Origin of the sequence: Microbacterium sp. LMC-P-041, from assembly GCF_030209555.1 — a bacterium.
Classification (GTDB): Bacteria; Actinomycetota; Actinomycetes; order Actinomycetales; family Microbacteriaceae; genus Microbacterium.
Map to the genome: position 1 here is coordinate 280,139 of NZ_JARVRV010000001.1, position 226,410 is coordinate 506,548.

Consider the following 226,410-nt stretch of genomic DNA (forward strand, 5'->3'; position numbering starts at 1 on the left):
GATGAACAGAACCTGCAGCACGCTCTCGCCCGTGAAGGCGGAGAAGAACGTCGTCGGGATGATGCCCAGGATGAACTCCGTGGTGGTCTTCGCCTCGGTCGCTGTCGCGTCATAGCTGGAGTTCGCCATATCGAGGCCCGCACCGGGGTGGATGATGTTGCCGACCACCAGGCCGATCGCCAGCGCGAACGTCGACATGACCATGAAGTAGAGCAGCGCGAGTCCGCCGATCTTGCCGACGGTCGCTGCCTTGGCGATCGAGCCGACGCCCACCACGATCGTGCAGAAGATGATCGGCGCGATCATCATCTTGATGAGAGAGACGAAGCCCTTGCCGATCGGTTCGAGGCTCTGTCCGACCTCGGGCCAGATGAGGCCGACCGCGGCTCCGAGCACGACGGCGATGATCACCGACACGTACAGCCACGTGTGCCTGTCCCATGCCTGCTTGCCGCGCCGCCAATGGAATCCGGGAAGCGAGAACCCTGTCGTGATGGCCATGTTTTCCTCCTTGATCATGAACGTCTTCGTCTCATGCCCTCGGGCGCCCTCGCCTTCGGTAAGCTCACCGTCGCGGACATCACTCGGCAAAGCCATTTGTGGTCGTATTGGTCATTACCGATATGCCGGACTCCGCGATCACCGTCGATCGGAAGGACGCGATGAGACCTGCCCGCAGCATCGCTTCACGGGTGTTCGCCGTGCTCCTCGTCGCCGCGCTCGTCGTGGGAGCTCTGGTCGCCGTCTTCCTCGTGATCGATGCGCAACGCGCCACGCATGCCGAGGCCGAGCGCGTCACGGCGGCGACAGCAGTGACTCTCGCCGTGTCACCGCTCGTGATCGACACCCTCGAGGCCGGCGATGCCGCAACGGCCACGCAGACCCTCGAGCCCTATGCGCTCGATGTGATCTCGGACGCGGATCTCGACTTCGTGACGATCATGACGCCTGACGGCACCCGCGTGACCCACCCTGACATCGAGCAGATCGGGGCGAGATACCTCGGCACCATCCCCGACACGCCTCGAACCTTCACCGAGGTGTTCACCGGCACTCTCGGGCCCTCGGTGCGAACCATCGTTCCGGTACTCGCCTCCGATGGCGAACCGGTGGGCTGGGTCTCGGCCGGCGTGACGACCGAGACCATCTCCGACACCCTGATCCGTCGTCTCCCCCTGTCACTCGGCATCACCGTCGGCCTCATCGCTCTCGGTGCGCTCGGCGCGTGGATCGCTCGCCGGTTCACGCGCGGTATCGCAGGAGACCTGCCGCCGGGTCAGGTGAGGGACGCCGTGTCGTCATACGAATCCCTGCGCACTCTGGGCGACGCGCTGCGCGCTCAGACGCACGAGCACGGCAATCGCATGCACACGGCGGTCGCGCTTCTCGAGCTCGGCCGTAGCGAGGAGGCGATCGACATCCTGACCGAGACCTCGCGCCAGAGTCAGTCGCTCGTCGATCAGGTCACCGCACGACAGGCCGGCGACCCCGCCGTCGGCGCTCTGCTTCTCGGCAAGGCGTCGCAGGCCAGGGAGCGCGGGATCGACTGGCGGGTGAGCATCGACCCGGACACTCCCGCCTCCCCCCTCTCCCCCGTCGACAGCGTCGCCGTGCTCGGCAACCTGATCGACAACGCCATGGATGCCGCCGCCACCGGTGCTGAGCGCTGGGTGGGGGTCTCGCTGCGCCCCTCGAAGAACGGCGGAATCGTCCTCGAGGTCTCCGACGGCGGGGACGGCATACCCTCCGACCTGCGCGAGCGCGTCTTCACCCAGGGCTTCTCGACCAAGCCTGCAAGCAACCACGGGCGCGGAGTCGGGCTCGCTCTCGTCCGCGCGGTGGTGGCCGGGGTGGGCGGCACTGTGGAGCTCTCCGCTCATCCGACCACGTTCACCGTCACCCTCCCGCCGGCGAGAGGACGCAGGAGCCCATGATCCGCACGCTGATCGTCGATGACGACGCTCTGACACTCGAGCTCCACCGCTCGTACCTCGAGAGGATCGACGGCTTCATCGTGGGCGGCGAGTGCACCGGCGCCAGGGCCGCATTGACCGCCGTGCTCGATCAGCCGCACGACGAGCCGTTCGACCTGGTCCTTCTCGACATCACGATGCCCGACGGCTCCGGCATCGATGTGCTCCGAGGGCTGCGTGCCCGACACGCTGCCGTCGATGTGATCGCGATCACCGGCGTGCGCGATGCGGACACCGTCCGGCAGATGGCAGCTCTCGGCGTCTACCAGTACCTCGTCAAGCCGTTCCCCTTTGCGGTGTTCCACGAGCGTCTCACCGCGTATCGCATCCATCGGGAGCAGGCACGGTCGACGGCCGGAGAGGCGACCCAGGCGGAGATCGATGCGCTTCTCGGGCGCACGACGGGGACGATCCCGATTCCCAAAGGGCTGTCGACCGCGACGCTGCAGAAGGTGACGACAGAGCTGCGCTCCTCCAGCGCCGCGGTCTCGGCGAGCGAGGCCGCCGCGCGACTCGGGATGTCACGCGTGTCCGTACGGAGGTACCTGGAGCATCTCACCGATTCGGGCATCATCACACGCAGCGCTCGCTACGGCGCACGTGGACGCCCGGAGACGGAGTACCGCTGGACGAGACGCGTCGACGGAGACGAATGATGCCGGCGCGGCACCCCCGCCCGTCCCGATCGTTCGAACGACGCGGATCCTTTCCGCTGGATGCGGCCCGGTCTCAGCCCGGTGTCAGCGCGGGAGCCGCCCCTCGTGGATCAGCGAGTCGGGGTCGGCGGCGGCCCTGATGGCGCGAAGGCGATCGATCGCCGTCGGGTCACCGCAGCGCTCGAGGGTCTCACCCGGACCCAGGAACGTCGGGATCGTGCACGGGGCGATCGCGTGCGCCAGCACCTCACGGAAGCCCGCCATGCTCGCCTCCCCCGGTTCGCTCGGCACCCCGGGGAAGACGGGCACCAGGGCGTGGAGCAGCCAGCCGACGCCCTGAAGTGTCGCGAATCCGGCGCGTCGAGGATCGTTCAGCGCGCCACCGAGCATCCGGATGTCGATGCCCATGATCGGCCACTGATCCGGCAGCTCGCGGAACCGCAAGAGATCGTCGATCGTCGCGTCGTCGAGCGACGAGAGCGCAGCAGAGACGCCTTTGCCCGGCGTCGGTTCGGTGGGTTCGCCGCTCGACGACGCGACGGTCTTCGGCGATGTGGCCCCCGACATCTCACGACGGACCGTGCCTGCTCGCCGCACCCGCTCGAACAGCTCATCGGCGGATCCGACCGTGGACAGCGCCCGCACGCTGAGGAAGCTGCGTCCGCGGATCTCCTCGGGAAGCTGCGGAGCGTCGGGCATACGCATCGAATTCACGAACACGTTGAGCGATGCCGGGGCCTCTGCGGACAGATCGCGGACGGCCCGCAGCACCGACCCGGCGTCTGCGGCGTCGAAAGTGAGTTCGGTTCCCCACAGCGACGGCGCGGGAACCAGGTCGATCTCGAGGGCCGTCACGATTCCGACGACGCCGCCCGCTCCGCGAAGCGCCCACATCATCTCCGGGTCGCTCTCGTCGTCGACCCGATCATGGGTCCCGTCGCTCCGCAGCACCCACGCGGCCCTGAGGTTGTCCGACCCGAGTCCTGCTGTGCGACTGAACCAGGAATGGCCGCCGCCCAGGGTGTACCCCGCGACGGCGACGACCGGGCTCGTGCCGGCAGGAGCCACCCAGCCCGTTCCTTCGAGCGCCTCGACGACGGCGCCCCAGCGGACTCCGCTGCCGATGCGGACCAACCCCGAACCGAGGTCGATCGACAGCTCGTCGAAGGCCGCCATTCGGACGATGACGGCGTCGGCCAGGTCTCCGCCGGCGCCGTGCCCGGTGGGCTGGACCGCGAGCGTCACGCCCGCGTCGCCCGCGGCGTCGAGAAGAGCGCGCAGATCGCGCAGATCGGCCGGTGCGGCCACGCCCGCCGGATGCTGTTCGATCGCCAGGTTCCACGGACGACGCGCCGCGTCGAAGGATTCGTCGCCGGGGAGGACGAGAGCGCCGCGCAGGGCATGCCGCGCGGATTCGAGGACAGAGCGAAGGGCCATGAGGTCACCGTACGACTCCCTTCGGACATCGTCTACGGCCTCATGGCCCTGCGCTCATTCCCGGTCGTGCCGGGGATCGATCACTCGCCGGCGAGACCGCCGAGCATGTGGCCGAACGAACGGCCCTCTCCGAGATACGTCGCCGGGTCGTACGGGTCGGCGGCCGCAGCCACCTCGCGCTTCGCGATCGCCTCAGCCAGCTCGCGAGCGCCCTTCTCGACGCGCTTGGCCAGAGGCGCGACGTCGTCGCCGCCCCCGCCCCAGTCGCTCGACGCCGCGAACACACCGGTCGAGACGGCGTCGGCATGCAGGTAGGCGAAGAGCGGACGGATGGCGTAGTCGATGGCGAGCGAGTGCCGAGCCGTGCCGGCGTTCGCTCCGATCAGCACCGGCTTGCCCGTGAGCGCGTCGGGATCGAGCACGTCGATGAACGACTTGAAGAGCCCGTTGTAGCTCGTCGAGAAGATCGGCGTGACGGCGATGAGCGCGTCCGCCGACACCACTGTGTTGATCGCGGTCTCGAGCGCGGGCGGTGCGAATCCGGTGAGCAGGTTGTTCGTGATGTCGTGGGCGTAGTCGCGCAGCTCGATCACGTCGACGCTCGCCTCGATGTCGTGCCCCGCGAGGGCCTTCACGGTCTCGGCCGCGAGGCGATCCGCGAGCATGCGCGTGGACGACGGGTTCGAGAGCCCGGCAGACACGACGGCGATACGACGAGTGGTCATCTCAGGGCCCCCTTCCGGCTGAGTCCGAACGCGGCTCCCGCCGGAGCGGGAGAGTCCTGATAGGGCGAATCCCCCGTCAGGTTGTCACCGCGGTTCGCACCCGGACGAGCCTGACGCGTCGGTCCGTCGCCGAACTCGGCCCTCACCCGTGCGGCATGGGTCGGAGCATCCGGCACGCCGGCCGGACGATCCTTCGCCAGCTCCTTGCGCAGCACGGGCACGACCTCGGAACCGAGGATGTCCAGCTGCTCGAGGACGGTCTTCAGCGGAAGGCCCGCGTGGTCGATCAGGAACAGCTGACGCTGGTAGTCGCCGTAGTGCTCGCGCATGGCGGCATAGCGGTCGATGACCTGCTGAGGCGAGCCCACCGTCAGCGGGGTCATCTCGGTGAAGTCCTCCATGCTCGGTCCGTGACCGTACACAGGGGCATTGTCGAAGTAGGGGCGGAACTGATTCACGGCATCCTGCGACTTCGCCGCCATGAACACCTGGCCACCGAGGCCGACGATCGCCTGTTCGGGTGTCCCGTGTCCGTAGTGCGCGTAGCGCTGGCGGTACAGCTCGATCAGGCGCTGGTAGTGCTCCTTGGGCCAGAAGATGTTGTTCGCGAAGAAGCCGTCGCCGTAGTACGCGGCCTGCTCGGCGATCTCCGGGGTGCGGATCGATCCGTGCCACACGAACGGCGCGACTCCGTCGAGCGGACGAGGCGTCGAGGTGAAGCCCTGCAGCGGGGTGCGGAACTTACCCTCCCAGTTCACGACGTCCTCACGCCACAGCTTGTGCAGCAGGGCGTAGTTCTCGATCGCGAGCGGAAGCCCCTGACGGATGTCCTGACCGAACCAGGGGTACACCGGACCCGTGTTGCCGCGGCCGAGCATGAGGTCCATGCGCCCGTCCGAGACGTGCTGCAGCATCGCGTATTCCTCGGCGATGCGCACCGGGTCGTTGGTCGTGATCAGGGTGGTCGACGTCGAGACGATCAGACGCTCGGTCTGAGCCGCGAGGGCGGCGAGGAACGTCGTGGGGCTCGAGGACCAGAACGGAGGGTTGTGGTGCTCGCCGATCGCGAAGACGTCGAGGCCGACCTCCTCGCTGTGCTTGGCGATCGGGAGGGTCGCCTTGATCCGCTCCTGCTCACTCGGCGTCTCGCCGGTGGTCGGGTCGCGGGTGATGTCGCTGACCGACATGATGCCGAACTGCACCGGGACGCCTGCCTGCTCACTCATGATTGCTCCGTCTTCTCCGAATCGGGTGCCCTGCATCCGGTTCTATTCATTTGAATGTATCTGAGTCAACGCGATGCGAGCAACTTTATTCCCCGAGTAGCCTCAGAGCATGCACAGCGACGGATCCGCCCTGACGAGCCCCGCCACCGGCCCCGTCCAGAAGCCCCGCAAGCGCGTGCCGTTCTGGGACAACGCGCGATATGCGTGCATCGTCCTCGTGGTGCTCGGCCACGCGATCCAGCGCCTCACCTACGACTCCGACATCGCGCTCGCGGCCTATCTCGCCCTCTACGCCTTCCACATGCCGGCGTTCGCGATCATCTCGGGCTACTTCTCGAAGTCCGGTTCCCCGACGCGTGTGCAGATGGCCAGGGTGATCACCGACATCCTGCTGCCCTACGTGATCTTCGAGTTCCTGTGGACCCTCACGAAATGGCTGGTCGAGGGTCAGGCCGACCCGAACTTCACCAAACCGTCCTGGACCCTCTGGTTCCTCCTGGCGCTCGGCATCTTCCGCCTCGTCCTCCCCTACCTCGCGCTGCTGCGGTGGCCGCTGCTGTGGACCGTCATCATCTCGATCGGCGTGGGCTATCTGCCCAACGTCGACAGCACGTTCTCGCTCTCGCGGACCCTGGGCCTTCTGCCCTTCTTCGCACTCGGCTGGTGGCTGCGCGAACGCGACGTCGTCACTCGCTTCCGCCTCCTCGAGATCCGCCCGTGGTGGATCCGCGTCGTCAGCGTCGTACTCCTCGCCGCGGCAGGATTCTCGGCCTGGCGGTGGATCGATGTCTGGAAGGAGCTCGATCTGCGCCACTGGTTGTTCTACGAGGACGCGTACGCGGACCTCGGCGGAGAGCAGTGGTGGGCCGGCGGAGTGCGCGTCGCACTCATGCTGATGGCAGTGATCCTGAGCGTCGCCTTCTTCGCCCTGATCCCCCGCGGAACCTACTGGTGGACGAAGTTCGGCCAGTACACGATGTACGTGTTCCTGCTCCACTCGTTCGTGCTGTACCCCTTCCGCGAGACCGGGGTGCTGCGCGACCTCGACCCGACGTGGCTGTGGCTGCCGCTCGTGACGCTGCTGTCGGTGGTGCTGGCTCTCGCGCTCGCCACCAAACCCGTGCGCTGGCTCTTCCGCCCGCTGGTGGAGCCCCGCCCGTCCTGGCTCTTCCGAGACCCCGAGCTGGCTCGACGCGAGGGCCACCGCAGCGACCCGACCGGCTCCCGTCGGCCCCGTCAGGGCGCAGCGGCTAGCCTGAAGGAGTGACGAGAGCCGAGATGATCCGCGACCGCCTCGTGGACCATGCGGACGCGTCGGGGTTCGGGGCTCACGGGCTCCACGTGCTCGTGGGCGACGACGTCGCCGAGCACCGGTGGACTGCCGACGTCCGCGAGGAGATCCACTCGGTTGCGAAGGGCGTGTGCGTCCTCGCGGCCGGAATCGCTGCAGCCGACGGTCTCATCTCGCTCGATGCCCCGATCGCAGAGTACGTGCCGGACCTCACCTTCGGAGACGGCGTCGAGCACCTCACGCTGCGACGACTGCTCTCGATGTCGAGCGGAGTCGATCTCGCCTGGTCGGAGACCATGATGACGGACTGGCCCGATCTCGCACGAGAGTTCCTCTCTCGCCCGTCTCGCGGTCACGTCTTCCAGTACTCCAACGCCAGCACGTACGCGGCGATGATGATCCTGGCCACGCGGACCGGTGACGTCGTCGAGTATCTGCGCCCCCGGCTGCTCGCGCCTCTGGGCTTCGACGACCTCGAGTGGGAGCGGTGCCCGCAGGGACGCATCGTCGCGGGAGGCGGCATCGCACTGCGCACGGAGGAGATGGCGCGCCTCGGTCGGCTGATCCGCGACCGTGGCGAATGGCAGGGCCGACGACTCGTGCCGACCGAGATCATCGACGCGATGCACTCCGACTGGGTGGTCGCCGGTGAGAATGCCGGTTACGAGCGCTATGCGCTCGCGGGGTGGGACGGCCCGGGCCAGGTGTGGCGCCTGCACGGGGCGTACGGACAACTGCTGATATTCGGTGAGGATGCCGTCGTCACGATCACAGCCGACGACCATTTCGGCGCGGATGCCTACGCGACGTTCGTCGCGGAGACGCTGTGCTCCTGACCCTCGACCGGCATCAGGCGAAGAGGTCGGCGCCGACGAACGAGCCCGGCTTCGAGCCTCCGGGGACCGCCCAGATCCCTGACCCGACATGCGTGACGTACTCGTTCATCCGATCCGTCGACAGCCGGCGCTGCAGCGAGACGAACTGAGCGGGATCCCGCTGGTACGACAGGAAGAAGAGCCCCGCGTCCAGCCGTCCGAGATCGTTGTTGCCGTTGACGTAGTTGAATCCTCGCCGCAGGATCCGGATGCCGTCGTTCTGGTCCGGATGCGCGAGACGCACGTGCGCGTTCTGATCGATGGCCGACGTACCGAAATCCGGCGCCGCGAACTCGTCGCCGCCGGAGAGCGGAGCGCCCTCGCCCTTGTCGCGCCCGATGATGGTGTTCTGCTCGGAGAGCCGCACGCGGTCCCAGGTCTCGATCCGCATCGCGATCTTGCGCGCCACGAGGTACGACCCGCCGACCATCCACTCGGGCCTGTCATCGGGGCCGAGCCACACGTTCTCGTCGAGGGCGACGGAGTCATCGGCGAGGATGTTCGCGGTCCCGTCCTTGAAGCCGAACAGGTTGCGGGGCGTCGCCTGCGCCGACGTCGTGCGGGACGTCTTGCCGAACCCGAGCTGGGACCAGCGCAGCTTGGCACGACCGAAGGCGATGCGGCTCAGGTTGCGGATCGCGTGCACGGCGACCTGGGGGTCGTCGGCGCACGCCTGGATGCACAGATCGCCGTGCGAGGTCTGCGGGTCGAGATCGTCGCCGAGGAAGGCGGGAAGCCTCTCGAGCCGCTCGGGACGCAGGGAGGCGATGCCGTACCGGTCGCCCTCGTCGTTCTCGAACAGGGTCGGGCCGAAGCCGAACGTGATCGTGAGGCCGGCTGCCGTCAGCCCGAGAGCCTCGCCCGTGTCATCCGGCGGCACCTCCGCATCGCCCCCGACAGCGCCGGTGGCACTCACCTCGAGCCCCTGCGTCATCCGCGAGGCGGCATACGTCCAATCCTGCAGCAGCGAGACCAGGTCTTCGCGGTCGGTGCGAGGCATCATGTCGAAGGAGGCGAAATGCAGATGCTCCTGCACGGGCGTCGTGATTCCCGCCTGATGGGCGCCGAAGAAGTCGTACGCACGCTGGGCGTCCGCTTCTGCTCTCGCGCGTCCGAGCGCGACTCCCCCCGACAGTCCGGCGCCGACTCCGACGGCGAGGGACGCGACGCCGCCGCCGAGTGCCAGTCCGAGGAGTCCGCGCCGGCTGAGACCCGTGGCCGAGGATGCCGCGGCCGCCGACTCCGGGAGGGAGTCGGCAGCTGCAGCGTCCTTCGCGCTGTCGTTCATGTGCGAGACCGTGTCCGTCGGATCAGTCGAGGACGGTGCCGGTGAGCTGCGAGAGCGGCTCTGCGAGGGCGTTGATGAGATCGGTGAACTCGCGCTTGTCCGCATCGGTGAGCTCGGCGTAGCCGACGAAGCCGTCGGAGAGCGAGCCGTGCGCCGCGAGGGATTCCTCGAGAGCGGAGTATCCGCCTTCGATCTCGGTCACGAGCTCCGCGCCTTCATCCCCCTGTGCCGTGGCGAAATCCTGAACGAGCGAGAACGCCATCTTCGACCCCTCGACGTTCGCGGCGAAGTCGTACAGGTCGGTGCCGGACCACCAGTCCTCCTCGCCGGAGATCTTGCCCGTCGCCACTTCGTCGAGCAGCGCGATCGCGCCGTTCGAGATGCCGCCGATCCCCTGGTCGTCGAGAGCCGCGGTGAAGTCGTCCGAGTGCACGTAGTCGTAGAGCTCCTGCACGTCGGCGATCAGCTGGTCGCCGTACTCGGCGCGCTCCTCCGTCGTCGACGGTGCCCAGTCCTGCCATGCGGGCGTCTCGCCGTCGGCGTTGAGGGCGTCCTGCGCCGGCACCCAGAGGTCCTTCTCGATGCGGTGGAAGCCCGTCCAGTCGAGGCCCTCCGCCACAGCGTCGACCTCGCGGTAGTCGATGCGGGGGTCGAGCGTCCCGAGCGCTTCGGCGACGGGCTCGATGCGCTCGTAGAACGCGCGCGTCTGGGGGAACAGCGCTCGCGCGGCCTCATCATCGCCGGACTCATAGGCGGTGACGAACTCGTCGACCGACGGAACCAGCTGACCGACCTGGTCCTTGACGAAGGCGGCGTAGAGGTCGACGGCCTGCTGCTTCTGATCGGCATCCTCGCCGTCGACCGCGACCCGGTCGCCGGTCACGGTGAACGCGGACTTGCCGACCCCCTCGCCGATCATGCCCGGCTTGCACAGCGTGAAGTAGTCCCCCGGCTGAGCCACCACCGTGAGGGTCCGCGACGCTGAGGGCGCGATGTTCTCGACCTCGCCGACGATGCGGAGGCCGTCTTCTGCGAGCAGATAGAACTCCGAGGTCTGCGCGCTGTCGTTCTTCACATCGAACGTGAGTGTGCCGCTCTTGGCGGTCGCAGCCGAGACGGCGCACGCCGAGTCGGTCGACGAGACGTCGAAGGATGCACCCGCGGCGACATCGCTCTTGGCGACGCACCCGCTGAGGACGAGTGCTGCCGCGCCTGCTGCGGCGACGGCACCGAGGATTCGGCGAGAGGTGGTCATGCTGCTCCTTGCTGGGTGAGAGTGGATGCCGACGTGTCCCGGCCAGGGGACGTCTGCACATGTGGGGAGGCGGACCGGCGTGACCGGAGCCCCCGGATGAAGAAGAGCCCGACGACGACGATGTACACGGTCCAAGCCGTGACCTGGAGCCACGTCATCCGTGGCATGAAGCCGACGGTCGCCTGCAGGATGGTCGCCCAGGCGCTGTCGGGCGCGATCACGTTCGTGACATCGAAGGCCCAGCCGAAGGGGAATGCCGCCCAGCCGAGAGCGACCGCCCCGGTGGCCGCGTCGATCGGTGCCGCTGCGGTGAACGGTCCCGGCAACGCGCCGGCCTCCTGGAGGTCCATGATCGCGTAGGCGAGCACCCCGGCTGCGACGATGACGAGGAACCCACTGGTCCATGTGAAGAACCGGCGAAGGTCGAGCCGGACGGCGCCGCGGGCGAGCGCCCAGCCGATCACCACGGCGGCGAGAAGCCCGAGCACCGCGCCGAGCAGCGCCGACGGAGCATCACCGAAGGACTGCACCATCGACCACAGCAGGAGAGTCGTCTCGATCCCCTCGCGTGCCACCGAGACGAAGCCGATCGCGATCAGCGCCCAGACGCCGCCCTGTGTGAGCGCGCGGTCGAGCCCGCCCTCGAGGGTCGCCTTCATCGTGCGCCCGGCCTTCTGCATCCAGAAGATCATCCAGGTCACCATGCCCACCGCGAGCAGCGACAGCAGTCCGCCGATCAGCTCCTGAGCTTCGAAGGTCAGCGAGTAGGCGCCGAAGGTCAGGACGGCCCCGATGCCGAGTGCGAGGGCGATCGCCAGGCCGACCCCCGCCCAGAGCCTGGGCAACGCGTCACCGCGACCGAGCCTGCGCAGGTAGGCGACGAGGATGCCGACGACGATCGCGGCTTCGAGGCCTTCACGAAGACCGATGAGAAAAGTGGCGAGCACGGAGGGAACTCTCTGGGAAAGACTGAGGTAAGGCATCCCTTACTTCAGAGACATTAGCACCCCTTCCGCTCGGGCCTCGCACACACGCGATCGCCTCTCGGTAATTCGGCGCAACACTGAACCGCACTCGCCCAGACCCGATCTACGCTCGGTGAATGGCTGATCTCTCGCTTCCCATCCTCGACCTGTCCCAGCTCGATGCCGGTCCCGAAGCCGCTGCTCGGTTCCGCGACGACCTTCGCGCGGCCACGCACGACGTGGGCTTCTTCTATCTCACCGGCACAGGCATCTCCCCCGAGCTGGAGGCGAGGTTGCACCGCGCGGCGCTCGATTTCTTCGCGCTGCCCGACGACGAGAAGCTCGCGATCGAGAACGTCAAGAGTCCTCATTTCCGCGGGTACACGCGGGTCGGCGGCGAGCGGACGCAGGGCAAGGTCGACTGGCGCGAGCAGATCGACATCGGCCCCGAGCGCGAGCCTGTCGAGGGCGGTCCGGCCTTCAATCGACTCGTCGGCCCGAACCTGTGGCCCGCCGCACAGCCCGAACTCAAAGCGGTGATCACCGAGTGGCACGACACGCTGACCGAGGTCGCCCGCAAGCTCCTGCGCGCCTGGGCCGTCACGCTCGGGGCGGACGAGTCGTACTTCGACGAGCCCTTCCGGGATCCGTCGACGTTGATCAAGATCGTCCGCTACCCCGGCACCCACGAACCCGAGCCGCAGCAGGGCGTCGGAGCGCACAAGGACTCCGGAGTGCTGACCCTGCTCTGGGTCGAGCCCGGCAAGGGCGGCCTGCAGGTCGAACGAGACGGCGAGTGGGTGTCAGCCCCGTCCGTCCCGGGCGCGTTCGTCGTCAACATCGGCGAGCTGCTGGAGTACGCGACCGGCGGCTACCTCAAGGCGACCAACCACCGCGTCATCTCCCCTCGGGCACCCGAAGAGCGCATCTCCATCCCGTTCTTCTTCAACCCCGCGCTCGATCAGCAGCTGCCGCTTCTCGAGCTTCCCGCAGATCTCGCCGCGGCGGCGACCGGCATCACCGAGGACCCGAGCAACCCCATCCATGCCACCTATGGCGAGAACGCCATGAAGTCGCGACTGCGTGCGCACCCCGACGTGGCTGCGATCCACCACCCCGACCTGGTCGGCACGAACCCCTGAGACGGGTCACAGCGCCGCGCCTCCTCCGAGCGCGACGATCTCGCGCAGGGCCTGGAGGTGCCCGTCGAAGGCTGCACGGCCGGCTGCGGTCGAACGGACCCACGTGCGAGGGCGACTGCCGAGGCTTCCCTTGCGCGCGACGACGTACCCCGCGGCCTGAAGGTGCGAGATGGCCTTGCTCAGCGGAGAGTCGCCGCACTGGAGGATCTCACGCAGCGTCGCGAAGTCGAGCTCGATGCCGTCACCGAGCGACGCGAGGACCGAGAAGCGGATCGGCGACGCGAAGTTGTCGTCGAGTCGGGTCCGCGGGTGCGGCACCGATGGGGTGTCAGTCACGGAGATCACGTCCGGGGACGAACGACACGGCGACGAACAGCGCGATGATGCCCAGGCCACCGACGAATCCGAGGCCGATCGGAACGCCGTCGAGCAGGACGAGCAGAGCCAGTGCACAGCCAGCAGCGGCGAAAGCGAGCTGGTGCGGCCAGCGCCACGAGGCGCCGACCGCAGGAAGGCCCATCTCACTGCGAGCGGCGACGAGCCAGACGAAGGTCATGAGCACGACGAGCAGAAGGAGCGTGCTCGCGAGCACCCCGTCTGGCGCGGAGCCGAGCATGGCCATCACTCCGAGAGCGACTCCCACGCAGATGGTTCCCCACCGCATCGCCCGTGGAAGCGGCTTCGGCATGGACCGCGGGGGGCGCGGGGCACCCGATGCCAGAGCGAGCTGAACTGCGCCGTAGCCACCGAATCCGACCAGCATGAGGACGGCCGGGATCCACACACCGATCTCCGGGAACCCGGGATAGAAGACAGCGAAGCCGAAGACGACGAGCACCACGACCGTCAGAGCACCGCCGGCCAGCAGAATGGGCCAGCGCGACCACGTCAGGCGCAGTTGCATTCCGCTCCGCTGAGCCATACCTGTGGAGAGCTGCCCCCACACGAGAAAACTGAAGACGAAGACCTGCGGCGTCACGCCGCCGTGACCACGTATCGCCGTAACCAGAGCGACGAGATACACCGCAGTAACGGCCGCATTGGCGATCTGCAGCCACGCAAGCGCCTGCCGGTCGACTACGCGCCCGCGCCGGTGCTTCACAGCATCCGCCTCGTCGAGGTAGCGCTGCGCGACGTCCGCACTGGGCGGCGCGATCGCCTCGTGCCCGTGGATCGGCTTCTGCTCCATCGCGTGACCCCCTTCGCTTTCCATCTGGAAAGCTCACTACTTTCCTAATGGAAAGCGTGCACGAGATCAACCCCCGAACATGACGAAGGCCGCCCCACACCTGGGGCGGCCTTCTCAAGAATGTTCTGCGCGATTGTACGCTGGCTCGCTCCGCGTTATCGGCGGAGACCCAGGCGTGCGATCAGCGAGCGGTAACGCTCGATGTCGACGCTCTGGAGGTAGCCGAGCAGACGACGGCGCTGACCCACGAGCAGGAACAGGCCACGACGCGAGTGGTGGTCGTGCTTGTGCTCCTTCAGGTGCTCCGTGAGGTCCTTGATGCGCTGCGTCAGCATCGCGGCCTGCACCTCGGGGGATCCGGTGTCACCGGGGTGCGTCGCGTACTCTTCGATGATCGCCTTCTTGACGTCTGCTTCCAGTGCCATAGATTCGATCCCCTCTCTGCTTGTTGCGCGGTGCCCGACGCCTGATGCGTGAGCTCTCTTTATCCGCGGCCGATCAAACGGCAACCTGAAGAGTCTACCAGGACTCGATGCCGCTGGGTGACCGTGCCCACGCCCGCCCGACGGCACCTCGGATACTCTCGAATCATGCATGACGGATACGCGGCGTGAGCGCTGCACGCAGCCATCTGATCGATCTCAGCCCCCTGCGGGCCAGCCCTGCGTTCGCACGCATGTGGATCGGTTCGGTGCTCGCGGGGATCGGCGGGCAGCTGACGATCGTCACGGTGATGCTGCACGTGTTCGCGCTCACCGGAAGCACCTTCGCGGTATCGATGATCGCGGTCGCCGGACTCGTCCCCATGATCCTCGCCGGCCTCTACGGCGGGATGCTCGCGGACGCGTTCGACCGCCGCCGCGTGGCGTTGGTCGCGGCCACGGTGACCTTCGCCTCGACCGCGTTGCTCGCCGCGCTCACCTGGACCGGTGCGGAGACGATCTGGTGGCTCTACGTGCTGAGCATCGTCAACTCCGCCGCGAACTCGGTCGGCATGGCCACCCGGACCGCGATCGTGCCACGGCTCATCCCCCGCGACAAGCTGGCCGCCGCGTCCGCGCTCAACGGAGTGGCGTTCGGCCTCACCGTGATGGCCGGCCCCGCGGTAGCCGGCATACTCGTCGCGCTGACAGGCTACGGGTGGACTTACACACTCGACGTCATCCTGATGCTGTCGATGTTCCTCGGCCTGTGGAGTCTCCCGCCGCTGCGGCCGGAAGGGGACATCGTGCGGCCGGGGTTCGCATCACTCGTGGACGGGTGGAGGTTCCTGCGCCGCGCGAACAACATCCGAATGCAATACGTGGTCGACATCATCGCCATGACATTCGGGCAGCCCCTCGTGCTCTTCCCTGCACTCGGCACCCTTCTGCTGGGCGGCGGAGCGGTGACCACCGGCATCCTCACCGCAGCCGTCGCCGCGGGCACATTCGCATCGAGCCTCTTCTCCGGTCGGGTCGTGCAGTACCGCTGGCACGGACGCGGCATCGAGCGCGCGGTCGAGGCCTATGGCGCGTCCATCCTGCTCTTCGGCGTGGTCCTGGTCATCGGAGCCGTCTCTGCCGGGGCGACCGAGGCGACGCCGAACGTCGGGCTGATCATCGCCTCGTGCATCGCGCTCGCGCTCTCCGGCGCATCCGACAACATCAGCTCGATCTATCGCAACACGATGATGCAGGCGGCCGTGCCCGACACCATGCGCGGTCGACTGCAGGGGGTCTTCATCATCGTGGTCGCCGGCGGCCCCCGGATCGGCGCCCTCTACGCGGGCACGCTCGCGACCTTCACGACCCTGTGGTTCCCGCCGCTGCTGGGCGGATTGCTGGTGATCACCCTGGTCGCCCTGCTCGCACGGCGCAGCCCGGGATTCCGCGGCTACGACGCAGAGAACCCCGAGCCTTGAGGGCCCGGGGTTCTCGAGATCAGGTGATCAGTCCTGCTGCAGAGCGCCCTGCAGGTCGAGGCTGATCGTGACGTCCTTGCCCACGAGCACGCCGCCGGTCTCGAGCGCGGCGTTCCACGTCAGGCCGAAGTCCTCGCGGTTGATGACCGTCTTGGCCGATGCGCCGGCCTTGTAGTTGCCCCACGGGTCGGAGCCGAAGCCACCGAAGTCGAGCTCGAAGCTGACGGGCTTGGTGATGCCGCGGATCGTCAGGTCGCCGTCGACGAAGAGCTCGCCGTCCTCGGCGCGCGCACCCGTCGACACGAACTCCATCGTGGGGAAGTTCTCGGTGTCGAAGAAGTCGCCGGAGCGCAGGTGCGTGTCGCGCCCCTCGTCCTTGGTGTCGATCGAGGTGACGTCGACGCTCGCCTCGACGCGGGCCTCGAGCGGGTTCTCGGGAGCGATCAGCGTCGCGCTCTTGACGCCGAACGTGCCGCGCACCTTCGAGATCATCATGTGGCGCACGCTGAACGTGACCTCGCTGTGCGACGGGTCGAGCACCCAGGTGCCGGGACGGTAGCCGGGAATGTCGATGTTGGTCATGGTTTCTCCTCTGGAGACATCAGCCGCATGTGTGCGGCAACGGATGAGGGGCCGTGTTCACGGCGTCACGCGTAACAACTTACATGCACATGCATGTATTCCCCTGAATGCGGATATTTCCTCGGGCGACGAAAAGGCGCCGAGCCCGCAGTGGGCCCGGCGCCTCCCGGCGTCGATCGGGTCAGCCGACGGCGACGAGATCGATGATGAAGATGAGGGTCTTGCCCGAGAGGAAGTGGCCTCCTCCGACCGGACCGTATGCGAGGTGCGGCGGGATGACGAGCTCGCGCCGTCCGCCTTCCTTCATGCCCGGGATGCCGTCCTGCCACCCCTGGATCAGGCCGCGAAGCGGGAACTGGATGGTCTCGCCGCGACCCCACGACGAGTCGAACTCCTCGCCCGATTCGAACTCGACACCGGCGTAGTGCACGGTGACCGTGTCGCCGGGCTTGGCCTCGGCTCCGTCTCCCTCGATGATGTCGCGGATCACGAGCTCCGCGGGGGCGGGTCCGGTGGGGGCGTCGAACTCAGGCTTTGTGCGATCAGTCATGTCCTCCATCAAACCCGAGTCGCCCGGCGCGGGTCAACGCGATCGCTCCGCTGAGGGCGAAACGGCGATGCCGCCCGTCGACTGCCCCCTAAGCCCTTGACACCCGCGCACACCGGGTGCACCCTGTTTACAGATCAACTCAGCGCCCGGTAGACATGCAGGCATCGCCGCAGCACCGGGCGCTGAGTCTTGGTACGGAACCTGCTTGACGGCTCGAGCATCATGACGCTTGCTGCTCCTGCGCGTAGGCGATCAGCATCGATGCGAGCTCTTCGGGCCGGCTGAGGGCGACACAGTGACTCCCCTCGATCTCGTCGGCGACGATGCCCAGGCGCTTCCGGGCGAGGTCGCGAAGGAATGCGGGCGGGAAGAATCTGTCCTCCGTGCAGACGACGAACCGAGTGGGAACAGAGGGCCAGGCCGTGAGCGGCCACGGGACGGCCATTGATGCGACCGACGGATGTGCTCTCTCCCGACCGATCGCCTCGTCGGCGAGCCCTCGCGGCACGTCGTGATAGAAGCCGATGTGCGGATCGTCGTTGCCGGTGAGGCCTCCGTCGCGGGCTGCCTGCGCCGCCACGGCATCCTCGAATCCGGTGTTGGACCACCACTCGTCCGGACGCTCCCCCGGGTCGGGAATCATCGCCGCCAGCATCACGAGCACGTCCGCCGCCAATCTCTCAGCGACGATCGGTGCGGTGAATCCCCCGAACGAATGGCCGACCACGACACCGCCCCGTCTCGCGTCTGCCGCGGCCACGACGGCATCCGCGTAGTCGGTGAGAGTGAGGGACTCGTCATCGCCCGGCAGGTCGGGTGCGATCACCTCATGTCCGCGCTCCCGCAGGACGGCGGCGAGCCGATGCCATGACCACCCCGTGTCTCCTGCTCCGTGCACGAGGATGAAGAGGGCCATGATCAGCGGGTCTCAGTAGGCCAGCAGAGCAGCCCGAGTGGCGCGGGTTCGGGCGAGCAGCGCCTGCTCGTCCGCCGGTGCCATAGGGTCGCGCCCCGTTATCGCGCGCTGGCGGACGGATGCCAGCATGGTGGCGTCCTTGATGAACTCGCGCATCAGCGGACGCCGATCGCCCCGAAGCTGCGACGCCCATGCCAGGCCGGTCTTGCGCCCGGCGGGAGTCGCGAGCATCGTGACCTCCTCGGGGGTGAACCACCCGGCGGCCGCGTAATCGCCCAGACGGGCCTTCGTGAGGCGAGACTCCTCGCGCCTCAACGCGATGATCCCCACGATGAACCCCACGAACAGCGGCACCTGGAGGACGAAGTAGAGGAGGAAGAAGTTCGCGAAGGACGATCCGTTCCACAGGCCGTGGAGCACCATCGCCCCCAGCATCCCGAGCAGACCGAACCCGAGTGCGGCCCCTGTCGACGCGTGCCGTCGAGCGGCCAGGCCGATGGCGAGACCCGTCAGCGATGTGAACATCGCGTGGGCGAAGGGCGACATGATCGCCCGGAGGATGAAGGTCACCGTCAGCTGCTCGCCGCCGCCCTCGATGAGGCTGATCGCGAAGTACTGGATGTTCTCGGTGAACGCGAAGCCGGCACCGACCAGCGCCCCGTAGACGACCCCGTCGACCGGACCGTCGAACGAGCGACGCGCGATGAGGAAGATCAGGAAGACTCCGAAACCCTTCCAGAACTCCTCGACGATCGGCGCCTGGATGACGGCGCCCGCCACTTCTCCCCGGAACCCCAGGAGCGCGGTCAGCCCGAGGTCGACGAGGAGCGTGAGTCCCACGGCGGCGATCGCACCCCAGGCGATCGCGAAGAACACCAGCGACTTGGGCTCGGGTTCCCACCGGTCGATCATACGGACGACGAAGAAGACGATGGCGAGCGGGACGAGCGCGAGGACGAGGCCGATGATCGATGCGAGCGGACCCAGGAACAGACCGAAGTAGGCGATGAGCCCGAGCATCAGCAGACCGAGGAAGCCGAACAGCGCGAACAGCGCGACGCGTCCGCCTCGGCGTGCCGCCGGCAGGGCAGGAAGACCGGGGGCAGGCGAGGGTGCGGCCGGAGCGGGAGGCGAATACGGGGTCGGCTGCGCGAGGACCGAGGCGTACTGAGGACGCTGGGAGAACTGCGGCGGGGCGTAGTTCGACTGCGCGTACTGCTGCGCCGAATACTGCGGGGGCTGCGCAGCATACTGCTGGGGATACGTCGGCGGCTGCTGGGGATACGTCGGCGGCTGCTGCTGCGCGGGCGGCGGCGTGTACGGCGATGGCTGGGACGGTCCTCCGGAACTCATAGCCAAAGCATATGGCGAACAACCAACTTCGCCCGGGTCTGGCGACTTCCTCCAGGCAATCGAGCCGAGCAGCGGATAGCGTAGGAGCATGCGGTTCGCTCATCTGCGTCGTGCCGACTCTCCTGCTGCGCATCTCGCAGTGGTGGAGGGTGCCGATGCCATCCTCGTCTCCGATCTCCTTCCCGACCCCCCTGCGACGCTTCAGCAGCTGATCGAAGGGGGCGAGCAGACGCTCACCGCTCTTCGCTCGGCCCTCGACGGCGATGCTCCGCGGCACCCGCTCGACGGGTGGAGCTTCGCCTCAGCGGTCATCGCTCCCCCGGCGGTCCTCGCGGTCGGCCTCAACTACGCGGCTCACTCGAGCGAGCTCGGTCTGAAGACCGACGCCGCTCCGACCGTGTTCACCCTGTGGCCGAACTCGCTGACAGGCCACGAGCAGACGACGTCGTGGCCGCGTTCGCTGAGCGAGGCTGTGGACTACGAGGCGGAGCTCGGTGTGCTGATCGGCACCCCGGCGAAGGATGTCGCAGAGGCCGACGCGCTCTCGCACGTCTGGGGCTACACCGTCGTGAACGACATCACCGCGCGGAACGTCCAGTTCTCTGAAGCGCAGTGGTCACGGTGCAAGTCGTTCGACGGCTTCACCCCGACCGGTCCCTTCGCCGTCACGGCCGACGAGGTCGCCGACCCGCAGGACCTGCACATCTGGGCGATCGTCGACGGCCAGACCGTCCAGGACGCGAGCACGGATCAGATGGTGCGCTCGGTCGCGAAGCTCATCGCGCATCTCTCGCAGTCCCTGACGCTGCTTCCCGGCACTCTGATCTCCACCGGGAGCCCCGGCGGTGCCGGATACTCTCGAGACCCCCAGATCTTCCTCCGGGATCGTTCGACGGTGACGGTCGGCATCGACGGCATCGGCGAGCTCACCACCCACTGTCGCGTGCTGGACTGATCACCCGCTCACTCTGTGACACACGGAAGGGCCCCGGCGAGATGTCGCCGGGGCCCTTCCGTGTGCTCGGAGTCAGATCTCGATGAGGTCCTCGGACCCGATCACCGGGATCGCGGCCGTGATGGCCTCGAGTCCCGACAGACGCGCGGGCGACAACTGCTTGATGACCTCTTCGCGAGACATCAGTCCGGCTTCGACGACCAGGTCGGCGACGTTCCTGTTCGTCAGCAGCGCGGTCTTGGCCAGCGCGGCCGCGGCGGCGTATCCGATGAACGGCGTGAGTGCTGTGATGACGCCGACCGAAGCGCCGACCATGGCGCCGAGGCGGTCTCGGTTCGCGGTGATGCCGTCGACGCAGTTGACGCGCAGCGTCCACATCGCCTGTCGCATCCAGGTGATGGACTGGAAGATCGAGTGGGCGATCACAGGCTCGAATGCGTTGAGCTGGAGCTGCCCGGCCTCGGCCGCCATCGTCACCGTCATGTCCGCGCCGGCGACCGCGAACGCCACCTGGTTGACGACCTCCGGGATCACCGGGTTCACCTTGCCCGGCATGATGCTGGAACCGGCCTGCATCGCCGGCAGGTTGATCTCGCCGAAGCCCGCCTGCGGACCCGACGACAGCAGTCGCAGGTCGTTGCAGATCTTCGACAGCTTCATGGCGTTGCGCTTCAGGGTCGACGAGAACGACATGAACGAGCCGGTGTCGCTGGTCGCCTCGACGAGGTCGCCGGCCGTCACCAGGTCGAGTCCGGTGATCTCGCGCAGATGCTTCAGCACAGCGGGTGCGTAGTCGACGTGCGTGGTGATCCCGGTGCCGATGGCGGTCGCACCCATGTTGATCTCGAACATCAGCGAGGCGTTCTCGGTGAGGCGCGTGTGATCGTAGCCGAGGGTCGAAGCGAAGCCGTGGAACTCCTGACCCAGAGTCATGGGCACGGCGTCCTGCAGCTGCGTGCGTCCGACCTTGAGCACATCGTGGAACTCGTGCGACTTGTGCAGGAACGAGATGCGCAGCAGATCGAGCTCTTCGAGCAGCGAGCGGAGTGTCAGAGAGAGACCGATCTTGACCGCCGTCGGGTAGACGTCGTTGGTCGACTGACTGCGGTTCGTGTGATCGATCGGCGAGAGGAACGCGTAGTCGCCCTTCTCGCGTCCGGCGAGCTCGAGGGCGATGTTGGTGATGACCTCGTTGGCGTTCATGTTCGTCGACGTGCCGGCACCGCCCTGGATCACACCGACGGTGAACTGATCGTGGAACTCTCCGTCGATGACACGCTGGGCGGCCCGATCGATCAGGTCCGCACGCTCGGGGTCGAGGACGCCGATCTCGCGGTTCGCTCTGGCGCTGGCCTGCTTGACCATCGCGAGTGCGACGACGAGGTCCGGATAGACCGAGATCGGACGCTTGGTGATCGGGAAGTTCGCGTCGGCGCGGGCGGTGTGGATCCCCCAGTACGCGTCGGCGGGAATCTCCATGCTCCCGAGCGAATCGGTCTCGGTGCGGGTGGGGGCAGGCGCGGCAGAAGCCATGTCACATCCTTGTGGGTAGTGGCGAGCGTGTGGTGCGGGGGATGCATCCAGTCTACGCCTGCGTGCATGCACGGCCAGGGATACGACGGCGGGTCAGCGTTTGCGAGAGAAAGCCTCGAGACGCTCTGCCGGGCTGAGACGGGCCATTCTCTCCAGCCACGCCATCGAGAAGTGATCGCCGGTCCTCGCGTCGGTCACGGGCACCACGGTGTGGGTGATCGTCTCGGGTCGTACATGCACGATCTGGAACGCCTGCGCCGCATCCATGCCGTTCACATCGGCGGCCGGACGAGCGACATTCATCGTGTAGCAGGTCGCCGAGGACACGCTGACAGGCACTCCCGCGAAGGTGCCGTGCGACGAGTAATGCAGGTGGCCGGCGAGGATACCGCGCACGTCCGTGTCACGAATGACCTCCGCGAGTTCGTCCTGGTGCCGCAGCTCGAGTATGTCGAAGAGCGGAAGGTGGCTCGGGAGCGGCGGGTGGTGCATCGCGAGCAGCGTGCCGTGCGGCGCCGGTTGCTTCAGGATCTCCGCCAGCCATGAGAGCTGGCCGGGGTCCAGGTCGCCGTGATGCCATCCGGGCACACTCGTGTCGAGGGCGATCAGGCGCAGACCGTCGAGGTCCCATTCGCCCGTCACGGGCTCCTCCGTCGCGGGCAGGTCGAGCAGCCCCTCGCGCAGCGCCGGCCGCTCGTCGTGGTTGCCGGCAACCCAGACGACGGTCGTCCCCAGCTCCTGCGCCACGGGCTCGACGGCGCGGCGGAGACGGCGATACGCATCCGGCTCCCCCAGGTCGGCCAGGTCGCCGGTGATGACGATCGCCGACGGGTGCGGGTGCACGGCCCTGATCGCCTCAAGGGTGCGAGCGAAGTTCGACTCGACGTCGTATCGTCCGCCGAGCCGCGCTCCACCCGCGAGGAAGTGCGGGTCGCTCACATGGATGATGACGTGCGAGGCTGGATCATGGCGACCGAAGACGAAGCCGCTGTCGGAAGGCGCTGACATGGTCTCAGCCTAGGCCGCGGCGCGACACCGGACGGGCGACGACTCCACGGCAGCTGTAGTAGTCGCGATACAGTGCTCGGATGGCGAAGAACGAGACACGGCGACGGATCATCGCGGATGCAGGGCTGACCGTTCTGGCGACCGATGGCTCTCGCGGTCTCACCCACCGAGCCGTGGACATCGTCGCGGCCGTGCCGGTGGGCACCACCTCGAACTACTTCCGTAGCCGAGAGGCACTCATCGCGGGCCTCGTCGATCGGATCGGCGAGCGTCTCGCCCCCAGCGACGACGACCTCGCACGGCGGTCATCGGAGGAGCCGAGCAGAGAGCTCTTCGCCGAGTACGTCCGCGACATCGTGCGTCGCCTCACCGACGACCGCGACGTCACACTCGCACTGTTCGAGCTGCGGCTCGAGAGCAGCCGCCGCCCCGAGGTCGGCGCCCTTCTCGGCGCGTGGCAGCGAGCGGGGTTCGACGCGGACGTCGCTTTCAACGCGGGAGCGGGCCTTCCGGGTGGTCGCCGAGAGATCGCGCTCTTCCACTATGCGATCGACGGCCTGCTGCTCGATCGGCTCACGACCCCGATCGATCCGGACACCACCACCGACGAGATCGTCGACGACCTCGTCGCGGGTCTCCTCCGCTGACGCCCTCCTGGGCAGGACTCGTCGGTCAGTGCCCGACGACGATGATCAGGATGCCTGCCACGACCGCAGCCGCGCAGAGCGCGAAGCATCCGTACGCGCCGAACAGTGCGATCCGTCGCTGCCCCTCGGTGAGCGGACTCTTCTTCGCCGCCTTGGCCGCCTGCTTGGCAGCCCGCTTGAGCTCCTTCTCGGAGATCACGGTGATGGCGTCGGTGAACTCCGCCGGGCTCACGACCGGCGCGTGTCCGCTGCGAACAAGGAGCCGAAGACCGAACGCATAGAACGTCACGACCGCGCAGGCTCCGATCAGAGCCGCAAGGAACACCTGGACGAATGCGCCCCAGTCGATGCCGACACTCATTTCGACTCCTCGCTCTTCGCCGTCTCGGGACTGTCGACCCCGGGGCCGTCGACCCGCGTCGAGGCTCCCGTCTTCGGGGCCTTCTTCGCGGCCTTGGCCGCTGCCTTCGCCTTGGCGTCCGCCTTGGCCTGAGCCTTGACCTTCTCGCGCGCCTCCGCACGAGCCTTGGCCTCGGCCTTGGCCTCGATGATCCGCTGCTGTCGACGCGTGGGCGGGGGCGTGTCGGGGTGCTCGATCGCGAGCCCCGACTCGGCCACATCGCTCATGGCGTTCGCGGAGGTCACTGCATCCTTGCGGGAGCGAAGGAACAGGCCGATGATCACGGCCAGCGCAAGGACCGCGTCGATCGCGATGCCCCAGAGGCCGAGCCAGGTGATGAGCAGGGCCGCGAGGGCACCGACTGCACCTGCAGCCGGAAGTGTGAGGAGCCAGCCGATGGCGATTCGACCGGCGGTCCGCCAGCGGACCGTGGAGCCGCGGCGGCCGAGGCCGGAGCCGATGACCGAGCCCGAAGCGACCTGCGTCGTCGAGAGCGCGAAGCCGAAAGCGCTGGAGGCGAGGATCGTCGCTGCCGTCGAACTCTCGGCCGAGAAGCCCTGCGCGGGCTTGACCTCGGTCAGCCCCTTGCCCAGCGTGCGGATGATGCGCCACCCGCCGAGATAGGTGCCGAGGGCGATCGTCACCGCACAGGCGATGATGACCCAGAGGTACGGATCGGCCTGCTCGCTGCTCTGCCACCCGACAGTGATCAGCGCGAGGGTGATCACGCCCATCGTCTTCTGAGCGTCGTTCGTGCCGTGCGCGAGTGCGACCAGTGACGACGTGAAGATCTGTCCCCAGCGGAAGCCGTCGCGCCCGTCGGGCTTGCCGTCGTAGCGTCGCGTGATCGAGTACGCGAGCTTGGTCGCCGCGAAGGCGATGATGCCGGCCGTCAGCGGGGCGATGAGCGCCGGGAGGATGATCTTCGAGAGCACCATCCCGAAGTCGATGCCGTTGACTCCGACGCCGACCAGGGTGGCTCCGATGAGGCCGCCGAACAGCGCGTGGGACGAGCTCGAGGGCAGACCCAGCAGCCACGTCAGCATGTTCCAGGTGATCGCGCCGATGAGACCGGCGAAGATCATCGGCAGGAACACGTCGCCTTGGATCGTGTCCTCGCGGATGATCCCGTGCGACACGGTCTTGGAGACCTCCGTCGACAGGAACGCTCCGACGAGGTTGAGGACTGCTGCGAGAAGGACAGCGGTCTTGGGCTTGAGCGCGCCTGTCGCGATGGGCGTGGCCATCGCGTTGGCGGTGTCGTGAAACCCGTTGGTGAAGTCGAAGAAGAGTGCCAGCAGGATAACCAGCACGACGATGAGGGCTGCGGTTTCCACCGTTCGCTTTCGGTCGTTGAGGAAGAAAGGAGAGGTGTCGACGGGATCGACGTGACGAACGAAGAGTTCACCGTGGGTTTTACTTCCGTTAACCGGCCCCGGTAGATCCTCCCACCCTCCCGGGTGCCGGTCAACTTGACCTGGGATAGCGTGGGAGGCGTGACTGATGCCCCGATCGCAGACCGCCGCTCCACCCTTCGCACGCACCACGGTGACACCTTCGATGATCCATACGAATGGCTTCGGGAGAAGGAATCCGGCGAGGTCATCGCACACCTCGAAGCCGAGAACGCGCACACTGAGGCCAAGCTCTCCCATCTGACCGACCTCCGCGAGACTCTGTTCCAGGAGATCAAGGGCCGTGTGCAGGAGACGGATCTGTCCGTGCCCACGCGGCGCGGTGCCTGGTGGTACTACAGCCGCACCGAAGAGGGCGCGCAGTACGGCATCCACTGCCGCACCGCCGCGGCCGAGGACGACTGGACTCCCCCGGTGCTGGAGCCGGGCGTGGCGGTGCCGGGCGAGATCGTGCTGCTCGACGGCAACGTCGAGGCCGAGGGGCACGAGTTCTTCTCCCTCGGAGCGTTCGACACCTCGGACGACGCGACGAAGCTGCTCTGGGCGACGGACTTCGAGGGCGACGAGCTCTACACGGTGCACGTGCGCGACCTCGTGACCGGCGAGACGCTCCCCGACGAGATCCCCGACACGGGTGGCGCGTTCTTCACACCGGATGGCACCGGGATCCTCTACACGACACGCGACGAGGCATGGCGGCCCGACACTCTCTGGCTGCACCGTCTCGGCACTCCCGTCTCGGACGACGTGAAGCTCTTCCACGAGCCCGATGAGAAGTACTGGCTCGGCGCCGGCATCACCCGCAGCCGCAAGTACCTGGTGATCGCCGTCGGATCGAGCATCACCAGCGAGGAGTACCTCGTCGATCTCGCCGGAAATCTCACCGCAGCTCCTCGGATCGTCTGGCCGCGCCGCGAAGGCGTCGAGTACTCGCTCGAGCACGCCGTGGTGGACGGCGAGGACCGCCTCTACATCCTGCACAACGATGAGGCCCTGGACTTCGAGCTCGTCTCCGTGCCCGCCTCCGACCCACAGAGTGAGCGCCGCATCGTCCTCGCGCACGAGCCGGGTCGTCGACTGCTCGGGATGGACGCGTTCCGCGACTTCGCGACGGTGGAGTACCGCCGTGAAGGCCTGGAACGGGTCGGCATCCTGGACTACACGACGGACTCGGTCGACGACATCGCCTTCGACGAGCCCCTGTACTCGGCAGGCGTCAGCGGCAATCCGGAATGGCACTCGCCGTTCCTCCGGCTCGGCTACACGTCGTTCGTGACTCCGGGAACCGTCTACGAGATGGATCTCGCCACCCGCGAGCTGCATCTGCGCAAGCAGGTCGCCGTCCTCGGCGGGTATGACCCCCGGGAGTACGGCCAGAAGCGCGACTGGGCCACGGCGTCGGACGGTACCCGCGTGCCGATCTCCCTCGTGTGGAAGCGATCGTTCGGAGAGCCTGGCGTCGACCCGCGCCCCGTGCATCTCTACGGCTATGGCTCGTACGAGCACTCGATCGACCCCGGCTTCTCGGTCGCGCGGCTCTCGGAACTCGACCGCGGCATCGTCTTCGCCGTCGCTCATGTCCGCGGCGGTGGCGAGATGGGTCGGCAGTGGTACGAGGACGGCAAGCTGCTGAACAAGCGCAACACCTTCACCGACTTCGTCGCGTGCGCGGAGCACCTCGTGGAGCAGGGAGTCACGTCGCCCGAGCGCCTGGTCGCCGAGGGAGGAAGCGCGGGAGGACTCCTCATGGGCGCGGTGACGAACCTCGCTCCCGAGCTGTTCGCCGGCGTGCTCGCGGCAGTGCCGTTCGTCGACGCGCTCACCACGATCCTCGACCCCTCCCTCCCCCTGACGGTGATCGAGTGGGATGAATGGGGCGACCCGCTGCACGGAGCCGAGGTGTACGAGTACATGAAGTCGTACTCGCCGTACGAGAACGTCCGCGACGGCGTGCGCTACCCGCGCATCCTGGCCGTGACCTCGCTCAATGACACACGCGTCCTCTACGTCGAGCCTGCGAAGTGGATCGCTGCCCTGCGCGTCGCCGGTGCGACCGACGCCCTGCTCAAGTGCGAGATGGTCGCCGGTCACGGCGGTGTCAGCGGACGCTACAACTCGTGGAAGGAGCGGGCGTTCGAGCTCGCCTGGATCCTCGACACGGTCGGCCTCGCGTCGCGCTGAGCTCTCGAAGAACACAGAGAACGGGCCGATCCGCAGGGATCGGCCCGTTCTCTGTGTTGCACGCGATCGAGGCTCAGCCGAAGAGCGCTGCCGCCTCGTCGTAGCGGCTGCGCGGAACGGTGTTCAGCTCGCCCAGAGCCTCGGCGAACGGCACGCGTACGATGTCCGTGCCCTGCATCGCGACCATCTGGCCCCATGCCTTGTCGATGATCGCGTCGGCCGCGTGGAGTCCGAGGCGCGTCGCGAGCACGCGGTCGAAGGCTGACGGCGATCCGCCGCGCTGGATGTGGCCGAGGATCGTCGCGCGGGTCTCGATGCCCGTGATGCGCTCGATCGCCGGAGCGAGCTGATCGCCGATGCCGCCGAGTCGAGGACGGTTGAATGCGTCCAGGCCCTTGTCGCTGTAGGCCTCATCCATACCGAGCAGCTTGAACCCCTCGGAGACGACGACGAGCGGTGCGCGACCGCGATCGTGCGCGCTCGAGACGAGCTCGGTGATGTCGTCGATCGACATGGGCACTTCGGGGATGCAGATGGCGTGAGCGCCCGCTGCCATGCCCGCGTGAAGGGCGATCCAACCGACGTGGCGCCCCATGACCTCGGCGACCATGCAGCGCTGGTGGGAGTCGCCCGTGGTGCGCAGACGATCCATCGCGTCCGTGGCGATGTTGACCGCCGTGTCGAACCCGAACGAGTAGTCCGTGGCGCGCAGGTCGTTGTCGATCGTCTTCGGCACGCCGATGACGTTGATGCCGTCCTTGGCGAGGCGGTCGGCTGCTGCGAGGGTCCCCTCGCCGCCGATCGCGATGATGCCGTCGATCTTGTGTCCGTACAGCGTCTTGGCGATGTTCTCGGCGCCGCCGCGCTCACCCTCGTAGGGGTTCGTGCGACTGGTGCCCAGGATCGTGCCGCCGACCTTCGACAGGCCCTTCACCTCGTGTCTGGTGAGCGGGAAGAAGTCCCCGTCGACCACGCCGCGCCAGCCGTCGCGGATGCCGACGAACTCGAGGTCGTAGGTGGTGGTGCCCTTGAGCACGATGCCGCGGATGACCGCGTTGAGTCCGGGGCAGTCGCCGCCGCTCGTCAGAATGCCGATCTTCATGCTTGCCTCAGACGGGTTCAGGGAAGGGGGAACAGGCGACGTTGCCTGCGATCGACACTAGCGCTCCGGGCGGACCGGGCGCCATTCGAGACGATGAAAACCGAGGATCTTGCCGCCGTTGCGCGACGATTCGCCAGAAATGCGCGATACGTCCGCCCGACATGAGAAATCGGCGCCAAGAAACAGAGTTCTTAACGCCGATTTCTGTCGACTCGAGAAGGCTCAGACGACGCCGAGCGTCTCCCGCAGAAGATGCATGAGAGCGCCCAGCTGCACAGGCTCGGCCGCCGCCTCGTCGAGGGCCTCGCCGTCCAGGGCACGGGCCGCGAGGCCCTGCTTCTGATCGATGAGCTCCGCGATCTTGGCGTCGATCGTGTGCGCGGCGATGATCCGCCACGCCGTCACCGGCTCGTCCTGACCGATACGGTGCACGCGGTCGATCGCCTGAGTCTGCTCCGCGGCCGTCCAGGACAGTTCCGCCAGGACCACGTTGGATGCGGCCTGCAGGTTCAGGCCGACACCGGCAGCGGTCAGCGAACACACCGCGATGCCGACCTCGGGGTCGCTGTTGAAGTCGTCGATCGACTGCTGCCGCACGGTCGAGGTCTGGTCGCCGCGGATCGAGACCGAACGGATGCCGGCCGACGCGAAGTGCGCCTCCGCCTGGTCCATCACGTCGATGTGCTTCGCGAAGAACACGACCTTGCCCACCGATCGCTGCAGCTGGGCCGCGTAGTCGGCTGCGAGGTGCGCCTTCGCCTGTCCGATGCGCCGCACCATCGTGAAGACGTTGTCTCCCCCGGTGCCAGCGGCCTTCGACTCCTCGAGCTCGTTCTGGGCGACCAGACGCACGATGTCGTCGTCGATCTCGCCGGGTGCCAGTCCGCGATCCCCTCGCGCCTCGATGATCCGCCGGTAGCGGGCGGCGAGCCGCTCGCCCAACTCCCGCTCGGCCTGACGGATGCCGCGGCCGAACTCGTCGTCCAGCTGCACGGGAAGGTCGGCGATGAGCTTGTCGGGAAGGTCGGCGGCGACGTCCTTCTTCTTGCGCCGCACGATACCCATCGAGATCACGGCTTCGCGAGCCTCGGGGTAGAACGCCTTGTCTGCGGGGGTGAAGCCGGTCGCGTCGAGCTTCTCCATCAACTCCGGCCCGGGCTTCTCACCCGTCGTCCACCCGAGGAAGCGCCAGATCGCGTCGAAGTCCTCGACGTCGTTGATCAGTGGGGTTCCCGTGAGCGCGAGCATCAGCGGGTTGCCGCCGGGGGTGCGCTCGCGAACGCGATTCGCGAGCGACAGCACGTTCTGCGACCGCTGGGAGCTGAGATTCTTGATGAAGTGGGCCTCGTCGACGACCATGCCCCGGAGGCCGATGGATGCGAGCCACGACATGTGGCGATCGAGGATCTCGTAGTTCACGATGAACACATCCGCGAAGGCGTCGATGTCATCGCCATCGCCCTGGATCACCGTGGCCCTGCGCTGAGGGGTCCAGCGCTCGACCTCTCGCGCCCAGTTCATCTTGACCACGTTGGGCACGACCACGAGCAGCGGGTAGGCCCCGGCCACGGACGCCGCGAGCACCGACTGCGCCGTCTTGCCCAGACCGGGCTCGTCGGCGAGGAGGAAGCTCCTGTGCCCCTCTCGCACCGCTTCGAGGAAGCGGGACTGATGCACCATGACCTCGAGGCCCTTGGGCGAGAGGTGGTCGTACTCGGGCGCCGGAGGCAGGTCCATACTGGCTGCTCCTCCCCCGGCTCCGGTCTCGAAAGCCTTGTAGAGCGGGCCCATGAGCTCCCAGCCGTCGAGACGTCGACGCGGAGTCGTGGTGGCGCGCGGGGTGAGATCGGGCGCGAGGAACGGGTTCGCCAGCTGACGCGCCTCGACAGAGGGCGGGGTCACCTGCCGCTCGGCGATCGCCGCAGACACCACGGGTGCCTGAACGGGCGCGATGTCGGCGATGATCAGCTCTTCCGGAGCCAGTTCGGCCCCCGACTCGAGCAGCCAGTCGCGTCGCATGCGCTTCGCGACCGGTGAGGTCGCCTGATCGGCTTCGAGAAGCTGGATCAGCGACGTGTCGCGCGCCGCCGTCTTCGCCAGGATCGTGGCGACGCCGTCGAGTCGCTTGAGAAGCTCTGCGCGGGCGGCATCGGCGATGTCGGCATCCGCCTTGACCCTGGCGCGCTCTTCACGCACCAGGAAGGCGATGACCTGGAACTTGACCCGGTTGGTGGGTCCGAGCTTTCCTCGCTGCGACTTCGCCTCGATCTCACGCACCTTGCGGGCGAGGATCGGGATGAGGGGTGCCTCATCGTCGCGACGGGACGTCTTCTTGCGCCGTGTTGCGGCGGTTGCCGTGGTCGGCATGCTCCTCCTGAGCGTGAAGGCCGGAACACCCTGAGGATGCATCGGCCGTTCTCGGTGTCCGCGTGTGGCGTGAGCCAGGACCGTACGAACAGTATTTCCGGCGGTCGTCGACGAGCGAAGGACGCGCGAGGATCAGGGACCACCGAGGCCCATTCTATGCCATGCCGCCTGAGCCACGCAGATCAGGACACGCAGAGTTCAGGGCGAGTTCAGCGGGCGTCGCGCGACAGGACGGTCTCGGCATCCGTCACGTCAGCGGCCATCTGGGACTTCAGCCTCTCGATCCCCTCGAACGCGACCATTCCGCGCAGACGCTCGACGAACTCGACGGTGACGTCGTGACCGTACAGATCGAGATCGGTCTCTCCGATCACGTGCGCCTCGACCTGACGTTCGAGCACGTCGTCGAAGGTGGGGTTGGTGCCGACCGAGATGGCAGCCCGGTGGCGGAGACCGGTCTCGTGGTCGACGAGCCAGCCTGCGTAGACTCCGTCGGCCGGCACGAACGAGTCGACGGACGCCGAGAGGTTCGCCGTGGGGAAGCCGAGCTCGCGTCCGCGCTTGAGGCCATGCACCACCTCCCCGCGCACGTCGACGTTGCGGTCGAGCACACGCGCGGCGGCGGTGACATCTCCGGCCATCAGCAGTTCCCTGATCCAGGTGGACGACACCCGACGGTCGGAGCCGTCGAGGAAGACGTCGTCGACGACCTCTACCGTGAAGCCGTACTTCGGTCCGAGCTGTCGGAGGAGATCGGGGTTGCCCGCTCCGCCGCGGCCGAACCGGAAGTCCTCACCCACGAGAACGGTGGACACGTGCAGGGCACTGGTCAGGATGCCGGCGACGAAGTCCTCCGCGCTGCGCGCTGCGAGCTCCTCGTCGAACGTCAGAAGCAGCGTGGCGTCGAGCTCGAGCTCGCTCAGCAGCTCGATCTTCCGCTCGACCGTGACCACGTTCTCCGGGCAGCGGTCGGGCCGCAGCACGGCGAGCGGATTGCGGTCGAACGTGACGGCCACGGCGCGGATCCCCGACTCGGCAGCGATCTCCTTGAGGCGCCCGATCACCGCTCTGTGCCCCGCGTGGACGCCGTCGAACTTGCCGATCGCCACGGCGGAGGGACCGAAACCGGGGGGAACCTCGCTCGGGTCTCGGAAGACGATCATGCGCTCGCCTCGACACGGAGAGCGGACGCGACCGCACGGGCCGGCCTATGCGTGCGCAGCCACCAGATGCCGAAGATCGGCAGCACGAGCGGGATGAACAGATACCCGCGCCCGAACATCGACCAGACCGTGTCGTGCGGAAAAAGCTCGGGGAAGAAGATGCTGAGCGAGCCGACCACGAGGACGCCGGCGAGCTCGAAGACGATCGCCACCCAGGCCACCGCGTACCAGCCGCGTCGATTCGCGAGAACGAGCGCCAACGTCGCCAGGATGTACACGCCGGCAGCGAGTGCCGAGAGCGCATACGCGAGAGGCGCTTCGCCGAACTGGCGGAAGATCTGCACGAAGCTTCGCCCGGTCGCCGCCAGCGCCATCACGGCGTAGACGATCACGAGGACACGACCGATGCCGGTCATGCGGGAGGTGGGAACGGTGGTGCTCATAGCGTCCTCCATTCTAGATCCGGGCGGGAAGCCCCGGATGCCTCGCCGACCGGTCAGGCCATCTGGATGGTCCAGATCACGTGCATGCGCCAGATCATGATCGCGACGGCCAGCGCCGCCACCCCGAGGATCACCGTGCTCCAACGGCTCCTCTCCATCAGCGCCCAGAGCACGGCGCCGATGGGGAGCAGCACCGCGGAGACGAGATAGACCCAGTACTCGAGCAGGTCGCCCGTCGGCGGGTTCCCCACCAGCGGTGCCACGATGGCGACGATCACCTGCACGACGAGGAGCAGCTCGACGAGCGCGAGCGCACCGACGGAGTAGTCGCTCGGACGTCGTCCGGCCAGGCCGAGTGACACGCAGAACAGTCCGGCCAGGGTCGCGACCGCCACCTGGGCGATCGTCAGCCAGAGGATCATCGAGCCGCCTCCGGCATGTTCATGGCGCTCTTGAGATCGGCACCGCGCCTCTCGACGACGCCGACCAGGACGCCGTCCTCGTCGATCGCAGCCGCGAGGGAGCCGGCCAGCCGATCCGCCTGGCCGACCAGCCGCTTGCCGTGACGCAGATCTCTCGCTTCCTCTGCCGACACCGGCATCACGTCCAGGACCCTCGCGGCCGCGGCGGCCGGAGTCAGCAGCGCTGTCTCGACGACGCCGTCGACCGTCACGGCATCCGCGACGTCGAAGTCGCCGACTCGCGAGCGCCGAAGGGCCGTGAGATGCCCGCCGACCCCGAGCGCTGCCCCGAGATCACGAGCGAGGGAACGGATGTACGTGCCGGAGGAGCAGTCGACGACGACGTCGAGATCGAGGAACCCGTCACCGGAACGCTCCGCCAGAACCTCGAACCGCGACACTGTGACGTCACGAGCGGCCAACACGACCTCTTCGCCGGCCCGCACACGGTCGTACGCGCGACGTCCGTCGACCTTGATCGCGGACACCGAGCTCGGGACCTGAGAGATCGCGCCGGTGAGCGCGTCGATCCCCGCCGCGACCCGATCGGGGGTGACCGAGTCCCAGGACCCCGCCGTGGCTCGGGTCAGGATCTCGCCGTCCGCATCGTCCGTGCCCGTCGTCTGTCCCAGTCGGATCGTCGCCTCGTAGGTCTTGTCCGCTCCGACGATGTAGGTGAGCAGTCGCGTCGCGCCCTCGACGCCGATCACGAGCAGACCCGTGGCCATGGGGTCGAGGGTTCCGGCGTGCCCGACCTTGCGAGTGCCGAGCGCACGTCGAGTGCGTGCGACGACGTCATGGCTGGTCAGTCCAGCTGGTTTGTCGACGAGGAGGATGCCGGGCGAGACCATCTCTCAAGCCTACGGTGCGCTCGAACTCCCCTCTGCCCGTCGCGACCCATGTCGACGCCGTCCGCCGCTCTTCAGGGGCATCGGTGTTCGCCTAGGCTGACGAGGTGCCTTCGACTTCGCATCCACCCGCCGAGGTGTCCGAGCCTCTCGCGGACTGGTACCGGGGTGCGGCACGCGACCTGCCGTGGCGGCGCACGGAATTCCGCGAGGATTTCGGCGCGTGGGGAACGCTGGTCAGCGAGTTCATGCTGCAGCAGACGCCCGTGAACCGAGTGATACCGCACCTCGAGGCGTGGCTCGCCCGGTGGCCGACGCCCGCGGCCATGGCCGCCGCTTCACCCGCCGAGGTCGTGCAGCAGTGGGCCAACCTCGGCTACCCGCGCCGCGCACTCTGGCTGCATCGCGCGGCCATCGAGATCTCTGAGCGACACGGCGGCGACGTCCCCAACGACATCGATGCCCTCCTCAAGCTCTCGGGCATCGGCGACTACACGGCCAGGGCTGTCGCTGTCTTCGCCTACGGCCACCGGCACCCCGTCGTCGACACGAACACTCGACGTGTGATGGCGCGCGCCATCCTCGGCCAAGCGCAGCCGGGACCGCCCTCGCGTCGCGACCTGGCGCTGATGGACTCGCTGCTGCCCGCCGATGTCGCAGAGTCCGCCGTGTTCAACGCGGCCGCGATGGAGCTGGGCGCGACGGTGTGCACGGCACGCTCGCCGCGCTGCGACGTCTGCCCGCTGAGCGACACATGCGCGTGGCTGGCCGCAGGGCGACCCGAGACCGGTGACACCCGCAGACGCCAAGCCGCCTTCGAGGGTTCTGACCGCCAGGCGCGAGGAGCCGTGCTCCGGGTGCTGCGAACCGCCGCGCCCACCCCGGTCCTGATCGACTCCGTGCTGGCCGACTGGCCCGATCCGCTTCAGCGCGACCGTGCGATCGTCTCGCTCATCGCCGACGGCCTCGCCGAGGCCGATGGCGAACTGCTGTCGCTTCCCCGCTGAGTCCGCCCGTCAGACGAACTGCCCGATGCGGTGAGCGAGCACCGTGAGCTCGACTCGGGTCCTCACCTCGAGCTTCACGAAGACCCGGCCGAGGTGCACCTCCACGGTGCGCACCGAAACGTGGAGCGCATCCGCGATGTCGCGGTTAGAAGCTCCGCCGACCGCCAGCATCGCCACCTCGAACTCTCGAGCGGTGAGCATCGACTCCCACACTCGCCGGCACGAGGAGAGCGGGTCACCGCTGGCGGCAGCTCCGTCGGAGGCCTCCACCTGCTCCAGACGCACCGAGACCGCTCTCGCCCATGCCGTCGCACCGGAGACCTCGAGCAGGTTCCGTGCCATCGAGAGGTGCTCCCGTCCGAGACCCACGTCTCCCTTGATCAGCGACCTCGTGCCGATCATCGCCTCGACCCGTCCGCGCGAGAAAGGCGAGGTCAAGGTCCGTGCGGCGGCGACCACGACCGGCCGCGCAAGGCGCCACTCGTCGTCCGAGCAGCTGGTGATCTGCACGCGCAGCCGTTGCGCCAGAGCGATCTCGGGCGGTTCGATCCGCTGCGGGCTCCATGATCCGCCATGCGTGACCACGATCGCCTCCTCCAGCCCCGGCACCGACAGGGTCGGCTGAGGAGCGCCGCGATCCCTCCAGAGCCGCATGCACGCCGCGGCTTCGGCCGAGTGTCCCGACAGGAATGATTCGATCCCCCTGTCCACCAGCTGATCGATGCGCAGAGGGGCCGGGAGGGCGGCGGTGAGAGCCTTGGCGAACGGCCCCAGATGTCCGAGAACCGCGAGATCGAGGCGTCGTGCGATCACGACGCCGAGCCCGGCGAAAGGCAGCGCCACAGGCAGCTCGACGGCCGCACTAAGCATCCGGTCGCGCGCGGCGCCGATGTCTCCACGCCACATCAGGAGCAGCACCTCGGCGACCGCGCGGTACGCCGCGACGAGTGGACTGAGCTCGAAGCCGGCCACGAACGGGTCGACCTCGACGCCGACCGGCGAGTCACCTGCGGCGAGCAGGCTCAGCCCCCGGTCGACGTCCCCGTCGACCGCCGCTTGCAGAGCCCTCAACAGGCCGCCGGTGAGGGGCCCGGCCCCGCGAACGTCGTCCTTCTCGCGGTCGCCGATGACGAGCCAGGCCAGTGCGACGACCGGATCTCGGAGTTCGCGATCGGCTTCGACGCGCGCGCTCGCGTGACGGAGAGCGTCGAGCCACGAGCGCATCGTGCGACGGTCACCGCGTTCGGCGCACAACATCGCCGCGAAGGCAGCAGCTCGCGCCCAGGAGTACCAGTGCTCCGCGTCATCGCGATCCGGCCGGATCACGCTCATGTCGACCTCGGGAACTGACCCGCGCAGATGCGTCTCGGCGACGAGCAGCCCGCCGAGCCCCTGGAGCCGATAGAGCTCGTCGCCACCGGGGAAGAGACTTCCGAGCCGTCGCGCCGCCTCGACCGCGTGCCCGGCCGCGATGGCGGCGACACCGGCGACGAGGTTCGCCTCGTCCTGCTCGACCCCGCTCGAGTGGGCGGCGGCTTCTGCAGCGAGGTGGAAGGCGCGCTCGCTGAGTCCCGCCTCCGAATGCTCCCTGGCTATCCGTGTGAGCTCCCCGGCAGTCACCGGTTCGCCGTGCATCGCAGCTCGAGCGCTGTGCCAGTCGGCGTCCACCTGCTCGCCGCGTTCGTCGAAGAGTCGGTGGAGTCGCAGGTGCACTGCAGCAGCCGCGGAGGAGGGCGTCGTCGCTCGCAACCAGATCGCCAAGCGGGGGTCGGACAGACGGACGCGACCGGCGTGGATGTCGAGGAGCGCTCCGAGAGGGCCTGTGGTGAGCTCCGCGGCAGAACGACCGGCGAAATCGACCAGCGGATCCAGCCTGTCGTCGAGGCGCATCGACACCGCGATGAGCACCTCACGGTCGCTGTCGTCCAGCTCCAGCTGGGCGAAAAGCGTCTCGACCGATGACACCATCGGCAACGGTGAGGGGAGCGCCCTGAGCCCCTGCCGTTGAGCCGCGTCAAGACGAGCTGCGACGGCCAGGATCGTGTGAGGGTCCTCCGACAGCTCGGCCGCGAGTCGCGCCGCGACATGCGGCGCGCAGCTCAGGTCGTGCTCGAGGAGTTCTTCGAGAATCGTCTCGACAGCTGCCGGTGCGACCGAAGCTGTCCTCTGCGCACGCGAAACGTCGATGCTGAACTCCCCAGTCCCCACGGGCGACCGCCCGTTAGGCCGAGGTTACCAAGACTGCTCACGCCCTCAGACGAGGGCGCGATATTCAGGCCTGCGTGTCGTCGTCTTCCTGGCGCAGGTACGGGTCTGCGTCACCGGCGTGCGAGGCGGAGGAGGCGAGCTTCGCCACGTCGGCATCGCGCTGCTGCGCCTCGCGAAGAAGCGCGGAGATGTGATCGGCGTTCTCGGGCAGCGCGTCGGGGATGAACTCGAGCGTCGGAACCAGGCGGGTGCTCAGCTGCTTCCCGACCTCGCTGCGGAGCATGCCGGTCGCGGAGGTCAGCGCCGCACCGCTGGAGAGGCGCTCCTCCTCGGTGCCCAGCACCGTGTAGAACACGGAGGCGTGCTGCAGGTCTCCGCTCACGCGGACGTCGGTGATGGTCACGAATCCGAGTCGCGGGTCGCGCAGACCCTTCTCCAGTCGCTCTGCGAGGATCACACGAATGCGATCGGCCAGACGTGCCTGTCGTTCACCAGCCATTGTTCTCTCCCTCTACGTACCCTTCGGGCGAGGGTGCATGACGCACCCTCGCCCGAAGATATCGAACTCGATCAGCTGCGAGGCTTCTCGACCAGCTCAGTGGTCTCGATCTCGTCGCCGATCTGGATGTCGTTGAACTTGCCGAGGCCGATACCGGCCTCGTAGTCCGTGCGAACCTCGGTGACGTCGTCCTTGAACCGACGCAGCGACTCGATGGCGAGGCCATCGGCGATCACCACACCGTCGCGGATGACGCGAGCCTTGGCGTTTCGCGTGATCGTTCCCGAGCGCACGATGACACCGGCGATGTTGCCGAACTTCGAGGAGCGGAACACCTCGCGGATCTCGGCGACACCCGACTGGACCTCTTCGTACTCCGGCTTGAGCATGCCCTTGAGCGAGCTCTCGATCTCGTCGATCGCGTTGTAGATCACCGAGTAGAACCGGATGTCCACACCTTCACGCTGTGCACGCTCGCGCGCCTTCGTGTCGGGACGGACGTTGAAGCCCACGATGATCGCGTTGTCGATCGTCGCGAGGTTGACGTCGGACTCCGTGATCGCACCGACACCGCGGTGGATGATGCGGAGCTGCACCGAGTCGTCGACCTCGATCTTGAGAAGCGACTCCTCGAGCGCCTCGACGGCACCGGAGACGTCACCCTTGATGATGAGGTTGAGCGACTCGACCTTGCCCTCTTCGAGAGCACGGGTGAAGTCCTCGAGCGAGATGCGCTTGCGGGCCTTGGCCAGCTGCGCGTTGCGCTCGACAGCTTCACGCTTCTCGGCGATCTGACGGGCCATGCGGTCTTCCTCAGTGACGATGAAGACGTCGCCGGCACGTGGCACGGAGTTCAGACCCTGCACCTGCACGGGACGCGACGGGTAGGCCTCGAGGACCTGCTCGCCGTTCTCATCCGCCATCGCACGCACACGGCCGTAAGCCGTTCCGGCGACGATCGCGTCACCGACGCGCAGCGTTCCGGACTGGATGAGCACCGTGGCGACCGAACCGCGACCCTTGTCGAGCTTCGCCTCGATGGCGACACCGCGAGCGGCCTTGTTCGGGTTGGCGGTCAGGTCGAGGCCTGCATCGGCAGTGAGCAGCACCGCGTCCAGGAGCTCCTGGATTCCGGTGTTCGCACGGGCCGAGACATCGACGAACATGACGTCTCCGCCATACTCCTCTGCGACCAGGCCGTACTCGGTGAGCTGCTGGCGCACCTTGGCCGGGTTGGCGTCGGGCTTGTCGACCTTGTTCACCGCGACCACGATCGGCACGTTCGCCGCCTGGGCGTGGTTGAGCGCCTCGACCGTCTGCGGCATGATGCCGTCGTCGGCCGCGACCACGAGGATCGCGAGGTCGGTGACCTGCGCTCCACGAGCACGCATGGCCGTGAAGGCCTCGTGACCCGGGGTGTCGATGAAGGTGATGGCACGCTCGATGCCCTCGTGCTCCGTCCACACCTGGTACGCACCGATGTGCTGGGTGATGCCGCCGGCTTCACCCTCGATGACGTTGGTCTGACGGATGGCGTCGAGAAGGCGCGTCTTACCGTGGTCGACGTGACCCATGACGGTGACCACCGGAGGACGGATCTCGAGGTCGTCCTCGCTCTCCTCCTCGAGCTCCTGCTCGAGGTTGAGACCGAAGCCCTCGAGGAGCTCCTTGTCCTCGTCCTCGGGCGACACCATCTGGATCTTGTATCCGAGCTCCGCACCCAGGACCTCGAACGTCGCCTCATCCAGCGACTCGGTGGCCGTGGCCATCTCGCCGAGGTTGAAGAGGATCGTCACGAGGGTTCCGGGCTGGACCGTGTAGCCGGTCAGCGTCTCGATCTTGTCGGCGAAGTCCGAGATCGACGCGCCGCGGCGCATACGGATGATCTCCCCGTTACCGCGGGTGACGTTGACGCCACCGACGACCGGGGCGCTCCGCATCTCGAATTCCTGCCGCTTCGCCCGCCGCGACTTGCGCTGCTTGCTCTTGCCGCCGCCCTTGCCGAAGGCACCTGCGGTACCTCCACCGGGACCGCGACCGCGACCTCCACCGCCACCGGGACGACCTGCGAAGCCTCCACCGGGACGAGCGCCGGGACCTGCACCGGGTCCACCGGCACCGCCGGGACGACCGGGTCCACCCGGACGCTGCTGGAACGGTGCGCCACCGGGACGACCGCCCTGACCGCCGCGCGGGGCGCCGGGACGGGGGGAACCGGGACGAGGTGCACCCGGACGCGGCGCGCCGGGACGCGGAGCCTGCGGACGCGGGATGTTGCCCGGCGTCGGGCGCTGGCCCATCCCCTGCGCGGAGGCGAAGGGGTTGTTGCCGGGTCGCGGTCCGTTGGGCCGCTGACCCATGCCCTGAGCGGACGAGAACGGGTTGTTGCCCGGGCGCGGGGCGCCGGGCTTGGGTGCGCCGCCGTCAGCGGGCTTGGAAGCTGCGCTGTCTGCGGACTGGGGAGCTGCCGGCGTGGCGGCAGCCGGAGCGGCGGCCTCGGCCGGAGCTTCGGGTGCCGGAGCGGCAGCAGACGCCTCGGGCGCGGGCGCGGGCTTGGGCCCGGGCTTCGGTCCGGGTGTCGGTGCACCGGCACCGGGCTTGGCAGCACCGGGCTTGGCTGCACCGGGCTTGGCTGCACCGGGCTTGGCTGCACCGGGCTTGGCGGCACCGGGCTTCGCTGCGGCGGGAGCCGCATCCGCGGAGCCCTTCAGCGAGGCGTCCGACTCGATGGCAGCGCGAAGCTTGCGCGCCACCGGCGGTTCGATGGTCGAAGAGGGGCTCTTGACGAACTCTCCGAGTTCCTTGAGCTTTGCAAGTGCGATCTTGCTGTCGACGCCGAGTTCGGCGGCGATCTCGTGTACGCGTGGTTTACCAGCCACAATTCTCCTGTCTGGGGTCGGTCCACCCAGACAGGGCAGACCACTAGTCGCGGACGGGTCTCATTTCGAGCCGTTCACTTTGTTTCCATAGCCGTTCAGCCTTTGTTTCTTGGTGGGTGCTGTTCGATGATCCGCGTGTCCAGATCGCTGGAGACGCGCAGTGCTCTTCCGAAAGCCCGGCGCCGCAGAGCGGCATCCACGCATTCCGGTGTCGGATGGACCCACGCGCCTCGCCCTGGCAGAACGGCGCGCTCATCGAGGATGAGGATGTCGTTCTGGGACACCACTCTGAGAAGAGCGGCGCGGGGAGCACGCGTGCGACAGCCGACGCACGTTCGTACGGGTTCCATCTTACACCTGTGTTCCCGTCCGACTCGCGCGGCGGGCGCGAGTCGGACGTGGCGAGCGGTCAGTCCAGGACGCTGTCCGGCTGGATGTCGATCTTCGCTCCGGTGAGCTTGGCAGCCAGACGGGCGTTCTGCCCCTCCTTGCCGATCGCGAGCGAGAGCTGATAGTCGGGCACGAGTGCACGCACGGCCCTGGTGTTCGCGTCGAGGATGAACGAGCTCGTGACCTTGGCGGGAGAGAGGGCGTTCGCGACGAACGCGGCGAGCTCCGGGTCGTGATCGACGATGTCGATCTTCTCGCCGGCCAGCTCCTCGGTGACGGCACGAACGCGTCGGCCCATCTCGCCGATGCAGGCGCCCTTCGCGTTGATCGCCGGGTCGTTCGCACGGACGGCGATCTTGGTGCGGTGGCCGGCCTCACGAGCCAGCGAGACGATCTCCACGAGACCTGCGGCGATCTCGGGCACCTCGAGCGCGAACAGCTTGCGGACGAGACCGGGGTGCGTGCGCGAGACGGTGATCTGCGGTCCCTTGAGACCCTTCGCGACGCTGGTCACGTAGACGCGGAGGCGCGACCCGTGGGTGTACTCCTCGCCCGGCACCTGCTCCTCCGGAGGAAGGATCGCCTCGACGGCTCCGAGATCGACGTGGATCATGCGGGGATTCGGTCCCTGCTGGATCACGCCGGCGACGATGTCGCCTTCCTTGTCCTTGAAGTCTCCCAGCACGACATCATCCGCGATGTCCCGCAGGCGCTGGCTGATGACCTGCTTGGCGGCGAAGGCCGCGATACGTCCGAAGTCATTCGGCGTCGCGTCCTCTTCGCCGATGATCGCGCCCTCTTCGTCCTTGACGACCTGCAGCACGGCGACGTGCCCGGTGCGACGATCGAGTTCGACGCGGACCCCCTCGGGGGTGGCGCCGTCGTCCGAGACGTGCTTGGAGTAGGCGGTCAGGATGGCCTGTTCGATGATCGAGACCAGCTCATCGAAGGGGATCGCCTTCTCCTTCTCGATCCCACGCAGCAGACTCAGTTCGATATCCATGACGACTCCCTATTCAGCTCTCGTCGCGCGGGTGTTCACGCGCGACATCCGTACCACGATACCCTGTGCCCACCGCCCGATGCCACGGAGGCGGCCGCACCGACGCGGTGCCGAGCGCGCAGGAGGACTCAGTGACGACGTACGACACCATCGTGATCGGGGCAGGGATGTCGGGTGTGACGGCGGCCCGCATGCTCGACGACGCCGGAGCCGACGTCATCGTCCTCGAGGCGAGGGATCGCGTCGGGGGCAGGATGCACACCGACCGCGCTGCGGGTTTTCCCGTCGATCGCGGTGCGTCGTGGGTCCACGGCATCGACGACTCCCCGCTGTGGGATCTCGTGCAGGCGCTCGGCATCCCCACCCTCGAGTACACCGTCGGCAGCTTCCAGGCCGGAGGCAGGCCGATCGAGAACTTCGACGGGGAGGGCAGGGCGATGGATCCTGCGAGCACTTCTCAGTGGGTCGCCGATGTCGAGCAAGCAGATCGACTGTTGGCTGAGGAGATCACCCGGTCCTCCCCCGGCGACACCTATCTGGATGTCACGGAGCGCGCGCTCGACCGCTCGGGCTTCGAGCCGGAGCGCATCGATGAGGTCCGCGAGTTCTTCCGTCACCGCGTCGAGGAGCAGTGCGGTGCATGGGTCGGGGACCTCGACGCGCACGGGCTCGACGAGGATGCGATCGACGGCGACGAGGTCATCTTCCCGCGCGGCTACGATGAGCTCCCGCGTCGGATCGCCGCCGGTCTCGACATCCGACTCGGTCACGTCGTCACCCGCATCGAGCGGACCGACCGGGGCGTCACCGTGTCGACCCGGAACGGAGAGTTCTCGGCCCGCAACGCGCTGGTGACCGTGCCGCTCGGCGTGCTCAAGGCGGAGTCGATCGAGTTCGCCCCTCCGCTGCCCGACGCTGTCGGCGGACCGATCGCGCGACTGGGCATGGGAGTGTTCAACAAGGTGTTCATCCAGTTCCCGGAACGCTTCTGGCGCGAGGACAGCTACGTTCTCCGGGCGCTCGGCGAGGCCGGTGAGCACTGGCACTCCTGGTACGACGTCTCGGCGGTCAGCGGGATCCCGACGTTGCTGACCTTCGCCGCCGGCCCGTTCGGCCGCCGGATGCAGGATCTGTCGGATGAGGAGGTCGTCGCGGACGTCGTGAGCGCCCTGCGGTTCCTCTACCCGGATGCCGTCGGCGACCCCACCGCGCACTGGATCACGCGATGGGGACAGGACGAGTTCTCGAACGGGTCGTACTCGCATCTCGCGGTCGGCTCGTCACACCACGACCACGACGAGCTCGCGGGGCCGGTCGACGCAGTGCTGCACTTCGCCGGTGAGGCGACATGGGGCGACGAGCCGGCGACCGTGGGGGCCGCGTACTACTCGGGGCATCGCGCCGCTGAGCGCATTCTCGGTCGGTCGATCGACCTGGCGGAATTCGCGGCAGGCATCACAGCGCGGGAGCGGACTCCAGCGAGTTGATCGCGCCGATCAGACGGAACAGGTTGCCGACCTGTCGCTGGTCGAGATGCAGGGAGAGACGAGGAAGGTGCAGCAGATCGTCGTCTGCGACCTCCGGCGACCGCGGAGCTGTCCGTTCGATCCGTCCGCTCGCCAGCATCCCGGCGAACCGGTCGTTGAGATCCTCGAGCTCTTCGTCCGTCGGCTCTCCACGCAGTCTCAGCACGAGTGAGTCCCCCACCCAGCGCAGCGAGTCGTAGTTGCGCCAGAACCCGGCGATCACGGCGGCTGCCGACTCGACGGAGTCGGTGATGACCACGCGATCGAAGTCGCCCTCCGAGATCACCCCTGTCGGCGCCAGGTCCTCGTCGATGAATCGCTTGAGGCCGTTCCAGAACGTGCCTCCCGGCTCGTCGAGCAGCACGATCGGCGTCGGCTCGGCCTTTCCGGTCTGTTGGAGGGTCAGCAGCTCGAACATCTCGTCGAGGGTGCCGAATCCGCCAGGGAGACAGATGAAGCCGCTGGACTCCTTGATGAGCATGAGTTTGCGGGTGAAGAAGTACTTCATCGCCACCACATGCTCGCTCGCCGCGATCAGGCTGTTGGCCTTCTCCTCGAACGGCAGCCTGATCGACACGCCGAGCGAGAGCGCGGGGCCGGCACCTTCAGCGGCAGCCTGCATGATTCCCGGTCCTGCTCCGGTCACCACCATCCATCCGTCCGCTGCGAGAGCAGCCGCGACATCACGCGCCTGGACGTAGAGCGGATCGTCGTGGAGGGTACGCGCCGAGCCGAACACCGTGACCTTCGGCACCCCTTCGAACGGTGCGAACAAGCGGAAGGCGTCCCGCATCTCGGCGAGGGCGGCGGAGGCGATCTTGAGATCGAGGCGGTTCGTGCCGTCCTCCCCCAGCAGGACCGCTGTGCGCATCATGCGCATCACGAGCCTGCGATCGGTCTTGACCCCTGCTTCGTCGAGGACGTTGTTGATCTCGGCGCTCAGCGACGCCGTCAGCGGTTCGTCGGTCATGCCCTCAGCCTGTCATGAGAGCGCGTCGGGCGGGCCGCCGCAACGCCGCCCTCACCACGCTCACGTCCCCGTGTCAACGCCCGTGCCAAGTCAGGTCTCCTGCGGGACAGTGGCTGCATGACAGAGATCACTGGACCGGAAGCACTGGCACGCGTCACCGAACTCGTGGAGGACATCGACTTCACGATGCTGACGACCACCGACGACGACGGCAACCTCGTGAGCAGGCCGATGTCGACCCGGCAGATGGACGACGCCGGCGACATCTGGTTCTTCACCGCCGAAGACACCGAGAAGGTCGAGGAGGCGCGCGCCCATCGACAGGTCGGCCTCTCGTACTGCGACGCGAAGGGCATGCGATACGTGTCGGTGGCCGGCAACGCGTCCGTGGTGCACGACCGCGCGAAGATGGAAGAGCTCTATTCGCCCTCGCTCGACATCTGGTTCGAGGACGGGCTGGACACTCCCGGCATCGCACTTCTCAAGGTGACGCCGACGGTGACCGAGTTCTGGGAGCCCTCCAAGGGCAAGATCGCGATGGCGGCCGGCGCGCTCAAGGCCCTCGTGACCAAGGACACGCCCGATGACGACATCATGAACCACGGCCGGATCGTCTGCTGACGTCCGCTCCGAACGACAGAATGCCGCGCACCCGGTGAGGTGCGCGGCATTTCTCTGTCGTCGAGGTCAGCGCCGGGTCAGCTGATCGACGGCGTCGGCGACGGACACCGCGCTGCGATCCCCCGTGCGCCGGTCCCACAGCTCGACCTGACCGTCCGCGGCCCCTCGGCCGACGATGACGATCTGCGGAACGCCGACGAGCTCGGCGTCTCCGAACTTGACTCCGGGCGAGACCTTCGGGCGGTCGTCGTAGAGCACGTCGAGACCGGCGGACTCGAGCTGAGCGGAGAGCTCAGCTGCCACGTCGAAGGCCACCTGGTCACGACCGGCAGCCACGACCTGCACATCGAAGGGCGCGACCGATGCCGGCCAGATGAGACCCTTCTCGTCGTTGTTCAACTCGGCGATGATCGCCAGGATGCGCGTCACGCCGATGCCGTACGACCCCATCGTGACCGTGACGAGCTTGCCGTTCTCGTTGAGCACCTTGAGTCCGAGCGCGTCCGCGTACTTGCGACCCAGCTGGAACACGTGACCGATCTCCATTCCGCGCGCGAGCTCGACCGGACCGGAGCCGTCAGGAGCCGGATCGCCGGCGCGGACGTCGGCGATCTCGACGATGCCGTCGGCGAAGAAGTCACGTCCGGCGACAACCGAATGCGCGTGCTTCTCGTCGAGGTTCGCACCGGTGATCCAGCTCGTGCCCTCGCTCACACGGGGGTCGACCAGGTAGCGGATGCCGGTAGCCGATTCCTCGCCGAGCACAGCTCCCGTGGGCGACCAGGGGCCGATGTAGCCCTTGACGAGCAGCGGATTCTTCTCGAAGTCGTCTGCCGTGGCGGTCTCGACCTCGGCGGGCGCGAACGCGACCTCGGCCCGCTTCTCGTCGACCTCGCGGTCGCCGGGGATGCCGACGACGACGAGTTCACGGGTGCCGTCGAGGTGCGTGAGCGCGAGCACGACGTTCTTGAGCGTGTCCGCAGCCGTGTAGTCGCCGTCGAGGTGCACGTTCGAGTGCGCGACGAGAGTCTCGATCGTGGGCGTGTTCGGCGAGTCGAAGATCACCGGTGCCGCATCCGCGTCGAACGCGATGGCGTCGGGAACGGCGGTCGTGAATGCCTCCACATTGGCGGCGTATCCGCCGGCGCTGCGGACGAACGTGTCCTCGCCGACGGGAGTCGGGTGCAGGAATTCCTCGCTCCGCGAACCGCCCATCGCTCCGGCATCCGCCTGGACGATGACGTACTCGAGACCCAGGCGCTGGAAGATGCGCTCGTAGGCATCGCGCTGAGCCTGGTAGCTGAGATCGAGACCCTCATCGGAGGAATCGAACGAATAGGCGTCCTTCATCGTGAACTCGCGTCCGCGAAGCAGCCCTGCCCGCGGACGCGCCTCATCGCGGTACTTGTCCTGGATCTGGTAGAGCGTGAGGGGAAGATCCTTGTACGACGAGTACAGGTCCTTCACGAGCAGCGTGAAGGCCTCTTCGTGCGTCGGGGCGAGCAGGTAGTCGCCGCCCTTGCGGTCCTGGAGACGGAACAGCAGGTCGCCGTACTCGTCCCAGCGTCCGGTCGCCTCATACGACTCGCGGGGCATGAGAGCCGGGAAGTGCACCTCCTGTGCGCCTGCCGCGGCCATCTCCTCGCGGACGACGGTCTCGATCTTGGCCTTCACGCGGAGACCCAGCGGGAGCCACGCGAAGATACCGGCAGCCTGCGGCCGGATGTACCCGGCGCGGATCAGCAGCTTGTGGCTCGCGACCTCTGCGCCTGCAGGGTCTTCACGGAGCGTGCGGAGGAAGAATTTCGAAAGACGAGTGACCACCGGGCAAGTCTACTGACCGGTGGTCGCTCGTTTTCGCGATGCGTCAGTTGAGCGCGGGCAGGCCGTTCGGGATCACGCCGCCCGCGTAGAGGCTTGCCGCAAGATCCTGGACCGCGGTCAGGGCGACCCGCTGAGGGAGCGGGCCATAGGAGATGCGGGCCACACCGAGCTTCTCGTACTCCGAGGCGGCGAGGGTGCCGGGGAGCCCGATGACGCTGAGCTTGCCCTCGCCGAGCCCCTCCACGAGCTGACGCGTGATGTTGGCGTCGAGCATGCCCGGAACGAAGACAGCCGTGGCGCCGGCGTCGAGGAACGCCCGGCCGCGCTGGATCGCATCGGCGATGCTCTCGGCGACAGGACGGTGGCCGGCGCGAACGAAAGCGTCGGTACGAGCGTTCAGAGCGAACGGAACACCCTCGGCCTCGGCGGCCTTGACGATGGCCTCGACGGCCGCGACCGACTCGTCGAACGGCTTCAGACGGTCTTCGACGTTGGCACCCACCACGCCGGCGCCGATCGCGAGTCGCGTGGTCTCTCCTGCGTCGCCGTATCCGTCGTCGAGGTCGGCGGTCACCGGAACGGAGACGGATGCGGCGATGCGGCCGACCATGTCGATCATGATGTCGCGGGTGATGGTGCCGTCCTCGAAGCCGAACGAGGCGGCGATGCCGTGTCCGGCCGTCGCGATCGCCTTCGTCTCGGGAAGCTTGGCGACGGCGCGGGCGGACACGACGTCCCACACGTTCACGACGCGGAGGATCTCCGGAGCTTCGTAGAGTCCGATCAGGGTCTGGGCTTTCGCAGCAGTGGTCATGCCCCCACGCTAACGCCCAGTATTCCGGTCGGGGCCGGACGGACACGCGAATCTCAGGTTCCGGGTGGTGCGCATCGCTACGGCTGACGGCTCGACCCCTCGGCTCCCGCGGTGCTGCCCCGACGGCACCGGCTCGCGAAAGCGAAGGATCTAGTGTGGGGTCATGCCTCAGCGCCGATCCCACGTTGCTCCGTCAGCCGCGCAGACCGAGCTCGCCGTCGCGCTCGCCACCCTGCGGGAATCTCTGGGCGCCCCCACGGACTTCCCTGCGGCGGTCCTGGCGGAGGCTGCAGCCTCGGATGCTGCGACCCCAGAGCTCGATCTGCGCGACATCCCGTTCGCCACCCTGGATCCGCTCGGGTCGCGCGACCTCGACCAGGCCTTCCACCTCGAGCGCCGGGAATCCGGCTACACCGTCCGCTACGCGATCGCCGATGTACCCGCTTTCGTGCGACCGGGCGGCGCTGTCGATGCGGAAGCCCGTCGGCGAGGTCAGACCCTGTATGCAGCGGACGGCACGATCCCGTTGCATCCGAAGGTGTTGAGCGAGGATCGTGCGTCACTGCTGGCCGATGTGGATCGCCCCGCGCTCGTCTGGACCTTCGCGTTGGATTCCGCGGGAGTCGTCGAGGAGTTCCGGCTCGAACGAGCGCTGATCCGCTCGCGCGCGCAGCTCGACTACGCCAGCACGCAGGCGGCACTCGATCAGGGCGAGGCGGGTCCCGCCGAGCTCCTGCCGGAGATCGGCGCGCTCCGCATCGCGCAGGAGAAGCTGCGGGGCGGTGCGAGCCTGAACCTGCCGGACGAAGAGGTCGTGCGGGGCGTCGACGGAACCTTCGCCATCGAACGCCGGCATCCGCTTCCTGTCGAGGAATGGAATGCTCAGCTGTCGCTCATGACGGGCATGGCAGCCGCGTCGCTCATGATCGACGCAGGCATCGGGATCCTGCGGACGATGCCCCAGCCCGATGAGAAGTCGTTCGAGGCGTTCCGCCACCAGACCGAGGCCCTCGGCCGGCCGTGGACGACCGGCAGGTATGGTGACTACCTCCGCGAGCTGGACCGCGAAGACCCCATGACCCTCCCGATCCTCGAAGCTGCGGCGTCCCTGTTCCGCGGAGCGGGGTATGTGACCTTCGACGGCCCGGTACCGCCCGACACGGAACAGGCGGCGATCGCCGCCCCCTACGCTCATGCCACCGCACCATTGCGGCGTCTCGTCGACCGCTGGTCGCTCACTGTCTGCCTCGCCGCATCCGAGGGTCGCGAGGTTCCGGGCTGGGTGCGCGAGTCCCTCGCCGAGCTTCCTGCACTGATGCAGGAGTCCGGCCAGCGTGCCTCCCGACTCGATTCCGCGACGATCAACTGCGTCGAAGCTGCGCTGATGACACCGCTGGTCGGCGCATCCGTCGACGCGACCGTCATCGAGATGCGCGGTGAGCGCGCGACCGTCCAGATCGCCGATCCCGCCGTGACGGCCTCCGCCCCTGTGCCGCCCGACACCGTCCCCGGCGCGATCGTGCGCCTCCGTGTCGAGCGGGTGGACGTCACCCGAGGTGAGATCGAGTTCGCCGTCTGACTCTCTCGGAACACACGCGGAGGGACGCTACGCTGGCGGCGTGGACCACCTCGCCATCGCTGAACGATTCGTCGACGCTCACTATCCCGGGGCAGACGTCGCGGTAGTGGCGGGGAGCACCGCGCGCGGTGAGCGGACGCCATCGAGCGACATCGATCTGCTGCTTCTCGGCGACCGCCTCTTCGCGGTCGAGGAGCAGACGAGTGAGGCCTCGACGCACGAGTTCGAGGGCGAGATCTTCGAGGTCTTCGCATACACCCCGGCGGGATTCGACGAGTGGGCCGACCGCGGCGTCGCACAGCATCGACCGGTGACGGTGCACATGCTCGTCGAAGGCATCGCGATCCGAGACGACGGTCGCCTCTCCGCGCTGCGCGCTCGATGGCGGAGCGTGCTCGACGACGGCCCCTCCCTGAGCGCGAAGGAGTCCGCCTTTCGCCGATACGTCATCACCGATGTGCTCGACGATCTCAGGGATGCGACGGATGCGCTGGAGCAGCAGGTCGAGGCCGCCATCCTGTTCGAGAGGATGGCGGAGCTCATGCTGTTGAGCGAAGGACGCTGGACGGCGACGGGCAAGTGGCTTCCGCGACGGCTTCGGAGCCTCAGTCGCGAGCGTGCCGACCTCCTGAGCACCCCTCTGCTCGCGCGGGACTACGCCGCCTTCGCCGCCCGGGTCGAGGACGAGCTCATCCGCGCGGGCGGCCGGGTGCAGAGCGGCTTCGTGCGCTGAGCGGGGCTCAGGATGCGGGCACGGCCCGCGTCGTCATGACCAGCAGCTGCGGATCGGTCAGGTCGAGTGTCACTGAGATCGAGACGAACTCGGCGAGGGACGCCACGTGCGTGCCGCCGCAGAGGATCTCGGCCGTGCCCTCGGGCAGGTCGCAGTGCCAAGTACGGCGGTCCACGATCGTCGGGCCTTCGGTCACCACCCTGCTCGATGCGCCGGAGGCCACCCATTCGGCCAGCTGAGCGTTGATCGCCGCCTCGCGCTCAGCGAGCGTCGTCGCGAAGGTCTCCGTGTCGAAGCCTGCCCGGCGCAGGCTCTTTCCCAGTCGGTATTCGTCCACAGCACCGTCGACGTGGATGCGGCTGGACTGATTGGCCTTCCCCTCGAAGTTCGGGTTGCCCAGAGCATCCTCGCCCGGGTCCTTCCGCCAGAGGTCGGCGAGAGCCAGGTCGAGCGCCAACGACGCGAGGTGGCAGGCCGTATGTCCGCGGCTGAGACCAGCCCGCCGGGACGAATCGACCGCCAGCTCGACACGTGCGCCCTCGACCAGCCAGGACGGGGCCTCCCCCTCCAGCGGATGGCCGACGAGCCATGTCCATCCCTCGGCGCCGCGCTTCACCGGGATGTCGGATGCTACGGCGAACTCGCCCTCGTCGGAGACCGCTGCCATCACAGCCTCGGAGACGCGGACACTCGAACCGTCCTGCGCGATCTCGCCGCCGTCTCCCGGCTGATCGGGCCAGGTGTGGTCGACGGGGTGGAAGGGCGTCGCGTCGACGACGACGACGACACCCGCGGGAGTCGACTCGACTCGCGCGACGGTGCTCGAACCCGAGACGTCGCCACCGGCGAAGGACACGACAGTTGACGAGGACATGGAGCTCCTTGAGGTGTGCTGGATGGTCGCCGTCCCCGCCGACAGGACCCGCTTTCGAGTCCGAGCGAGGGAACGCTCCGCGGTCAGACCGTGACGACCTGCGCGGTGCCGAGAGGCGCTTCCGGCCCCATGTCGGCCGCGATGCGGTTCGCCTCTTCGATGAGCGTCGCGACGATGTCGGCCTCCGGCACGGTCTTGATGACCTCGCCCTTGACGAAGATCTGTCCCTTGCCGTTGCCCGAGGCGACCCCGAGGTCAGCCTCCCGCGCCTCGCCGGGACCGTTCACGACGCATCCCATGACGGCGACGCGCAGCGGCACCGTCATGTCTTTGAGACCCTCGGTCACGTTCTCGGCGAGCGTGTACACGTCGACCTGCGCGCGCCCGCACGAGGGGCACGAGACGATCTCGAGCTTGCGCTCTCGCAGGTTCAGCGACTGCAGGATCTGGTGACCGACCTTGACCTCCTCGGCCGGCGGTGCGGACAGTGAGACGCGGATGGTGTCTCCGATGCCCTCACCGAGCAGGATGCCGAACGCCGTGGCGCTCTTGATCGTGCCCTGGAACGCCGGACCGGCCTCAGTCACACCGAGGTGCAGCGGCCAGTCGCCCCGCTCGGCGAGCAGGCGGTAGGCCTTCACCATGACGATCGGGTCGTTGTGCTTGACCGAGATCTTGAAATCGTGGAAGTCGTGCTCCTCGAACAGCGACGCCTCCCAGACGGCACTCTCGACGAGGGCCTCAGCCGTCGCCTTGCCGTACTTGGTGAGGATGCGCCGGTCGAGCGACCCGGCATTGACACCGATCCGCAGAGAGACACCCGCGGCCTTGGCCGCCTCCGCGATCTTGCCGACGTTGCCGTCGAACTCCCGGATGTTCCCGGGGTTCACACGCACGGCGCCGCATCCCGCATCGATGGCGGTGTAGATGTAGCGCGGCTGGAAGTGGATGTCGGCGATCACCGGGATCTGGCTCTTCATGGCGATGATCTTCAACGCGTCGGCGTCGTCCTGATGAGGGACGGCGACACGGACGATCTCGCATCCGGACGCGGTCAGCTCGGCGATCTGCTGGAGGGTCGCGTTGATGTCCGTCGTCTTCGTCGTCGTCATGGACTGCACGGTGACGGGAGCGTCACCACCCACGAGCACCTTGCCCACCTTGATCTGGCGAGACTTGCGGCGCGGGGCGAGGACTTCGGGGATCTTCGGCATCCCAAGATTCACTGCTGGCACAACCCCCAGCCTACGCCGCCTGAATGCACACAGGCTGGATGTCGCCCGGCTCGGATGCGCGTCATACGACCGGGAACGCGGCGTTCGGTGTGATAGTTTTCAGCCCATGCTCGCGAACTTCACCTGGTGGCCCGCCTCTTAGGCGGTGTGTTCGCGTTCCCACGAATCCAGACCGCCTCCGGGGCGGTCTTTTCGTTGAGCCGAGCCGGAGCCACGCACAGGAGACACCGATGACCCTCTCACGTCTTGCCGAGCTCACCGCAGATCCCACGGCCTCGTTCGTGCTGATCGCCCGCGACGGCGCCGACACCGTCGAGCTGCTCACAGGCGAGGTCGTCGACGTCGACCTGCTCGCCGACATCCCGCTCACGATCGAGGGCACCCCTCGCGAGATCTTCGCCATGGTGCCGTACCGCCAGGTGCGCGAGCGCGGGTTCGTCGCCCAGGACGACGGCGCGCCGCTGCGATGCATCGTGGTCGACGAGCATCTGCATCTCCCGGCTTCCGAACTGGTCGCCGAACTCCCTTCCGCCCCTGTCCCCCTTCGTGACGGCGGCTTCGACATCGCCGACGACGACTACGCCCAGATCGTCGAGACCGTGATCGCCGACGAGATCGGACGGGGCGAGGGCGCGAACTTCGTGATCCGCCGCGACTTCACCGCCGAGATCGACGTCGACGACCGCACGGCGGCCCTCACCTGGTTCCGCGCCCTGCTCACGCACGAACGCGGCGCCTACTGGACCTTCGCGGTCGTCACGCCCGGACACATCGCCGTCGGCGCGAGCCCCGAGGCGCATGTCGTCGCGCGGGGCGGCGTCGTCACCATGAACCCGATCTCGGGCACCTTCCGCCACCCGGCCGGCGGAGCGACTCGGGACACCCTGGTGGACTTCCTCTCGTCGACCAAGGAGACCGAGGAGCTCTTCATGGTCGTGGACGAGGAGCTCAAGATGATGAGCGCCGTCTGCTCCGACGGTGGGCGCATCACCGGCCCGCATCTGAAGGAGATGTCCCGCCTCACGCACACGGAGTACATGCTCCGCGGGCGCAGCACGCTCGACCCGCGGGACATCCTGCGCGAGACGATGTTCGCGCCGACGGTGACGGGCTCGCCGATGCAGAACGCATGCGCGGTGATCCGCCGGCACGAGAAGAAGCCCCGCGGATACTACTCGGGCGTCGCCGCACTGTTCACTCCGAACGTCGACGGCGGTCACGACCTCGACGCCCCGATCCTCATCCGAACCGTGTACCTGCAGAACGGATCGCTCAGCGTTCCGGTGGGTGCGACCCTGGTTCGGCACTCGGATCCCCACGGCGAGGTGTCGGAGACGCATGGCAAGGCCGCTGGGGTGCTCGGCGCGATCGGAGCGATCGACCGAGACCGCGTCGCCGAAGCCCGCGACGACGCGGACGCCCCGGGTCGGCCGCAGACGCTTGCCGACGACCCCGCGGTCTCGGAGCTCCTCTCGTCCCGCAATGCGCGGCTCGCGGACTTCTGGTTGAATCCGCAGGGCGACGACCTGAGCGGTCCTTTCGCCGGGCGATCGGCGATCGTCGTCGATGCAGAGGATCGTTTCACCACGATGCTGGCGCATCAGTTGCGCCACCTGGGACTCGACGTCGCGATCCGCGCCTGGAGCGACGCCGACGACGCGGAGCTCGATGCAGCCGACCTCGTTGTCGCGGGTCCGGGGCCCGGCGATCCCCGTGACGTCAAGAGCGACCGCATCACTCGACTGCGTGAGGTCGTGTCCCGACGTGTCGACGCCGAGGCGCCACTGCTCGCGGTGTGCCTGAGCCACCAGATCCTCAGTGATCGCTTCGGCATCGAACTGACACCCCTCGCGGCGCCGCACCAGGGGCTGCAGAAGGCGGTGCCCGTGTTCGGCGAGAACGCCTCGATCGGCTTCTACAACACCTTCACCGCCAGGGTTGCTCCGGGCACGACGTCGATCGGCTCGGTCGAGGTGTCGGCAGACCCGGAATCAGGCGACGTCTATGCGCTTCGCGGCGACCGCTTCGCGTCGGTGCAGGGGCACCTGGAATCGATCCTGTCCCGCGACGGCATCCGCACTCTCGAGCGCCTGGTCACGCACGCGCTCAGCTGATCCTCGACCGGGCGCAGTCCGGTGGATCGGCCGCACCGGCCGCTCAACCTCCGAAGAGCTTCACGGGGTTGAACACGTCGGCGAGGAGCAGCACGGCCCCCATCGCGATGAGAAGCGTGGCGACGACGACCGTGAGCGGCACGAGCCTGGTCGCGTCGACGGGCGCGGGCGGCGGACGGCGGAACAGCTTCGCCCAGGCGCGCCTGATGCCGTCCCACAGGGCGACCACGACATGACCGCCGTCGAGCGGCAGCAGCGGAATCAGGTTGAACACGAACAGGGCCACGTTCAGGGAGCCGAGAAGTCCGAGAAGCACGGAGAACCGATTGAGGACCGGCGCATCGGTCGCTGCGACCTCACCGGCGATGCGTCCGACCCCGACGACGCTCAAGGGTCCATTCGGGTCCCGCTCCGAACCGGTGACCAGTGAGACGCCCACGTCCCAGATCCGAACGGGAAGGGTGACGATCATCGACCCCACGCGGGCGACGGTGTCCGCGGCCATCTGGGGGCCGGCGGAGAGCGGCTGCGGCACGAAGCCCATCTGAGCGGCCATACCCACGTAGCCGACCTCTCGCACGACGGGTTGCCCGTCGTCGTCGAGGACGGGCTGCCCACTCGCATCCGTGATGGTGCGCTCAGCTTCGATAGGCGTGATGCTCAGCGTCTCCTCGGCACCGTCCCGCAGCACCACCATTTCCAGGGTCTCGCCCGGCGCCGCCTGCACGATGGCGGTCGCCTGAGCGAACGTCGACACCGGCTGCCCGTCCACGGACACGAGGACGTCGCCCGGGAGGATCCCGGCTTCTGCCGCGGGCGTGGCCGGATCGTCCGGCGTGCATTCGGTCGCCGACGAGCCGGCGGGGAGCACGCACTCGTTCACCGAAGCGATCGTCGTGGTTCCCTGCTGGACGCCGATCCCGGAGACGAGGACGGTGAAGATCACGACCGCGAGGATCAGATTCATCAGCGGACCGCCGAGCATCACGATGACGCGCTTCCACACGGGAAGCCGGTAGAAGACGCGGTCCTCAGCGCCCTCGGCGATCGTCTCGTCATTCGCCGTCCGTGCGTCCTGGACGAGAGCGCTGAACACGCCCTTCGCAGGCCCCGATGCGGCGGAAGCCGGGTACATCCCCGACATCGAGATGAACCCACCGAGCGGCAGCAGCTTGAACCCGTACTCGGTCTCGCCGATTCGCTTGGACCAGATCCTCGGACCGAAGCCGATCATGTACTGGCCGACGCGCACGCCGAACAGCTTGGCCGGCAGGAGATGTCCGACCTCGTGCAGACCGATCGACAGACCGAGGCCGATCAGCATGAACACGATGCCGGCCAGATAGAGCAGTGCTTCCACTCCCCCAAGCTAGTGCTCGACGCCTAGGAATACGCCCCGAGAGCTGCACGGGGCGACCGCCTCGCACGGTTAGGCTTGTCCCGTGACCTCCCGCCAGCTGCGACTTCTGCGCGCAGCGACGGCATCCGGTGCTGCGACTCTCGTCGCCGCCGCATCGCACACCACCGCTGGCGGGGCCGCGCCGCATCCGCTCCTCGTGGTCGCCGTGGCGATCCTCCTGGTCCCGCTCGCCGCGCTGCTCATCGGCGTAGGGATGTCTCGCGCGCGGATCGCTCTGACGGTGCTGATCAGCCAGGGGCTCTTCCACCTGGTGTTCCAGCTGCTCGGCACGCCGACCGGAACGGCGGCACCGGCGGGACATCAGCACCACCTCGATCTCGCAGCTCTGGGCCCGGTGGTCGCGACGACCGCCCCCGACTCCCTCATGCTCATTGGCCACGTCGTCGCGGCGATCCTCACCACTGCGCTGCTGTGCCACGGCGAATCGTCGGTGCGGGCCATCGCCGGATGGGTGCGGGCTCGCCTTCGTCACGCGGTCGCCGTGTTCCGCCCTCTGTCCGAGCCCCCCGCGCTCCCCGTACTCTCGATCCGGCTGCCGGATCAGGACCTTCTCGCTGCGTCGGTCTCCCGCCGCGGACCTCCCGCACTCGTCTGATCTCGCATCGCCTCCCCGAGGCGTTTCCCCTTCCCGCGGACGACGCGCACACCGACGCGCCCGCAGATCAGCACACAGGAGTACCACCATGCGTTCCACCAACACCCGCACCACCCGTCGCAACGTCACCGCAGGCCTCATCGGGGGTGCCATCCTCGCACTCGCCATCCCCGCCATGGCCAGCGCGCACGTCAGCGTCAGCCCCGACGAGCTGACTGCAGGAGACCACGGTGTTCTGACCTTCTCGTTCGCGCACGGCTGCGAGAACTCTCCGACCACCTCGCTGAAGGTCACGATGCCGGAGGGGCTCGCGTCGGTCGCGCCCACCATGGACAGCGACTGGACGATCGACGTCGAGAAGGGCGACGACGGACTCGTCAGCGCCGTGACGTACACCGCCGTCACACCGGTGCCCAACGACCTGCGCGGAGCGGTCAGCATGGCGGTCGGCCTCGACGAGAACACACCCGCTTCCCTCGCTTTCCCCGTGATCCAGACCTGCGTCGAAGGCAGCACCGAATGGACCCAACTCGCGGAGGACGGCGAGGACCCGCACAGCCTCGACGCGCCCGCTCCCGTGGTCGAGGTGACCGCGGCCGCTGCCGGCGGGCACGGCGAGCATGACTCTGCCGAAGATGCCGGAGATGCAGACTCCGCCGGTGCGGACGCGACCGACGATGCGGGATCCGCGAATGCGGTCGGCACGGCGCTGGGCGCAGGCGGCCTCGTCGCCGGCATCGCCGCGCTCGTGGTCTCGGTACTGGCGTACCGCCGCGCGGCGTGACGCGCCGGCACGTCTCCCCGATCGCATGCGGCCGGGGAGACGTGCCGCACCCGGTCATCGCGCCGCGGGCGTGAGATCATGAAAGGGACATGTCGATTGAACAACAACCGAGCCTGCCTCCCGTGCTCCGCCCCGCGAACCCGCCCCGGCGTGAGCTGTCCGAACTCGCCTCTCGATTCGCACGAGACGTCCGTGGCGAGGTGACCGGTGTCACCCTGTCCGGCATCACCCTGGCCACCGCCGATCTCCGCCCCGGCGAGGCGTTCGTCGCGATCCGAGGCGTGAACCGCCACGGCGCCGATTTCGCGGTCACCGCCGCGGAGAAGGGCGCCGTCGCGATCATCACGGATGCGGACGGCGCCGAGATCGCCGAACCCGCGGGCCTGCCCGTGCTCGTGGTGGACGACCCGCGCGCAGTCCTCGGCGCCCTCAGCGCCTGGGTCTACGGCACCGGCGCAGGCGAGCCGCTCCCGCTGCTGTTCGCGACGACCGGGACGAACGGCAAGACGAGTGTCTCGCACCTCCTCGAGGGCATCCTCGACCAGCTCGGCGTCGTCACCGGACTCTCATCGACCGCCGAACGACACATCGCCGGCGAGGTGATCGTGTCGAGACTCACCACTCCTGAGGCATCCGAGATGCACGCGCTCCTCGCCTTGATGCGCGAGCGCGATGTCGAAGCCGTGGCCGTCGAGGTCAGCGCGCAGGCGCTCTCACGTCATCGCGTCGACGGCATCCGCTTCGACGTCGCCGGCTTCACCAACCTCAGCCATGACCACCTCGACGACTACGTCGACATGGAGGAGTACTTCGAGGCGAAGCTGCCGCTCTTCCGTCCGGATCGAGCGACCCGCGCAGTGGTATGCCTCGATTCCCCGTCGGGCGCCACGGTCGTTCAGCGCTCGGAGATCCCCGTGGTCACCGTCGGCACGCCCTCCATCGCCGCCGACCCCGATGCCGCGGCCCGTGCCGACTGGGTCGTCGCGATCGACGACGAACGCGCGTCCGGCACCACGTTCACTCTCACCGGCCCGGCAGGCAGGCTCACGACGACGGTTCCCGTGATCGGTCCGCACATGGCCGCGAACGCAGCACTCGCCATCGTGATGCTGCTCGAGGGCGGCTACGCCTGGGATCGAATCGCCACGGCACTCGACCGCGACGGTGGCATTCTGGCGCACCTTCCCGGTCGCACCCAGCTCGTCTCCGGCGACTCCGGCCCGGTCGTCTTCGTCGACTTCGGGCACTCCCCCGACGCGTTCGAGAAGACGCTCGCCGCGGTCCGCCGTGTCACACCGGGCAAGGTGCTGATGCTCTTCGGCGCCGATGGCGACCGCGATGCCAGCAAGCGCTACGACATGGCGCGCACGGCCGTCGAGGGCAGCGACATCCTCGTCGTCACGGACCACCACCCCCGTTTCGAAGACCCCGACTCGATCAGAGCCACTCTCGTGGCCGGCGCACGCGCAGCGCGCCCGGACGCGCAGATCCACGAATACTCGCCTCCCGAGACGGCCATCGTGGCGGCCGTGGGCTTAGTCGGCGAAGGCGACTCGATCCTGTGGGCGGGACCCGGCCACCAGGACTATCGCGACATCCGGGGCGTTCGCACGCCGTACTCGGCCCGCGAGCTGGCGCGTCGTGCCCTCCGAGCAGCCGGATGGCCCGTGCCCGATTCGCACTGGCCGGTCCCCTACCCGGACGAGGACTGAACCGGGAGCGGATGCCGTCGACGACCGCATCCGCGCCCGGGTCGACCGCGCGGCATGGGCGGAATACCGCCCAGAACCGTTCGGTCAGGCTCGAGCGATGAGCTGGTCGGCTTTGCGGCGCGCCCACTCCTCGGCATCCGCCAGCGACTCGACCGTCAGCGTCTGCGGGGGCTCGTGGGAGTCGACGACCCGAGAGATCGTGTCGACGATCCCGAGGAACGGCAGGCGACCCTCGTGGAAGGCATCGACGGCCTGCTCGTTGGCCGCGTTGTAGACCGCAGGGAAAGTGGCAGCCGCACGGCCGACGGACTTCGCGAGATCAACCGCCGGGAACGCGACGTTGTCGAGCGGCTCGAAGGTCCAGGAGGTCGCCTGAGTCCAGTCGAGCGGGCGACCGACGCCGCCCACACGGCTCGGCCAGTCGAGACCCAGCGAGATCGGCAGACGCATGTCGGGCGGGGACGCCTGAGCGATCGTCGAGCCGTCGATGAATTCGACCATCGAATGCACGATGGACTGCGGGTGCACCACGACCTCGATGTCGTCGTAGGCGACATCGAACAGCAGGTGCGCCTCGATCACCTCGAGTCCCTTGTTCACGAGCGTCGCGGAGTTCGTCGTAACCATCCGGCCCATGTCCCAGGTGGGGTGCGCGAGCGCTTCCTGCGGCGCGACATCGAGCATCTGATCACGCGAACGGCCGCGGAACGGACCACCGGATGCCGTCACGACCAGGCGGCGCACCTCGGCGTGCGTGCCGCTTCGCAGCGCCTGGGCGAGCGCAGAGTGCTCGGAGTCGACCGGGACGATCTGATCAGGGGCAGCTGCTGCGCGCACCAACTCGCCTCCGACGACGAGGGACTCCTTATTCGCGAGAGCGAGCGTTCTTCCCGCCTTCAGCGCCGCGAGAGTGGCGCCGAGTCCGATCGATCCGGTGATCGCGTTGAGAACGACGTCAGCCTCGACGTCACGCACGAGCTGCTCGGCCTCGGTCGCGCCGAGCGCGATGTTCTCGACCCCGAAAGCGGCAGCCTGCTCTGCGAGCATCTCGGCATTCGTTCCGGCCGCGAGCCCGACGAGTTCGAAGCGACGTGGATTCGCCCGGATGACGTCGAGCGCCTGTGTGCCGATGGAGCCGGTGGAGCCGAGGACGATGATGCGACGCATGCCGCCAGCCTATGGCAAGCCCTCGACCCCTCCGTCTTACTGGGCCTGTTCGATCGGCGTGGTCGCGAGGATGTCGACGACGAAGACCAGGGTCTCGCCGGTCAGATCGGTGTCGTTGATCTCGCCCTCGCCATAGCCATCCTTCGGAGGCATGGTGACGATGACCTGCGAACCGACCTTCTGGCCCTCGAGTGCCATCTTGAAGCCCGTCACGACACCGCTGGTCTGGAACTGCGAGGGAGCTGCATCCCGGCTCCAGCTGGAGTCGAACTCCGAGCCGTCCGACCACTTCACACCGCGGTACTGCACAGTGACCAGGTCGCCTGCGCCGACGACGGCGCCGTCGCCCTGCTTGAGGACGGCCACCTCCGTCTCGGCGGGAGCATCGGAGTCCGGGAGCGTGATCGTCGGCGAGCCCTCGTCGTCGAGCTTCACGGTCGGCATGCCTTCGGTCGCGTCGACATCAGAGCCGGATGCGGTCGTAGGAAGCTGTTCGATCGTCTCGACGTAGAGGACGCTCGGGTTCATGCCCTCCTGCGCGGCGGGGAGCGTCAGCACGACACTCGAACCGATCGGGAGGCACTCGGCCGCCACCGTGAACACCGTGGACTGCGTCGGGTCGACGATCTGCTGAGGCTGCTGCACCGCGAGCAGGGCTGACAGTACCCCGTCGGGGCCCCGCTCCGAGGTACTGAGCACCTCGTTGGTGGTGGCGTCGATGAGCTGGTAGCGCAGAGACACGAGATCGCCGGGCATGACGTCATCGCCGTCACCCTCGACGACGACCGAGCGCTCGGCCTCCGCGAGGTCGGTGCCCGCCGGCACCGTGACCTTGGCGTCTGCCCCGGATCCCTCGACGGTCACGGCATCGGAGCCGGCGCCCGACGCGATGTCCGCCAGGCAGGAGGTCTCGGCGGCAGGGTCAGGAGTGCTCGTGGACTCGGGGTCCGAGCCTCCGGCGCACCCGGCCAGCAGAAGGGTCGCCGCGGCGACGGTGGACAGGACGATAAGCGGACGCTTGCGCACAGTGGAACCTCAGGATCGCGGGCGGGACACCCCATCATCCCCCATACCCCTTTGCCGATGCTGGGAGACTCGCTCCGGCGCTTCATTCCCACTGGGGCATGATCGCCGGGGTAATCTGCTCTGATGACGTCAGAGCAGTCCGTGGAGCCCGAAACTTCGCCCGCAGAGACTGAGAAGCCTCGACACGCCGGCTTCGCCTATGCGCTCGGGCGTAGCCTCATCACGCCCCTCGCGCGCACGATCTACCGGCCCCGCATCGAAGGCAGGGAGAACGTCCCTCAGGACGGCCCGGTCATCTTCGCGAGCAACCACCTGTCGTTCATCGACTCGATCGCGATCCCGGTCGCCGCACCGAGGCCCGTGCACTTCCTCGCGAAGTCCACGTATTTCGAGGGCCCTGGATTCAAGGGCTGGCTCAGCAAGACGTTCTTCGAGTCCATCGGGGCGATCTCGGTCCGCCGTGGAGCGGGGAAGGCCGCCCTCGACGCACTCGACGTGCAGCGTCAGCTTCTCGATGAGGGCCTCGCTGTCGCCCTCTACCCGGAGGGCACGCGCTCGACGGACGGACGCCTCTACAAGGGACGCACCGGCGTGGCGTTCCTCGCCCTGCAGACCGGTGCGCCGGTCGTGCCGGTCGGCCTCGTCGGCACGGACAAGGTGATGCCCGTCGGCGCCAAGATGCCGACCCTGAAGGAGCGCATCACCGTGCGCTTCGGCGAACCTCTCGACCTCTCGCCCCACGGACCCGCCACGAGCGGGCGCGCCCGCAGACTCGCGACGGACGAGATCATGGCCGCGATCCATGCCCTGTCCGGGCAGGAACTGGCGGACGCCTACAACGAGGCTCCCGCGCAGGGCACCATCGAGAAGATCAAGCAGGCGCTGCCCCACGAGCGCCGCTGACGCCGCCGCCGCTCAGCTCTGCTCGGCGCGGACCGAGGCTTCGTGCCGCACGGGGAAGTTCATCGAATTCGCGATGAAGCACCATGCGTTCGCCTGGGCATGGGCACGTTCGGCCGCCTCTCTCATCGAGGCGTCCGCGACGACGACCTCGGGCCGCAGCATCACCTCGACGAACGCGCCGCCGCCGCGCCCGTCCTCTCGCATCATGCCGGAGGCCGTATCGCGGTAGGAGACGACGACGACGCCAGCCGTCACGCACGCGTGCAGATACGAGAGCAGATGGCACTGCGACAGGGAGGCGAGGAGCAGATCCTCAGGGTTCCACCGGGACGGATCGCCACGGAACGGCTTATCGGCTGAGGCCAGGATGTCGGGCTTGCCGTCGACCTCGAGCGTGACATCGCGTCGATACTCGCGGTAGCCGCTGGTGCCGGTGCCAGAGTTTCCGGTCCAGGTCGAGGTGAGTGAGTAACGGTGCTCGCCGAGCGGCGCGAGTCGATCTGCCATATCGACAGTCTGCCACTCGACTCTGCCGGACGATGTGCCGGACGATGTGCCGGTGGCACGGTCGACACCCATCCGACGATATCCTGGGGAGGTGCTGGAGACTCTCACCGTTCAAGATGCCGTGGAACTCGCCGTCGTCGAACGCAGCGGGTTCATCGAGTCCCGCCACGCGGGGGCGGCGGTGGTCCTCTCACCCGACGGCGACGTCGTCGCTCGATACGGCAACGCCGACGCCCTGATACTTCCGCGCTCGAGCCTCAAGCCGCTGCAGGCCGTGGCGTGCATCACCGCGGGTGCCGCTCTCGAGGACGAGCAGCTCGCCATGTCGACCGCGAGCCACAGCGGCACGGATCGTCATGCCTCCGTGGTTCGCGACGTGCTCACCGAGGGCGGTCTCACCGAGGACCACCTGGGCTGCCCGCCGGCGTGGCCGGGCGACACCGCCGCTCGCGACGAGCTCGTGCGCGAACACGGCGCACAGACACGTATCCGCATGAACTGCTCGGGCAAGCACGCGGCCATGCTGCGTGCCTGCGTCGCGACGGGCTGGCCGACCGACAGCTACCTGGACCCGGCGCATCCCCTTCAGCTGCACATCCGCGACGTGATCGAGCGTCTCACCGGCGAGAAGGTCGCTCACACGGCCATCGACGGCTGCGGCGCCCCGGTATACGCGATCACACTGACGGGCCTCGCCCGATCGATCCACCGGATCGGCACCGCCTCGGACCGCTCGCCCTTCGCCCTGCACCGGGTGGCCGGCTCGCTGGTGCGTGCGGTGCGTGAACACCCGTGGACGATCGACGGCCCGGGGCGCCCGGACACCATCGCGATCCAGACGCTCGGCGTCTTCGCGAAGGGCGGTGCCGAAGGGATCATGGTCATGGTCGCCCCCAACGGCACGACCGTCGCGCTGAAGATGCTCGACGGCGGGGCGCGCGCGTCGACCATCGTGGCGGCAACTCTGCTGGCGCGCGCAGGCGGGCTCACCGATTCGGACGTGGCGACACTCGCCGCCGCGCTGCCTCTCGAGGTGCTCGGCGGTGGGGCGACGGTCGGAGCCGTTCGTCCCGGCAGTGCCATCTGACCAGGAGACGACACGCTTCTCATCGCCGGGGCGCGAGTGCCGGGATCACGATTCGTCGGGGCCCGGAGTCGCCGACCAGCGACCACGCCCGGCCCGCATGCGGTCGCGAATACGGCGGGAGCTCTCGCACACCGGCGAGCTGCCGCAGCTCCGCGGCATTCTCCGCGCGGATGAGCACTTCGCCCTCTCGACGCACCCGCTGCCACAGCGTCCAACTGCGCTGCCACGCGTCTGCATCGCCGAGCACGACGGTGGGACGCGTGGTTGCCTGAGCATCGCGCGGTTCGCCGCTCAGAGTGACGACGTCGCAGTCGGGATACGCAGCCGCCACTGACTCCGCCACCGCAGACACCCCCGGCGTGATGAGCGCCGTGAGGGCACGCCGCGGAGCCCAGCCGTCACTTTCCCGTTCCCGATATCGAGAGGTGCCACTGGATGAACCCGACGACCGCAGTCGCTCCTCAGGGACCCAGACCAGTTGGATCTCCCGATCACCCATCCGCATCCGTCCCGGACCGCGCTGCGGATCGAAACCTGCGGAGTCCCCACCCGCAGCCAGGTGATCGACCCGACTCGGCATCCTGAGCAAACCCCGACGCGGCAGCGCATCGAGAAGCCGCCCGACAGGCCCCGATGCTCTCGTCGCCGTGATCGCGATCGTGGCTCCGGCCCCGTTGCGGAGGATCTGCTCCCAGAGCTGCGCCAGCTGTTGGCCGTACTCGACGGGCAGCTCGCCGATCCGGACGTCGATGTCGTCGCACAGCACGAGCCCTCCGCGCGGAACTCCCCCTTCCGCCCGAGCCACGACGGCGTCCCACGAATGCTCTGGATCGGTCGGTATCCACAGTGGATGCCCATGCTGCTTGGCGAGCGCACGCAAGGCCGAGCTGCGCCCCGACTCGGGTCCTCCGAGGAAGGCGATTCCTCGATCGGATCCGATCGACAGCCGCTCGAGTGGCTGCTCCTGACGTTGCGGATCGTCCGCGCGGCCCAGGATGACTTCGCCCTCCTTGCGTGTCTCAGCCTGAAGCTCCGCGAGAGGAAGCATCCGCGGCAGCACCGGCAGCCACGGGCTGCCCGGAATGTCGGCGTCAGCCCATCTCAGCGCGATCGCCCTGAGATCGGCGACGCCGGTCAGCGCTACTCGCATCGCGATCGGCGCAGCGTCCTGCGGGCGCCGAACCAGAGCCACGCCCCTCGACTCGACGCCGCCCGGGAGCTCAGCCGCGTCGTCGGCACCGATGACGGCCCGACTGTCGGCGGCGTCCGCAACACGCAGGCTCACTCTCAGCGGACAGTTCGCCGCCAACGCATCGCGGATCACGCCTGACGCGCGCTGCGTCCCGAGGACGAGGTGCATGCCCAGCGCCCTTCCCCGAGCGGCGATGTCCGTGAACACAGCCCCGAGGTCCGGATGATCCTGGAGCAGCGCGGCGAACTCGTCGACCACGATGACCAGCCTCGCCATGCCGACCTCACGGACGTCTCGTGCGCCGGCCTCGGCGAGGACCGACTCGCGGCGCCGCAGCTCGGCGGTCAGGCTGGAGACGCCCCTCCGCGCCCCCTCCTCATCGAGGTCCGTGATCACTGCAGCCACCTGCGGGAGCATCCGAAGCGGTTCGAAGGCTGTGCCGCCTTTGAAATCGGCGAGGACGAATGTCACTCGATCGGGTCCATGGCGGCTCGCCATGGCCGTCACCCACGAGACCAGCAGCTCGCTCTTGCCCGTTCCGGTCGTGCCGGTCACGATGGCGTGCGGCCCGTCATCGACGATGTCGAGGAGCATGTCCTCCCGCTCACCACGGCCGATTGCGGCCGGCAGACCGACGAGCGATTCCGGCTGCAGCAGGTCGCTGAGCGCCACCGACGCGGGGACAGAATCGAGTTCCTCTCCCTCTCCTGTGCGACTGACCCCGATCGCGATCGTCTGATCCCGGGACATGCACTCGGCGTCGACCTCGACGATGCCCTGCGCCGTGCGGACGCGCGCCCGGTGCGGCTCGGTGACATCGATGACGGTCGTTATCCCCTCCGGAACATCGTCATCCCGATCCAGCAGCCATATCACGGCGTCGGCCGCCGGTCGAGGATCAGCGCCCTGCACCACGGCCACCCGGAACGAGCCGCGCCGCGCGGCGTGGGCCTGCGGGAACCCCGCGAGCCCCAGCTCTTCAAGACGGCAGCCGATGATGGACATCTGGGCGGCGCCGAATCTGAGACACAGCTGCACCACGAGCGCTCTCGTCGCGGCGGCGACGAGCGGATACGAGCCGCGCAGTCCGATGCCGCCGCTGAGGGGCACCGTCACCGGCACCCGCTCGACCCTCGCGCATCGCATCCGGAAGTCCCGTTCGCGCTCCCCATCCCCGCCCGAAGCGCGCACGCCGCTGACGCCGGTACCGCTGCCGACGACGACCTGAGTGGCGGCGGCGGGTGGATCGAGGCCGCGCAGCGGCGGCTGCGCCAGGCCTGCTGCTGCGTCGGGATGTCGATGCCACCGCAGCTGACGCTCATCATCGTGAAGCTGCGTCAACTGAGCTTCGACGAGCGACCACGCAGCCTCGCTGTCGGTCGCAGCCACCCGCGATGCCTTGCGTCGGGATCTCGACCCGTCGATCAGCGAAGCGATGATCATCAGGGGACCCAGAACCGCGAAGCACAGGGAGAACAGCGACCCGGTGACGAGCCAGAGAACCACCCCAGCGGCCACGGGGACGAGTGCCGCGACGAACGGTGTCGGGGGCCTACGAGCCGGTGCGGGGGCGGCAGGGATCGCGATCGGAAGAGAGTCCATGCCCCCAGTCGACCGCACACGCGGGCCTCAGAAGCAGCCCTCCACAGGGAAAGGACGTCAGACGGAGGACTCGTCCGTTGTGGAGGAGGACTCGTCCGGCACCGAGGGCGACTCGTCCGCGATCTGCACGATGACGAGCGTCACGTTGTCGCGACCGCCATTCTCGAGTGCCGCAGCGAGCATCGCATCGACGGCGGCAGCCGGATCGGCGTTCTCGCGGAGGAAATGCTGGATGCCGTAGTCGGTCAGCTCCTTCGTGAGTCCATCAGAGCAGATCACGAAACGATCTCCCGGGCGCACATCGAGCGTGACGTAGTCGGGAGCGGTGAGCTCGCTCGCCCCGACCGCTCGTGTGATCACGTTGCTGTACGGATGACCTTCGGCCTCTTCAGGGCTGATCTTGCCTGCCGCGATGAGCTCCTGCACGACCGAGTGGTCGGTGGTGATCTGAACCAGGCGGTCGTCCCTGAGGAGGTACACGCGCGAGTCGCCGATGTTGAGCGACGTCCAATGCGGCTCGTCGCCCTCGAACTCGAGGAAGACTCCGGTGAGCGTCGTCCCTGTACCCTCGTCCGTGGTCTCCGGATGGTCGGCGATGTCGGCCACCGCCATCTCCAACGCACCCTCGATTGCGCCGCGATCGACCGCGCCGGCAGCGACCACGGCGTCGAGCCGCTTCACCGTGCTGCGGCTCGCGATCTCGCCGCCCGCATGGCCACCCATGCCATCCGCGACGATGAAGAGCGGATAGTCCGCGAAGAACGCGTCCTGGTTCGTCTCACGTCGCCGACCCACGTCGGTGACGCCTGCCCAGGAAAGGAGCAGCTGACGCTGCGCAACCGTGACGCGGCGCGTCTTCGTCGTCGTCTCAGCCACTCGTCGCCTCCGGATTTCCTGCGGTTCGGGCTACCCCAGGACACTCACATATCGTAGTGGACGCCGCGACGGCCGCACGCGCACCCCCGGCCATCACGCGGAGTCCTGCGGCGCCGACTCTGGGCTGCGACATGAGCATGCCTCCACGTTATCGTCTTCCACCGTTGCTCTTCACCACGCCGCGAGCGCCCCATACAGCACAGAGCCCCCGACCGAAGTCGAGGGCTCTGTGCGGTCTGCGATCAGGCCGGAGGCTGCGTGGGATCCGTGGGCGGAACCTGCGGAGCGGCCGGAGGCGCTGCGGGCGGAGCCGGCGGAGCGGTGGGCGGTGCCGTGGGCGGCGTCGACGGAGCAGCCGGCGGAGCACCGGTGGTCGACGGGGCCGCGGGCGGAGCGTAACCGGGCTGCGCGGGCGGAGCGTAGCCGGGCTGCGCGGGCGGTGCGTATCCCTGCGGAGCGGGGGGTGCATAGCCCTGCTGAGGAGCGCCGTAGCCCTGCGGAGCGCCGTAGCCGGGACCTGCTGCCGGACGCGGCTGCACAGGAACGCCATCCCAGACGGTGGAATCGGCGAGGAAGCTGTTTCCTGCCCACGGTGCGGGAACGATGTTCGGGTTCCAGCGCGACTTGTCGAACGCGTTGATGCCGTACCAGACGATCGAGAGCAGAACGAACAGGACCACCCAGACGGCATCCTTCTGCAGCTTCAGTCCGACCCGCCATGCGGCCAGAGCGAGCACCACGGCGAGAGCGATGCCGGTCAGGAAGTTGAGGTACGGAATGAACGAGAGACCGATGCCGATGAGGACGACCCACGGCGAGATGTCACCCAGCTTCGCGAAGATCATCGTGTTGTACACCGGCACCCACGCGCGCCACTTGCCCTGGACGCCAGCCTTTTCGAAGATCTTCATGAGGAAGATCGACGAGATCACATAGAACGCCAGCGCGAAGAGCAGACTGATCAAGAAGACGACGAACAGACCGGCGATAGCCGCCCCGTTGTCGTAATAGTCGTTGTACATGATCCCCTCCGGATCCGATGGAGCGGACGCTGTGCGCGCCGCGAGACCCACCATATCGGTGTGCCGATATTCGGGGCAACGACACACGCGGAGACAGCGCACTGCCCGTCATGCACCGTCATTCCGCGACGACGAGCTCCTCGACACCGCGGTCGTCGGTCGGTCGAAGGACGAGACCCCTCCCCGCCGCCCATGTCCGAAGCGTGCGAAGCGACCGAACTCTCGGGCGGTCCTCCGCCAGGGCGCGCACGAGAAGACCCTTGGACTTCTTGTTGAAGTGATTGAGAGCCCGTCCGTGCTCGGTGACGACCCGCACGTAAGCGGAGGGCACGGAGTCCGGCACGGGGCCGAGCGCGACGTAGGCCTCACTGCGCAGATCGAGAATGAAGTCGGGGTCCTCCCCCACTATGGCCGCCGTGGTCGCGTCTGCCCAGTGCCTGCGCAGCGCAGCCAGGCCCGGCACTGAGGTCCCGGCAGCGAGCCGATACGGCGGAATGAGATCGAGCGCCCCGATCGGCCCCAGCGGCGCCGAGTGGATCCAGACGTGCGAACCGAGCCAGCGACGAGACGTGGGGTCGAGACTGCCCGCGTCGAGAGCGTCGTACAGAACGCCCGTGTAACGGTCGACCGCCGGCATCGTCGCGGCCGAGCGCAGCATCCGATTGTGCTCGACATCGCCTGCCTGCTTGGGGCTCAGCTTCAGCACTCTGCGCGCTGCTTCCTCGTCGTGCGCCAGATCGATGAGCGCATCGATCACCGCTCGGCGCTCAGCGACCAGACCGGGGAGCGCCAGCGAGCTCTCGTCGAGAGGCGCATCGCGTCCTCCGGGTCGCTTGGTCTCCGACGGGGGCAGCAGAATCTTCATGAGACCTCGGGATACAGACGCGTCCGCCCCGACCCACTGAGGGCCGAGGCGGACGCGAGGAACTGGGACTGATCAGGCGATGAGAGCCGCGTTGCCTGCCACGATCGTCAGGACGTCGCTCTCCATCGAGAGGAATCCGTCCTGCGCGTTGGCGAGCACCTTGGTGCCATCCGTCTGCGTGATCCGGACCTCGCCCTGGGCGAGGATCGCCAGGACCGGCTCGTGGCCGGCCATGAATCCGATCTCACCCTCGACGGTCTTGGCGACCACGAGGCTCGCCTCTCCCGTCCAGACCTCCGCATCCGCGGAGACGAGGCTGACATGCAATGCCATGATCAGCCGTTCTCCTTCTGGATCTTCGCCCACTGCTCTTCGACATCGGAGATGCCACCGACGTTGAAGAAGGCCTGCTCGGCGACGTGGTCGAAGTCACCGCGGGCGATCGCATCGAACGACTCGATGGTCTCCTTGAGCGGGACGGTCGAACCCTCGACACCCGTGAACTTCTTGGCCATGTAGGTGTTCTGCGAGAGGAACTGCTGGATACGACGTGCACGAGACACGACGATCTTGTCCTCTTCGGAGAGCTCGTCGACACCGAGGATGGCGATGATCTCCTGCAGTTCCTTGTTCTTCTGGAGGATCTGCTTGACCGTGGTGGCGACGCGGTAGTGGTCCTCGCCCAAGTAGCGGGGGTCCATGATGCGCGACGTCGAGGTCAGCGGGTCGATGGCCGGGTACAGACCCTTCGACGCGATCTCACGCGAGAGCTCCGTGGTGGCGTCGAGGTGGGCGAACGTGGTCGCCGGTGCCGGGTCGGTGTAGTCATCGGCGGGCACGTAGATCGCCTGCAGCGAGGTGATCGAGTGGCCACGCGTCGACGTGATGCGCTCCTGCAGGAGGCCCATCTCGTCGGCGAGGTTCGGCTGGTAACCCACGGCGGAGGGCATGCGGCCCAGCAGCGTGGAGACCTCGGAACCGGCCTGCGTGAAGCGGAAGATGTTGTCGATGAAGAGCAGCACGTCTTGCTTCTGCACGTCACGGAAGTACTCCGCCATCGTCAGAGCCGAGAGGGCGACGCGCAGACGCGTTCCCGGCGGCTCGTCCATCTGGCCGAAGACGAGGGCCGTCTTATCGAAGACACCCGCCTCTTCCATCTCGTGGATGAGGTCGTTGCCCTCACGGGTGCGCTCACCGACACCGGCGAACACCGAGACTCCACCGTGGTCCTGCGCGACGCGCTGGATCATCTCCTGGATGAGGACGGTCTTGCCGACACCGGCTCCACCGAACAGACCGATCTTTCCACCCAGCACGTACGGCGTGAGGAGGTCGATCGACTTGATGCCGGTCTCGAACATCGTGGTCTTCGACTCGAGCTGGTCGAAGTTGGGAGCCTTGCGGTGGATCGGCCAGCGCTCGGTGACCTCGATGGTCTCGCCGGGCTCGAGGTTCAGGACCTCGCCGATCACGTTGAAGACCTTGCCCTTGGTGACGTCGCCGACCGGGACCGAGATGGCCTCGCCCGTGTCGCGGACTTCCTGGCCGCGGACGATGCCGTCGGTGGGCTTCAGCGCGATGGCGCGAACGAGGTCGTCGCCGAGGTGCTGAGCGACCTCGAGGGTGATCTCCGTGGACTCCTCGCCGATGACGATGGTGGTCTTCAGAGCGTTGTAGATGTCGGGGATCGAGTCGTGCGGGAACTCGATGTCGACAACCGGACCGTTGACGCGCGCGACGCGCCCGACGACCGCGGTCGCCGGCTGGTCAGCCGTAGCGGTGGGGGTCATTTCTTCGTCTCTTTCCTGATGGTCTATTTGCTCGACGAGAGTGCGTCGGCGCCGCCGACGATCTCCGCGATCTGCTGCGTGATCTCCGCCTGACGCGCGTTGTTGCGCAGACGGGTGTAGTCGGTGATGAGCTTGTCGGCGTTGTCGCTGGCCGACTTCATCGCCTTCTGCGTGGCGGCCTGCTTGGCGGCAGACGACTGCAGGAGAGCGTTGAAGACGCGGCTCTGGATGTACACCGGCAGGATCGCGTCGAGGACTGTCTCGGCATCCGGCTCGAACTCGTACAGCGGGTAGACGGCGCTGCCCGCTTCCGAGTCATCGGCTTCCGCGATCTCCAGCGGGAGCAGTCGCACGGATTCCGGCGACTGCGTCATCATGCTGACGAAGCGGTTGTACACGAGGTGGATCTCGTCGACGCCACCCTCATCCGCACCGCGCGAGAAGTCCTCGAGCAGCGTGGCCGAGATCTCCTCCGCCGTGTGGAACGACGGGGTGTCGGTGTCGCCCGTCCACTCCGCAGCAGCCGCGATGCGGCGGAACTGGAAGTAGCCGACGGCCTTGCGTCCGACGAGGTAGAACACCGGCTCCTTGCCCTGCCCCCGCAGGAGCTCCGCCACCTCGAGACCCTCACGGAGGATCTGCGAGTTGAAGGCTCCGGCGAGACCGCGGTCCGACGAGAAGATCACGACCGCAGAGCGGCGGATCGTCTCGGGCTCGCGGGTGAGCGGGTGGTCGACGTTCGAGTGCGTCGCGACGGCGGACACGGCCCTCGTCACGGCCCGCGCGAAGGGGCTGGACGCTTTGACGCGTGCCATCGCCTTCTGGATGCGCGAAGCCGCGATGAGTTCCATCGCCTTCGTGATCTTCTTGGTCGTCTGAGCAGAAGAGATCTTCTGCTTGTAGACCCTGAGTTGAGCGCCCATGAAATCAGTTCCTCACGCGATTACGCGCGACGACCCTTGACGATCTTCTCCTGGTTGACGTCCTCAGCCTCGGCTGCAGCGTGCTCCTCGTGACCCGGGGCGCCGATGGCCTGCCCCTTGCCACCCTGGAACTCCAGAAGGAAAGCGTCGGTGTGCTTGTCGAGCTCGGCGACGGTGTCGTCATCGAGGACGTTGGTCTCGCGCAGGGTCTCGAGCACCTTCGTGTTGCGACGCAGGTAGTCGAGCAGCTCGCGCTCGAAGCGAAGAACGTCCGAGACCTCGAGGGTGTCGAGCTTGCCCTTCGTTCCGGCCCAGATCGAGACGACCTGCTCCTCGACGGGGTACGGCGAGTACTGAGGCTGCTTGAGCAGCTCCGTCAGGCGCGCTCCACGGGAGAGCTGACGACGCGAAGCCGCGTCGAGGTCGGATGCGAACATCGCGAACGCCTCGAGGGAGCGGTACTGCGCGAGCTCCAGCTTCAACGTTCCGGAGACCTTCTTGATCGACTTGACCTGAGCGTCACCACCGACTCGCGACACCGAGATACCCACGTCGACCGCCGGACGCTGGTTGGCGTTGAAGAGGTCGGACTGGAGGAAGATCTGGCCGTCGGTGATCGAGATCACGTTGGTCGGAATGTATGCCGAGACGTCGTTCGCCTTGGTCTCGATGATCGGGAGACCGGTCATCGAACCTGCGCCGAGCTCGTCTGACAGCTTCGCGCAACGCTCGAGCAGACGCGAGTGCAGGTAGAAGACGTCACCCGGGTAAGCCTCGCGGCCCGGCGGACGACGGAGGAGAAGCGACACCGCACGGTAGGCCTCAGCCTGCTTCGACAGGTCGTCGAAGATGATGAGGACGTGCTTGCCGCCGTACATCCAGTGCTGGCCGATGGCCGAACCGGTGTAGGGAGCGAGGTACTTGAAACCGGCGGGGTCGGATGCCGGAGCCGCCACGATGGTGGTGTACTCCAGAGCGCCGGCCTCTTCGAGCGCGCCCTTCACCGAAGCGATGGTCGAGCCCTTCTGACCGATGGCGACGTAGATGCAGCGCACCTGCTTGTTGACGTCGCCCGACTCCCAGTTGGCCTTCTGGTTGATGATCGTGTCGATCGCGATGGCCGTCTTGCCGGTCTGGCGGTCACCGATGATCAGCTGACGCTGACCGCGGCCGACGGGGATCATGGCGTCGATGGCCTTGATGCCGGTCTGCATCGGCTCGTGCACCGACTTGCGCTGCATGACACCCGGTGCCTGCAGCTCGAGCTCGCGAACGCCTTCAGTGGCGATGGAGCCGAGGCCGTCGATCGGGTTACCCAGCGGGTCGACGACGCGACCGAGGTAGCCGTCGCCGACGGGAACCGAGAGGACCTCACCCGTGCGGGTGACTTCCTGGCCGGCCTCGACGCCGGTGAAGTCGCCGAGCACGACGACACCGATCTGGTGCTCGTCGAGGTTGAGCGCGAGACCCTTGGTGCCGTCCGCGAAGGTGACGAGTTCGTTCGCCATCACCCCGGGCAGTCCCTCGACATGCGCGATGCCGTCGGCTGCGTCGATGACGGTGCCGACCTCGGTCGCCGCGGCCCCAGTGGGCTCGTATGCTGCGGCGAAGTCCTTCAGCGCGTCACGGATGACGTCGGGGCTGATCGATAGTTCTGCCATTGTCTTCCCTTTGTATCTGGGTGCGCGGTTCCCCGCGCGAAGTCGTGTTAGCCGGCGAGCTTCTGGCGAAGATCGGCGAGACGGGCGGAGATACTGCCGTCGATGACGTCATCGGCGATCTGCACGCGCAGGCCTCCGACGACAGAGGGGTCGTTGACCTCGTTGAGCGAGATCTTGCCGTCGTAACGACGCGAGAGAGCGTCGCTGAGACGGGTGCGCTGTGCGTCGGTGAGCGGTGTGGCGCTGTGCACCGTCGCGACCACACGGTCGCCCTGGTCGGCGACGACCCGCGTCGCACGGGTGAGCATCTGCCGAACGCGACGGTCACGAGGCTGGCGCACCAGCGACGAGACGATCACGGCGGTCGCGTCGCTGACGCCCCCAGCGAGAAGCCTGTCGACGAGCGCGCCCTTGGCGTCCTCGCCCCCGAGGCGGCTTCCGAGCGCGAGCTCGAGCTCCGCGTTCGCGGCGATCACCCGGGTGAAGCCGAAGAGCTCTCCCCCGATGTCAGCCTGCGGTTCGGCGATCGCGGCAGCCCTGATCGCGAGTTCCTCGACGCCGTCCACGAGCTGGGAAGCCGATGACCAGCGCTCGGCGACGACCGTCTTCAGGACGGTCTGCGCGTTCTGCGAGAACCCGCCGAACACCGCGGCGACGACGTTCTGTCGCGCCACGACCGGAGCCGACGGGTCAGCGAGCGCGCCGCTCAAATGAGACGACTCCGCCACGGCGCGTGCGGCTGCGAACAGCTCCCGCGCCGTGTCGAGAGTGACGTCCGTCGCTGCGGCAAGCGTCTGAGTGGATGCCGCGAGTGCCTGAGTGGTCGCGCTGCCCATTACTGAGCCGCCTTCTCGGATGCTTCGAGGTCGGCGAGGAAGCGGTCGACGACCGCGGTCGCACGTGCATCGTCGGAGAGCGTCTCGCCGACCACGCCACCGGCGAGGTCGATCGCGAGCGAGCCGACCTCGCTGCGCAGCGAGACGAGAGCGGTCTGCCGCTCGGCCTCGATCTGCGTGTGCGCGGTCGCGGTGATGCGAGCTGCTTCGCTCGACGCGGCTTCCTTGGCCTCGGCGACGATCTTCTTGCCGTCCTCACGGGCGGCTTCGCGGATCTCACCGGCCTCGGTGCGTGCCTCGGCGAGCTGACGGGTGTACTCCTCGAGCGCGGCCTCAGCCTGCTTCTGTGCTTCGTCCGCCTTGGCGATGTTGCCCTCGATGGCGGCGGACCGCTTGTCGAGCATTGCCGTGAACTTCGGAAGGGCGACCTTCCACACGACGATGAGGATGACGAGGAACCACAGACCCGACCAGATGATGTCGTACCACGCAGGGATCAGAGGGTTGGGTGTTTCACCCTCTGCTGCGAGGTTCGTGACAAGAGCGTTCAGCATCCTGTCTCCTTCAGAAGTCGGTTCGGATTACGGGAAGGGGATGAATCCGACGGCGATGCCGACGAATGCAAGCGCCTCGGTGAAGGCGATACCGATCCACATGAGGACCTGCAGGCGGCCGGCCAGCTCGGGCTGACGAGCGACACCCTCGATGGTCTTGCCGACGACGATACCCACGCCGATGGCCGGACCGATCGCTGCGAGGCCGTAGCCGACCGATGCGAGGTGACCGTTGATGTCTGCGAGAACCGTAGTAGCGTCCACGGGTTTTTCCTTTCGTTGGGTGGGACGGCAGTTGCCGACCCGCTCAGTGCTCTTCTGCGACCGCGAGCTGGATGTAGACCGCGGTGAGGACGGTGAAGACGTATGCCTGGAGAACGGCGACCAGGATCTCGAAGAGAGTGAAGGCGCCGCCGAAGGCGAGGGTTCCGACACCGAGAGCGGCCCAGCCGCCACCTGCGGTGAAGAAGAAGAACTGGGTGGCTGCGAAGCACAGCACCAGGAGCATGTGGCCGACCACCATGTTCATCAGGAGTCGGAGCATCAGCGTGACGGGCCGGATGATGAACGTCGAGAGGAACTCGATCGGCGTCACGATGATGTAGACCGGCCACGGAACGCCGGCCGGGAACAGCGCGTTCTTGAAGAAGCCCAGCGGGCTCTTCTTGATACCCGCGTAGATGAAGGTGATGTAGCTCACCAGCGCGAGCGTCAGCGGCACGGCCGCGATGCTCGTGCCTGCGATGTTCAGGAACGGGATGATTCCCGTGATGTTCATGAACAGCACCATGAAGAAGATGGTGGTGAGGATCGGCAGGAATCGGTTGCCGTCCTTGCGTCCGAGCAGATCGTGCGCGATATTGGTGCGGACGAAGTCCAGCCCCATCTCGACGACGCTCTGGAAGCGTCCGGGGACGATCTTCATACGGCGGGTTCCGAGGACGAGGATCAGCACGACGGCGACCACGGCGAGGAACTGCACGAGGTGGATTCGGTGCACGGGGATACCCGCGACTTCGAAGAGGATCTCCGGGAAGAACTCGTCGATCGAAGGTCCGTGGAACTCGCCGTCAGAGGCGAGTTTGGGCATCAGGGTCGCAGCAAGATTGAACAGCGCGGGCTCCAGCTTCGGGGCACCGGTCAGAACCGGGGCGACGATGGTCGGTGTGCTTCAAGCGCAAGCGCTCGCGGGCGAGCGGCGGGCACGTCTCAACACTATCAGAATAAGAGGGTGTCCTAAGACCGCGGGGGCTGTTCGTCGGAGCCTTCCTGCGCAGGGGGTTCGGGCACGATGTGGTGGCGCCCGGGCGCACGATCCTCCGGCACGACGGTCGGCAGCTCCACCCCCGGCGCGCGGTCGATCGGAGCCTCGGAGGGAAGGGACGCGTCGCTCACGTGCGGAAGGCGCATCCGCGTGATGACGATCACGTCGATGACGAGGGTCGCCACCACGCCCGTGACGATCGACAGGAAGAACACCATCGGCTCGATCCACGGCTGCCCGCTCAGGACGATCATGATCACGACGAAGAGGCCGAGCTTCAGAAGCCATCCGCCGAGCACGATCGCGAAGAACAGCTGCACGTAGAGCGGATCGCCGAACCAGCGGTTGGCGATGAGGATGCTGAGGGCGGTGATGCCGAGGAACAGCATGGCGAGCACGACGCCCAGCAGGCCGCTCACGAGACCTTCCGTCCCGCCGACGAGGAGGCCGATCGCTCCGGCGACGATCGCGAGGACCGCCATCGAGACCGCGGACCAGATCAGCGTCCTCCGCAGGATCGGATTGCTGGAAACAGGGCTCGGGCTCACGGGGACTCCACGGGTGTCGGGTCGGACTCAGCAGACGCCGCGGGCTTCCGTCGGCGCAGAGGATTCAGGGTGATGACGAGGCACGCGGCGATTCCCACCAGGCCGAACACGACTCCGGGGAGGTACTGGCCGGGCCAGTCCTCACGCGCGCCCACGTACATGAGGAGGACGGCCAGGGAGATGACCGCGGTCCAGGCGTAGAAGATGAGCACGGCGTCGCGGTCGCGGTGGCCGAGGTCGAGCATGCGGTGATGCAGGTGCTTGCGGTCGGGTGAGAACGGCGACTTCCCCGCGTTCATCCGTCGCAGCACTGCGAGCCCGAAATCGAGGAGCGGCAGCAGCACGACCAGAAGAGGGAGGAGGATCGGGATGAACGCGCCGAGGAGCTGCGATCGTCCGAGACGCTCGGGATCGAGGGCCGACGGCTCGAGCTGCCCGGTCACGGCGATCGCGGACGTCGCCATCAGCAGACCGATCACGAGCGCTCCCGAATCGCCCATGAAGAGCTTCGCAGGACTCCAGTTGAACGGGAGGAAGCCGAGGCACGCGCCGATCAGCACTGCGGCGAGGAAGGATGCGAGGTTGAAGTAGCTCGATGCTCCGGTGTCACGCGTCAGGATGTAGGAGTAGGCGAAGAACACGCCGTTCGCGATCAGGCAGACGCCGGCGACGAGGCCGTCGAGGCCGTCGATGAAGTTGACGGCGTTCATCACGATGACGATCGCGAACATCGTGATGGTGATGCTCAGCCAGCTCGAGAAGACGATCAGATCGCCGAACGGCAGGGAGAGGATCTGCAGCCCGCCACCGACGGTGATGATCCCGGCAGCGAGGAACTGTGCGCCGAGCTTGATCATCCAGTCGAGATCCCACAGATCGTCGACGACGCCGATGACGGCGATCAAGAGGGATGCGGCGAGGATCGACCACATCGTCTGCGGCGGCATCCACATGGTGGTGAAGAACGGATTCAGAGCCGAGACCCCGATCGCCGCTGCGATGCCGAGGAAGATCGCGACACCACCGAGACGGGGAGTGGGAGTCGTGTGCACATCCCGCTCTCGGATGCCGGGGTACAGCTTGAAACGCAGGCTCAGCTTCCAGACCGCCCAGGTCAACGCGAAGGTGATCGCGGCGGTCAGGATGATCGTGAGGAGGTACTGCTTCACGAATCCCCGTCCGATTCCGGCGACGGCGCCTCGGGTTCGAGCAGGTCGCCGAGCACCTCCTCCAGCCGTTCGCGGCTGACGGCGCCGGCTCTGAGGATGCGAACACCACCGGCGGCGAGCTCCGCGCCGCGGGGAACCAGGGAGGTCACGTCGACGATCGTCGACGCGACCCCGTCGCGACTGACGCCGTCTGCGAGATACACCGACACGCTGTCTCCGAGCATCCGCTCGGCATCGAACGCGGAGATCGCCGACTCACGGCCGGTGAGGTTCGCGCTGGAGACGGCCAGCGGTCCGGTCTCCGCCAGGAGCTCCAGCGCGACGCGCCCTTCGGGCATTCTGACGGCGACGGTCCCCTCCGTGTCGCCCAGGTCCCAGACGAGAGAGGGCTGAGCGGGGAGAACGATGGTCAGGCCGCCGGGCCAGAAGGCGTCGACGAGTCGCTGGACGGGCTCGGGAACGGACTCCGCCAGCGCGTGCAGCGTCTCCTTCGTGCCGATGAGCACGGGAGGCGGCTGATTGCGCCCTCGCCCTTTGGCGTCGAGGAGGCGCTGTACGGCAGCGGGAGAGAACGCGTCGGCGGCGACGCCGTAGACCGTGTCTGTGGGCATGACGATGAGTTCGCCGCGGGCGATGGCCTGGCGGGCGTGGCGCATGCCGGCGAGGAGCTGGGCCTCGTCGCCGCAATCGAAGATGGAGGACATGACGATCCGATTCTAGTTGGCGATGTCTGTGCGGTTCGTGTCTGCGCGTCAGGGACGCAGAGCGGTCGTCGCGCGGTCTCGCAAGGTGAGGTCGCGGTGCGTCGCGGCGGCACGCCAGCCGTCGCGCGTGAGGATGCTGCGGATCTCCTCGCCCTGGAGCTCCCCGTGCTCGATCACCAGCAGCCCGCCCGGATGCAGCAGCTCGAGCGCGCGCACGCTGAGCACACGCACGATGTCGAGCCCGTCTTCTCCCCCGTACAGCGCCATCGACGGATCGAAGAGCCGAACCTCAGGGTCACGAGGCACCGCGGCGTCCGGAACGTACGGCGGGTTCGAGATCACGACGGAGGCAGTGCCGTCGAGCTCCGCGAACGCGTGCGCCAGGTCGTCGTTCACGAGGGTGAGGTTGGCCACCCCCGCCGTGTTCCGAGCCGCCCACGGATACGCGTCGGGCGAGAGCTCGGCGGCGAAGATGCGCGCATGGGGCACCTCGGTGGCCATGGCGAGTGCTATCGCCCCGCTGCCGGTGCCGAGATCGATGCCGATCGGGTCGGGAAGCGCGGACCCGAGGAGCGCGTCGATCGCGTACTGCACGACCGTCTCGGTCTCAGGTCGCGGGACGAAGACTCCGGGCCCGACCGCGAGCTCGAGGTGGCGGAACGGCGCCGTTCCGGTGATGTGCTGCAACGGCTCCCTGCTCGCACGACGGGCGACCAGAGCCCGCAACGCCTCGGCGTCCGCCTCCTCCACCGCATCACCGCGGATGATCGATGCCTGCACCTCACCACGCCGCGCGCCGAGGACGTGACCGGCGAGCAGCTCCGCGTCGACGAGAGGATCCGTGACGCCGGCGTCTGCGAGCTGTCGGGCCGCCGCATGCACGGCGGAGGCGAGGGAGAGATCGGACATGGATCAAGCGTAGAGCGCGGCAGGTGTCATATTGCCCACCCCCCTAGGGCTCTCGCCTAGGCTGGAGCGCGCAGTCCCCCGCACAGGAAGGCTCTCCCCATGCCCGGTATCCACTCCGACATCACCTCCGCTTTCGGCAACACTCCCCTGGTTCGTCTGAACCGGGTCACCGAGGGCCTCGGCGCGACAGTTCTCGCCAAGCTCGAGTTCTACAACCCGGCCTCGAGCGTCAAAGACCGGCTCGGCATCGCCATCGTCGACGCTGCGGAGGCCTCGGGCGAGCTGAAGCCCGGAGGCACGATCGTGGAGGCGACCAGCGGCAACACCGGTATCGCGCTGGCGATGGTCGGCGCCGCACGTGGGTACAAGGTGATCCTCACGATGCCCGCGTCGATGTCCAAGGAGCGGCGCCTCCTTCTCAAGGCGTTCGGCGCCGAACTCATCCTCACGGACCCCACGAAGGGCATGACGAACGCGATCGCCGAGGCGGAGGCGATCGCCGCCCGCACTCCGGGTGCCATTCTCGCGAAGCAGTTCGCCAACGAGGCGAACCCCGCGATCCACCGCCGCACGACGGCCGAGGAGATCCTCCGCGACACGGAGGGCTCCGTCGACTACCTCGTCGCCGGCATCGGCACGGGCGGAACCATCACGGGCGTCGGTCAGGTCCTGAAGGAGCGCGTCCCCGGCGTGAAGATCGTCGCCGTCGAACCCAAGGATTCGCCCATCCTCACCGAGGGACACCCCGGGCCGCACAAGATCCAGGGCATCGGACCGAACTTCGTGCCTCCGATCCTCGATCGCGATGTCCTCGACGAGGTCATCGACGTCACGTTCGACGACGCCATCCGTGTCGCGCGCGAGACCGCGAGCCGCGAGGGCATCCTCGTGGGCATGTCGAGCGGAGCCGCGATCTGGGCCGCTCTGCAGGTCGCCCAGCGCCCGGAGGCTGCGGGGAAGACGATCGTCGTCATCATCCCCTCGTTCGGCGAGCGTTACCTCTCGACCGCGCTCTACGAGGATCTGCGCGAGGCCTGAACTCCCGATGGACATGATCGGCCGAATGCGCGAGGACATCGCGGCAGCCCGACTTCGCGACCCCGCCGCGCGCAGCGGCGCCGAGGTGGCACTGCTGTATCCGGGGATGCACGCGATCTGGGCCCATCGGGTCTCGCACGCGCTGTGGCGCCGCCGGCTGCGGCTGCTCGCCCGTGCGACATCACAGGTGTCGCGATGGCTCACCGGGATCGAGATCCACCCCGGCGCGCGGATCGGTCGACGCTTCTTCATCGACCATGGCATGGGCGTGGTCATCGGCGAGACGGCAGAGGTCGGCGACGATGTGATGCTGTATCACGGGGTCACTCTCGGCGGCCGCACGCGTGACTCAGGCAAGCGGCATCCGACGCTCGGCGACGGCGTGGCCGTGGGAGCAGGCGCGAAGATCCTCGGACCGATCACGATCGGCGAGGGCTCCGTGGTCGGAGCGAATGCCGTGGTCACGCGCGACGCCCCGGCGGACAGCATCCTCGTCGGTGTGCCCGCCAAGCCCCGTGCACGGGTCATGGGCGAGGACACCCGAGCGGTGCTCACCGCACCCGACTACTCGATCTGACGCGCCCGCGCTCTCAGGCCGCCCCGCGGCGAGACCTCACCTTGTCGACCTTCTTGCGAAGGAAGATCAGTGGCAGCAGCACACTGCCGAGCGCCGTGATCAGCCAGACGATCACCGATCCGAGCAGCCAGCCCACGAGATCGACGATGCGCAGCCCACCGATCGGCAGCAGGACGACGACCACGAGGGCGATGAGCGTCGAGAAGATGCCGATGCCGCCCATCAGGACCGGTGCATAGCGATCCGCGATCTTGCTGACCCATGGTGAGAGCACGCTCTGCAACACGGCGAAGATCAGGATGCAGAGCACAAACCCCCACCACTGGTCCCACTGGATCTGGAACCCCTCGAGCGCGAGGTCGGCCACGATGAGACCGAGGCCGGCCGAGATGACGTACATCAGCGCGCGGAAGAGGAAGGTGATCACGCGCTGAGCATATCGCTCTCACTGGGCGACGAAGAAGGGGATCGCGCCCGACAGGATGCCGACGGCGAGCATCACGAGCGACACGATCACCGCGCGCCACAGCACCTTCCTGTGGTGATCGCCCAGGTTGACGCTGGCGAGCGAGACGAGCAGCAGGATCGCCGGCACGAGCGGGCTCTGCAGGTGGACCGGCTGACCGATGATCGATGCCCTCGCCATCTCGACGGGGTCGATGCCGAACGTCGCCGCGCTCTGCGACAGCACCGGCAGGATGCCGAAGTAGAAGGCGTCGTTCGACATGAAGAACGTGAACGGGATCGACAGAACACCGGTGATGGGTGCGAGGAAGGGGCCGAGCGCAGGCGGAAGCACGTCGGTGATCCAGGTCGCCATCGCATCGACCATCCCGGTGCCGGTCAGGACGCCGACCAGGACTCCGGCCGCGATCACCATCGAGACGACACCGACGATGCTGGGCGCATGAGCCACGATCTCGGACGCCTGTTCCTTGATCCCTCGGAAGTTGACCAGCAGCGCGACGGCGGCACCGACCATGAACACGTACGGGAGCGGCATGATGTCGAGAACGAGCAGCACCATGACGGCGACGGTGAGCGCGAGGTTGAACCAGATCAGTCGCGGCCTCAGCGTCGGGCGCGCAGGGTCGAGCATGGTGTCCGCCATGGCGGTGTCGGCCGGGTCGACGCTGGCCGCGGCGACGGGGCCTCGCCCACCGGCGACGACGACGATGTTGCCGGTGCGGAGCGCTGCACGGGCGCCGGGCTTTGGTCCGGCACCGCGGAAGATCTTCGGCACTGTAGAAAGAGCACCGCCGTCGGAACCCGTGAGCAGCCCTTCGGAGTCGAGGCGCCCGAGTCGGCGGCGCTCCCCCAGCCCGAGCATCCAGGCGAAGCCCAGCGTCACGACGATGCCGACGCCGAGAGCCGGCAGCATGGGGACGAAGATGTCCGTCGGCTGCAGTCCCAGAGCGGTCGCCGCGCGCACCGTCGGCCCGCCCCAGGGAACGATGTTCAGAGTGCCGTTCATCAAGCCGGCGACGCACGTGAGGACGACCGGACTCATGCCGAGACGGAGGTAGATCGGCAGCATCGCCGACGTCGTGATGATGAACGTCGTCGAGCCGTCGCCGTCGAGCGAGACGGCTCCCGCGAGGATCGCGGTTCCCAGCACGACCTTCGCCGGGTCATCGCCGAGAACACGCGTGATCACCCGGATCAGCGGATCGAACAGGCCGACGTCGATCATGATGCCGAAGAACATGATCGCGAACATCAGCAGCGCTGCGGTCGGGGCCATCGTGGCGATCGAATCGAGGATCATGTCGCCCATGCCGAGCCCCGCACCGGCGAACAGCCCGAACACGGTCGGCACGAGGATCAGCGCCACCATGGGCGTCAGTCGCTTCGTCATGATCAGCGTCATGAAGGCCAGCACCATGGTGAAGCCCAGGAGGACCAGAACCCATTCGGGCGGCACGAACGCGAGGTCGTAGGTCGGCGCCTCTTCTGCGGCCGTGGACAGGCCGGTGAGTGCATCGAGCATGCTGTGACTCCTTCGTCGAAGCTCCGTCGACTGCGACGGATCCTGACGAGACTAGGCAATCCCTCCCCGCAGAGCGCGGTATGCCGCATTCTCGGATGTTGTGCGCGTAGCGTGGGTTCTGCGCATATTGCGCGGGAGCAGAGAAGGAAGGACCACGGTGTCGACGACGACGACGCGACCTCGGTTCGCGACCCGCACGCTGCTGCTGCATCTCGCCACGGTCGCCCTTGTCGTCGTGATGTGCACCGGCGTTTACCTCCTTCTCGCCGTGCAGCAGCTTCGCACCGAAGCCGAGTCCACCGCCCTCGGCATCGCCCGGACCCTCGCCGAGGACCCGCAGGTCCGCGACGAGGTCGCACGAATCTCGGCCGCCGAAGAGGCGCCGGACCCGGACGAGCTCAGGAAGGGCGAGCTCGCGCGCCTTGCAGCGGACGTCTCTGACCGCACCGGTGCACTGTTCGTCGTCATCGCCGATGAGGACGGCATCCGCCTCGCCCATCCGACCAGTTCACGCATCGGCCAGATGGTGAGCACACCCTTCGAGGAGGTACTCGCCGGGAACGAGGTGGTCGACTGGCAGACCGGAACCCTCGGCGAGTCGGCTCGCGCCAAGGTCCCCGTGCTCGACGATGCGGGGATCCCCGTCGGCGAGGTCAGCGTCGGATTCGAGCGCACAGGCGTCTTCGATGACCTGCCTCCGCTGCTCGCGGTGATCGGCATTACCGCCGCCGGTGCCCTGGCGCTGGCTTTCCTCGCGTTCCTGCTGCTGCGCCGTCGCTGGGAGCGCCTGACGCTCGGCGTGCAGCCCGAGGAGCTCGTGGCGCTCGTGCAGAACCAGACAGCAGTGCTGAATGGCGTGGATGACGGCGTCCTGGCCGTCGACACGGCAGGGATCGTGCGGGTGAGCAACGATGCGGCCGATCGGATGCTCGGTCTCGACGCCGCTGTGGGACGACGGCTGGCGGAGCTCTCGCTGCCGACCGCTGTCGTCGAGACCGCGACGGGAGCGCCCACGACATCGAGCACCGTCGTGGACCACCGCGTGCTCTACATCGATTCCCGTCCGGTGATCCGCGACGGCAGGCCGCTCGGACATGTGCTGATCATCCGTGACCGCACCGACCTCATCGCTCTGACGGAGCGACTGGAGACCGTGCAAGCCGTGACCGCCGCCCTGCGCGTGCAGCGTCACGAGTTCGCGAACCGGATGCACGTGGTCGCGGGGCTCATCGACGCAGCCAGGATCGACGATGCTCGGGGATTCCTCGATGAGCTCGTCGAGCGCGGCTCGGTCGCATTCCCCGTCGCCGGGCTCGACCTGCTCAGCGACCCGTTCCTGCACTCTTTCCTGGGCGCCAAGGGGATCGAGGCCGGTGAACGCGGCGTCTCCCTGCGCGTCGCGGACGAGAGCCAGCTGATCGGCAGCGTGGCAGAACCGGAGGACGTCGCCGCCGTCGTGGGCAACCTCGTCGACAACGCGGTGACCGCCGCCGTCGCCGGAGCGCGGACTCCCCGCTGGGTCGAGGTCGCGGTGCTCGGAGACGGCGACGCGCTCGTCGTCACGGTCGCAGACTCGGGACCGGGCCTCGCGGGGATCGACCCGATGGCTCCGAGTCAGCCGCGCGACGACGACACAGACCGCGTGCACGGCCGCGGGCTCGGCATCTCGTTGGCTCGAGACATCGCGCGCCGCCGCGGCGGCGATCTCTGGATCATCGACGCAGGAGGCGAGGAGCACGGTGCCGTGTTCGCCGCTCGACTCGGTGGCGCCGTCACCGACACATCGACGACTGAGGAGAACCGATGAACGATCCCCTGCGGGTGCTGATCCTCGACGACGACTTCCGCGTCGGACGACTGCACCGGAGCATCATCGACGACCAGCCCGGATTCTCGGCACTGGAGCCCGTCCGCACCCTCGCCGAGGCACGGGACGGCATCCGCTCATCACGCCCTGACCTCCTCCTGGCGGACGTCTTCCTCCCGGACGGAGACGGCATCGCCCTCGTGCGCGAGAGCGGCGTGGACGCGATCCTCATCTCGGCCGCCGACGACGCGCCGACGATTCGACGCGCGCTCAGATCAGGCGCCGTCGGGTACCTGCTGAAGCCGTTCGATCGTCGGGCGCTGGTCGGCCTGCTCGAGCGCTACGCGCGGTATCGCAACCTGCTCGCCGGAGATCGTCCCCTTCGCCAGGAGGACACCGATCGCGCCCTGGCGATCCTCCACGGATCCGGAGAACCGGTGTCCGTCTCGCGATCCGCGACCGAGCAGCTGGTGCTCGCCGCTCTCGGCGACGGCGAGGCGTCGGCCGCAGAAGTCGGAGAGCGCGTCGGGATCTCGCGCGCCACCGCGCAGCGCCACCTCGCGGCTCTCGCTGCTCGGACGGTCGTGGAGGTCCGCCTGCGTTACGGGGCGACCGGACGGCCGGAGCACCGGTACGCGGCCCGCTCCTGACCCGCGCCGCAGCTCAGCGGCGTCACCTCAGGAGTCGGAGCCCACCGCGGCGAGTCGAGCCTCTTCGTCGGCCTGGATCGCACTCTCGATGATCGGCTCGAGAGCGCCGTCCATCACCTGATCGAGGTTGTAGGCCTTGAATCCCGTGCGATGGTCGGCGATGCGATTCTCGGGGAAGTTGTAGGTGCGGATGCGCTCGGACCGATCCATGCCGCGGATCTGCGACTTGCGTGCATCGGATGCCGCGGCATCCAGCTCCTCCTGCTGCTTCGCCAGCAGTCGCGCCCGGAGCACGCGCATCGCGGCCTCACGGTTCTGCAGCTGCGACTTCTCGTTCTGCATCGACACGACGATTCCACTGGGCACGTGGGTGATGCGCACGGCCGAGTCGGTCGTGTTGACGGACTGACCGCCCGGGCCCGAGGACCGGAAGACATCGATCTTCAGGTCGTTCTGATTGATCGCGATCTCGTCGGGCTCGTCGACCTCGGGGAACACCAGCACTCCGGTGGTCGAGGTGTGGATCCGCCCCTGCGACTCGGTCGCGGGCACGCGCTGCACGCGGTGCACGCCGCCTTCGTACTTCAGGTGCGCCCAGACGCCCTGGGCGGGGTCCGAGGACGATCCCTTGATCGCGACCTGGACGTCCTTGTAGCCGCCGAGATCGGATTCGTTGCGCTCGAGGAGCTCGGTCTTCCAGCCCATGGAGGCTGCGTACTGGATGTACATGCGCAGCAGATCCGCGGCGAACAGCGCCGACTCGGCGCCGCCCTCCCCCGCCTTGATCTCCATGATGACGTCGCGCGCGTCATCGGGATCGCGTGGGATGAGCAGTCGGCGCAGCTTCTCCTGCGATGACTGCACCCCCTCTTCGAGGGTCGGGATCTCAGCGGCGAACGCCTCGTCCTCGCGGGCGAGCTCCCTCGCGGCGTCGAGGTCATCGGATGCCGCCGCCCACGCCTCATAGGCGGCGACGATCCTCGACAGCTCGGCGTAGCGACGGTTGACGCGCTTCGCCCGAGCAGCATCGGCGTGCACCGCCGGGTCGGAGAGCTCCTCCTGCACCCGGCGATGCTCGTCGATCAGAGTCTGGACGGACTCGAACACCCCGGCTCCGCTCAGCGGATGTTGTTGTCGTGTCCGTGCGCACCCGAGGGGAGCGTCGGAATCGACTTCTGCATCTGCACGAGGAACTCGACGTTCGAGTGGGTCTCCCTGAGCTTGCCCAGGACGACCTCGAGCGCCTGCTGCTGGTCGAGGCCTGCAAGGGCGCGACGCAGCTTCCAGGTGATCTTGACCTCGTCGGTCGACAGCAGCATCTCTTCGCGGCGGGTGCTCGACGCGTTGACGTCGACGGCCGGGAAGATGCGCTTGTCGGCGAGCTGGCGCGACAGGCGCAGTTCGCTGTTGCCGGTGCCCTTGAACTCCTCGAAGATCACCTCGTCCATCTTGGAGCCGGTCTCGACCAGCGCCGTGGCGAGGATCGTCAGGGATCCGCCGTTCTCGATGTTGCGCGCAGCACCGAAGAAGCGCTTGGGCGGGTACAGCGCCGAGGCGTCGACGCCACCCGAGAGCACCCGTCCGGATGCCGGAGCAGCGAGGTTGTACGCACGGCCGAGGCGGGTGATCGAGTCGAGCAGCACGACGACGTCGCGGCCCAGCTCGACGAGACGCTTGGCGCGCTCGATGGCGAGCTCGGCGACCGTGGTGTGGTCTTCTGCCGGACGGTCGAAGGTCGAGGCGATGACCTCGCCCTTCACCGTGCGCTCCATGTCGGTGACCTCTTCGGGACGCTCGTCGACGAGCACGACCATGAGGTGGACCTCGGGGTTGTTCTGCGCGATCGCGTTGGCGATCTGCTGCAGGACGATCGTCTTGCCGGCCTTGGGCGGCGCGACGATGAGGCCGCGCTGTCCCTTGCCGATCGGGGCCACGAGATCGATGATGCGCTGCGTGAGCTTCTCGGGCGCCGTCTCGAGGCGCAGACGCTCCTGCGGGTAGAGCGGCGTGAGCTTGCCGAACTCCACACGGGTCGCGGCGTCGTCGATCGACAGGCCGTTGATCGAGTCGACCTTCACCAGCGCGTTGTACTTCTGGCGGCCCTGCTGCTCGCCCTCGCGGGGCTGCTTGATCGAGCCGACGATCGCGTCGCCCTTGCGGAGGTTGTACTTCTTGACCTGTCCGAGCGACACGTAGACGTCGCTGGGGCCGGCGAGGTATCCGGTCGTGCGGACGAAGGCGTAGTTGTCGAGCACGTCGAGGATTCCGGCGATCGGGACGAGGACGTCGTCCTCGCCGATCTCGGTGTCGAACTCGTCCGTCGGCGCGCCGCCGCGGCGCTTGTTGCGCTGACGGTTGCGGCCGTTGCCGCCCTCGTCTTCGGCGGGTGCCGTCTGCGGCTGCTGCTGCTGGGGCTGCTGCTCGCCGCCCTGGCCGTTGCCGTTCTGGCCGCGTCCGCGGTTGCGGCTGCGGTTGCGGTTGCGGTTGCGACCGCCCTGCTCCTCGCCGTCGCCGGAATCGGAGGAGGAGTCCGCCGCGGGTGCTGCCTCGGCCGGTGCGGCGTCAGCGGGCTTCTCGGCTGCGGGAGTCTCGGCCTCGGCAGCGGGCTTCTTCGCCGTGCGGCGTCCGCGACCGGTGGTCTTCTTCGGCTCGTCGGCAGAACCCGCCTCTGCGGAACCGGCGTCCGCGGAGCCGTTGGACTCTGCGGTCTTCGCTGCGGGAGCCTCGGTGGATTCGGCGGGTGCCGGCGCGGAGGCTGCAGGAGCCTCGGCGGTCGCCGCAGGAGACTCAGCGTTCTCTGCGTCAGCCTTCTTCGCACGGCTGCGTCGAGGGGCCTTCGCCTTGGGTGCCGCGTCGGCGGCGGGTGCCTCGGCTGCGGGAGCCTCGGCTGCGGGAGCCTCGGTGGCCGGTGCGCTGTCGGTGGATGCTGCGGCCTTCTCGGCCTTCGCGGCGGCGGTCGCGGTGCTCGCACGGCGCGGAGCGCGCTTGCGGGCCGGTGCGACCTCGGTCGCGGCGGTCGTCGCGGCGTCGGAGCTCGCGGCCTTCGCCGCAGCCTCGGCGGCGGGTGCCGCCTGGTCGTTCTGGGTCTCGGAGAAATTCTCCACGAGTACTCCCTCTTTGGTCTCGGGGACATGAGCGGCACGCGCACAACGGGTGCTGCGCGCGATCGCACGGGCTGACGCTCGGCGTCAGCCAGCCTCTGCACTGGGTTCTCGGAAAGAACGAGGTTCTCGGTGAGAGCAGTGCGACAGGGGTTTTGCGTGCGGGTCTTGCAGAGTTGCAATGGGGCCAGATTCACGCAGTTACGTGGAGCCCTCCGCTCGATTCCCCACTGTACCACCACGCACGTCGACCGCGAGCAGCAGCGCATCCCACGGGGTGTCGGTCGTCGATTCCGCCAGTTCCACGGCGTCCTGACGACTTCCGGGGCCGTCTGCGAGAACCAGCACGCTGGGTCCGGCGCCGGACACCACGGCGGCGAAACCTGCCGCACGGAGCGTCTGGACGAGCCGCTGCGTCTCGGGCATCGCCTCGGCGCGGTAGTCCTGATGCAGTCGGTCGGCGGTCGCGTCGAGCAGCAGCTCCGGGCTCTGCATCAGCGCCGCGATGAGCAGCGCCGAGCGCGAGACGTTGAAGACCGCATCGGCCGTCGACACCTGCGGCGGCTGCAGCGATCGCGCCTTCGACGTCGACATCGTGTACGACGGAACGAGCACGAGCGGCGAGACGCCGCGGTGCACGAGGAGCTTCTTGTGCTGAGGACCTCGTTCGCCGACCCAGGCGATCGTCAGACCGCCGAACAGCGCGGGAGCCACGTTGTCGGGGTGCCCTTCGATCTCGGTGGCGAGGCGCAGCATGTCGGCGTCGTCGATCTCGACGTCGCCCTCGAGCAGGCCCTTCGCCGCGAGGATCCCCGCCGCGACCGCCGCGCCGGAGGACCCGAGTCCGCGCCCGTGGGGCACCCCGTTCTCCGCGACGATGCGCAGGCCCGGGACGGCGCGATCGACGTCGGCGTACACGTGAGCGATCGTGCGGACGATCAGGTTCGAGTCGTCACGAGGGATCTCGCTCGCGCCGGAACCCGAGACCTCGATCTCGAGCTCGCCGGCGGCGAGCTCGGTCACGAGAAGCGTGTCGTAGACGCTGAGCGCGAGTCCGAGCGTGTCGAATCCGGGACCGAGGTTGGCGCTGGTCGCCGGCACGGTCACCTCGACCGTGCGCCCTGCCGCCATCGTCACTCGCCTTCCACGCGGAGCACCGAGACGACCCGCTCGACGACAGAGCTGGCGGCGAGTGCGTCGACCGTGGCGCTGAGCGCGGCGTCCGTGGCCCGGTGCGTGCCGATGACGAGACGAGCGGTGGGCTCGTCCTCTCCTTCGACCGTCTGCACCACGGTCGCGACGGAGACCGATCCGTCGCTGAGGATGCCGGCGACGGTCGCGAGCACACCGGGAGCGTCCGAGACCTCGAGGGTGATCTGGTAGCGGGTGGTGACATGACCGATCGGCACCACCGGGAGGTTGGCCCTGGTGGACTCCCCCACGCCGACGCCGCCGGCGATATGGCGTCGAGCCGCCGACACGACGTCTCCGAGCACCGCGGATGCGGTCTGCACGCCACCGGCGCCTGCGCCGTAGAACATGAGCGAGCCCGCAGCCTCGGCCTCGACGAACACGGCGTTGTTGGCGCCGTGCACCGACGCGAGAGGGTGCGACGTCGGCACGAGGGCCGGGTAGACGCGCACCGAGATCGACTCGGTGCCGTTGGCCTCGATGCGCTCGCACACGGCGAGCAGCTTGATGACGAAGCCGGCTGCGCGCGCCTCATCGATCATCGACGCGGTGATGGTCGTGATGCCCTCGCGGTACACGGCGTCGAGCGGAACAGCCGTGTGGAAGGCGAGGCTCGCGAGGATCGCGGCCTTCTGCGCGGCGTCGTATCCCTCGACGTCGGCGGTCGGGTCGGCCTCGGCGTATCCGAGACGCTGCGCGTCGGCGAGCACATCGGCGAAGTCGGCGCCCTCGGTGTCCATGCGGTCGAGGATGTAGTTGGTCGTGCCGTTCACGATTCCCATGATGCGCACCACGCGGTCACCGGCGAGAGAGTCGCGCAGCGGGCGGATGATCGGGATGGCACCGGCGGCGGCGGCCTCATAGTAGACGGATGCGCCCACGCGGTCGGCCGCTTCGAAGAGCTCGGGGCCGTGAGTGGCCAGCAGCGCCTTGTTGGCGGTCACGACGTCGGCACCGGAGCCGATCGCCTGCAGGATGCTCGTGCGGGCGGGCTCGATGCCGCCGATCAGCTCGATCACGATGTCGGAGCCGAGGATCAGCGCTTCGGCATCGGTCGTGAACAGCTCTTTCGGCAGATCGGTCTCGCGCGGCGCATCGAGGTTGCGCACCGCGATGCCGGCCAGCTCCAGCGTGGCACCCGCCCGGTCGGCGAGCTCATCGCCGTGGCGCAGCAGCAGGGCGGCCACCTGGGAGCCGACCGCTCCGGCGCCGAGCAGCGCCACCCGAAGTCGTCGATACTCAGTCGTCATTACATCTCTCCTTAGGAGGGTGGTTCAGTCGTGCTTCGTCGGGGACCGCGTCGTTCGTCGCGCGGATCACCCGTGGCTCTCGGGGGCCGCGACACCGACGTCGCGAGACAGCACGTCGGCGATCGTCTCACCGCGGACGATGACCGCCGATCGGCCGTCGCTCACAGCGACGATCGGAGGGCGAGGGACATGGTTGTAGTTGCTCGCGAGCGGCGCACAGTACGCACCGGTCGAGGGGACCGCGAGCAGATCGCCGGGAGAGACGTCGGCCGGAAGGTACTCATGGTCGACGACGATGTCGCCGGACTCGCAGTGCTTGCCCACGACCCTGCTGAGCTGCGGCGAGCCGATGCCGACCCGGGAGGCGAGTCGAGCCGAGAACTGCGCGTCGTACAGCGCCGTCCTGGCGTTGTCGCTCATTCCGCCGTCGACGCTGATGTAGCGCCGGGTCGCGCCCGAATCGAGCGCGACGTCCTTGGTCGTCCCGACCTCGTAGAGCGTCACTCCGGCAGTGCCGACGATGGCCCTGCCTGGCTCGAACGACAACGCGGGCACGGCGATGCCTCGCGCGGCGCAGCCTTCGGCGACGGCGGCGACGATCTCGCCTGCGAGGGTCTCGATCGGCGTCGGGTCGTCGACGCTCGTGTAGGCGATTCCGAACCCTCCGCCGAGGTTGAGCTGCGGAACCGGTCCGCCCTCGAGGAGAGTCGCATGGAGCTCGAGCACGCGCGACGCCGACTCGCGGAAGCCCGCGACGCCGAAGATCTGCGATCCGATGTGGCAGTGAAGGCCGGCGAACTCGATTCCCGGGATCTCCCTGATGCGGGCGACGGCCTGCTCGGCCTCGGGCAGCGGGAAGCCGAACTTCTGGTCTTCGTGGGCCGTCGCGAGGAAGTCGTGCGTCTCGGCGTGCACGCCGCTGATGACCCGCACCAGCACCCGCTGCACAGCGCCGGTCCTGGCGGTGATGGCCGCGAGACGCTCGATCTCGATCGCGCTGTCGACGATGATCGTGCCGATGCCCACCTCGACCGCGCGCTCGAGCTCGGCGACCGACTTGTTGTTCCCGTGGAACCCCAGCGACGACGGAGAGACGCCGGCCGCGAGTGCGACCTCGAGTTCACCACCGGTGCACACGTCGACGTTGAGTCCCTCTTCGGTCACCCAGCGCGCGATCGTCGTGGTCAGCAGCGCCTTGCCGGCGTAATACACCCGCGCAGTCGTGCCGTGGGCGGCGGCGGCCGCGTCGAAGGACGAGCGGAATGCGCGGGCCCGAGATCGCACCTCGTCCTCGTCGATCACGAGCAGCGGCGTGCCGTACGACTCCGCGAGATCGGTGGCGGAGATCCCCGCGAGCCGCAGCGCTCCGTCGTCACCGCGGACGGCGGACGCCGGCCACACGGCGGTGGGAAGATCATTCGCGTCGTCGGGCACGACGAGCCATTCCGGGGCGAGCGAGTCGGCAGGGGAAAGCAAGGAACACCAATCGTGGGACGGGTCTCGGGCGGATGCGCGCACTGCGAGGTTGCCCCCGATTCTAGGGCACCGTGCATGCCGCATCAGTCATGGTGACGCCCGGCGTCAACCCCCTGCGGACACATCCCGCCGACTCCTAAGGTGGTGGAGATGAGCACCGAATCCGCAGCACCCGATGCCCGACGCCCCGGCTTGATCGCGCGCGTCGGCGCGTCGGCGATCCGCTGGGCTCTGACACGGCGCCCGGTCCGCGCGTTCCTGCTCTACTCCGAGCGGCGGGGCCCGATGCTCGCCGACAGCGTGACATACCGCGCTCTGTTCAGCGTCTTCGCCGCCGTGCTCCTGGGGTTCTCGATCGCCGCTCTCTGGCTCGCCGGCAATCCCGACGCCTGGAACGCGATCATCTCCGCCGTGCAGTCCGTGGTGCCCGGTCTCATCGGCGAAGACGGCGTCGTCAATCCCGACGATCTCAAGGAGCCGATATCGCTCTCCGTCGCGGGCGCCATCTCGACGGTCGCGCTGATCGGCTCGGCGCTCGGCGCCGTCGGATCGCTGCGCACCGCGGTGCGCGTCCTCGCCGGAACCGCGCATGCCGACGTGCTGTTCATCTGGGTCATGCTCCGCAACCTGCTGCTCGCGGCCGGCGTCGCCGTGCTGTTCGTCGCCGCAGCGGCCGTCACATTCGCCGGTCGGCTCGGGATCACCTGGATCAGCGGTCTGCTCGGCATTCCCGAGGATTCGCCCGCGGCATCCTGGAGCATCCGGATCGTCTCCCTGGTCGTCGTGCTGGCACTCGACACGGTGCTCATCGCCGGGGTGTTCCGCCTGCTCTCCGGGCTGCGCCCCGCAGGCCGTTCACTCTGGATCGGGTCCCTCATCGGCGGAGTCGGGCTGCTCGTGCTGCAGGAGCTGTCCGGCCTGTTCATCGGCGGCGCGACGAGCAACCCCCTCCTCGCCTCCTTCGCCACTCTGCTGGCGCTGCTCATCTGGCTCAACCTGTCGGCCCAGGTCATCCTGATCGCGTGCGCCTACATCGTCACGTCGGAGGAGGAACGCAAGGACCGGGTGCACGCGCGGTTCGGCGCGACGACCTTCCCCCAGCGACGTGTGCAGCGCGCCGAAGCGGAGGTCGCGCTGGCGACGTCCGAGCTTCGGGAGGCGCAGAAGGCCGAGCGAGAGGCCCGTCTCGGAACCGACGAGGACTGAGCCCGTCTCAGGGGCAGGTGCCCTTCTCGAGCAGGGTCTGATCGGTCGCGATCGCACCGTCGACGTCGACGTCGATCACAGCCTCCGATCCGTCGATCGTGAGGCCCGTGAGGGTGATGCCGGCGGGAAGCTGGTCCGCGATGCAGATGCGCTGCGTCTGGGTGAGCTGCTCCCCCAGAGCACCGAGACTCGAGCCGACCTGATCCGTGTCGACCTCGAGTCCGCCGACGGTGAGGCCGACAGGAGTGAGCTCGAGATCTCCCTCGGCCACCCCCGGGGTCACCGTGAGCGATACCGGGATGGCGAGGCCGAGAACGCTCACCGAACCCGCGACCGTCGCGTTCGGCGATTCGAGCGTGACCGTGTCGATCGGCAGCTCGGTGTTCGAGAGCAGGGACGTGAACTGGGACTCGTCGATGCGGATCGTGCCGGACGCGGATGCGAGGTCACCGCCGCGCAGCGGCACGCCCGTGGCGGTGACGTCGACGGCGCCCGTGATCCCCTCCAGCGTGACCGAGTCGGTCGAGAGATGCAGGGTGTCCAGCGTTCCGCCGATCAGCTGCGGGATCAGGATGCCGTCGGCCTCGACGGCGAGCTTCTGGTCGGCCGGCAGGTCGAGCTGCTCGATCACGATGCCCCGCACGACGCCGGGCAGGACAGCGCGCGCGATGAGCTCCGCAGCGACGGCGAGAACAGCGAGAACGACCACGACGATCAGCAGCACCCAGGGCCAGCGCTTGCGCGCGCGCTTCGGCGGTGTGGCACCGGCATCCCCGCCGTCCTTCCCACCCGGGATCACGAGCGTCGGATGCTCGGAATCCGCCGACGGGTAAGGAAGGGTGTGGTTCTCGTCGCTCATGCTGCCATCCTGCCCTACGGCACGGACGACAGCAGAGGTCACATGCGCTCGGGAGCGGACACGCCGAGCAGGTCGAGGCCGTTGCGGAAGACCTGCCCTGCGGCGTCATTGAGCCACAGACGCGTGCGGTGCACGGTCTCGATGGGGTCGTCGCCCTGCGGGATCACGCGGCAGTTGTCGTACCAGCGGTGGTACAGGCCGGCGAGCTCCTCGAGGTAGCGCGCGACGCGGTGCGGCTCGCGCACCTCGGCCGCGAACGCCACGATGCGAGGGAACTCCTGCAGAGCGCCGAGCAGAGCGCTCTCGGTCTCATGCGTGAGCGTCTCGGGCGCGAACTCCGAGCGATCCACACCGGAGTCGGCGGCATTGCGGGCCACGTTGTGCGTGCGGGCATGCGCGTACTGCACGTAGAACACCGGGTTGTCGTTCGTGCGCTTCTGCAGCAGCTCAGGATCGAGAGCGAGCGGGGAGTCAGCAGGCGAGCGCTCGAGCGAGTAGCGCAGCGCATCGGTGCCGAGCCATTCGCGCAGATCGTCCATCTCGATGATGTTGCCCGCACGCTTGCTCAGCCGCGCTCCCCCGACCGAGACCAGCTGACCGATCAGCACCTCGACGTTCTTCTCGGGGTCTTCCCCGGCGGCGCCGGCGATCGCCTTGAGGCGGTGGACGTAGCCGTGGTGGTCGGCTCCGAGAAGGTACAGCTTGTACTCGAAGCCGCGGTCCCCCTTGTTCAGGTAGTACGCGGCGTCGGCGGCGAAGTACGTGTACTCGCCGTTGGAGCGACGGATCACGCGATCCTTGTCGTCACCGAAGTCGGTGGTGCGCACCCACACTGCACCCTCGTCGTCGAACACGTGTCCCTGCTCGCGCAGGCGGTCGACGGCGCGATCGACGAAGCTGACGCCGTCCGCGTCCTTGGCGTGCAGCGTGCGCTCCGAGAACCACACGTCGAAGTCGACGTTGAACTTCGAGAGCGACTGCTTCTGCTCCTCCAGCTGGAACCCGTAGGCGAGCTCCCGCGTGACGACCACCTGCTCGTCACCGGAGAGCTCGAGCAGGTCCGGACGCGCCACGAGAACACGAGCGGCCAGATCGCCGATGTAGCTGCCGGCGTACCCGCCCTCGGGAGTTGGTTCGCCCTTGACGGCGGCCAGCACCGAATTCGCGAAGCGCTCCATCTGCACTCCGGCGTCGTTGATGTAATACTCCCTCGCGACCTTCGCGCCGGAGGCTGCGAGCACCCGGGCGATCGCATCGCCGAGCGCCGCCCAGCGAGTGTGACCGATGTGCAGCGGCCCGGTCGGGTTCGCGCTCACGAACTCGATGTTGATGCTGTGACCGACCTGCGTGTCGTTGTGCCCGTACTCGGCGCCGGCTTCGACGATGAGCTTCGCCAGCGCGCCGGCGGCAGCCGCGTCGAGGCGGATGTTGATGAAGCCCGGCCCTGCGACCTCGGCGGTCTGCACGCCACCCACCTGCGCGAGGCCGTCGGCGATCTGCTGCGCCAACTCGCGCGGGTTCGTGCCGAACGGCTTCGCCAGGCGCATCGCGATGTTCGAGGCCCAGTCGCCGTGGTCGCGGTTGCGCGGACGCTCGAAGACGATGTCCGACGCGGACAGCGAGAACGGCTCGCCAGGACGTCGTTCCTCGGCGATCGGTGCGAGGACGGCGAGGAGGGCTGTGGCGAGCGATTCAGGGTTCATAGGCCTCCCAGTTTACGGCGCGTCACGCGCCCGAATTTGCGAGGGCGGATTCGTGATCTACAGTCATGCCATGAAGGCCGCATCCGCCCGCTATCGTCTGCCCGTCGCGGGCCTCGCCGTCGCAGTGATCCTGGCGGTCGCGGCAGTCGTCCTCGGCGTGTGGCGGCCCTGGGTTCCGATGCCGTCTTCGGCACCCGTCGGTGCTGCGGCGGCAGCGGACGAATCGGTCGCGATCGCGCCGGTTCCCCTTCTTCTTCCGGAGCATCCGACCGTTCTCGTGTTCGGCGACTCCTGGACCTACGGCTCGGCCGCGACCGAGCCGACCCTCGGATACGCCTATCAGCTCGCCGACCTGATCGACGGACAGACGATCGTCGACGGAATCCGCGGCAGCGGTTACCTCAAGCCCGGACTCGATGGGCCGGCCTTCGGTGTGCGCATCGCCGCTCTGGACCCGGCACTCACTCCAGACCTGATCATCCTCCAGGGGTCGATCAACGACCGGGCGCAGGGCGAGGCCGGATACCGCGAGGCCGTCACCGCCGCGTGGGATGCCATGGCGGCGAAGTATCCGGACGCGTCGATCGTCATTCTGGGGCCGGCGCCGCACGAACTTCCCGTGGGCGCTGAGACCGCGCGCATCGACGCCGATCTCGGTGAACTCGCCGCCGCTCGCGGATGGTGGTACATCTCCCCCGTCGCACAGAACTGGATCACACACCAGAACTACCTGTCGGTCATCGACGTCGAGATCGGCCGCAAGCATCCGTCGACCGACGGTCACCGCTACCTCGCCGAGAAGCTGGCCGCAGCGCTCGGCGAACTGGGCGATGCGCCGGTGACCGAGGCCGGTGGGTCGGAGACCACTCCCGAGCAGTGATATTGTCGATCGGTACGCCTCCGTAGCTCAGTGGATAGAGCGCCGGTTTCCGGTACCGTAGGTCGCAGGTTCGACTCCTGTCGGGGGCACACACGGGTCACGCGCTGCATGAATGAGAATTCGCACGCGGAGCCGAGATATCGAGAAAGGCCGCCTGGTTCCAGGCGGCCTTTCTCGTTGCGCTCGCGGCCCACTTACTCCGGTGGCTCGCTGCCGAGTTCACGACGGGCCAGTTCGAGCGAGCTCATCGCGGCAGCCTCGCTGGAATGCCCCTCACTGACGGCCAGGTGGTGGCCTCCCGCGCTCTTGAGGCGCCATCGGTAGTCTCCGGACGCGTCGCGGTAGACCTCGAACCGGCCCTTCGGCCCTGGCTCCACTCTGCCGAGCGCAGCGGCGACCGCCGGGTTCCTGACCTCCGCGAGGATCGTCGCGCGCAGCTGCGCCGCCGGCGCCTCAGCCACCCCCGTGAGAGACGAGAGGATGCTCACCGCGGTCGCCCGATCTTCGTCCGTGACCCACCGCTCACGCGCGAGCGCCTCGATGAGCCTGAGGCCGCTCGCTGCCTCCTTGAGATCGGAGCTGAACGCGAGCTCATGCGCGTGCTCGAATCGGCGCGACCACTCCTGACGAGCATCCGTGGCTCGCTGGGTCCGCCTCGTCAGCATGAAGCTGACGACAGACCAGATCAGTCCGACTCCTGCCACGCCGGCCGCGATTATCGCGGCGAGGAGTGTCGCGCCGGAGTCCGTCATGCCCACACGATAGCGCGCACCGACCGAGCCGGGACAAGGATTCCGTCCGCCTGACCCCTAGTCGTAGCTGTGGTGCACATGCCACCCGTCCTCACCCCGGAAGACGTCGAACACCAGGGAGTGGCCCTCGTCATCCGTGCCCTGGAACCGCCATCCGTACAACCCTCGCTCCGACTCCGGCGCCGCTGACCAGATCGAGTCCCTGAGTCGCGTGGGCGTGTCGGAGACCTTCCACCGACGCCCGGCGAAGACCATTCGCGACGGGATGTCGTCGACCATCCATATAGTCGCAGGCAGATGAGCAGGAGCTGGTCGCATGAGTCGAGAATAGAACAAATCTTCGAATCTTGCTACCGTTGTCACTGGGCCGGAGAAGGGAGCCGGCATGGGCACGAGCAAGCGCCTGGCAGCCCACTACGACATGCGCTCTCAGCATCAGACCATCCTCACCGCAGCGCGCGCCGGCGCTCTTCAATCCCTGACGGAGCGCGAGCTCGCGCTCCGGGAACAGCCCGTCACGATCTATCCGCAGCCGTATCGTGCGGTCCGCGCCTGGGTGCGCTTCGGGCCCGAAGCGGTGCGGGTCGATGCGAAGCTCGCGCGGTCGACACCGTTGGCCGCAGGCATCGAGTTCCGGGCAGGCGACCGGACGTTCCGGTGCTGGGTGTGGGGCAATGCGGTGACCGTCGATGAGGGCTAGCGAGACCGACTTCTGAGCAGAGGCTCTCGACGCCGGAACAGAAGTTCGTCGGGAGAACTCCTGCGCGCCATCGGCCAGCTATTGAGCTACTGGACTCTGACGGACGAGCAGCACGCCACTCTGATCGACATGCTCGTCGATGCGGGCGGGCTCACGGTGCTGGCTGAGTCGCACGACCGGCTCGGCCGAGACTCGGTCGGGCTCCGGGTGAGCGATGAGGGGACGTCCTACCAGAGCACCCTCCTCATCTCCGAGGACACCGGCCGGATACAGGCATCGAGAACGAGCTGACGAAGCCGATGGAGTTCATCCCGGCCGGCGTCGTCGGCTACACGATGTGGGACATCGAGTAGCCACGGGGTACATGAAGGAATCAGGCGGCCGACGTCGCGTCGGGCTGGTCCTCACGTCGGGTCTTGGCGGTCGCTCCGAGGGAGATCGTCGACAGGAGGCCGAGGGACAGGAACCCTGCGGCCGTCCACGCCGCGAAACGCGTGCCGTCGGAGAACGCGGCCTTGGCGTCGTCGGCGATGTCAGCCGTCTCGGGCTGCGCCTCCAGTCCGCTGATCGCTCCGCCCGCACTGTCGACGACCGCCGACACGATCTGATCGCGCTGCTCGGCCGGGAGTCCCCGAGCGTCGAGTGATGACGCGAGGATCCCGGCTGTGCTCGTGAACAGCACGGTGCCGAGCACTGCGACCCCGAGCGCTGCACCGAGCTGTCGTGACGTCGACTGCGTGCCCGAAGCCGCGCCGCTGTCGTCGACCGGCACATCGGCGAGCACGACGCCGGTCAGCTGAGCGGTGGCGAGGCCGACACCGAGGCCGTAGACGAAGAGGAACGGGATCAGCGGCACCCACGACGCATCGGGGGCGATGACGAAGCCGACTCCGGCGACGCCGATGATCTCGGCGATGAGGCCCGCACGGACGACCCACACCGGAGCGATCTTTCCGCTGGCCGCCCCCGCAGCACCGCTCGCGACGAAGGATCCGAGGGCGAGCGCGAGCAGCAGGAGTCCGGTCTGCAGCGCATCGAAGCCGAGGACGAACTGCAGCCACAGCGGCAGAGCGAGGATGATGCCGAACTCTCCCAGCGACACGACTGTCGCCGCGATGTTGCCGTTGCGGAACGAGGGGATGGAGAACAGACGCAGAGCAAGCAGCGTGGACCTGCCCTGCCGCTCGCGATGCACACCCCATGCGATGAACGCGACGAGTGCCACGATCGCCAGCGCGAAGGCGAAGGGGATCGGAGAGACATCGAGCGGCCAGGCCCAGTCGCCGATCTGCGGACGTTGGTCGACGAGCCACCAGCCGTACGTGCGCCCCTCGATGAGGCCGAACACGAGGCTGGCCATGGTGATGACCGAGAGGATCGCCCCGACCACATCGATCTTCGACGTCCGGTCGCTGCGCGACTCCGCCACCGTGAGCAGCACGCCGATGACGATGATGATGCCCAGCGGGATGTTGATCCCGAACGCCCACCGCCAGGAGAAGGCAGTCGTCAGCCATCCGCCGAGCAACGGGCCCACAGCGGCCATTCCGCCGATCGTCGACCCCCACACCGCGAAGGCGATCCCCCGCTCGCGCCCGCGGAAGGTGGCGTTGATGATCGACAGCGTGGTCGGCAGGATCATCGATCCGCCCACTCCCTGCGCAAGACGGGCGAGGATCAGCATCCCGCCGTCCGGAGCGAAGGCCGCGAGCACCGAGGATGCTGCGAAGACCAGGACTCCGATGATCATCACGCGCCGACGCCCGAACCGATCCGCGAGGCTGCCGAACACGAGCAGCAGCGCGGCGAACACCAGCGTGTACGCCTCCTGCACCCACTGCACTTCGGTGGAGGTGATGCCGAGATCGTCGACGATCGCCGGAATCGCCACATTCACGATCGTCGAGTCGACGATGATCAGCGAGACGGCGATGCTGATGAAGACCAGGCCCACCCAGCGCAGGCGAATGTAGCGTTCCATGACTACTAGCTTAGCTAGCAATAAGCGCGGCGTGCGGTTTTTTCGATCTCGAGGTGCCCCCGGCTACAGCATCGCGGTGAGCACTCCCCCCTCCGCCCGCAGCGCCGCGCCGTTGGTAGCCGATGAGCGAGGACTTGCGATGTAGGTCACCAGACTCGCGATCTCATCGGGCTCGATGAACCGCTCGAGCAGCGTCGTACGGTTCTGACCGATGATGGAGCCTTTCATCACCTCGGGCGGAAGGGACTGCGCCTCTGCCACGGCTGCAACGCTCGCCGCCACCCCGTCCGAACACGTCGGCCCTCCGAGGATCGTGTTCACGGTCACCGCGGTGCCTCTGGTGCGCTTGGCCAGCCCGCTGCCGAGAGCGGCCATCGCGGCCTTCGTCGTGCCGTAGTGCACCATGTCGGCGGGAATGTTCACCCCGGACTCGCTGCTGATGAAGACGACACGGCCCCACCCCCGCGCGAGCATGCCTGCGAGAAGGTGGCGGGACAGCCGCACTCCGCTCATGACGTTCACCTCGAAGTAGCGAGTCCAGTCGTCGTCCGTGATCGTCTCGAACTCGGCAAGGCCGAAGATTCCCACATTGTTGACGAGAATGTCGACGTCGCCCAGGGCCTCCGTCAGGCGCTCCACCTCTTCTCTCCTCGCGAAGTCCGCCGCCAGTCCCGAGACCGTCGAGCCGGGGTGCTCCGCACGCAGTCGCCGGACCGCCGCATCCACACGCTGCTCATCACGTCCGTTCACCGTCACGTCCACGCCTTCGCGGGCGAGCGCGGAGGCGATCGCGAACCCGATGCCCTGCGTCGAGCCGCTGATGAACGCCGTCTTCCCGTGCAGCTGCAGATCCATGGTGCTTCCTCTCCTCGACGCACACGCGTCTCTTTACTTGAGCCTGATCGGGTGGGTCGTGGGGCTCGCCGGCCTTCTGGCGCTGGCTCTCTGGCTCTTCGGCGTCTTCGAGGTGCACGGGCTTCGCGAACCGCCGCTCTGGGTACCGATCCTCCGTCTGGTGATCGGACTGTTCCTCGCGGGCGCCGCCGTCTGGGTCTACCGCAAGGGCTCTGCGCGCATCCGTCAGATGGCCGCCGCATCCTCGCCGCAGCAGGTAGTCGCGGCCGCTCCGCAGCTGCCGGGGTGGCTGCATGCCGTCGAGACCTTCCGACCCGTGCGCACCGGATTCCTCGGGCTGGCGCTCTTCGTGCTGAACCCCGTCGACGCGTCCTGCGCCATCATCGCAGCGCTCGACATCTCGCTCGCGCAGGTCGGCGACGACGCGGTCTGGGTCGCCCTCGCGTTCGTGGTCGTCGGGACGTTGCCCATCGCGGTGCCGGTGTTCTACGTCGCGATCCGAGGCGAGCGCTCGCAGCCGCTGCTCGACTCCGCCCGACGATGGGTCGCCGGAAACACCCACGTGATGAACGCCGCTCTGCTGCTCGTGATCGGCGCCCTCCAGCTGCAGAAGGGCATCTCAGGGCTCCTCTGAGCGAACGACGTCGTCTCGTCGACGAACTCAGATAGGTTGTGCACAATTTAATCGCGTGCAATACTCGAGGTATGGCCGTGACCGATGAGATGGTGTGCTTCTCGCTGTACTCCGCCGCCCGCGCGACGACGCAGGCGTACCGTGCCCTCCTGGCCCCGTGGGGTCTGACCTACCCGCAGTACCTCGTGCTCGCGATCCTCTGGATGGAGGGCGAGCAGACGATCGGCTCGCTGGGCGACGCCATGCAGCTCGACTCCGGCACCCTCTCCCCCCTGGTCCGCCGCCTCGAGCAGGCGGGCTACGTCGCGCGGGCCCGCAGCACGGCCGATGAGCGCGTCGTCACCGTGCGACTGACCGACACCGGCATGGCTCTGCGCACTGAAGTCGCTCCGGTTCACACCAAGATCGCCGCCCTCGCCGGAATGCAGGACGACGACCAGCGTCACCGCCTGATCACCGAGCTGCAGGAGCTCACCGCACGCCTGCAGCTCGCCGACTGACCCCAACCCGGAAGGAGTCCACACGATGGACGCTCTCTACACCGCCGAAGCACTCGCCACCGGAGCCGGACGAAACGGCCGCGTCACCACGGGCGAGGGCCGACTCGACCTCGACCTCGCCATCCCGAAGGAGATGGGCGGCAGCGGCGACGGCGCCAACCCCGAGCAGCTGTTCGCGGCCGGGTACGCCGCCTGCTTCCACTCCGCACTGCAGACCGTCGCGCGTGCGCAGAAGGTGAAGATCACCGATTCGTCGGTCGGGGCCCGCGTGCAGATCGGGTCGAACGGCGAGGGCGGATTCGGCCTCGCCGTGCAGCTCGAGGTCGTCATCCCCGACCTTCCGCACGAGCAGGCTCAGGCGCTCGCAGACGCCGCCCACCAGGTCTGCCCGTACTCCAACGCGACGCGCGGCAACATCGACGTCGCGATCACCGTCTCCGACGACTGATCCCGCTCGACCTCCACCACGACCGATCCCACAAGGAGAACATCATGCGCGCCCTCACCCACGAGACCTTCGGGGAACCCGAAGAGGTCCTCACCGTCACCGAGCGTCCGACGCCGGAGCCCGGCCCCGGCCAGGTCCGACTGAAGATCGTCCTCTCGCCCATCCACAACCACGACCTGTGGACCATCCGCGGCACCTACGGCTTCAAGCCGGAGCTCCCGGCAGCATCGGGCACCGAGGCTCTGGGAATCGTGGATGCTCTCGGCGAGGGTGTCGACGATCTCTCCGTCGGTCAGCGCGTCGCGACGGGAGGCACCTTCGGCGCCTGGGCGGAGTACGTCGTCGCGAACGCCGCGGGCCTCATCCCCGTGCCGGAGTCGCTCAGCGACGAGAGCGCCGCGCAGCTCGTGTCGATGCCGTTCAGCACCATCAGCCTGCTGCACTTCCTGGGCGCCGAGAAGGGCGACTGGATCGTCCAGAACGCGGCGAACGGCGCGGTCGGTCGCATGCTGGCACAGCTCGGCGCCGCTCGTGGCATCAACGTCATCGGGCTCGTCCGGCGCTCGGCCGGGGTCGATGAACTGCGCGAGCAGGGCATCGAGAACGTGGTCTCCACGGATGCGGACGACTGGCGCGAGCAGGTCGCCGCGATCACCGGTGGCGCACACGTCGCCTTCGGCATCGACTCGGTAGGCGGCTCGTCGGCCGGCGACGTCCTGTCGCTCCTCGGCGAGGGTGGCACTCTCGTCGCGTTCGGTGCCATGAACTCCCCCACGATGGAGATCGCCTCGGGCGACGTCATCTTCAAGCAGGCGACCGTCAAGGGCTTCTGGGGCAGCAAGGTGATCCAGACCATGGATGCCGGCACGCGCGGCGGCCTGTTCGGCGAACTGATCCAGCGCGTCAGCGACGGCACGCTGACCCTGCCCGTCGCCGGCGTCTTCGATGCGGCGGATGCCGCAGAGGCAGTCCGCGCAAGCAACACCGCGGGCCGGGTGGGCAAGGTTCTCCTGCAGTTCTGACCTGGTCAGGCGCAGGGCGGTCGGATTACTTGACAGCGGCAATTAATGCCGCCTACGCTGACGGTGACATCGAGATCGATCGAACACACCGGAGTGCGATGACCGACACCCTGCGCCTCACCTGGGACGCCCCCGCCACCCGCTGGGAGGAGGCGACGCCCCTCGGCAACGGCCGCATCGGCGCGATGGCGTTCGGCGGCTCCGACGGCCACTATCAGCTGAACGACTCGACGATCTGGTCGGGAACGCCCGACGGCCCCGCGCGCGCATTGCAGAAGGTGCGTGACGGGGGTGCCGGTCCCGAACGGCTCGCGGCCGTCCGTGAGGCCCTCGCAGCCGCCGACGTGCGCCGGGCGGAGGAGCTGCTGATGGCGTTCGAGGGTCCCTACTCGCAGGAGTTCCTCCCTCTCGCCGATCTGCTCGTGCGCGTGGCGGACGCTCGATCGGATGAGACCATCCCCGCTCGCATCCTCGATCTCGACAGGGCGACCCTCGTCGAGGCACTGCGCACCCCCGCCGGCCGCGTGACGCGACGGTCCTGGGTCTCGGCTCCGGCTCACGCCCTGATCATCGAGCTCACCTCGGACCACGAGTTCGACACCACCGTCGAGCTGTCCACCCCGCTCCGCGGTCGCGTCATCGACGCGTCCGACGCGCTCGTCCTGGATGTGCAGGTTCCGATCGACGGCGCCCCGCTGCACGAGGACTCCGTCGACCCCCTGCGCTACGCCGACGACGATGCCGAGTTCGACGCCTACGCGGCCGTCGCCGTCTCCCTCGACTCGGATGGCGAGGTGGGTCGCCACGACGATCGCATCGTCGTCCGCCATGCCCGCCGCCTGCTGATCGCCCTGTCCACTTCGTCGCGCGCCGGGTCGTGGTGGGCCGACGCCGACGGGGACTGGCGGATCGCCTCACGCGAGGCGATCCGGGATCGCGCACGAGAGAGGGCGGAGGCCGCGGCTCAGCGCGACGCCTCGTCTCTCCTCGCCGAACACGTCGCCGACCGGCGCCGCATGACTCGGGCGCGATTCGCGATCGGCAGTCGGCGTGAGGGCGAGTGGAGCGTCGATCGCGACGTTCTCCGAGGCTCCGACCCCCTGCTCCGCGCGACGATCGCCGCCGAATTCGGGATGTACCTCCTCGCGTCGAGCTCTCGTGCCGGCAGCCCTGCAGCCAACCTCCAGGGCATCTGGAACGACCAGCTGCAACCGGCCTGGTCGTCGAACTACACGATCAACATCAACACCGAGATGAACTACTGGGCGGCGCCGATGCTGCTCGATCCTGATGTCCTCGAGCCGTTGATCTCCCTCGTCGAGCGCCTCGCCCGCACCGGCTCCGACACCGCCAGGGAGCTGTACGGAACGCGCGGATGGGTCGCCCATCACAACAGCGACGTCTGGGGGTGGAGCCTGCCGGTCGGCGACGGGCACGGGGCGGCGAGCTGGGCGATCTGGATGATGGGCGGAGTCTGGCTCACCCACAATCTCTGGGACGCGTACGAGTTCGGTGGCGACGATGAGCTGCTCCGCGCTCGCATCTGGCCGCTGATGCGGGGCGCGGTGGAGTTCTGCCTCGACTGGCTGACTCCGGGCCCCGACGGGCACCTGCACACCTCGCCGTCGACGGCCCCCGAGAACTCCTATGTGGCCGCCGACGGTCTGCCGACGCCGCTCGGCCTGACCGCGACGTCGGATCTCAGCCTCATCGGCTCGCTCTTCGAGCGCGCGCTCGTCGCGATCCGCCGACTCGGCATCGACGACGCACTGGAAGCCGAGGTGCGCGAGGCGCTGGCAGCCCTCGCTCCGTTGCGTGTCGGCTCCGACGGCCGACTGCTCGAATGGTCCGAAGAGGTCGACGAGCATGAACCGCTGCACCGGCACCTCTCCCCCGTGGTCGGACTCTTCCCGCTCGACCAGGTGACGCCCGAGCGGACTCCGGAGCTGTTCGACGCGTCTGTGGCGCTCATCGACGCACGCGGGCCGGGAGCCATGGGCTGGTCCTGGGCGTGGAAGGTGGCACTGCGTGCCAGGGCACGGCAGGGCGACATCGCCGCATCGCTGCTCGAGGAGGCGCTGACGCCGTTCGACGGCGACGCCACGCGGCACGGGCCCGTCGACGGCTCGGAGTGGGGAGGCCTGCTCCCCAACCTCTTCAGCACGCATCCGCCCTTCCAGATCGACGGCAACCTCGGATTCCCCGCCGCGATCACCGAGATGCTCGTGCAGAGCCACGGCCGCACAGTGCGTCTGCTTCCCGCGCTCCCCGCATCCTGGACCCACGGAGACGTCCAGGGCATCGCCGTGCGACCGGGCCTCGTGCTCGACCTCGCCTGGGCGGACGGGCGGGTGATCTCGGGTGCTCTCCGCAACCCCGGCGAGCGCGACAGGGAGGTCTCCGTCTCGAACGGCGAGCGGGAGGCGATCATCGCTGTGCCGACGGGCGCTCGGATCGACCTCGCCGATCATGATCTTCTCTTCTCCGCGTCTGCCGACCAGGAGGAGTCCCGTGCGCGGTGAGGTGCGTGATGTCGTCGCCCCCACCACACAGACCGAGCCTGATGACTTCGATGCCTTCTGGGCGGACACGATCGCTCGCACTCGGAGCTTTCCGCTCGACCTCTCCGTGACCCCGATGCCCACGCGTCTGACTCAGATAGACGTGTACGACGTGTCGTTCCGCGGGTACGGCGGAACACCGATCCATGCTTGGCTGCGCGTGCCGCACGGTGCCGCGGAGCCCCTCCCCGGGCTCGTGCAGTTCTTCGGCTACGGCAACGGCCGAGGTCATGCCCTGCGCGATCTGCGGTGGGCTGCCGCGGGCTACGCGCACTTGGTGGTGGACGCGCGGGGGCAGGGACACGGCGACACCGATGACGATCATGCCGACGGCGGTCCGTCCGCCGGCGGATTCCTCACCCGCGGCATCCGCTCGCCTCAGGAGTACTACTACCGCAGGGTGTATGCGGATGCCGTGCGTGCCGTCGACGCGCTCCGTGCCGTCGACGTCGTCGACGCGGATCGCGTGGGCGCGGTGGGCGCGAGCCAGGGAGGTGGAATCGCGCTGGCGATCGCCGGCCTGGTCCCCGACCTCGCTGTCGCGATCGTGCAGGCACCTTTCCTCTGCGAACTCGACCGGGCCGCCACGCTGAGCACCGAGCACCCGTACACCTTGCTCACCCAGTACTTCGCGGATCGGCGCGGCGACGCCGCAGCGGCTCTGGAGACGCTCCGATATTTCGACGGGATCAACCACGCGAAGCGTGCGACGGCCCCGGCTCTGCTGAGCACGGGACTCCTCGACGGCATCGCGCCGCCTGAGACCGTGCTGCCCGCATTCGCCGCGTACGGCGGCCAGAAGACCGTGGTCCTGTGGCCGTACAACGGGCACGAGGCCGGCGGAGACCTCGACGAGGAGAACGCCCTGGAGTTCGCGGCCGAGCACCTGGGCCTGCACAGCCGACCGCCTCACGGCGGATTCGCTACGATAGCCGACACGACACGAAGGACCTGATGGACCACGACACCGCAGCGCGAACCACCCTGATCCGCTCGGCGTCCGACGCGGGATCACGGGTCTTCGAGACGATCCTGACGCGCAGTCCCATCAGCCGGATCGACATCGCCCGCCAGACGGGGCTCTCCCAAGCCGCTGTCACGAAGGCGGTGGCCCCGCTCGTCGCGGCCGGCCTCGTCGACGCGCCGCCCGCCTCGCATCGCGACGGCACCCCCGGACGCCCGGTGAGCCCTGTCTCCATCGTCCTCGAGTCGATGGTCATGATCGGCGTCAAGGTCAACGTCGACGAGATCATCGCCGTCGCGACCGATCTCGCCACGACCGTGCTCGCCAGCACCCGTCGTGCGCTTCCCGCCGACGATCCCCACACCGTCATCGACGCCATCTCCGACGTCGTCGCCGCGCTCGCGGCCGAGCTCGGCGAGAGCGCGTCGGCCATCGCGGGAGTCGGAGTGTCGGTGTCGGGTGACGTCGACAGCATCACCGGGATCGTGCGCGAGTCGAACATCATGGGGTGGGCGGACGTGCCGCTCGGCGACCTGCTCCAGGAGCGCCTCCCCTGGCCCGTCACGCTCGAGAACGACGTGCACGCGCTGACGATCGGAGAGCACTGGTTCGGTGTCGGGCTCGGCACCGCCTCGTTCGCTATCGTCACCATCGGACGCGGGATCGGCAGCGGACTGCACCTCAACGGAGAGGTCGTGAGCGGCGCGTTCGGTGTCGCGGGCGAGATCGGGCACCTGCCGCTCGCCGATCCGGCACTCGTCTGCCCGTGCGGGCGTCGCGGCTGCGTCGAGGCCGCCGCCTCGACCGGAGCGATCGAGGCGGCGGTCTCCGGTGCCCTCGGCCGGCCGGTCGCGATCGACGAAGCCGTTGCTCTCGCCCACGCCGGAGACGCCGACGCCGACGCCGCATTCCGCGAAGCGGCCCGCCTCATCGGCACGGCCATCGCCACACTCGTTAACCTCACCGGTCCCGAAGTCGTCATCATCGGCGGCGAGGGCGTCTCGGACTTCGACCTGTTCGAGAAGACCCTGCACGACGCGTTCGAGGCGCACGCGTTCGGCGCTGCGGCGCGCTGCCGCATCCTGACCCGTCCGCACACCTTCGAGGACTGGGCGCGAGGCGCATCCGCCGCCGCCATCCAGTCGCTCGTGCGCTGACCGTTCGGGACGAGCGGAAGAGAGGGGACGGATGCCATCGGCATCCGTCCCCTTCTCGCGCCCAGCCCGCCACGGTCCGCAATGCAGAGATGCGCGGGACGGATGATCCGTCCCGCGCATCCCGTGTCGATCAGAGTGCGTCGTACGCGGTCTGCAGCAGCTCCAGGTAGCGTGCGAGCCCGAGGCCCTCGATGTCGGCGACGTACGCGTCCCACGCGCCGTCGTCCGTGATGTCGCGCTGCCCCGTGACGAACTCCGCCTGGGCCTGCGTGATGTAGGTGGCGATGTTCGTCTGCAGCTCCGCGAGCTCGGCCGAGGTCTCGAGGTCGGGCCACAGCTTCTCGATCGGGAAGATCACGCTCTCGTCGGGCTGGAAGGGCTCGTACTCCTGCGTCGCGTAGAGCAGACGTCGCTCGTATCCGTCGGGCGTGTAGATGTCCTCCGGCACGACCTGGGCGTTGCGGAACTCCAGCGAGTCCCAGTACTGCGACATCGAACGCCACGCGGCGTTGGAGGTCTCGTCATACGTGATGGGACGGAATGTCGGCTCGAGCTCGGGATCGAGCGCGAGGTCGCCGTCGACCGCGGGCACCCACGCCTCCCCCTCCGGTCCCATCGACGCGCGGATCTGGCCCTCGTCCGTCGCGAGGTAGTCGAGCAGCTTGATGGCCTCGATGCGCTCGTCCTCGGTCGACTTGTTGGTCAGCGCAAACGTGCCCACCGGATTCACCGGCGACCGCCACGTGGCGAGCTGAGTGCCGTCCGGACCCGCGATCGGCGCGACCGCGTCGTAGTTCTTGTCACGTCCGTCAGGAGAGTCCGCCGAGACGAACACGTACGGGTGCAGCGTGACGGCGGAGCCGAGGATCTGCGCGTCCCCGCTGTCTCCGAGCGCCTTGAGGGCGTCGCCGTTCTGCGTGAACGCCCCGGTGTCGAGCAGCCCTTCCTGCGCCAGCGACGTGATGTACTCCAGCCCCGCCCGCCAGCTTTCCGAGGTGGCGTTGAGCGCGACCTCATCGCCGTCGAGCACGAGAGGCGGCGGGCTCGAGGGTCCGCCGACCGGCGCATAGGTGAAGGCGTTCATCAGATAGTTGATGATCGGCTCCGACGCCGAGCCGCTCAGCGGCACCTCGTCGGCGGCGCCGTTGCCGTTCGGGTCGCCGTCCTTGAAGGCGCGCAGCACCGTGCGCAGCTCCTCGGTGGTGGTCGGCTGCTCGAGTCCCAGGGCGTCGAGCCAGGTCGTGTTCATCCAGAGCTTCGACGGGTAGCTGCAGTGGAAGCACTCGCTCCACTGGGTGATCGCGTAGATGTGGCCGTCAGGCGCGGTGACCGACTGCTTCCAATCGGGCTTCTCTTCGAATCGCTCGGCGAGGTTGGGGGCGTATTCGTCGATGAGGTCTTCGAGGGGCACGAGCACCCCCTGCTGCCCGTACTTGAGGATCTCATTGCGCGAGAATCCGTCGACCCACGGCACGAGGAAGTACGCGTCGGGGTAGTCGCCGCTGGCGAGCGAGATCTGTCGCTTCTCCCCCGCGACGCTGCCGTCGTAGGTCGTGGTCTGCCAGTCGAAGTCGATGTCGAACTTCTTCTCGACCTCCTGGGTGAACAGATTGTCCTTGAGCGAGCCGTTCTCGCCCTGCGGGCCGAATGCGACGAGCTGGCCGTTGTCGTCGCTCGCCGGGGTGCAGGCGGCGAGCGCCAGTCCCGTCGCGACGACGGTGACCGCCGCGATCGCGCCTCGTGTGATGCGGTGTGTCATTGCCGGAATCTCCTTTGACCGGTTCAGGTGTGCGGGTGTGTGTGGTGGGTCTGTGAGAGGAGTGGTCAGCCCTTGACGGCGCCGACCATGATCCCCTTGCTGAAGTGCTTCGCGACGAACGGGTACACGATCAGCATCGGCACGGTGGCGATGATGACGGTCGAGTACTTGAGCAGGTCGGCGAGCTCTCGACGTTCGAGCTGGGCGGCCAGGTCGCCACCGCCTCCGCCGTCGTTGAGGATGAGGATGCCTCGCAGCACGAGCTGCAGCGGCTGCAGGTCGGCGTCACGCAGATAGAGCAGCGCGTCGAAGTACGAGTTCCACTGCATGATCGCGTACATCAGCGCGATGACCGCGAGCAGCGGCTTGGCGAGCGGCAGCACGATGGTCCAGAGGATGCGGAGTTCGCTCGCACCGTCGAGCTGTGCCGCCTCGTAGACCTCGTCGGGGATCGACGAGCGGAAGTAGACCATCGCGATGATCACCTGCCAGACGCCGATCGCGTTCGGGAGGAGCATCGACCATCGGGTGTCGAGCAGGCCGAGCGACTGGACGACGATGTACATCGGGATCACTCCGCCGGAGAACAGCATCGTGAAGACGACGCCGCCGGTGAGGGTCTTGCGCCCGAACAGGTTCGCCCGGGACAGCGGATACGCGATGGCGACCGTGCCGGCGACGCTGATGATCGTGCCGACCACGGTGTAGAACACCGAGTTGCCGAATCCGCGGAGGATCGCGGGGTTGTTGAGAGCTTCGGTGTACCCACGGAGGGTGAAGTCGACGGGCCAGAACAGCACCCGGCCGGATGACACCGCCTGAGGGCTGGAGAACGAGCTGGCGACGATGTTCAGCAGCGGCAGGAGCACGACGAGCAGGAAGACCGTCAGCAGCAGGTAAGCGGCGATCACGAAGACGCGATCCGCTCTGGTCTCCTTCACCTTCACCCCGGAGGCCAGGGGGTCCCGTCGGCGGCGGCCGCGCCCTGAGCCCGATCCGACGACGATCTCCTCGGTGAGCAGGGGCTGCTCTCTGATCACGGTGCTCACCACAGCCCACTTCCTGTCACTCGCTTGGATATGCCGTTGACGACGAGCAGGAGCACGAGGCTGATGACGGCGTTGAAGAGTCCGATGGTGGCTCCGAGGCTGAAGTTGGCGTTCAGGATGCCCGTCTTGTAGACGTACGTCGGGATGATCTCCGACGTCGAGAGGTTCAGCGCGTTCTGCAGGAGGAACGCCTTCTCGAACCCGATCGCCATGATGTTGCCGACCCCGAGGATCAGGATGATCGTCGCTGTCGGCAGCAGGGACGGCAGGTCGACGTACCAGATCTTCTGCAGCCGTGATGCGCCGTCGATCTTGGCGGCCTCGTAGAGGGAGGTGTCCACGGACGCGAGGGCGGCGAGGTAGATGACCGCGGAGTACCCGGTGGTCGTCCAGATGTCGGTCGCCACATAGATGTGCCGGAAGAAGTCGGCGCTCGCCAGCAGATCGACCTGACCTGCGCCGAAGAAGCTCAGCGTCCGGCCCAGGATGCCCACGCGTGGAGACAGCAGCAGGATCGTCATCGACACGATCACGACGGTGGAGATGAAGTACGGCGCGTACGTGACGAGCTGGACCGTGCGGGTGAAGAACCGCAGTCGGACCTCGTTGAGCAGGATCGCGAGGATGATCGGCAGCGGGAAGCTCGCGATGAGGGTGTACACCGCGAGGATGAACGTGTTGCCGATGAGCTTGGGGAACACCGGGTTGCGGAAGAGTGCGGTGAAGTTGTCGAATCCCACCCAGGGACTCCCCCACACGCCGTCGATGGGGTTGTAGTTCTTGAACGCGATGACCGCGTTGGCCATCGGCACGTATCGGAACACGATGAACCAGATGACGGGCAGGAGCAGCAGCAGGTACAGCTGCCAGTAGCGGCGCAGGCTGCGGACGAATCGCGAACGTGCGTCGGTGCGTCGAGGACTCGGCGGCGAGATCTCGACCGGTGGTGCGTGCTCAGCACTGAGCTTCATGATCGCCCTCCCAGGGCAGGATTACTTTACGTCGTAATAAAATCACGCCGAGCCGAAAAAGTAAACGCTCGATTTCCGGTCGGCGATTTCGAGGGATCGCTTGCACGTCCATCTCAAACGTGATTTATTGACGTTGTCAAGTAACTACCGGAGGGTCTCATCCCATGACTTCCCGTGCAGACACCGTCGTCGCACTCCGCGCCGCTGGTGCCGCCTTCATCGTCCAGATCTCCGACCCGATCCCCCGTGTGCTGCACTGGGGCGCGGACCTCGGAGACCTCGATCCCGCAGCCGTCTCGGCGCTCGCCCTCACGGCCGGGCCCGCCCAGCTGAACAACTCCCCCGACATCCCGCGTGCCTTCTCCGCACTGCCCACCGAGCACGAGGGCTGGTCGGGAACCGCAGCTCTCTCCGGTCACGCGAGCGGACGCGCCACGACCCCCCGACCTCGACTCGTGGGACACGATGTCGAGATCCCGTCCGACGGCGTCGGCGGGCGCATCGTCCTCCGGTTCGACGACACGATCAGCGGCATCCGCACCGAACTCGCATATCACCTCGACCCGCACGGAGTTCTCGCGGTCGACACGTCCCTCGCACGCGACGCCGCCCTCAGTCCGCGCATCGGTCGGACCCCCTACACGGTGGGCGCCGTGCTGTCGCTGCTTCCGCTCCCCGAGCGCGCGACCGAGATCCTCGACTTCACCGGGAAGTGGTGCCGTGAGCGCTTCCCGCAGCGTTCGCCCTTCGGCTTCGGCACCCACCGTCGCGCCGCGCACCGCGGCAAGCCGGGACACGACTCGCCCTTCCTGCTCGCGGCCGGAACCGCCGGATTCGGCTTCCGGCACGGAGAGATCTGGGCCGTGCACCTCGCGTGGAGCGGTGAACAGCAGTACCTCGCCGAGCGCCTTCCCGAGGGCGCTGGCGTGTTCAGTTCGGTCATCGGAGCCGGCGAGGAGCTCCACCCAGGCGAGATCATCCTCGAAGACGGCGACCGCTACGACGCACCGACCGCGCTGTTCCTCTGGTCCGACAGCGGACTCGACGCCATCAGCGACCGACTCCACCGGCGCCTGCGCGCGCGTCCGACGCATCCGCGCTCGCCGCGACCCCTGGTGCTCAACACCTGGGAGGCGGTCTACTTCGACCACGACCTCGAGCGCCTCACCGCGCTGATCGAGCGTGCGGCGGAGGTGGGGGTCGAGCGCATCGTGCTCGACGACGGCTGGTTCCGCGGACGCCGCGAAGCGGATGCCGGCCTGGGCGACTGGTTCGTCGACGATGAGGTGTGGCCGGACGGACTCGGGCCCCTCGTCGATGTCGTGCGTGCTCAGGGGATGCAGTTCGGTCTCTGGTTCGAGCCCGAGATGATCAATCTCGACTCCGATCTCGCGCGCGCCCATCCGGACTGGGTACTGGGTCCGGCCGAGGGCCTCGGCCCGGAATCCCGGTCGCAGCACGTTCTCGACATCGCGCGCCCCGAGGCGTACGACTACCTTCTCGCGCGTCTCGACGCTCTCGTGCGCGAGCACTCGATCGATTACCTGAAATGGGATCACAACCGCGATCTTCTCGAAGCGGTCAGTCGCGGCGGCGATGGGGACAGGCCCAGCGTGCACCGGCAGACGGCCGCGCTCTACCGCCTGCTCGACGAGCTGCGGTCGCGGCACCCGGGGCTCGAGATCGAGACATGCTCGGGCGGCGGCGGACGCATCGACCTCGGGATCCTCGACCGCACCGATCGTGTCTGGGCCTCGGACTGCAACGATCCGGTCGAACGCGTCCAGATCGAGCGGTGGACGCGCAGCCTCGTGCCTCCCGAACTCATCGGCTCCCACCTCGGCTCCGGGCGATCGCACACCACCGCCCGCACCACCGATCTGTCGTTCCGTCTGGCGACGTCGCTGACCGCGCACGCCGGCATCGAGCAGGACCTCACCGTCGTCGACGACGGCGAACTGGCGGCGATCGCCCGCTGGACCGCGATGTACCGCGAATTCCGCGACCTGCTGCACAGCGGTCGCGTCGTCAACGCGGACCTCGCGGATCCCGCGACATCACTCTCGGGAATCGTGGCCCGAGACGCATCCGAAGCGCTGTTCACCTGGAGCCGGTTCACGACATCGGCATCGGGCCAGTCCGGTCGGGTGCGTTTTCCCGGACTGGATGCCGCTGCGCCGTACACCGTCCGGATCCGCGAAGATCTCGGCGCGTCGAGCAGACACGGTGGAGACCCCGAGTGGGTGACGGCCGCCGTCGCCGTCCCGGTCGAGATGCCGGGGTCCGTCCTCGTCACCGCCGGCGTCCCCCTGCCGACGCTCAATCCGCAGCAGGCGATGCTCATCGAGATCAGGCGCGCAGACGGCTGACGGTCACACCTCCTTCCCATCCCCCGACAGAGCAGTCGAACGAGAGGAAAGCAATGAACGCACACCGACAGAGAAGGAGAGCGGCCTCGTTGACCGCGGCACTCGCCGCGACAGCGATCGTCCTCGCTCTGGCACCTGGCGCGAGCTGGGCCACCGAGGCGACACCGGAACCGACTCCGGCGCCGGAGACGACGCCGACGACGGCTCCCGCGCCGACGGACGACCCGGCACCGACCGAAGAGCCGGCACCGACTGAAGAGCCGGCACCGGAACCTGCTCCCTCGAGCACCCCGGAGCAGGAGCCACCGGCGGATGCGACGCGCACGCCTGCGGACGAGACCGAAGACGGCATCTCGAACCGATCGACCGCCCCCTACATGGGCTGGAGCAGCTACAGCATGCAGGTGTACGAAGGAGGCCAATGGATCACCGCCGATCAGATCATGGCTCAGTCGGATGCCATGCATGACAAGCTCCAGGATTACGGCTACGACTACATCAACATCGACGCCGGCTGGAACGGAGGCCAGGACGAATACGGACGCCCCATTCCCAGCACGACACTGTTCCCCGACGGCCTCGACGCGGTGATCGACCACGTGCACGACAACGGCCAGAAGGTGGGTCTGTATCTGATTCCCGGGATGAGCCTCGAGACGGCACAGAAGGCGCTCCCGATCTACGGCGCTCCCGGCTGCACGACCGAGAATCTGCTCAAGCAGCCTCTCCAGCAGGGCGACTACTGGGGCTTCGGGTACCGACTCGACTTCGACAACCCTTGCACCGAGAAGTACATCGACTCGATCGCCGATCTGCTCGGCGAATGGGGAGTCGACTTCATCAAGTTCGACAGCGTCACCCCCGGCTCCGGAATCAGCGACCTGTCGATGGACGCCCGCGAGGAGGTCGCCGCCTGGTCTCGGGCGCTCGGCCGCAACGACATCTGGTTCGAGCTCTCCTGGGCCGTCGACATCGACTACGCGGACTACTGGAAGCAGTATGCAGACGGCTGGCGCATCGACTGGGACGTCGAGTGCTACTGCGGCGATGAGGCCCTGACCACCTGGGAGAACGTCGCTCGCCTGTTCCCGAGGCTCTCGGACTGGTGGCGCCACGCCGGGCCCGCAGGCTGGAACGACCTCGACTCCCTCAACGTGGGCAACGGGAAGATGGACGGCCTCACGCGCGACGAACGCCGCACCGCGACGACGCTCTGGGCGACCTCCGCGGCGCCGATGTACCTGGGCAACGATCTGACGAACCTCGACGAGTACGGGCTCGAGCTGATCACCAACCGTGAGGTCATCGCCGTGAACCAGGCAGGCGTGCCCGCTCGCCCCGTCTCGACGGCGACGAAGCAGCAGGTCTGGTACGCACTGAACCCGGATGGCACCTACACCGTGGCGCTGTACAACCTGGGCCGTGCAGACGCCGACATCACGGTCGACTGGTCCGACATCGGACTCGACGGCTCCGCGAAGGTCCGCGATCTCTGGGCCGGCAAGAACCTGGGATCGGAAGCGGAGGGCTTCACCGCCGAGAGCGTGCCGATCCACGGCGTGCGCCTTCTGAAGGTGACGCCCGCGAAGCAGGCGGCACTCACCGTCAACGACGACTCGCTGCGGGTCGGCTACGACGGGGCGTGGATGCGCAACGACGGCAACGAGGTCCCTGCGACATCGCAGCCCTTCACCGTCGCGGTGTCCGACACCCCGGGTGGAGGCACGCCCGAACCGCCCGCCACCGGGCTGACAGTGACCCTGAACGACGACGATTCACGCATCGGCTACAGCGGGTCGTGGGGCGACAGCAACAACCGCGGGCTGGGCGACCACGGCGACGACGTCCACTACGTCGAGACGAACGGAGCGGCCTTCGAGTACACGTTCCAGGGAACCGGGATCCAGTACGTCACCGAGAAGCACGAATCGCAGGGCGAGGTCGAGGTCTACCTCGACGGACAGCTGGTCGAGACCGTCGACACCTCGCTGCCCGCGGCCGACGGGCGCCTCTCCCAGCAGGTGGTCTACGCCGTCGCCGATCTCGCGAGCGGAAGTCACACCCTGCGGGTGGTCAAGAAGTCCGGATCCTTCATGCTGCTCGACAAGCTCGTCGTCACTCTCGACAGCCAGCTGAGCACGACCTCGGGTGCGTTCAACAAGGCCGCTCCCGCCGACGTGACGGTCGATGTGCTGCGCGACCCGAGCGAGCTCTCCTCGATCAGCCTCGGCGGTGAGCCGCTCGAGCGCGACGCCGACTACACGCTGTCCGGATCGACGGTCACACTGAAGTCGTCGTACCTCGCCGCGCTCCCGGTGGGAGACGCGACGCTGGACTTCGCGTTCACCGGAGACCATCTCGACGATGTCCACGCCACCACGGCCGACGGCGACTCCGTGTCGTTCACGTTCCGCGGGACGGGCGTCGCGTGGCTCGGCCCGAAGGCACCCGACCAGGGAGCCGTCGATGTGTACATCGACGGCAAGAAGGTGAAGAGCGTCGACACCCACGCCGAGTCGCGCGTCTCGAATCAGACCCTGTTCGAGGCGACCGGGCTGAAGGACGGCGAGCACACGATCAAGGTCGTGAAGACGTCAGGAGACGTGCTCCGCACGGACGTGTTCCGATACACGGTCAAGAAGGTCGGCTGACCCCCGTCGGGGCGGGCCCCGTGCCCGCCCCGACGCACCGCCGACGAACCCTCTCGCGGATGTCCGCCCCCGGATGCACACTCTGCAGATGGAGATCACACTCGCACAGCCGGCGGGACTCGTCGTGAGCCCCGCCTTCAGTCATGTCGCCGTCGTCCCGCCCGGGGCCACGACGATCCACGTCGGCGGCCAGAACGGCGTCGATGAGACGGGCGCGCTCGTCTCGACGGATGCCGCCGAGCAGTCGCTCCGCGCGGTCGAGAACGCTCGGATCGCGCTCGAGTCGGCGGGCGCAGGCCTCGACGATGTCATCAGCTGGACGATCTACATCCACCAGGATGCCGATCTTCGTGCCGCCTACGGTGCCGTCGCAGCGACGCTCGCCCGTGATGGCGCCCCTCCGCTGGTGACCGCAGCCCTCGTGGCCGGGCTCGGCGTCCCGGGCGCAGTGATCGAGGTGAGCGCGATCGCCGCCGTCATCCGTGAATGACCGCGGCGCGCCGACTCAGATCCTTCCGCGCACCGGGGTCCGCTCGGCCGAGTCACCGCCCTCGGGCATGGCCATCTCCGCGCGGACGCCGAGCAGTCTGACCTCCCGGTCGTGATCGAGCGTGGCACCGAGCGCAAGTGCCGCCTCGATGACCGTCGCGCGCCGGGTGGTCGGCTCCGGCAACTTGCGGCCGAAGGTCTTGGTCTCGAACGGCGCATAGCGCACCTTCAGATGCACGCGGACGACCGGGCGCCCCTCGGCGGCGCAGTCGTCGAAGGCCTGCCCCGCCAGTTCGGTCAGCGCCGCCTGAACCTCTGCAGTCGTCGTGAGGTTCTGCTGGTACGTCATCTCGCGACTGTGGCTGCGGGCCACCCATGGGGTGCTGTCGACCACGGTCGGACCGAGACCCGAGCCCAGCCCGTGGTACCAGACGCCCATCCGCGGTCCGAACTCCGCGATGAGCTCTGCCTCGTCCGCGTCAGCGAGTTCCCGGACCGTCGTGATGCCGTGGGTGGCGAGCCGCTTCTGAACCTTCGGGCCGACTCCCCACAGGTCCCGAGTAGGCCGGTCTCCCATCACGTCGAACCAGTTCTCGGCGGTGAGCCGGAAGACGCCCCGGGGCTTGCCGAACTCGGTGGCGATCTTGGCCCGCACCTTGTTGTCGCCGATGCCGACCGAGCAGTGCAGTGCCGTCGACTCGAGCACCGCGTTCTGCGCGCTGCGCGCCGTCTGCTCGGGGTCGTCCGTGGTCACGCCGAGAAAGCATTCGTCCCAGCCGATGACCTCGAGCACCACCCCGGGCAGTGCACGCAGTGTCGACATCACCTCGGTGGAGGCCGATTCATACGCGTCGTGGTCCACCGGCAGGAAGACCGCGTTCTCAGGCGCCTTGCGTGCCGCGATCTTCAGCGGCATCCCGGATCCGATGCCGAACTTCCGCGCCTCGTACGACGCCGTCGACACGACGGCGCGCTCCGTCGGGTCGCCCCGGCCGCCGACGATCACGGGGAGCCCGGCGAGCTCCGGTCGGCGCAGCACCTCGACCGCAGCGATGAACTGATCCATGTCGACGTGCAGCACCCAGTCGGTCATGCACCGAGTGTGGCCCGTGCCGAGCGAGTTGTCACCCCTCGGACACGATCAGCGCATCACCGAGATCAGCCGATCGAGACGGCGATCGCGGTCGCGATCACGGCGAGGAGCGGCAGCGTGCCCTGCATCACTGCGGCGCGCGCCTTCGTGCGATCGGAGAGGATCAGCACCAGTGCGGCGGCGAGCATCATCCCCGTTCCGGCGAACACGAGAGTCAGTCCCACCGTTGTGAAGCCGATGATCACGAAGCCGACGCCGAGCAGCGCGGTCAGCGCGAGGAACAGGTTGTAGAAGCCCTGGTTGAAGGCGAGCGCCTTCGTCGTGAGGGCGTCCGCCTCGCTCGCGACGCCGAAGATCTTCCTCGTCTCGGGCTCTGTCCATCTCAGCGACTCGAGCGCGAAGATGAAGACGTGGAAGGCGGCAGCGGCCGCGGCGAGGACGAGTCCGACGATGAGCATGACTCGATCGTATCGATGTCCGCTCGCGCTAGATCAGGAAGATCGGCAGAAGCCCGGGGTTGTGGGCGTGTACGAGCACCCCGAACACCACCGCATCGAACAGCAGGTGCACCGTGACGACATAGGCCAGCGAGTGCGTCCGCATGAAGATGAACCCCTGCAGCAGCGCGAACGGGATGGTCAGCAGCGGTCCCCACTCGCGATAGCCCAGCTCCCACAGGAATGAGACGAACACGATCATCTGCAGCACGTTGGCGAGGGCGTCGGGGAAATGCCTGCGCAGCAGGGCGAAGACGGTGCAGATGAAGAACAGCTCGTCCCAGATGCCGACCGCTCCGACGCCGACGAACAGCCGGGCGATGAGGTCGGGCGAGTCCACGACCGGCCAGTTCTGATAGACGCCGCTGGTGATGAAGTAGAACGGCAGGATCAGCCAGCCGAGCACCAGGACGGCGACGAGCCAGCCCCACTGCAGGCGCCCCCACCGGCGGTGCGCCCGCCACGGGAAGCCGATCGCCCGGTCGCGGAACACGAAGCGGGAGACGACGTACGGAACCGCCACCGCGCCGCCGAGGGCGAGCGTGAACCGCAGCATCGCGAGGTTGTCGAGCTCTGCCGCGAGCGGGATCACGCTGACGATGAGCATGCCGAGGGCGATCAGGGACAGGTCCCTGGTGAGTGAGGGCTGACGGCTGGTCCCCACGACTCGCGCGCTCTCGCGACGCGTGCCCACGCGCACCGTCTGATCCGCCGTCACCGGCAGACGGCGCTCGACGAGCCACGCGCTCCCGACGCCGAGTGCGAGCAGCGCCCAGCCGAGCCACGGGATCTGCACCACGAAGAACGCCGGCGCCGCAGCGCACACGAGGAGCGCGGAGACGACCGCCGGCCACGTCGCCGAGATGCGCTGCGCGGTGATCACGCGCGCGACTTCCGCCGATACACGAGATCGCGGATGTCTCGCCCCTTGGCGATCCCCTTGCGTTCGAATGCGGTCATGACGCGTCCATCGAATCGCTCGGCCCAGTCGCCGTCGAAGGCGCGCTCGAACAGAGGCTCCGCGTCGAGCACCTCGCGCATCTGCAGCGCGTAGTCCTCCCAGTCGGTCGCGAGGCGGAGCAGACCGCCGTCACGGAGTGCGCGAGCGGCGGTGTCGGCGAACCCCTGGCGGACGAGACGGCGCTTGGTGTGCTTCTTCTTGTGCCACGGATCAGGGAAGAAGATCCAGACCTCTGCCGCTGCCGCTTCGGGGAGGTACGACGAGAGCACCTCCGGCGCATTCGCCTCGACCACGCGGACGTTGCGAGCGCCTTCGCGGTCGGCGTCGAGCATGGTCCTGGCGAGACCCGCGCGGAAGACCTCGACCGCGAGGAAGTCGTCGTCGGGGCGGGACGATGCGGCGGCGACGATGGCGTGCCCCTGACCGGAGCCGATCTCGACGTACAGGTCCGCATCCCGCCCGTACTCGGAGGCGGGATCCAGACGCGCCTCCGGGTGCACCGAGGTCCAGGCGACATCGCGGGGCACGTCGAGGAGGTAGTGCGGTCCGAGCTCTTCGAACGCGCGCTCCTGAGCATCGGACATCCGGCCGCTGCGGCGCACGAAGGAGACCGGTTCGTCGCGGAAGGTGCGGGGTTCGGGCATGCTTCCAGGGTAGTCGGCGGCGCTGAACGCCACCGACCGCGGGTCAGGAGGCGGGTGCCGTCACGAAGTCGATCAGCTCCTCCACCCGACCGAGGAGCGCGGGCTCGAGGTCGCGGTAGGTGTGCACCTTCGACAGGATGTGCTGCCAGGCGCGACCGGTGTCCGCCTGCGTCTCGTACGGCCACCCGAATGCGCGGCAGATCCCGGTCTTCCAGTCCGTGCCCCGAGGGATCTCCGGCCATCTCGCGATACCGAGAGCCCGAGGGGTGACGCACTGCCAGACATCCACGAACGGGTGGCCGACGATCTTCACATGCCTGCCGTGCGGACCCCGGGCGACGGCGTCGGCGATGCGCGATTCCTTCGACCCGGGCACGAGGTGATCCACGAGGACCCCGTAGCGGCGCGATGCGCTGGGAGGCTCTGCGGCGAGCAGCTCGTCGAGCAGGTCGACTCCCTGCAGGAACTCGACGACGACGCCCTCGACCCGCAGGTCCGCTCCCCATACCTTCTCGACCAGCTCGGCGTCGTGCTTGCCCTCGACCAGGATCCGGCTGGGAAGCGCGACCCTGGCTCGTTGATCGGCGGCGACGAACGAGCCGGATGCCGTGCGTCGGAGGCCCTGCTCCTTCGCGGCCGGGACCGTGAGCCGCACCGGTGATCCGTCGATCAGGAACCCGCCTCCGAGCGGGAAGAGGCGCTTGCGCCCCACCCGGTCCTCGAGTTCGACGTTGCCGCCCTGCACCCGTGTGACCGCTCCGCAGAATCCGTCCTGCGCCACCTCGACGACGAGATCGAGCTCGGCGGGAACCTGCGGCACCGGCTTGGCTGCTCGTTCCCTCCAGCCGGCAGCGAGCACATCGGATCCATACCTGTCGTCCATGCCATCCAGCGTATGTGTCTCCGCTGAGGGCGAACGGCTATCCCCCCTCGGAAGGTGTCGCGTGTCGGCCTCTGTGCATAGACTCGTGCCATGGGGCTCGGCTGCCGGTCGGAGGGAACACGATGAAGACACGGTGGCTGGCGCTGGCCGCACTGACTGCGGCGGCTGCAGCAGCCGCGTTCTCCGCATCTGCTGCCTCCGCGACCGACCCCGTGACGCTCGACTCGGGATACGTGACGGACGACGCCGACGTCCTCAGCCCAAGCCAAGAGGACGCCGTCGAGGCTCGACTCCAGACGCTCAGCGACAATTCCTCGTCCGATCTCTTCGTCGTCCTCGTCGATGACTTCACCTCGCCGACCGACAACGTCGCCTGGGCCGATACCGTCGCAGAGAACAACAACCTCGGCTCCGAGCAGTACCTGCTCGCGATCGCGGTAGAGGGACGCAGCTACTACATCTCGGCAGCACCCGACGGCCCGCTCAGCGACAGCAAGCTCGACGACGTGGAAGACAAGATCCAGGGTCTGGCCGCACAAGAGGACTGGGAGGGCATGATCGTCCTCGCCGCCGACGAGATCGAGGGCGACGGCGGTGCGGGCGCTCTACGGGCCACACTGATCGTGGTCGCCGTCATCGCGGTCGGCCTGATCATCTGGCTGATCATCGCCCTCATTCGCCGCGCGCGTCGCAATGCCGCGATCCGCAGGCGTGGCGCCATGCCCGAGACGCCCGATCCGAACGATCCGTTCTCCACGCTGACCGACGAGCAGGTGGAGACGCAGGCGGGGGCCGCACTCGTGCAGGCGGACGATGCGATCACCTCGAGCCGCGAGGAGCTCGGCTTCGCCGTCGCCCAGTTCGGCGACGCGGCGACCGCCGAGTTCAGCGGAGCAGTCGAGACCGCGAAGTCGAAGATGTCCGAGGCCTTCGATCTGAAGCAGAAGCTCGACGACGAGATCGAGGACACCGTCCACGATCGCCGCGCCTGGCACATCCGCATCATCCGGCTGTGCGACGAGATCGACGACGTCCTCGACGAGAACACCGACGCGTTCGACGCGCTCCGCAAGCTCGAGCAGAACGCACCACAGGAACTCGACAGAGTCCGCGGCGAGCGAGCCGCTCTCGTCCCGCTTCTGACTTCCGCGGCTCCCGCTCTAGCCGCGCTGTCCGCCACCTACGACGCATCGGCACTGAGCACGGTGTCCGACAACCCGGCACAGGCTCAGGAGCGGGTAGCCCTGGCCGACCGCTCGATCGAGGCCGCGCAGCAGGCGATAGCGGCCGGTCGCTCCGGCGAGGCGGCGTTCGCCATCCGCACGGCCGAGCAGTCGGTGGCGCAGGCGACACAGCTGGTCGAGGCCATCACCGCGCTGGGCACCGAACTCTCCCGTATCGAATCGCAGGCGCAGGCTCTCGTCGCCGAGCTGCAGGCCGACATCGTCGCGGCACAGCAGCTGCCTGACGCCGGAGGCACGCTCGCCGCGGTCGCGGCCGCAACCTCGCAGCAGCTGCAGCGTGCGCAGGCCGACCTCTCCGGAGCATCGCGCAGTCCGCAGCGCGTGCTCGAAGCGCTCAGCGCGGCGAACACGCAGATCGACGCCGCGATCGCGGAGGGCACCCAGGCCGTGGAACGGGCGCGACGCGTGCAGCAGCTTCTCGAGCAGACCCTGACGCAGGCGGGCTCAGAGATCCGAGCAGCGCGCGAGTACATCGAGACGCGGCGGGGAACCGTCGGCTCCACGGCTCGCACCCGCCTCTCCCAGGCCGACGCGACCCTCACTCAGGCCGTGAGTCTGCGGTCGTCGGATCCCGAGACCGCGCTCGCAGAAGCAGGACGCGCGCTCGAACTCGCCCGGCAGGCCACCTCATCCGCCCAGGCGGATGTCGCGGCCATGAGCCCGAGCCGCTATGAGAGCGGATGGGGCGGCGCCGGCGGCAGCATCTTCGGCGGCGGATCAGGCTCCGGCGGTTCCGGCCTGGGTGGCGACATCCTGGGCGGCATCATCGGCGGTCTGCTCTCGGGCGGCGGCGGAGGCGGCGGCTCCTCGCGCAGCAGCAGCTGGCGTTCCAGCGGTGGCGGCGGGTTCCGCAGCTCCGGTTTCGGTGGAGGCGGCGGCAGCCGCTCCAGCGGCCGCAGCGGCCGTTCGGGAGGGCGACGCTTCTGAACCGCACACCTATCGACCCCAGACATCGAGTCCGACCCTCTGAAAGGAACCACGCATGACCAAGCAGTCCATCTTCGGACGTATCTCGACCCTCGTCCGCGCGAACATCAACTCGCTCCTGGACTCTGCGGAAGACCCGCAGAAGATGATCGACCAGCTCGTTCGCGACTACACGAACAGCATCGCCGACGCGGAGTCGGCCATCGCCGAGACCATCGGCAACCTGCGTCTGCTGGAGCGCGACCACGAGGAAGACGTCCAGGCAGCCACCGAGTGGGGCAACAAGGCTCTCGCCGCCAGCCGCAAGGCCGACGAGATGCGCTCCACCGGCGACGCCGCCGATGCCGACAAGTTCGACAACCTCGCGAAGATCGCTCTGCAGCGCCAGATCAGCGCCGAGCGCGAGGCGACCGGGGCCGAGCCGCAGATCGCCGCTCAGACCGAGATCGTCGACAAGCTGAAGTCCGGCCTCAACGGCATGAAGGACAAGCTCGGCGAGCTGAAGAACAAGCGCAGCGAGCTGCTCGCCCGCGCCAAGGTCGCCGAGGCTCAGACGAAGGTGCAGGATGCGGTCTCCTCGATCAACGTCCTCGACCCCACCAGCGAGCTGGGACGTTTCGAAGACAAGGTCCGCCGTCAGGAGGCCCTCGCCCAAGGCAAGATCGAGCTCGCGGCATCCAGCCTCGACGCTCAGTTCGAGAGCCTCGAAGACCTCGGTGAGCTGACCGAGGTCGAGGCTCGTCTCGCCGAGCTGAAGGCGGGCGGCTCCGCCCCTCGCCAGGCCATCGAAGGCTCCTGATACACCCTGCGGGTGCCTCGGATCCTCGTGTCCGAGGCACCCGCTCCTCTTCTCAGCTGGAGGCACCCATGGTGCGTTTCCTCGTCGTCCCGCAGTGGCAGGGCTCCCCCGCCGCTCGCGCGATGCTGCTCGTCGACGGCGCCTCGGCGATCGCCGGCGACCTTCCGCGTGCCGCGACCACGGTGCTCGATGTGCCGGTCGAAGCCGGTGAATCCCTCGGCACCGGCGTCCGCCGACTCAGCGCTCTCCTTCGCAACCGAGAGCTCGTCGAAACCGGCATGACCGCCGACACCGTGATCATCGGCGGCGACTGCAGCGTGACCGTCGCCGCCCTGGCGGCTCTTCCCGGCGGAACCGACGACCTGGCCGTCGTGTGGTGCGATGCCCACGCCGACCTGCACACGCCGGACACCTCACCCTCCGGAGCGTTCTCCGGCATGGCGCTCCGCGCGGTACTCGGCGACGGAGAGCCTCAACTCGCGCTCTCGCCCGGGATCCCCCGCGATCGGGTGGTCACGGTGGGCATGCGCAATCTCGACGACGACGAGGTCACCGCCCTCGACGGCCTCGCCCAGCTCTCCGTCGACGATCTGGAATCGCCCGACGCTCTCGCCGACGCGGTCGAAGCGACCGGCGCGCGCCGCGTATGGGTGCACATCGACGTCGATGTGCTCGACCCTGCGGAGATCGCCGGTGTCTCCTCCCCCGCACCGTTCGGACTCTCGCCCGCGAGTCTGAGCACCGCGATCCGCGCACTGCGGTCCCGTGTGCCGCTGGCGGGCGCCACCATCGCGGGGTTCGCCCCTCGCTCACCCGCTGACGCGGTCGACGACCTCGGCGCGCTGCTCCGTCTCGTCGGAGCCGTCGCATGACGTCCGACTGGCGGCCGGCCGCCGAGCGCGCTGTGGCTCGCGGTCGGAGACTCGACCGCCGGATCCCCGCGTTCCTCCTGCGTTCGCCGATCAGCCGGATCGGCTACTGGTGGGGCACGTCCGTGGGATGGATCTGGGGGTCCCTGTGGAGCACGGGTCCCGTCGAACGCCGAGCGGGCCTGTGGGTGTTCCAGGGGATGCCGAACTGGACGTTCAACCGCGGCGGAGTGTGCGTCGGCGGCTGCTTCCTGACGGGTGACGCCCGTCCGAGCGACGCCGTGCTGCGCCACGAGGCGGTGCACAAGGCGCAGTGGCTGCGCTACGGCATCCTGCTTCCGGTGCTCTACCTGTTCGCGGGCAGGGATCCGCTGCGCAACCGCTTCGAGATCGAGGCAGGCCTGGAAGACGGCAACTACGTCCGCCGCAGCAGGTCGCGGCCGTAGAGCGCGGAAGCGCTCAGCGGTCGACGGGCAGCAGCCCGAAGCGCTCCGGAGCGTGGATCTGAGCAGGCTGGATCTCGAGGGCGCCCGTCAGGTGCTCGACGATGTCAGCCGTGCCGAGGAAGCCTCCGAGAAGAGTGATGTGGGTGTCGAGCTCGTCGTCGAAGAGCATCTCGTCTGCCCACGCGCAGGTCGCTCGGGCGAGAGCCTCGCCGGGTGCGCACGCTCGCCCGCTTCCCGGTGCGCCCGATCGCTGAGATCGAGCGAGCCACGTGACCGTCATGCGTCCAGGGGCTTCGATCACGCCGATGTCGGACGCGTCGGCGACCTCGATGAAGATCCGACCCGACGCGCACAGCGGCAGAGTGGCGAGGAAGACCTCGAGCTCGGTGAGCGAGTGCTCGTCGGCCGTCACCAGGTGGTGAGCACGGCGACGTGCGGCGCGGCGCTCGGCACGCGTGCTGCGGGTCTCGAGGAAGGTCTCCATGATGCATCCATCATACAGCACATGAAGGGTTGCCTAACCTTGCTCGGGGACTTCTTCCACCAGTGCGCGTCGCAGAGACTCGAGTTCCTGGTCCGTCATCCCGTTCGCGCGCAGATAGCCGGCGGCCGAACCCCAACGTTCGTCGACCTGCTCGAGCAGCGCCCGCATCACCGGTGCCGGCGACTGCGTCGCCAGAGCGACGGCGTGCACCGCCTGCGGATGCTGCGACCTCAGGTACGCGGCGATGCGCTGCGACCGCTCGGCGGGCAGCAGCGACTCCGTGAGCGCGTAGTCCGCGACGATCGCCTCACGGTCGGCGCCCACTGCGGCGAGTGCGAGCGCGACGGTCACCCCGGTGCGGTCCTTGCCGACCGTGCAGTGAACGAGAGTCGGCTCCCCCTCGGCGATGATGCGGATCGCGGCGACGAGCCGATCTCCGCTCTCCTCGAGCAGGTGCAGATAGAGATCCTCCAGGCTCGTGTCCGTCTCGAAGAACGACCGCACGGATCCGAGGAACAGCGGAAGGTGAGTGGTGTCGGGACCCTCGATCTCGGTCGGCTCTGCGGCGACCTCTTCGCCGTCGCGGAGATCGACGATGTGAGCGACGCGGCGACGGACCTCGTTCACCCCGGCAGTGGTCGCCGCCGAGAGCTGGCCGGATCGCAACAGCACGCCCGAACGGATCCGACCACCGTCTGCGAGCATCCCTCCGACGTCGCGGAAGTTGTTGACCCCGTCGACCTCGAGAACGCTCATGCCTGCGCCTGAGCCTGCGGCGAGCGCGGCGGAACCGGGTACCGTCCGGCGATCACGACTCGGTTGAAGGCGTTGATCGAGATGCAGGCCCAGCTCAGTGCCGCGTACTCCTTCTCGGTGAACACTCCACCGACCCGGTCGTACACGTCGTCGGAGATGCCCTCCTCGGAGATGAAGGTGAAAGCCTCGGCGAGCTCGAGCGCGGCTTCCTCGCGGTCACTGAAGACATTGCTCTCGCGCCACGTCGCGATCTGCATGAGCGTGTCGGTGTCGATGCCCGCCTTGAGCGCGCGATCCACATGCAGACGCGTGCAGTAGCTGCACCCGTTGAGCTGCGACGAGTGGATCATCACGATCTCCTTGAGCCGATCGTCGATCCCGTTGGCTGCGCAGATGTCTCCCACAGTGCGGGCGAAGGCGTCGAGCGCCTGGTAGGCCGCCGGCTCGGTCTTTGAGAGGTGCACTCGCGTCTCGCTCATGGCTCAATGATATTCCGTTGTGCACTCAAGCTGGCGAGCCGCTCACAGGAAGCGAGAATGCAGAGCGCGAAATGACAGCGCCGATTTGATACCTTTTCGCCAAGGGTGAGCCGGGTTACGGCAAACATAATGCTCCCGCATTTCCCCACCACCCTCGAAGCAGAGCAGAATATGCAGGTGGCGATCGACACCAGCGAGTTCAGCTATCTTCCCGCACAGGCGCAGACGATGGGGGTCTCCGAACCGTCCGTTCGACGCGTGACGCTGCCCCTGCCGGACGGCCGCCAGGTGAGCGCGCTGCGATTCGGCGACGAGGCACCTCGAGTGACACTGCTGCACGGCGCCGGTCTCAATGCGCACACGTGGGACACGACGGTGCTCGCGCTCCAGCAGCCGGTGCTGGCGATCGACCTCGCCGGTCACGGCGACTCGTCGTGGCGCGACGACCTCGATTACACCCCTCGCACTCTCGCCCTCGACGTCGCCGCGGCGCTCGACGCCTGGACGGACGCCCCGCAGCTGGTCGTGGGTCACTCGCTCGGCGGCCTCACCGGCGCAGCTCTTGCCGCTGCCCGTCCCGACCTCGTGTCGGGGCTGATCGTGGTCGACATCACCCCGGGCATCGACACGTCCGCCGGGCCCGCCGCCCTACGCGAGTTCTACGCCGGCCCCACGGATTTCGAGACGCGCGACGAGCTCGTCGACCGCGCGATCACGTTCGGGTTCGGGGGCGCCAGGTCTGAGACCGAGCGGGGCGTGTTCCTGAACACCCGCGTGCGCGCCGACGGCCGCGTCGAGTGGAAGCACCACTTCGCGCACCTCGCGGCCCAGACGCTCGCTGCGCACGACCGCGGCGACGTCTCGGCGCCGTCCGCACTTCACACCACCGGCTGGCAGGATCTCTCGCAGACGTCGGCACCCCTCACGCTCCTCCGCGCGATCGACGGCTTCGTGACCGCAGCGGATGCGCAGGAGTTCGCCGATCGTCTGCCTCAGGCCCGCGTGGTCGCCGTCCAGGCCACCCACAACGTTCAGGAGACCGCGCCCGGGCAGCTCGCCGCGGTGATCTCGTCCTCGCTCCCGCCGCACGGAATGTGACGTTCCGTTCCACATTCCGCCCTCACCCACCCGACACATCCCTAGGCTCGATCCATCGGCACACAGCAACTGCCGCACCGAGAGGAAACAACCCATGTTCCGACGTACGCGACGACTCGCGCTGATCTCCGCCATCGCGGCGAGCGCCATCGTCCTCACCGCCTGCGCGGGTGCCGCAGAGCCCGAGACCACTGAGCCCGTCGGAGAGCCCGATCCCGACGCGACGCTCCAGGTGGGGCTCGTCCTCGAACCCACCAATCTCGACATCCGTCACACCAGCGGCGCCGCCCTCGAACAGATCCTCATCGACAACATCTACGAGGGTCTGATCAGCCGGACGCAGGAGAACGAGATCGTGCCCCGCCTCGCCTCGGACTACGAGGTCTCCGACGACGGACTCACTTACACGTTCACCCTCAACGAGGGCATCACGTTCCACAGCGGAACCGCACTCACCTCGGCCGACGTGGTCGCCTCGTACGAGGCCGTCCGCACGGACGCGACGCTGCAGGGCAACGCCGAGTTCGCCTCGGTGGCCTCTATCACCGCCCCGGACCCCGCGACGGTGCAGATCGTGCTCACGGAGCCGAACCAGAACTTCCTGTTCTCGCTCACCGGGCCTGCGGGTCTCGTCTTCCAGACGGGCGACACGACCGACCTCAAGACCGCCGAGAACGGAACCGGCCCCTTCAGCCTGACTCGTTGGAACAAGGGCAGCGCCATCACCTTCGCCCGCAACGACGCCTATTGGGGCGAACCGGCGGGAGTCGCCGAGGTCGAGTTCCAGTACATCCCCGACTTCACCGCCGGAGTGAACACCGCTCTCGACGGCGGGGTTCAGGTTCTCACAGCCGTCGACCCGAATCTCGCCCCGCAGCTCGAGGATTCCGGCGACTTCACCCTCACGACCGGCCGCACCACAGACAAGGCCACGCTCGCGTTCAACAACGCCAAGGCGCCTCTCGACGACGTGCGGGTACGCGAGGCACTCCGCCTCGCGATCGATCACGAGGCTCTCGTCGAGGCCGTCGGTGCGGGATCCACCCTGTACGGACCGATCCCCGCGCTGGACCCCGGTTACGAGGACCTCTCCGATGTCGTCTCCTACGATCCAGAGAAGGCGAAGGAGTTGCTTGCAGAAGCCGGCCAGGAGGATCTCGAGCTCACCCTGACGATCCCCAGCTTCTACGGAACGACGGTCCCCAAGGTGCTCATCTCGGACTTCCAGAAGGTCGGCGTCACCCTCGATGTCGACTCCGTCGAGTTCCCGGCCTGGTTGGAGGACGTCTACACCAACCACGACTACGACCTCAGCTTCGTGCTGCACGTCGAGCCGCGTGACTTCGGCAACTTCGCGAACCCCGACTACTACTTCGGCTACGACAACGCCGAGGTGCAGGGCCTGTACACCGAGGCGCTGGCCGAGGTCGATCCCGACAAGTCCGCGGACCTGCTCGCCGAAGCCGCGCGCATCGTGTCCGAGGACCACGCGGCGGACTGGTTGTACAACGGTGCGACCATCACGGCCGTGAGCCCGCTCGTGACCGGCTTCCCCGAGGACTCGATCAACTCCCGCATCAACCTGGCCGGGGTGACCGTGGCCACCGAGAAGTGATGACGCGCACGTCGTGATCCGCTACGCGCTCGTTCGAGGAGCCCTGCTCATCGCAGGGCTCCTCGTCTCGAGTGCGGTGATCTTCCTGACCCTCAGGGTCTTCCCCGGCGATGTCGCGCAGCTGATCGCGGGCACGCAGGCCTCCCCCGACGAGGTGGAGGCCCTTCGCGACTCCCTCGGTCTGAACCGTCCTCTCCCCGCGCAGTACGCGGAGTGGATCGGCGGGATCTTCCGCGGCGATCTCGGCACGTCGCTCCTCTCGGGCGCCTCGGTCGGCGAGGAGCTGCTCGAGAAGGCGCGGGTCACGGTCCCGCTCGGCATCCTCTCCCTGCTCATCGCCGTCCTCATCGCCGTGCCGTTCGGAATCCTGGCCGCGCTGCGTCGTGGCGGTCGCGGAGGCACGGCGCTGAGCGTCGGCGCGCAGGCTCTCGCCGCGGTGCCCGTCGTCTGGGCGGGCATGATGCTCATCGTCGTCTTCTCGGTCTGGCTCGGCTGGCTTCCCCCGCAGGGCTTTCCCCGCACCGGGTGGAGCACGCCCTGGCGAGCGATCGAGTCGCTGCTGCTGCCCGCTCTCACGATCGGCATCGTCGAGGGCGCGATGCTCATGAGATTCGTGCGCAGTGCGACCCTGCAGGCTGCGGGACAGGACTTCGTCCGCACCGCCGCCGCCAAGGGACTCACCCGCACGCGCGCCCTTATCTCCCACGGCATACCGGCAGTCGGACTCTCGATCATCACTGTCCTCGGACTGCAGGTCGCGGGCATCATCGTCGGCTCGGTCGTCATCGAGCAGCTGTTCACCCTCCCGGGCATCGGGCGGATGCTCGTGGCCGACGTCGGAACGCGCGACCTCGTCAAGGTGCAGAGCGAGCTGCTCGTGCTCACCGGTTTCGTGCTCGTGGTGGGCTTCCTCGTCGATCTGGTCCATCGTGCGATCGATCCTCGGCAGAGGGAGGCCTGATGTCCGGTTGGCTGTCGAGACTGTGGCGGACCGCGACCGGGCGATTCGGTCTGATCGTCGTCGCCATCGTCGCTCTCACGGCGCTCGTCTCGCTGTTCTGGACGCCGTTCGACCCGCAGGAGTCCGATCTGGCGGCTCGCTGGGGTGTCCCCGGCTGGCCCCATCTGCTCGGCACCGACGACACCGGGCGCGACATCCTCAGTCTGCTCATGGCGGGCTCTCGGACGACGGTGTTCGTGAGCATCGGCGCCGGGCTCGTCGCCACGGTCGTCGGCATCGCCCTGGCCGCGCTCGGCGCGCTCACGGCACGGTGGCTGCGTGAGACGGTGGCCGTGCTCGTCGACATCCTGATCGCCTTCCCCGTGCTGCTCATCGCGATGATGATCTCGTCGGTCTGGGGCGGCTCGCTCTGGGTGGTGATCTGGTCGGTGGGCATCGGCTTCGGCGTCAACATCGCTCGCGTCACCCGACCAGAGCTGCGCCGCGTGCAGCAGAGCGACTTCATCCTCGCCGCGCGGGCCTCCGGCCTGACGACCGGTCAGAGCCTCGCGCGCCACCTGCTGCCCAACGTCGCGCCGGTGTTCATCGTGCAGCTGTCGTGGTCGATGGCGGTCGCCGTGCTCGCCGAAGCGGGACTGTCGTACCTGGGCTTCGGCGCGTCGGTGGTGGAGCCGAGCTGGGGGCTGCTGCTCGCCGATCTCCAGCGCTACATCGGCGTGCATCCCCTCTCGGTCATCTGGCCGGGCCTCGCGATCACGATCACGGTGCTCGCTCTCAACCTCCTGGGCGACGGCCTGCGCGAGGCCACCGATCCCACGCTGCGCCATCGCGCCGCCGAGATCCACACGCCGGCGGTGATCGCATGAGTCTCGAAGTGACCGACCTCGTCGTCCGCATCGACGGACGGCCGGTGGTCGACGGCGTCTCGTTCGAGGTGCCGGACGGATCGCGCCTGGGCCTGATCGGCGAATCCGGATCCGGCAAGTCCTTGACCGCCCTGGCCGTTCTCGGGCTCCTTCCCGACGGCGCGACCGCGAGCGGCAGCATCCGCTGGAACGGCACTGAGCTGATCGGAATGCCGGATCGCGAGCTCGCACGCCTGCGCGGTGACGAGATCGGGATCGTCTTCCAGGAGCCGCGCACCGCTCTGAACCCGATCCGCACGGTCGGCAGGCAGATCGCCGAGTCGATCCGCATCCACGAGGGCATCGGTCGACGAGAGGCCCGAGAGCGAGCGATCCAGGAGGCGGCTCGCGTGCGCCTGCCCGACCCGGCGTCGATCGTCGATCGGTATCCGCACCAACTGTCCGGCGGTCAGAGGCAGCGGGTGGCGATCGCGATGGCACTCGCGTGCCGACCGCGTCTGCTCATCGCCGATGAGCCGACGACCGCTCTCGACGTCACGATCCAAGCCGAGATCCTCGCTCTGCTGTTGAACCTCGTCGAGGAGCAGGGCATGTCACTCGTGTTCATCACCCACGATCTCGCCGTCCTCGCTCAGGTCGCGACCCAGGGCGTGGTCCTCGAAGACGGCCACGTGGTCGAGGCGGCTCCCGTGAGCACGCTCCTCACCGCCCCGACGTCGCCGATCACCCAAGGGCTGCTCCGCGACGCGACCGCGACCCTGTGGCGGCCCGAGGGAGGCACGCGATGAGCCTGATCGAGGCGCGGTCTCTGCGGCGTGACTTCGTGATCCCCAAGCGCTCCGCCTTCGAGCCGACGCGCAGGCAGACAGCCTTGGCGCCGACCGACCTCGACATCGTCGAGGGGTCGTCCGTCGGGATCATCGGCGAATCCGGGTCGGGGAAATCGACGCTCGTCAGACTGCTGCTCGGACTCGACCGTCCGACGTCCGGCACCGTCACCGTCGATGGAAGAGTCGTGGATGCCGCGGCATCCGCCCGCTCGCTGCACTGGCTGCGCCGTCAGACCGGGCTCGTGTTCCAGGACCCGTACGCATCGCTGGACCCTCGGATGACCGCCGCCCAGATCATCCGCGAGCCTCTCTGGGCGCTCGGCATCGAGGGAGACCACCGCGCGCGCGTGCGCGACGTGCTCGAGCAGGTCGGCCTCGAACCCGAGATGGGCGACCGCTACCCGCATGAGTTCTCGGGAGGGCAGCGGCAGCGGATCGCGTTGGCCCGCGCCATCGTGCATCGACCCCGCATCCTCGTCGGAGACGAGCCCCTGTCGGCGCTCGACGTGACCGTGCGAGCTCAGATCCTCGAGCTCCTGATCGAGCTGCGACGCAGCGCCGACCTGACGCTCGTCCTGGTGTCCCACGACATCGGCGTGGTGCAGAACCTGTGCGACACGGTGGTCGTGATGAAGGACGGCGCCGTCGTCGAGCGAGGATCCACCGCGGACGTGCTGCTGCGCCCGACGCAGGACTACACGAAGGCTCTCCTCGCCGCGATCCCCGTGATCCCCGCTCCCCCGTCGTGAGCAGGGTCGTCAGCGCGCCGAGCTCGTGCTGAAGAACTTCCGTCGACGGCTGGGACGCAGCGCGCGGCGCATGTAGACAGTCCCGAGGTCGCGGCCGAACTTGTGCCCGACTCGGCCCATCCGTCCGGCCTCGACGAAGCCGAGCTTCGCGTGGAGCCGGATCGAGGCGTCGGCCTTCGTGTCGCTGATCACGGCCACCATCTCGCGGATGCCGAGCTGTTCGCAGGCGTCGATGAGCGCCTGCAGCAGCGCAGCTCCGAGCCCCTTGCCGCCGGCTCCCGGGCCGAGGTAGATCGAGTCCTCAACGGTGTACCGGTACGCGTTCTTGCCCGCCCACGGCTGCGCCAGCGCGTACCCGATCACGACCCCCGCCGGCGAGACCGCTACCAGGAAGGGCAGGCCGAGCTTGCTCAGCAGCGCGAACTTCTCACGCCAGTAGGGGATGCTGCTGCGCCGCTCATCGAGAGTGACCACCGAATTGCTGACGAAATGGTTGTAGATCTCGCGCACGTACGGGAGGTCGCCCGAACGTGCGGGGCGGATCGAGTACGAGAACACGTCGGGTTCGGGCTGCGGGCGCAGATGGCGCGGCAGCACACGGCGGCGATCACCGGGCTCGAACTGCATGCGATCAGCTTAGAGGGGGCGCTTCGCCGACGCGCCAGTCGATCGGACTCGCACCGAGCCCGTCGAGCAGCTCGTTCGCTCGCGAGAACGGCCGAGAGCCGAAGAATCCGCGCCGTGCGGAGAGCGGAGACGGGTGCGCCGAGGCGATCACGGGGGTCTCGCCGAGGAGGGGCTGCAGATTCGCCGCGTCCTTGCCCCACAGGATCGCGACGAGCGGCTGGTCCCGCGCGACGAGTGCGCGGATCGCGAGCTCGGTCACCTGCTCCCATCCCCAGCGGCGATGGGAGCCGGCCTCGCCGGGCCGCACGGTCAGCACCCTGTTGAGCAGCAGGACCCCCTGGTCGCTCCACGCGGACAGATCTCCGTGCGGGGCAGGCGGGATGCCGAGATCGCTCTCGAGTTCCCGGTAGATGTTCCCCAGGCTGCGCGGCAGCGGCCGCACGTCATGGTCGACGGCGAACGACAGCCCGATCGGGTGCCCGGGAGTCGGATACGGGTCCTGACCGGTGATGAGCACCTTGACGTCGGACATCGGGCGTTCGAAGGCGCGCAGCACGTGATCGCCCGCGGGAAGATAACCGCGTCCTGCGGCCTGCTCCTCCCGGAGCCGCTCCCCGAGGGCGGTGATCGTCTGCTGAACCGGAGCGAGTGCGTCCGCCCATTCGGGGTCCATGAGACCGTCGCCGGCGAGCTCGGCGAGAGTGCGCGCGGTCATCCTCAGTCGATCGGCCGCACGCGCAGCGGTCCGCGGGCGAGAAGATGGTTGGCCGACTGCGCGACGGGTCGCATCGTGACGAGGTCGAGATTCACATGAGCGGGCGCGTCGAGGGCATAGGCGATCACGTCGGCGACGTCCTCGGCGCGCAGCGGCGCCTCGACGCCCGAATACACGGCCTCTGCCGCGACCGCGTCTCCGCCCAGACGGTTGAGCGTGAACTCCTCGGTGTGCACCATTCCGGGAGCGATCTCGGACACGCGGATCGGCTCGCCGTTCAACTCGAGACGGAGGGCGTGCACGAGCATGGCCTGCGCGGCCTTGGCGGCGTTGTAGCCTCCGCCGCCCGGGTAGGCCACCTGGGCGGCCGTCGAGGTCACGAACACGGTGTCCGCGTGACCGTCCGCGGCGGCTGCCCGACGAAGCAGAGGCAGGAGCCCCGCCACCAGACGCTGGCTCGAGAGCACGTTCGCGTCGTACATCCACTGCCAGTCGTCGATCGACGCGTTCTCGATGCGATCCGTGCCTCGCGCTCCGCCCGCGACCTGCACGAGAGCGTGCACGGGTCCCGAATCCTCGAGCTCCGAGACCAGCGCTGCGACGGCTTCCGGGTTCGTCAGGTCGCACGCGATCGTCGACGCCCCGGTCTCCGCCGAGAGCGCCTCCAGTCGGGACGCCCGTCGTGCGACTCCCACGACCCCCCAGCCGCGGGCGCGCAGCGCGCGCACCGTCGCCTGTCCGATACCCGAACTCGCACCCGTCACCACTGCACGCCTGTTCACCATTCCTCCACCGTACGATGTTCCGGCCGCGAAAGCCGCTGCGCATCGTCGGGTCGCGTCGACGCGCCGCGTCGGGAGTCGACGCGCGCCGACCGGACCTCGGAGACGAGGACGAGTGCGACCCCGGCTCCGCACAGCGCGAATCCGGCGATCGTGAGGATCGTCAGAGGCTCCCCCAGCAGGATGGTTCCGGCCAGTGACGTCGTCGGCGCGATCAGGAAGAGCAGCGCCTGCAGGGCGGTGATGCCGATGCGCTTCAGCAGCCACCAGTACAGGCCGTATGCGGCGAGCGTCGGAGCGGCCGCGGTCAGCACCACGGCGAGCCAGAACGATCCGGAGGCGGGCGGAACCAGCGTCCCCGTCACCGCCGCGATCACCACGAGCAGCGCCGCCGTCACCGTCACATGGACGGTCAGCGTCACGAGCACGCCGGTCTGCACCCCGGTCTTCCGCTGCAGCAGGGTGCCGACGATGAGGCACACCATGGCGACGGCCGGCAGCGCATAGGCCGCAGGTGGAGCCTCGGTGGCGCCGAGCTGCGACTGGACGACGAGCAGCACTCCGATCGCGCCCACTCCGAGCCCGACCCATTGAGCTCCGCGCACACGCAGACCGAGGATGGGCCCGACGAGCACAGCCACCACCAGGGGCTGCACCGCGTCGATGAGAGCCACGGTGCCGGTGGCGATGCCTGCGGCGACGGCACCGTAGACCGCGATGCAGTAGCCGAACTGCGCGAAGATCCCTATCGAGGCCTGGATCCGGAGCTCACGTCGGTGCATCCCCGTCGCCGCTCCTGAGACGACGACGAGCACGAGCAGCGCGACGGCCAGGGGTGCGAACCGCCACACGAGGAGCGTCAGGGGCGAGACCTCGACGGTGGCGAACGCCGGGATGATGAACCCCGAGCTCCAGGTCACGACGAATGCGGTCGCGGCGGTCGCCGTCGTCACGACCGGAAGTACACCGATCTGTTTACTCATGATGCCGACTATACAGACCGGTATAGTCGTCCGCATGACCTCGTCCGTTCCCGAACTCGTCCCGCTCACGCCCGGAGGGCGGCGCGTTCTCGACGCCGCATCCCGACTGTTCTACGAGCGAGGCATCCACGCGGTCGGGGTCGACACGATCGCCGAGGCGGCCGGAGTCACGAAGAAGACGCTCTACGACCGCTTCGGGTCGAAGGAGGCGCTGGTCGTCTCCTACCTCCAGCACCGGGATGCGCGGTGGCGCGACCACGTCGCCGGCCAGCTCGCCCGGGTGCCCGATCCCGGCGCCGACCGTGTGCTCGCGGTCTTCGACGCCGCGATCTCCTGGTCCGACGAGAACAGCCCGAAGGGATGCAGCGCGATCAACGCCCGAGCCGAGATCGGCGAGGGCAACGACGACCACCCGGTGTTCCCCGAGGTGTCTCGCCAGAAGGCCTGGCTCCTCGATCTGTTCGAGGAGCTCTGCAGCGAAGCGGGGATCACCGATCCGCAGGCGATGGCACAGGCGATGATGCTGCTGTACGAGGGCGCGATCGTCACGGTCGGGATGACGACGTTCGCCGAGCCGTTCGCGATCGCTCGCACGTGGGCGGCGAGGCTGCTCGGCCGGCCCTGAACCCGCACGCGCACCGGCGCCGGGATCCGGCCGGTGTTCATTACGTCACATTTCCCACCCACTGTTGACAACTTCCGATATTCCGTACTGTCGCATCAACGACATCAGTCGAATCGACCTTCCAACAGTTCCAGGGGGAACACATGTCCGCACCCGAGACCTGGCGTTTCGAGACCAAGCAGATCCACTCCGGCGCTGCTCCCGACCCCGTGACCAAGGCCCGCGCCACTCCGATCTACCAGACCACGTCCTACGTGTTCGACAGCGCGGATCACGCCGCGAACCTGTTCGCCCTGGCGGAGTTCGGCAACATCTACACCCGCATCCAGAACCCGACGCAGGACGTCCTGGAGCAGCGCCTCGCGGCGCTCGAGGGGGGCACCGGAGCCCTCGTCCTCGCCAGCGGTCAGGCGGCGTCGACGTTCGCTGTGCTGAACATCGCGCAGGCCGGTGACCACATCGTCTCGTCCAGCTCGATCTACGGCGGCACGTACAACCTGTTCAAGTACACGCTCGCCAAGCTCGGCATCGAGGTCACGTTCGTCGAGAACCAGGACGACCCCGAGGAGTGGCGCCGCGCGCTGCGACCGAACACCAAGCTCTTCTTCGCGGAGACCATCGGCAATCCGCAGATCAACATCCTCGACATCCGCACCGTCGCAGACGTGGCGCACGAGGGCGGCGTCCCGCTGATCGTCGACAACACGATCGCGACTCCGTACCTGATCCGCCCGTTCGAGCACGGGGCCGACATCGTCGTGCACTCGGTCACCAAGTTCCTCGGCGGCCACGGCACCACCATCGGCGGCGCGATCATCGACGGCGGCACCTTCGAGTGGTCGAAGAACGTCGAGCGCTTCCCCGGCCTCACCGAGCCCGACCCGTCGTACCACGGCGCGAGCTACACCGCCGCGGTCGGTGACCCGCTCGCCTACATCATCAAGGCCCGGGTGCAGCTGCTCCGCGACCTCGGCTCGGCCATCGCGCCGCAGAGCGCCTGGAACCTCATCCAGGGCATCGAGACGCTGTCGCTGCGCATCGAGCGTCACGTGCAGAACGCCCAGGAGATCGCCGAGTGGCTCGACAGCCGGGACGACGTGGCATCCGTCAACTACTCTGGCCTGCCCTCGTCGCCCTGGTACGCCAAGGCGAACCAGTACGCGCCCAAGGGCGTCGGCGCGGTGCTGTCGTTCGAGCTCAAGGGCGGCGTCGAAGCCGGTCGCGAGTTCGTCAACAGCCTGTCGCTGTTCAGCCACCTCGCGAACATCGGCGACGTGCGCTCTCTCGTCATCCACCCGGCGTCGACCACCCACGCGCAGCTCACGCCCGAGCAGCAGCTCACGGCCGGCGTCACCCCCGGCCTCGTGCGACTGTCGGTGGGCATCGAGAACATCGACGACCTCAAGGCAGACCTCGACGAGGCACTCGCCGCGGCTCGCCGCGTGTCGGAGGCCGCTCGCGCCTGACCGCCATCACCCAGAGCAAGTGCCCCGGGCTTCGGCTCGGGGCACTTCTCGTCCCCGGCTCGTTCGGCCCGTGCACAGGCGGCGCGGACGACAATGAGAACCCACCCGAGGAGCTCACGATCGCCGCCACGACGCATCCGCCGACCCGCCGACGCACGCACGTACCCGCAGGGCGAGCCATCGCCGTCGTCGCACTGGTCGTGCTGGTCATGATCGTGTGCGTCTGGGTCCCGGGCGTGGTGGGAACCGCGGCCGCTGCGCTTCTCCCCTGGTGCGGTCTCGCGCTCGGAGTGCTGGCGGTGGTCGCCCTCCTCCTCGCCCGACGTGTCCTCCTGGTGCTGCTCGTGCCTATCCTCGCGTGGATGCTGGCGATCGCTCCGTCTGCTCCGGGCTTCGCCTCGGGCAGCGCCGACGAATCGCCCGGCGTGCGGATCGTCAGCCAGAACGTGCGCGCCCACTCCGGTGGCGCGGCGGAATCCGCGACGGACCTCGCTGGCTCCGGCGCCGAGGTCATCGCCCTCACCGAGCTCGACGCCGACAGCCTCGCGGCGGCACGCGACACGCTCGCCGCCGACTACCCGCACTCGTATGCCGTCGGCACGGTCGCCGTGTGGAGCCGCCTGCCGATCGCGGATGCGCAGGCGCTGTCGCTCGGACTCGACTGGAAGCGCGCACTGCGTGTGGTCGTGAATGCGCCGGACGGCGACGTGGCCGTCTACGTCATGCACGCGGCGTCCGTCCGCCCGGGCGTGCAGAGCGAGCGGGACGCGATGCTGTCCGGCATCGCCGATGCCGTCGCCGCCGATTCATCGGGGTCGGTCGTCGTCGTCGGCGACTTCAACGCCGCCTCTGCAGATCCTGCCCTGGGCGCCATCCGATCTCAGCTCGACTGGGTCAGGCCGACCGACGGCGCCCTCGGGTTCACGTGGCCCGCCGCACTCCCGCTCGCCAGGATCGATCATGTCTTCACGCGCGGCCTGACCGTGCTCGGTTCGACGACCATGCGGGCAGGCAGCAGCGACCACCTGGCGACGGTCACCACCCTCGCGTTCTGAGCGATCCGACGACGCATCCGTCCGCGGCGCACCGGGCGCGTAACCTGCGGCCGGCGCGTCGCGCGTCAGGCGAGAATGGAAGCATGGACTGGCAGACGACCTCTGAGGACACGGTGCCGTCGGCGCCCGTGACGGAGGCCGACGTGCGCCTGCTTCGCGCACGACCTCCCGCCACCGGCGCCTGGCGCGACGGGGACCCGGCCGGCGGACGGCGTTTCACCTCGTTCGGCGCTTTCCCGACCGAGAGCGGCGCCGAGCTCCCGGGCTTCCGCCTCGCGTTCGAGACCTGGGGCGAGCTGAACGACGACCGGGACAACGCGATCCTCGTCCTGCATGCGCTCACCGGCGACAGTCACGTGCGCGGCGCCGCCGGGGCGGGACACCCGACCGCCGGCTGGTGGGAGGACATCACCGGCCCCGGAGCACCGCTCGACACCGACCGCTGGTTCGTCATCGCACCCAACATGCTCGGCGGCTGCCAGGGCTCCACCGGCCCGGCTAGCATCGCCCCCTCCGGATACGAGTGGGCCTCGCGCTTCCCCTACCTGACGATCCGCGACCAGGTCGCCGCGCAGGTACGCCTCGCCGACTCGCTGGGCATCGACACCTGGGCCGCGGTGATCGGCGGCTCCATGGGCGGGATGCACGCGCTCGAATGGGCGGTCTCGCACCCCGAGCGTGTCGCTCGCCTCGCCGTGCTGTCATCGCCTCCGGTCACGACAGCCGACCAGATCGCCCTGAACACGGTGCAGCTCGAGACCATCCGGATGGATCCCCGGTTCCTGGGCGGCGAGTACTACGATCTGGCCGACGGCGACGGCCCGCACCGCGGACTGGCGCTCGCCCGTCGCATGGCACTGCTCAACTACCGCAGTCCGATAGAGCTCAACCAGCGGTTCCAGCGCTCGTGGCAGTCAGGGGTGTCCCCTCTCGGCCACGGCGGACGTTTCGCGGTCGAGTCGTACCTGGACTTCCACGGCAACAAGTTCACCCGCCGTTTCGACGCGAACAGCTACATCACCCTCGTCGAGGCGATGAACTCGCACGACGTCGGCCGCGACCGCGGCGGGGTCGAAGAGGCGCTGCGCGCCGTGACGGCGACGACGCTCGTCCTCGGCATCGACAGCGACCGCCTCTTCCCCGTCGACGGCCAGCACCGCATCTCCCGCAGCATCCCGAACACCCTCGACGGCACCGAAGCCGTGGTGCTGAACAGCGATTTCGGGCATGACGGCTTCCTCATCGAGACCGAGGCGGTCGGCAGCAACCTGCGGCGTCTGCTCGCGAGCTAGATCGGATCGATCGTCCACGGCAGGGATCCGGTGCGCAGCCGTAGGCCCTCCCACTCGAAGTCGGTGCCCTGTGGCGACTGGACCACTCGGGTCGCGAAGTGCTGCGCCTCGCCAGCCGACGCGAGAGCGTCCTCGGCCGTGTCGAACCGGCTGAGCTGATGCAGGGTGACCCAGGTCGGCGGGAAGAGCGTCCACTCCCCCGTGGCATGCCTCGACAGAGCTTCGACCGGGCTCAGCCAGACCGCGTCGACGACCTCGCCGGGCGAGAACCGCAGGTCCGCTTCCGGCGCTCCGGCGAGGAAGAACCATGTCCGGATGCGGATCGGCGCCTCAGCCGGCGGCTGCCAGCGGGACAGCAGCACCGGATCGGCGATCGTCAGGCCGACCTCCTCGCGCGTCTCACGGATCGCCGCTCGACGCGCGTCGTCGCTCTCCTCCGCCCCCGCGCGGCGGTCGGACGGCTCCACCTTGCCGCCCGGGAACACCCACGCACCGGCGAACGAACCGCGATCCGGCCGGCGCATCAGCAGCACAGCGAAGCCGTCGGGTGTCGAGCGCAGCAGCACGGCCGTCCCGGCGACGGGCAGATGGTCGAGATCGGTCACAGCCTCACTCTATGAGGCGCAATGCCGCTCAGGCCTGAACGAGGACGGGCTTGCGCGCCTCTGTGCGATACGACAGCAACGCGATCACGAGGCCCGCGACGGCGAGGGCCGCCCCAGTCCACGACGGCGCGACGAAGCCCCATCCGGCCGCGATCACCATGCCGCCGAGGAACGCGCCGAGGCTGTTGCCGATGTTGAGCGCAGAGTGGTTCATCGCCGCGGCGATCGACTGATTGTCTCCGGCGACATCCATCAACCGCGTCTGGATCGTCGGGCTGAGCACCGAGGACACGAAGCCCACGACGAATACGAGGAGGGCGAGGCTGACGATCCAGAATGCGAGCACGGCGAGGAGTGCGAACACGAGCGCCATCGCTGCGAGTCCGAAGAGCAGCGTGCGTCGCAGGTCGATGTCGGCGAGATGCCCGCCGACGAGGTTGCCGGCGGTCATGCCCAATCCCATCAGCACCAGCACGATCGGCACCGCCCACTCGGGAGAGCCCGCCACCTCGGTCACCAGGGGCGCGATGTAGCTGTAGACCGCGAAGAAGCCGCCGAACCCGATCGCACCGACGCCGAGCGTGAACCAGACCTGCGGGATGCGGAACACGCCGAGCTCCTCGCGCATGGTCCGGCCGGGAGAGCCGGGATGCTCGGGCACGAAGAAGATGATGCAGACGGTCGCGAGGGCGAAGACGAGGGTCACAATCGCGAAGGCTGCCCGCCACCCCCAGAGCTGACCGAGGAAGGTCCCGAACGGCACCCCGACCACGTTCGCCACCGTCAATCCGGTGAGGATGAAGGCGACGCCCTTGGCTCGGTTGCCCGGCCCCATCACGTCAGCCGCGACCAGCGCGCCGATGCCGAAGTAAGCGCCGTGAGGCAGCCCCGCGAGGAATCGCGAGGCACCGACGAGTTCGAAGGTCGGGAGGAAGACCGTGAGCGCGTTGAACAGGGTCAGCGCCAGAGCCAGCCCGATCATCACGCGATGCCGCGGGTAGCGCGCGACGAAGCCGGCGATCGTGGGAGCTCCGACGACGACGCCGAGAGCGTAGAGCGAGATCAGCCAGCCGGCCTGGCTCAGCGCGTCTTTGGGGCTGCTGGCCCACAGCGTGGGCAGCAGCTCGTCAGCGATGTTGGGCAGCAGGCCCATGACGACGAACTCGGTCATGCCGATGCCGAAGCTGCCGATGGCGAGGGAGAGGAGCGCCCACTTCGCCGCACCCCTCGATTCAGTCGAGGGATTCACCCGTCGAGTCTACGGGGTGTCCGAGTCGTCGATCGCCGCTTCGAGCCGCTCGATCTTCGCATCGAGCTCCCCCGCGTACCCGGGTCGGATGTCAGCCTTGAGCACCAGCGAGACCCGCGACCCGAACGGCATCACGGCCTCGGTCGCGCGCTTGACGACGTCCATCACCGAGTCCCAGTCCGGTCCTTCGATCTCGGTGAACATGCTGGTCGTGCGGTGCGGCAGTCCCGACTCGCGCACGACCCGCACGGCGGCGGCGACCGCGTCGTGGACCGACGCGTCTGCGCGCTCCGATCCGTCGGAGGGTGTGCCGCTCGGCGCGACGGAGAAGGCGATCAACATGGGTTCACTCCCGGGTGGTGGACGGATTGCGGGCGGGCACACGGACGACGGCGCGGATGCCGACGGCGAGGAGCACGATGAGGAGGACGTTCCGCGCGGTCAGGATGACGATGGGCTGCAGCTCCGCGCGCAGCAGCGCGTCGTAGCTGAGCGGGTAGACCAGGCACGTGAGGGCACAGAGCGCGAGCACGAGCACGGCGGGCCAGACGGCTCGTGCGCGGTCGAAGACGAACCACAGGATGACCGGAGCGATCAGCCACGTCTGGAACTGCGGTGAGCCCACCTTGTTCATCACGATCAGGGTCGTGACGAGACTCAGCGCGAGAGGAGGCAACAGCCGCACCGACGATGCGCTCCGCGCAGCCTTGAGTCCCCCGACGACCATCACGACGACCACGAGGACCGCCATCAGCGGTGTGAGCACCGCACTGACCGCGTCCGCACCCTGAGCACTGATCTGGAAGGTCAGGATGTCGAAGCTGTACTCGATGCGAGCGGCACCCGAGATCGCGAGCCAGAGGAACGGGGTCGCCGCGACGGCTTCGATCTGGAGGCCCCGCCCGGTCTGCTCCGTCAGGAATCCGAAGATCTCGGTGTCGGCTCCGAGCAGGAACAGCAGCGAGATGACGACGGCGGACACAGCTGCAGCCGTGAGCAGGACGCGCATCCTGCTCACGAGCGCGACCACGGCGGCGAGCACGAGGGCGGCCGGCCAGATCTTGATCCAGGCGCCGATCGTCAGCAGCGCGGCTGCCGCAGCGGGGCGACGGACCAGCCAGAGCCCGCCGATCACCGTCAGAGGCACGGTGATCGCGTCGATGCGGTACATCGCGATCGGGCCGAGCAGAAGCAGGGCGGCGACCCAGAACCACGCCGCCGCACGCCGCGGCCGAGATGATGCGCGGCCGAGAAGCACCGCGAAGGCGATCGCATCGAGCACCGTCACGAGCGCAGCCCACGCGATCAGATAGGCCTCCGAGGCGCCCACGACGGCGATGAGCGGGGCCGACAGGACCTTGGCGAGCAGCATGGGAACGAGCGCGAGCTGGGGATAGACCCACGACTCGGTGATCCCGACGATCGCTCCTCCCGAGAGCGCGGCGGTCGACCAGGGTTCGTAGACCAGCACCACGTCGCCCATCGGCTGGCTCGGGTACAGCCACCCCATGACCGCGATCGCGATATGCACGGTCGCGAACGCGCTCCACAGCGCGACGAGACGAACCGTCGTGGTGCGACTCACGCGATGACGTCCGCGATCGCGCGAGGAAGAGCCTCCGCGACATCCAGGGCGACGATCGGATGTCCCTGCGCGCCCCCGATTGCGCCGATGCCCGCAGCGATGCGCCCGGCGTGACCGTGCAGCCAGGCGGCGGCGGCCGCGATCTCCGCCGTCGATGCATCGACGGCGCCCGCGAGCAGCGCTCCGAGAACACCGCCGAGGACATCACCGGTGCCGGCCGTCGCCAGCCAGCCGGTGCCTGCCTCCACTCGGATGACGCCGCCGTCGGGGTCTGCGATCAGCGTCTGCGCGCCCTTCAGCAGCACGGTCGCGTCGACCTCGCTCGCCACGCGGGCGACCGCGGTCGCCCGATCATCGTCACCGGCGAAGCCGAGCTGAGTCTGCAGCCGCTCGAACTCGCGTCGATGCGGCGTCAGCACGAGCGGCGCGCGGCTCCCGGGCGCGAGATCCAGTGCCCCCGCGTCGACGACCACCGGAACGGAGCCGTCGAGCAGGTCGCGGAGCTCGCGTTCCTCGTCGGAGGTCCGGCTCGCGGCATTCGTCCCCGATCCGATGACCCAGGCGCCGACGCGTGCGCCGGCGGCCCGCGGGCTGACCACCGTCTCGGGGCGGCGAGCGATCACGGCATCCGCCGCTCGTCCCTCACCGATATACCGGACGAATCCTGCTCCGGCACGCCACGCCGCTTCCACGCCGAGCACGGCTGCGCCGGGGTAGTCCGAAGACCCGGTGCGCAGGCCCACGACCCCGCGGGAGTACTTGTCGTCATCCGCGCCCGGCACGCGCAGGAGGCGGGCGGTGTCGTCGCGGGACCAATCGCGTGCGTCGGGCATGACTCCACGTTAGTGCGACGGCCCTCCTCGCCCCAGCCGCACAGTAGCGTCGAGGGGTGAGCATTCTCTTCTCTCCCCTGAGCATCCGTTCCTCCACTTTCCGCAACCGGCTCTGGGTGTCCCCCATGTGCATGTACAGCGCGGTGGAGGGCGTCGTGCAGGAGTGGCACCACACTCACCTCGCGCAGTTCGCCTCCGGCGGCGCGGGTCTGATCGTCGCCGAGGCGACCGCTGTCGTGCCGGAAGGTCGCATCTCACCGCGAGACGCCGGGCTCTGGAACGACGAGCAGCGCGACGCCTGGGCGCCGATCGTCGAGGCAATCCACTCGCGCGGTGCCGCTGCGGGCATCCAATTGGCGCACGCCGGCCGCAAGGCGTCGACCTGGTGGCCCTGGGCCGACGAGCGCGGATCCGTGCCCGAGACCGACGGCGGATGGACGACCACGGCCCCGTCCGCGATCGCCTTCGAGGGCTTCGCCGCACCGGTCGCACTCGATGAGGCCGGCATCGACGCCGTCGTGGCGGGATTCGCCGCCGCCACTCGACGGGCGCTCGACGCCGGCTTCGACGTGCTCGAGGTCCACGGCGCACACGGATACCTGCTGCACCAGTTCCTCTCTCCTCTGTCGAACCTGCGGGACGACGAGTACGGCGGATCGCTCGAGAACCGGGCTCGGCTGCTCCTCCGGGTGGTCGACGCGATCCGCGAGGTCGCCGGTGACGATGTGCCGGTGTTCGTCCGCATCTCGGCGACCGATCACGCCGAGGGCGGGTTCACGCCCGAGGAGGCGGCGACGGTGAGCACCTGGGCCACCGAGCACGGGGCCGATCTCATCGACGTCTCCAGCGGCGGGCTCGTCGCGCATCAGCAGATCAGCGTGTTCCCCGGATACCAGGTGCCGCTGGCCGAGTCGGTACGCCAGGGCGGACGCATCCCGGTGTCCGCCGTGGGCCTGATCACCGCTGCCGAACAGGCCGAGCAGGTGCTCGCCGACGGGGCCGCCGACGGGATCTTCGCCGGCCGGGAGTGGCTGCGCGACCCGCACTTCGCGCTCCGCGCCGCGCACGAACTCGGCGCGGACATCACCTGGCCGCCGCAGTACGAGCGCGCGCACTGGCGCTGACCACCACCCACGGCGAAGGCCCCGGTCCGCTCGGACCGAGGCCTTCGTCATGTGTGCGGCTCAGTGGCCGCGGATGCGACGGGTCGCGTCCTGCACCTCGCCCACGAGCTCCTCGAGGATGTCCTCCAGGAAGAGCACGGCGGTCGTGCGCCCCTGGGAGTCGCGCACCTTCGCCAGGTGTCGACCCGCTCGGCGCATCACCGCGAGTGCGTCTTCCAGATCCGTGTCCTCCTGGATCGGCACCATGTGGTTGATGCGCTTCGAGGGCAGCGGCTCGACCAGCTTCGCGGCAGAGCCCGGCCCGTCCGACGCCCGCAGGATGTCCTTCAGGTGGACGTACCCGACCGGCGCACCCTCGTCGTCGACGATCACGTAGCGCGAGAATCCGTACCGGGCGACGGCCTTCTCGATGTCGTCGGGCGTCGTGGACTGCGGAAGGGTCACGAGATCGCTGAGCGGAACAGCCACGTCGCGAGCCTTCTTGTCGGTGAACTCCACGGCGGCCGCGACCGTGCCCGCCGTGTCGGTGAGCACGCCCTCGCGCCGTGACTGGTCGACGATCGTCGCGACCTCGTCGAGTGTGAACGTCGACGCCGCCTCGTTCTTGGGCTCGACCCGGAACAGCCGCAGCACGCCGTTGGCGGCCGCGTTCAGCAGCCAGATCACCGGCATGAAGATCTTGGACACCAGCACGAGCGGCGGCGCGAGTATGAGCACCGCGCGATCGGGCACCGAGAACGCGAGGTTCTTCGGCACCATCTCACCGAACACGACGTGAAGGAACGACACGATGAGCAGGGCGATCGTGAACGACACCGCGTCGACGACGCCGTCCGACCAGCCGATCGCGTGCAGCGGCACAGCGAGCAGATGGTGGATGGCGGGCTCTGAGACGTTCAGGATCAGCAGCGAGCAGATGGTGATGCCCAGCTGCGAGGTCGCGAGCATCAGCGTCGCGTGCTCCATCGCGTAGAGCGCGGTCTTGGCGGCGCGCGACCCGCGGTCGGCCTTCGGCTCGATCTGCGATCGACGCGCGGAGATCACCGCGAACTCTGCGCCCACGAAGAACGCGTTCGCCACCAGCAGCACGACCAGCCAGGCCAGTCCTCCCCAGTCGTTCATCGTCCGACCACCTCTCCCGGCAGATCCGGACTCGGAACGTAGCGGATCCGATCGACGCGGCGACCGTCCATCCGAACGACCTGGAGCGTGCCCGTGTCGAGGGCGACCTCGTCGCCCACCGACGGCACGCGCTCGAGGACGCTCATGACATACCCGCCCACGGTGTCGTACACATCTCCCTCGGGAACCTCCACGCCCGCTCTGCGGCGCAGCTCGTCGGGCCGCAGCTCCCCGGGGAACGTGATGCCGTCCCGATTGCGGACGACACCGGCGCGCGTGCGGTCGTGCTCGTCGGAGACCTCGCCCACGAGTTCCTCCACGAGGTCCTCCAGCGTGACGAGACCGGCAGTTCCGCCGTACTCGTCGACGACCACCGCCAGCTGATATCCGCGGGCTCTGAGCTCGGAGATGAGCGCATCGACGTGCACGGTCTCCGGCACGCGCAGCGGATCGGTCGAGAGCGCTCCGACAGGGACCTCGCCGCGTCGCTCGCGCGGCACGGAGATCGCGGCCTTGAGGTGCACGACACCCGTGATGTCGTCGAGATCGTCGTCGTACACCGGGAAGCGACTGTGCCCCGTCCGGCGAGCGAGCTGGATGACGTCGTCCGCTGAGTCTCCGACGGCGAGCGCATGCATGCTCGGCCGAGCCGTCATCACATCGGCGGCCGTCAATCGCGAGAACGTCAGGGTGCGGTCCAGCAGGCTGGCGGTGTCGGCTTCGAGCAGCCCGGCGCTCGCCGAACGACGCACGAGAGAGGAGAGCTCTTCCGCGCTGCGGGCGCCCGAGAGCTCCTCCTTCGGCTCGATGCCGATGCTCCGCAGGACCCCGTTCGCGCTGCCGTTGAGCACGACGACGGCGGGCTTGAAGACGGTGGTGAAGGCGACCTGGAACGGGATGACGAGCTTCGCAGTCGCGAGCGGCAGGGCGAGAGCGAAGTTCTTCGGAACGAGCTCGCCGAGGATCATCGACAGCACCGTGGCGACCAGCATGGCGACGATGGTGGCGATCGGGCCGACGGCCGCGTCGGGGATGCTCCACGCGACGAGCGTCGGACCGAGGAGGTTCGAGAGCGCCGGCTCCATCGTGTACCCGGTCAGCAGCGTCGTCAGGGTGATGCCGAGCTGGGCGGACGACAGGTGGGTCGAGGTGTGCTTGAGTGCGCTGATCGTCAGCGACAGGCGGGACTCGCCCCGTGCCTGGCGGGCTTCGAGGTCGGCACGGTCGAGATTGACCAGCGCGAACTCGCTCGCGACGAACAGCCCCGTGCCCACAGTGAGCAGAAGCCCCACGCCCAAGAGGATGTAGTCCATCAGTCGTTCCTCCCGATGTGGAGAGGCAGGCAGTGGGGCGATGTACTACAACTGGGAGGGTCGTCCATGGTGTCCACGATTCTACGGGATGCCGGTGCGACGGAGGACGGACCGCTACCAGCTGACCGGCAGCGCCTTGCCCTCTTCGTATCCGGCCGCGGACTGCAGCCCGACGAGCGCCCTGTCGTGGAACTCGGGCACCGAAGACGCACCGGCATAGGTGAACGACGACCGCACGCCCGAGGTGATCATGTCGAGCAGGTCCTCGAGTCCCGGACGCAGCGGATCGAGGTAGATCTTCGACGAGGAGATCCCCTCCGCGAACAGCTCCTTCCGTGCGCGCTCATAGGCATCGAGGCGTCCGAATCGGGCCTGCACCGCCTTCGTCGAGGCCATCCCCCAGGATTCCTTGTAGAGACGGCCCTCCGCGTCGCTCTGCAGCTCTCCGGGCGCTTCGATCGTCCCGGCGAACCAGGAGCCGACCATGACGGATGCCGCGCCTGCGGCGAGGGCGAGCGCCACATCACGCGGATATCGCACGCCCCCGTCCGCCCAGACGTGCGCGCCCTGCTCGCGTGCCGCTTCTGCGGTCTCGAGCACGGCGGAGAACTGCGGTCGGCCGACCGCGGTCATCATCCGCGTCGTGCACATGGCACCGGGCCCCACGCCGACCTTGAGGATCGAGGCGCCCGCCTCGACGAGGTCCTTGACGCCGTCGGCGGTGACGATGTTCCCCGCCACGATCGGGATGCCGAGGTCCAGAGCGGCCACGGCGCTCAGCGCACGCAGCATCCCCTCCTGGTGCCCGTGCGCCGTGTCGACCACGAGCACGTCGACGCCTGCGGCCGCCAGTGCCTTCGCCTTGGCGGCGACGTCTCCGTTGATGCCGACCGCCGCCGCGACGGCGAGACGGCCGTGGAGGTCCAGGGCCGGCCGATACAGCGTCGAGCGCAGAGCACTGCGCGCGCTGAGGGTGCCCACGAGATGTCCGTGGTGCGTGATCGTGACCATGTCGACGCCCGCGTCGGTGATCACGTCGAACGCATGACGCTCGGATCCGATGTCGTCGGCGTCGAGCGACGGTGTGCCGACGTGCACGAGATCGCCCAGCTGCGCATCGGGCAGCGCGGTCGCCAGCCGTGTCGCGGGCAGGACGCCGAGGATCCTCTCCGCATCGTGCGGTGCCTCTCCCGTGGCGACGACGATGCCGTGCCCGGCGGTGGCCGGCATCAGACGAAGGGCGTCCGCCACCGACGCCTCGGGCGGCAGCACGATCGGCGTGTCCCACAGCACCGGCTGCGCCTTGACATCGCGGATCGCGGCGTCCAGCCCCTGCAGGGGCATGTCCTGCGGAAGCACTCCGAGCCCGCCCCGCCGCGCGAGCACCGCGGCGAGCCGAGGACCGGTGACGGAATTCATGTTCGAGGCCACGATCGGGAGCGTCGCGGGAGTCCCGTCCTGCGGCGCCAGATCGACCTGCAGACGACTCGTGACAGCCGATCGTCGCGGCACGAGGAACACGTCGGAATAGGTCAGATCGACTGCGGGTGACTCACCGGAGAACTCCATACCCCCACGGTACTCAGATAGCGCCGCCGAGGGCGCATGCCTTCGACGAATGCCCGAGGAAACACGTTAGGCTTGGAAGTCGAGAGTGTGCGGGCCCGGACGCATCACGCGTCCTGGTGTGCATATATGGACTTCAGCGATGAAAGAGGGCGATCGAGCGTGTCGAACCAGGTGACCGGCGTCGGGGGCGACGGGGGGTTCGGAGCCAATTCCTGGCTCGTGGAAGAGCTCTACGAGCAGTACAAGGTGAACCGCGACTCCGTCGACAAGGAGTGGTGGCCGATCCTCGAGAAGTACCAGTCGGATGCCGCGACCGGCAGCGCGGTCCCCGCAGCCGCCACGGAGCAGCCGGCTCACCCCGTGACCGCGCCCATCCCGGTCATCGGCGCACAGCCCGTCGCACGGACCACGACCAAGCCCGCCGCTGCAGCCCCGATCCCCGCGCAGGCTCCGAAGCCCGCAGCCAAGGCCGAGGCGCCCGAGTCAGCCGAGCCCGTCGAAGAGGACAAGGTCACGCCCCTCCGCGGTCTGCCCAAGACCCTCGCCGCGAACATGGACGAGTCGCTGACGGTTCCGACCGCGACGAGCGTGCGCACGGTGCCCGCGAAGCTGATGATCGACAACCGGATCGTCATCAACAACCACATGGCGCGCACGCGCGGCGGCAAGATCAGCTTCACCCACCTCATCGGCTGGGCGCTGATCCGCACGCTCGACGAGTTCCGCAGCCAGAACGTCTTCTACGCCGAGATCGACGGCAAGCCCTCGGTCGTGGCTCCGGCTCACGTGAACCTCGGCATCGCGATCGATCTGCCCAAGCCCGACGGCACGCGCGCTCTGATGGTCCCCAGCATCAAGTGCGCCGACACGCTGACCTTCAGCGAGTATCTCGTCGCCTACGAAGACCTCGTGACGCGCGCCCGCAACAACAAGCTGACGGCGGCCGACTTCCAGGGCACCACGGTCTCACTCACCAACCCCGGCGGCATCGGCACCGTCCACTCCGTGCCTCGTCTGATGAAGGGGCAGGGCTGCATCATCGGCGCCGGTGCTCTCGAGTACCCGGCCGAGTTCCAGGGAGCGAGCGAGAAGACGCTCAACGAGCTGGCGATCGGCAAGACGATCACGCTGACGAGCACCTATGACCACCGCGTCATCCAGGGCGCCGGCTCCGGCGAGTTCCTGAAGAAGGTCCACGAGCTCCTGATCGGACAGCGCGGCTTCTACGACGACATCTTCGCTGCTCTGCGCATCCCGTACTCCCCCATCCGCTGGAACCCCGACATCGCGGTGGATCTCGCCGAGCGGGTCGACAAGCAGTCCCGCGTGCAGGAGCTCATCAACTCGTTCCGCGTGCGCGGTCACCTGATGGCCGACATCGATCCGCTCGAGTACGTCCAGCGCTCGCACCCCGACCTCGAGATCGAGAGCCACGGGCTCACCTTCTGGGATCTCGACCGCGAGTTCGTGACGGGCGGGTTCGGTGGCCGTCGGGTCGCCAAGCTGCGCGACATCCTCGGCGTCCTTCGCGACTCGTACTGCCGCACGCTCGGCATCGAGTACATGCACATCCAGGACCCGGAGCAGCGCCGCTGGTTCCAGGAGAAGGTCGAGGTCAAGTACCAGAAGCCCGGCCACGACGAGCAGCTGCGGGTTCTCCGCAAGCTCAACGAGGCCGAGGCGTTCGAGACCTTCCTGCAGACCAAGTTCGTCGGCCAGAAGCGGTTCTCGCTCGAGGGCGGCGAGTCTCTCGTCCCGCTGCTCGACGAGATCCTGCAGGGTGCGGCCACATCCGGACTCGAGGGCGCCGCGATCGGCATGGCGCACCGCGGCCGTCTGAACGTGCTGACGAACATCGCGGGCAAGACCTACGGCCACGTGTTCCAGGAGTTCGAGGGCACGCAGACCCCCGGCAACCAGCGCGGCTCGGGCGATGTGAAGTACCACCTGGGCACCGAGGGAACGTTCGTCGCCGATGACGGCTCCGAGCTCCCGGTGTATCTGGCCGCGAACCCGTCTCACCTCGAGACGGTCGACGGAGTCCTCGAGGGCATCGTGCGCGCCAAGCAGGACCGCAAGCCGATCGGCACGTTCGCCTGGCTGCCGATCCTCGTGCACGGCGACGCGGCGTTCGCCGGTCAGGGCGTGGTGGTCGAGACGCTGCAGATGTCTCAGCTGCGCGGGTATCGCACCGGCGGCACGATCCACGTGGTGGTCAACAACCAGGTCGGCTTCACGACCCTCCCGAACGACTCGCGTTCCTCGGTGTACTCGACCGATGTCGCGAAGACCATCCAGGCACCCGTGTTCCACGTGAACGGCGACGACCCCGAGGCTGTGATCCACGTCGCGCAGCTCGCGTTCGAATACCGCGAGCGGTTCCACCGCGACGTCGTCATCGACCTCGTCTGCTACCGCCGCCGTGGTCACAACGAGGGAGACGACCCCTCGATGACGCAACCGCTGATGACCGACCTGATCCAGGCGAAGCGATCGGTGCGCAAGCTGTACACGGAGTCGCTCGTCGGTCGTGGCGACATCACCGAAGAGGAGTACGACGAGGCCAAGGCCGACTTCCAGAACCGTCTGGAGATCGCGTTCGCCGAGACGCACGCCGCCGAGACCGGCGCCAACCCGGTCGCGCAGGATCTGCCGCCGGTCGACGAGCAGGTCGGCGCTCCGGAGATCACCGGAGTCTCGAACGAGGTCATCCAGCTCATCGGCGACGCGTTCGTGAACAAGCCCGAGGGCTTCACCGTGCACCCCAAGCTGCAGCAGCAGCTCGAGAAGCGTCTCGACATGAGCCGCAACGGCAACATCGACTGGGGCTTCGGCGAGCTTCTCGCCTTCGGTTCGCTCCTCGTCGAGGGAACGCCCGTGCGGCTCGCCGGGCAGGACTCGCGACGCGGCACATTCGTGCAGCGTCACGCGACTCTGCACGACCGCGCGAACGGCCAGGAGTGGCTGCCGCTGTCGAACCTCTCCGAGTCCCAGGGCCGGTTCTTCGTCTACGACTCGCTCCTCAGCGAGTATGCGGCGCTCGGCTTCGAGTACGGCTACTCCGTCGAGGCTCCCGAGGCCCTCGTGCTGTGGGAGGCCCAGTTCGGCGACTTCGTCAACGGCGCTCAGTCGGTCATCGACGAGTACATCTCGGCGGCGGAGCAGAAGTGGGGACAGCAGTCCAGCGTCACGCTGCTCCTCCCCCACGGCTACGAGGGTCAGGGGCCGGACCACTCCTCCTCGCGCATCGAGCGGTTCCTGCAGATGTGCGCGCAGGACAACATGATCGTCGCGCGCCCCTCGACGCCCGCGTCGTACTTCCACCTGCTGCGCCGCCAGGCCTACGCGCGTCCGCGCAAGCCGCTCATCGTCTTCACCCCGAAGGCCATGCTGCGTCTGCGTGGGGCGACGAGCCCGGTCGAGGCCTTCACGCAGGGCCGTTTCGAGCCGGTTCTCGACGACAGCCGGGGCCTCGATCGTAATGCCGTGAAGCGCGTCCTCGTGCACTCCGGCAAGGTGCACTGGGATCTCAAGGCCGAACTCGAGAAGAACCCGAACCCCGAGATCGCGCTGGTCAGGCTCGAGCAGCTCTACCCGACCCCGATCGACGGACTGAAGGCCATCACCGATTCGTACCCGAACGCCGAGCTGGTGTGGGTGCAGGAGGAGCCGGAGAACCAGGGAGCCTGGCCGTTCCTGGCACTCGCCTTCGCCGATGTCCCGGGTGACCGCAGCTTCCGTCCGGTGTCGCGTCCGGCTTCGGCATCGCCCGCGACGGGCTCGTCGAAGGTGCACGCAGCCGAGCAGGCGAAGCTGCTGCGGGATGCCCTCACGCTCGGCTGATACCCGGCAGACATGAAAGGGGCGCCTCGACTTCGGTCGAGGCGCCCCTTTCGTCTGAGAGTTCAGTACCAGATGTCGAGTGCCGGCGCGGGGAATGCCACGAACGCGCGGTCCAGCTCTTCGACGACGGCGGCGTCGGCATCGATCCGTCCGGCGACGTGCAGAGACGAGGCCCGCACACCCCCGGCATAGAGGATGGAGAGCGCGGACACATCGAGCTCCGCATCCACGGCCGCGGCATCGTCCACGGCCTCGACGGATGCCTCCCCCGTCTCGTCGACGCGCAGACGCCAGTCACCCGACGCGAAGCCGAGCGGATCGCGAACGCGCAGAATCACATCGATGGGCGCCGAGTACCGTCGCGCAGGGAGAGCCGCGGGGACGTCGAGCAGGCGCAGCCAGCCATGGTCGTGCACCGTCTGGGTGACACCACGCGGGTCGCGAACCAGCCACGGAAGCGCGTCGTCGAGCGGACGCAGATCGGCGGTGACCTCGTCGACGAGATCGTGCTGCAGCGCGAACCCCCACAGGGCGGCAGTCGCTTCGGGAGTCTCCGCGACCAGCAGGCGCACGGCGAGGGCGAATCGGAAGGATCCGGTGCGCTCGCTGAGGGTGAAGGCCATCGCCCCGCGCACCTCGCCGTCCGCGTCGACGAAGCGGATGCCGCGCACCTGATCGCGGTCGGTGTCACTCGGTGACAGGCCGGCGATGCCGGTCCAGCGGGAGTGCCACCCGGGGATCTGGCCGCCACGATGACCGCGGACCCGATCATGCACCGCTCCGAGTTCCGCGGCGAGCGACTCGCGGTCGAGGTATTCGACGCGGCCGTCCGAAGACGGACCTGCCCAGCCGGCGCGACGGGTATCGACCGTGACGCGCGACATATGCACAGCCGACCCGAAGCCGTACCTGCCGTAGATTGTCGCCTCCGAGACCGTCAGCCCCGCGATCGGCACTCCTGCCGTCGCCGCTGCCCTGAGCTCGCCCTCGAGGAGCGCTCGCGCGATGCCGCGACGTCGGTGCGTGGCCGACACCGTGACTCCGCTGATCGCCCACATCGGGATCTCGCCCCCACCGGGCAGCGTCAGCGGCGTGACCCAGGAGTCGATCGTGGCGACCGGAGGGGCGTCCGTCGCCGCTGCGTCGTAGACGCCGATGTTGCGTCGCGACTCGAAGGCCGCTCGGCCGAAGGCGAGCACTTCCGGTGTGGGCTCCGCGCCGAGGAAACCTCGGGTCATCGCCCTCTGGAAGCTCTCGGACTGTGCGTCGTCAGCGGTCTCGACGACCCGGTAGACCAGCGATTCCGCCGCCAGTCGCTCGGTGGAGGTCGGATCGGCCGGGATGTCGCGTGAATCGATGAGCGTCATGCTTCCAGCCTATGGGCGGATGCCGACATCACGATCTCAGGGGTCGACGGCTGCTCGCCCGCGGTCAGTGCTGAGCGGACTGCACCTCGCGCAGTCGCGCGAACACCTGGTCGCGCAGCTCCTCCGGAGCCGTCTCCTTGCAGGCGCGCGCCACGACCTCGGTGAGGGTCGTCGCCACGAGTGCCTCGTCCCGACAGGACGGGCAGTTCTCGAGATGCTCGCGGATCTCCGTGTGCTCGGTGTTGCAGACCTCGTTGCGGAGGTACTCCTCGAGATCCTTGCGGGCCTTGTCGCAGCCGCAGTCGGTCATTTCTTGCTCCTCGGGTCGGCCGCGGAGATTCCCCGCTCCACGGCGTAGTCAGCCAGCAGCTCCCGCAGCATCCGCCTGCCTCTATGCAGGCGACTCATCACGGTGCCGATGGGCGTCTTCATGATGTCCGCGATCTCCTGGTAGGCGAAGCCCTCGACGTCCGCGAGGTACACCGCCAGCCGGAAGTCCTCGGGTACGGCCTGCAACGCGTCCTTGACGACCGATGCGGGCATGTGGTCGATGGCTTCCGCCTCCGCCGAACGGCTGTGCGACGCGGTGGTCGTGGTCGACTCCGCACCGCCCATCTGCCAGTCCTCGAGCTCGTCGATCGTGCCCTGGAACGGCTCCCGCTGCTTCTTGCGGTAGATGTTGATGTAGGTGTTCGTGAGGATCCGATAGAGCCACGCCTTGAGGTTCGTGCCCTGCGAGAACGTCGCCCAGGATCCGTACGCCTTGACGAAGGTCTCCTGCACGAGGTCAGCAGCATCAGCCGGGTTGCGCGTCATGCGCATCGCCGCGGCGTAGAGCTGATCCATGAACGGGATCGCCTGTTCCTCGAATTCGCGCCGAGGGTCGCTGACCGTCTCTGCGGTTGCCGTGTCATCCATCACCGGCCAGTCTAGGCGGGCGAGGTCCACCGACTCGCGTTCCAGCGTTGCGAGCATGCTCTCTCCTTGTCGTCGAGCGCCCGGATTCCGTCATGCGAGCACTCGCGTTTACTAAGGTGGGAACCGATGAGCGCCAACAGGTATTCCCCCTCCCCTGTCCAGGGCGTCTACGTCGCGCCGACCAGCGCGAGCGCCGTCCACGCGACCGTGACGATCCCGGGTTCGAAATCGCTCACGAATCGAGAGCTCATCATCGCCGCGATCGCTGACGGACCGGGCCGGCTCATCGCTCCGCTGCACTCCGACGACTCCCGCCGGATGATCGACGCGCTGCGTGCGTTGGGTGTGGGCATCGAGGAGGTCGACGGCAACGGAGACTTCGGCCCCGATCTGGCGATCACTCCCGCCAAACTCGTCGGCGGCACCACGATCGACTGCGGACAGGCCGGCACGGTCATGCGCTTCATCGCGCCGCTCGCGGGCCTCGCGCAGCACGACGTGCACCTCACCGCTCACGAGACCGCGCTCCACAGGCCGATGGGCGGCCTCATCAGCGCACTGCGCGACCTGGGAGTCGACATCGACGACGAGGGGACGTGGGCGCTGCCGTTCACCGTCCGCGGGCACGGCCGCATCCGCGGTGGACGGGTCGAGATCGATGCCTCGGCATCCAGCCAGTTCGTCTCGGGACTGCTGCTCGCGGCGCCGCGGTTCGACGTGGGTCTGCACCTGGTGCACACCGGCGAGCATCTGCCGAGCCTGCCCCACATCGACATGACGATCGAGGCGCTGAGTCGTCGTGGCATTCGCATCGAGCGGCCCGCCACCGGAGAGTGGCTCGTCGAAGCCGGGGTGCCCCGCGCCAAGGAGATCGCCATCGAGCCCGATCTCTCGAACGCCGCGCCGTTCCTCGCCGCGGCCCTGGTCACGGGCGGGGCGGTGTCGGTTCCCGGCTGGCCGGTGCACTCCACCCAGCCCGGCGCACTGCTTCCCGAGATCCTGCAGGCGATGGGCGCGCACGTCGGCCGGCACAGCGGGACGCTGACGGTCAGGGCCGGCTCCGAGATCCGCGGACTCGACATGGACCTGTCCGCAGCGAGCGAGCTGACTCCCACCCTCGTCGGGCTCGCGGCGTTCGCGTCCGGCCCGACGACGATCCGCGGAATCGGTCACATCCGACTCCACGAGACCGATCGCATCGCGGCCCTCGTGGGCAACATCCGCGCGCTGGGAGGCGAGGCCGAGGAGCTCTCCGACGGTCTGCGCATCATCCCGCGGGATCTGCACGGCGGCGGCTGGGCGGCGCACCACGACCACCGCATGGCGACGACGGGCGCCCTCATCGGCCTGCGCGTTCCGGGAGTCGAGATCGACGACATCGGAACGACATCGAAGACCCTCCCGGAATTCACCCTCCTGTGGGAGCGCATGCTGCGGGGCGCGTCCGCGTGAGCTGGCTCGACGACTCCGACGACCTCGAGGACGACTTCGAGGACTTCGATGAGAGCAGCATCCGCGCGCGTCCGAACCCGAAGGCGAATCGCCCCCGCACGAAGCGGCGGCCCGCCCATGACGATGCGCAGATCGGACGCGTCCTCGGTGTCGACCGGGGCCGCTACTCCGTGCTGCTCGACGAGGACACGCCCGACGAGCGGATGATCACCGCGGCACGGGCACGAGAACTCCGCAGGAACCCGATCGTGACGGGCGACCAGGCGAAGGTCGTCGGTGACATCTCCGGCGAGGACGGCACACTGGGGCGCATCATCGGCATCGCCGATCGCACCTCTCTGCTCAGGCGCAGCGCCGACGACACCGACCAGGTCGAGCGCGTCATCGTCGCGAACGCCGATCAGATGCTGGTCGTCGTCGCCGCGGCCGACCCCGAGCCGCGAGCCCGACTGGTCGACCGCTATCTCGTCGCCGCTCTGGACGCCGGCATCCGCCCGCTCCTCGTCGTGACCAAGACCGACCTGGCCGATCCCAGCGCCTTCCTGTCGCACTTCGACGGCCTCGACCTGCGCGTCTTCACGAGTGCGCAGGACGAGATGCCCGTCGATGAGATCGGCGCGGCACTGGTCGGTCACTCGACGGTCTTCGTCGGCCACTCCGGCGTGGGCAAGTCGACGCTCGTGAACGCCCTGGTGCCCAGCGCGCTCCGCGCTACAGGGCACGTCAACCAGGTCACCGGCCGTGGCAGGCACACCTCCTCGTCCACCGTCTCTCTGCGGTACGTCGGCCCCGAGGGTCGCGGTTGGGTGATCGACACCCCGGGGGTCCGGTCCTTCGGACTCGGGCACGTCAACCCCGCGAACATCCTCGCCGCATTCACCGAGCTCGCCGAGATCGCCGAGAACTGTCCGCGCGGATGCACGCACCTCGCCGATGCCCCGGATTGCGCTCTCATCGAAGCCGCGGAGAGCGGCGAGCTCAGCGAGACGGGACGAGCGCGTCTGGACTCCCTCCAGCGGCTCCTGCAGACCTTCGCCGACAAGGCGGAGCAGACGCCCGGCCGCTAGGCTGGAGGGGTGACTGTGCGCCTGGAACCCGGAACCGCTGCCCCCGACTTCGCTCTCCTCGACCAAGACGGACAGACCGTCACCCTCGACGATCTGCGCGGCCGCAAGACGGTGCTGTACTTCTATCCCGCGGCCATGACCCCGGGCTGCACGACGCAGGCCTGCGACTTCCGCGACAGCATCTCGTCGCTCGAGGGCGCCGGATACCGGGTGGTCGGGGTCTCGCGCGACGAGCCTGCAAAGCTCGCCGAGTTCCGCGAGCGCGACGGCCTCACCTTCACCCTTCTCAGCGACCCCGACCACGCGGTGCACTCCGCGTACGGCGTATGGGGCGAGAAGATGAACTACGGCAAGGTCGTGGAGGGCGTCATCCGATCGACCTTCGTGCTCGATGAGCAGGGCACGATCGCACTCGCCCAGTACAACGTCAAGGCCACCGGACACGTCGCGCGCCTGCGCAAGCTCCTCGGCGTCGACGCCTGACGGTCACTCCGCCGGGCGCTCGTTCTCGGCTCGCGTGCTGGCGATCAGCAGCGCGAAGCACAGCAGTGCTGGCAGACCCACTCCGACGGTGAACGCCCACGCGACCGGCTGCAGCGTCAGCGAGGCGAGCGCGAGCGCGATGGCGAGCACCTGGAAGACGACGCCACCCGATCGCGCCCATGACCGCCCCGTCCTCGTCCCGATCGCGAACGCGATGAGCGCGGCGGCGCCGAGGAGAGTGAGCACGATGAGAGCGAGCGCTGTGGGCAGTGAGGCTGCGTCCCCAGCACCGAGGCCCACGAGCTCGATGAGAGCGAAGACGATCAAGGCGGCGCCCTCCGCCGCGAGGACCGCGGATGCCGCCAGAGCGAGGCCGGGTGAGCGCACAGTTGTCTCCTGAGAATCGGATGAGAACGGCGGAAACCCTTGATTTCGCCGGTTTCATGTAACAGAATAGACAGCGTCATGTGCTCCCACAGCGGCGTGGGGCGGGCTTCGAGCTCGCATCACAGAAAGCGGGCATCCGTCCGTATCTCATACAGGGTAGCTGAACCCGATCTGCACCCGAAATCCGAGTCGTCGCAGTGCGTCGATTTCTGAAAAACCACACCGAGGAGCCCCCATGGACTGGCGCGATAAGGCCGCCTGCTTGACTGTCGACCCCGAACTGTTCTTCCCTGTCGGGAACACGGGTCCGGCCGTCGACCAGATCGAGAAGGCGAAGACCGTCTGCGCCACCTGCACGGTGACCGAGATCTGCCTGCAGTACGCCCTCGAGTCCAGCCAGGACTCGGGCGTGTGGGGCGGCCTCTCCGAGGACGAGCGCCGCGCACTCAAGCGCCGCGCCGCCCGCGCCCGCCGCGCCTCCTGAACATCGAGAAGCGGCCCGAGACGATGTCTCGGGCCGCTTCTGCGTATCTGCTCACCGTCGCGGCGGACTCGTCACGCGGTGAGCCAGCGGAGCGGGATGTCGATGACGACTTCGGTGCCCTCTCCCTCGCTCCCCCGCCACTCGATCGATCCGCTGAGCTCCCCCTGGATCAGGGTGCGGATGATCTGCGTTCCCAGTCCCTGACCGATGCGCCCCTCCGGCAGCCCCTTGCCGGTGTCGTGCACCGTGACGCGCAGATTCTCCTCGGTGCGCGCGGCGTCGATCGTGACCATGCCCTCCTGCCCTGCGAGGCCGTGCTCTACCGCGTTCGTGACGACCTCGGTGAGCGCGAGAGCCAACGGCGTCGCATACTCGCTCGGCAGGACCCCGAAGCGCCCGGTCGACCGAGTGCGCGCACGGGTGTTCGGCGCGGATGCGACCTCGGCGACGAGCTTCAGAACCCGGTGGAACACCTCGTCGAAGTCGACCTTCTGAGTCAGCCCCTGAGCGAGGGTGTCGTGAACCACCGCGATGGAGTCCACACGTCTCATCGCCTGGGTCAGCGCATCGCGCGCCTCGTCCGAGTGCGTACGACGCGCCTGGATGCGCAACAGCGATGCGACCGTCTGCAGGTTGTTCTTGACACGGTGATGGATCTCACGGATCGTCGCGTCCTTGGTGATGAGCTCCTGCTCCTGATGACGCAGCTCCGACACGTCCCGGCACAGCACGATGGCACCGATGCGCGTCCCGTGATCCTTGAGGGGAATCGCCCGCAGCGAGACAGTGACGCCGCGTGCTTCGATGTCGGTGCGCCAGGGGGCCCGCCCGGTCACGACGACGGGCAGCGACTCGTCGACCTGTCGCGACGGCGGCACGAGCCTCGTGGTGACCTCGGCGAGAGACTCGCCCTCCAGTTCGTCATCGAAACCCATGCGATTGAACGCCGAGAGCGCGTTCGGACTGGCGAACGTCGTGATGCCGTCGACGTCGATCCGGATCAAGCCGTCTGACGCTCGGGGAGCTCCGCGGCGCGGGGAGGTCGGAGCCGCCGGATCGGGAAAGCTGCCGTCGGCGATCATCCGGAAGATGTCGTTCGCGCACTCGTCGAACGTGATCTGCTGTCGCGACGGCGTCCGGGCCTCGCCGAGGTTCGTGTGCCGGGTGACGACGCCGATGACGGTCCCCTGGTGCTCACTGCCGCGGCGCTCGTTGACGATCGGCACCGCCCTCACGCGCGTCGGGGTCTCCTCGAACCAATCCGGTGAGGACGAGTCCACGATCTCCGCCGAATCGAACGCCCCCTGTACCTGCGTGCGCCACTGCGGCCGCACCCGCTCGCCCACGATGTCGCGGTAGAACAGGGTGGCCGCTCCGCTCGGACGGGCGTGGGCTACGGCGACGAACGATCCGTCGTCGGTCTCGATCCAGACGACGATGTCCGCCGACGCGAGGTCCGCGAGAAGCTGACCGTCGCCGGCGAGTCGATGCAGCCACTCGACATCGTTCTCGGCAAGACGGCCCTGGGCATTGGCGAGGTCGCTGAGCGTTGACACCCCACCAGCCTAGAGCGCGTCCGCTCAGAGAACGGCCAGCGACGTCGCCCGCCAGCGTCGGTCGAGACCTTCGAGGCGAATCGCCACCGCCCGGGTGCGACCGGGACCCGCGACCACGACGACGGCCTCCACCTTGCCGTCCACCGGTTCCGTCACGCGGATCGACAGGATCTCGAAAGTCGGGCGCGCAGGCGAGACCCCCCTCGCGCTGCGCGCCCTCGCCGACAGATTCGCCCGCGTCACCAAACTCCGGTACGCGTCTTCATTGAACCAGCGGGCGAGCTGATCGACTTCTCTGACTCCCGCGAGCACTTCGAGCACGCCCTGGGTCAGGCTCCGCAGCAGCGGACTCGGATCCGGCAGCTCGGCGCGGGGCGTCGGCTGTGGTGCGAAGTACTCGTGAAGCATCATCTGAGGCACTCTCCATCGGGAAGACTGCGCCAAGTAGAGCATGCGTCGACTGGCCGATCCGGTCGCGTTCGTGATGTATGTGGATAACTCGTACATGCGCTCCCGGACTTCATTTACGGTGGTCCGCGTGCACTGGGATCGACTGTTCGAAGACCTCGAAGGCCAGCTGGCCTCCGAGTGGGAGAGCGAGCGCGCGGCGCTCGACGCCGAGTCGGAGCGCCTGCGCATCTCGAGGCTCGAGCTGCGCAGCCGGCTCAGAGTGCTCTGCGCATCGGCCGCTCCCGCCACCCTGGATCTGCCGGGTGGAGCTCGCGTTCGGGCACGACTGAACGCGCTGGGCTCCGATTGGATCGCTGCGACGATCGCGCAGGCCGAGGAATCACGGACGACGCGGTCGACCGTGATCGTCCCCCTTCACGCGCTCCGCGGACTCACCGTCGATCACGGTCTGCTGCTGTCGAGCCTGGACGAAGAGGACGACCCCGCCCCCGTGCTCCGCGAGCGTATGTCGCTCGGGTTCGTCCTCCGTGACCTCGCCCGGCGGCGGGTTCCGGTCAGAATCGTCAGCGTCGATGCATCCGACCTCCACGGGACGATCGACCGAGCGGGTGCGGACCATCTGGATCTCGCCCTGCACGACCCGGGCGAGGCGAGGACCGCCTCGGCTGTGCATGCGTTCCAGATCATCCCGTTCGCAGCCGTCACGTCGGTTCAGACCGCGGGAGATCAGATGCCGTGACGGCGGGATGTGCCCCAGACCTCTGGGAAACTCGCCTCATTGGCCTCGCGCCACAGTGCCATCCGTCTGGCCTCTTCGGACTGCTCGGCGAGATACTCCGAAAGGCTCGACTCTTCGACGCGCCACCGGGCGGGTGCACCGAGCTTGGACCCGCGCAGACGCCCCGCGTAGACGAGTTCGATGACCTCGTCGACCCCGATGCTCAGCAGTTCCGCCACCTGCGCCGGCGCCAGGAAGCGCTGCGTGGCCGGAGAGGAATGGGGCATGCTCCCATTCTCCCCCCGCCGTGCCGATACGCCAGGGCCGATCCGATGCTGTGGATAAGTCTCGAGCAGCCGCGGCGATTTCTGTGACCATGTCGCCATGAGCAAGTTCTCCCGTTCACGGCGTGCCGTCTGGGGTGATGCCCGCTTCCTGATCGGCATCGCCGTGGTCGCGCTGTCTGTCGCCGGCGTGTGGGCCGTCGTCTCCTCCTCCGGCGCCACGACACCGGTACTCCAGGCGACGCGAACGATACCGCTCGGCGAAGCGCTCGTCTCCGGTGACTTCCAGGTGGTGGACGTGGGACTCGGCGCCGTCTCGGATCGCTACCTCGCGCCCCAAGACCTTCGGCCCGGTCAGATCGCGTCCCGGACGGTCGTCGACGGCGAGCTGATGCCGACTTCTGCCGCCGAGGACGCGGATGCGAACAGAACCACCACGATCGTCGTCGAAAGCAGCACCGGCATCCCGGCCGATGTGGGCGCCGGGAGCATCATCGAACTCTGGCATTCTCCTCCGGTGGACGATGGCGCCCTCCCGGGGACGCCGCGCATCCTCGTCGCCGATGCGATCGTCACATCGGTGACGAAGACCGAAGGAATGCTCGCCGCCGACGGCACCACGGCTGAGATCGTGATCGACCGAGCGGATGTCGCCGATGTGCTGTCCGCGATCACCGGCGGCTCTGTCCTGTCCGTCGTGCCGATCGGCTCGACCTCGTGACGTCGGTCGTGATCGCCCTACCCGATTTCCGTGCACGCACCCTGGCCGACGAACTCGAGCTCGAAGGCATCAGCGTGGTTTCCGTCGTCGCGCCGAGCAGGATCCTGCCCCTGCCCGACGACGTCGATGCCGTCATCGTTCCCGCCAGCCGCGCGGTGCTGACGCCCGCGCTGGTCGCCGAGTGCGACAGGGCAGGAGTGCGGATCCTGCCGCTCGGCGACGGCGACAGCAGACTGCTCGGGCGCTACGGCCTCGCGGCCGCACTCCCGGCAGAAGCGCGCGGCTGGGAGATCGCTGCAGCGCTCACCGCCGACCTTGCGGGCTCCGTCGAGCGAATCGCGCAATCTCCGCGTCGTGTCACGGTGGTCTGGGGTCCGTCCGGTGCGCCGGGACGATCGACCGTCGCGATCCAGCTCGCCGTCGAGCTGTCCAGGGCAGGACGCCGCACTGCCCTGGTGGATGCCGACACCGTCGCTCCCTCCCTCGCGCTGCTGCTGGGACTCAGCGATGATGCACCCGGGATCGCCGCCGCGTGCCGTCGGGCAGAACTCGGCGCACTCGACTCGGCAGAACTCACACGGCTGGCGACCGTCCTCGACACGAGCGCAGGAGAGATCGAGGTCCTCGGGGGCATCAATCGCCCTGGGCGCTGGCCGGAACTCGGCGCACGTCGATTGGAGGCGACGCTGCGCGCATGCCGCAGCTGGGCAGAGGAGACCGTCGTCGACGTCGCGAGCGCCTTCGACGCCGACGATGAGGCGACGTACGACCTCGCCGGCCCGCGTCGCCACGCAGCCACAGTTGCCGCGCTGCAGGAGGCAGACGTGATCATCGCCATCGCGGCGGCCGACCCGCTCGGCATGAGCAGGTTCATCAGGGAGCATGCCGAGCTACGACGGCTCACGACCCGGACGCCCATCAGAGTGGTGGTGAACCGCGTGCGCCCCGGCCCCCTGGGCGTGGATGCCCGAGGTCAGATCCGGCGCACGCTCGAAAGGTTCGCCGGCATCACGGACGTCGCGTTCCTCCCTTTCGATCAGCGGGCCGCCGACGCCGCACTCCTGCACGCGCGACCGATGGCGGACCTCACTCCGCGCTCGTCCCTCGTCGCCGGCGTGCGCCGCGTCGTGGAGACTCTCGTCTCCACATCAGCAGAGCCGCCTACTGGCGGTAGCTCGAGAGGAAGTTCCCGAGGCGCTCGACGGCTTCTGCGAGCACGCGGGGCTCGGGGAGCGTGACGAGTCGGAGGTGGTCGGGGGTCGGCCAGTTGAAGCCGGTTCCCTGCACGAGGAGGATGTGTTCGGAGACCAGCAGGTCGTAGACCAGCTTCGCGTCGTCCCTGATCTCGTGGACGTTCGGGTCCAGACGCGGGAAGGCGTACAACGCGCCGACGGGCTTGACGCACGAGACACCGGGGATTGATTCGAGTCCCTTCCAGGCGATGTCACGCTGCTCATGCAGGCGCCCGGTCGGCGCGATCAGCGAGTCGATGGACTGCACTCCCCCGAGAGCCGCCTGAACCGCGTACTGGGCGGGGACGTTCGGGCAGAGACGCGTCGAGGCGAGCAGGTTGATCCCCTCGAGGAACCCCTTCGCGTGGTCCTGCGGCCCGGTGATCACGAGCCACCCGGACCGGAAGCCGGCGACCCGGTAGGTCTTCGAGAGCCCGTTGAACGTCAGACACAGCAGGTCCGGCGCCAGGGTCGCCGTCGGGATGTGCACCGCATCATCGAACAGGATGCGATCGTAGATCTCGTCGGAAAGCAGCAGCAGCTGGTTCTCACGGGCGATCTGCACCATGCCCTCGAGAACTTCGCGTGAGTAGACCACGCCGGTCGGGTTGTTGGGGTTGATGATGACGAGAGCCTTGGTGCGCGGAGTGATCTTGGATCGGATGTCCTCGAGGTCGGGCTGCCATCCGTTGTCCTCATCGCACAGGTAATGGACCGGGGTGCCGTCAGCGAGACTCGTCATGGCGGTCCACAGCGGGTAGTCGGGTGCCGGAATGAGCACCTCATCGCCCTCGTCGAGAAGAGCCTGCATCGTCATCGTGATGAGCTCGGAGACGCCGTTGCCGAGGAAGACATCCTCGGGATCGAATCGCGGGAACCCGGGGATCTCCTCGTACCGGCTGACGACTGCTCGCCGTGCCGAGATGATCCCCTTGCTGTCGCTGTACCCGTGGGCGGTCGGAAGCGCGGCCAGCATGTCGTGCACGATCTGGTGGGGTGCCTCGAAGCCGAAGATGGCGGGGTTGCCCGTGTTGAGCTTGAGGATCCGATGTCCCTCGGCCTCGAGCCGCGCCGCCTCGACGAGCGTGTTTCCACGGATCTCGTACAGGACGTTCTTGAGCTTCGACGACTGGTCGAAGTGGCGCGTTGGTGTCATTGAGCAAGCCTACAATGACGCGACGAGGGGCCGATCCCCACGGACCGGCCCCTCGTCCTGCGCTCTGCTACTTCTTCTTCTTGCCCTGCGCCCGCCGCTGCTCGCGGTTGCCCGCGGGAGCTGCCGAGCCCTCGGTGCGCTGCCCGAACGCGCCGCGCGGAGCCTCAGCCGACTCGGCCTCCTCGGCGGGCACCTGGCGCGCGGCCGCTGCCTGACGAAGCTTCTCGGTCGCGGCCTGCTGAACCTGACCGCGGTCGTTGCGGACCTCGACCTCGCCGGCGTCGTTCGCGGCGGAGTACTCGAGCCGCTGGTCTCCACCGTCTTCGGCGAGGCCCTTCGCCTCGACCTCGGCCGTCTGCGAATCGCCCGCCCGACGCACCTCGACCTCGAGATTGTAGAGGTAGCCGACCGACTCCTCCTTGATCTGCCCCATCATCGACTGGAACATCGCGTAGCCCTCGCGCTGGTACTCGATGAGCGGGTCGCGTTGCGCCATCGCACGGAGACCGATGCCGTCCTTGAGGTAGTCCATCTCGTAGAGGTGATCGCGCCAGCGGCGATCGAGCACCTGCAGCACCACGCGTCGTTCGAGCTCACGCGTCGCCGCTTCTCCGAGCGACTCCTCACGAGTCTCGTATGCGATCTTCGCGTCCGACAGCAGCTCGCGGGTCAGACCCTCTGCGGTGATGCCACCCTTGCGGCCGGCAGCCTCGGACACGACCTCGTCGATGGTCACGCTCACCGGGTACAGCGTCTTGAGCTCGGTCCAGAGTGCGTCGAAGTCCCAGCTCTCGTTGTGACCCTCGCCGGTGTGATCGCGCACCACTCCACTGATCGCGTCCTCGATGAAGTGCTGGACGCGGTCGGCGATGTCATCGCCCTGCAGGATGTGGCGGCGGTCGGCGTAGATCGCCTCGCGCTGACGGTTCAGGACGTCGTCGTACTTGAGGACGTTCTTGCGCATCTCGGCGTTGCGCGACTCGACCTGCGACTGCGCGCTGCGGATCGCCCGCGACACCAGGCCCGACTCGATCGGGACGTCGTCGGGGAAGTTGGTGCGCGCGAGGATCGCCTCGGCGGCGCCCGACTGGAACAGGCGCATGAGATCGTCGGTGAGGCTCAGATAGAAACGGCTCTCACCAGGGTCGCCCTGACGGCCCGAGCGACCGCGCAGCTGGTTGTCGATGCGGCGCGACTCGTGGCGCTCCGTGCCCAGGACATAGAGCCCACCGGCCTCGATGACCTTCTCGGCCTCTTCGGACACGATGGACTTCATCGCCTCGTACGTCTCGTCCCACGCGATCTCGTACTCCTCGGGCGTCTCGACGGGGTCGAGTCCCTTGCCCTTGAGCTCCTGCACGGCGAGGAACTCGGCGTTGCCGCCGAGCATGATGTCGGTTCCACGACCGGCCATGTTGGTGGCGACGGTCACGGCGCCGAGGCGCCCTGCGCGTGCGACGATCTCGGCCTCGCGCGCGTGGTTCTTCGCGTTGAGGACCTCGTGCTTGACGCCCTTCTTCGCGAGGAGCCGCGACAGGTACTCGCTCTTCTCGACGCTCACGGTGCCCACGAGCACCGGCTGCCCCTGCGCGTGACGCTCGGCGATGTCCTCGACCACCTGCGCGAATTTGGCGGTCTCGTTCTTGTAGACGAGGTCGGACTGGTCCTTGCGGATCATCGGACGGTTCGTCGGGATCGGGATGACACCGAGCTTGTAGGTCGACATGAACTCGGCCGCCTCGGTCTCGGCTGTACCGGTCATGCCGGCGAGCTTGTCGTACAGGCGGAAGTAGTTCTGAAGCGTGACCGTGGCGAGAGTCTGGTTCTCGGCCTTGACCGGCACGGCCTCCTTCGCCTCGATGGCCTGGTGGATGCCCTCGTTGTAGCGACGTCCGACCAGGATGCGACCGGTGTGCTCGTCGACGATCATGACCTCGTCGTTCATGACGACGTAGTCGGTGTCCTTCTTGAACAGGGCGAGGGCCTTGATCGAGTTGTTGAGGAACGAGATCAGCGGCGTGTTCGCGGACTCGTACAGGTTGTCGATGCCGAGGTAGTCCTCGACCTTCTCGATGCCGGGTTCGAGAACGCCGACGGTGCGCTTCTTCTCGTCGACCTCGTAGTCGACGCCCGCCTCGAGGGTGCGCGCGATCTTCGCGAACTCCGCGAACCAGCGGTTCGCCTCACCGGAAGACGGTCCTGAGATGATCAGCGGCGTGCGCGCCTCATCGATCAGGATGGAGTCGACCTCGTCGACGATCGCGAAGTAGTGCTCGCGCTGGACGAGGTCTTCCTTGCGCCACGCCATGTTGTCGCGGAGGTAGTCGAAGCCGAACTCGTTGTTCGTGCCGTAGGTGATGTCGGACGCATACTGCTCGCGGCGCACAGCCGGGGTCTGGCCCGAGACGATGATTCCCGTCGACATGCCGAGGGCCCGGTACACGCGCCCCATGAGCTCTGCCTGATAGCTCGCGAGGAAGTCGTTGACCGTGATCACGTGGACGCCCTCGCCCGCGATCGCATTGAGGTACGCCGGGAAGGTGGCGACCAGGGTCTTGCCCTCACCGGTCTTCATCTCTGCGATGTTGCCGAGGTGGAGAGCAGCACCACCCATGATCTGCACGTCGTACGCGCGCATACCGAGGGTGCGCTTCGCCGCTTCGCGCACGGCGGCGAACGCCTCGGGCATGAGCTGATCGAGCGACTCGCCCTTCGCGAACCGCTCACGCAGCTCGGTGGTCTCGTTGCGAAGTTCGTCGTCCGTGAGCTTGGAGATGTCCTCTTCCAGCGCGTTCACGGCCTTGACCACCTGGTTCAGGCGTCGGATGACCCGCCCTTCTCCAGCGCGCAGCAGCTTCTCAAGAGGATTGGCCACAGATGTCATCTCCCTGTCGATGGTTCCGGCGGCGCCGCGTGTCGGGCGCGTGCCAGGCATACCTTGTCATGTTACCGGTCCGTGACCTGCACGTCGTCTGCACGTCGTCTGCATGGCGTGCCTCTAACGCGTTTCCGAGTATGTATATATTGGTCCACGACACCGGGAGGTCCATATGTCGGTTCGACAGAGTCTGCTCGCGATCCTCGCTCAGGGCCCCTGCTACGGCTACCAGTTGCGGCACGAGTTCGACCGCCGCACGGGCTCGGTATGGCCGCTCAACGTCGGTCAGATCTACAACACGCTCGAGCGCCTCGAGCGTGACGGGCTCGTCGCTCGCGGTGCAGCGGACGAGCACGGCCACGTCTACTGGGAGATCACGGCCACCGGCGCGTCCGAGGTGGACCGCTGGCTCGCGTCTCCCGCGCCACGAAGCCAGGCGACGCGCAACGAGCTCGCCATCAAGCTGGCTGTGGCGGCAACCCTCCCCGGCGCGGACGCCGCCCGAGTCATCGCGGCCCAGCGCGCGGCGTCGGAAGAGCATCTCGCAGATCTCATCGCGACGAGGGCGACGCGCGAGGACGACAGCCCCGAGGGGCTCGCATGGTCGCTCGTCGTCGATTCGATGATCTTCACGGCGGAGGCCGAGGTCCGCTGGCTCGACCATGTGCAGACCCGGCTCGCCCAGCACCCTGTCCACGCCCTCGCTCTCGAGTTGACGACCGATCGACCCAAACGTGGCAGGCCGTCGAGGGCAGACGTGGCGGCACTCGTCTGACGGGTTTCGCCTCAAGCGTATGCACAGCCAGCGGCGTCGCCCGGGAAACTAGGATCAGTCCTATGGCTGGAATATGGGGCAGACGCAAGCGCGAGCAGGAAGAGCTGGCCGCACAGGACGCCGACCTGGCTCGCCGCGCTGAGCAGGCACTCGTCTCGGCGGACGAGCGCATCAGGAGCACGTCCGACGAGCTGGCGTTCGCGGAGGCCGAACTCGGGGAGCAGCTGACTCGTGACCTGAAGAAGGCGCTCGCTGCGGTGCGCACGCATCTGCGCGAGGCATTTCAGCTCCACCAGCTCAACCACGATGAGATTCCCGACACGCCTGAGGAGCTCCGCACCCGCAACGCGCGGATCATCCAGCTGTGCGATTGGGCGCAGGATCTGCTCGACGAGAAGACGTCGGATCTCGCGGCATCGATCTCGAAGGTGCGTCGCGCACCCGAGATCATCGCCCAGGTGCGTGCCGATGCCGAGGCGCTGAGCGCACGGATCCCGCACACGAACGAGACCGTCGCGCGTCTCTCCGCGCGTTACTCGGACTCGGCGATGCACCAGATCACGGCGAGCGCCGCCGAAGCAGAGCAGCTGATCGCGTTCGCAACGCACGGCGCGGCCGTCTCAGAGCGTCGCCGCGCGGCGAAGCAGAACGAGGAGGCGAACCTCGCACTGGAGACCGCCACCGAGGCCACGCGGCGCGCTTCCGCGCTGCTCGACGCCGTGGAGGACTTCGAGATCGAAGCGCTGCGTGCGGAGTCGACCCTTGCCGAGGTCGTCGCGGATTCACGCAACGACCTCATCGCCGCGCGCACCGCCCCCCAGGTGCCGGCCGTCGCGGCCGCCGTCTCCGCGCTGCAGGACGCGCTGAGCGCCCTGTCGCCCGCGGGCACCCCCGGGGATCCCTTCGCAGAGCTGTCGCAGCTGCGCGACGCGAACACGGCTCTCGACGACGCGATCGCCACCGCTCGGCATCGCGAGGCGCACCCGCTGCCCAGCATCCAGCAGGTGCAGCATGCGATCGATGATGCCGACCGCCAGCTCGGCGTCGCCCGCGGACTCATCGCCGGGCACCGCGGCTGGATCGGCGCCGACGCGCGCACGCGCCTCGCCGAGGCCGAGAGGCTGCGGGTCGATCTGTCGGATCTGCTTCCGGCGGAAGAGACGCGCGACGAGGCTCTGGCCAGTGCACGACGCGTCGCACACCTGGCTTCTGAGGCCCTGCAGCTCGCCCAGCGCGACATCGATTCCTCACGGCCGCAGGATCAGGGCTGGGGCGGCGGAAACGGCTGGGGCGGCGGCGGCTGGAGCGGCGGCGGCCGACGCGGCGGTGGCGGCGACGTCGCCTCGGGCATCCTCGGCGGCCTCGTCATCGGCAGCATTCTCGACGGCATCTTCGACTGACGCGGTCGCACAACGCGACGACGGCCCGGCTCCCTCTGGAGCCGGGCCGTCGTCGTCTCAGCCTCAGGAGGCGAGCGCCTCAGTGGGCGGAGCCTGCGTCTCGAGAGCGATCACACCGTAATCCCAGCCCTTGCGTCGGTAGACGACGCTCGGGTGGTCGGTGCGCACGTCCACGAACAGGAAGAAATCGTGCCCGACCAACTCCATCCGGTCGACGGCCTCTTCGACGGTCATCCATTCCGCTCCGAAGTTCTTGGTGCGGATGACCACCGGCGAGTAGACTTCGTCGTCCTCGTTCTGGATCGGCACGTTGCCGGTCGCGACGGCCCGCAGGACGTCCACGGATGCCGGCTGGACATCGATGCCCTCCAGCGCTCCGCTCTCCTTCTCGAAGTGCGCCCCACGCGGGTGCTGGCGTCCGTCGACTCGCTTCTCCTTCGCTCGACGAAGCTGCTCGGCCATCTTGTCGACGGCCATGTCGAGTGCGACGAACTTGTCTCCGTCCGTGGCTTCAGCGCGCACGACGGGGCCCTTGCTGACGAGCGTGAGCTCCACGGTCTCGTCCGGCACGTGACCGTTGCGGTACACCCGGTGGGTGACCTTGACATCCAGCCGTTGCGCACGGGACGCGAACGTCTGGATCTTGGCGATCTTCTCTTCGACAACGGCTCGGAATCGATCGGTGATACCCACCCCGACGCCAACGATGCTCGTTTCCATTGCTGCCTCCTTGTCCCGGTCCTCCCGGCCAAGGGCGGACCGTGGTCGCCTTGTGACCCCCCACGGTAGTCGGCCTGACCTCGGATGTCACGGGTCAGTTGCTGCGTGTCCCCGATGCGTTCACATTCCGTTCGCTGTGACGCGGCGTGGCGGCGAGCGCGACCGCTGCCAGGACATGGGCGCCCGCGTCTGTCAGCGCGCGAGCCGCCTCATCGAACGTCGCACCCGTCGTGACCACGTCGTCGACGAGCACGACGGTCTCCCCCTCGAGCACACGTCGCGCTCGCATGCTTCCGCGGACGTTCTCCGCTCGGCTCACGGAATCGAGGCCTCGCTGATCCGTGCGCCGACCCCGCAGAACGAGCAACCGGTCGGGAAGCCGACCCGCCCGCCGGATCAGCAGCTCGGGCACCCGGTAGCCGCGCCGTCGAAAGGCGGCCACCGATGTCGGGATCGGCACGAGGTGGAGCGGCCGATCAGCATCCGGGCGCGCCTCGAGCACGTCGACCACCTCCCCCAGCGCCGATCCGAGCGGGCGAGCGAGCACCGTCTCGCCGTCGTCCTTCATCCTGCGGATGCATCGCGCCGCGACCGACTCGAAGGGCATCGCCGCGCGGACCTCCAGTCCGGCGGGCGAGCGAGCACCGTCTCGCCGTCGTCCTTCATCCTGCGGATGCATCGCGCCGCGACCGACTCGAAGGGCATCGCCGCGCGGACCTCCAGTCCGGCGGGCGTGCGGCGGACGAGCGGCTCCGGTCGGATGCTCTGTCGGCACGAGCCGCAGAGCAGCGTCTCGGGCCGGTCGCACCCCGCGCAGGTCGCCGCGAGCAGAAGGGCGAGTATCTCGAGTCCTACGGCGCGGGCCGGTGGGTGCGGTGACATCCGTCGATGCTCTCGCAACAATCCGGCGCCGGGGCTGCAGAGGCTGCGCGGAACGCGGCCGTCATGGACTGTCAGTCGATGTCGGACGGCCGTGCAGGGACAGTCGCGCTCAGTGCCCCGCACGCGTCGCGAGAAGTGAGACTCCGCTGATCGACTCGCTCCATGCCGAGCCCGCACGGGCGAACACGGCGCCGTCCGCGCCCAGCACTCGCAGACCGGTGGCTGCGCGCGCACCCGCCAGGGACACCGCGCCGGTCGGAGCCACCTCTGACGTGCCAGGCCCTCCGACCACCTGCGTGACGACCATCCGGTCTGCGGGATCCGTCAGCAGTCCGAGACGATCCGCGCCCAGCCAGACGAGGCCGATGGCGCCGCCGTCGAGCTGCGCCAGCGGCTCGGTGGGCCCGAGCTCGGTCGGAAGCCCGGCCTCATCGCGGATCACCGATGACACGACGATCCAGCGCTCGCCCCCGATCACGACGGCCGCGGCGACGCGGGCCCCATCCGCCGAGACGCGGATGGCGGATACGGAGGAGGCCTCCGGCCACGCGCCCGCGATGCTCTGAGGGGCGACATCGCTGCCGATCGCCTGCAGAGCCGCCGGTGCGTTAGACGGGACCGACCACGTGTAGTCGTAGGGATCCATGGACGGCCGCACCAGCGATGGGCGGTCGTCCAGCTCGTTGAAGCTGCCTTCACCTGCGAGCCACACGTGCCCGTCGGTGAGCTGCACGGCCGCGTGGGAGCTGTCGACCGACACGTCGACCGCTGTGACGGGCTGACCCGCGTTCACGATCTGGTCGGAGACGCCGGGGATCGGCGTGATCTCTCCACCGACCAGCATGCCGAAAGTCCCGTCCTTCAGCACGAGGCTGCCCGGATCGGCCTTGTCCGTCACGACCTCGACGACCCCGGCCTCCAGTGTGCGGCCGTCGACCGTGAAGCGCACCTGGTCGATCTGCACGCCCCCGGCGGTCAGGGTCGCCTGGAGCTGAGTGCGCATGCGCGCGAGGGTGGTCGGGTCGAGGCCCAGCGCCGCCCGGTTCAGGGCGACGTCGGCGATCTGGTCGGGGTCGATCGGCACGGAGTCCCGTGCGAGCTGCACCTCCTGCGGGAACGCGCTCTGCACGGCCGGATCGAGCCAGGGGCTGGGCGCGCCGCCGATCAGCGACTGCGCGATGGTCGTCGCCACCGTGGCGCGTCGAGGGAACCAGCGCACATCGGGCACGAGTCGTTCCCACGTCTGATCGAAGTACTGCAGCGCGTAGTCGTCGTACACGCGCGAGAACCTGGATTCGTCGATCACCACGCCGTCCGGCGCCTCGGCGATCCGCCACTGGCCGTCTGTGAGTTCGACCACGAAGGCCGAGTTCGAGGCGCCGAACGCCTCGGAGTACGCTCCGGTTGCGTCGACGCTGGCGACCTGATCGAAGGCGACCCTCACGTCGGCCGTGTCGCCGTCATCGGCATCGTCGTCTTCGTCGACATTCGAGCTGAACGAGCGAGTCGCCGAGCTCACATCGATCGACACGCCGGTGTTCGGACGCCAGGTCGATGCGAGCTCCGGGGTGAGAAAGCTGCGAGCGGTGTTCCAGTTGTCGGCCGGGGTGATCGCGGCCTCCATGAAGCCTTCGACGATCGCCGCAGGCCCCGCGCCGTCCACCGGACCCGAAGCGAGCGGGAGGAAGTCCTGCCCCTCGGGGGACGCCCCGAGAGGCTTTCCCGGCTGTGCGTCTCCGCTGGTCGGAAGACCTGTGCACGCTGACAGGATGAGCACGGTCGCCGCGATCACGAGACCACGCAGCGCGCGCCGAGTCCGCGCGGTCATTCGATGCTCCCTCGATCGAAGAGCTCCGCCGGGACATCGGCGAGCTGGATCGGCTGCGTGGCATCGCCGAGTTCGGCGAGCGGCTCCTGCGGCTCGATCGGGATGGGCGAAGGCCCATCCGTCGCATCGCCACGGCGAGGCAGGGTCAGAACGAAGTTCGTCCCGACGCCGAGTTCGGACCACACCGCGAGCGATCCGCCGTGGAGAGTCGCATCGCCGAGCGCGATCGACAGTCCGAGCCCCGTGCCTCCGAGAGTGCGCTGGCGGGAGGGATCAGCGCGCCAGAATCGGTCGAACACCCGCTCGGCATCCGCCGGGTCCATGCCGAGCCCGAAGTCGCGGACGCCGGCGGCGACCGCATGCTGATTGCTGTCGACGGTGACCACGATCGGTCGGCCCTCGCCGTGCTCGATCGCATTGCCGATCAGGTTGCGCAGGACTCGTCGCACTCGCCGCGGATCCATGTCGACCGGCGAATAACCGCCGGGGGCGACGAGCCTCAGCTCGCTGCCGCGATCATCGGCGAGAGGACGCATCTGCTCGATGATGTCCTCTGCCAGATGTGCGAGGCTCGTCGCCTCGAGCTCGAGCTGCACGGAGCCTGCGTCATAGCGGCTGATCTCGAGCAGATCCGACAGCAGCGTCTCGAACCGCTGCACCTGCGTGTGCAGGAGCTCGGTGGTGCGAGCGGTCGTCGGATCGAACTCCTCCCGCTGATCGTTCAGCATGTCGGCGGCGAGGCGGATCGTGGTGAGCGGAGTCCGCAGCTCATGCGACACATCTGACACGAAGCGCTGCTGCACGAGTGACAGCTCGCCGAGCTCCTTGATCTGCGATTCGATGCTGTCGGCCATGGCGTTGAAGGAGCGTCCCAGGGTCGCGATCTCGTCTTCCCCGTGCACGTCGATGCGGACGCCGAGGTCGCCCGAGGCCAGACGCGCGCTCGTCTCGGCAGCCTCGACGATAGGCGTCGACACGGTGCGGAGAACGATGAAGGAGATCGCGGCGACGATCGCCACCAGACCTATGCCGGCGACCCACAGGGTGCGCTGCACGAAGGTGAGAGTGTTGTCTGCATCCGCGAGGTCGTACGCGAAGTAGATCTCGAACGGCCCCGCCTCGGGAACCCGCAGCTGCTGCCCCACGATGATCCCGGGGACAGCTCGGCCGCCGACCTCGAGTGATACGGACTGCCAGGACTGCCAGTCGTCGAACTCGACCACCCTGTTCCTGAGGCCCGAGGTGATCAGATTGTCGCTCAGCCCGGCGGTGAAGCCGTTGAGCGGGACGTCGGGGTCGACCTCCATGCGGAATCCGGCGAGACCTTCGGCCGTCGAATTGCGTCCGAGGTCCTCCTGCACGCTGTCCCACAGCTCCGGCAGGGCTGCCGGGTCATCGCCCAGCGCCGTCGCGTCCAGGGTCGCCTGCGCCTGGTTCACCGAGCGGGCCGCGTCTTCGAGCGCCTCGTTCTTGCGGGATTCGAACAGATCGTTCTGGATAACCAGCGCCATCGTCACGCAGGTGATCAGGATCGCGGTGGACGTCAGCAGAAGCGTGATCGTGAGCGTCCGGAATCGCAGAGAACTGCGCCACAACGCCTGGACGACGGTCGGCCATCCACGCCAGTCGCGGATGACAGCGACCGCCGTGGTGGTCGCTGTGGTCGCGGCCATCGTGGGCCTAGCCCGCGCTCCCGGCACGGTAGCCGACGCCCCGTACCGTCATGACGATCTTGGGGTTGTCCGGGTCGAGTTCGACCTTCGCCCGCAGACGCTGCACGTGCACGTTGACCAGCCGCGTATCGGCCTTGTAGTGGTAACCCCACACCTGCTCGAGCAGCATCTCCCTCGAGAACACCTGCTGGGGCTTCGACGCGAGCGCGACGAGCAGTTGAAACTCCAGGGGCGTGAGAGCGATCGGAGCCGTGCCGCGGCGCACCTCATGGGCGTCGACGTCGACGGTGAGGTCTCCCACGCGCAGCTGCTCCCCCACATTCTGCGACGTGGGCCGCAGTCGGGTTCTGATACGAGCGACGAGCTCCTTCGGGTTGAAGGGCTTGACGATGTAGTCGTCGGCTCCGACCTCGAGTCCTCTGACCACATCAGCGGTGTCGCTGCGGGCGGTGAGCATGATGACGGGGACTCCGGATTCGGCGCGGATGCGCGTGCAGATCTCGATGCCGTCCATCCCGGGCAGCATCAGGTCGAGCAGCACGAGATCGGGACGCTGTGCGCGCCACTCGTCGACCGCCCGCGCACCGTCGGCGCAGAACACCGGCTCGAAACCTTCCGTGCGCAGCACGATGCCGATCATCTCGGCGAGCGCGGTGTCGTCGTCGACCACAAGAATGCGTGAGGTCATAACTGTTACCTTATGGCACTCAGTACCACGGTCCTCCTGTCTACGCGCCCGACGGGTCATGTGACACGATGGGAGCGCACGACGGAGGGAGTGCCGGTGAGCGGCCAGACATGGACCCCTGCCCCGAAGAAGGGCATCATCCCCCTGCATCCGCTGACGTTCGGGATGCTGTTGAGCAAGTCGTTCGTCGCACTGCGCCACAACCCCAAGGTCCTCTTCGGCTTCGGCGTCGTGATCCAGCTCGCGGTCGTGGTGCTCAGCGCCACGGTGATGGGCTTCGTGTTCGTCACGACGTTCACGCGGCTCGAGTCGCTCTCTCCCTCCTCCCCGGACTTCGAGGCCGTGTTCGCCGGAACGATCGCGATGAACATCGTCGCGGGCATCTCCGTCGGTCTCGCGTCCGTCGCATTCACCGCTCTGATGCAGGGCGTCGTCGCAGCCGAGATCGGCTACGCCGCAATAGGCGTGAAGGCCACGCTGAAGACCCTCTGGCGCAAGATGACCCCGTCGTTCTGGCGGCTGGCCGCCTTCGCTTCGCTCTCGGTCATCTTCATCTTCGGTGTGATCGTCATCCTCTTCGTCATCGTCGCCGGCTTCGTCGCCAGCGGGCTCGGCGGATCCGCTGAGGCCATCGGCGGCGTCGTCATCCTCGTGCTGCTCGTCCTGCTCACGACGATCCCCCTCCTGGTCTGGCTGACGACCAAGCTGCTGCTGGTACCGTCCATCCTCGTCCTCGAGCGCGCGAAGCTCCGCGATGCGCTCGTGCGCTCGTGGCGACTCACCCGCGGTCGCTTCTGGATCGCCTGGGGAGTCACCTTCCTGATCGGCGCCATCATGGGTGCCGCGATGCAGCTCGTGAATCTCCCCGTGTCGCTGCTGAGCTCGATGCTCGGATCGGTCATCGCCCCGACCGGCTCTGCGGACACTGCCGCGATCATGGGGTTCGTCTTCGCCCTCCTCGCCCCGCAGATCCTGCTCCTCGTGCTGCAGGCCATCACGCTCGTGGTGCAGAGCACCGCAGGCACCCTCGTGTATCTCGACAGTCGGATGCGCTACGAGGGTCTCGACCAGGCGCTGATCAGTCATGTCGAGCGACGCGACCTGGGGTGGACGGAGGAACAGCTCGGCGACCCCTTCGTCGTCGACGCCACGCGCGCTGTCTCGAGTGCACCGCCGCCCAAGCAGGTGCCCGAATGGGCGACGATGACGCCGGCCGGCTATGAGGCGCAGCCGTATGGAGGGCAGCCGTACCCGGCACAGCCATACCCGGCACAGCCGTACCCCGGGCAGCAGTACCCGACACAGCCGTACCCCGGGCAGCAGTACGGGTACCCGACTCAGCCTCCCCCGGCACAGCCGCCGTACGCGCCGCCGGCTGCGACCGTCCCGCCTCAGCCACCGGCGTATCGGCCGGCACCGGCGCCCACCGCTCCCCCGGCATCCTCGGCGCCCGCGGACGACTCCACCTGGGCGGCCCCCGGAGCGGGCAGCGAAGGATCTGCATGATCCGCCCGCTGGACGATGTGCTGGTGCCTGACGGAGACGAGGCGAGACAGTGGGCCGAGCAGGAGCTCTCCGACCCGCGCTATGCCGATGCGAAGCCCACGTGGTTCGATCTCGTCGCGCGTGACATCGGCCGGTTCCTCGCCGATCTGTTCAGCTCCGACAACGGCGCCAGCGTCGGGCCCTCTGCGCTCATCGTCGTCAGCGTCATCGTCTTCGGCGCTCTTGTGGCGGCCCTCATCATCTGGGGTCGCCCTCGCCGCTCCCAGGCGATCCGTCGGCCGGGTGCCGGGCTTCTCGGCGCCGAGGATGACCGCTCGGCGGCGCAGCTGCGTGCGGATGCCGACCGCGCCGCGCGAGCGGCGGACTGGGACGAGGCGACGGTCCTGCGGTTCCGCGCGCTGGCGAGAGGGCTCCTCGAGCGCGACCTCATCGAGCCGTCCCCCGGCGCGACGGCCCAGGCGATCGCGCGCGAGGTCTCGGTCGTGTTCCCTGCGGAGACGACACCCGTCCGCCAGGCCGCCGTGTTCTTCGACGACGTGCGCTATCTGCGGCATCCCGCGACCGCTGATCGCTACGCGGAGCTCGCAGCGACAGATGACCGGCTCAGTGCCCTGCGCCCGGAAGCAGTGACCGCGTGAGCGTTGCCGAGCAGCAGGACGTCCCCGCGTCGACCGCCGAACGCGCGCCTCGAGGCCGACGGTCGCGAGCTCTGCTCGGATGGCTGATCATCGTGGCGCTCGTCCTCGGCGGCGTCTTCGTCGCGATACAGGTCGGTGTGCGCATGCCCGATCAGCGGGGTTCGCTCGATCCCGAGAGCGTGAGCGACTCGGGTGCCATGGCCATCGCGCAGATCCTGCAGGAGAACGGCGTCGAGGTCTCGGTCTTCCGTTCGCGCACCGAGGCACGCCAAGCGCTCGATGACGACGCCACGCTCGTGATGGCGAATCCGTACACGCTCTCCGACGAGGCGATCACCGAGCTCATCGATCCCGCCGACCGGGTGGTCTTCCTGTCGAGCAGCACACACCTGCTGAGCCTCTTGAGGATCGGCGACAACGCCACCCCGGATTTCACCCCGGTGCAGGCGGACTGCGACGCACCCGAGTTCGCAGACGTCGGCTCGATCCGTCCTGATCGGCTGTTCACGCCCGCCGACGGCGTGGAGGGATGCTTCGGCGACGACGACGCGGCGGCCGTGCTCATCGATGAGAGCGACGGAGCCACGCATGTCGTCGTCGAGGGTGCGCGCCTCTTCAGCAACGCCTATCTCGCGGATGACGGCAACGCCGCACTCGCGCTCGCGCTGCTCGGACAGACCGAGCGTGTCGTCTGGTACGTGCCCAGTTTCGGCGACACGGACATCGAGGGCGAGACCGAGGACACCCTCGGGTCGCTCACCCCGGGATGGGTGACACCGGCCATCCTGCTGCTCATGCTGGCCGGCGTCGCGGCAGCACTGTGGCGCGGTCAGCGCTTCGGACCGCTCGTCGCCGAGACGCTGCCGGTGACGGTCCGCGCCTCGGAGACCATGCACGGTCGCGCACGTCTGACCGCGAAGGCCGGCGACGCCGCGCACGCGGGCGAAGCTATCCGTGACGGGAGCCGGCGCCGCCTGGCGCGCAGGCTCGGCCTCGCTGTCACCGCCAGTGCCGAGGAGGTCGCGGATGCCGCAGCCGACCGGCTGCGCGTGCCGCGTGGCTCGCTGCACGAGCTGCTCGCGGGCGCGCCACCCGTCGACGATCCGTCACTGATCGACCTCGCGCGCCGACTGCAGGAACTCGAGAGCGCCGTCGACGCCTCGTCCTTCACGGAGCGGAGATCCGAATGAACCGCCCCCGCCGAACCGCCGTCCATCCATCATCCGACCGGAAGCCGAGGACACCACGTGACCGCTGAGAACTTCAACGACGCCGAGCTGCGTCAGGCCATGCACCGCGTGCGCACGGAGGTCGACAAGGCCGTCGTGGGCCAGGCGGGCACGGTGACCGGCCTGCTGGTGTCGCTGCTCGCGCGAGGACATGTGCTGCTCGAGGGCGTGCCCGGGGTGGCGAAGACCCTGGTCGTGCGCTCGTTCGCCCGGGCGCTCGGCCTCGACACGAAGCGCGTGCAGTTCACCCCCGACCTCATGCCGGGAGACGTCACCGGTTCGCTGGTCTACGACGCCCGCACGGGCGAGTTCGACTTCCGTGCGGGTCCGGTGTTCACGAACATCCTTCTCGCCGACGAGATCAACCGCACGCCTCCGAAGACCCAGGCCGCCCTGCTCGAGGCGATGGAAGAACGTCAGGTGTCCGCCGACGGTGTCAGCCGAGCTCTGCCCGACCCGTTCCTCGTCGCCGCGACGCAGAACCCGATCGAGCACGAGGGCACGTATTCGCTGCCGGAGGCCCAGCTCGACCGCTTCCTGATGAAGCTGGTCGTGGGAATGCCGGAGCGGGATGCCGAGGTGTCCGTGCTGCGCAAGCACGCCTCCGGCTTCTCCCCGCGCGAGCTCACCGGCGTGGAGGCGACCGTCTCCGCGGACGAGATCCGTGCGGCTCAGGATGCGGCAGGACGCGTCGAGGTCACCGATGACGTCCTCGGCTATGTCGTCGACCTCGCCAGAGCCACGAGGGAGTCGCCCTCGGTCGAGCTCGGTGCGAGCCCCCGCGCCTCCACGGGTCTGCTCGCCGCTGCGAAGGCGTGGGCGTGGCTCAACGCATCCTCTGCCGTCACGCCGGATCACGTGCAGACGATGCTCGTCCCCGTCTGGCGGCACCGGCTGCAGCTCCGTCCGGACGCCCAGATGGAGGGCGTGTCCGCGGATGCCGTGCTCACATCCGTCGTCCAGCAGACCAGGGTGCCGATCTAGGTGTTCGTCACCGGCCGTCTCGCGCTTGCCGTCGCCGTCGGCATCGTCCCGCTCGTCCTCGCCGGGCTGGCGGACTTCCCGCCCTATGCCGCCCTCGGCATCTGGGTGCTGCTCTGCTTCCTGCTGATCGTCGTCGATGTGCTGCTGGCTCCGAGCCCCCGCTCCGTCGTCGTGACCAGGCGCGTGCCGACGCGCACCCGCATCGGCGAGCAGGTCCCCGTGAGCGTCGCGCTGCAGAATCAGGGTCCCCGGACGCTCCATGCGCTGATCCGCGATGCCTGGCAGCCGACGGCCGGAGCGGGTGAGGCCCGTCAGCGACTCAGCGTCCCGCCGGGCGAACGGCGACGCGTCTCCATCCCCCTGCTGCCACGACGTCGCGGCGAGCTGGCGAGCGAGTTCGTGATGATCCGCTCGCTCGGTCCGCTCGGCCTCGCCGGCCGGCAGGCCCGTCACCTCGTACGCGGGACCATCCGGGTGCTGCCCGCCTTCTCGTCGCGGAAGCACCTCCCCTCCCGCCTCGCCCGTCTGCGGGAGCTCGACGGGAACACGAGCATCCAGGTGCGCGGTCAGGGCACCGAGTTCGACTCGCTCCGCGAGTACGTCCGAGGGGATGACGTGCGGTCGATCGACTGGCGCGCCACCGCTCGCGCGGGCACCACGATGCTGAGGACGTGGCGACCGGAGCGCGACCGCCACGTCGTGATCATCATCGACACCGGCCGCACTGCAGCCGCGCGCGTCGGCGACGGCACGAGGGTCGATGCCGCCCTGGAGGCGTCTCTTCTGCTCGCGGCCCTCGCCGCGCGTGCGGGCGACCACGTGCATCTGCTCATGTACGACCGGGTCGTGCGGGCGCGCGTGACCGGTGTGGAGGGGACAGCGCTGCTTCCGGCGCTGACCGATGCGATGGCTCCGGTGCACGCGCGTCTCGTCGACACCGACTGGCCGGGTGCTTTCGCTGCCGTGCGCACGCTCACGACCCGTCCGTCGCTCATCGTGGTGCTCACCGCTCAGGATGCGGCCGAGTCGGCTCGCGGATTCCTCGGTGCGTTTCCCGACGCGAGCAGGTCGACATCGATCCTCGTCGGTTCGGTCACCGACGACGGCATCGCGGATCTCACGACGCGGCGCGGATCTCGAGAGGAGATCTACCTCGCTGCGGCGGCCGAACGCACGATGCGCGACGCGGAGAACGTGGCCGACGCGGTGCGCCGCGCGGGAGGCGAGGCGATCGCCGCTGACCCCGAGTCGCTGCCTCCGAGGATCGCAGACCGGTACCTGGAGCTGAAGGCCGCCGGGCGCCTCTGAACGCGGAGAGTCAGCCGGCCAGGAGCCTGGGCGTACCTGCCTCGTACTCGACGAGGTCTCCGGTCTCGCCGCGGCGATACGCTCGACCGCCGATCACGAGCATATAGATGAGGAACGCGGCGAGGGCGGCGACGCCGATGCCGATCTTGACCGGCCAGGGCAGCGCCCACCCCGTCACGAATCCCTCGATCAGCCCGGACACGAACAGCGCGAAGACGAGTCCGATCGCCACTGTCGCGAGCGAGCGTCCCTCGGACGCGAGTGACTCGCCTCTCGAACGGTGTCCCGGCGCGACCCACGACCAGAACAGGTGCAGACCCGCCGCAGCCGCGACGAAGATCGACGTCATCTCCAGGAGTCCGTGCGGGAGGATGTAGAGGATCATCACATCGACCTGGTCGTGTGCGGCCATGACGGCGCCCGACACGCCCAGCCCCATCGCGTTCTGCACGAGGACGTTGATCGGCCAGATGCCGGTGATGCCGAACAGCACGCATTGCAGGGCGATCCAGGCGTTGTTCCACCAGACCATGCCCATGAACACCGCGGCCGGGTTCTCGGTGTAATAGCCGGTGAAGCTCTCGTCGGCGTACTGCTCCAGCAGGTCCGGCGGGCCGAGGGTCGCGAGGAGTGCCGGATCTGAGGAGATCCATGTCGCGGTCCCGACGACGATCGCGATGAATGACGCCGCGATCACGAGCGTCGTCCAGCGCAGTCGATAGAGCGCGGCGGGCAGCTGCAGCGAGAAGAATCGGCCGGTCTGGGTGAGGATGCTGTCGGACGCCCCGGTGAGTCGCAGCCGCGCGCGCACGAGGATCGTCGAGAGGTACGCACCTTGAGGTGACTCCCCCACCGAGGTCTTGAGCTCAGCGAGATCCGCGGACGCCGCGCGGTAGCGGACGATCAGCTCGTCGACGCCCGCGCCGTCGAGCCGAGCACGGCTCAGCTGGTCGAGCCGTTCCCACTCGGCGCGGCGTGCATCTGTCAGCGCATCGGCATCCACCTGATTTACTGTACTCATGTCCGCCGCGCTCGATGCATCCGACGAGGTCCTCTCGGGCGAGGCCGTCGCGATCGACGTGCAGCCGATCGGCTTCGTGTTGCGAGCCGCGGGCGCGATCATCGACCTCCTGGTCGGGCTCGCTGTGTTCCTGTCGACGATCTTCCTGCGGATCTGGCTCCTCGACATCGGCGTCCTGACCCAGGCGACAGACACGATCGCCTTGATCGCCTCGATCGTGATCAGCTTCGTGGTGCTGCCGATCACCATGGAGGTCGCCCTCAAGGGCCGCAGCCTGGGCAAGCTCGCCGTCGGGGGTCGGATCGTGCGACTCGACGGTGGCGCGACCGGTTTCCGCCATGCGTTCATCAGGGCACTCCTCGGCGTCCTCGAGATCTACATGACGCTGGGCAGCATCGCGGTGCTCGCCGGAGCGTTCAGCGCCCGCTCGCAGCGGCTGGGAGACATGGTCGCCGGCACCTACAGCCAGCGCGTGCGCACGCCGAAGCTGATCCCGAGCGTCCCCGTGCTGCCGCCGATGCTCGCCGGCTGGGCGCAGATCGCCGATGTCGCGCGCCTCCCCGACCGTCTCGCGCGCCGCATCTCGCAGTTCCTGCAGAGCGCTCAGCGGATGGTCCCGTCAGCTCGCGCCCGAGTGGCGCAGGATCTCCTGACCGAGGCATCGCCGTTCGTCTCGCCTCTGCCTCAGGCCGCCCCGGAGGTTGCGCTCATCGGCATCACCGTGCTGCGGCGCGAGCGGGAGCGCAGAGCGCTGGAGAACGCCGACCGCCGAGCGGAGAAGCTCACCGGTCGACGCGTCGGGGCCTGAGCACACCGGTCTCTTCGCGAACCCCGGCGCCGTCAGAATCGGATCGCGTCGATCACCTTGACGCGAAGGGCGACCAGTGCAGGGATGAAGCCGGCGACGGCGCCCACCAGAATCGACGCGGCGAGCCCCACGAAGGCCGCGCGCATCGGGAACGGCGGCACGTCCTGGATCCCGTAGAACAGCGAGGTGACGACCCAGTCCGAACGGAGCACCGCGACGACGATCGCGATGCCGACGAGCCCCGCCACCGTCGTCGCGACGAGGCTCTCGAGGAAGACCGAGAAGAAGACTCGGCCCGAGGTGGCGCCGAATGCGCGACGTACGCCGATCTCACGCACTCGCTGCCGCATCGCGACGAGCTGGATGTTGATCAGACTCAGAGCTCCCAGCGCGAGGATCACGGCAGCGATGCCGCCGGTGACCATCTCGAACGTCGCCTGCGCATCCAGCGCACCGGGCTGGGCGGCCCAGTCCGACCGGCTGACCGACACCGTCTGCCCGTCCGGGAGCCCTGCGCGAAGATCCATGGCGAGCACGGGTGCGATCTCGTCGACCTGCTCCTGTCCGAGCCAGACCTCGTACTGCGGCCAGGCGCCCTCCGGCAGAGCATCGACGCGGGCACGATACGCGTCGTAGAGGATGTCGACCCGAAGCTCCTCGTCTCCGAACCCCTGGCGAGGCACGACACCCACGACCTGATAAGTGCCACCCGCAGGCCCCGCGAGCGTGAGAATCGGATGCTCCGCGACGGGCGTGCGACCGATGCGATCCCACAGCGCCTCCGTGATCACGACGGGCGGGGAGAGTGCGTCGGCATCCGCATCCCGCATCCATCGGCCCACGAGCAGCTGCTCGCGGTGGATCTCGGAGTAGAGCGGATCGATCAATCGTGAGTTGACATCGACGATGCCGTCCGGCAGCTGCACCGGAACGACCATGCCCTGCGCGATCCGGGCCGTGTGGCTGAACTCGAACCGCTCGGTGACGCGCGTGAACCTCTCATCGAAGGCGTCGAAGTCGACCGGCGCCCCGTCGTCGCTGCTGATCGTGACGACCAGGGTCGCCGCCCTGCCTCCCCAGCGATCCGACTGCTCCGCCTGGAACTGACGCTGATATTCCGAGACGGCGACGACCCCGGTGAGGGCTGCCACCGAGACCGCGATGCCGATCAGGCTGAGCAGCACACGCAGCTTGTGGACGCGGATCTCCGCCCACGCATCCGACAGCGCTCCGAGGATGCCGGTCATGACGCGGCTCCGCGACGCGAGTACGGCATGGCCGGCATTCTGTCGGGTGTCGGCATCTCGGCCCCGGTGGACGCAGCCGCCGGTGCGGATGCGGACGGGACGGATGAAGAGGGAACGGATGCGGAGGGAACGGACGCCGCGAGGGTCGAGGCTTCGAAGGCGCGGCTGAGATCCGCAGGCTCGAGGACCCCGGCGTCGAGTCGGTAGTGCCGTCGGGCACGGGCGGCCACATGGAGGTCGTGCGTGATGGTCACGAGTGCCGCGTCGGTCTCGGTCGCGACCTCGTCGAGCAGCGACATGACGGACGCGCCCGTGTCGATGTCGAGTGCGCCGGTCGGCTCGTCCGCGAGGATCAGCACGGGCCTGCGCACGAGGGCCCTCGCGATCGCGACCCGCTGCTGCTCTCCTCCCGAGAGTCGATCGGCGATCTGCTCGATGCGATGACCGAGGCCGACTCTCTCGAGCATGTCAGCGGCGATCTGCCTCCTGTTCCAGAACAGCCGACCGCGCGCATGGCCGAGTGGCATCATCACATTGTCGAGCGCGGTGCGCCCCGGGAGCAGATTGAACTGTTGGAACACGAAGCCGACGTTGTCGCCGCGCAGCCGGTCCAGCCGCCCCGACCGCATCCGACGCACTTCGCGATCCTCGAACGACACGGAGCCGGTGGTCGGAGCGTCGAGCATCCCGAGGATGTTGAGCAGCGTCGACTTCCCGGAGCCCGACCTGCCGACGATCGAGACGTGATCACCCGCACTGACCTCGAGCGTGATCCCTCGCAGGATCTCCAGCTCCGAGTCGTCAGCGAGCCGCACGCTCTTCGTCACATCGCTCAGCGCGACGAGAGTCACCAGCTGACCCCGCTGTCGCACTGCTCGACTCCGGGAGCCACCTCGTAGCAGACCTCCTCGACCGGGGCGACGAAGCCGGGGACGAACTGGCGGATCGACTCCCCCTCTTCGAGGCCGGAGACCACCTCGACCATGGCCCCGTCACTCACGCCGAGCTCGACCGCTCGCTCTTCCGGTTCAGCGCCGTCGCCGGCATCGACCCAGACGTTGCCCGTGCCCGCGCCACCCTGCACAGCGGTGACCGGCACCACCAGGGCGTCGTCCACCTGCCCGAGCGCCAGATCCATCGTCGCCGGCAGACCGGCGAAGACGACCTGGTCACCGGGCACCGCGCATCGCACGCTCGCTGTGCCCTCGGCGCTCACCTGCACCCGCACTCCTGTGCACACGAACGGCGCGGGCCCCCCGGTGATCGTCACCGATGCGTCGGCCGGCGCATTCACCAGGCGGTACAGCTGGACCGGCTCGACGGTCGCGAGCAGGTGGTAGCGCGCGGGCGTGAGCGTGAAGATCTCGGTTCCGGTGGATGTCGCCTGACCCTTCACGAGAGCGATCTCCGAGACGTCGCCGGCCTCCGGCGCGACGACGTCCACATCCTTCTTGGGCTCGTCCTGCCTGATCGTGAAGAGCTTCTGCCCCGCCGCGACGGTCGCCCCGTCGGGGACATGCACCGCGATGACCGTTCCGGTGATCTCCGACCGCACCGGGAACGCGTCATCGCGTGCGACGTTGCCGCTCAGGGTGAGAGCGTTCACCACCGAGCCCCGTTCGACCGGGATGACGGGATCGACGATCGACGACTCGGGGCTGACCATCGCCTCTGTGGCGTCCGGGAAGAACGCGATCTTCACGAGAGCCGCGGCGCACGCGCCGAAGACGAGAACGAGAAGAAGAGGGAAGATCCAGCGTCGCCAGACGATCACGGCTGCCTTTCCGGCGGCGCCGCCCTGGCGCATCCGCGGTCAGCGTATCGGCATGCGTCGATGACCCACCCGCCCCGAGGCGGCGTGTCCCCGTCGGCGATGCGGACGGTATATCAGGCGCGAAGCGCCTCGTGCCGGACGACGAGCCATCCGGCGGGAACGGACAGGCGGTCCGCATGCTGTGCGCACAGATCATGCGCGTTCGGGTGGCGCGCCATCCCCAGGGGCCCGAGCGCGGCCATCTGATCGCCGTAGTCGTAGGTGAGAGTGGCCACGGCCTCGCGCGCGCAGCCGACCTTCGAGCAGAGTCTTCCGTCCATTCACGCCAGGCTACGTCGAGGTTCATCGGATGAGCGGATGCCGCGCCGCCGCGCCCGTCGGACTCGGCCTAGACTTTCGCTATGCCCCGTCGCTCCCGCACCTCTGACGCACCCCGCCGCGGGGCCAGACACGGGCGCCACGGTCGGCTCGGACGCAGCGAGGTCGTGCGCCCTCCACTCGCCCCTCTCGACGGGCGCATCGACCGGTTCGATCTGACCGTCGGCACTGCGGTGGAGTTCCTTCGAGGAACCTGGCCCGAACTGCAGGAGGTGCGGTTCGAGATCGGCGCCATGCCCGCGTTCGAGGCCGCAGACGAGGTCCCGCGCTGGTACCTCGATCACGAGAAGGCGCGCATCGTGCTCTTCCGGCTTCCCATCGAACGGCTGCTGCCGCCGGGACACGACGACTCCGCCCACCGCAGGATGGCGATCGAGAGCGCCGTGTTCAGAGCTGCGGCCGAGTACGTCGGCCGCGAGCCCTGGGACCTCGGCGGCCACGAACACTGAGCTCAGAGACCGTCCTCGCCGGTCCGCAGGTCACGGGTAGACGGTGATGCTCTGCTGCGCTCCCGCAGCCGGCCATACCGGCCAGACCGCGAGCGCTCCGGGCGCGCTCATCGTGACGGAGGCATGCACCGGCGCCGAGGTCGACAGCGCATACACCGTGCGCGGCGTCACATCGACCGACGCCGACGAGTGGGCGGGGACAGTGACCTCGACGGGCTCTCCGCCCGATGTCGATGCGACCTGCACCGTCGCATCGGAATCCTCGTCGTTGGCGAGCACGAGGCGAGGCGTCGGCCCGGCAGGAACGGCGACGTACACGTCATCCTCGAGCTCCGGCGCCGGCGTGACCCAGGCGAAATCGTCCTGCGGCCCGGCGACATCCTGCTGCCGCACCGCGGCGAGCACAGGGTTGTCCGATTCGATGCTCATCGTGTAGTCACCCGGCGACAGCGCGGAGAGCGACAGCTCGGTGGGCGCGTCGGCGGTGAGCGGAACCGTGAACTCGTCGGCGATCGTGGACGCACCGACCTCTCTGACCGTCACGACGGCCTGGGAATCGACCTCGGGTGACATCAGCCGCAGAACCGCCATGTCTGCGTTGTCGCCCTGGTTCTCGTAGACCTGGATGCCCGGGAGCACCGGCTGACGCTGCGCAGCGGGAACGGCATCCTGCAGGTCGATGCCCGAGGGATCGAGGGTCCGGGTGAGCGACGACTGCAGTACAGCGCGCACGGGCGACCCTGTCGCGGTCACCTTGACGATCGGGAAGTCCGATCCGGCGGCGATCGATGACAGCGCGAGCGCGACCTGAGACTCCGCGGGGACGATCACGGTGCTGGACGCCCGCGCAGACCCGAACACGCCGAGAGAAACAGTGGAGGGCACGACCCCGGGGTTCGTGAGAACGATCAGGTCCTCGGTCCCGGTGGCGACCGTTCCGCCGACGAGCCACGACTCGATGCCCGCAGGACGGCAGGGCGCCGCGGCGAGACCGAACAGGTCCGCCTCCTGCACGCTGACCGACTCCGTGGCGCCGAGCAGCGGCGCCTGGCGTCCCTCGACAGGGCCCACGAGGCGTTGCGCGGATCCGCCGTCGGCGAGGTCCTTCGCAGGCAGGGGACTCGACTCCGGTCGCCCGGACGACCCCTCGGAGGTCACTTGGGGAGACGCCGCCGACACCATCTCGAGCGGGTTGGAGGGATCTCGACCGACAGCGCGAAGGTCACCGTTGCAGACGAGAACGGTGTCACCCGGAAGGGGCGCCACCTGCGCCTGAGCGGGCTCGTGCGAGACAGTCGGCCACGGCGCGGTGATGCCGACGACGACACCGACGACGCACGCTCCTGCGACGACGGCGCCTGTCAGGACTCGAGCGCCGGTCGCCGCCACCCGGAATGCGCGGTTGCGGGTCATCGCCGCTCCTCCTCACCCTGTTCGGTCGACGGCTGGGCCTCGACTGCCGCATCCGGCTCGGGCCCGTCCGAGGGCGCGGCGTCGGCTGTTGCGGCTGTCTCACTGACCTCGGGATCGCCGTGCGGTTCTGCGGCGCCGTCGCGGTCCTCGGGGTGCCGAGGAAGCACGAGCGGCTCTTCCGGTGCTCGTCCGACGATGCGCGAGCGGGCGCGGGCTGCTCGCCGCGACGCACGTGTCGGCACGGACAGCAGCAGCGCCGCGAGCACGAGCACGAGCTGGACCGTGATCACGAGGCGCGCTGTCGCCTGCTGAGCGGTCGAGAGCGGAGCCCGTGGCGAGGCGTCGGCCTCGAGCCTGTAGAGCACACCACGGTCGGTCGAGCCGGCCTGGACGAAACCGGCCCGCTGGTCGAGCGATGTCACCGCGGCCGTGCGCAGAGAGCGAGCACGGTCCGACTCCTCGCCCGAGACCTGTGCGAGCAGGACGTACGAGATCCCCGTCCGAGCCAGCTCATCAGCCGCATCGAAGTCCCTGGCCGAGAGCAGATCGACCGCGAGCGTCGTGAGGTCGGAGCCGCGCAGCTCCGTCGCTGTCGAGAGGATCGTCGTCTGGGCGCTCAGCGTCTCGCTTCCGCCCCACGCCACCTCGGTCGCCAGGCCGCCGTCGTTCTGCGGGGTGAGCACGAGGGTTCCGATCTGACGGTCGGCACCCGCCTGCGCTGCGACATACGCCGGCAGCGTCGATGCGGGACCGTCTCGGAGCTCCGACTCGTCCGCGTGGACCGCGGCCAGGGCAGGAACAGCGCACACGGCGATCGCAAGACCGGCGACCGCCGCGCTGAGCACCCGGACCCGTGGCATGGTCACCGCGGTGTCGAGCGTCACGAGGGCGGCTCCGGTGACGCCGATCCACGCGAGGCTGAGACCCGAACCCGGCCAGATGGCGACGGGAGTCCCTTGGGCGAAGGACACGGCGACTCCCACGGCCAAGAACGCGGTGGCCAGGCCGCAGAGCGCGACGAGCAGAAGAGTGATTCCGGCTCGCCAGCGCGGGGCGACCGCTGATGCGAGAGCGAGGAGCGCGAGCGGGGCGAGCAGCACCCCCACCCACGGCGCGAGCTCGAGGCCGAGCCACGTCGCCCACCCGGCCATGTCACCGCTGGGGAATCCGCTGGCCAACGCGAGTCTGCCTGCGGCATCGGCCGCTGCCTGCGGACCGGCCCAGATCGAGCCGGGATCCGCGAGCACCGCGAGGATGTCTCCGCGGCTCAGCTGCCAGACCACGAGCGGCGCGAAGAGGGCGACGGCGGGAATCGGCACCCAGACCAGGCGGACGGCTCCGCGGATACGAGCGCCGGCGAGGGTGATGCCGAGCGCCACGACCCACAGCAGGAGGAGTGCCGGGGCGAGCGAGGGCGCACATGCCGTGACCGCGGCGAAGAGGAGCGATGCTGCACCTGCCGCGCCCCACGAACGATGGGCCACCGCCCCTGCGTGGAAGAGCCAGGGCAGGAGGAGGTGCACCAGCACAGCGGCGGGGCGACCGTCGACGAGCGCGGTGAGGAAGGTGGGAGCGAGCGCCCACACGATTCCGGCGAAGATGCGCAGACCCGCACGATCGGTCACTCGCGTGGCCGCGAACCAGCCGCCGAGCACGGCGAGGGGCAGCGCCAGCACCCAGAGGAGCACGAGGGAGAACGACGGGGCGGCCGGCCAGAGAGAGCCGAGCACAGCGAGCACTCCGGAGAAGGGGTCCGCGGGGCCGACGACGTCGACTCCGAGACCGCGCAGCCCCCAGGCGGCGTCATTCCACAGCGCACCCACCGTCGACCGCAGCGGAAGCAGCGCACCGCCACCGAGCACGGGCCACGCGAGGATCGTGGTGAAGGTCGCGATGCTGACGACGAGGGCGCCAAGCACCGCCCAGGCGCCGCCGCCCGAGAAGAACCGGAGCTCACTGACCGCTCCGCCCTCGCTGCCGTGGCCGTCATCCAGCCGACGACGAAGATCGGAGCTGCTCACACGCAGCGGGGCGATGCTCGACCAGCTCGAGGTGCGGAAGGAGCGGATGCGAGAACGAGACCGCGCGATCGCGCCGAAGCGGAACATCGCCGTCACCGCAGCCGCCCACTCGGGCGCGACGGCCTCCGGCCTCTTGCCGATCAGGTCGGCCATGGATCGCCAGAGCGCGAGAGGAAGCAGAGTGAGCCAGTGCAGCGGGACGGAGATCGCCGGGGCATAAGCGAGGCGGCGGTGCAGCTGGGCGAGTCTGGTCGCGAACGCGCGCCTGCCCCGCGCGGTCGGAGGTGTCCCTGGTCCGTCCGGTGACACGGATACGCGGGCCGAGGGCGCGAGCACGACGCGTCCGCCGCCGAGGCGGGCACGGACTCCGAGGTCGAGACCCAGGTCGGCTCCCGCGAGCGCCGGATCCGGACGCAGCGCATCGCGGACCTCGCCGCGGATCAGCATGCCGCGGATGTCCGCACCGAGCGCGTCGTCGCTGGCATCGTGCTGTCCTTGGTCGAGCTCGCCGCCGGCCAGCTCCACCGAGCGCCCCAGAGTCGTCATGCTGACGCCCAGAGAGACGATCTCGCGGTCGTTGTCGGTCTGCACGAGCTTGGGCGCCACGATCGCCGCCGACGGAGATCGTTCGAGAGTGCCGATCAGGCGCTCGAGCGCTCGCGGGTGCGGAGCAGTGTCCTGTGCAAGCAGCCAGACGGCGCTGCCCTCGAGGATGCGGGGTCGGGCGAGTTCGACGGCATCCGCGAATGAGGTGTTGCCGCGCGCCTGGATGATGCCCTCGACTGTGCTCGTCACGGCCTCGCTCTCGCGAGCCGACGCCGCGTCGCCGCACATCACCAGGGTGATGGCGGCTGCGGGCGTCGTCTGGGAGCGCAACGCATCGAGTGTGCGGAGCAGCTGCGCGCGGGCGGAGGAACCGGGGCGCGCGACGATGATTGCGTGAACTCGGGCTGGCATGACGTGGTCAGCCTATGCGTGCGACAGGAATCGGGGGCTGACCCGACCCGGCGTGGCCGCGAAGCTATGAACGCGGACGAATCACTGCCGGGTCAGCTCGCGCGACGCTTGAGCTTGCGGCGCTCGCGCTCGGAGAGACCGCCCCAGATTCCGAAGCGCTCGTCGTTGTTGAGCGCGTACTCGAGGCACTCGCCGCGAACATCGCAGGACGTGCAGATCCTCTTGGCGTCGCGGGTCGATCCGCCCTTCTCGGGGAAGAAGGCCTCAGGATCAGTCTGCGAGCACAGTGCATCGCTCTGCCATGCGAGAGCATTGTCATCGTCGGTCTCGACCTTGCGTACCCCGGGAACACCGAGGTTGATCGGATCGACGAACCAGTTCTCCGGTACGTCTGAACGGTAACCCGTCATCTCGCTCTCCAACCCCTAAATTCCGCCCCCTCGGCGGGCCGTGCTCAACTAATTACACCCGTGTCATTCCCATCGGTCAAGTCGCGGATCGTAAACCCTCAATCCGGTCTTGAAGGTTCTTGACCTCCGTACGGCGTGTCGCACGTCCGCCCGAGGAGTCAGCGGCCGGAGGTGAGATCGCCGGGCGATGCGACGAACGCCTCGCCCTGGCCGCCAACGGTCAATCGAACCTCGTCGGCGGACGCGAACGCGACGGTGCCGATCGGAACATCGAGCACTGCACCGTCCGCACCGCCCACCCTGACGCGACCGGACGTCGCGAGGACCATCGTCGGTCCGTCCACGTCGATGACGACGTCCTGGCCGTCGAGTTCGACCCTTCTCAGCGAGAAGTCCGCGACGGGCACCGGGTACTCCGTGATCGCACCATCCGTCGTCGGGCGCAGCACGGGCACCTCGCCGGTCGTCGTGTCGAGGACCGAGAGCAGCTCGGCCACATCGATGCGCTTGGGCGTGAGACCGCCGCGCAGGACGTTGTCGCTCGCCGCCATGATCTCCACTCCGAGACCGGCGATGTAGGCATGCAGGAGCCCGGCCCGCAGGAAGATGCCCTCGCCCCTGCGAAGCACCACGTGGTTCATGAGCAGCGCGACGACCACACCGGGGTCTCCCGGATAGGTCTCCGCGATCGCCGCCACACCGCGGAGCGTCTCGGCCCATTCCCCCGACGCGGAGGCTGCGGCCGCGCTCACAGAGGCGACGACGTCGTCGACCACGGACCGCGCATCGCCGGACAGCAGCCAGCCGATCGTGTCGCGCAGGACGTCGCCCTCACCGCGGAGACGATCAGCGAGTTCCTCGACCCCGGTGCTCTGCTCCAACTCCCCCAGCAGACCCAGGGTGTCGCCGACGGGGCGCAGCCCGCTCAGGGATTCGAACCGTTCGCTCAGGGCGACGATCAGCTCGGGCTTGTGGTTGTCATCGCGGTAGTTGCGAGTCGGGTCCGTGGCGTCGAGCGTCGATTCCCTCGCCCACCCGGCTCTCGCCTGCTCGACGGTCGGGTGCACCTGGATGGACAGGGGCGATGCGGCCGCGAGGAGCTTGAGCAGGTACGGCAGAGCACCGCTCGTGACGGCGTCCAGCGTCCCGCCGCCCTGCACGTCGGACGGGTCTCCCGGGTGGTCGCCGAACCACACCTCCGCCTCAGGCGCACCCGTGGGGGTGCGGCCTTCCAGGTCGGCCAGGAGCGTCGGGGATCCCCACGCGTAGTCACGGGGTGCATTCGAGAGACTGAGCAGCATGCCACCAGGCTATTGGCAGGGAACCCACCGTGCCACGACCGTCCCATCGGTGACTCCCGACTTCCGCGCGGTAGCCTGAACGCGATGGCGCAATACACGAAGCACCCGGTCGCCGCCCCGCCCGCCGCTCCCGAGCGCGAGTCCACGGGGCATCTTCTGCTGCGCGGGTACATCGGCCTGGTGCTGTTCGCGACCTTCGCGCACTCGGCGGTGTACAACCTCGTGGGCGAGATCGGCGCATTCATCACCCTCCTCGTCTTCCTGATCGCGACGCTCTCCATCGGCGTTCCGATGATCGCCCGTCGGCGACCTGCCGCGTTCGCGTGGCGTCGCCTGCCCTGGGCCGCCGTCGCGTACACCACGCTGGCCCTGCTCTCGGTCGCGTGGTCTCAGTGGCGCGGAGCGACCATCATCACCTGGGTCCTGCTCGCCACCGTCACGGTGAACGCGCTCTTCATCGTCCATGTGCTGACCTGGCACGAGATCGTGCGGGCGCTCGCTTCCGCGTTCAAGTGGATCCTCGGCCTGTCCCTCGCGCTCGAACTGTGGGTCGCCCTTGTCGTCCACGCTCCGATCCTGCCGAACTTCTTCGTGCGGCCGGACGGCGAGACCAACGCCCACTGGTACTGGGTTCGCGGCAACCTCGTGGACGGCGGCCGGATCCAGGGCATCGTGGGCAATTCGAACGTGCTCGCCATCATCTGCCTGTTCGCGATCCTCACCTTCGGCGTGCTGTTCGCCGCGCGCACGCGCTGGCGCACCACTCTCGCGCTCTGGGCCCTCCTCGCGGGATACTTCCTCGTCCGGGCCGGATCCGCGACGGCATACGTGTGCGCCGCCGCTGCCGCCGCAGTCCTGGTCGTCGCCCTGCTGATGCGCCGCGCGACGTCTCCGGGCGCACGAACACGACTGTATGTGCTGTTCATCGGCGGCGCCGTGGTCATCGGATCCGCCGTCTGGCTCCTGCGTGAACCCCTGTTCGCCCTCATCGGTCGCAGCGCAGACCTCACCGGGCGCTCCGACAAGATCTGGGACAAGGTCCTCGCGCGCGCCGCGGAGCATCCGATCTTCGGCAACGGGTTCTCGAGTCCCTGGGTTCCCTTCGATCCTGCCTTCGCCGGATGGATCGAGGATCACGGCATCACGGTGTTCCACGCGCACAACATGTGGCTCGACGTGCTGATGCAGCTGGGCGTGGTGGGGGTTGTCCTCATGGCTCTCGCCTATCTCAGCCTGCTCTGGCGTTCGTGGTTCTTCGCCATCGACCGCCCGCGCTGGGATCTGAGGTCGGACCGCGACTATTCGGCGATCACTCTGCTTCCGAGCCTCTTCACGGTCGTGCTGCTCGTGCAGGGTCTGACGGAATCGACCCCGATCATGCTCTGGGGCTGGATGCTGCTGGTCCTGCTCTCGTTCAAGATCAAGGTCGTGCCCCTGGTCGGCGTCGGTGAACGCGAGCGTGTGATCGAGCGCGGCGAGCGAAGCCGGCGGGTTCCGTGACGCCCGAACGTCGTCTGAGCGATCTGCTCGGCTCGGCCGAGTTCGCCCGCGCGTATACGATCGCGGTCCTCACAGCGGTCTTCTCGTCGTTCGCGATCGAGCACATCGCCTCATCGGTCACCCTCGCGACGATCATCGCCGTCCTGTGCGTCGTCGGCGCCTGGATCCTGTGGGTGCGCAGGGAGGAGCTGTCGCTGCTGCGGATCGCCCCGTCGTCGCTGCTGGCCTTCCTGGCGTGGGCCGCCGTCAGCATCGTGTGGACGACCGACAAGTCCGACACCGCTTTCGGTTGGATGGAGCTCTTCGGCTTCGCCTTCCTGGCGATCACCGTCGGCCACATCCGCGACACCCTCCAGACCGTCCGCGCCCTGGGCGACTCGCTGAGGTTCCTCCTCCTCGTGTCTCTGGGCCTGGAGCTCCTCTCCGGCGTGCTGCTCGACACGCCCTTCCTCTTCCTCGGCATCCAGGGAGACCTGGCCGTCGGCGGACCCGTGCAGGGGATCTTCGGCAGCAGGAACATGCTCGGTTTCGTCACCGTGATCGCACTCATCACTTTCGTGGTGGAGTGGCGGTCGCAGTCGCTGACCGCTCGCATCGCGATCCCCTCGATCGCGCTCGCGGCGCTGCTGGCCTTCTTCTCCTCCTCCCCCACCGTGCTCGTGCTCGCGGCCGCAGTCGGCGTCGTCGCCGTCGCGCTCGCGATCGTCCGCCACACCCCGCCCGAGCGGCGGACCATCGTGCAGTGGGTGCTCGGTGTCCTCGTCGCTCTCGCCCTCGCTGCCGCGTTCGCACTGCGCCATGTGATCATCGCGCTGCTCGATGCCGGGTCGGATTTCTCGATCAGAGCGACCCTGTGGAACACGATCCTCGATTTCGTCGCTCTCAAGCCGGTCGAGGGGTGGGGCTGGTACGGCGCGTGGGCCCGCGGAGAGTTCCCGTTCACGTACATCAACTTCCTGCTCGACGACCACCACCAGAGCGCGCTGAACGCGTACTTCGACGTCCTGCTGCAGCTGGGTGCCGCCGGCCTCGTGCTCTTCCTCCTGTTCGGCGGCATCGCCACCGTCCGGTCCTGGCTCGTCGCGAGTGCTCGGCGTTCGGTGGTCTACGCCTGGACCCCGCTCATGCTCGTCACACTCGCCGTCGAGTCGATGTTCGAGAGCTTCACGATCGTCGGCGCGGGCTGGTTCATGCTCGTGCTCTGTGCGCTGCGGGCCGGCCAGACGAGGTCGTGGCGGGAGAACATCGACGCCGCGCACACCGGAGCGATCCCGACGCTGCGTCCCGAACGCTGACCTCCGCGCCGCGCCCTCGGCGGATTCCGAACTGCTCCGGGTAGGGTGGATCTGCTCGCGGCGCCCTGCGGGCCCCGAGCCTCCGGAGATTTCACCTCGTGACTCACGCCCCCTTCGACCCGGCCTCCGCGACGATCGTCATCGTCACGTACAACCGGTCTCACCTCCTGACCGGCCTCCTCGAGAGCATCACGGCGATGGACCCGAAGCCGGGCCACGTCGTGATCATCGACAACGCCTCGTCCGACGACACCACCGAGGTCGTCGACTCCTTCCGTCCTCGGCTCGGCACCGAGATCATCTACCGACGCCTCGAGACGAACACCGGTGGGTCGGGCGGCTTCAGCGAAGGCATGCGCACGGCGTACGAGCTGGGTTCGGAGTGGATCTGGATGATGGACGACGACGTCGAGGTCGTGACCGACGGCCTGGCGAAGATGGGCAAGTGGGCCCCGCGGTTCAAGAGCATCCAGGGCCGCCGGTACGACTACGACGGCAGCGAGTTCTACTGGCAGTACCGGATCGCCGAGCGCATGGGCATCCCGATCCCGTTCGCGCCGTCCGGGTTCGATGCGTCGGGCTACAAGGAGATGAACAGCGGATGCTTCGAAGGCATGTTCATCCATCGGTCCATCGTGAAGCAGATCGGTCTGCCCGACCACCGCTTCTTCATCTACTGGGATGACCAGATGTACGGGTGGCTCGCCTCGCGCAAGACCACTGCGGTGATCGTCGACGAATTCGTCCTGCGACGCACTCGCGAGATCAAGCAGTGGGACATGGGCATCCGCCACATGAACGCCTCGAGCAACGCCTACCGGTTCTACATCATGCGCAACCGGGCGTACATCAAGCAGTACTACCGCGTTCACCGCAACTACAACCCCGTGCTGTTCGGCCTCGGGACGTCGATGACGTTCGCGAAGGAGCTCATCCGCCTCCTCTTCGTCGAGCGCACGGTGCGAGGGACGAGCAATCTGTTCCGGGGACTCAAGGAGGGCGGCAAGCTCGGCCGCGATCGCTCCTGGACGCCCATGCCCGCTCTGGAGGACTGACCGCATGACCGACGAACCGCAGCCGGAACTCCGCTGGGCGCCACTGGAGCCGAAGCCGAGCAATCGTGGTCGTGTCTGGCTCATCGTCGGGCTCGTCGTCGCCGTGCTCGTCATCGTGGGCGTGCTGCTGTTCTTCCTCCTCCCGCGGGGCGAGACCCCGACTCCGGGAGCCAGCGGCTCGCCCTCCCCTTCCGCGTCGGCATCGACATCCCCGTCCCCGTCAGCGTCGCCGACGCAGACCGAGACCCCTCAGCCGACGGCGGAGCCCGCGCCGACGATGACACCGATCACGACCCCGCCCCCCGTCGCGGACCCCTCGGTCGACGCCTTCCGCGGACAGGTTCAGGGCTGGCTCGATGATGCGCTGACAGGACTGCAGATCGTCAGCGAGTCCAGTGGACAGGACGCGACCGAGGTCATCGAGAGCCTCCAGGCCGACGCGCAGCGGCTCGGCGAGAGCGCTCCGCCCTCATCCATCGAATCCGCCTGGGGCAGCGCGCTGAGCGAGTACGACCAGGCGCTCACCTCGCTGCACTCCGACGCGGCCGCAGGGATGCAGCCGAGCGTCGACAGCGCACGCTCGGCTGCGAATCAGCTTCGAGGCCTCGTCGGGCTCTGACCCCGCGGCGGCGGCCCGATCCGTTCGGCTCAGTCGCCGTCGGACTCGAGGCGGCGCAGGCGCTCCTCGTAGTGCGCCGCGAGTTCGAGGCGCAGTCGCGCGCGCTCGTGCTCCGACTGGGCGCGGCTGAGCGCCTCGTCGGCTTCCAGATCAGCCACATCGAGGCGCACGCGCAGCCACTCGAACCGCTGCTCGAGCGCGGCGACCTGAGGAGCGATGCGATCGAACTCGGATCTGATGTAAGAGAAGTCGGCCTGGGTTCCCGCGAGGCGTGCCTCGTAGTCGCGCTGCGCGTGTTCGACCTGCTCGAGAGCACGCCCCATGCGGGCGTCCACTCTCGCGTCTACACGGCGTTCGACGACGGCGTCGAGTCTGCGACGGAGTCGGTTCAGCATTCAGTCCTCAATCATTCGGGTGATTGTCGATGGTCTGTGGGATTCAGCGGTGATACGTGACGCGGCCGGAGTCGATCCAGCGCCGCACGAGCGCCGACTCCAGGTCGATCCGGTGCTCTGCTCCGACCGCCGAGGGGTCTCCGTAGGCGTGGTTCCATGATGTCTGATCCGGCGCGTCGACGAAGGAGAATCCGGCCGCATCGACCGTGGCGTCCGGGAACAGGCGGGTGGCGATCCAGAGCATCACCGTCCCCGTCGTCGCCCACTGGCCACCGCTGCGCGGATCGGCTCCCATCGCCTCGCCGAGTGGCAGCACCACCTCGCGGTTCGGCATCGTCACGATTCCGAGATCCGCGGGCCAGAAGGCCGGGAGCTTCGGGTTCTCCCAGAGCAGGCGCCCGGGTTCGATCATCAGGTAGAGGCGCTCGGAGTAGCCCTCGAAGAACCAGGGCGTCGGACGCACACCACGATTGAACACGACGACGTCGGCGCGCCGACCCACCGACGGCATGCCGTCGACGTCGTCGACACGGAAGCCGTTGACTCGGAACACGATGTCAGCCGTGTCGATCATCGCGGCGCGCTCGTCGGACGGCTCGAGCGGCTGATTTCCGACGACGGCGATCCGACGAGCGGTATCCGCTCGTCCGTATGCCGTGACGAGCGGACGAAGTCGGTCGTAGAAGTCGACCTCTCCGGCAATCGCCCTGTCATCACCGACAAGATCCGTCACACGCCCCATGAGACCTCAGCTTAGGGCACCGCGGCGGCTGTCCCATCGGCGGGGCGGCGAGTCACGGAGAGGACGCGTCTAGAGTTGTCGGCGTGACTTCTTCGCAGACCATCCCGCTCTCCACGGCGAGCATCGGCACCGGCTCCCCCGTGTTCACGATCGCTGAGATGTCGGGAAACCACAACGGCGACATCGATCGGGCGCTCGCGATCGTCGACGCGGTCGCCGCCACCGGCGCCGACGCTCTCAAGATCCAGACTTACACCGCCGACACGCTCACGATCGACTCCGACAAGCCCGCATTCCGGGTCGCGAGCGACCACGGGCTCTGGGGCGGCAGGAACCTCTATTCCCTCTACCAGGAGGCTCACACGCCGTGGGAGTGGCATGCGCCGATCTTCGATCGCGCGCGCAGCCACGGACTCATCCCCTTCTCGACGCCCTTCGATCCGAGCTCGGTCTCGTTCCTCGAAGAGCTGGGGGTCGAGATCTACAAGACGGCATCCGCTGAGATCGTCGACATCCCGCTCCTCCGGGAGGTCGCCCGCGCCGGTAAGCCGATGATCGTGTCGACCGGCATGGCGACGCTCTCGGAGATCGATGCGGCGGTGACCGCCATCCGCGGTGCCGGAGGCACCCAGCTCGTGCTGCTGGCCTGCACAGCGGCCTACCCCGCGGTTCCCGAAGAGGCGCGACTGGGCAACATCGCGGCGCTCCGAGACGCCTTCGACGTGCCGGTGGGACTCTCGGACCACACGCTCGGGATCGGGGTCGCGGTCGCCGCTGCGGCCCTCGGCGCGGTCGTGATCGAGAAGCACGTCACGCTCGATCGAACAGACGGCGGCGTCGACGCGGACTTCTCTCTCACGCCCGACGAGTTCAGCGCTCTCGTCGTGGCCTCCGAACAGGCGCGCGTCGCGTCCGCGAGCGGTGTGTCCTTCGGACCGACCGCTCAGGAAGAAGCGGTGCTCGCCCTTCGCCGTTCGCTGTTCGTCGTCGCCGACGTCCGAGCGGGCGACACCGTGGGACCCGAGAACGTGCGGTCGATCCGCCCCGCCGGCGGACTCCGCCCCGATGACTTCGCTCTGGTGAGCGGACGCACGTTCACGCGAGACGTCGAACGCGGCACCCCGCTGACCTGGGATGCGCTCTAGACCGCGCTCCTACGAGAGCCGCCACCGGGCGAGGGTGAGGAAGCCGGCATCGTCGGCGGGCAGGTACGGCAGATAGCCGGCGCGCTCGAACAATCGTCGTGATGCGACGTTGTCGCCGTGCACGGTGGCCACCATGCGCACCGGCGGCTGTGCGGCGAGGGCTCGCTCCGCGGCCCGGAGCACCGATGCCGCCAGCCCGCGGCCACGGCTCTCGGGTGCGACCGTGATCGAGATCTCCCACTCGTCGGCCGACCGTCGGTCCCATCGGCAGGTGGCGACCGGCACTCCGTCGGACTCGACGATCAGGAGTCGCCGGTCGGGGTTCCGCAGGCTTCGCGCGAGCCAATCGGTGTGCGATCTCCAGTCGATCTCGCCGCGTGAGCGCGAGCCGGAGCGGACCTCCGGGTCGTTGCGCCACTCGAACAGTCTCCGCCCGTCGTCGACGTTCGCCGCACGGGCGACGAGTCCGGAGGGAGGCTCGACGGAAGGGCGGGTCGTCAGCAGCTGTTCCCAGGACGCCACGATCCGCCAGCTCCCGAGTCCGTCGACGGTCCGCTTCAGCTCGGCGGCCGTCCGGGCGAGCGATGCCGGAGAAGCCAGGAGATCGGCGAGCGCGCCGATCCTCTCCTCGAGTCCGTGATGGGGCGGCTCCCCGAGGCCCACCGCGAGCCCCTGTTCGACGACCTGACGGTAGCCGACCCGCTGGTTGTCCGCCACGCAGACGAGCGCCATGGGAAGACCCATGCACGCGAAGTCCCAGACCGAGGTGCCGGCAGCCGTCACGGCCAGGTCGTGGGACGCGGCGATCGCGGGGAGGTCCTCGACGAAGCCGAGGACCTGGACGGCATGACGCGAGGACCCCGCCGCGGACAGCACGTCGGGACGCCGCCGGGGGTCGATCACCGTGATCTCCACCGGAGAAGGAACGCGATCGAACGCGGCGACGACGCGCGCGGTCACGCCGTGAGGGTCCGTGCCGCCCATCACGATCAGCACGCGAGGCGCTGCCGCCGCCGTTTTCCGGGCGTCACGCTGAGCGAGCACCTGAGCGCGTACGACAGCCGCGTCGATCCCGGCCAGATGACTCCGGCTGCGTTCAGGACTCGCGAAGGTGCGCTCGGACGCCAGATTGGCATCGATGGCCAGATCGGCATCGCGCACACCGAACGGACCATCCTGCATGTTGCTGAGCAGCACTGCGAGGGACGAGAGATCGGGGACTTCGCGATAGGTGTCCAGATGGATCACGTCGGCGTCCCGCCCGAGCTCCGCGAAGTCGCCGAGGCTCGCCGCGGCGCCGTCCACGGTGAGCAGCTCGAGTTCCGGATCCATCCGGCGCAGGACCTCCGCGCCGACCGCATCCACATCGCCGAACACCGACGCCGCCCACCCCCGGTCCCGCGCCTCGCGGGCGATGGTGAGAGTGCGCATGAGGTGCCCCATGCCCGCCTCGACACCGGCATTGCAGTGCAGGAGGACCCGTCGCCCGCTCATCACACGTCCCTCTCCTCGGGGGCGCGGCTGCGCCCACCCGATAGGATAGGCCGGGCATGGAACAACCCGAGCATCCGTGCCATCACGACAACGCTGAGGAGACAGAGTGTCGGTTCTCGAGGGCGCGAGCATCCTCATCACTGGCGGCACCGGGTCGTTCGGCAAGGCGTTCATACGTCACGCCCTGACCCACATAAATCCCCGGCGTCTCGTCATCTTCTCGCGCGACGAACTCAAGCAGTACGAGGTGCGGCAGCAGTTCGGCGACGACCCTCGACTCCGGTGGTTCATCGGCGACATCCGCGACGAGAGGCGACTCGCTCGCGCGCTGCACGGCGTCGACTACGTCGTTCACGCCGCTGCCCTCAAGCAGGTGGACACGGCCGAGTACAACCCGTTCGAGTTCGTGAAGACGAACATCCTCGGCAGCCAGAACGTGATCGAGGCGTCGATCGACGCCGGTGTGAAGCGCGTCGTCGCGCTGTCGACCGACAAGGCCTCGAGTCCGATCAACCTCTACGGTGCGACCAAGCTCACGGCCGACAAGCTCTTCATCACCGGCAATCACTACGCAGCCGCGTACGACACGCGGTTCGCGGTGGTCCGCTACGGCAACGTCATGGGATCCCGCGGCTCGGTCATTCCCTTCTTCTCCCGCCTGGGTGCCGAGGGAAAGCCGCTTCCCATCACTGATCTTCGATGCACGCGGTTCTTCATCACACTCCCCCAGGCGGTCGAGATGGTGATCGACACGTTCGAGCTCATGCAGGGCGGCGAGCTCCTCGTTCCGCGGATCCCGTCGATGAAGGTCACCGATCTCGCCCACGCCGTCGTGCCGGGAGCGGAACTCGTCGATGTGGGCCTGCGTCCGGGCGAGAAGCTCCACGAGGAGATGATCAGCCCGGAAGAGGGCCGTCGCGCCGTCACGGTCAGCGATGGGAAGTACTTCATCATCCAGCCCGACCTCGCGTCCTGGGGCTATCAGATGCCCGCCGGAGCCGTGCCCGTGCCGGAGGGCTTCGCGTACCGGTCGGACAGCAACGATCAGTGGTACTCGCAGCAGGAGATCTCCGAGATCATCGAGGCGGGGATCTGACGATGCTGCCCTACGGACGGCAGTCGATCTCCGAGGAGGACATCCAGGCCGTCGTCGAGGTGCTCCGTGGCGACTGGCTCACGACCGGCCCGGCAGTGGCCGCGTTCGAAGCGCGACTCGGCGAGATCGCCGGCGGGCACCGGGCGGTCACCGCGACCTCGGGCACGGCGGCGCTGCACATGGCGTACGCGGCTGCGGGGGTCACGCACGGAGACACCGTGATCTCGACTCCGATGACCTTCATCGCCACGACCTCGATGGCGTCGGTCCTCGGGGCCGACATCGTCTTCGCAGACGTCGAGGAGGACACAGCGCTCATCGACCCGGACGCGGTCGACGCCCTCGTCGATGAACGCACCAAGGTGATCGCCGCCGTGGACTATGCGGGACACCCCGCCGACTACGACAGACTGACAGAGATCGCGGCGCGTGTGGACGCGCTCGTCCTCGACGACGCCGCCCATTCGATCGGCAGCACGTACCGGGGTCGGCCGGTCGGCGATCTCGCGGACCTGACGACGTTCTCGTTCTTCCCGACGAAGAACCTCACGACCGGCGAGGGCGGTGCGCTCGTCGCCAAGGATCCGAAGATCGCCCAGCGCGCCCATGAGTTCCACTTCATCGGGCTGGTGCGGGATGCCGATCGCTTCGCGATGACGACGGAAGGCGCGTGGCATCAGGAAGTCCATGAGTTCGGGTTCAACTATCGCCTCGACGACATCGCCTGTGCACTCGGGATCGCCCAGCTGGCGCGGCTCGACTCGTTCCGGCGGCGACGCGCCGAGATCACGCGGCGCTACGACGCGGCTCTCGCAGGCGTCGACGGGGTCCGTACTCCGATCCAGCGTGACGACGTCGAGCTGATCCGGCATCTCTATCCGGTGCGCATCCTCGACGGACGCCGTCGGACGGTCTTCGACCGGATGCGCGCGGACGGCATCGGGGTGCAGGTCAACTACATGCCCGTGTACTGGCACCCGGTATACGCGGACGCCGGTTATCGCCGCGGAATGTGCCCGAACGCGGAGGCCTTCTACGCCGAGGAGCTCTCGCTCCCCATCCACCCCGAGCTCACCGACGACCAGGTCGACCAGGTCGTCGAGTCGCTCCTCAGGGCTCTGCGTTGACGCGGATCGGGATCATCACGCAGGCGCGGATGACCAGCACCCGTCTTCCGGGGAAGGTGCTGATCCCGGCCGGCGGCCGCTCCATGCTCGACCACCACCTCGACAGGCTCGCCGCCACCGATCTGCCGATCGTGCTCGCCACCACCACGAACGCCGCAGACGACCCTCTCGCCGCGCTCGGGCACGCACGCGGCATCGACGTGTTCCGCGGCAGCGAGACCGATGTGCTGAGTCGGTTCGCGGGGGCGGCTTCCTCCGCCGAGTTGGATGTCGTCGTCCGAGTGACGTCGGACTGCCCGCTGATCGATCCCGCCGTGGTCCTCGAAGGCGTCCGTCGATTCATCGAGCTGGACGATCCTCACGCTCATGTCTCCAACGTCCTCCAGCGCACGTACCCGCGAGGCTTCGACTTCGAGGTGTTCTCCGCGGCCGCTCTCGCCGACGCCGACAGGAACGCCACCGAGCCGGCGGAGCGCGAGCACGTCACCCCTTATCTCTACGCGGGCGGGTCACCGCGGGCGAACATCCACTCGATCACGCAGGACGTCGATGCCTCGCGCTATCGGGTGACGCTGGACACTCCGGAGGACCTGACGGTCATCCGCAGGCTGATCGAAGAGCACGGTGCCGCGTCGCTGGACGCGACCGGGATCGTGGCGGTGCTCGACGCGCATCCCGAGCTCGCCGCGTTGAACGCGCACGTCGAACAGAAGAAGCTCGGGGAATGACCGGGAGATCGCCGGCGAATCCCGCTCAGCCGCGGTTGTAGTCGGCGTTGTAGCGATCGAGGACGTCCGCGATCGGCCCGTCGAGCACGAGCCCGCCCTTGTCGAGATAAAGACCGCGGGTGCAGAAACGGCGGAGGTCGCGCTCGTGGTGACTCACGAAGAAGAGGGTGCGCCCCTCGGCGAGCAGCTCGTCGATGCGCTTGTAGCACTTCTCCCGGAAAGCCTTGTCTCCGACCGCCAGCACCTCGTCGACCAACAGGATCGGCTCATCGAGCTGCGAGACGACGGAGAACGCCAGCCGCACCTTCATCCCGTTCGACAGGTGCTTGTAAGGAGTGTCCTCGAATCCGGCGAGTTCGGCGAAGGCGATGATGTCGTCGTATCGTCGCGCCACCTCGTCTCGCGACATGCCATGCAGGCCCGCCGTCAGAGCGACGTTCTCCCGCACGGTCAGGTCCCCCACGAATCCACCCGTGATCTCGATCAGCGGAGCGACCCCGCCGTGCACGGTCACCGATCCCTCGTCGGGGAGCAGCACCTTGGCGACGAGACGGAGAAGCGTGGACTTCCCCTGACCGTTGCGCCCGACGACGCCGATCGATTCTCCTTGCTGCACCGTGAACGAGACATCGCGCAGCGCCCAGAACTCGCCCGGACGCGAGCGACGCGACGCACCCGCGAACAGGTCCTTGAAGTTTCGGCTTCCACGGCGGTTCCGACGGAAGCGGACACCGAGATCCTTGGCCTCGATCGCGACGGTCATCCCAGCTCCTTCAGCACGGAGCGCTCGAGGGAGCGGAACGTCCACACGCCGAGGGCCAGGATCACCAGGGTCATGCCCACACTGACCAGCAGTGTGAAGGGGTTCCACTGGTCGGGGAAGAACGGCATCCGATAGAGCATGAAGATCCCGGCGAGAGGATTGAATGCACCGAGCGTCTGGAAGATGCCGGGGAGGTCGGTGACGTTGTAGATGATCGGCGTCGCGTAGAACATGGCTCGGAGGATCAATGCGGTCGTCCGTTCGAGGTCGACGAAGAGGACGCAGAGCGGAGCGACCAGCAGGCCGAGTCCCACGAGGAGGACGGTCTGGAGGAACACCGCGACCGGCACCCAGAGGACTCCCCAGCCCACCTGCACCGTGTGCGCCGGATCCTGCTCGACCAGCAGGTTGATGATCACGAAGGCAGCGAGCACAGGCAGCGAGAAGAGGAACTCGATTCCCTTGCTCAACACGATGCGGTTGACCCAGATCGAGCGCGGGATCGCGGTCGATCGTACGAGCCGCGCATCCTTCTTGAACGCGCGCGTGAAGTCCGTGACCGACGTGTTGAACCACACCCAGGGCAGCAGAGCGCTGATGAGGAACACGATGTACGGATCCTCGCCGACGTCGCGGTTGAAGATCTGCGTGAAGACGAACCAGTAGATCACGCTCATGACGAGCGGATCGAGCACCGACCACAGATAGCCGAGCAGGCTCGTCGAGTACCGCACCTTGAGGTCTCTGGCCGACAGCAACCACAGAGAATGCAGATAGCGCCGGGGCGTCCCGGGCGCCCCGACAGCAGCGTGACTCACGGTGTCGAGTCTACGAGAGCGAGTTGTTCCACAGCGACAGCGCCGAGCCGATGGCCATGTGCATGTCGAGGTACTGGTACGTGCCGAGGCGTCCGCCGAAGTGCACGTCCTTCTCGCCCCTCGTGAGCTCGCGATAGGCGAGCAGGCCGTCACGGTCCATCGGGGTGTTCACCGGGTAGTACGGCTCGTCCTCGCGGTTCGCGAAGCGAGAGAACTCCCGCATGATGACCGTCTTGTCCGACTCGTAGACGTCCTTGCGCTCCGGGTGGAAATGCTTGAACTCGTGGATGCGCGTGTACGGCACGTCCATGTCGGGGTAGTTCATCACGCTGGTGCCCTGGAAGTCGCCGATGTTCAGCACCTCCTGCTCGAAGTCGAGCGTGCGCCAGCTGAGGGCACCCGCCGTGTAATCGAAGTAGCGGTCCACGGGGCCCGTGTAGACGATAGGCAGCTGTCCGACCGTCGCCCTCTTGTTCAGGGGCTGAGCCTCATCGAAGAAGTCGACGTTCAGCTTCACCTCGATGTTGGGGTGATCGGCCATCCGCTCGATCCACGCGGTGTAGCCGTCCGTCGGCAGCCCCTCCCACGTGTCGTTGAAGTAGCGGTTGTCGTATGTGTATCGCACAGGCAGGCGGCTGATGATGTCGCCGGACAGCTTCTGCGGATCCGTCTGCCACTGCTTCGCGGTGTAGTCGCGGAAGAACGCCTCGAACAGGGGGCGGCCGACGAGCGCGATGCCCTTCTCCTCGAAGTTGGACGCCGTCTTGACGTCGAACTCCCCCGCCTGCTCGCGCACGAGGGCCCGTGCCTGGTCGGGCGTGTAGGCCGACTGGAAGAACTGGTTGATCGTGCCGAGGTTGACCGGCATCGGGAACACGGTGCCCTTGTGCGTCGTGTACACGCGGTGCACGTAGTTCGTGAAGCTCGTGAAACGGTTGACATACTCCCACACCGTGGCGTTGGAGGTGTGGAACAGATGCGCGCCGTAGCGGTGGACCTCGATGCCCGTCTCGGGCTCGGCCTCGCTGTAGGCGTTCCCGCCGATGTGGTGGCGACGGTCGATGACCGTCACCTTGCGGCCTGCTTCGGCGGCGCGTTCTGCGATGGTGAGGCCGAAGAAGCCCGACCCGACGACAAGAAGATCCATGTTGCTGCTTTCTGCCCACAAGGCTGACATCCGCACGGCGTCGCGCGGCACACAGCAGACAACTCTACCTGCAGCGCACTCGGCGCTGCCTGTCAGCCCGCCTCGGTGCCGAGAGGCCCTCCCACGTCCAGCATCTGCTGGAGCATCGGGGCGAGCGTGCGCCCATACGAGTCGGAGAGGTGATTGTCGTCGATGTAGACGGCGACGTTGCCGATCGAGCCCCTGCACACGCCCTCAGGACACAGCCAGGGTCGGAAGTCCACCGCGATCACCCCGTCAGCCGCCGTGAGATCGTCGAAATCCTCTCCGTCGACGAAGGCGAGTTCGGGCACGTCGCACGATGCGGCGTCGGCACCCGGAACGACCTCCGAATCCTCCGACACGCACTCGTACATGTCGAAATCGAAGCGAGGATTGTCGCGCACGGCGATCACCTGGATGCCGTTCGCCGTGAGCTCCTCCGCGATCTCGCGGATCCCCTCGACGAGAACCTCGGGAGACGAGGGCGTCGCCCGGGTCGCGACCAGGTAGACCGCATCCGGCTGGACCCTCATCGCATACTCGATCGCCGCGGCGCGCCATTCGTCGCAGGGTGTACCCGCCGCCGACCAGGTCGGAGCTCCGATGCCGATGGCGCACCCTCCCTTCAGCAGAGCGACGAGGCCCCATCCCTGCTGATCGGCGAGAACGGCGAGAGGCGACATGAGCTGCTGTGCGTGCGAATCCCCCATCACGAGCACTCGCCAGGCGTCGGAGTCCTCCGCTGCCGCGGTCTGGGCGCAGCTGCCTGCCAGCGCAGGCTCCACAGGTTCGAGATCTCCCGCGCAGCTGCCGTTCAGGTCCACCCACTCGTCATCGAGCGCCGTGGCCGGCGGCATCAGCGGGAGGTCGGTGACGGCGAGATCGATCGGCGAGTCGATCTGGGCGGCACCCGGATACCCGCCGCTGTCGCTGTCCATCAGCGCCGCCGCACGATGCTGGATCGTGAGCTGCCAGGCGGCGAGGGGTGCGGCGACCAGCAGGACCGAGGCCGCGAGTGCGAGGACGCCGAGACGACGGGAGCCATCGAAGAACGCGGCGTCGCGGATCGGGCGCTCCACGAGCGTCGACACGATCCGCGCCAGCACGAACGAGACCAGGACGATACCGGCGCCGGCCAGCCATCCCGGCTCGGACCTGCCGCTCACCATCATCCAGGTCACGAGGACCGGCCAGTGGACGAGGTAGAGCGCGTACGCGTCATGGGAGACGAATCGCAGCGGCGCCGACTCGAGGATCATCGCGGGGCCGCCACGCGGGCGGTCGCGCCCGGCGACGATGACGAGCGCCGTGCAGATCACCGGCCACAGAGCGAGATACCCGGGGAATCCGCCCTGCACGTCGAGCACGATTCCGCACATGACGATGCCGACGATCCCGACCCAACCGAGGAGTGCGGCGATCGACGGTCGGACGCGGACATGCGGGAGAGCGATCGCGACGAGCGAGCCGGCCGCGAACTCCCACAGTCGCGTGCGGGTGTCGAAATAGGCGAAGGACTGGGCGCGTATCGTCTCGACGACCGAGAATGCAAGCGAGGCGACGAAGATCGTCCCGAAGACGACGGCGAGTGCGGGGATGACGAGGTGGCGCCGACGACGGAGGATCAGCCAGACCGCGGCGATGATGAGCGGCCACAGGATGAAGACCTGTCCTTGGACCGACAGCGACCAGAAGTGCTGGAACGGACTCGGGGTCGCGGAGTCGCGAGCGTAGTAGTCGACCTCCGACAGGGCCAGCGTCCAGTTCTCGACGTAGAAGAGACTCGACCAGGCCTCACGCCAGACGCGCGGCCACTCGGTCTGCGGATACGCCGCGAACGCGACGCCGAGGACGCCGACGATCGTCACGGCCGCGGCGGGCAGCAGCCGCCGGAAGCGGCGCAACCAGAAGGACGCGAGCGCGAGCGGACGCTCCGACCCGACTCGTCGCACGAACGACGCGGTGAGGAAGAAGGCGGAGACCATCAGGAACACGTCGACGCCGCCCGAGACGCGCCCCAGCCACACGTGGTACGCCACGACCAGCAGGATGGCGAGCGCGCGCAGACCGTCGATGTCCGCGCGGCGGGTGAGCGGATCCCCGGCGACAGGCGCGGTCGGAGGAAGCGGTGTCGGGTGCGTCGTTTTCATGAGGGGCGGCGTATCGGCGAGGGGTGTCGCCGCAGTCGTCTCGGGTCGACCGTCTGCCTCTGCCAGCCTATCCGCCCGTTGCGAGCAGTCGCTCGGCCGCCGCGTCGATCTCGGTTCCCAGCAGTCTGGCGTATTCGAGATTGAGATGATCCGCGTCGTAGTAGACGGGGATGCCGCCGACCACGGCGTAGCACGATGTCGCGTCGCAGAATCGGTCGGTCAGATCCAGCACGCTGATCGACGGTGACTCTGCCTGAGCGCCCGCCACGACCACCGGGTCGACCGGGTGCGCCTCGGCTCGAGGGCGCGCGCAGGACTTCGGGTCCTCGGCATTGTGCAGCACGCAGTCGGGGCTTCTGACCTCAGCGTTGAACGGAGGATCCGCCAGCGCGAGCACCTTGATCCCCTCCTCGCTCCACCGCGTCCAGTAATCGAGCAGTCCGTCCGACATCTGATCGACCTGCGGCCGGTCGCTGCCGTCGTCCACCAGCTGGAGCCGCGACGCCATCGCGGTGATGACGAGGTCCGGATCCTCTTCGGCGACGGTGTCGGCGAGGTCGCTCGACCACTCGCGGCACCTCTCGACGTCGGCGGCACCCCACGCGCTGCGGAACCCGATGAACTCGACGTCGGCTGCGGGACACCCGCCGTAGAAACTCGTGTCGACGATCCAGCCGTGCTCCTCTGCGATGTCGAACACAGCTCCCTGCCACTGCTGCGCATGGGAGTCCCCGATGAGCCATACCCTCGTCGGATCCTCTTCGCCTCGCGAGAAATCGCACTCGTGGGTGGTCTTGAGGTCCCCATACGTGAGAATCGGCAGGAACTCGCCGCACTCCGCAGGCGTGTAGAAGTACTCGTTCTTCTTGGTCATCACCGAATAGTCCGCAGCCCCGAAAGGGTCGTCGCACTCGGCCCCCGGTGCGAGCGCCGAAGGCCCTTCGCACGTCGACGCGGCGAGGTCGTCCGGTGGGCTGTCCGCCTCGACCCTCGCCGCATATGCGGCAAGGACCGCCGCCACGAGCGCCGCGATGACGAGCATCCCCGTGACCATGAGCCCGAACGCACGGCGCGAGGAGCCGCGCCAATATCCCCAGGTCTGTCCGGCGTCTTCGACGAACCTCTTCGTGAGCACGGCCAACACCAGCGAGATGGCCAGAACCGCGACCTTCGAGAGAGTGTTCGCTTCACCACCGATGACGAACGGGGCGACGACGATGAGCGGCCAGTGCCAGAGATAGAGCGAGTACGAGACTCCGCCGATCCACTGCACAGGTCTCAGTGCGGTCACCTTCGCATGCCAGAGAGCGGCGTGCGAGTTTCCGGCGAGGATCACCGCTGCGGTGCCGAGGACCGGCACCAGTGCGGCGTACCCGGGGAAAGAAGTCGCATGATCATAGGCGAAGGCGGCGACGACGATGAGGCCGAACCCGAGCAGGCTGACGATGTCGGCCGCGGCGCGTCCGAGCGGGATTCGACTGCCGAGCAGCGCGACCGCCCCGCCGATCGCGAATTCCCACCCGCGCGTGAACGTCGCGAAGTACGCCTGAGGCGGAGCCATGGTCGTGTAGACGACGCTGGCGACGAAGGAGGCGACCCCCACCAGCGCGACGACCGCGATCAGCGCCGTGGCCGTCCGCGCTCTCACTCCGCGTCGCGTGTCCGGTCGTCCGGTGCGCCGCGACACGGCCAGCGCGGCCACCAGCAGCACGGGCCAGACGATGTAGAACTGCTCTTCGACCGACAGCGACCAATAGTGCTGGACCACGCTCGCCGCATCATTGAGCGCCGAGTAGTTGACCGACATCGATGCCAGGAACCAGTTCTCGACGTACCCCGCGCTCGCTGCGACCTCCCAGGCGCCCCGCTCCCAGCGAGGGTAGGGAAGGAACAGCACGAGAAGCACGAGCGACACCGCGAGGACGAGCAGCGCCGCCGGAAGCAGGCGCCGGATCCGTCGGGCGTAGAACGCACCGAGGCGCACTCCCCCGGTCCGTGTCATCTCGCCCACCAGGTGCCCCGTGATGAGGAAGCCGGAGATCACGAAGAACACATCGACTCCGACGTAGCCGCCGGGCAGGCGCATCGGCCAGAGGTGATTGAGCACCACCAGGCCGATGGCCACGGCGCGAAGTGCTTGGATGTCGGTTCGGAACACCCGCGCCTTCGGCGCCGCGGTCGGAGCGTCTGCGCTCCGCAACGACACGCTCACGACCCGAGATACTCCCTGAGGAGCTCGTCTCCCACGCGAGGGGTGAAGCCGATGCTCTCCACCCGGGTCAGGTCGAGGACGCTGTTCGTGGGGCGCGGGGCGACGGGCGACGTCGCCGCGGCGAAGTACGCGTCAGTCGACACACCCGTGACCCGCGCCGGATCCTCGCCGACGAGTTCGAACACACGGCGGGCGACGTCGGCCCAGGTGACGCTCTCGCCCTCGGACGTCAGGTTGTAGACGCCGAACGGCGGGCGGGTCTCGCCGAGGGTGCGGATGAGGCGCGCGATCTCTTCAGCGAACGTGAGTCTCCCCCGCTGGTCGTCGACGACCTTCGGGTCGACTCCCTTCGCGGCCAGCGACGCCATGGTGCGCACGAAGTTCCCACCACTCCCGATCACCCACGAGGTGCGGACGATGTAGTGACGAGGGGCTGTGGAGACGGCGAGATCGCCCGCCGCCTTCGACTGGCCGTAGACGCCGAGTGGACACACGACGTCGTCCTCCGTGTACGGTCGCTCGGCGGTTCCGTCGAAGACGTAGTCACTCGACACATGCACGAGGGTGATGCCGTGCTCCGCAGCGATGCGAGCGAGAGCTGCCGGTCCGGCGGCGTTGACCGCCCACGCATCCCGCCTGCCCTCGGGCGTCTCCGCACGATCCACGGCCGTGTACGCGGCGGCGTTGATGATCGTGTCGTAGTCGCGCCACCGTCGCGCGTCGGTCAGAGTCGTCGATCCGAGATCGAAATCCGCGCGCGTCGTCCATTCGACGCTGCCGACGCCTTCGAACTCGGCTCGCAGCGCGGTTCCCAGCTGCCCGCCCGAGCCGATGACGAGGGTCTTCTTCGGGGCGACCGGCTCGACATCCGCGAGACGCGGGTGTGCGAGGTCCTTCGCAGACACCTCGGCCTCGGCGAGCGGGATGGGCCACTCGATCGCGACGGTCTCGTCAGCGAGATTCAGGAACGAGTACGAGGCGTCCGGCGACCAGTGATCGTTCACGAGGTAGGTGTACGCGGTGTCAGGCTCGAGGGTCTGGTAGGAGTTGCCGACGCCGCGAGGCACGAAGATCGCCTTCGAGGGATCCAACTCCGCCGTGAAGACCGCTCCGAATGTCGGGCCTTCTCGCAGGTCGACCCAGGCCCCGAAGATCCGACCGGTCGCGATCGACACCCACTTGTCCCACGGCTCGGCGTGGATCCCGCGAGTCGTGCCGACGGCGTCGTTGAAGGAGACGTTGTTCTGCACCGGACCGAAATCGGCGAGGCCCAGTGCGGTCATCTTCTCGCGCTGCCAGTTCTCCTTGAACCATCCGCGCGAGTCGCCGTGCACGGGCAGATCGAAGATCTCGAGCCCGGGAATCGTCGTCTCGGTGCGACTCAGAGGCTTTCCGAAGTCGATCTCGCTCACCGGGTCACTGTCCCTTCGACGCGTAGAACGCCTCGGTCTGGTCCTTGGACGGCGCCCACCACGATTCGTTGTCGCGGTACCAGGCGATGGTCGCGGCGAGTCCGGACTCGAAGTCGGCGAACTCCGGCTTCCAGCCCAGCTCGGTGCGGAGCTTGGTGGAGTCGATCGCGTACCGCAGATCGTGACCTGCGCGGTCCGTGACGTGGTCGTACGCGTCTCGCGGCTCGCCCATCTCCTCGAGGATGAGCTCGACGACGTCCTTGTTGTTCCGCTCCCCGTCGGCGCCGATCAGATAGGTCTCGCCGATCCGACCCTTCTCCAGGATCGTGAGCACGGCGGACGAGTGATCGTTCGCGTGGATCCAGTCCCGGACGTTCTCCCCGGCACCGTACAGCTTCGGCCGGATACCGCGGATGACATTGGTGATCTGCCGAGGGATGAACTTCTCGACGTGCTGATAGGGGCCGTAGTTGTTGGAGCAGTTCGAGATCGTCGCCTGGACGCCGAACGAGCGGACCCACGCGCGCACGAGCAGGTCGCTGCCGGCCTTTGTCGACGAGTACGGCGACGACGGGTTGTACGGCGTCTGCTCGGTGAACCGCTCGGGGTCGTCGAGTTCGAGGTCGCCGTACACCTCGTCGGTCGAGATGTGGTGGAACCGCGTCTCGTGCCGACGCGCCGCTTCCAGCAGCGTGTACGTGCCGATGATGTTCGTGTCCAGGAAGGGACGAGGACTGTGCAGCGAGTTGTCGTTGTGCGACTCCGCCGCGTAGTGCACCACGGCGTCCGCTTCTGCGGTGAGCCCGTCGACGAGCTCGGCATCGGTGATGTCACCGTGCACGAATCGCACCCGGTCCTCGGGGAGCCCCTCGAGCGACGCCCGGTTTCCGGCATAGGTCAGCGCGTCGAGCACCGTGACTGTGTGATCGGTGTTCTCCACCGCGTAGTGGACGAAGTTCGAGCCGATGAAACCGGCGCCTCCGGTGACGAGGATGTTCGACATCAACGACCTCTTTCCAGGGTCTCGAGCAGGTAGGTGCCGTATCCGGACTTCACGAGCTTCGTGGCCCGCTCGCGCAGGTCATCGTCGGTGAGGAAGCCCTGACGCCAGGCGACCTCCTCGGGGACGCCGATGCGCAGACCCGTGCGGCGCTCCATGGTGCGCACGTAGTCGCCGGCATCCGACATCTGGTCGAAGGTCCCGGTGTCGAGCCACGCTGTTCCGCGCGGGAGCACCTCCACCTGGAGCGCGCCTCGTTCGAGATAGGCGCGGTTGATGTCGGTGATCTCGTACTCGCCGCGAGCGCTGGGCTCGAGGGCGCGAGCGATCTCGACGACGTCGTTGTCGTAGAAATAGAGTCCGGGTACGGCGTAGTTGCTCTTGGGGTGCTCGGGCTTCTCCTCGAGCGAGACGGCACGACCGTCGGCATCGAACTCGACCACTCCGTAGGCGTTGGGCTCCGCCACCCAGTAGGCGAACACGGCGCCGCCCTCGACATCGGTGTAGCGCTTGAGCTGCGTTCCGAGCCCCGGGCCGTAGAGCAGGTTGTCACCGAGCACGAGCGCGACCTTGTCGTCGCCGATGAAGTCCGCTCCGATCACGAAGGCCTGTGCCAGGCCGTCCGGCGAGGGCTGCTGTGCGAAGGTGAGGTTCACTCCGAACTGCGAGCCGTCTCCGAGAAGCCGCTCGAACTGCTCGGCGTCGTGAGGCGTGGTGATGATCAGGATGTCTCGGATCCCGGCCAGCATCAGCGTCGACAGCGGGTAGTAGACCATCGGCTTGTCGTACACGGGAATCAGCTGCTTCGAGATGCCGATCGTGATCGGATGCAGTCGGGTTCCTGAGCCACCAGCGAGAATTATGCCTTTCACCCCCATATCGTGCCACATCCCAGCTGGGACTCAGACAGGCACGATTTACTTGCGTCACATCGTTCACACTGGCATCGTCTGTGCATTTCCGTCACAATGAGCAGGTGACCGGCTCAAAATCCCCCCACCTGCTCGGCCTCATCGCCAGTGCAGCGGCTGTCGTCTTCGCCGCATCCCTGCTCGTGGCGACGCCGGCCAACGCCGTCGCGCCCTCCTCCTCCGGCGCTCTGTCGACTGCAGGGGCCACGCTGACATCCTCGACCGCGGTGTCGGGTTCCGCGGACGCATCCATCCGGGACACCGCGAACCTCGCGCAGTTCAAGCCGGGGAACATCATCTCCGATGGCGTGTTCTTCCAGAGCGACACCATGTCCGCCGGCCAGATCGACTCGTTCTTCCGTGGGAAGGTGGCTTCGTGCCGAGGTGGGTACGTCTGCCTCAAGGACTACCGTCAGAACACACCGAACCGTCCTGCGGACAGCTACTGCCGCGGATACTCCGGAGCGCCGAACGAGTCGGCGGCGACGATCATCGCGCGGGTCGCACAGTCCTGCGGCATCAACCCGCGGGTGCTCATCGTCATGCTCGAGAAGGAGCAGAGCCTCGTCACGCACACGTGGCCGAGCACCTGGCGCTTCGACATGGCCCTCGGCCAGGGGTGCCCGGACACGGCGCCGTGCGATCCGGCCTACGCAGGCTTCTTCTACCAGATCTACGGCGCCGCCCGGCAGATGCAGATCTACGCCGAGGGACGCTGGTTCACGTACTACGCGCCAGGGAAGACCTGGAACATCCTCTACCACCCCAACCGGGCCTGCGGGTCCGCCCCGGTCAGGGTCGAGAACAAGGCGACCGCCGCTCTGTATTACTACACGCCCTACCAGCCGAATCGGGCGGCGCTCAACGCCGGATACGGCACCGGGGACGGATGCTCCAGCTACGGCAATCGCAACTTCTACCAGCTCTTCACCGATTGGTTCGGCAGCACTCAGACGACGGGCGCCGCTCCGGCCACCCTCGCGCAGGTGCCGGGTCGCGCGGAGATCTACCTCGTGCAGTCCGGTGTCCGCCACCATGTCGTCGCTGCGGAGGACCTCGCCGCGCTGCGGTCGAGGCTCGGCGGTGCCGTGTCCGTGGCCGCGGCGTACCTCGACCCGATGCCCGAGGGCAAGCCGGTCACGCGGTACGTGCACGACCCTCGCACCGGGACGCTGTACCTCCTGGAACCGGACGGCACCCGCCATCGCTTCGTCGACGCTGCTCAAGTCGCCCTGTTCGGATACGCGTTCAGCTCGTACGTCAACCTCACCGGCACCACTGCGGACCGATTCTCCGAGGGTGCCCCCGTCGGTTCGTTCTTCCGCTCGGGGGCGGACCCCGAGGTCTACCTCTACCAGGGCGGTCTGCGCAGGCATGTGGCCAACCAGCAGACCTGGCTCGAGGTCTCCAAAGGAACATCCGGGTACGTCGCGTCGATGAAGCCGTCCGCGGCCGCATCGATCGGCAACGGGCTCCTCGTCATCAAGGCGAACAGCCTGATCCGCGCCGCGGGAACACAGGATGTGTTCCTCACGCTTCTCGGCGACCGCCTGCTGCGCGTACCGAGCACCGCCCTCGCCCGTGAGTTCGGCGCTGCCGGCATCACCGTGGTGCCGAGCAGCTCGGTCGCAGTCAACACGAGAGTCGGTTCGACGCTCACCCCCGTCGTCTCGTGCGGCAGCAGCACTCTGATCGCCGCGGGCGGCAAGCTCCATCCGGTGTCGGGCACGCAGTATGGCGGCATCAAGCCGACCACGCTGGGCAGCGGGGAATGCGGCGCGATGCCCCGCTCGAAGACCACGGTCTCCGCACCTCTGTTCATCCAGCCGCAGGGAGCCCCGGAGATCTACGTCGTCTCGGGCGGCACGCTGCGTCATGTGCCGTCCCCTGCCGACCTGCTGGCCCTCAACGGGTCCAGGCCGTTGAAGGTGCTGCCCTGGTCACCGGCCACCGTCGAATGGTTCGGCACCGGTGCGGCGAACCTGCCCGAGAAGTCGTTCGTGCGATTCACCGGGCGCGAGGAGATCTACCGATACGAGAACGGGACGTTGCGTCACGTCCGCAGCATCAAGACCCTGCTCCAGCTGAACGGGGGAACCGCGCCGCGCGAATACGTGCTCCCGGGTGATCAGCTGTCGCGATACAAGGTGGGATCCCCTCTGCTGACCAGCGGAACCGACTTCGTGCAGTTCACCGGCGCGCCGGAGATCTACTTCTACGAGAACGGCAAGCTCCGGCATGTGACGTCGATCGGGGTTCTCCTCCGGCTCGGTGGAGGGCGTGCACCCGCAGTGCTCCAGCTCGCCCCCGCCTTCAAGGCCGACTACGCCATGGGCGCTCCGATCACGTGATCGTCGCGTTCGGCCGATCGGATAGGATCGGTGAACTATGAGCTTGTCGTCGGACCGTGTCCTCGTGATCGTCCCCGCATGGAACGAGGCCCGCAACGTCGGACGCACCGTGCACGAGATCCGGGCAGCGAGCGCCGACTTCGATCTGCTCGTCGTCGACGACGGATCGACCGATGACACGAGCGCGGTCGCGCGAGAGGCCGGCGCCACGGTCATCTCCCTCCCCTTCAACCTCGGCGTCGGCGGAGCGATGCGCACCGGCTTCACCTACGCGAAGCGCCACGGCTACACCCGGGCCATCCAGGTCGACGCCGACGGCCAGCACAACCCCGTCGACATCGCGCGAGTCCTCGACGGTCTCGACACCGCGGACATCTCGATCGGCGCACGTTTCGCGGACGTCGGCGACTATTCGGTTCGCGGCCCGCGCCACTGGGCGATGGTGTTCCTGGCCAAGACCGTGTCCCGGGTCGCGAAGACCCGTCTGACAGACGTGACGAGCGGCTTCCGCGCTGCCAACAGCAGAGCCATCGAACAGTACGTCCGCTATTACCCCGCCGAGTACCTCGGCGACACCATCGACTCGCTCGTCGCAGCGTGCCACGCCGGATTGACGGTGACGCAGGTGCCGGTGGCCATGCGGCCGCGCGTGCACGGCACCCCGAGTCAGGGCCCGATCGGAGCATCGATCTACCTGCTGCGTTCGGTGTTCACCCTCGGCCTGGCGATGCTGCGACGACCCGGTTCGACGAGTCGGTCCGCATCCGTGGGCGAACCGGAGGTCGCACGATGATCGTCATCGTCGGGATCGCTCTCGCTCTCGTCATCCTCGCACTGGTCTTCTGGATGCTGCTGACGCGACGTCTTCGCGAGAAGTACGCGGTGATGTGGATCGTCATCGCGCTGAGCGTCCTGCTGCTCGGGATCTTCCCCCAGCTCCTGCTCTGGGCGACATCGCTGCTCGGTGTGCAAGTGCCGGCGAACCTGCTGTTCGCTCTCGCGATCACCCTGCTCCTGGGAGTCGCGCTGCACCTCTCCTGGGAGCTCTCCCAGGCAGAGGACGAGATCCGCCGCGTCGCGGAGGAAGCGGCGCTGTCGCGCGCGGAGATCGACCGGTTGGATCGCCGCATCGCCGCTCTGGAGGCTCAGCACCGCGGCCGCGACGCCGACAGCGCTCCCCCGGCATGACGTCCGGAGCCCCGAGCGCCGATGTCTGGGGCGTCGTCACCGTGCATCGCCCGGCACAGGTGCCTCAGCTTCTGGGAGATCTCGCTCCGCAAGTCACCGGCATCATCGTGGTCGATGACGGCAGCGGTGCAGAGTTCGACGTGATCCGCGCGGACATCGCATCGACCGGTGCGCAGGTGATCACGTTGGAGAGCAACCGCGGCATCGGTGCGGCACTGAATCACGGCATCCGCTGCGCCATCGAACACGGCGCGAGCGCGGTCGTGACATTCGACCAGGACTCGACCATCGCCCCCGGCTTCGTCGCCGCTCTGGGCGCCGCGCACGAGCATGCGCGCGCGCACGGCGTTCCCGCGGGCCCCGTGGTTCCGGAGTTCTTCGCGGACGTCTCCCAGGCCGGGTCATCGACGCCGCAGGGAGTGGTCCACGCCGCCCACGCGATCCAGTCGGGCATGTATCTTCCGTCAGAGGTGCTCGAACAGGTCGGGCTGATGGACGAAGCCCTCTTCATCGACCTCGTGGATACGGACTTCGAGATCCGCTGCCTGGATGCCGACCTGCCGTGCATCGTCGCCCCCGGCCTCCGCCTGCCCCACCGCCTGGGTGCACGCTACCGGGTACCCGGCCCGCTCGGAGCGGTGCTTCCCACCCTCACGCTGAGCACGCCGTTCCGGTACTACTACAGGGCGAGGAATCGGATCGTCGTGGGACGGCGGCATCCGCGTCATCGGGCGCGCCTGCGTCGCGACGCGCGAGCCGACTACGCGTACTTCCTCATCGCGTGGATGCTGGCCAGGCCCCGATCCACCATGCGCAAGCTGCTCATCGCGGGGTTCCGTGACGGACGCGCTGAGCGCCTGGGCAGGATGAGCCCGGAACTCGCCGCTGACGCCGCTCGAGTCACCTGGCGCGCGCGCCCTGTGTGACCGGCGCGAGATCTGCGAACGGACCGCTCAGCGTGCCACCGTCGGAGTGCGCCGCCGGCCCCGGATCAGCCACCCCGCTGCCCAGCTCGCGACATAGGCGATGACGAAAGGCGTCGGGACGGCCCGCGCGCGGCGCACCCTCCGCAACATCCCCAGGGTCACCGGCAGTCGCCGACCCGAGCCGAAGAGCCGATCCAACTCGATCGCGCGTGCCGCGCGGGGATCACGCTCCAGGAGCGTCTGCGCCATGAGCTGGCGCCACCCCACATAGATCCAGAACAGCATCCGGGTCATCGCGGACGGCGTCGCCGCCCCCTCGTACCGCACGGCGAACGTGACGGCGTTGCCCCAGGCTCTCCGCAGGGTCGCGATCGGGCCGAGCCTCAGCCTGCTCGGGTCGCCGAACACGTTCGCGGAGTGCTGCACGTAGTCCTGCACGACCTCATCCACGATGCGACCGCCTCCCTGCGCCATCCCGACGACAGCGAGCCAGTGATCGTGCGCGACCGTGTGTGAGGAGAGGCGGGGAAACGGCAGCGCCGTCGTCAGCAGGTCTCGGCGGAAGAGGCACAACGAACCGGTGAACTGATTCACGATCATGGTCGATGCCGGGTCGAGCTGCCGGCGGTCGGTGAATCCGAGCACCTCGTCACCGGGATGGGACACCAGACGCGCCTGCCCGGAGACGATCGCCGAATCCGAGAGGTACGGGAGCAGCTTCTCGAGCTTGTCGGGATACCAGAAGTCGTCCTGGTCGCTCAGCGCCACCCACTCGGTCTCGGCGGGCACCGCTGCGAGACCCCTCTCGAAGTTCAGGTAGAAACCCAGGCGTCTGCCGTCCGCGACGATGCGGAAGCGCTCGTCCCCGGCCGCGACCTCGGCGACGACCTCCTCGACGGTCTCCAGTTCTCCGTCGACGGAGATGATGCACTCCCAGTCGGTGACCGTCTGATCGCGTATCGAGGCGAGCTGGCGGGTGAAGAGTTCCCGGGAAGGTCGGTAGGCGGCGAGCACGATGACACCAACCATGGGACCCTGACCTCTCGTTCACGCCGACTCAAGTAGTCTAGGGTCGCACGCGTTCACGTCCGCGCCATCCGGAATGGTGTCGGGCCGCAATGGTCCGAGGAGTCCCATCGATGAAGGTTCTGCTGTCACGCTTCGCGGGCTTCAGCGCCGTTCCTCTGATCTCATTCATCGCGCCGCTGTTCCTGCTGCCGATCATCCCGAACGTCTTCGGTCTGGCGGCGTGGGGCTCCGTGGGCACGGCTCAGGCCGTGGGAACCGTCTGCGCGATAGTCGCGGGATTCGGCTGGAACATCTCGGGCGGAGCGCGCATCGCGCTCAGTGCCGACGACGACGCCCGACGTCAGCTCTTCGGTGATTCGTTCTGGTGCCGCGGACTGCTCGTCGTCACGGCGGGACTCGTCGGTGCCGCCCTCAGCTCGGCCCTGGTTCCCCCCGAGTTCCGCCTTGTCGCCGCCCTCGTCACGCTGGCGACCACTGCCGCGGCCATGACCGTCGTCTGGTACGCAGTCGGCGTCGGGGATGCGCGGGTCGTCCTGCTGTTCGAGACCGTGCCGGTGAGCCTCAGCGTCGCTCTCGCGATCCCGCTCCTCCTGCTCACCGAGCAGCTGCTGTGGTATCCGGTCCTCACTCTGATCGGCTTCCTCACCGGCCCGCTGCTTCTGAACCTCCGCCTCTACCGACGACCCGTGCCTCCGTTCGCCGGGCGGCGCATCCTGCGCGCATATCGCGCGAACGTCTCGGTCGCCGCGGCCGAGACGATCGGCGGAACCTACACCTCTGCGCCCATCCCGCTCGCCCAGGGCCTCCTCGGCGCGACGGCCAGTGGTCAGGCGACCTCCGCCGACAAGTTCTTCCGCATCGCCCTCTTCGCCGTCACGGTGCTGTCGAACACTCTGCAGAAGTGGGTGCTCGAAGTGTCTTATGCGCATGGCCGGGCGCGCCGCCATCTCGTGGCATTCGGCCTCCACACAGCCCTCGCTCTCTTCGGCGGTACGGCGCTGGCTCTGCTCGGCCCTGTGCTGTCCACGCTCCTGTTCGGCCGGGCAGCGACGCCCGAGATCGCCGTGTTCCTGGGCTTCGGCGCCACCTTCGCGCTGACGAGCCTGACGACCCCCTTCATCCGCAACGTCCTGGTGCCGGCCGGCCTCAACCGCTACGTGCTCTACGGCACCCTCGGCGCCGCTGTCGTCGGAGTGCCGCTCATGATCTGGGCGTCCCAGTGGGGTCTCAGCGGGATCATCGCCGGCCTCGCCGCCTCGGAGCTCGTGATCCTCGCCGTCGTCGGATCGGCCGGAACACATCATCTGCTGCGGGAGAGGCGGGCGGCTTTCGCTCTCGTGGCACCGTCTGAGGGAGGAGTCGCACATGACTGAGACCGTGTGCGTATGCATGGCGACGTACAACGGCACAGGGTATCTGCGCGAGCAACTCGACTCGATCCTGGCGGGACTGCGGCCGGACGATCAGGTCGTCATCGTCGACGACGCGAGTACCGACGGCACCGTCGCCCTTCTCGAGACATACCGCGATGCGCGCGTGACCGTGTACAGAAACCCGAAGAACCTCGGTTACGTCAAGACGTTCGAGCGTGCGCTGTCGCTGGCGGACCGTGACGTCATCTTCCTCTCCGACCAGGACGATGAGTGGGTCCCCGGGCGTCGCGACCTGTTGGTCGAGGCACTCCGCGACCGCTCGATCGCCGCCGGCGACCTGGTGCTGCTCCCTGACGACTCGCCACTGAGCTCGCCGCTCACCGGACGACCCTGGCGCCTCGCTCCGCTGCCCTCGGGCGGATCCCTGGCGAACGAGCTGCGTCTGCTGGCCGGCGATGCCCCCTACTACGGCTGCGCGATGGCGATCCGACGTGAGGCCTCGGAGCTGATCCTGCCTTTCCCGGGGTTCCTGGTCGAGTCCCACGACCTGTGGATCGCGACGGTCGGCAACACGGCCCGTATGCTCGCGCACGTGCAGAGCCCGGTTCTGCGACGTCGGCTGCACGATGCCAATGCGTCGGCACCGAGGCCACGGGGCCTCCGCAAGGCTCTGCAGTCGCGGTGGATGCTTCTCCGTGCCTGGCGCGAGGCATCACGTCGCGTCGCCGCGGCACGGCGACTCAGCCGAGGCCGCTCAGCCCCGTAGACAGCGGCTGAGCCGCTTCCCGTGCCGACCCTCAGCGGGGATCCGCGACGTGCGCCAGGGCCGACCGCACACCCCGCGCCGTGCCATGCCTCAGGACGAGGGGCAACGCGGCGATCCCGTGCAGACGGGACATGAGACGTACTCTCGCGGTCCGCGCTGTGCGGCTCCATCCCCGCGCAGCGGCCGATTGACGCGCGATGCGGTAGTACCGACGCTCGTCGAGGAAACGGCTGCCGTCGAGCAGCGTCTTCTGAGACGCGCTCGCCAGATGACGCCGATAGGAGAACGCGAGCGGCGGCGTATACGCCAGCGTGCCCCCGTCGAACGCGATGTCCATCAGGAGAGCGAGATCCTGGATGACGGCGAGGTCATCCGTGAAGTCGATCCTGCGCAGCGTCTCGACCCGCAGCGAGAGCGAGGGCCAATACAGCCAGTTGCCCCGGATCAGCGTCGTGGCCATGTCAGGGCCGTTGAACACGGTGATGCCCTGGCCCTTCGGGGCGAGGAGGCGCTGCTTGATCCGATCGACGAGGGGCAGCACGACCGCGCCGCGCTCATCGATGACCTGGACTCCCGGCTGGATCACATCCGCGCCGGGCACGGCACGCGCCGCGGCTCGGACGACCGCCACGTAGTTCGGGTGCAGGAGGTCGTCGCAGCCGAGGATCGTGACGAAGTCCCCGGACGCGCGGCGCACCGACTCCCGGAAGTTCTCGGTGATCCCGACGTTGTGCTCGTTCCGGGTGTAGATGATCCGCTCGTCCGACTCCTCGTCGAAGTGCGCCGCGACGGACTCATCGGGATAGCAGTCGTCGATGACGGTCAGCCGCCAGTCCGGATCCGTCTGGGCGCGCACCGATTCGACGGTCTCGTAGAGCTGTTCGGGGTCTCCCCAGAAAGGCACGAAGATCTCGTACGTCATGACCCGAGTCCGCACGAGACGATCTTGTAGAGCTTCGCATCTCCGCGCTGCTCGACGAGCTCGACGTAAGGCGAGCTCTCGAGGTCGTCGAGTCCCGAATAGTCGCCGTCGTTCTCCTGGAAGTCGCCGTCGGCGCTGAAGTCGAGGACGTACGCGACACCGGTGTCCTCGAGGGCGTCGCACACCTGCGGAGAGTCGCCGTTTGTGTTCAGCTTCGTGTTGATCGCCTCGGCGTCGTCGGTGAGATCCATCAGGAGATGCGGCATGAGGACGCGTCGTCCGCTCACGCCATAGGCGAAGGACGCTCCGGTCCACGGGTCTCCCGCGATGACGGCGTCCTCGGGAACGAGCTCGTCGAGATCCTCCATGAGATCGAGCTCGTCCGGAGACAGGATCGGCCCACCCGGTCGCAGCTCGTAGGTGAACTCGATATCTGCTGCCGCCTGCCGGATCGCGGCGTTCTGGGTGACTCCGACGAGTGCGATCACGACGACGGCGATCAGGACGATCGGCAGACGCTCGGAGAAGCGCCGCACCGGCGCGAGCAGGCGCTGACGAAGAAGCCATGTGACCAGCACGATGCCACCGAGCGCAGCGAGCGGGAGGACTCCGATCGCCCAGAACGCGGCGATACGAGGCGGGTTGTTGTACCACGGGGCCGTGAACCAGAACCGGAGCGTCTCATACGGTGACGCCGACACGATGATATAGAGCACGGCGGAGATGACCGCCATCGCCAGGACCGACCACCGCGCATAGGTGCCTCGGCGGATCACGCTGTACGCGCCGATGATCATCAGTGCGGTGATCCCGAGCGAACTCGGGTAGCCGTACACGCTCGCCGCGACGACCTCTCCGATGGAGTCGGGCACGGTGTTGAT

Annotated in this window: 211 protein-coding genes and 1 tRNA gene (2 of these 212 only partly in view); 85 read left to right on the forward strand and 127 right to left on the reverse strand. The window is 68.1% G+C overall.

The genetic code is table 11. The features are described 5' to 3' along the window. On the reverse strand, positions 1 to 501 hold the beginning of the coding sequence (locus QRN21_RS01415; RefSeq protein WP_072591145.1) for a cation:dicarboxylate symporter family transporter. It extends 939 nt beyond the left edge of the window; the window shows 501 of its 1,440 coding nt (coding positions 1–501); the start codon lies at positions 499 to 501; its stop codon lies beyond the left edge, outside the window. Between the two features lie 161 nt (positions 502 to 662). Here QRN21_RS01415 and QRN21_RS01420 point away from each other — a divergent pair, with 161 nt between their 5' ends. Both QRN21_RS01420 and QRN21_RS01425 read left to right on the forward strand, forming a co-directional pair. After that, the gene (locus QRN21_RS01420; protein ID WP_056279033.1) at positions 663 to 1,934 is read left to right on the forward strand and encodes a sensor histidine kinase; all 1,272 of its coding nucleotides are present in this window, start codon (positions 663 to 665) and stop codon (positions 1,932 to 1,934) included. Then, positions 1,931 to 2,629: a response regulator gene (locus tag QRN21_RS01425; protein WP_187249520.1), complete on the forward strand. Its 699-nt coding sequence runs from the start codon at positions 1,931 to 1,933 to the stop codon at positions 2,627 to 2,629. The genes QRN21_RS01420 and QRN21_RS01425 overlap by 4 nt, the downstream gene beginning before the upstream one ends. An 84-nt stretch (positions 2,630 to 2,713) precedes the next feature. On the opposite strand, the gene QRN21_RS01430 is transcribed toward QRN21_RS01425, so the two are convergent. From QRN21_RS01430 to QRN21_RS01440, 3 genes are all read right to left on the reverse strand, one after another. Next, the gene (locus QRN21_RS01430; RefSeq protein ID WP_285362969.1) at positions 2,714 to 4,066 is read right to left on the reverse strand and encodes an FAD-binding oxidoreductase; all 1,353 of its coding nucleotides are present in this window, start codon (positions 4,064 to 4,066) and stop codon (positions 2,714 to 2,716) included. An 80-nt stretch (positions 4,067 to 4,146) separates the two neighbouring features. Beyond that, complete coding sequence (locus tag QRN21_RS01435; protein ID WP_053095813.1) at positions 4,147 to 4,791, reverse strand: FMN reductase; 645 nt, start codon at positions 4,789 to 4,791, stop codon at positions 4,147 to 4,149. After that, entirely contained in the window at positions 4,788 to 6,017 is a 1,230-nt protein-coding gene (locus QRN21_RS01440) for an LLM class flavin-dependent oxidoreductase (RefSeq protein ID WP_285362970.1), read from the reverse strand. The genes QRN21_RS01435 and QRN21_RS01440 overlap by 4 nt, the downstream gene beginning before the upstream one ends. Positions 6,018 to 6,126: 109 nt before the next feature. Between QRN21_RS01440 and QRN21_RS01445 the strand changes: the two genes are divergently transcribed. Together QRN21_RS01445 and QRN21_RS01450 are read left to right on the forward strand one after the other, a co-directional pair. Beyond that, entirely contained in the window at positions 6,127 to 7,284 is a 1,158-nt protein-coding gene (locus QRN21_RS01445) for an acyltransferase family protein (RefSeq protein WP_285362971.1), read from the forward strand. Then, positions 7,281 to 8,144, forward strand: coding sequence for a serine hydrolase domain-containing protein (locus QRN21_RS01450; RefSeq protein ID WP_285362972.1), 864 nt, complete (start codon positions 7,281 to 7,283; stop codon positions 8,142 to 8,144). Before QRN21_RS01445 ends, QRN21_RS01450 begins: the two co-directional genes overlap by 4 nt. A gap of 13 nt (positions 8,145 to 8,157) precedes the next feature. Here QRN21_RS01450 and efeB read toward each other — a convergent pair whose 3' ends face one another. Genes efeB through efeU form a run of 3 tightly spaced genes read right to left on the reverse strand, consistent with a single transcriptional unit; the run spans position 8,158 to position 11,673 of the window. Beyond that, positions 8,158 to 9,471: an iron uptake transporter deferrochelatase/peroxidase subunit gene (gene efeB, locus QRN21_RS01455; RefSeq protein WP_053095810.1), complete on the reverse strand. Its 1,314-nt coding sequence runs from the start codon at positions 9,469 to 9,471 to the stop codon at positions 8,158 to 8,160. Between the two features lie 22 nt (positions 9,472 to 9,493). Beyond that, a complete protein-coding gene (gene efeO / locus QRN21_RS01460) occupies positions 9,494 to 10,726 on the reverse strand; it encodes an iron uptake system protein EfeO (RefSeq protein ID WP_285362973.1) in 1,233 nt (410 codons plus the stop codon). Next, on the reverse strand, positions 10,723 to 11,673 hold the full coding sequence (efeU, locus tag QRN21_RS01465; protein WP_285362974.1) for an iron uptake transporter permease EfeU: 951 nt from the start codon (positions 11,671 to 11,673) through the stop codon (positions 10,723 to 10,725). Before efeU ends, efeO begins: the two co-directional genes overlap by 4 nt. Positions 11,674 to 11,828: 155 nt before the next feature. On the opposite strand from efeU, the gene QRN21_RS01470 reads away from it, so the two are divergent. Next, entirely contained in the window at positions 11,829 to 12,833 is a 1,005-nt protein-coding gene (locus tag QRN21_RS01470; RefSeq protein ID WP_285362975.1) for an isopenicillin N synthase family dioxygenase, read from the forward strand. Between the two features lie 6 nt (positions 12,834 to 12,839). Here QRN21_RS01470 and QRN21_RS01475 read toward each other — a convergent pair whose 3' ends face one another. The 3 genes from QRN21_RS01475 to rpsO all read right to left on the reverse strand — a co-directional run bounded on the left by QRN21_RS01475 (position 12,840) and on the right by rpsO (position 14,447). After that, positions 12,840 to 13,169 (reverse strand): transcriptional regulator, encoded by a 330-nt coding sequence (locus QRN21_RS01475; protein ID WP_082586569.1) that lies wholly within the window; start codon positions 13,167 to 13,169, stop codon positions 12,840 to 12,842. Then, the gene (locus QRN21_RS01480) at positions 13,162 to 14,022 is read right to left on the reverse strand and encodes a hypothetical protein (protein ID WP_285362976.1); all 861 of its coding nucleotides are present in this window, start codon (positions 14,020 to 14,022) and stop codon (positions 13,162 to 13,164) included. Before QRN21_RS01480 ends, QRN21_RS01475 begins: the two co-directional genes overlap by 8 nt. Before the next feature lie 155 nt (positions 14,023 to 14,177). Continuing rightward, positions 14,178 to 14,447: a 30S ribosomal protein S15 gene (gene rpsO / locus QRN21_RS01485; RefSeq protein WP_017203073.1), complete on the reverse strand. Its 270-nt coding sequence runs from the start codon at positions 14,445 to 14,447 to the stop codon at positions 14,178 to 14,180. 185 nt (positions 14,448 to 14,632) lie between these two features. Here rpsO and QRN21_RS01490 point away from each other — a divergent pair, with 185 nt between their 5' ends. Further along, positions 14,633 to 15,925 (forward strand): MFS transporter, encoded by a 1,293-nt coding sequence (locus tag QRN21_RS01490; protein WP_230100576.1) that lies wholly within the window; start codon positions 14,633 to 14,635, stop codon positions 15,923 to 15,925. A 27-nt stretch (positions 15,926 to 15,952) separates the two neighbouring features. On the opposite strand, the gene QRN21_RS01495 is transcribed toward QRN21_RS01490, so the two are convergent. The 4 genes from QRN21_RS01495 to QRN21_RS01510 all read right to left on the reverse strand — a co-directional run bounded on the left by QRN21_RS01495 (position 15,953) and on the right by QRN21_RS01510 (position 19,326). Continuing rightward, positions 15,953 to 16,507, reverse strand: a complete 555-nt coding sequence (locus QRN21_RS01495) for a YceI family protein (protein ID WP_285362977.1) — start codon at positions 16,505 to 16,507, stop codon at positions 15,953 to 15,955. A 181-nt stretch (positions 16,508 to 16,688) separates the two neighbouring features. Beyond that, positions 16,689 to 17,057 (reverse strand): FKBP-type peptidyl-prolyl cis-trans isomerase, encoded by a 369-nt coding sequence (locus QRN21_RS01500; RefSeq protein ID WP_053095804.1) that lies wholly within the window; start codon positions 17,055 to 17,057, stop codon positions 16,689 to 16,691. A 220-nt stretch (positions 17,058 to 17,277) separates the two neighbouring features. Then, on the reverse strand, positions 17,278 to 17,973 hold the full coding sequence (locus QRN21_RS01505; RefSeq protein ID WP_285362978.1) for an alpha/beta fold hydrolase: 696 nt from the start codon (positions 17,971 to 17,973) through the stop codon (positions 17,278 to 17,280). 12 nt (positions 17,974 to 17,985) lie between these two features. Continuing rightward, positions 17,986 to 19,326 (reverse strand): PrsW family intramembrane metalloprotease, encoded by a 1,341-nt coding sequence (locus tag QRN21_RS01510; RefSeq protein WP_083569320.1) that lies wholly within the window; start codon positions 19,324 to 19,326, stop codon positions 17,986 to 17,988. A gap of 88 nt (positions 19,327 to 19,414) precedes the next feature. On the opposite strand from QRN21_RS01510, the gene QRN21_RS01515 reads away from it, so the two are divergent. Continuing rightward, positions 19,415 to 20,281: a fumarylacetoacetate hydrolase family protein gene (locus QRN21_RS01515; RefSeq protein ID WP_053095802.1), complete on the forward strand. Its 867-nt coding sequence runs from the start codon at positions 19,415 to 19,417 to the stop codon at positions 20,279 to 20,281. A gap of 72 nt (positions 20,282 to 20,353) precedes the next feature. On the opposite strand, the gene QRN21_RS01520 is transcribed toward QRN21_RS01515, so the two are convergent. Beyond that, the gene (locus QRN21_RS01520; RefSeq protein WP_053095801.1) at positions 20,354 to 21,814 is read right to left on the reverse strand and encodes an aspartate ammonia-lyase; all 1,461 of its coding nucleotides are present in this window, start codon (positions 21,812 to 21,814) and stop codon (positions 20,354 to 20,356) included. 93 nt (positions 21,815 to 21,907) lie between these two features. Beyond that, a complete protein-coding gene (locus tag QRN21_RS01525) occupies positions 21,908 to 22,822 on the reverse strand; it encodes a metallophosphoesterase (RefSeq protein ID WP_285362979.1) in 915 nt (304 codons plus the stop codon). Positions 22,823 to 22,902: 80 nt separating this feature from the next. On the opposite strand from QRN21_RS01525, the gene QRN21_RS01530 reads away from it, so the two are divergent. Continuing rightward, positions 22,903 to 23,469 (forward strand): TetR/AcrR family transcriptional regulator, encoded by a 567-nt coding sequence (locus QRN21_RS01530; RefSeq protein ID WP_285362980.1) that lies wholly within the window; start codon positions 22,903 to 22,905, stop codon positions 23,467 to 23,469. Positions 23,470 to 23,494: 25 nt separating this feature from the next. Here QRN21_RS01530 and QRN21_RS01535 read toward each other — a convergent pair whose 3' ends face one another. Both QRN21_RS01535 and QRN21_RS01540 read right to left on the reverse strand, forming a co-directional pair. After that, entirely contained in the window at positions 23,495 to 23,830 is a 336-nt protein-coding gene (locus tag QRN21_RS01535; protein ID WP_187249511.1) for a peptidase, read from the reverse strand. Next, the gene (locus tag QRN21_RS01540) at positions 23,827 to 25,206 is read right to left on the reverse strand and encodes an inorganic phosphate transporter (protein ID WP_053095797.1); all 1,380 of its coding nucleotides are present in this window, start codon (positions 25,204 to 25,206) and stop codon (positions 23,827 to 23,829) included. The genes QRN21_RS01535 and QRN21_RS01540 overlap by 4 nt, the downstream gene beginning before the upstream one ends. A gap of 159 nt (positions 25,207 to 25,365) precedes the next feature. On the opposite strand from QRN21_RS01540, the gene QRN21_RS01545 reads away from it, so the two are divergent. Continuing rightward, the gene (locus QRN21_RS01545) at positions 25,366 to 27,465 is read left to right on the forward strand and encodes a S9 family peptidase (RefSeq protein WP_285362981.1); all 2,100 of its coding nucleotides are present in this window, start codon (positions 25,366 to 25,368) and stop codon (positions 27,463 to 27,465) included. Positions 27,466 to 27,538: 73 nt separating this feature from the next. Here QRN21_RS01545 and QRN21_RS01550 read toward each other — a convergent pair whose 3' ends face one another. The 6 genes from QRN21_RS01550 to truB all read right to left on the reverse strand — a co-directional run bounded on the left by QRN21_RS01550 (position 27,539) and on the right by truB (position 33,852). Further along, on the reverse strand, positions 27,539 to 28,567 hold the full coding sequence (locus QRN21_RS01550) for an ATP-dependent 6-phosphofructokinase (protein WP_053095796.1): 1,029 nt from the start codon (positions 28,565 to 28,567) through the stop codon (positions 27,539 to 27,541). A gap of 222 nt (positions 28,568 to 28,789) precedes the next feature. Then, the gene (locus tag QRN21_RS01555) at positions 28,790 to 30,934 is read right to left on the reverse strand and encodes a DEAD/DEAH box helicase (protein WP_053095795.1); all 2,145 of its coding nucleotides are present in this window, start codon (positions 30,932 to 30,934) and stop codon (positions 28,790 to 28,792) included. A gap of 209 nt (positions 30,935 to 31,143) precedes the next feature. Beyond that, on the reverse strand, positions 31,144 to 32,097 hold the full coding sequence (locus tag QRN21_RS01560) for a bifunctional riboflavin kinase/FAD synthetase (protein WP_056278455.1): 954 nt from the start codon (positions 32,095 to 32,097) through the stop codon (positions 31,144 to 31,146). Then, the gene (locus tag QRN21_RS01565) at positions 32,094 to 32,540 is read right to left on the reverse strand and encodes a hypothetical protein (protein ID WP_235567465.1); all 447 of its coding nucleotides are present in this window, start codon (positions 32,538 to 32,540) and stop codon (positions 32,094 to 32,096) included. The genes QRN21_RS01560 and QRN21_RS01565 overlap by 4 nt, the downstream gene beginning before the upstream one ends. A 53-nt stretch (positions 32,541 to 32,593) precedes the next feature. After that, entirely contained in the window at positions 32,594 to 32,962 is a 369-nt protein-coding gene (locus QRN21_RS01570) for a hypothetical protein (RefSeq protein ID WP_072591130.1), read from the reverse strand. Beyond that, positions 32,959 to 33,852, reverse strand: a complete 894-nt coding sequence (gene truB, locus QRN21_RS01575; RefSeq protein WP_285362982.1) for a tRNA pseudouridine(55) synthase TruB — start codon at positions 33,850 to 33,852, stop codon at positions 32,959 to 32,961. The genes QRN21_RS01570 and truB overlap by 4 nt, the downstream gene beginning before the upstream one ends. Before the next feature lie 104 nt (positions 33,853 to 33,956). Between truB and QRN21_RS01580 the strand changes: the two genes are divergently transcribed. Beyond that, positions 33,957 to 34,856 carry an iron-sulfur binding domain-containing protein gene (locus tag QRN21_RS01580; protein WP_285362983.1) on the forward strand — a complete coding sequence of 300 codons (900 nt, stop codon included), beginning with the start codon at positions 33,957 to 33,959 and terminating at the stop codon, positions 34,854 to 34,856. Between the two features lie 9 nt (positions 34,857 to 34,865). On the opposite strand, the gene QRN21_RS01585 is transcribed toward QRN21_RS01580, so the two are convergent. From QRN21_RS01585 to nusA, 5 genes are all read right to left on the reverse strand, one after another. Beyond that, positions 34,866 to 37,064: a helix-turn-helix transcriptional regulator gene (locus QRN21_RS01585; protein WP_285362984.1), complete on the reverse strand. Its 2,199-nt coding sequence runs from the start codon at positions 37,062 to 37,064 to the stop codon at positions 34,866 to 34,868. Between the two features lie 64 nt (positions 37,065 to 37,128). Further along, a complete protein-coding gene (gene rbfA / locus QRN21_RS01590) occupies positions 37,129 to 37,563 on the reverse strand; it encodes a 30S ribosome-binding factor RbfA (RefSeq protein ID WP_053095788.1) in 435 nt (144 codons plus the stop codon). Positions 37,564 to 37,634: 71 nt separating this feature from the next. Beyond that, positions 37,635 to 40,442 (reverse strand): translation initiation factor IF-2, encoded by a 2,808-nt coding sequence (gene infB, locus QRN21_RS01595; protein ID WP_230100588.1) that lies wholly within the window; start codon positions 40,440 to 40,442, stop codon positions 37,635 to 37,637. Positions 40,443 to 40,537: 95 nt separating this feature from the next. After that, the gene (locus tag QRN21_RS01600; RefSeq protein WP_072591126.1) at positions 40,538 to 40,792 is read right to left on the reverse strand and encodes a YlxR family protein; all 255 of its coding nucleotides are present in this window, start codon (positions 40,790 to 40,792) and stop codon (positions 40,538 to 40,540) included. Between the two features lie 59 nt (positions 40,793 to 40,851). Further along, a complete protein-coding gene (nusA, locus tag QRN21_RS01605) occupies positions 40,852 to 41,835 on the reverse strand; it encodes a transcription termination factor NusA (RefSeq protein ID WP_053095786.1) in 984 nt (327 codons plus the stop codon). A 131-nt stretch (positions 41,836 to 41,966) separates the two neighbouring features. On the opposite strand from nusA, the gene QRN21_RS01610 reads away from it, so the two are divergent. Then, positions 41,967 to 43,322, forward strand: coding sequence for a flavin monoamine oxidase family protein (locus tag QRN21_RS01610; protein ID WP_072592263.1), 1,356 nt, complete (start codon positions 41,967 to 41,969; stop codon positions 43,320 to 43,322). Here the strand turns inward: QRN21_RS01610 and QRN21_RS01615 are convergent. Continuing rightward, the gene (locus tag QRN21_RS01615) at positions 43,291 to 44,331 is read right to left on the reverse strand and encodes an LOG family protein (RefSeq protein WP_053095785.1); all 1,041 of its coding nucleotides are present in this window, start codon (positions 44,329 to 44,331) and stop codon (positions 43,291 to 43,293) included. The genes QRN21_RS01610 and QRN21_RS01615 overlap by 32 nt on opposite strands. Before the next feature lie 117 nt (positions 44,332 to 44,448). Here QRN21_RS01615 and QRN21_RS01620 point away from each other — a divergent pair, with 117 nt between their 5' ends. Continuing rightward, on the forward strand, positions 44,449 to 44,952 hold the full coding sequence (locus QRN21_RS01620) for a pyridoxamine 5'-phosphate oxidase family protein (protein WP_053095784.1): 504 nt from the start codon (positions 44,449 to 44,451) through the stop codon (positions 44,950 to 44,952). Between the two features lie 66 nt (positions 44,953 to 45,018). Here QRN21_RS01620 and QRN21_RS01625 read toward each other — a convergent pair whose 3' ends face one another. Next, positions 45,019 to 46,776 (reverse strand): proline--tRNA ligase, encoded by a 1,758-nt coding sequence (locus QRN21_RS01625; RefSeq protein ID WP_285362985.1) that lies wholly within the window; start codon positions 46,774 to 46,776, stop codon positions 45,019 to 45,021. Between the two features lie 43 nt (positions 46,777 to 46,819). Beyond that, positions 46,820 to 47,590: an isocitrate lyase/PEP mutase family protein gene (locus QRN21_RS01630; RefSeq protein WP_053095782.1), complete on the reverse strand. Its 771-nt coding sequence runs from the start codon at positions 47,588 to 47,590 to the stop codon at positions 46,820 to 46,822. A gap of 163 nt (positions 47,591 to 47,753) precedes the next feature. Here QRN21_RS01630 and QRN21_RS01635 point away from each other — a divergent pair, with 163 nt between their 5' ends. Both QRN21_RS01635 and QRN21_RS01640 read left to right on the forward strand, forming a co-directional pair. Continuing rightward, a complete protein-coding gene (locus QRN21_RS01635) occupies positions 47,754 to 49,169 on the forward strand; it encodes an RNB domain-containing ribonuclease (protein ID WP_072591124.1) in 1,416 nt (471 codons plus the stop codon). Positions 49,170 to 49,209: 40 nt separating this feature from the next. Beyond that, positions 49,210 to 49,902, forward strand: coding sequence for a nucleotidyltransferase domain-containing protein (locus tag QRN21_RS01640; RefSeq protein WP_056278433.1), 693 nt, complete (start codon positions 49,210 to 49,212; stop codon positions 49,900 to 49,902). A 7-nt stretch (positions 49,903 to 49,909) separates the two neighbouring features. On the opposite strand, the gene QRN21_RS01645 is transcribed toward QRN21_RS01640, so the two are convergent. Beyond that, entirely contained in the window at positions 49,910 to 50,776 is an 867-nt protein-coding gene (locus QRN21_RS01645) for an alanyl-tRNA editing protein (RefSeq protein ID WP_072591122.1), read from the reverse strand. Positions 50,777 to 50,859: 83 nt separating this feature from the next. Then, positions 50,860 to 52,011, reverse strand: coding sequence for a flavodoxin-dependent (E)-4-hydroxy-3-methylbut-2-enyl-diphosphate synthase (gene ispG / locus QRN21_RS01650; RefSeq protein WP_187249498.1), 1,152 nt, complete (start codon positions 52,009 to 52,011; stop codon positions 50,860 to 50,862). A 230-nt stretch (positions 52,012 to 52,241) separates the two neighbouring features. Here ispG and QRN21_RS01655 point away from each other — a divergent pair, with 230 nt between their 5' ends. After that, positions 52,242 to 54,125, forward strand: coding sequence for a chorismate-binding protein (locus QRN21_RS01655; protein ID WP_285362986.1), 1,884 nt, complete (start codon positions 52,242 to 52,244; stop codon positions 54,123 to 54,125). Positions 54,126 to 54,168: 43 nt separating this feature from the next. Here the strand turns inward: QRN21_RS01655 and QRN21_RS01660 are convergent, their stop codons facing one another. After that, complete coding sequence (locus QRN21_RS01660; RefSeq protein ID WP_150115054.1) at positions 54,169 to 55,485, reverse strand: M50 family metallopeptidase; 1,317 nt, start codon at positions 55,483 to 55,485, stop codon at positions 54,169 to 54,171. An 82-nt stretch (positions 55,486 to 55,567) separates the two neighbouring features. Between QRN21_RS01660 and QRN21_RS01665 the strand changes: the two genes are divergently transcribed. From QRN21_RS01665 to QRN21_RS01675, 3 genes are all read left to right on the forward strand, one after another. Beyond that, complete coding sequence (locus tag QRN21_RS01665) at positions 55,568 to 56,140, forward strand: hypothetical protein (RefSeq protein WP_056278422.1); 573 nt, start codon at positions 55,568 to 55,570, stop codon at positions 56,138 to 56,140. An 88-nt stretch (positions 56,141 to 56,228) separates the two neighbouring features. Next, on the forward strand, positions 56,229 to 56,924 hold the full coding sequence (locus QRN21_RS01670) for a YcnI family copper-binding membrane protein (RefSeq protein ID WP_285362987.1): 696 nt from the start codon (positions 56,229 to 56,231) through the stop codon (positions 56,922 to 56,924). Between the two features lie 89 nt (positions 56,925 to 57,013). After that, positions 57,014 to 58,636 (forward strand): Mur ligase family protein, encoded by a 1,623-nt coding sequence (locus QRN21_RS01675; RefSeq protein ID WP_285362988.1) that lies wholly within the window; start codon positions 57,014 to 57,016, stop codon positions 58,634 to 58,636. Positions 58,637 to 58,720: 84 nt separating this feature from the next. On the opposite strand, the gene dxr is transcribed toward QRN21_RS01675, so the two are convergent. Both dxr and QRN21_RS01685 read right to left on the reverse strand, forming a co-directional pair. Continuing rightward, the gene (gene dxr / locus QRN21_RS01680; RefSeq protein WP_072591117.1) at positions 58,721 to 59,803 is read right to left on the reverse strand and encodes a 1-deoxy-D-xylulose-5-phosphate reductoisomerase; all 1,083 of its coding nucleotides are present in this window, start codon (positions 59,801 to 59,803) and stop codon (positions 58,721 to 58,723) included. 36 nt (positions 59,804 to 59,839) lie between these two features. Next, on the reverse strand, positions 59,840 to 60,829 hold the full coding sequence (locus QRN21_RS01685) for an FKBP-type peptidyl-prolyl cis-trans isomerase (RefSeq protein WP_056278410.1): 990 nt from the start codon (positions 60,827 to 60,829) through the stop codon (positions 59,840 to 59,842). Positions 60,830 to 60,952: 123 nt separating this feature from the next. Between QRN21_RS01685 and QRN21_RS01690 the strand changes: the two genes are divergently transcribed. Then, positions 60,953 to 61,732: a lysophospholipid acyltransferase family protein gene (locus QRN21_RS01690; protein WP_053095771.1), complete on the forward strand. Its 780-nt coding sequence runs from the start codon at positions 60,953 to 60,955 to the stop codon at positions 61,730 to 61,732. Between the two features lie 12 nt (positions 61,733 to 61,744). Here the strand turns inward: QRN21_RS01690 and QRN21_RS01695 are convergent, their stop codons facing one another. After that, on the reverse strand, positions 61,745 to 62,239 hold the full coding sequence (locus QRN21_RS01695; RefSeq protein ID WP_053099076.1) for an OsmC family protein: 495 nt from the start codon (positions 62,237 to 62,239) through the stop codon (positions 61,745 to 61,747). Positions 62,240 to 62,330: 91 nt separating this feature from the next. On the opposite strand from QRN21_RS01695, the gene QRN21_RS01700 reads away from it, so the two are divergent. After that, entirely contained in the window at positions 62,331 to 63,326 is a 996-nt protein-coding gene (locus QRN21_RS01700) for an asparaginase (RefSeq protein ID WP_285362989.1), read from the forward strand. A 19-nt stretch (positions 63,327 to 63,345) separates the two neighbouring features. Here the strand turns inward: QRN21_RS01700 and QRN21_RS01705 are convergent, their stop codons facing one another. The 16 genes from QRN21_RS01705 to prmC form a co-directional block, all read right to left on the reverse strand. Continuing rightward, positions 63,346 to 66,120, reverse strand: a complete 2,775-nt coding sequence (locus tag QRN21_RS01705; RefSeq protein WP_285362990.1) for an FtsK/SpoIIIE domain-containing protein — start codon at positions 66,118 to 66,120, stop codon at positions 63,346 to 63,348. 57 nt (positions 66,121 to 66,177) lie between these two features. Further along, positions 66,178 to 66,996 carry a PP2C family protein-serine/threonine phosphatase gene (locus tag QRN21_RS01710; RefSeq protein ID WP_053095767.1) on the reverse strand — a complete coding sequence of 273 codons (819 nt, stop codon included), beginning with the start codon at positions 66,994 to 66,996 and terminating at the stop codon, positions 66,178 to 66,180. Between the two features lie 242 nt (positions 66,997 to 67,238). Next, positions 67,239 to 68,018 carry a DUF5684 domain-containing protein gene (locus QRN21_RS01715; RefSeq protein ID WP_157538147.1) on the reverse strand — a complete coding sequence of 260 codons (780 nt, stop codon included), beginning with the start codon at positions 68,016 to 68,018 and terminating at the stop codon, positions 67,239 to 67,241. Positions 68,019 to 68,136: 118 nt separating this feature from the next. Beyond that, positions 68,137 to 68,883 (reverse strand): YaaA family protein, encoded by a 747-nt coding sequence (locus tag QRN21_RS01720; RefSeq protein WP_285362991.1) that lies wholly within the window; start codon positions 68,881 to 68,883, stop codon positions 68,137 to 68,139. Positions 68,884 to 68,955: 72 nt separating this feature from the next. Continuing rightward, on the reverse strand, positions 68,956 to 69,216 hold the full coding sequence (locus QRN21_RS01725; RefSeq protein ID WP_053095764.1) for a F0F1 ATP synthase subunit epsilon: 261 nt from the start codon (positions 69,214 to 69,216) through the stop codon (positions 68,956 to 68,958). 2 nt (positions 69,217 to 69,218) lie between these two features. Next, positions 69,219 to 70,673 (reverse strand): F0F1 ATP synthase subunit beta, encoded by a 1,455-nt coding sequence (gene atpD / locus QRN21_RS01730; protein WP_053095763.1) that lies wholly within the window; start codon positions 70,671 to 70,673, stop codon positions 69,219 to 69,221. Between the two features lie 23 nt (positions 70,674 to 70,696). Continuing rightward, on the reverse strand, positions 70,697 to 71,596 hold the full coding sequence (locus QRN21_RS01735) for a F0F1 ATP synthase subunit gamma (protein WP_053095762.1): 900 nt from the start codon (positions 71,594 to 71,596) through the stop codon (positions 70,697 to 70,699). Positions 71,597 to 71,616: 20 nt separating this feature from the next. Beyond that, complete coding sequence (gene atpA, locus QRN21_RS01740; protein ID WP_053095761.1) at positions 71,617 to 73,257, reverse strand: F0F1 ATP synthase subunit alpha; 1,641 nt, start codon at positions 73,255 to 73,257, stop codon at positions 71,617 to 71,619. 47 nt (positions 73,258 to 73,304) lie between these two features. Further along, positions 73,305 to 74,093, reverse strand: coding sequence for a F0F1 ATP synthase subunit delta (locus QRN21_RS01745; RefSeq protein ID WP_053095760.1), 789 nt, complete (start codon positions 74,091 to 74,093; stop codon positions 73,305 to 73,307). Then, positions 74,093 to 74,647, reverse strand: coding sequence for a F0F1 ATP synthase subunit B (locus QRN21_RS01750; RefSeq protein ID WP_053095759.1), 555 nt, complete (start codon positions 74,645 to 74,647; stop codon positions 74,093 to 74,095). The genes QRN21_RS01745 and QRN21_RS01750 overlap by 1 nt, the downstream gene beginning before the upstream one ends. Before the next feature lie 27 nt (positions 74,648 to 74,674). Further along, positions 74,675 to 74,911: an ATP synthase F0 subunit C gene (gene atpE, locus QRN21_RS01755; RefSeq protein WP_042541851.1), complete on the reverse strand. Its 237-nt coding sequence runs from the start codon at positions 74,909 to 74,911 to the stop codon at positions 74,675 to 74,677. Between the two features lie 43 nt (positions 74,912 to 74,954). After that, positions 74,955 to 75,737 carry a F0F1 ATP synthase subunit A gene (atpB, locus tag QRN21_RS01760; RefSeq protein ID WP_053095758.1) on the reverse strand — a complete coding sequence of 261 codons (783 nt, stop codon included), beginning with the start codon at positions 75,735 to 75,737 and terminating at the stop codon, positions 74,955 to 74,957. 146 nt (positions 75,738 to 75,883) lie between these two features. After that, complete coding sequence (locus QRN21_RS01765; protein ID WP_053095757.1) at positions 75,884 to 76,459, reverse strand: Cg1360 family ATP-synthase-associated protein; 576 nt, start codon at positions 76,457 to 76,459, stop codon at positions 75,884 to 75,886. Next, positions 76,456 to 77,628 (reverse strand): MraY family glycosyltransferase, encoded by a 1,173-nt coding sequence (locus QRN21_RS01770; protein WP_053095756.1) that lies wholly within the window; start codon positions 77,626 to 77,628, stop codon positions 76,456 to 76,458. Before QRN21_RS01770 ends, QRN21_RS01765 begins: the two co-directional genes overlap by 4 nt. Next, positions 77,625 to 78,332 (reverse strand): L-threonylcarbamoyladenylate synthase, encoded by a 708-nt coding sequence (locus QRN21_RS01775; RefSeq protein ID WP_285362992.1) that lies wholly within the window; start codon positions 78,330 to 78,332, stop codon positions 77,625 to 77,627. Before QRN21_RS01775 ends, QRN21_RS01770 begins: the two co-directional genes overlap by 4 nt. Before the next feature lie 48 nt (positions 78,333 to 78,380). Further along, the gene (gene prmC, locus QRN21_RS01780; protein WP_056278391.1) at positions 78,381 to 79,241 is read right to left on the reverse strand and encodes a peptide chain release factor N(5)-glutamine methyltransferase; all 861 of its coding nucleotides are present in this window, start codon (positions 79,239 to 79,241) and stop codon (positions 78,381 to 78,383) included. A gap of 99 nt (positions 79,242 to 79,340) precedes the next feature. On the opposite strand from prmC, the gene cysK reads away from it, so the two are divergent. Both cysK and epsC read left to right on the forward strand, forming a co-directional pair. Further along, complete coding sequence (gene cysK / locus QRN21_RS01785; RefSeq protein ID WP_053095753.1) at positions 79,341 to 80,279, forward strand: cysteine synthase A; 939 nt, start codon at positions 79,341 to 79,343, stop codon at positions 80,277 to 80,279. A gap of 7 nt (positions 80,280 to 80,286) precedes the next feature. Then, positions 80,287 to 80,856 (forward strand): serine O-acetyltransferase EpsC, encoded by a 570-nt coding sequence (gene epsC / locus QRN21_RS01790; RefSeq protein ID WP_053095752.1) that lies wholly within the window; start codon positions 80,287 to 80,289, stop codon positions 80,854 to 80,856. 13 nt (positions 80,857 to 80,869) lie between these two features. On the opposite strand, the gene QRN21_RS01795 is transcribed toward epsC, so the two are convergent. Both QRN21_RS01795 and QRN21_RS01800 read right to left on the reverse strand, forming a co-directional pair. Next, positions 80,870 to 81,283 carry a hypothetical protein gene (locus tag QRN21_RS01795; protein ID WP_053095751.1) on the reverse strand — a complete coding sequence of 138 codons (414 nt, stop codon included), beginning with the start codon at positions 81,281 to 81,283 and terminating at the stop codon, positions 80,870 to 80,872. A gap of 18 nt (positions 81,284 to 81,301) precedes the next feature. After that, positions 81,302 to 82,846, reverse strand: coding sequence for a CitMHS family transporter (locus QRN21_RS01800; protein ID WP_230100612.1), 1,545 nt, complete (start codon positions 82,844 to 82,846; stop codon positions 81,302 to 81,304). A 157-nt stretch (positions 82,847 to 83,003) separates the two neighbouring features. Here QRN21_RS01800 and QRN21_RS01805 point away from each other — a divergent pair, with 157 nt between their 5' ends. Together QRN21_RS01805 and QRN21_RS01810 are read left to right on the forward strand one after the other, a co-directional pair. Continuing rightward, the gene (locus QRN21_RS01805) at positions 83,004 to 84,653 is read left to right on the forward strand and encodes a sensor histidine kinase (RefSeq protein ID WP_350223944.1); all 1,650 of its coding nucleotides are present in this window, start codon (positions 83,004 to 83,006) and stop codon (positions 84,651 to 84,653) included. Next, on the forward strand, positions 84,650 to 85,303 hold the full coding sequence (locus QRN21_RS01810) for a response regulator (RefSeq protein WP_056278385.1): 654 nt from the start codon (positions 84,650 to 84,652) through the stop codon (positions 85,301 to 85,303). Before QRN21_RS01805 ends, QRN21_RS01810 begins: the two co-directional genes overlap by 4 nt. 27 nt (positions 85,304 to 85,330) lie before the next feature. Here QRN21_RS01810 and prfA read toward each other — a convergent pair whose 3' ends face one another. The 5 genes from prfA to lysA form a co-directional block, all read right to left on the reverse strand. After that, positions 85,331 to 86,410, reverse strand: coding sequence for a peptide chain release factor 1 (gene prfA, locus QRN21_RS01815; RefSeq protein ID WP_285362993.1), 1,080 nt, complete (start codon positions 86,408 to 86,410; stop codon positions 85,331 to 85,333). An 11-nt stretch (positions 86,411 to 86,421) separates the two neighbouring features. Beyond that, positions 86,422 to 88,407 (reverse strand): transcription termination factor Rho, encoded by a 1,986-nt coding sequence (rho, locus tag QRN21_RS01820; RefSeq protein WP_285362994.1) that lies wholly within the window; start codon positions 88,405 to 88,407, stop codon positions 86,422 to 86,424. 198 nt (positions 88,408 to 88,605) lie between these two features. After that, positions 88,606 to 89,535 carry a homoserine kinase gene (gene thrB / locus QRN21_RS01825; RefSeq protein WP_072591107.1) on the reverse strand — a complete coding sequence of 310 codons (930 nt, stop codon included), beginning with the start codon at positions 89,533 to 89,535 and terminating at the stop codon, positions 88,606 to 88,608. 2 nt (positions 89,536 to 89,537) lie between these two features. Then, on the reverse strand, positions 89,538 to 90,845 hold the full coding sequence (locus QRN21_RS01830; RefSeq protein WP_230100613.1) for a homoserine dehydrogenase: 1,308 nt from the start codon (positions 90,843 to 90,845) through the stop codon (positions 89,538 to 89,540). A gap of 66 nt (positions 90,846 to 90,911) precedes the next feature. Further along, entirely contained in the window at positions 90,912 to 92,321 is a 1,410-nt protein-coding gene (gene lysA / locus QRN21_RS01835) for a diaminopimelate decarboxylase (RefSeq protein WP_056278376.1), read from the reverse strand. A 150-nt stretch (positions 92,322 to 92,471) separates the two neighbouring features. On the opposite strand from lysA, the gene QRN21_RS01840 reads away from it, so the two are divergent. Next, positions 92,472 to 93,527: a YihY/virulence factor BrkB family protein gene (locus QRN21_RS01840; RefSeq protein WP_285362995.1), complete on the forward strand. Its 1,056-nt coding sequence runs from the start codon at positions 92,472 to 92,474 to the stop codon at positions 93,525 to 93,527. 7 nt (positions 93,528 to 93,534) lie between these two features. On the opposite strand, the gene QRN21_RS01845 is transcribed toward QRN21_RS01840, so the two are convergent. Both QRN21_RS01845 and argS read right to left on the reverse strand, forming a co-directional pair. Beyond that, positions 93,535 to 94,386, reverse strand: a complete 852-nt coding sequence (locus QRN21_RS01845; RefSeq protein ID WP_285362996.1) for a DUF2993 domain-containing protein — start codon at positions 94,384 to 94,386, stop codon at positions 93,535 to 93,537. Between the two features lie 38 nt (positions 94,387 to 94,424). Then, a complete protein-coding gene (argS, locus tag QRN21_RS01850) occupies positions 94,425 to 96,089 on the reverse strand; it encodes an arginine--tRNA ligase (protein ID WP_285362997.1) in 1,665 nt (554 codons plus the stop codon). Between the two features lie 70 nt (positions 96,090 to 96,159). Between argS and QRN21_RS01855 the strand changes: the two genes are divergently transcribed. Beyond that, positions 96,160 to 96,969 (forward strand): SGNH/GDSL hydrolase family protein, encoded by an 810-nt coding sequence (locus QRN21_RS01855; protein ID WP_285362998.1) that lies wholly within the window; start codon positions 96,160 to 96,162, stop codon positions 96,967 to 96,969. Between the two features lie 16 nt (positions 96,970 to 96,985). Further along, positions 96,986 to 97,058: transfer RNA gene (locus tag QRN21_RS01860), tRNA-Arg, on the forward strand. Between the two features lie 105 nt (positions 97,059 to 97,163). Here QRN21_RS01860 and QRN21_RS01865 read toward each other — a convergent pair. Together QRN21_RS01865 and QRN21_RS01870 are read right to left on the reverse strand one after the other, a co-directional pair. Then, positions 97,164 to 97,721 carry a YegP family protein gene (locus QRN21_RS01865; RefSeq protein ID WP_285362999.1) on the reverse strand — a complete coding sequence of 186 codons (558 nt, stop codon included), beginning with the start codon at positions 97,719 to 97,721 and terminating at the stop codon, positions 97,164 to 97,166. Between the two features lie 57 nt (positions 97,722 to 97,778). Continuing rightward, positions 97,779 to 98,000 (reverse strand): hypothetical protein, encoded by a 222-nt coding sequence (locus QRN21_RS01870; protein ID WP_230100619.1) that lies wholly within the window; start codon positions 97,998 to 98,000, stop codon positions 97,779 to 97,781. 106 nt (positions 98,001 to 98,106) lie between these two features. Between QRN21_RS01870 and QRN21_RS01875 the strand changes: the two genes are divergently transcribed. Then, on the forward strand, positions 98,107 to 98,421 hold the full coding sequence (locus QRN21_RS01875) for a hypothetical protein (RefSeq protein WP_072591100.1): 315 nt from the start codon (positions 98,107 to 98,109) through the stop codon (positions 98,419 to 98,421). Positions 98,422 to 98,502: 81 nt separating this feature from the next. Further along, the gene (locus QRN21_RS01880) at positions 98,503 to 98,712 is read left to right on the forward strand and encodes a hypothetical protein (protein ID WP_285363000.1); all 210 of its coding nucleotides are present in this window, start codon (positions 98,503 to 98,505) and stop codon (positions 98,710 to 98,712) included. A gap of 82 nt (positions 98,713 to 98,794) precedes the next feature. Here QRN21_RS01880 and QRN21_RS01885 read toward each other — a convergent pair whose 3' ends face one another. Both QRN21_RS01885 and QRN21_RS01890 read right to left on the reverse strand, forming a co-directional pair. Next, complete coding sequence (locus QRN21_RS01885; RefSeq protein WP_285363001.1) at positions 98,795 to 100,402, reverse strand: DHA2 family efflux MFS transporter permease subunit; 1,608 nt, start codon at positions 100,400 to 100,402, stop codon at positions 98,795 to 98,797. 63 nt (positions 100,403 to 100,465) lie between these two features. Next, a complete protein-coding gene (locus tag QRN21_RS01890) occupies positions 100,466 to 101,257 on the reverse strand; it encodes an SDR family NAD(P)-dependent oxidoreductase (RefSeq protein ID WP_285363002.1) in 792 nt (263 codons plus the stop codon). On the opposite strand from QRN21_RS01890, the gene QRN21_RS01895 reads away from it, so the two are divergent. The 7 genes from QRN21_RS01895 to QRN21_RS01925 all read left to right on the forward strand — a co-directional run bounded on the left by QRN21_RS01895 (position 101,256) and on the right by QRN21_RS01925 (position 108,543). After that, a complete protein-coding gene (locus QRN21_RS01895) occupies positions 101,256 to 101,891 on the forward strand; it encodes a GAP family protein (RefSeq protein ID WP_230100622.1) in 636 nt (211 codons plus the stop codon). The genes QRN21_RS01890 and QRN21_RS01895 overlap by 2 nt on opposite strands. Before the next feature lie 71 nt (positions 101,892 to 101,962). Further along, positions 101,963 to 102,391, forward strand: a complete 429-nt coding sequence (locus QRN21_RS01900; protein ID WP_056278348.1) for a MarR family winged helix-turn-helix transcriptional regulator — start codon at positions 101,963 to 101,965, stop codon at positions 102,389 to 102,391. 25 nt (positions 102,392 to 102,416) lie between these two features. After that, positions 102,417 to 102,839 carry an organic hydroperoxide resistance protein gene (locus QRN21_RS01905; protein WP_053095718.1) on the forward strand — a complete coding sequence of 141 codons (423 nt, stop codon included), beginning with the start codon at positions 102,417 to 102,419 and terminating at the stop codon, positions 102,837 to 102,839. A 44-nt stretch (positions 102,840 to 102,883) separates the two neighbouring features. Continuing rightward, entirely contained in the window at positions 102,884 to 103,861 is a 978-nt protein-coding gene (locus tag QRN21_RS01910) for a zinc-binding dehydrogenase (protein ID WP_285363003.1), read from the forward strand. A gap of 98 nt (positions 103,862 to 103,959) precedes the next feature. Continuing rightward, the gene (locus QRN21_RS01915; protein ID WP_285363004.1) at positions 103,960 to 106,383 is read left to right on the forward strand and encodes a glycosyl hydrolase family 95 catalytic domain-containing protein; all 2,424 of its coding nucleotides are present in this window, start codon (positions 103,960 to 103,962) and stop codon (positions 106,381 to 106,383) included. Further along, positions 106,373 to 107,377: an acetylxylan esterase gene (locus tag QRN21_RS01920; RefSeq protein WP_285363005.1), complete on the forward strand. Its 1,005-nt coding sequence runs from the start codon at positions 106,373 to 106,375 to the stop codon at positions 107,375 to 107,377. Before QRN21_RS01915 ends, QRN21_RS01920 begins: the two co-directional genes overlap by 11 nt. Beyond that, positions 107,377 to 108,543: an ROK family transcriptional regulator gene (locus QRN21_RS01925; RefSeq protein WP_083569309.1), complete on the forward strand. Its 1,167-nt coding sequence runs from the start codon at positions 107,377 to 107,379 to the stop codon at positions 108,541 to 108,543. Before QRN21_RS01920 ends, QRN21_RS01925 begins: the two co-directional genes overlap by 1 nt. 130 nt (positions 108,544 to 108,673) lie before the next feature. Here the strand turns inward: QRN21_RS01925 and QRN21_RS01930 are convergent, their stop codons facing one another. From QRN21_RS01930 to QRN21_RS01940, 3 genes are all read right to left on the reverse strand, one after another. Next, on the reverse strand, positions 108,674 to 110,302 hold the full coding sequence (locus tag QRN21_RS01930) for an extracellular solute-binding protein (RefSeq protein WP_285363006.1): 1,629 nt from the start codon (positions 110,300 to 110,302) through the stop codon (positions 108,674 to 108,676). A gap of 65 nt (positions 110,303 to 110,367) precedes the next feature. Continuing rightward, complete coding sequence (locus QRN21_RS01935; RefSeq protein ID WP_233277305.1) at positions 110,368 to 111,351, reverse strand: carbohydrate ABC transporter permease; 984 nt, start codon at positions 111,349 to 111,351, stop codon at positions 110,368 to 110,370. After that, complete coding sequence (locus tag QRN21_RS01940; RefSeq protein ID WP_082297779.1) at positions 111,348 to 112,322, reverse strand: ABC transporter permease; 975 nt, start codon at positions 112,320 to 112,322, stop codon at positions 111,348 to 111,350. Before QRN21_RS01940 ends, QRN21_RS01935 begins: the two co-directional genes overlap by 4 nt. Positions 112,323 to 112,486: 164 nt before the next feature. Here QRN21_RS01940 and QRN21_RS01945 point away from each other — a divergent pair, with 164 nt between their 5' ends. The 3 genes from QRN21_RS01945 to QRN21_RS01955 all read left to right on the forward strand — a co-directional run bounded on the left by QRN21_RS01945 (position 112,487) and on the right by QRN21_RS01955 (position 117,832). Beyond that, on the forward strand, positions 112,487 to 114,691 hold the full coding sequence (locus QRN21_RS01945) for an alpha-galactosidase (protein WP_285363007.1): 2,205 nt from the start codon (positions 112,487 to 112,489) through the stop codon (positions 114,689 to 114,691). Positions 114,692 to 114,780: 89 nt separating this feature from the next. Continuing rightward, positions 114,781 to 117,342, forward strand: coding sequence for a X2-like carbohydrate binding domain-containing protein (locus tag QRN21_RS01950; protein WP_285363008.1), 2,562 nt, complete (start codon positions 114,781 to 114,783; stop codon positions 117,340 to 117,342). Positions 117,343 to 117,430: 88 nt separating this feature from the next. Next, positions 117,431 to 117,832: a RidA family protein gene (locus tag QRN21_RS01955; RefSeq protein WP_056279023.1), complete on the forward strand. Its 402-nt coding sequence runs from the start codon at positions 117,431 to 117,433 to the stop codon at positions 117,830 to 117,832. Between the two features lie 15 nt (positions 117,833 to 117,847). On the opposite strand, the gene QRN21_RS01960 is transcribed toward QRN21_RS01955, so the two are convergent. The 5 genes from QRN21_RS01960 to QRN21_RS01980 form a co-directional block, all read right to left on the reverse strand. Continuing rightward, positions 117,848 to 118,924 carry a DNA polymerase IV gene (locus QRN21_RS01960; RefSeq protein WP_285363009.1) on the reverse strand — a complete coding sequence of 359 codons (1,077 nt, stop codon included), beginning with the start codon at positions 118,922 to 118,924 and terminating at the stop codon, positions 117,848 to 117,850. Positions 118,925 to 118,989: 65 nt separating this feature from the next. Next, positions 118,990 to 119,382, reverse strand: a complete 393-nt coding sequence (locus QRN21_RS01965) for a DUF1304 domain-containing protein (RefSeq protein ID WP_053095709.1) — start codon at positions 119,380 to 119,382, stop codon at positions 118,990 to 118,992. A 28-nt stretch (positions 119,383 to 119,410) separates the two neighbouring features. Next, on the reverse strand, positions 119,411 to 120,304 hold the full coding sequence (locus QRN21_RS01970; RefSeq protein ID WP_285363010.1) for a CPBP family intramembrane glutamic endopeptidase: 894 nt from the start codon (positions 120,302 to 120,304) through the stop codon (positions 119,411 to 119,413). Then, positions 120,301 to 121,026 carry a tRNA (guanosine(46)-N7)-methyltransferase TrmB gene (gene trmB / locus QRN21_RS01975; RefSeq protein ID WP_053095707.1) on the reverse strand — a complete coding sequence of 242 codons (726 nt, stop codon included), beginning with the start codon at positions 121,024 to 121,026 and terminating at the stop codon, positions 120,301 to 120,303. The genes QRN21_RS01970 and trmB overlap by 4 nt, the downstream gene beginning before the upstream one ends. A 43-nt stretch (positions 121,027 to 121,069) precedes the next feature. Next, positions 121,070 to 121,909, reverse strand: a complete 840-nt coding sequence (locus QRN21_RS01980) for a DUF3097 domain-containing protein (protein ID WP_056278323.1) — start codon at positions 121,907 to 121,909, stop codon at positions 121,070 to 121,072. A gap of 122 nt (positions 121,910 to 122,031) precedes the next feature. On the opposite strand from QRN21_RS01980, the gene QRN21_RS01985 reads away from it, so the two are divergent. The 4 genes from QRN21_RS01985 (at position 122,032) to QRN21_RS02000 (ending at position 126,194) form a co-directional block, all read left to right on the forward strand. After that, positions 122,032 to 124,080, forward strand: coding sequence for a TPM domain-containing protein (locus QRN21_RS01985; RefSeq protein WP_285363011.1), 2,049 nt, complete (start codon positions 122,032 to 122,034; stop codon positions 124,078 to 124,080). Positions 124,081 to 124,135: 55 nt separating this feature from the next. After that, positions 124,136 to 124,879: a PspA/IM30 family protein gene (locus QRN21_RS01990; protein WP_053095704.1), complete on the forward strand. Its 744-nt coding sequence runs from the start codon at positions 124,136 to 124,138 to the stop codon at positions 124,877 to 124,879. A 68-nt stretch (positions 124,880 to 124,947) separates the two neighbouring features. Next, a complete protein-coding gene (locus QRN21_RS01995) occupies positions 124,948 to 125,751 on the forward strand; it encodes an arginase family protein (protein ID WP_285363012.1) in 804 nt (267 codons plus the stop codon). Next, on the forward strand, positions 125,748 to 126,194 hold the full coding sequence (locus QRN21_RS02000; RefSeq protein ID WP_285363013.1) for a Fe-S oxidoreductase: 447 nt from the start codon (positions 125,748 to 125,750) through the stop codon (positions 126,192 to 126,194). Before QRN21_RS01995 ends, QRN21_RS02000 begins: the two co-directional genes overlap by 4 nt. A gap of 13 nt (positions 126,195 to 126,207) precedes the next feature. Here the strand turns inward: QRN21_RS02000 and QRN21_RS02005 are convergent, their stop codons facing one another. The 3 genes from QRN21_RS02005 to QRN21_RS02015 are packed head-to-tail and all read right to left on the reverse strand — an operon-like array spanning position 126,208 to position 127,913. Next, on the reverse strand, positions 126,208 to 126,678 hold the full coding sequence (locus QRN21_RS02005; RefSeq protein WP_285363014.1) for an SIP domain-containing protein: 471 nt from the start codon (positions 126,676 to 126,678) through the stop codon (positions 126,208 to 126,210). Positions 126,679 to 126,711: 33 nt separating this feature from the next. Next, complete coding sequence (locus tag QRN21_RS02010) at positions 126,712 to 127,434, reverse strand: tyrosine-protein phosphatase (RefSeq protein WP_072591075.1); 723 nt, start codon at positions 127,432 to 127,434, stop codon at positions 126,712 to 126,714. Next, positions 127,431 to 127,913, reverse strand: a complete 483-nt coding sequence (locus tag QRN21_RS02015) for a carboxymuconolactone decarboxylase family protein (protein WP_056278311.1) — start codon at positions 127,911 to 127,913, stop codon at positions 127,431 to 127,433. Before QRN21_RS02015 ends, QRN21_RS02010 begins: the two co-directional genes overlap by 4 nt. A 171-nt stretch (positions 127,914 to 128,084) precedes the next feature. Here QRN21_RS02015 and QRN21_RS02020 point away from each other — a divergent pair, with 171 nt between their 5' ends. From QRN21_RS02020 to QRN21_RS02045, 6 genes are all read left to right on the forward strand, one after another. Beyond that, positions 128,085 to 129,011, forward strand: coding sequence for an alpha/beta fold hydrolase (locus QRN21_RS02020; RefSeq protein ID WP_056278309.1), 927 nt, complete (start codon positions 128,085 to 128,087; stop codon positions 129,009 to 129,011). Between the two features lie 94 nt (positions 129,012 to 129,105). Next, on the forward strand, positions 129,106 to 130,626 hold the full coding sequence (locus tag QRN21_RS02025) for an ABC transporter substrate-binding protein (RefSeq protein ID WP_285363015.1): 1,521 nt from the start codon (positions 129,106 to 129,108) through the stop codon (positions 130,624 to 130,626). Positions 130,627 to 130,639: 13 nt separating this feature from the next. After that, positions 130,640 to 131,587, forward strand: a complete 948-nt coding sequence (locus tag QRN21_RS02030) for an ABC transporter permease (RefSeq protein WP_285363016.1) — start codon at positions 130,640 to 130,642, stop codon at positions 131,585 to 131,587. Continuing rightward, entirely contained in the window at positions 131,587 to 132,453 is an 867-nt protein-coding gene (locus QRN21_RS02035) for an ABC transporter permease (protein ID WP_285363017.1), read from the forward strand. Before QRN21_RS02030 ends, QRN21_RS02035 begins: the two co-directional genes overlap by 1 nt. Further along, positions 132,450 to 133,241: an ATP-binding cassette domain-containing protein gene (locus QRN21_RS02040; RefSeq protein ID WP_285363018.1), complete on the forward strand. Its 792-nt coding sequence runs from the start codon at positions 132,450 to 132,452 to the stop codon at positions 133,239 to 133,241. Before QRN21_RS02035 ends, QRN21_RS02040 begins: the two co-directional genes overlap by 4 nt. Then, positions 133,238 to 134,032: an ABC transporter ATP-binding protein gene (locus tag QRN21_RS02045; protein ID WP_082586556.1), complete on the forward strand. Its 795-nt coding sequence runs from the start codon at positions 133,238 to 133,240 to the stop codon at positions 134,030 to 134,032. Before QRN21_RS02040 ends, QRN21_RS02045 begins: the two co-directional genes overlap by 4 nt. A gap of 9 nt (positions 134,033 to 134,041) precedes the next feature. Here the strand turns inward: QRN21_RS02045 and QRN21_RS02050 are convergent, their stop codons facing one another. Genes QRN21_RS02050 through QRN21_RS02065 form a run of 4 tightly spaced genes read right to left on the reverse strand, consistent with a single transcriptional unit; the run spans position 134,042 to position 137,139 of the window. Then, the gene (locus QRN21_RS02050; RefSeq protein WP_053095693.1) at positions 134,042 to 134,659 is read right to left on the reverse strand and encodes a GNAT family N-acetyltransferase; all 618 of its coding nucleotides are present in this window, start codon (positions 134,657 to 134,659) and stop codon (positions 134,042 to 134,044) included. 4 nt (positions 134,660 to 134,663) lie between these two features. Next, positions 134,664 to 135,374 (reverse strand): uracil-DNA glycosylase, encoded by a 711-nt coding sequence (locus QRN21_RS02055; RefSeq protein ID WP_053095692.1) that lies wholly within the window; start codon positions 135,372 to 135,374, stop codon positions 134,664 to 134,666. A gap of 2 nt (positions 135,375 to 135,376) precedes the next feature. Then, on the reverse strand, positions 135,377 to 136,159 hold the full coding sequence (locus tag QRN21_RS02060; protein ID WP_171821902.1) for an SDR family oxidoreductase: 783 nt from the start codon (positions 136,157 to 136,159) through the stop codon (positions 135,377 to 135,379). Next, positions 136,153 to 137,139 (reverse strand): DMT family transporter, encoded by a 987-nt coding sequence (locus QRN21_RS02065; protein ID WP_082586555.1) that lies wholly within the window; start codon positions 137,137 to 137,139, stop codon positions 136,153 to 136,155. Before QRN21_RS02065 ends, QRN21_RS02060 begins: the two co-directional genes overlap by 7 nt. A gap of 34 nt (positions 137,140 to 137,173) precedes the next feature. Here QRN21_RS02065 and QRN21_RS02070 point away from each other — a divergent pair, with 34 nt between their 5' ends. The 4 genes from QRN21_RS02070 (at position 137,174) to metX (ending at position 141,577) form a co-directional block, all read left to right on the forward strand. Then, positions 137,174 to 137,764, forward strand: coding sequence for a TetR/AcrR family transcriptional regulator (locus tag QRN21_RS02070; RefSeq protein WP_053095691.1), 591 nt, complete (start codon positions 137,174 to 137,176; stop codon positions 137,762 to 137,764). A gap of 143 nt (positions 137,765 to 137,907) precedes the next feature. Beyond that, complete coding sequence (locus tag QRN21_RS02075) at positions 137,908 to 139,230, forward strand: bifunctional o-acetylhomoserine/o-acetylserine sulfhydrylase (protein WP_056278296.1); 1,323 nt, start codon at positions 137,908 to 137,910, stop codon at positions 139,228 to 139,230. A 209-nt stretch (positions 139,231 to 139,439) separates the two neighbouring features. Further along, on the forward strand, positions 139,440 to 140,285 hold the full coding sequence (locus tag QRN21_RS02080) for an endonuclease/exonuclease/phosphatase family protein (protein WP_230100688.1): 846 nt from the start codon (positions 139,440 to 139,442) through the stop codon (positions 140,283 to 140,285). A gap of 83 nt (positions 140,286 to 140,368) precedes the next feature. Further along, positions 140,369 to 141,577, forward strand: a complete 1,209-nt coding sequence (metX, locus tag QRN21_RS02085; RefSeq protein ID WP_053095688.1) for a homoserine O-acetyltransferase MetX — start codon at positions 140,369 to 140,371, stop codon at positions 141,575 to 141,577. On the opposite strand, the gene QRN21_RS02090 is transcribed toward metX, so the two are convergent. Genes QRN21_RS02090 through QRN21_RS02110 form a run of 5 tightly spaced genes read right to left on the reverse strand, consistent with a single transcriptional unit; the run spans position 141,574 to position 145,849 of the window. Beyond that, positions 141,574 to 142,182, reverse strand: coding sequence for an NUDIX hydrolase (locus tag QRN21_RS02090; protein WP_056278289.1), 609 nt, complete (start codon positions 142,180 to 142,182; stop codon positions 141,574 to 141,576). The two genes, metX and QRN21_RS02090, sit on opposite strands and share 4 nt — an antisense overlap. Before the next feature lie 28 nt (positions 142,183 to 142,210). Next, on the reverse strand, positions 142,211 to 143,431 hold the full coding sequence (locus QRN21_RS02095) for an MFS transporter (protein ID WP_285363019.1): 1,221 nt from the start codon (positions 143,429 to 143,431) through the stop codon (positions 142,211 to 142,213). A 9-nt stretch (positions 143,432 to 143,440) separates the two neighbouring features. Further along, positions 143,441 to 143,773 carry a thiamine-binding protein gene (locus QRN21_RS02100; protein ID WP_285363020.1) on the reverse strand — a complete coding sequence of 111 codons (333 nt, stop codon included), beginning with the start codon at positions 143,771 to 143,773 and terminating at the stop codon, positions 143,441 to 143,443. A gap of 4 nt (positions 143,774 to 143,777) precedes the next feature. Then, on the reverse strand, positions 143,778 to 145,016 hold the full coding sequence (locus QRN21_RS02105; protein WP_285363021.1) for a hypothetical protein: 1,239 nt from the start codon (positions 145,014 to 145,016) through the stop codon (positions 143,778 to 143,780). Next, a complete protein-coding gene (locus QRN21_RS02110; protein ID WP_285363022.1) occupies positions 145,013 to 145,849 on the reverse strand; it encodes an NAD(P)H-hydrate dehydratase in 837 nt (278 codons plus the stop codon). Before QRN21_RS02110 ends, QRN21_RS02105 begins: the two co-directional genes overlap by 4 nt. A 56-nt stretch (positions 145,850 to 145,905) precedes the next feature. Between QRN21_RS02110 and QRN21_RS02115 the strand changes: the two genes are divergently transcribed. Next, positions 145,906 to 146,973 (forward strand): NADH:flavin oxidoreductase/NADH oxidase, encoded by a 1,068-nt coding sequence (locus QRN21_RS02115; RefSeq protein ID WP_285363023.1) that lies wholly within the window; start codon positions 145,906 to 145,908, stop codon positions 146,971 to 146,973. Between the two features lie 60 nt (positions 146,974 to 147,033). Here the strand turns inward: QRN21_RS02115 and QRN21_RS02120 are convergent, their stop codons facing one another. The 3 genes from QRN21_RS02120 to guaB1 form a co-directional block, all read right to left on the reverse strand. Next, positions 147,034 to 148,095, reverse strand: coding sequence for a hemolysin family protein (locus tag QRN21_RS02120; RefSeq protein WP_056278271.1), 1,062 nt, complete (start codon positions 148,093 to 148,095; stop codon positions 147,034 to 147,036). Then, positions 148,092 to 149,408, reverse strand: coding sequence for a hemolysin family protein (locus tag QRN21_RS02125; protein ID WP_053095681.1), 1,317 nt, complete (start codon positions 149,406 to 149,408; stop codon positions 148,092 to 148,094). The genes QRN21_RS02120 and QRN21_RS02125 overlap by 4 nt, the downstream gene beginning before the upstream one ends. Before the next feature lie 114 nt (positions 149,409 to 149,522). Then, positions 149,523 to 150,977: a GMP reductase gene (guaB1, locus tag QRN21_RS02130; protein ID WP_285363024.1), complete on the reverse strand. Its 1,455-nt coding sequence runs from the start codon at positions 150,975 to 150,977 to the stop codon at positions 149,523 to 149,525. Positions 150,978 to 151,136: 159 nt separating this feature from the next. On the opposite strand from guaB1, the gene QRN21_RS02135 reads away from it, so the two are divergent. Next, entirely contained in the window at positions 151,137 to 154,820 is a 3,684-nt protein-coding gene (locus tag QRN21_RS02135; RefSeq protein WP_285363025.1) for a multifunctional oxoglutarate decarboxylase/oxoglutarate dehydrogenase thiamine pyrophosphate-binding subunit/dihydrolipoyllysine-residue succinyltransferase subunit, read from the forward strand. A gap of 62 nt (positions 154,821 to 154,882) precedes the next feature. On the opposite strand, the gene QRN21_RS02140 is transcribed toward QRN21_RS02135, so the two are convergent. From QRN21_RS02140 to QRN21_RS02150, 3 genes are all read right to left on the reverse strand, one after another. Next, positions 154,883 to 156,187 (reverse strand): GNAT family N-acetyltransferase, encoded by a 1,305-nt coding sequence (locus tag QRN21_RS02140; protein WP_285363026.1) that lies wholly within the window; start codon positions 156,185 to 156,187, stop codon positions 154,883 to 154,885. Positions 156,188 to 156,251: 64 nt separating this feature from the next. Continuing rightward, positions 156,252 to 156,497 (reverse strand): zf-HC2 domain-containing protein, encoded by a 246-nt coding sequence (locus QRN21_RS02145; protein ID WP_053095677.1) that lies wholly within the window; start codon positions 156,495 to 156,497, stop codon positions 156,252 to 156,254. Then, positions 156,494 to 157,162, reverse strand: coding sequence for a sigma-70 family RNA polymerase sigma factor (locus QRN21_RS02150; RefSeq protein ID WP_053095676.1), 669 nt, complete (start codon positions 157,160 to 157,162; stop codon positions 156,494 to 156,496). The genes QRN21_RS02145 and QRN21_RS02150 overlap by 4 nt, the downstream gene beginning before the upstream one ends. 69 nt (positions 157,163 to 157,231) lie before the next feature. On the opposite strand from QRN21_RS02150, the gene aroA reads away from it, so the two are divergent. From aroA to bcp, 3 genes are read left to right on the forward strand one after another with little or no spacing between them, the layout of a single operon-like run. Next, positions 157,232 to 158,557: a 3-phosphoshikimate 1-carboxyvinyltransferase gene (gene aroA, locus QRN21_RS02155; RefSeq protein ID WP_285363027.1), complete on the forward strand. Its 1,326-nt coding sequence runs from the start codon at positions 157,232 to 157,234 to the stop codon at positions 158,555 to 158,557. Then, the gene (gene rsgA / locus QRN21_RS02160) at positions 158,554 to 159,624 is read left to right on the forward strand and encodes a ribosome small subunit-dependent GTPase A (protein ID WP_053099066.1); all 1,071 of its coding nucleotides are present in this window, start codon (positions 158,554 to 158,556) and stop codon (positions 159,622 to 159,624) included. The genes aroA and rsgA overlap by 4 nt, the downstream gene beginning before the upstream one ends. 9 nt (positions 159,625 to 159,633) lie before the next feature. Continuing rightward, positions 159,634 to 160,107, forward strand: a complete 474-nt coding sequence (gene bcp, locus QRN21_RS02165) for a thioredoxin-dependent thiol peroxidase (protein WP_053095674.1) — start codon at positions 159,634 to 159,636, stop codon at positions 160,105 to 160,107. A gap of 3 nt (positions 160,108 to 160,110) precedes the next feature. On the opposite strand, the gene QRN21_RS02170 is transcribed toward bcp, so the two are convergent. Continuing rightward, a complete protein-coding gene (locus QRN21_RS02170; protein WP_053095673.1) occupies positions 160,111 to 160,494 on the reverse strand; it encodes a hypothetical protein in 384 nt (127 codons plus the stop codon). Between the two features lie 235 nt (positions 160,495 to 160,729). On the opposite strand from QRN21_RS02170, the gene QRN21_RS02175 reads away from it, so the two are divergent. Then, positions 160,730 to 160,978 (forward strand): WhiB family transcriptional regulator, encoded by a 249-nt coding sequence (locus QRN21_RS02175; RefSeq protein WP_028503730.1) that lies wholly within the window; start codon positions 160,730 to 160,732, stop codon positions 160,976 to 160,978. Positions 160,979 to 161,049: 71 nt separating this feature from the next. Here the strand turns inward: QRN21_RS02175 and QRN21_RS02180 are convergent, their stop codons facing one another. Together QRN21_RS02180 and QRN21_RS02185 are read right to left on the reverse strand one after the other, a co-directional pair. Next, positions 161,050 to 162,534, reverse strand: coding sequence for a sensor histidine kinase (locus QRN21_RS02180; RefSeq protein WP_053095672.1), 1,485 nt, complete (start codon positions 162,532 to 162,534; stop codon positions 161,050 to 161,052). Between the two features lie 24 nt (positions 162,535 to 162,558). Beyond that, positions 162,559 to 162,945 (reverse strand): Rv3235 family protein, encoded by a 387-nt coding sequence (locus tag QRN21_RS02185; protein WP_171821901.1) that lies wholly within the window; start codon positions 162,943 to 162,945, stop codon positions 162,559 to 162,561. 127 nt (positions 162,946 to 163,072) lie between these two features. Here QRN21_RS02185 and QRN21_RS02190 point away from each other — a divergent pair, with 127 nt between their 5' ends. Beyond that, positions 163,073 to 163,684, forward strand: coding sequence for a hypothetical protein (locus QRN21_RS02190; RefSeq protein ID WP_285363028.1), 612 nt, complete (start codon positions 163,073 to 163,075; stop codon positions 163,682 to 163,684). On the opposite strand, the gene QRN21_RS02195 is transcribed toward QRN21_RS02190, so the two are convergent. Then, complete coding sequence (locus tag QRN21_RS02195) at positions 163,672 to 163,950, reverse strand: helix-turn-helix domain-containing protein (protein ID WP_056278255.1); 279 nt, start codon at positions 163,948 to 163,950, stop codon at positions 163,672 to 163,674. The two genes, QRN21_RS02190 and QRN21_RS02195, sit on opposite strands and share 13 nt — an antisense overlap. A gap of 97 nt (positions 163,951 to 164,047) precedes the next feature. Here QRN21_RS02195 and QRN21_RS02200 point away from each other — a divergent pair, with 97 nt between their 5' ends. Together QRN21_RS02200 and QRN21_RS02205 are read left to right on the forward strand one after the other, a co-directional pair. After that, a complete protein-coding gene (locus tag QRN21_RS02200) occupies positions 164,048 to 164,668 on the forward strand; it encodes a CpaB family protein (RefSeq protein ID WP_056278253.1) in 621 nt (206 codons plus the stop codon). Next, positions 164,665 to 165,906 (forward strand): CpaE/TadZ family protein, encoded by a 1,242-nt coding sequence (locus QRN21_RS02205; RefSeq protein WP_285363029.1) that lies wholly within the window; start codon positions 164,665 to 164,667, stop codon positions 165,904 to 165,906. The genes QRN21_RS02200 and QRN21_RS02205 overlap by 4 nt, the downstream gene beginning before the upstream one ends. Here the strand turns inward: QRN21_RS02205 and QRN21_RS02210 are convergent. Beyond that, positions 165,830 to 167,056, reverse strand: coding sequence for a pyridoxal phosphate-dependent aminotransferase (locus QRN21_RS02210; protein WP_053095668.1), 1,227 nt, complete (start codon positions 167,054 to 167,056; stop codon positions 165,830 to 165,832). The two genes, QRN21_RS02205 and QRN21_RS02210, sit on opposite strands and share 77 nt — an antisense overlap. A gap of 67 nt (positions 167,057 to 167,123) precedes the next feature. Beyond that, positions 167,124 to 169,931: a preprotein translocase subunit SecA gene (gene secA, locus QRN21_RS02215; RefSeq protein ID WP_053099063.1), complete on the reverse strand. Its 2,808-nt coding sequence runs from the start codon at positions 169,929 to 169,931 to the stop codon at positions 167,124 to 167,126. A gap of 175 nt (positions 169,932 to 170,106) precedes the next feature. Between secA and QRN21_RS02220 the strand changes: the two genes are divergently transcribed. Together QRN21_RS02220 and QRN21_RS02225 are read left to right on the forward strand one after the other, a co-directional pair. Then, complete coding sequence (locus QRN21_RS02220) at positions 170,107 to 170,709, forward strand: PadR family transcriptional regulator (protein WP_056278246.1); 603 nt, start codon at positions 170,107 to 170,109, stop codon at positions 170,707 to 170,709. A gap of 62 nt (positions 170,710 to 170,771) precedes the next feature. Beyond that, the gene (locus QRN21_RS02225; RefSeq protein WP_053095666.1) at positions 170,772 to 172,109 is read left to right on the forward strand and encodes a coiled-coil domain-containing protein; all 1,338 of its coding nucleotides are present in this window, start codon (positions 170,772 to 170,774) and stop codon (positions 172,107 to 172,109) included. Between the two features lie 63 nt (positions 172,110 to 172,172). On the opposite strand, the gene hpf is transcribed toward QRN21_RS02225, so the two are convergent. The 5 genes from hpf to mtrA form a co-directional block, all read right to left on the reverse strand. Continuing rightward, positions 172,173 to 172,829 (reverse strand): ribosome hibernation-promoting factor, HPF/YfiA family, encoded by a 657-nt coding sequence (gene hpf, locus QRN21_RS02230; protein WP_053095665.1) that lies wholly within the window; start codon positions 172,827 to 172,829, stop codon positions 172,173 to 172,175. 94 nt (positions 172,830 to 172,923) lie between these two features. Beyond that, on the reverse strand, positions 172,924 to 173,436 hold the full coding sequence (locus tag QRN21_RS02235) for a ComF family protein (RefSeq protein WP_285363030.1): 513 nt from the start codon (positions 173,434 to 173,436) through the stop codon (positions 172,924 to 172,926). 384 nt (positions 173,437 to 173,820) lie between these two features. Next, positions 173,821 to 175,539: an LpqB family beta-propeller domain-containing protein gene (locus QRN21_RS02240; protein WP_285363031.1), complete on the reverse strand. Its 1,719-nt coding sequence runs from the start codon at positions 175,537 to 175,539 to the stop codon at positions 173,821 to 173,823. Continuing rightward, a complete protein-coding gene (gene mtrB, locus QRN21_RS02245; protein WP_053095662.1) occupies positions 175,536 to 177,212 on the reverse strand; it encodes an MtrAB system histidine kinase MtrB in 1,677 nt (558 codons plus the stop codon). Before mtrB ends, QRN21_RS02240 begins: the two co-directional genes overlap by 4 nt. Positions 177,213 to 177,219: 7 nt before the next feature. Further along, complete coding sequence (gene mtrA / locus QRN21_RS02250; RefSeq protein ID WP_053095661.1) at positions 177,220 to 177,900, reverse strand: MtrAB system response regulator MtrA; 681 nt, start codon at positions 177,898 to 177,900, stop codon at positions 177,220 to 177,222. 96 nt (positions 177,901 to 177,996) lie between these two features. Here mtrA and QRN21_RS02255 point away from each other — a divergent pair, with 96 nt between their 5' ends. The 5 genes from QRN21_RS02255 (at position 177,997) to QRN21_RS02275 (ending at position 183,565) form a co-directional block, all read left to right on the forward strand. Further along, a complete protein-coding gene (locus tag QRN21_RS02255; RefSeq protein ID WP_285363032.1) occupies positions 177,997 to 179,406 on the forward strand; it encodes a hypothetical protein in 1,410 nt (469 codons plus the stop codon). Beyond that, complete coding sequence (locus tag QRN21_RS02260) at positions 179,403 to 180,044, forward strand: DUF4129 domain-containing protein (RefSeq protein WP_053095660.1); 642 nt, start codon at positions 179,403 to 179,405, stop codon at positions 180,042 to 180,044. Before QRN21_RS02255 ends, QRN21_RS02260 begins: the two co-directional genes overlap by 4 nt. Beyond that, positions 180,041 to 181,234, forward strand: a complete 1,194-nt coding sequence (locus QRN21_RS02265; protein WP_285363033.1) for a DUF4350 domain-containing protein — start codon at positions 180,041 to 180,043, stop codon at positions 181,232 to 181,234. Before QRN21_RS02260 ends, QRN21_RS02265 begins: the two co-directional genes overlap by 4 nt. Positions 181,235 to 181,333: 99 nt before the next feature. Next, complete coding sequence (locus tag QRN21_RS02270; RefSeq protein ID WP_285363175.1) at positions 181,334 to 182,257, forward strand: AAA family ATPase; 924 nt, start codon at positions 181,334 to 181,336, stop codon at positions 182,255 to 182,257. Beyond that, complete coding sequence (locus QRN21_RS02275; RefSeq protein ID WP_285363034.1) at positions 182,258 to 183,565, forward strand: DUF58 domain-containing protein; 1,308 nt, start codon at positions 182,258 to 182,260, stop codon at positions 183,563 to 183,565. Between the two features lie 10 nt (positions 183,566 to 183,575). On the opposite strand, the gene QRN21_RS02280 is transcribed toward QRN21_RS02275, so the two are convergent. Next, positions 183,576 to 184,568 carry a stage II sporulation protein M gene (locus QRN21_RS02280; RefSeq protein ID WP_285363176.1) on the reverse strand — a complete coding sequence of 331 codons (993 nt, stop codon included), beginning with the start codon at positions 184,566 to 184,568 and terminating at the stop codon, positions 183,576 to 183,578. A gap of 16 nt (positions 184,569 to 184,584) precedes the next feature. On the opposite strand from QRN21_RS02280, the gene QRN21_RS02285 reads away from it, so the two are divergent. Then, positions 184,585 to 185,394: an RDD family protein gene (locus tag QRN21_RS02285; RefSeq protein WP_053095655.1), complete on the forward strand. Its 810-nt coding sequence runs from the start codon at positions 184,585 to 184,587 to the stop codon at positions 185,392 to 185,394. Positions 185,395 to 185,426: 32 nt separating this feature from the next. On the opposite strand, the gene QRN21_RS02290 is transcribed toward QRN21_RS02285, so the two are convergent. The 4 genes from QRN21_RS02290 to QRN21_RS02305 all read right to left on the reverse strand — a co-directional run bounded on the left by QRN21_RS02290 (position 185,427) and on the right by QRN21_RS02305 (position 188,735). Next, positions 185,427 to 186,641, reverse strand: coding sequence for an ABC transporter permease (locus tag QRN21_RS02290; protein WP_053095654.1), 1,215 nt, complete (start codon positions 186,639 to 186,641; stop codon positions 185,427 to 185,429). Next, entirely contained in the window at positions 186,638 to 187,492 is an 855-nt protein-coding gene (locus QRN21_RS02295) for an ABC transporter ATP-binding protein (RefSeq protein ID WP_285363177.1), read from the reverse strand. The genes QRN21_RS02290 and QRN21_RS02295 overlap by 4 nt, the downstream gene beginning before the upstream one ends. Further along, the gene (locus QRN21_RS02300; RefSeq protein ID WP_230100638.1) at positions 187,489 to 188,448 is read right to left on the reverse strand and encodes an efflux RND transporter periplasmic adaptor subunit; all 960 of its coding nucleotides are present in this window, start codon (positions 188,446 to 188,448) and stop codon (positions 187,489 to 187,491) included. Before QRN21_RS02300 ends, QRN21_RS02295 begins: the two co-directional genes overlap by 4 nt. Before the next feature lie 80 nt (positions 188,449 to 188,528). Next, positions 188,529 to 188,735, reverse strand: a complete 207-nt coding sequence (locus tag QRN21_RS02305; protein WP_053095653.1) for a DUF3499 family protein — start codon at positions 188,733 to 188,735, stop codon at positions 188,529 to 188,531. Positions 188,736 to 188,900: 165 nt separating this feature from the next. Here QRN21_RS02305 and QRN21_RS02310 point away from each other — a divergent pair, with 165 nt between their 5' ends. After that, positions 188,901 to 189,242, forward strand: a complete 342-nt coding sequence (locus QRN21_RS02310) for a metallopeptidase family protein (RefSeq protein WP_053095652.1) — start codon at positions 188,901 to 188,903, stop codon at positions 189,240 to 189,242. 30 nt (positions 189,243 to 189,272) lie between these two features. On the opposite strand, the gene QRN21_RS02315 is transcribed toward QRN21_RS02310, so the two are convergent. The 4 genes from QRN21_RS02315 to manA all read right to left on the reverse strand — a co-directional run bounded on the left by QRN21_RS02315 (position 189,273) and on the right by manA (position 195,344). Then, positions 189,273 to 190,655: a DUF5719 family protein gene (locus QRN21_RS02315; RefSeq protein ID WP_285363035.1), complete on the reverse strand. Its 1,383-nt coding sequence runs from the start codon at positions 190,653 to 190,655 to the stop codon at positions 189,273 to 189,275. Continuing rightward, on the reverse strand, positions 190,652 to 193,633 hold the full coding sequence (locus QRN21_RS02320; RefSeq protein ID WP_285363036.1) for a glycosyltransferase: 2,982 nt from the start codon (positions 193,631 to 193,633) through the stop codon (positions 190,652 to 190,654). The genes QRN21_RS02315 and QRN21_RS02320 overlap by 4 nt, the downstream gene beginning before the upstream one ends. 92 nt (positions 193,634 to 193,725) lie before the next feature. After that, on the reverse strand, positions 193,726 to 194,043 hold the full coding sequence (locus QRN21_RS02325; RefSeq protein ID WP_072591048.1) for a WhiB family transcriptional regulator: 318 nt from the start codon (positions 194,041 to 194,043) through the stop codon (positions 193,726 to 193,728). Between the two features lie 158 nt (positions 194,044 to 194,201). After that, positions 194,202 to 195,344 (reverse strand): mannose-6-phosphate isomerase, class I, encoded by a 1,143-nt coding sequence (gene manA / locus QRN21_RS02330; RefSeq protein ID WP_285363037.1) that lies wholly within the window; start codon positions 195,342 to 195,344, stop codon positions 194,202 to 194,204. A gap of 84 nt (positions 195,345 to 195,428) precedes the next feature. On the opposite strand from manA, the gene QRN21_RS02335 reads away from it, so the two are divergent. The 4 genes from QRN21_RS02335 to QRN21_RS02350 all read left to right on the forward strand — a co-directional run bounded on the left by QRN21_RS02335 (position 195,429) and on the right by QRN21_RS02350 (position 199,813). Next, positions 195,429 to 196,844 (forward strand): O-antigen ligase family protein, encoded by a 1,416-nt coding sequence (locus tag QRN21_RS02335; RefSeq protein WP_285363038.1) that lies wholly within the window; start codon positions 195,429 to 195,431, stop codon positions 196,842 to 196,844. Next, positions 196,841 to 198,139, forward strand: coding sequence for an O-antigen ligase family protein (locus QRN21_RS02340; RefSeq protein ID WP_053095648.1), 1,299 nt, complete (start codon positions 196,841 to 196,843; stop codon positions 198,137 to 198,139). Before QRN21_RS02335 ends, QRN21_RS02340 begins: the two co-directional genes overlap by 4 nt. Positions 198,140 to 198,237: 98 nt before the next feature. Further along, positions 198,238 to 199,194 (forward strand): glycosyltransferase family 2 protein, encoded by a 957-nt coding sequence (locus tag QRN21_RS02345; protein ID WP_053095647.1) that lies wholly within the window; start codon positions 198,238 to 198,240, stop codon positions 199,192 to 199,194. Between the two features lie 4 nt (positions 199,195 to 199,198). After that, the gene (locus QRN21_RS02350; RefSeq protein WP_285363039.1) at positions 199,199 to 199,813 is read left to right on the forward strand and encodes a hypothetical protein; all 615 of its coding nucleotides are present in this window, start codon (positions 199,199 to 199,201) and stop codon (positions 199,811 to 199,813) included. 29 nt (positions 199,814 to 199,842) lie between these two features. Here QRN21_RS02350 and QRN21_RS02355 read toward each other — a convergent pair whose 3' ends face one another. Together QRN21_RS02355 and QRN21_RS02360 are read right to left on the reverse strand one after the other, a co-directional pair. Beyond that, positions 199,843 to 200,208, reverse strand: a complete 366-nt coding sequence (locus QRN21_RS02355) for a hypothetical protein (RefSeq protein ID WP_053095645.1) — start codon at positions 200,206 to 200,208, stop codon at positions 199,843 to 199,845. A gap of 43 nt (positions 200,209 to 200,251) precedes the next feature. Next, complete coding sequence (locus tag QRN21_RS02360; RefSeq protein ID WP_285363040.1) at positions 200,252 to 200,941, reverse strand: glycosyltransferase family 29 protein; 690 nt, start codon at positions 200,939 to 200,941, stop codon at positions 200,252 to 200,254. Between the two features lie 92 nt (positions 200,942 to 201,033). On the opposite strand from QRN21_RS02360, the gene pseI reads away from it, so the two are divergent. After that, positions 201,034 to 202,095 carry a pseudaminic acid synthase gene (gene pseI, locus QRN21_RS02365; RefSeq protein ID WP_285363041.1) on the forward strand — a complete coding sequence of 354 codons (1,062 nt, stop codon included), beginning with the start codon at positions 201,034 to 201,036 and terminating at the stop codon, positions 202,093 to 202,095. A 9-nt stretch (positions 202,096 to 202,104) separates the two neighbouring features. Here the strand turns inward: pseI and QRN21_RS02370 are convergent, their stop codons facing one another. Continuing rightward, positions 202,105 to 203,589, reverse strand: coding sequence for a GNAT family N-acetyltransferase (locus QRN21_RS02370; RefSeq protein ID WP_285363042.1), 1,485 nt, complete (start codon positions 203,587 to 203,589; stop codon positions 202,105 to 202,107). Positions 203,590 to 203,695: 106 nt separating this feature from the next. Here QRN21_RS02370 and pseB point away from each other — a divergent pair, with 106 nt between their 5' ends. Genes pseB through QRN21_RS02385 form a run of 3 tightly spaced genes read left to right on the forward strand, consistent with a single transcriptional unit; the run spans position 203,696 to position 206,540 of the window. After that, complete coding sequence (pseB, locus tag QRN21_RS02375) at positions 203,696 to 204,685, forward strand: UDP-N-acetylglucosamine 4,6-dehydratase (inverting) (RefSeq protein WP_056278197.1); 990 nt, start codon at positions 203,696 to 203,698, stop codon at positions 204,683 to 204,685. 2 nt (positions 204,686 to 204,687) lie between these two features. Continuing rightward, on the forward strand, positions 204,688 to 205,812 hold the full coding sequence (locus QRN21_RS02380; RefSeq protein ID WP_056278194.1) for a DegT/DnrJ/EryC1/StrS family aminotransferase: 1,125 nt from the start codon (positions 204,688 to 204,690) through the stop codon (positions 205,810 to 205,812). Then, on the forward strand, positions 205,698 to 206,540 hold the full coding sequence (locus QRN21_RS02385; RefSeq protein WP_285363043.1) for a cytidylyltransferase domain-containing protein: 843 nt from the start codon (positions 205,698 to 205,700) through the stop codon (positions 206,538 to 206,540). Before QRN21_RS02380 ends, QRN21_RS02385 begins: the two co-directional genes overlap by 115 nt. Before the next feature lie 25 nt (positions 206,541 to 206,565). Here QRN21_RS02385 and QRN21_RS02390 read toward each other — a convergent pair whose 3' ends face one another. The 8 genes from QRN21_RS02390 to rfbA form a co-directional block, all read right to left on the reverse strand. Next, positions 206,566 to 207,303, reverse strand: a complete 738-nt coding sequence (locus tag QRN21_RS02390; protein ID WP_056278192.1) for an ABC transporter ATP-binding protein — start codon at positions 207,301 to 207,303, stop codon at positions 206,566 to 206,568. Further along, entirely contained in the window at positions 207,300 to 208,121 is an 822-nt protein-coding gene (locus QRN21_RS02395) for an ABC transporter permease (protein WP_056278189.1), read from the reverse strand. The genes QRN21_RS02390 and QRN21_RS02395 overlap by 4 nt, the downstream gene beginning before the upstream one ends. 10 nt (positions 208,122 to 208,131) lie before the next feature. Then, entirely contained in the window at positions 208,132 to 209,268 is a 1,137-nt protein-coding gene (gene glf / locus QRN21_RS02400; protein ID WP_285363044.1) for a UDP-galactopyranose mutase, read from the reverse strand. Between the two features lie 92 nt (positions 209,269 to 209,360). Beyond that, positions 209,361 to 211,439 carry an acyltransferase family protein gene (locus QRN21_RS02405; RefSeq protein ID WP_285363045.1) on the reverse strand — a complete coding sequence of 693 codons (2,079 nt, stop codon included), beginning with the start codon at positions 211,437 to 211,439 and terminating at the stop codon, positions 209,361 to 209,363. 67 nt (positions 211,440 to 211,506) lie between these two features. After that, positions 211,507 to 213,651: an acyltransferase family protein gene (locus QRN21_RS02410; RefSeq protein ID WP_285363046.1), complete on the reverse strand. Its 2,145-nt coding sequence runs from the start codon at positions 213,649 to 213,651 to the stop codon at positions 211,507 to 211,509. After that, positions 213,648 to 215,063, reverse strand: a complete 1,416-nt coding sequence (locus QRN21_RS02415; protein ID WP_285363047.1) for a sugar nucleotide-binding protein — start codon at positions 215,061 to 215,063, stop codon at positions 213,648 to 213,650. Before QRN21_RS02415 ends, QRN21_RS02410 begins: the two co-directional genes overlap by 4 nt. A gap of 4 nt (positions 215,064 to 215,067) precedes the next feature. Then, complete coding sequence (gene rfbB, locus QRN21_RS02420; protein ID WP_187249421.1) at positions 215,068 to 216,066, reverse strand: dTDP-glucose 4,6-dehydratase; 999 nt, start codon at positions 216,064 to 216,066, stop codon at positions 215,068 to 215,070. Continuing rightward, positions 216,066 to 216,935 carry a glucose-1-phosphate thymidylyltransferase RfbA gene (gene rfbA / locus QRN21_RS02425; RefSeq protein ID WP_053095633.1) on the reverse strand — a complete coding sequence of 290 codons (870 nt, stop codon included), beginning with the start codon at positions 216,933 to 216,935 and terminating at the stop codon, positions 216,066 to 216,068. The genes rfbB and rfbA overlap by 1 nt, the downstream gene beginning before the upstream one ends. A gap of 104 nt (positions 216,936 to 217,039) precedes the next feature. Between rfbA and QRN21_RS02430 the strand changes: the two genes are divergently transcribed. From QRN21_RS02430 to QRN21_RS02445, 4 genes are read left to right on the forward strand one after another with little or no spacing between them, the layout of a single operon-like run. After that, the gene (locus QRN21_RS02430; protein ID WP_285363048.1) at positions 217,040 to 219,325 is read left to right on the forward strand and encodes a hypothetical protein; all 2,286 of its coding nucleotides are present in this window, start codon (positions 217,040 to 217,042) and stop codon (positions 219,323 to 219,325) included. A 37-nt stretch (positions 219,326 to 219,362) separates the two neighbouring features. Next, positions 219,363 to 220,118 carry a glycosyltransferase family 2 protein gene (locus QRN21_RS02435; protein ID WP_285363049.1) on the forward strand — a complete coding sequence of 252 codons (756 nt, stop codon included), beginning with the start codon at positions 219,363 to 219,365 and terminating at the stop codon, positions 220,116 to 220,118. Next, positions 220,115 to 220,513 (forward strand): DUF2304 domain-containing protein, encoded by a 399-nt coding sequence (locus QRN21_RS02440; RefSeq protein ID WP_053095630.1) that lies wholly within the window; start codon positions 220,115 to 220,117, stop codon positions 220,511 to 220,513. Before QRN21_RS02435 ends, QRN21_RS02440 begins: the two co-directional genes overlap by 4 nt. Then, entirely contained in the window at positions 220,510 to 221,439 is a 930-nt protein-coding gene (locus QRN21_RS02445; RefSeq protein ID WP_285363050.1) for a glycosyltransferase, read from the forward strand. Before QRN21_RS02440 ends, QRN21_RS02445 begins: the two co-directional genes overlap by 4 nt. Before the next feature lie 27 nt (positions 221,440 to 221,466). Here the strand turns inward: QRN21_RS02445 and QRN21_RS02450 are convergent, their stop codons facing one another. After that, entirely contained in the window at positions 221,467 to 222,468 is a 1,002-nt protein-coding gene (locus tag QRN21_RS02450; protein WP_285363051.1) for a glycosyltransferase, read from the reverse strand. A gap of 110 nt (positions 222,469 to 222,578) precedes the next feature. On the opposite strand from QRN21_RS02450, the gene QRN21_RS02455 reads away from it, so the two are divergent. Further along, on the forward strand, positions 222,579 to 223,841 hold the full coding sequence (locus QRN21_RS02455; RefSeq protein WP_285363052.1) for a lipopolysaccharide biosynthesis protein: 1,263 nt from the start codon (positions 222,579 to 222,581) through the stop codon (positions 223,839 to 223,841). After that, the gene (locus tag QRN21_RS02460) at positions 223,834 to 224,607 is read left to right on the forward strand and encodes a glycosyltransferase (RefSeq protein WP_230100644.1); all 774 of its coding nucleotides are present in this window, start codon (positions 223,834 to 223,836) and stop codon (positions 224,605 to 224,607) included. The genes QRN21_RS02455 and QRN21_RS02460 overlap by 8 nt, the downstream gene beginning before the upstream one ends. Before the next feature lie 31 nt (positions 224,608 to 224,638). On the opposite strand, the gene QRN21_RS02465 is transcribed toward QRN21_RS02460, so the two are convergent. Both QRN21_RS02465 and QRN21_RS02470 read right to left on the reverse strand, forming a co-directional pair. After that, a complete protein-coding gene (locus tag QRN21_RS02465) occupies positions 224,639 to 225,529 on the reverse strand; it encodes a glycosyltransferase (protein ID WP_230100645.1) in 891 nt (296 codons plus the stop codon). Next, positions 225,526 to 226,410 carry the 3' end of a DUF6541 family protein gene (locus QRN21_RS02470; RefSeq protein ID WP_285363053.1) on the reverse strand. The gene runs 1,056 nt beyond the window's last position, so only the last 885 of its 1,941 coding nucleotides appear in the window; its start codon lies off the right edge, out of view; its stop codon occupies positions 225,526 to 225,528. The genes QRN21_RS02465 and QRN21_RS02470 overlap by 4 nt, the downstream gene beginning before the upstream one ends.

What these genes read in the sequence shown, in the direction of transcription:
- QRN21_RS01775 (WP_285362992.1), bottom strand. Translation starts at nt 78,332, where the DNA reads ATGTCCTCCATCTTCGATTGCGGCGACGAGGCCCAGCTCCTCGCCGGC.
- trmB (WP_053095707.1), bottom strand. Translation starts at nt 121,026, where the DNA reads ATGCCCGAACCCCGCACCTTCCGCGACGAACCGGTCTCCTTCGTGCGC.
- argS (WP_285362997.1), bottom strand. Translation starts at nt 96,089, where the DNA reads ATGAACCCTGAATCGCTCGCCACAGCCCTCCTCGCCGTCCTCGCACCG.
- QRN21_RS01945 (WP_285363007.1), top strand. Translation starts at nt 112,487, where the DNA reads ATGACTTCCCGTGCAGACACCGTCGTCGCACTCCGCGCCGCTGGTGCC.
- QRN21_RS01430 (WP_285362969.1), bottom strand. Translation starts at nt 4,066, where the DNA reads ATGGCCCTTCGCTCTGTCCTCGAATCCGCGCGGCATGCCCTGCGCGGC.
- QRN21_RS01635 (WP_072591124.1), top strand. Translation starts at nt 47,754, where the DNA reads ATGCCTCAGCGCCGATCCCACGTTGCTCCGTCAGCCGCGCAGACCGAG.
- QRN21_RS01495 (WP_285362977.1), bottom strand. Translation starts at nt 16,507, where the DNA reads ATGACCAACATCGACATTCCCGGCTACCGTCCCGGCACCTGGGTGCTC.
- QRN21_RS01910 (WP_285363003.1), top strand. Translation starts at nt 102,884, where the DNA reads ATGCGCGCCCTCACCCACGAGACCTTCGGGGAACCCGAAGAGGTCCTC.
- QRN21_RS02315 (WP_285363035.1), bottom strand. Translation starts at nt 190,655, where the DNA reads ATGACCCGCAACCGCGCATTCCGGGTGGCGGCGACCGGCGCTCGAGTC.
- manA (WP_285363037.1), bottom strand. Translation starts at nt 195,344, where the DNA reads ATGCTGCTCAGTCTCTCGAATGCACCCCGTGACTACGCGTGGGGATCC.
- QRN21_RS01520 (WP_053095801.1), bottom strand. Translation starts at nt 21,814, where the DNA reads ATGGCTTCTGCCGCGCCTGCCCCCACCCGCACCGAGACCGATTCGCTC.
- QRN21_RS01855 (WP_285362998.1), top strand. Translation starts at nt 96,160, where the DNA reads ATGAAGGCCGCATCCGCCCGCTATCGTCTGCCCGTCGCGGGCCTCGCC.
- QRN21_RS02080 (WP_230100688.1), top strand. Translation starts at nt 139,440, where the DNA reads ATGATCGTGTGCGTCTGGGTCCCGGGCGTGGTGGGAACCGCGGCCGCT.
- QRN21_RS02195 (WP_056278255.1), bottom strand. Translation starts at nt 163,950, where the DNA reads ATGCCCCATTCCTCTCCGGCCACGCAGCGCTTCCTGGCGCCGGCGCAG.
- QRN21_RS01445 (WP_285362971.1), top strand. Translation starts at nt 6,127, where the DNA reads ATGCACAGCGACGGATCCGCCCTGACGAGCCCCGCCACCGGCCCCGTC.
- QRN21_RS01960 (WP_285363009.1), bottom strand. Translation starts at nt 118,924, where the DNA reads ATGACCGACTGGGTGCTGCACGTCGACATGGATCAGTTCATCGCTGCG.
- QRN21_RS01870 (WP_230100619.1), bottom strand. Translation starts at nt 98,000, where the DNA reads ATGGTCGACGACATCCCGTCGCGAATGGTCTTCGCCGGGCGTCGGTGG.
- QRN21_RS02270 (WP_285363175.1), top strand. Translation starts at nt 181,334, where the DNA reads ATGCACCGCGTGCGCACGGAGGTCGACAAGGCCGTCGTGGGCCAGGCG.
- QRN21_RS01620 (WP_053095784.1), top strand. Translation starts at nt 44,449, where the DNA reads ATGACAGAGATCACTGGACCGGAAGCACTGGCACGCGTCACCGAACTC.
- mtrB (WP_053095662.1), bottom strand. Translation starts at nt 177,212, where the DNA reads ATGGCCGCGACCACAGCGACCACCACGGCGGTCGCTGTCATCCGCGAC.
- QRN21_RS01440 (WP_285362970.1), bottom strand. Translation starts at nt 6,017, where the DNA reads ATGAGTGAGCAGGCAGGCGTCCCGGTGCAGTTCGGCATCATGTCGGTC.
- rbfA (WP_053095788.1), bottom strand. Translation starts at nt 37,563, where the DNA reads ATGGCTGGTGAACGACAGGCACGTCTGGCCGATCGCATTCGTGTGATC.
- rpsO (WP_017203073.1), bottom strand. Translation starts at nt 14,447, where the DNA reads ATGGCACTGGAAGCAGACGTCAAGAAGGCGATCATCGAAGAGTACGCG.
- QRN21_RS01565 (WP_235567465.1), bottom strand. Translation starts at nt 32,540, where the DNA reads ATGAGCACCACCGTTCCCACCTCCCGCATGACCGGCATCGGTCGTGTC.
- QRN21_RS02350 (WP_285363039.1), top strand. Translation starts at nt 199,199, where the DNA reads ATGACCGACGAACCGCAGCCGGAACTCCGCTGGGCGCCACTGGAGCCG.
- hpf (WP_053095665.1), bottom strand. Translation starts at nt 172,829, where the DNA reads ATGGAAACGAGCATCGTTGGCGTCGGGGTGGGTATCACCGATCGATTC.
- epsC (WP_053095752.1), top strand. Translation starts at nt 80,287, where the DNA reads ATGGACATGATCGGCCGAATGCGCGAGGACATCGCGGCAGCCCGACTT.
- QRN21_RS02325 (WP_072591048.1), bottom strand. Translation starts at nt 194,043, where the DNA reads ATGACGGGTTACCGTTCAGACGTACCGGAGAACTGGTTCGTCGATCCG.
- QRN21_RS01990 (WP_053095704.1), top strand. Translation starts at nt 124,136, where the DNA reads ATGACCAAGCAGTCCATCTTCGGACGTATCTCGACCCTCGTCCGCGCG.
- QRN21_RS01800 (WP_230100612.1), bottom strand. Translation starts at nt 82,846, where the DNA reads ATGCTCGATGCACTCACCGGCCTGTCCACGGCCGCAGAAGAGGCGCCG.
- QRN21_RS02390 (WP_056278192.1), bottom strand. Translation starts at nt 207,303, where the DNA reads ATGACCGTCGCGATCGAGGCCAAGGATCTCGGTGTCCGCTTCCGTCGG.
- QRN21_RS01510 (WP_083569320.1), bottom strand. Translation starts at nt 19,326, where the DNA reads ATGAGTTCCGGAGGACCGTCCCAGCCATCGCCGTACACGCCGCCGCCC.
- QRN21_RS01420 (WP_056279033.1), top strand. Translation starts at nt 663, where the DNA reads ATGAGACCTGCCCGCAGCATCGCTTCACGGGTGTTCGCCGTGCTCCTC.
- QRN21_RS02440 (WP_053095630.1), top strand. Translation starts at nt 220,115, where the DNA reads ATGATCGTCATCGTCGGGATCGCTCTCGCTCTCGTCATCCTCGCACTG.
- QRN21_RS02285 (WP_053095655.1), top strand. Translation starts at nt 184,585, where the DNA reads ATGTCCGCCGCGCTCGATGCATCCGACGAGGTCCTCTCGGGCGAGGCC.
- QRN21_RS01735 (WP_053095762.1), bottom strand. Translation starts at nt 71,596, where the DNA reads ATGGGCGCTCAACTCAGGGTCTACAAGCAGAAGATCTCTTCTGCTCAG.
- QRN21_RS01900 (WP_056278348.1), top strand. Translation starts at nt 101,963, where the DNA reads ATGGCCGTGACCGATGAGATGGTGTGCTTCTCGCTGTACTCCGCCGCC.
- QRN21_RS01555 (WP_053095795.1), bottom strand. Translation starts at nt 30,934, where the DNA reads ATGCCGACCACGGCAACCGCCGCAACACGGCGCAAGAAGACGTCCCGT.
- QRN21_RS01890 (WP_285363002.1), bottom strand. Translation starts at nt 101,257, where the DNA reads ATGGATCTGCAGCTGCACGGGAAGACGGCGTTCATCAGCGGCTCGACG.
- QRN21_RS02435 (WP_285363049.1), top strand. Translation starts at nt 219,363, where the DNA reads ATGAGCTTGTCGTCGGACCGTGTCCTCGTGATCGTCCCCGCATGGAAC.
- QRN21_RS01750 (WP_053095759.1), bottom strand. Translation starts at nt 74,647, where the DNA reads ATGCTGAACGCTCTTGTCACGAACCTCGCAGCAGAGGGTGAAACACCC.
- QRN21_RS02035 (WP_285363017.1), top strand. Translation starts at nt 131,587, where the DNA reads ATGTCCGGTTGGCTGTCGAGACTGTGGCGGACCGCGACCGGGCGATTC.
- QRN21_RS01895 (WP_230100622.1), top strand. Translation starts at nt 101,256, where the DNA reads ATGGTGCTTCCTCTCCTCGACGCACACGCGTCTCTTTACTTGAGCCTG.
- QRN21_RS02225 (WP_053095666.1), top strand. Translation starts at nt 170,772, where the DNA reads ATGGCTGGAATATGGGGCAGACGCAAGCGCGAGCAGGAAGAGCTGGCC.
- nusA (WP_053095786.1), bottom strand. Translation starts at nt 41,835, where the DNA reads ATGGATATCGAACTGAGTCTGCTGCGTGGGATCGAGAAGGAGAAGGCG.
- QRN21_RS02175 (WP_028503730.1), top strand. Translation starts at nt 160,730, where the DNA reads ATGGACTGGCGCGATAAGGCCGCCTGCTTGACTGTCGACCCCGAACTG.
- QRN21_RS01560 (WP_056278455.1), bottom strand. Translation starts at nt 32,097, where the DNA reads ATGATCGTCTTCCGAGACCCGAGCGAGGTTCCCCCCGGTTTCGGTCCC.
- QRN21_RS01425 (WP_187249520.1), top strand. Translation starts at nt 1,931, where the DNA reads ATGATCCGCACGCTGATCGTCGATGACGACGCTCTGACACTCGAGCTC.
- QRN21_RS01745 (WP_053095760.1), bottom strand. Translation starts at nt 74,093, where the DNA reads ATGGGCAGCGCGACCACTCAGGCACTCGCGGCATCCACTCAGACGCTT.
- QRN21_RS02040 (WP_285363018.1), top strand. Translation starts at nt 132,450, where the DNA reads ATGAGTCTCGAAGTGACCGACCTCGTCGTCCGCATCGACGGACGGCCG.
- QRN21_RS02465 (WP_230100645.1), bottom strand. Translation starts at nt 225,529, where the DNA reads ATGACGTACGAGATCTTCGTGCCTTTCTGGGGAGACCCCGAACAGCTC.
- QRN21_RS02005 (WP_285363014.1), bottom strand. Translation starts at nt 126,678, where the DNA reads ATGGAGACCTTCCTCGAGACCCGCAGCACGCGTGCCGAGCGCCGCGCC.
- QRN21_RS02450 (WP_285363051.1), bottom strand. Translation starts at nt 222,468, where the DNA reads ATGGTTGGTGTCATCGTGCTCGCCGCCTACCGACCTTCCCGGGAACTC.
- QRN21_RS01435 (WP_053095813.1), bottom strand. Translation starts at nt 4,791, where the DNA reads ATGACCACTCGTCGTATCGCCGTCGTGTCTGCCGGGCTCTCGAACCCG.
- QRN21_RS02320 (WP_285363036.1), bottom strand. Translation starts at nt 193,633, where the DNA reads ATGCCAGCCCGAGTTCACGCAATCATCGTCGCGCGCCCCGGTTCCTCC.
- QRN21_RS01930 (WP_285363006.1), bottom strand. Translation starts at nt 110,302, where the DNA reads ATGACACACCGCATCACACGAGGCGCGATCGCGGCGGTCACCGTCGTC.
- QRN21_RS01925 (WP_083569309.1), top strand. Translation starts at nt 107,377, where the DNA reads ATGGACCACGACACCGCAGCGCGAACCACCCTGATCCGCTCGGCGTCC.
- QRN21_RS02300 (WP_230100638.1), bottom strand. Translation starts at nt 188,448, where the DNA reads ATGCGCCAGGGCGGCGCCGCCGGAAAGGCAGCCGTGATCGTCTGGCGA.
- guaB1 (WP_285363024.1), bottom strand. Translation starts at nt 150,977, where the DNA reads ATGGAGTTCTCCGGTGAGTCACCCGCAGTCGATCTGACCTATTCCGAC.
- QRN21_RS02355 (WP_053095645.1), bottom strand. Translation starts at nt 200,208, where the DNA reads ATGCTGAACCGACTCCGTCGCAGACTCGACGCCGTCGTCGAACGCCGT.
- QRN21_RS01830 (WP_230100613.1), bottom strand. Translation starts at nt 90,845, where the DNA reads ATGACGACTGAGTATCGACGACTTCGGGTGGCGCTGCTCGGCGCCGGA.
- QRN21_RS02125 (WP_053095681.1), bottom strand. Translation starts at nt 149,408, where the DNA reads ATGGACTACATCCTCTTGGGCGTGGGGCTTCTGCTCACTGTGGGCACG.
- metX (WP_053095688.1), top strand. Translation starts at nt 140,369, where the DNA reads ATGGACTGGCAGACGACCTCTGAGGACACGGTGCCGTCGGCGCCCGTG.
- truB (WP_285362982.1), bottom strand. Translation starts at nt 33,852, where the DNA reads ATGGTCTCGCCCGGCATCCTCCTCGTCGACAAACCAGCTGGACTGACC.
- QRN21_RS01875 (WP_072591100.1), top strand. Translation starts at nt 98,107, where the DNA reads ATGGGCACGAGCAAGCGCCTGGCAGCCCACTACGACATGCGCTCTCAG.
- QRN21_RS01725 (WP_053095764.1), bottom strand. Translation starts at nt 69,216, where the DNA reads ATGGCATTGCATGTCAGCCTCGTCTCCGCGGATGCGGAGGTCTGGACG.
- QRN21_RS02000 (WP_285363013.1), top strand. Translation starts at nt 125,748, where the DNA reads ATGACGTCCGACTGGCGGCCGGCCGCCGAGCGCGCTGTGGCTCGCGGT.
- QRN21_RS01500 (WP_053095804.1), bottom strand. Translation starts at nt 17,057, where the DNA reads ATGACTGATCGCACAAAGCCTGAGTTCGACGCCCCCACCGGACCCGCC.
- QRN21_RS01600 (WP_072591126.1), bottom strand. Translation starts at nt 40,792, where the DNA reads ATGGAACCCGTACGAACGTGCGTCGGCTGTCGCACGCGTGCTCCCCGC.
- QRN21_RS01480 (WP_285362976.1), bottom strand. Translation starts at nt 14,022, where the DNA reads ATGGAGCAGAAGCCGATCCACGGGCACGAGGCGATCGCGCCGCCCAGT.
- QRN21_RS01705 (WP_285362990.1), bottom strand. Translation starts at nt 66,120, where the DNA reads ATGGACTCTCTTCCGATCGCGATCCCTGCCGCCCCCGCACCGGCTCGT.
- QRN21_RS02100 (WP_285363020.1), bottom strand. Translation starts at nt 143,773, where the DNA reads ATGTTGATCGCCTTCTCCGTCGCGCCGAGCGGCACACCCTCCGACGGA.
- efeO (WP_285362973.1), bottom strand. Translation starts at nt 10,726, where the DNA reads ATGACCACCTCTCGCCGAATCCTCGGTGCCGTCGCCGCAGCAGGCGCG.
- QRN21_RS02445 (WP_285363050.1), top strand. Translation starts at nt 220,510, where the DNA reads ATGACGTCCGGAGCCCCGAGCGCCGATGTCTGGGGCGTCGTCACCGTG.
- QRN21_RS02260 (WP_053095660.1), top strand. Translation starts at nt 179,403, where the DNA reads ATGATCCGCCCGCTGGACGATGTGCTGGTGCCTGACGGAGACGAGGCG.
- QRN21_RS01505 (WP_285362978.1), bottom strand. Translation starts at nt 17,973, where the DNA reads ATGGCCCTCTTCATCCTCGTGCACGGAGCAGGAGACACGGGGTGGTCA.
- glf (WP_285363044.1), bottom strand. Translation starts at nt 209,268, where the DNA reads ATGGATCTTCTTGTCGTCGGGTCGGGCTTCTTCGGCCTCACCATCGCA.
- QRN21_RS02460 (WP_230100644.1), top strand. Translation starts at nt 223,834, where the DNA reads ATGACTGAGACCGTGTGCGTATGCATGGCGACGTACAACGGCACAGGG.
- QRN21_RS01470 (WP_285362975.1), top strand. Translation starts at nt 11,829, where the DNA reads ATGGCTGATCTCTCGCTTCCCATCCTCGACCTGTCCCAGCTCGATGCC.
- QRN21_RS02055 (WP_053095692.1), bottom strand. Translation starts at nt 135,374, where the DNA reads ATGACCGCGCGCACTCTCGCCGAGCTCGCCGGCGACGGTCTCATGGAC.
- QRN21_RS02075 (WP_056278296.1), top strand. Translation starts at nt 137,908, where the DNA reads ATGTCCGCACCCGAGACCTGGCGTTTCGAGACCAAGCAGATCCACTCC.
- QRN21_RS01570 (WP_072591130.1), bottom strand. Translation starts at nt 32,962, where the DNA reads ATGATCCTCTGGCTGACGATCGCCCAGGTGGCGGTCGCGACCCTGGCC.
- QRN21_RS02050 (WP_053095693.1), bottom strand. Translation starts at nt 134,659, where the DNA reads ATGCAGTTCGAGCCCGGTGATCGCCGCCGTGTGCTGCCGCGCCATCTG.
- QRN21_RS02015 (WP_056278311.1), bottom strand. Translation starts at nt 127,913, where the DNA reads ATGAGCGAGACGCGAGTGCACCTCTCAAAGACCGAGCCGGCGGCCTAC.
- QRN21_RS02010 (WP_072591075.1), bottom strand. Translation starts at nt 127,434, where the DNA reads ATGAGCGTTCTCGAGGTCGACGGGGTCAACAACTTCCGCGACGTCGGA.
- QRN21_RS02220 (WP_056278246.1), top strand. Translation starts at nt 170,107, where the DNA reads ATGTCGGTTCGACAGAGTCTGCTCGCGATCCTCGCTCAGGGCCCCTGC.
- QRN21_RS02140 (WP_285363026.1), bottom strand. Translation starts at nt 156,187, where the DNA reads ATGACGCTCATCGATTCACGCGACATCCCGGCCGATCCGACCTCCACC.
- atpA (WP_053095761.1), bottom strand. Translation starts at nt 73,257, where the DNA reads ATGGCAGAACTATCGATCAGCCCCGACGTCATCCGTGACGCGCTGAAG.
- QRN21_RS02290 (WP_053095654.1), bottom strand. Translation starts at nt 186,641, where the DNA reads ATGACCGGCATCCTCGGAGCGCTGTCGGATGCGTGGGCGGAGATCCGC.
- QRN21_RS01885 (WP_285363001.1), bottom strand. Translation starts at nt 100,402, where the DNA reads ATGGAACGCTACATTCGCCTGCGCTGGGTGGGCCTGGTCTTCATCAGC.
- QRN21_RS01980 (WP_056278323.1), bottom strand. Translation starts at nt 121,909, where the DNA reads ATGGACGACAGGTATGGATCCGATGTGCTCGCTGCCGGCTGGAGGGAA.
- QRN21_RS01965 (WP_053095709.1), bottom strand. Translation starts at nt 119,382, where the DNA reads ATGCTCATCGTCGGACTCGTCCTCGCCGCGGCCGCTGCCGCCTTCCAC.
- QRN21_RS01690 (WP_053095771.1), top strand. Translation starts at nt 60,953, where the DNA reads ATGACGTCAGAGCAGTCCGTGGAGCCCGAAACTTCGCCCGCAGAGACT.
- QRN21_RS01955 (WP_056279023.1), top strand. Translation starts at nt 117,431, where the DNA reads ATGGAGATCACACTCGCACAGCCGGCGGGACTCGTCGTGAGCCCCGCC.
- QRN21_RS02110 (WP_285363022.1), bottom strand. Translation starts at nt 145,849, where the DNA reads ATGCCCGACGCACGCGATTGGTCCCGCGACGACACCGCCCGCCTCCTG.
- QRN21_RS01915 (WP_285363004.1), top strand. Translation starts at nt 103,960, where the DNA reads ATGACCGACACCCTGCGCCTCACCTGGGACGCCCCCGCCACCCGCTGG.
- aroA (WP_285363027.1), top strand. Translation starts at nt 157,232, where the DNA reads ATGAGCGCCAACAGGTATTCCCCCTCCCCTGTCCAGGGCGTCTACGTC.
- QRN21_RS01645 (WP_072591122.1), bottom strand. Translation starts at nt 50,776, where the DNA reads ATGTCCTCGTCAACTGTCGTGTCCTTCGCCGGTGGCGACGTCTCGGGT.
- QRN21_RS02025 (WP_285363015.1), top strand. Translation starts at nt 129,106, where the DNA reads ATGTTCCGACGTACGCGACGACTCGCGCTGATCTCCGCCATCGCGGCG.
- QRN21_RS01695 (WP_053099076.1), bottom strand. Translation starts at nt 62,239, where the DNA reads ATGGCAGATCGACTCGCGCCGCTCGGCGAGCACCGTTACTCACTCACC.
- QRN21_RS02145 (WP_053095677.1), bottom strand. Translation starts at nt 156,497, where the DNA reads ATGACCGACTGCGGCTGCGACAAGGCCCGCAAGGATCTCGAGGAGTAC.
- QRN21_RS01670 (WP_285362987.1), top strand. Translation starts at nt 56,229, where the DNA reads ATGCGTTCCACCAACACCCGCACCACCCGTCGCAACGTCACCGCAGGC.
- QRN21_RS01715 (WP_157538147.1), bottom strand. Translation starts at nt 68,018, where the DNA reads ATGTACAACGACTATTACGACAACGGGGCGGCTATCGCCGGTCTGTTC.
- QRN21_RS02235 (WP_285363030.1), bottom strand. Translation starts at nt 173,436, where the DNA reads ATGCCCTTCGAGTCGGTCGCGGCGCGATGCATCCGCAGGATGAAGGAC.
- QRN21_RS01905 (WP_053095718.1), top strand. Translation starts at nt 102,417, where the DNA reads ATGGACGCTCTCTACACCGCCGAAGCACTCGCCACCGGAGCCGGACGA.
- QRN21_RS02240 (WP_285363031.1), bottom strand. Translation starts at nt 175,539, where the DNA reads ATGACCGCGCGGACTCGGCGCGCGCTGCGTGGTCTCGTGATCGCGGCG.
- rfbB (WP_187249421.1), bottom strand. Translation starts at nt 216,066, where the DNA reads ATGTCGAACATCCTCGTCACCGGAGGCGCCGGTTTCATCGGCTCGAAC.
- QRN21_RS02380 (WP_056278194.1), top strand. Translation starts at nt 204,688, where the DNA reads ATGCTGCCCTACGGACGGCAGTCGATCTCCGAGGAGGACATCCAGGCC.
- cysK (WP_053095753.1), top strand. Translation starts at nt 79,341, where the DNA reads ATGCCCGGTATCCACTCCGACATCACCTCCGCTTTCGGCAACACTCCC.
- QRN21_RS02405 (WP_285363045.1), bottom strand. Translation starts at nt 211,439, where the DNA reads ATGAAAACGACGCACCCGACACCGCTTCCTCCGACCGCGCCTGTCGCC.
- QRN21_RS01515 (WP_053095802.1), top strand. Translation starts at nt 19,415, where the DNA reads ATGCGGTTCGCTCATCTGCGTCGTGCCGACTCTCCTGCTGCGCATCTC.
- QRN21_RS02200 (WP_056278253.1), top strand. Translation starts at nt 164,048, where the DNA reads ATGAGCAAGTTCTCCCGTTCACGGCGTGCCGTCTGGGGTGATGCCCGC.
- dxr (WP_072591117.1), bottom strand. Translation starts at nt 59,803, where the DNA reads ATGCGTCGCATCATCGTCCTCGGCTCCACCGGCTCCATCGGCACACAG.
- QRN21_RS02370 (WP_285363042.1), bottom strand. Translation starts at nt 203,589, where the DNA reads ATGAGCGGGCGACGGGTCCTCCTGCACTGCAATGCCGGTGTCGAGGCG.
- QRN21_RS01550 (WP_053095796.1), bottom strand. Translation starts at nt 28,567, where the DNA reads ATGAAGATCGGCATTCTGACGAGCGGCGGCGACTGCCCCGGACTCAAC.
- QRN21_RS01655 (WP_285362986.1), top strand. Translation starts at nt 52,242, where the DNA reads ATGACCCTCTCACGTCTTGCCGAGCTCACCGCAGATCCCACGGCCTCG.
- QRN21_RS01810 (WP_056278385.1), top strand. Translation starts at nt 84,650, where the DNA reads ATGAACGATCCCCTGCGGGTGCTGATCCTCGACGACGACTTCCGCGTC.
- QRN21_RS02120 (WP_056278271.1), bottom strand. Translation starts at nt 148,095, where the DNA reads ATGAACGACTGGGGAGGACTGGCCTGGCTGGTCGTGCTGCTGGTGGCG.
- QRN21_RS02150 (WP_053095676.1), bottom strand. Translation starts at nt 157,162, where the DNA reads ATGCTCGCAACGCTGGAACGCGAGTCGGTGGACCTCGCCCGCCTAGAC.
- QRN21_RS02045 (WP_082586556.1), top strand. Translation starts at nt 133,238, where the DNA reads ATGAGCCTGATCGAGGCGCGGTCTCTGCGGCGTGACTTCGTGATCCCC.
- QRN21_RS02070 (WP_053095691.1), top strand. Translation starts at nt 137,174, where the DNA reads ATGACCTCGTCCGTTCCCGAACTCGTCCCGCTCACGCCCGGAGGGCGG.
- QRN21_RS01720 (WP_285362991.1), bottom strand. Translation starts at nt 68,883, where the DNA reads ATGAAGATTCTGCTGCCCCCGTCGGAGACCAAGCGACCCGGAGGACGC.
- QRN21_RS02305 (WP_053095653.1), bottom strand. Translation starts at nt 188,735, where the DNA reads ATGGACGGAAGACTCTGCTCGAAGGTCGGCTGCGCGCGCGAGGCCGTG.
- QRN21_RS01840 (WP_285362995.1), top strand. Translation starts at nt 92,472, where the DNA reads ATGAGCACCGAATCCGCAGCACCCGATGCCCGACGCCCCGGCTTGATC.
- mtrA (WP_053095661.1), bottom strand. Translation starts at nt 177,900, where the DNA reads ATGACCTCACGCATTCTTGTGGTCGACGACGACACCGCGCTCGCCGAG.
- QRN21_RS01615 (WP_053095785.1), bottom strand. Translation starts at nt 44,331, where the DNA reads ATGACCGACGAACCGCTGACGGCGTCGCTGAGCGCCGAGATCAACAAC.
- atpD (WP_053095763.1), bottom strand. Translation starts at nt 70,673, where the DNA reads ATGACCCCCACCGCTACGGCTGACCAGCCGGCGACCGCGGTCGTCGGG.
- prmC (WP_056278391.1), bottom strand. Translation starts at nt 79,241, where the DNA reads ATGTCCGATCTCTCCCTCGCCTCCGCCGTGCATGCGGCGGCCCGACAG.
- QRN21_RS01940 (WP_082297779.1), bottom strand. Translation starts at nt 112,322, where the DNA reads ATGAAGCTCAGTGCTGAGCACGCACCACCGGTCGAGATCTCGCCGCCG.
- efeB (WP_053095810.1), bottom strand. Translation starts at nt 9,471, where the DNA reads ATGAACGACAGCGCGAAGGACGCTGCAGCTGCCGACTCCCTCCCGGAG.
- atpB (WP_053095758.1), bottom strand. Translation starts at nt 75,737, where the DNA reads ATGCCCAAACTCGCCTCTGACGGCGAGTTCCACGGACCTTCGATCGAC.
- QRN21_RS01675 (WP_285362988.1), top strand. Translation starts at nt 57,014, where the DNA reads ATGTCGATTGAACAACAACCGAGCCTGCCTCCCGTGCTCCGCCCCGCG.
- QRN21_RS01535 (WP_187249511.1), bottom strand. Translation starts at nt 23,830, where the DNA reads ATGAGTGTCGGCATCGACTGGGGCGCATTCGTCCAGGTGTTCCTTGCG.
- QRN21_RS02020 (WP_056278309.1), top strand. Translation starts at nt 128,085, where the DNA reads ATGCAGGTGGCGATCGACACCAGCGAGTTCAGCTATCTTCCCGCACAG.
- QRN21_RS02455 (WP_285363052.1), top strand. Translation starts at nt 222,579, where the DNA reads ATGAAGGTTCTGCTGTCACGCTTCGCGGGCTTCAGCGCCGTTCCTCTG.
- QRN21_RS01865 (WP_285362999.1), bottom strand. Translation starts at nt 97,721, where the DNA reads ATGACGGACTCCGGCGCGACACTCCTCGCCGCGATAATCGCGGCCGGC.
- QRN21_RS02185 (WP_171821901.1), bottom strand. Translation starts at nt 162,945, where the DNA reads ATGATGCTTCACGAGTACTTCGCACCACAGCCGACGCCCCGCGCCGAG.
- QRN21_RS02210 (WP_053095668.1), bottom strand. Translation starts at nt 167,056, where the DNA reads ATGACACCAACGCGCCACTTCGACCAGTCGTCGAAGCTCAAGAACGTC.
- QRN21_RS01530 (WP_285362980.1), top strand. Translation starts at nt 22,903, where the DNA reads ATGGCGAAGAACGAGACACGGCGACGGATCATCGCGGATGCAGGGCTG.
- thrB (WP_072591107.1), bottom strand. Translation starts at nt 89,535, where the DNA reads ATGGCGGCAGGGCGCACGGTCGAGGTGACCGTGCCGGCGACCAGCGCC.
- QRN21_RS01995 (WP_285363012.1), top strand. Translation starts at nt 124,948, where the DNA reads ATGGTGCGTTTCCTCGTCGTCCCGCAGTGGCAGGGCTCCCCCGCCGCT.
- QRN21_RS01525 (WP_285362979.1), bottom strand. Translation starts at nt 22,822, where the DNA reads ATGTCAGCGCCTTCCGACAGCGGCTTCGTCTTCGGTCGCCATGATCCA.
- QRN21_RS02060 (WP_171821902.1), bottom strand. Translation starts at nt 136,159, where the DNA reads ATGGTGAACAGGCGTGCAGTGGTGACGGGTGCGAGTTCGGGTATCGGA.
- QRN21_RS01630 (WP_053095782.1), bottom strand. Translation starts at nt 47,590, where the DNA reads ATGACCACTGCTGCGAAAGCCCAGACCCTGATCGGACTCTACGAAGCT.
- QRN21_RS01985 (WP_285363011.1), top strand. Translation starts at nt 122,032, where the DNA reads ATGAAGACACGGTGGCTGGCGCTGGCCGCACTGACTGCGGCGGCTGCA.
- QRN21_RS02335 (WP_285363038.1), top strand. Translation starts at nt 195,429, where the DNA reads ATGGCGCAATACACGAAGCACCCGGTCGCCGCCCCGCCCGCCGCTCCC.
- QRN21_RS02065 (WP_082586555.1), bottom strand. Translation starts at nt 137,139, where the DNA reads ATGAGTAAACAGATCGGTGTACTTCCGGTCGTGACGACGGCGACCGCC.
- QRN21_RS01845 (WP_285362996.1), bottom strand. Translation starts at nt 94,386, where the DNA reads ATGAGCGACGAGAACCACACCCTTCCTTACCCGTCGGCGGATTCCGAG.